Source organism: Streptomyces atratus (genome assembly GCF_040655115.1).
Classification (GTDB): Bacteria; Actinomycetota; Actinomycetes; order Streptomycetales; family Streptomycetaceae; genus Streptomyces; species Streptomyces atratus_D.
This window is the reverse complement of the sequence record NZ_JBFAJH010000002.1, coordinates 247,336-442,070: the sequence shown is the minus strand read 5'-3', so window position 1 is coordinate 442,070 and position 194,735 is coordinate 247,336. Positions and strand designations below refer to the sequence as shown.

General features: G+C 70.8%; 174 protein-coding genes, 5 pseudogenes and 1 riboswitch (1 of these 180 running past the window's edge). Of the genes and pseudogenes, 73 read left to right on the top strand and 106 right to left on the bottom strand.

Annotation, left to right across the window (positions count from 1 at the left end; genetic code table 11):
* Positions 1-124: 124 nt before the first annotated feature.
* The 3 genes from AB0I23_RS05105 to AB0I23_RS05095 all read right to left on the bottom strand — a co-directional run bounded on the left by AB0I23_RS05105 (position 125) and on the right by AB0I23_RS05095 (position 2,033).
* Positions 125-478 carry a hypothetical protein gene (locus AB0I23_RS05105; RefSeq protein WP_359106906.1) on the bottom strand — a complete coding sequence of 118 codons (354 nt, stop codon included), beginning with the start codon at positions 476-478 and terminating at the stop codon, positions 125-127.
* 136 nt (positions 479-614) lie between these two features.
* Positions 615-1,769, bottom strand: a complete 1,155-nt coding sequence (locus tag AB0I23_RS05100; protein WP_359106904.1) for an adenosine deaminase — start codon at positions 1,767-1,769, stop codon at positions 615-617.
* Positions 1,770-1,778: 9 nt separating this feature from the next.
* The gene (locus AB0I23_RS05095; RefSeq protein WP_359106903.1) at positions 1,779-2,033 is read right to left on the bottom strand and encodes a hypothetical protein; all 255 of its coding nucleotides are present in this window, start codon (positions 2,031-2,033) and stop codon (positions 1,779-1,781) included.
* 405 nt (positions 2,034-2,438) lie between these two features.
* Between AB0I23_RS05095 and AB0I23_RS05090 the strand changes: the two genes are divergently transcribed.
* The 3 genes and pseudogenes from AB0I23_RS05090 (at position 2,439) to AB0I23_RS05080 (ending at position 3,936) form a co-directional block, all read left to right on the top strand.
* Positions 2,439-3,194 (top strand): alpha/beta hydrolase, encoded by a 756-nt coding sequence (locus AB0I23_RS05090; protein ID WP_359106901.1) that lies wholly within the window; start codon positions 2,439-2,441, stop codon positions 3,192-3,194.
* Between the two features lies 1 nt (position 3,195).
* Positions 3,196-3,303: pseudogene (locus AB0I23_RS05085) on the top strand (IS5/IS1182 family transposase); the annotation flags it as partial.
* 63 nt (positions 3,304-3,366) lie between these two features.
* Entirely contained in the window at positions 3,367-3,936 is a 570-nt protein-coding gene (locus AB0I23_RS05080) for a GNAT family N-acetyltransferase (RefSeq protein ID WP_359106899.1), read from the top strand.
* A gap of 189 nt (positions 3,937-4,125) precedes the next feature.
* Here AB0I23_RS05080 and AB0I23_RS05075 read toward each other — a convergent pair whose 3' ends face one another.
* Both AB0I23_RS05075 and AB0I23_RS05070 read right to left on the bottom strand, forming a co-directional pair.
* Complete coding sequence (locus AB0I23_RS05075) at positions 4,126-4,626, bottom strand: hypothetical protein (RefSeq protein WP_359106897.1); 501 nt, start codon at positions 4,624-4,626, stop codon at positions 4,126-4,128.
* A 63-nt stretch (positions 4,627-4,689) separates the two neighbouring features.
* Complete coding sequence (locus AB0I23_RS05070) at positions 4,690-5,643, bottom strand: LysR family transcriptional regulator (protein ID WP_359106895.1); 954 nt, start codon at positions 5,641-5,643, stop codon at positions 4,690-4,692.
* A 62-nt stretch (positions 5,644-5,705) separates the two neighbouring features.
* Between AB0I23_RS05070 and AB0I23_RS05065 the strand changes: the two genes are divergently transcribed.
* The 4 genes from AB0I23_RS05065 to AB0I23_RS05050 all read left to right on the top strand — a co-directional run bounded on the left by AB0I23_RS05065 (position 5,706) and on the right by AB0I23_RS05050 (position 9,183).
* Complete coding sequence (locus AB0I23_RS05065; protein ID WP_359106893.1) at positions 5,706-7,010, top strand: MFS transporter; 1,305 nt, start codon at positions 5,706-5,708, stop codon at positions 7,008-7,010.
* A gap of 87 nt (positions 7,011-7,097) precedes the next feature.
* Positions 7,098-7,814 carry a L,D-transpeptidase family protein gene (locus AB0I23_RS05060; RefSeq protein ID WP_359106891.1) on the top strand — a complete coding sequence of 239 codons (717 nt, stop codon included), beginning with the start codon at positions 7,098-7,100 and terminating at the stop codon, positions 7,812-7,814.
* A gap of 107 nt (positions 7,815-7,921) precedes the next feature.
* A complete protein-coding gene (locus tag AB0I23_RS05055; RefSeq protein ID WP_359106889.1) occupies positions 7,922-8,911 on the top strand; it encodes a sigma-70 family RNA polymerase sigma factor in 990 nt (329 codons plus the stop codon).
* Positions 8,908-9,183 (top strand): hypothetical protein, encoded by a 276-nt coding sequence (locus AB0I23_RS05050; RefSeq protein WP_359106887.1) that lies wholly within the window; start codon positions 8,908-8,910, stop codon positions 9,181-9,183. Before AB0I23_RS05055 ends, AB0I23_RS05050 begins: the two co-directional genes overlap by 4 nt.
* Positions 9,184-9,412: 229 nt before the next feature.
* Here the strand turns inward: AB0I23_RS05050 and AB0I23_RS05045 are convergent, their stop codons facing one another.
* The 9 genes from AB0I23_RS05045 to AB0I23_RS05005 form a co-directional block, all read right to left on the bottom strand.
* Positions 9,413-9,766 carry an STAS domain-containing protein gene (locus AB0I23_RS05045; RefSeq protein WP_359106952.1) on the bottom strand — a complete coding sequence of 118 codons (354 nt, stop codon included), beginning with the start codon at positions 9,764-9,766 and terminating at the stop codon, positions 9,413-9,415.
* A 68-nt stretch (positions 9,767-9,834) separates the two neighbouring features.
* Positions 9,835-10,425 carry a Uma2 family endonuclease gene (locus AB0I23_RS05040; protein WP_359106886.1) on the bottom strand — a complete coding sequence of 197 codons (591 nt, stop codon included), beginning with the start codon at positions 10,423-10,425 and terminating at the stop codon, positions 9,835-9,837.
* 97 nt (positions 10,426-10,522) lie between these two features.
* Positions 10,523-11,800, bottom strand: a complete 1,278-nt coding sequence (locus tag AB0I23_RS05035) for a thymidine phosphorylase (RefSeq protein ID WP_359106884.1) — start codon at positions 11,798-11,800, stop codon at positions 10,523-10,525.
* Between the two features lie 201 nt (positions 11,801-12,001).
* On the bottom strand, positions 12,002-12,400 hold the full coding sequence (locus AB0I23_RS05030; RefSeq protein ID WP_359106882.1) for a cytidine deaminase: 399 nt from the start codon (positions 12,398-12,400) through the stop codon (positions 12,002-12,004).
* Positions 12,397-13,686 carry an ABC transporter permease gene (locus AB0I23_RS05025; protein ID WP_359106880.1) on the bottom strand — a complete coding sequence of 430 codons (1,290 nt, stop codon included), beginning with the start codon at positions 13,684-13,686 and terminating at the stop codon, positions 12,397-12,399. Before AB0I23_RS05025 ends, AB0I23_RS05030 begins: the two co-directional genes overlap by 4 nt.
* Positions 13,683-14,798 carry an ABC transporter permease gene (locus AB0I23_RS05020; protein WP_037688347.1) on the bottom strand — a complete coding sequence of 372 codons (1,116 nt, stop codon included), beginning with the start codon at positions 14,796-14,798 and terminating at the stop codon, positions 13,683-13,685. Before AB0I23_RS05020 ends, AB0I23_RS05025 begins: the two co-directional genes overlap by 4 nt.
* Positions 14,795-16,387 carry an ABC transporter ATP-binding protein gene (locus tag AB0I23_RS05015; protein ID WP_359106878.1) on the bottom strand — a complete coding sequence of 531 codons (1,593 nt, stop codon included), beginning with the start codon at positions 16,385-16,387 and terminating at the stop codon, positions 14,795-14,797. The genes AB0I23_RS05020 and AB0I23_RS05015 overlap by 4 nt, the downstream gene beginning before the upstream one ends.
* A 346-nt stretch (positions 16,388-16,733) precedes the next feature.
* The gene (locus AB0I23_RS05010; protein WP_359106876.1) at positions 16,734-17,774 is read right to left on the bottom strand and encodes a BMP family lipoprotein; all 1,041 of its coding nucleotides are present in this window, start codon (positions 17,772-17,774) and stop codon (positions 16,734-16,736) included.
* A gap of 138 nt (positions 17,775-17,912) precedes the next feature.
* A complete protein-coding gene (locus AB0I23_RS05005; protein ID WP_359106950.1) occupies positions 17,913-19,181 on the bottom strand; it encodes an amidohydrolase in 1,269 nt (422 codons plus the stop codon).
* Positions 19,182-19,871: 690 nt separating this feature from the next.
* Between AB0I23_RS05005 and AB0I23_RS05000 the strand changes: the two are divergent.
* Positions 19,872-20,458, top strand: a pseudogene (locus AB0I23_RS05000) (helix-turn-helix domain-containing protein).
* A gap of 43 nt (positions 20,459-20,501) precedes the next feature.
* Complete coding sequence (locus tag AB0I23_RS04995) at positions 20,502-21,398, top strand: hypothetical protein (RefSeq protein ID WP_359106874.1); 897 nt, start codon at positions 20,502-20,504, stop codon at positions 21,396-21,398.
* Between the two features lie 207 nt (positions 21,399-21,605).
* On the opposite strand, the gene AB0I23_RS04990 is transcribed toward AB0I23_RS04995, so the two are convergent.
* The 4 genes from AB0I23_RS04990 to AB0I23_RS04975 are packed head-to-tail and all read right to left on the bottom strand — an operon-like array spanning position 21,606 to position 26,262.
* The gene (locus tag AB0I23_RS04990; protein WP_359106872.1) at positions 21,606-22,661 is read right to left on the bottom strand and encodes a hypothetical protein; all 1,056 of its coding nucleotides are present in this window, start codon (positions 22,659-22,661) and stop codon (positions 21,606-21,608) included.
* Positions 22,662-22,672: 11 nt separating this feature from the next.
* Positions 22,673-23,608 (bottom strand): N-acetylneuraminate synthase family protein, encoded by a 936-nt coding sequence (locus AB0I23_RS04985; RefSeq protein ID WP_359106870.1) that lies wholly within the window; start codon positions 23,606-23,608, stop codon positions 22,673-22,675.
* A gap of 12 nt (positions 23,609-23,620) precedes the next feature.
* The gene (locus tag AB0I23_RS04980) at positions 23,621-24,883 is read right to left on the bottom strand and encodes an acylneuraminate cytidylyltransferase (protein WP_359106868.1); all 1,263 of its coding nucleotides are present in this window, start codon (positions 24,881-24,883) and stop codon (positions 23,621-23,623) included.
* 20 nt (positions 24,884-24,903) lie between these two features.
* On the bottom strand, positions 24,904-26,262 hold the full coding sequence (locus tag AB0I23_RS04975; protein WP_359106866.1) for a DUF6716 putative glycosyltransferase: 1,359 nt from the start codon (positions 26,260-26,262) through the stop codon (positions 24,904-24,906).
* A gap of 209 nt (positions 26,263-26,471) precedes the next feature.
* On the opposite strand from AB0I23_RS04975, the gene AB0I23_RS04970 reads away from it, so the two are divergent.
* Positions 26,472-27,455 carry a glycosyltransferase family 2 protein gene (locus AB0I23_RS04970; protein ID WP_359106864.1) on the top strand — a complete coding sequence of 328 codons (984 nt, stop codon included), beginning with the start codon at positions 26,472-26,474 and terminating at the stop codon, positions 27,453-27,455.
* On the top strand, positions 27,452-28,822 hold the full coding sequence (locus AB0I23_RS04965; RefSeq protein ID WP_359106862.1) for a polysialyltransferase family glycosyltransferase: 1,371 nt from the start codon (positions 27,452-27,454) through the stop codon (positions 28,820-28,822). Before AB0I23_RS04970 ends, AB0I23_RS04965 begins: the two co-directional genes overlap by 4 nt.
* A 105-nt stretch (positions 28,823-28,927) precedes the next feature.
* Here AB0I23_RS04965 and AB0I23_RS04960 read toward each other — a convergent pair whose 3' ends face one another.
* Together AB0I23_RS04960 and AB0I23_RS04955 are read right to left on the bottom strand one after the other, a co-directional pair.
* Positions 28,928-31,285: a glycosyltransferase gene (locus AB0I23_RS04960; RefSeq protein ID WP_359106861.1), complete on the bottom strand. Its 2,358-nt coding sequence runs from the start codon at positions 31,283-31,285 to the stop codon at positions 28,928-28,930.
* Positions 31,282-32,829, bottom strand: a complete 1,548-nt coding sequence (locus tag AB0I23_RS04955) for a hypothetical protein (RefSeq protein WP_359106859.1) — start codon at positions 32,827-32,829, stop codon at positions 31,282-31,284. Before AB0I23_RS04955 ends, AB0I23_RS04960 begins: the two co-directional genes overlap by 4 nt.
* Before the next feature lie 206 nt (positions 32,830-33,035).
* Between AB0I23_RS04955 and AB0I23_RS04950 the strand changes: the two genes are divergently transcribed.
* On the top strand, positions 33,036-34,199 hold the full coding sequence (locus AB0I23_RS04950; RefSeq protein ID WP_359106857.1) for an acyltransferase family protein: 1,164 nt from the start codon (positions 33,036-33,038) through the stop codon (positions 34,197-34,199).
* A 281-nt stretch (positions 34,200-34,480) separates the two neighbouring features.
* Here the strand turns inward: AB0I23_RS04950 and leuE are convergent, their stop codons facing one another.
* Together leuE and AB0I23_RS04940 are read right to left on the bottom strand one after the other, a co-directional pair.
* On the bottom strand, positions 34,481-35,158 hold the full coding sequence (gene leuE / locus AB0I23_RS04945) for a leucine efflux protein LeuE (protein ID WP_359106855.1): 678 nt from the start codon (positions 35,156-35,158) through the stop codon (positions 34,481-34,483).
* A gap of 115 nt (positions 35,159-35,273) precedes the next feature.
* Positions 35,274-36,854 (bottom strand): acyl-CoA mutase large subunit family protein, encoded by a 1,581-nt coding sequence (locus tag AB0I23_RS04940; RefSeq protein ID WP_359106853.1) that lies wholly within the window; start codon positions 36,852-36,854, stop codon positions 35,274-35,276.
* A gap of 221 nt (positions 36,855-37,075) precedes the next feature.
* On the opposite strand from AB0I23_RS04940, the gene AB0I23_RS04935 reads away from it, so the two are divergent.
* Positions 37,076-37,975: a L,D-transpeptidase family protein gene (locus AB0I23_RS04935; protein WP_436846871.1), complete on the top strand. Its 900-nt coding sequence runs from the start codon at positions 37,076-37,078 to the stop codon at positions 37,973-37,975.
* Positions 37,976-38,164: 189 nt separating this feature from the next.
* Here AB0I23_RS04935 and AB0I23_RS04930 read toward each other — a convergent pair whose 3' ends face one another.
* From AB0I23_RS04930 to AB0I23_RS04905, 7 genes and pseudogenes are all read right to left on the bottom strand, one after another.
* Complete coding sequence (locus AB0I23_RS04930) at positions 38,165-39,256, bottom strand: hypothetical protein (RefSeq protein WP_359106849.1); 1,092 nt, start codon at positions 39,254-39,256, stop codon at positions 38,165-38,167.
* The gene (locus AB0I23_RS04925) at positions 39,235-39,957 is read right to left on the bottom strand and encodes an RNA polymerase sigma factor (protein WP_359106948.1); all 723 of its coding nucleotides are present in this window, start codon (positions 39,955-39,957) and stop codon (positions 39,235-39,237) included. Before AB0I23_RS04925 ends, AB0I23_RS04930 begins: the two co-directional genes overlap by 22 nt.
* A 347-nt stretch (positions 39,958-40,304) precedes the next feature.
* Positions 40,305-41,105, bottom strand: coding sequence for a hypothetical protein (locus AB0I23_RS04920; RefSeq protein WP_359106847.1), 801 nt, complete (start codon positions 41,103-41,105; stop codon positions 40,305-40,307).
* Positions 41,102-41,731, bottom strand: coding sequence for an RNA polymerase sigma factor (locus AB0I23_RS04915; protein WP_359106946.1), 630 nt, complete (start codon positions 41,729-41,731; stop codon positions 41,102-41,104). Before AB0I23_RS04915 ends, AB0I23_RS04920 begins: the two co-directional genes overlap by 4 nt.
* Positions 41,732-41,856: 125 nt before the next feature.
* Entirely contained in the window at positions 41,857-42,297 is a 441-nt protein-coding gene (locus AB0I23_RS04910) for a hypothetical protein (protein WP_359106845.1), read from the bottom strand.
* Between the two features lie 181 nt (positions 42,298-42,478).
* Positions 42,479-42,616, bottom strand: a pseudogene (locus AB0I23_RS41590) (L,D-transpeptidase family protein); the annotation flags it as partial.
* Between the two features lie 84 nt (positions 42,617-42,700).
* Positions 42,701-43,480, bottom strand: a complete 780-nt coding sequence (locus tag AB0I23_RS04905; protein WP_359106843.1) for a hypothetical protein — start codon at positions 43,478-43,480, stop codon at positions 42,701-42,703.
* 426 nt (positions 43,481-43,906) lie between these two features.
* Here AB0I23_RS04905 and AB0I23_RS04900 point away from each other — a divergent pair, with 426 nt between their 5' ends.
* Positions 43,907-46,588: an FG-GAP-like repeat-containing protein gene (locus AB0I23_RS04900; protein WP_359106841.1), complete on the top strand. Its 2,682-nt coding sequence runs from the start codon at positions 43,907-43,909 to the stop codon at positions 46,586-46,588.
* A gap of 87 nt (positions 46,589-46,675) precedes the next feature.
* On the opposite strand, the gene AB0I23_RS04895 is transcribed toward AB0I23_RS04900, so the two are convergent.
* Together AB0I23_RS04895 and AB0I23_RS04890 are read right to left on the bottom strand one after the other, a co-directional pair.
* The gene (locus AB0I23_RS04895; RefSeq protein ID WP_359106839.1) at positions 46,676-47,293 is read right to left on the bottom strand and encodes a hypothetical protein; all 618 of its coding nucleotides are present in this window, start codon (positions 47,291-47,293) and stop codon (positions 46,676-46,678) included.
* 303 nt (positions 47,294-47,596) lie between these two features.
* Positions 47,597-49,198: a beta-N-acetylhexosaminidase gene (locus tag AB0I23_RS04890; protein WP_359106837.1), complete on the bottom strand. Its 1,602-nt coding sequence runs from the start codon at positions 49,196-49,198 to the stop codon at positions 47,597-47,599.
* 289 nt (positions 49,199-49,487) lie between these two features.
* Between AB0I23_RS04890 and AB0I23_RS04885 the strand changes: the two genes are divergently transcribed.
* From AB0I23_RS04885 to AB0I23_RS04855, 7 genes are all read left to right on the top strand, one after another.
* Positions 49,488-50,102, top strand: a complete 615-nt coding sequence (locus tag AB0I23_RS04885) for a 2-oxo-4-hydroxy-4-carboxy-5-ureidoimidazoline decarboxylase (RefSeq protein WP_436846874.1) — start codon at positions 49,488-49,490, stop codon at positions 50,100-50,102.
* A gap of 166 nt (positions 50,103-50,268) precedes the next feature.
* Entirely contained in the window at positions 50,269-50,649 is a 381-nt protein-coding gene (sdhC, locus tag AB0I23_RS04880) for a succinate dehydrogenase, cytochrome b556 subunit (RefSeq protein ID WP_359106835.1), read from the top strand.
* 5 nt (positions 50,650-50,654) lie between these two features.
* A complete protein-coding gene (locus AB0I23_RS04875; RefSeq protein WP_327244726.1) occupies positions 50,655-51,128 on the top strand; it encodes a succinate dehydrogenase hydrophobic membrane anchor subunit in 474 nt (157 codons plus the stop codon).
* A 29-nt stretch (positions 51,129-51,157) separates the two neighbouring features.
* Positions 51,158-52,918: a succinate dehydrogenase flavoprotein subunit gene (sdhA, locus tag AB0I23_RS04870; protein ID WP_359106833.1), complete on the top strand. Its 1,761-nt coding sequence runs from the start codon at positions 51,158-51,160 to the stop codon at positions 52,916-52,918.
* Complete coding sequence (locus AB0I23_RS04865) at positions 52,918-53,676, top strand: succinate dehydrogenase iron-sulfur subunit (RefSeq protein ID WP_359106831.1); 759 nt, start codon at positions 52,918-52,920, stop codon at positions 53,674-53,676. Before sdhA ends, AB0I23_RS04865 begins: the two co-directional genes overlap by 1 nt.
* 178 nt (positions 53,677-53,854) lie before the next feature.
* Entirely contained in the window at positions 53,855-54,433 is a 579-nt protein-coding gene (locus tag AB0I23_RS04860) for a hypothetical protein (protein ID WP_359106829.1), read from the top strand.
* Positions 54,434-54,504: 71 nt separating this feature from the next.
* A complete protein-coding gene (locus AB0I23_RS04855; protein WP_359106827.1) occupies positions 54,505-55,215 on the top strand; it encodes a hypothetical protein in 711 nt (236 codons plus the stop codon).
* 139 nt (positions 55,216-55,354) lie between these two features.
* Here AB0I23_RS04855 and AB0I23_RS04850 read toward each other — a convergent pair whose 3' ends face one another.
* Positions 55,355-55,864 (bottom strand): MarR family winged helix-turn-helix transcriptional regulator, encoded by a 510-nt coding sequence (locus AB0I23_RS04850; RefSeq protein ID WP_359106825.1) that lies wholly within the window; start codon positions 55,862-55,864, stop codon positions 55,355-55,357.
* Positions 55,865-55,952: 88 nt separating this feature from the next.
* On the opposite strand from AB0I23_RS04850, the gene AB0I23_RS04845 reads away from it, so the two are divergent.
* The 4 genes from AB0I23_RS04845 to AB0I23_RS04830 all read left to right on the top strand — a co-directional run bounded on the left by AB0I23_RS04845 (position 55,953) and on the right by AB0I23_RS04830 (position 58,891).
* Positions 55,953-57,191, top strand: a complete 1,239-nt coding sequence (locus AB0I23_RS04845; RefSeq protein ID WP_359106823.1) for an MFS transporter — start codon at positions 55,953-55,955, stop codon at positions 57,189-57,191.
* Positions 57,192-57,258: 67 nt separating this feature from the next.
* Positions 57,259-57,693 carry a hypothetical protein gene (locus AB0I23_RS04840; RefSeq protein ID WP_359106821.1) on the top strand — a complete coding sequence of 145 codons (435 nt, stop codon included), beginning with the start codon at positions 57,259-57,261 and terminating at the stop codon, positions 57,691-57,693.
* Positions 57,694-57,701: 8 nt separating this feature from the next.
* Positions 57,702-58,160, top strand: coding sequence for a thiol-disulfide oxidoreductase DCC family protein (locus AB0I23_RS04835; RefSeq protein ID WP_359106819.1), 459 nt, complete (start codon positions 57,702-57,704; stop codon positions 58,158-58,160).
* Complete coding sequence (locus AB0I23_RS04830) at positions 58,154-58,891, top strand: TetR/AcrR family transcriptional regulator (RefSeq protein WP_359106817.1); 738 nt, start codon at positions 58,154-58,156, stop codon at positions 58,889-58,891. The genes AB0I23_RS04835 and AB0I23_RS04830 overlap by 7 nt, the downstream gene beginning before the upstream one ends.
* Before the next feature lie 139 nt (positions 58,892-59,030).
* Here the strand turns inward: AB0I23_RS04830 and AB0I23_RS04825 are convergent, their stop codons facing one another.
* The 3 genes from AB0I23_RS04825 to AB0I23_RS04815 form a co-directional block, all read right to left on the bottom strand.
* Positions 59,031-60,584, bottom strand: a complete 1,554-nt coding sequence (locus AB0I23_RS04825) for an ABC transporter substrate-binding protein (RefSeq protein WP_359106815.1) — start codon at positions 60,582-60,584, stop codon at positions 59,031-59,033.
* Between the two features lie 209 nt (positions 60,585-60,793).
* Positions 60,794-62,110 carry a metallophosphoesterase gene (locus AB0I23_RS04820; protein WP_359106813.1) on the bottom strand — a complete coding sequence of 439 codons (1,317 nt, stop codon included), beginning with the start codon at positions 62,108-62,110 and terminating at the stop codon, positions 60,794-60,796.
* A gap of 87 nt (positions 62,111-62,197) precedes the next feature.
* Positions 62,198-62,443 carry an SCO4848 family membrane protein gene (locus tag AB0I23_RS04815; protein ID WP_037688258.1) on the bottom strand — a complete coding sequence of 82 codons (246 nt, stop codon included), beginning with the start codon at positions 62,441-62,443 and terminating at the stop codon, positions 62,198-62,200.
* Between the two features lie 121 nt (positions 62,444-62,564).
* On the opposite strand from AB0I23_RS04815, the gene AB0I23_RS04810 reads away from it, so the two are divergent.
* The gene (locus tag AB0I23_RS04810) at positions 62,565-63,839 is read left to right on the top strand and encodes a D-alanyl-D-alanine carboxypeptidase family protein (RefSeq protein ID WP_359106811.1); all 1,275 of its coding nucleotides are present in this window, start codon (positions 62,565-62,567) and stop codon (positions 63,837-63,839) included.
* On the opposite strand, the gene AB0I23_RS04805 is transcribed toward AB0I23_RS04810, so the two are convergent.
* Positions 63,787-64,716: a YihY/virulence factor BrkB family protein gene (locus tag AB0I23_RS04805; RefSeq protein WP_359106809.1), complete on the bottom strand. Its 930-nt coding sequence runs from the start codon at positions 64,714-64,716 to the stop codon at positions 63,787-63,789. The two genes, AB0I23_RS04810 and AB0I23_RS04805, sit on opposite strands and share 53 nt — an antisense overlap.
* A gap of 186 nt (positions 64,717-64,902) precedes the next feature.
* Positions 64,903-65,040 (bottom strand): hypothetical protein, encoded by a 138-nt coding sequence (locus AB0I23_RS04800; RefSeq protein WP_436846870.1) that lies wholly within the window; start codon positions 65,038-65,040, stop codon positions 64,903-64,905.
* Positions 65,041-65,330: 290 nt separating this feature from the next.
* Here AB0I23_RS04800 and AB0I23_RS04795 point away from each other — a divergent pair, with 290 nt between their 5' ends.
* Positions 65,331-66,680 (top strand): FAD-binding oxidoreductase, encoded by a 1,350-nt coding sequence (locus AB0I23_RS04795; protein ID WP_359106807.1) that lies wholly within the window; start codon positions 65,331-65,333, stop codon positions 66,678-66,680.
* A gap of 52 nt (positions 66,681-66,732) precedes the next feature.
* Complete coding sequence (locus tag AB0I23_RS04790; RefSeq protein ID WP_359106805.1) at positions 66,733-67,488, top strand: decaprenylphospho-beta-D-erythro-pentofuranosid-2-ulose 2-reductase; 756 nt, start codon at positions 66,733-66,735, stop codon at positions 67,486-67,488.
* Positions 67,489-67,718: 230 nt separating this feature from the next.
* Here AB0I23_RS04790 and AB0I23_RS04785 read toward each other — a convergent pair whose 3' ends face one another.
* Together AB0I23_RS04785 and trpS are read right to left on the bottom strand one after the other, a co-directional pair.
* On the bottom strand, positions 67,719-68,309 hold the full coding sequence (locus AB0I23_RS04785; protein ID WP_359106803.1) for a 2'-5' RNA ligase family protein: 591 nt from the start codon (positions 68,307-68,309) through the stop codon (positions 67,719-67,721).
* Positions 68,310-68,450: 141 nt separating this feature from the next.
* The gene (trpS, locus tag AB0I23_RS04780) at positions 68,451-69,464 is read right to left on the bottom strand and encodes a tryptophan--tRNA ligase (RefSeq protein WP_359106801.1); all 1,014 of its coding nucleotides are present in this window, start codon (positions 69,462-69,464) and stop codon (positions 68,451-68,453) included.
* A gap of 232 nt (positions 69,465-69,696) precedes the next feature.
* Here trpS and AB0I23_RS04775 point away from each other — a divergent pair, with 232 nt between their 5' ends.
* From AB0I23_RS04775 to rocD, 4 genes are all read left to right on the top strand, one after another.
* Positions 69,697-70,248 carry an RNA polymerase sigma factor gene (locus AB0I23_RS04775; RefSeq protein WP_359106799.1) on the top strand — a complete coding sequence of 184 codons (552 nt, stop codon included), beginning with the start codon at positions 69,697-69,699 and terminating at the stop codon, positions 70,246-70,248.
* Positions 70,245-71,066 (top strand): hypothetical protein, encoded by an 822-nt coding sequence (locus tag AB0I23_RS04770; RefSeq protein ID WP_359106797.1) that lies wholly within the window; start codon positions 70,245-70,247, stop codon positions 71,064-71,066. Before AB0I23_RS04775 ends, AB0I23_RS04770 begins: the two co-directional genes overlap by 4 nt.
* 108 nt (positions 71,067-71,174) lie before the next feature.
* Complete coding sequence (locus AB0I23_RS04765; protein ID WP_359106795.1) at positions 71,175-71,972, top strand: hypothetical protein; 798 nt, start codon at positions 71,175-71,177, stop codon at positions 71,970-71,972.
* A gap of 112 nt (positions 71,973-72,084) precedes the next feature.
* Entirely contained in the window at positions 72,085-73,290 is a 1,206-nt protein-coding gene (gene rocD, locus AB0I23_RS04760) for an ornithine--oxo-acid transaminase (protein ID WP_359106793.1), read from the top strand.
* A 137-nt stretch (positions 73,291-73,427) separates the two neighbouring features.
* On the opposite strand, the gene AB0I23_RS04755 is transcribed toward rocD, so the two are convergent.
* Both AB0I23_RS04755 and AB0I23_RS04750 read right to left on the bottom strand, forming a co-directional pair.
* The gene (locus tag AB0I23_RS04755) at positions 73,428-74,621 is read right to left on the bottom strand and encodes a glutathionylspermidine synthase family protein (protein WP_359106791.1); all 1,194 of its coding nucleotides are present in this window, start codon (positions 74,619-74,621) and stop codon (positions 73,428-73,430) included.
* Between the two features lie 6 nt (positions 74,622-74,627).
* Positions 74,628-74,903 (bottom strand): hypothetical protein, encoded by a 276-nt coding sequence (locus AB0I23_RS04750; RefSeq protein WP_359106789.1) that lies wholly within the window; start codon positions 74,901-74,903, stop codon positions 74,628-74,630.
* Positions 74,904-75,028: 125 nt separating this feature from the next.
* On the opposite strand from AB0I23_RS04750, the gene AB0I23_RS04745 reads away from it, so the two are divergent.
* Entirely contained in the window at positions 75,029-75,883 is an 855-nt protein-coding gene (locus AB0I23_RS04745) for a hypothetical protein (protein ID WP_359106787.1), read from the top strand.
* 31 nt (positions 75,884-75,914) lie between these two features.
* Here the strand turns inward: AB0I23_RS04745 and AB0I23_RS04740 are convergent, their stop codons facing one another.
* Positions 75,915-77,318, bottom strand: a complete 1,404-nt coding sequence (locus AB0I23_RS04740; protein WP_359106785.1) for a PLP-dependent aminotransferase family protein — start codon at positions 77,316-77,318, stop codon at positions 75,915-75,917.
* A 47-nt stretch (positions 77,319-77,365) separates the two neighbouring features.
* Here AB0I23_RS04740 and AB0I23_RS04735 point away from each other — a divergent pair, with 47 nt between their 5' ends.
* The 3 genes from AB0I23_RS04735 to AB0I23_RS04725 all read left to right on the top strand — a co-directional run bounded on the left by AB0I23_RS04735 (position 77,366) and on the right by AB0I23_RS04725 (position 78,958).
* On the top strand, positions 77,366-77,878 hold the full coding sequence (locus tag AB0I23_RS04735) for a carboxymuconolactone decarboxylase family protein (RefSeq protein WP_359106783.1): 513 nt from the start codon (positions 77,366-77,368) through the stop codon (positions 77,876-77,878).
* Positions 77,879-77,953: 75 nt separating this feature from the next.
* On the top strand, positions 77,954-78,682 hold the full coding sequence (locus AB0I23_RS04730) for an isocitrate lyase/PEP mutase family protein (RefSeq protein ID WP_359106781.1): 729 nt from the start codon (positions 77,954-77,956) through the stop codon (positions 78,680-78,682).
* A gap of 123 nt (positions 78,683-78,805) precedes the next feature.
* Complete coding sequence (locus tag AB0I23_RS04725; RefSeq protein WP_359106780.1) at positions 78,806-78,958, top strand: hypothetical protein; 153 nt, start codon at positions 78,806-78,808, stop codon at positions 78,956-78,958.
* Between the two features lie 203 nt (positions 78,959-79,161).
* Here the strand turns inward: AB0I23_RS04725 and AB0I23_RS04720 are convergent, their stop codons facing one another.
* From AB0I23_RS04720 to AB0I23_RS04705, 4 genes are all read right to left on the bottom strand, one after another.
* Positions 79,162-80,151, bottom strand: coding sequence for a malate dehydrogenase (locus AB0I23_RS04720; RefSeq protein ID WP_359106778.1), 990 nt, complete (start codon positions 80,149-80,151; stop codon positions 79,162-79,164).
* A gap of 490 nt (positions 80,152-80,641) precedes the next feature.
* On the bottom strand, positions 80,642-81,862 hold the full coding sequence (locus AB0I23_RS04715) for an NADP-dependent isocitrate dehydrogenase (protein ID WP_359106776.1): 1,221 nt from the start codon (positions 81,860-81,862) through the stop codon (positions 80,642-80,644).
* A 165-nt stretch (positions 81,863-82,027) separates the two neighbouring features.
* The gene (locus AB0I23_RS04710; RefSeq protein WP_436846873.1) at positions 82,028-82,732 is read right to left on the bottom strand and encodes a DUF3017 domain-containing protein; all 705 of its coding nucleotides are present in this window, start codon (positions 82,730-82,732) and stop codon (positions 82,028-82,030) included.
* Positions 82,733-82,922: 190 nt separating this feature from the next.
* Positions 82,923-83,792: a bifunctional methylenetetrahydrofolate dehydrogenase/methenyltetrahydrofolate cyclohydrolase gene (locus tag AB0I23_RS04705; RefSeq protein ID WP_359106772.1), complete on the bottom strand. Its 870-nt coding sequence runs from the start codon at positions 83,790-83,792 to the stop codon at positions 82,923-82,925.
* Positions 83,793-84,029: 237 nt separating this feature from the next.
* On the opposite strand from AB0I23_RS04705, the gene AB0I23_RS04700 reads away from it, so the two are divergent.
* Together AB0I23_RS04700 and AB0I23_RS04695 are read left to right on the top strand one after the other, a co-directional pair.
* A complete protein-coding gene (locus tag AB0I23_RS04700) occupies positions 84,030-84,620 on the top strand; it encodes a hypothetical protein (protein ID WP_359106770.1) in 591 nt (196 codons plus the stop codon).
* Positions 84,621-84,754: 134 nt separating this feature from the next.
* Positions 84,755-85,327, top strand: a complete 573-nt coding sequence (locus tag AB0I23_RS04695; protein ID WP_359106768.1) for a hypothetical protein — start codon at positions 84,755-84,757, stop codon at positions 85,325-85,327.
* A gap of 332 nt (positions 85,328-85,659) precedes the next feature.
* Here AB0I23_RS04695 and purH read toward each other — a convergent pair whose 3' ends face one another.
* The gene (gene purH / locus AB0I23_RS04690; protein WP_359106767.1) at positions 85,660-87,213 is read right to left on the bottom strand and encodes a bifunctional phosphoribosylaminoimidazolecarboxamide formyltransferase/IMP cyclohydrolase; all 1,554 of its coding nucleotides are present in this window, start codon (positions 87,211-87,213) and stop codon (positions 85,660-85,662) included.
* The gene (purN, locus tag AB0I23_RS04685; protein ID WP_359106765.1) at positions 87,200-87,856 is read right to left on the bottom strand and encodes a phosphoribosylglycinamide formyltransferase; all 657 of its coding nucleotides are present in this window, start codon (positions 87,854-87,856) and stop codon (positions 87,200-87,202) included. The genes purH and purN overlap by 14 nt, the downstream gene beginning before the upstream one ends.
* Positions 87,857-88,179: 323 nt before the next feature.
* Here purN and AB0I23_RS04680 point away from each other — a divergent pair, with 323 nt between their 5' ends.
* Positions 88,180-89,049, top strand: coding sequence for a hypothetical protein (locus AB0I23_RS04680; protein ID WP_359106763.1), 870 nt, complete (start codon positions 88,180-88,182; stop codon positions 89,047-89,049).
* On the opposite strand, the gene AB0I23_RS04675 is transcribed toward AB0I23_RS04680, so the two are convergent.
* The gene (locus AB0I23_RS04675; protein ID WP_359106761.1) at positions 89,039-90,709 is read right to left on the bottom strand and encodes a cell division protein PerM; all 1,671 of its coding nucleotides are present in this window, start codon (positions 90,707-90,709) and stop codon (positions 89,039-89,041) included. The genes AB0I23_RS04680 and AB0I23_RS04675 overlap by 11 nt on opposite strands.
* Positions 90,710-90,834: 125 nt before the next feature.
* On the opposite strand from AB0I23_RS04675, the gene AB0I23_RS04670 reads away from it, so the two are divergent.
* Positions 90,835-92,028, top strand: a complete 1,194-nt coding sequence (locus tag AB0I23_RS04670; RefSeq protein ID WP_359106759.1) for a sigma factor-like helix-turn-helix DNA-binding protein — start codon at positions 90,835-90,837, stop codon at positions 92,026-92,028.
* 107 nt (positions 92,029-92,135) lie between these two features.
* On the opposite strand, the gene sucD is transcribed toward AB0I23_RS04670, so the two are convergent.
* The 8 genes from sucD to AB0I23_RS04630 all read right to left on the bottom strand — a co-directional run bounded on the left by sucD (position 92,136) and on the right by AB0I23_RS04630 (position 102,198).
* A complete protein-coding gene (gene sucD, locus AB0I23_RS04665) occupies positions 92,136-93,020 on the bottom strand; it encodes a succinate--CoA ligase subunit alpha (protein ID WP_359106757.1) in 885 nt (294 codons plus the stop codon).
* Between the two features lie 21 nt (positions 93,021-93,041).
* Entirely contained in the window at positions 93,042-94,223 is a 1,182-nt protein-coding gene (gene sucC, locus AB0I23_RS04660; protein WP_359106755.1) for an ADP-forming succinate--CoA ligase subunit beta, read from the bottom strand.
* 361 nt (positions 94,224-94,584) lie between these two features.
* Complete coding sequence (locus AB0I23_RS04655; protein WP_359106753.1) at positions 94,585-95,742, bottom strand: hypothetical protein; 1,158 nt, start codon at positions 95,740-95,742, stop codon at positions 94,585-94,587.
* Positions 95,743-95,847: 105 nt separating this feature from the next.
* Complete coding sequence (locus tag AB0I23_RS04650) at positions 95,848-96,801, bottom strand: hypothetical protein (RefSeq protein WP_359106751.1); 954 nt, start codon at positions 96,799-96,801, stop codon at positions 95,848-95,850.
* A gap of 104 nt (positions 96,802-96,905) precedes the next feature.
* Complete coding sequence (locus AB0I23_RS04645; protein ID WP_436846872.1) at positions 96,906-98,048, bottom strand: VWA domain-containing protein; 1,143 nt, start codon at positions 98,046-98,048, stop codon at positions 96,906-96,908.
* Between the two features lie 89 nt (positions 98,049-98,137).
* Entirely contained in the window at positions 98,138-100,531 is a 2,394-nt protein-coding gene (locus AB0I23_RS04640; protein ID WP_359106747.1) for a DUF5682 family protein, read from the bottom strand.
* Positions 100,528-101,640: an ATP-binding protein gene (locus tag AB0I23_RS04635; protein WP_359106745.1), complete on the bottom strand. Its 1,113-nt coding sequence runs from the start codon at positions 101,638-101,640 to the stop codon at positions 100,528-100,530. Before AB0I23_RS04635 ends, AB0I23_RS04640 begins: the two co-directional genes overlap by 4 nt.
* Positions 101,641-101,751: 111 nt before the next feature.
* Positions 101,752-102,198 (bottom strand): hypothetical protein, encoded by a 447-nt coding sequence (locus AB0I23_RS04630; protein ID WP_359106743.1) that lies wholly within the window; start codon positions 102,196-102,198, stop codon positions 101,752-101,754.
* A gap of 132 nt (positions 102,199-102,330) precedes the next feature.
* Here AB0I23_RS04630 and AB0I23_RS04625 point away from each other — a divergent pair, with 132 nt between their 5' ends.
* Positions 102,331-103,731 (top strand): SWIM zinc finger family protein, encoded by a 1,401-nt coding sequence (locus AB0I23_RS04625; protein WP_359106741.1) that lies wholly within the window; start codon positions 102,331-102,333, stop codon positions 103,729-103,731.
* A gap of 375 nt (positions 103,732-104,106) precedes the next feature.
* The gene (locus AB0I23_RS04620; RefSeq protein WP_359106739.1) at positions 104,107-105,705 is read left to right on the top strand and encodes a DUF5691 domain-containing protein; all 1,599 of its coding nucleotides are present in this window, start codon (positions 104,107-104,109) and stop codon (positions 105,703-105,705) included.
* A 204-nt stretch (positions 105,706-105,909) separates the two neighbouring features.
* Here AB0I23_RS04620 and AB0I23_RS04615 read toward each other — a convergent pair whose 3' ends face one another.
* Complete coding sequence (locus tag AB0I23_RS04615) at positions 105,910-106,323, bottom strand: cobalamin B12-binding domain-containing protein (protein ID WP_359106738.1); 414 nt, start codon at positions 106,321-106,323, stop codon at positions 105,910-105,912.
* Between the two features lie 350 nt (positions 106,324-106,673).
* Here AB0I23_RS04615 and AB0I23_RS04610 point away from each other — a divergent pair, with 350 nt between their 5' ends.
* Together AB0I23_RS04610 and AB0I23_RS04605 are read left to right on the top strand one after the other, a co-directional pair.
* Positions 106,674-107,537 (top strand): esterase/lipase family protein, encoded by an 864-nt coding sequence (locus AB0I23_RS04610; protein ID WP_359106736.1) that lies wholly within the window; start codon positions 106,674-106,676, stop codon positions 107,535-107,537.
* 294 nt (positions 107,538-107,831) lie between these two features.
* Complete coding sequence (locus AB0I23_RS04605) at positions 107,832-109,310, top strand: M23 family metallopeptidase (RefSeq protein ID WP_359106734.1); 1,479 nt, start codon at positions 107,832-107,834, stop codon at positions 109,308-109,310.
* A gap of 72 nt (positions 109,311-109,382) precedes the next feature.
* Here the strand turns inward: AB0I23_RS04605 and pcrA are convergent, their stop codons facing one another.
* Entirely contained in the window at positions 109,383-111,836 is a 2,454-nt protein-coding gene (gene pcrA, locus AB0I23_RS04600) for a DNA helicase PcrA (RefSeq protein ID WP_359106732.1), read from the bottom strand.
* A gap of 256 nt (positions 111,837-112,092) precedes the next feature.
* Positions 112,093-112,257, top strand: a riboswitch (cyclic di-AMP (ydaO/yuaA leader).
* On the opposite strand from pcrA, the gene AB0I23_RS04595 reads away from it, so the two are divergent.
* Positions 112,256-113,434: a C40 family peptidase gene (locus AB0I23_RS04595; protein ID WP_359106730.1), complete on the top strand. Its 1,179-nt coding sequence runs from the start codon at positions 112,256-112,258 to the stop codon at positions 113,432-113,434. It overlaps the preceding riboswitch by 2 nt.
* 73 nt (positions 113,435-113,507) lie before the next feature.
* Here AB0I23_RS04595 and AB0I23_RS04590 read toward each other — a convergent pair whose 3' ends face one another.
* Positions 113,508-113,861, bottom strand: coding sequence for a hypothetical protein (locus tag AB0I23_RS04590; RefSeq protein ID WP_359106728.1), 354 nt, complete (start codon positions 113,859-113,861; stop codon positions 113,508-113,510).
* A gap of 353 nt (positions 113,862-114,214) precedes the next feature.
* Here AB0I23_RS04590 and AB0I23_RS04585 point away from each other — a divergent pair, with 353 nt between their 5' ends.
* Positions 114,215-115,264: a C40 family peptidase gene (locus tag AB0I23_RS04585; protein WP_359106726.1), complete on the top strand. Its 1,050-nt coding sequence runs from the start codon at positions 114,215-114,217 to the stop codon at positions 115,262-115,264.
* 69 nt (positions 115,265-115,333) lie between these two features.
* Complete coding sequence (locus tag AB0I23_RS04580) at positions 115,334-116,107, top strand: GNAT family N-acetyltransferase (RefSeq protein WP_359106724.1); 774 nt, start codon at positions 115,334-115,336, stop codon at positions 116,105-116,107.
* Positions 116,108-116,267: 160 nt separating this feature from the next.
* Here AB0I23_RS04580 and AB0I23_RS04575 read toward each other — a convergent pair whose 3' ends face one another.
* Both AB0I23_RS04575 and AB0I23_RS04570 read right to left on the bottom strand, forming a co-directional pair.
* Positions 116,268-116,963, bottom strand: coding sequence for a LuxR C-terminal-related transcriptional regulator (locus tag AB0I23_RS04575; RefSeq protein ID WP_030577855.1), 696 nt, complete (start codon positions 116,961-116,963; stop codon positions 116,268-116,270).
* Entirely contained in the window at positions 116,960-118,246 is a 1,287-nt protein-coding gene (locus AB0I23_RS04570; RefSeq protein WP_359106722.1) for a PspC domain-containing protein, read from the bottom strand. The genes AB0I23_RS04575 and AB0I23_RS04570 overlap by 4 nt, the downstream gene beginning before the upstream one ends.
* A gap of 189 nt (positions 118,247-118,435) precedes the next feature.
* On the opposite strand from AB0I23_RS04570, the gene AB0I23_RS04565 reads away from it, so the two are divergent.
* Positions 118,436-119,746: a PspC domain-containing protein gene (locus tag AB0I23_RS04565; RefSeq protein WP_359106720.1), complete on the top strand. Its 1,311-nt coding sequence runs from the start codon at positions 118,436-118,438 to the stop codon at positions 119,744-119,746.
* Positions 119,747-119,902: 156 nt separating this feature from the next.
* On the opposite strand, the gene AB0I23_RS04560 is transcribed toward AB0I23_RS04565, so the two are convergent.
* The 6 genes and pseudogenes from AB0I23_RS04560 to guaA all read right to left on the bottom strand — a co-directional run bounded on the left by AB0I23_RS04560 (position 119,903) and on the right by guaA (position 125,596).
* Positions 119,903-120,412 carry a DoxX family protein gene (locus AB0I23_RS04560; RefSeq protein ID WP_359106718.1) on the bottom strand — a complete coding sequence of 170 codons (510 nt, stop codon included), beginning with the start codon at positions 120,410-120,412 and terminating at the stop codon, positions 119,903-119,905.
* 119 nt (positions 120,413-120,531) lie between these two features.
* A complete protein-coding gene (locus AB0I23_RS04555) occupies positions 120,532-121,797 on the bottom strand; it encodes a hypothetical protein (RefSeq protein WP_359106717.1) in 1,266 nt (421 codons plus the stop codon).
* A gap of 112 nt (positions 121,798-121,909) precedes the next feature.
* On the bottom strand, positions 121,910-122,680 hold the full coding sequence (locus AB0I23_RS04550; protein ID WP_359106715.1) for a class II aldolase/adducin family protein: 771 nt from the start codon (positions 122,678-122,680) through the stop codon (positions 121,910-121,912).
* A gap of 121 nt (positions 122,681-122,801) precedes the next feature.
* Positions 122,802-123,557: an SAM-dependent methyltransferase gene (locus tag AB0I23_RS04545; protein ID WP_359106713.1), complete on the bottom strand. Its 756-nt coding sequence runs from the start codon at positions 123,555-123,557 to the stop codon at positions 122,802-122,804.
* Positions 123,558-123,603: 46 nt separating this feature from the next.
* Positions 123,604-123,820, bottom strand: a pseudogene (locus AB0I23_RS04540) (Uma2 family endonuclease); the annotation flags it as partial.
* A 180-nt stretch (positions 123,821-124,000) separates the two neighbouring features.
* Positions 124,001-125,596, bottom strand: coding sequence for a glutamine-hydrolyzing GMP synthase (gene guaA / locus AB0I23_RS04535; RefSeq protein ID WP_359106711.1), 1,596 nt, complete (start codon positions 125,594-125,596; stop codon positions 124,001-124,003).
* A 381-nt stretch (positions 125,597-125,977) separates the two neighbouring features.
* Between guaA and AB0I23_RS04530 the strand changes: the two genes are divergently transcribed.
* Positions 125,978-126,286, top strand: coding sequence for a chorismate mutase (locus AB0I23_RS04530; protein WP_359106709.1), 309 nt, complete (start codon positions 125,978-125,980; stop codon positions 126,284-126,286).
* Between the two features lie 976 nt (positions 126,287-127,262).
* Here the strand turns inward: AB0I23_RS04530 and AB0I23_RS04520 are convergent.
* From AB0I23_RS04520 to AB0I23_RS04500, 5 genes are all read right to left on the bottom strand, one after another.
* On the bottom strand, positions 127,263-129,089 hold the full coding sequence (locus AB0I23_RS04520) for a GMC family oxidoreductase (RefSeq protein ID WP_359106708.1): 1,827 nt from the start codon (positions 129,087-129,089) through the stop codon (positions 127,263-127,265).
* Between the two features lie 48 nt (positions 129,090-129,137).
* Positions 129,138-130,754, bottom strand: coding sequence for a succinic semialdehyde dehydrogenase (locus AB0I23_RS04515; RefSeq protein ID WP_359106706.1), 1,617 nt, complete (start codon positions 130,752-130,754; stop codon positions 129,138-129,140).
* A gap of 326 nt (positions 130,755-131,080) precedes the next feature.
* A complete protein-coding gene (locus tag AB0I23_RS04510; RefSeq protein WP_359106704.1) occupies positions 131,081-132,727 on the bottom strand; it encodes a serine/threonine-protein kinase in 1,647 nt (548 codons plus the stop codon).
* Positions 132,728-132,852: 125 nt separating this feature from the next.
* Positions 132,853-135,480: a protein kinase gene (locus tag AB0I23_RS04505; protein WP_359106702.1), complete on the bottom strand. Its 2,628-nt coding sequence runs from the start codon at positions 135,478-135,480 to the stop codon at positions 132,853-132,855.
* Between the two features lie 168 nt (positions 135,481-135,648).
* Positions 135,649-137,595 (bottom strand): serine/threonine-protein kinase, encoded by a 1,947-nt coding sequence (locus AB0I23_RS04500; protein WP_359106700.1) that lies wholly within the window; start codon positions 137,593-137,595, stop codon positions 135,649-135,651.
* A gap of 118 nt (positions 137,596-137,713) precedes the next feature.
* On the opposite strand from AB0I23_RS04500, the gene AB0I23_RS04495 reads away from it, so the two are divergent.
* A complete protein-coding gene (locus AB0I23_RS04495; protein ID WP_359106698.1) occupies positions 137,714-138,802 on the top strand; it encodes a serine hydrolase domain-containing protein in 1,089 nt (362 codons plus the stop codon).
* A gap of 38 nt (positions 138,803-138,840) precedes the next feature.
* On the opposite strand, the gene AB0I23_RS04490 is transcribed toward AB0I23_RS04495, so the two are convergent.
* The gene (locus AB0I23_RS04490; RefSeq protein ID WP_359106696.1) at positions 138,841-140,547 is read right to left on the bottom strand and encodes a glycerol-3-phosphate dehydrogenase/oxidase; all 1,707 of its coding nucleotides are present in this window, start codon (positions 140,545-140,547) and stop codon (positions 138,841-138,843) included.
* 249 nt (positions 140,548-140,796) lie between these two features.
* On the opposite strand from AB0I23_RS04490, the gene AB0I23_RS04485 reads away from it, so the two are divergent.
* Together AB0I23_RS04485 and AB0I23_RS04480 are read left to right on the top strand one after the other, a co-directional pair.
* Entirely contained in the window at positions 140,797-142,059 is a 1,263-nt protein-coding gene (locus AB0I23_RS04485; RefSeq protein ID WP_359106695.1) for a nucleotide sugar dehydrogenase, read from the top strand.
* Positions 142,060-142,092: 33 nt separating this feature from the next.
* Positions 142,093-142,662 (top strand): hypothetical protein, encoded by a 570-nt coding sequence (locus AB0I23_RS04480; protein ID WP_359106693.1) that lies wholly within the window; start codon positions 142,093-142,095, stop codon positions 142,660-142,662.
* A 66-nt stretch (positions 142,663-142,728) separates the two neighbouring features.
* On the opposite strand, the gene AB0I23_RS04475 is transcribed toward AB0I23_RS04480, so the two are convergent.
* From AB0I23_RS04475 to AB0I23_RS04460, 4 genes are all read right to left on the bottom strand, one after another.
* Complete coding sequence (locus tag AB0I23_RS04475) at positions 142,729-143,853, bottom strand: GuaB3 family IMP dehydrogenase-related protein (protein WP_030914322.1); 1,125 nt, start codon at positions 143,851-143,853, stop codon at positions 142,729-142,731.
* 105 nt (positions 143,854-143,958) lie between these two features.
* The gene (gene guaB, locus AB0I23_RS04470; protein WP_359106691.1) at positions 143,959-145,464 is read right to left on the bottom strand and encodes an IMP dehydrogenase; all 1,506 of its coding nucleotides are present in this window, start codon (positions 145,462-145,464) and stop codon (positions 143,959-143,961) included.
* A 139-nt stretch (positions 145,465-145,603) separates the two neighbouring features.
* Positions 145,604-146,179, bottom strand: coding sequence for a sigma-70 family RNA polymerase sigma factor (locus AB0I23_RS04465; protein WP_030084428.1), 576 nt, complete (start codon positions 146,177-146,179; stop codon positions 145,604-145,606).
* Positions 146,180-146,466: 287 nt separating this feature from the next.
* A complete protein-coding gene (locus AB0I23_RS04460) occupies positions 146,467-147,078 on the bottom strand; it encodes a response regulator transcription factor (protein WP_003948568.1) in 612 nt (203 codons plus the stop codon).
* A gap of 414 nt (positions 147,079-147,492) precedes the next feature.
* Here AB0I23_RS04460 and AB0I23_RS04455 point away from each other — a divergent pair, with 414 nt between their 5' ends.
* Positions 147,493-147,828: a WhiB family transcriptional regulator gene (locus AB0I23_RS04455; protein WP_359106689.1), complete on the top strand. Its 336-nt coding sequence runs from the start codon at positions 147,493-147,495 to the stop codon at positions 147,826-147,828.
* A gap of 87 nt (positions 147,829-147,915) precedes the next feature.
* Here the strand turns inward: AB0I23_RS04455 and AB0I23_RS04450 are convergent, their stop codons facing one another.
* Positions 147,916-148,806 carry a LysR family transcriptional regulator gene (locus tag AB0I23_RS04450; RefSeq protein ID WP_359106687.1) on the bottom strand — a complete coding sequence of 297 codons (891 nt, stop codon included), beginning with the start codon at positions 148,804-148,806 and terminating at the stop codon, positions 147,916-147,918.
* Positions 148,807-148,887: 81 nt separating this feature from the next.
* Between AB0I23_RS04450 and AB0I23_RS04445 the strand changes: the two genes are divergently transcribed.
* The gene (locus AB0I23_RS04445; RefSeq protein ID WP_359106685.1) at positions 148,888-149,562 is read left to right on the top strand and encodes an MOSC domain-containing protein; all 675 of its coding nucleotides are present in this window, start codon (positions 148,888-148,890) and stop codon (positions 149,560-149,562) included.
* Between the two features lie 34 nt (positions 149,563-149,596).
* The gene (locus AB0I23_RS04440; protein WP_359106683.1) at positions 149,597-150,370 is read left to right on the top strand and encodes an SDR family NAD(P)-dependent oxidoreductase; all 774 of its coding nucleotides are present in this window, start codon (positions 149,597-149,599) and stop codon (positions 150,368-150,370) included.
* Positions 150,371-150,492: 122 nt separating this feature from the next.
* Here the strand turns inward: AB0I23_RS04440 and AB0I23_RS04435 are convergent, their stop codons facing one another.
* Positions 150,493-151,773, bottom strand: a complete 1,281-nt coding sequence (locus AB0I23_RS04435; protein ID WP_359106682.1) for an RNA-guided endonuclease InsQ/TnpB family protein — start codon at positions 151,771-151,773, stop codon at positions 150,493-150,495.
* Between the two features lie 328 nt (positions 151,774-152,101).
* Here AB0I23_RS04435 and AB0I23_RS04430 point away from each other — a divergent pair, with 328 nt between their 5' ends.
* From AB0I23_RS04430 to AB0I23_RS04405, 6 genes and pseudogenes are all read left to right on the top strand, one after another.
* Positions 152,102-153,199 (top strand): substrate-binding domain-containing protein, encoded by a 1,098-nt coding sequence (locus tag AB0I23_RS04430; RefSeq protein WP_359106681.1) that lies wholly within the window; start codon positions 152,102-152,104, stop codon positions 153,197-153,199.
* 161 nt (positions 153,200-153,360) lie between these two features.
* Positions 153,361-153,636, top strand: coding sequence for a hypothetical protein (locus tag AB0I23_RS04425; RefSeq protein ID WP_359106679.1), 276 nt, complete (start codon positions 153,361-153,363; stop codon positions 153,634-153,636).
* Positions 153,637-153,697: 61 nt separating this feature from the next.
* Positions 153,698-155,326: an IS200/IS605 family accessory protein TnpB-related protein gene (locus tag AB0I23_RS04420; RefSeq protein ID WP_359106677.1), complete on the top strand. Its 1,629-nt coding sequence runs from the start codon at positions 153,698-153,700 to the stop codon at positions 155,324-155,326.
* Positions 155,327-155,332: 6 nt separating this feature from the next.
* A pseudogene (locus AB0I23_RS04415) lies at positions 155,333-155,890 on the top strand (carbohydrate ABC transporter permease); the annotation flags it as partial.
* Between the two features lie 51 nt (positions 155,891-155,941).
* A complete protein-coding gene (locus AB0I23_RS04410; protein ID WP_359106676.1) occupies positions 155,942-156,970 on the top strand; it encodes a hydroxyacid dehydrogenase in 1,029 nt (342 codons plus the stop codon).
* A gap of 74 nt (positions 156,971-157,044) precedes the next feature.
* The gene (locus AB0I23_RS04405) at positions 157,045-157,740 is read left to right on the top strand and encodes an ester cyclase (protein ID WP_359106675.1); all 696 of its coding nucleotides are present in this window, start codon (positions 157,045-157,047) and stop codon (positions 157,738-157,740) included.
* 93 nt (positions 157,741-157,833) lie between these two features.
* On the opposite strand, the gene groL is transcribed toward AB0I23_RS04405, so the two are convergent.
* From groL to AB0I23_RS04385, 4 genes are all read right to left on the bottom strand, one after another.
* Entirely contained in the window at positions 157,834-159,459 is a 1,626-nt protein-coding gene (gene groL, locus AB0I23_RS04400; protein WP_037688102.1) for a chaperonin GroEL, read from the bottom strand.
* 100 nt (positions 159,460-159,559) lie between these two features.
* Complete coding sequence (groES, locus tag AB0I23_RS04395) at positions 159,560-159,868, bottom strand: co-chaperone GroES (protein WP_359106673.1); 309 nt, start codon at positions 159,866-159,868, stop codon at positions 159,560-159,562.
* Positions 159,869-160,344: 476 nt separating this feature from the next.
* A complete protein-coding gene (locus AB0I23_RS04390; RefSeq protein ID WP_359106671.1) occupies positions 160,345-160,704 on the bottom strand; it encodes a hypothetical protein in 360 nt (119 codons plus the stop codon).
* Positions 160,701-161,612 (bottom strand): polysaccharide deacetylase family protein, encoded by a 912-nt coding sequence (locus tag AB0I23_RS04385; RefSeq protein ID WP_436846869.1) that lies wholly within the window; start codon positions 161,610-161,612, stop codon positions 160,701-160,703. Before AB0I23_RS04385 ends, AB0I23_RS04390 begins: the two co-directional genes overlap by 4 nt.
* 90 nt (positions 161,613-161,702) lie before the next feature.
* Here AB0I23_RS04385 and AB0I23_RS04380 point away from each other — a divergent pair, with 90 nt between their 5' ends.
* Positions 161,703-162,944 (top strand): THUMP-like domain-containing protein, encoded by a 1,242-nt coding sequence (locus AB0I23_RS04380; protein WP_359106667.1) that lies wholly within the window; start codon positions 161,703-161,705, stop codon positions 162,942-162,944.
* A gap of 629 nt (positions 162,945-163,573) precedes the next feature.
* Here the strand turns inward: AB0I23_RS04380 and AB0I23_RS04375 are convergent.
* Positions 163,574-164,236: a hypothetical protein gene (locus AB0I23_RS04375; protein ID WP_359106665.1), complete on the bottom strand. Its 663-nt coding sequence runs from the start codon at positions 164,234-164,236 to the stop codon at positions 163,574-163,576.
* Between the two features lie 126 nt (positions 164,237-164,362).
* On the opposite strand from AB0I23_RS04375, the gene AB0I23_RS04370 reads away from it, so the two are divergent.
* Positions 164,363-165,421, top strand: a complete 1,059-nt coding sequence (locus AB0I23_RS04370; RefSeq protein ID WP_359106663.1) for an aldo/keto reductase — start codon at positions 164,363-164,365, stop codon at positions 165,419-165,421.
* Between the two features lie 172 nt (positions 165,422-165,593).
* Here the strand turns inward: AB0I23_RS04370 and AB0I23_RS04365 are convergent, their stop codons facing one another.
* The 8 genes from AB0I23_RS04365 to tsaB form a co-directional block, all read right to left on the bottom strand.
* Entirely contained in the window at positions 165,594-165,725 is a 132-nt protein-coding gene (locus AB0I23_RS04365) for a hypothetical protein (protein WP_359106661.1), read from the bottom strand.
* A 255-nt stretch (positions 165,726-165,980) separates the two neighbouring features.
* Complete coding sequence (locus tag AB0I23_RS04360; RefSeq protein WP_359106660.1) at positions 165,981-166,445, bottom strand: VOC family protein; 465 nt, start codon at positions 166,443-166,445, stop codon at positions 165,981-165,983.
* A 66-nt stretch (positions 166,446-166,511) separates the two neighbouring features.
* On the bottom strand, positions 166,512-167,792 hold the full coding sequence (locus tag AB0I23_RS04355) for an RNA polymerase sigma factor (RefSeq protein ID WP_359106658.1): 1,281 nt from the start codon (positions 167,790-167,792) through the stop codon (positions 166,512-166,514).
* Positions 167,793-168,034: 242 nt separating this feature from the next.
* Positions 168,035-168,391, bottom strand: coding sequence for a YciI family protein (locus AB0I23_RS04350; RefSeq protein WP_359106656.1), 357 nt, complete (start codon positions 168,389-168,391; stop codon positions 168,035-168,037).
* A 316-nt stretch (positions 168,392-168,707) separates the two neighbouring features.
* The gene (locus AB0I23_RS04345) at positions 168,708-168,983 is read right to left on the bottom strand and encodes a hypothetical protein (protein ID WP_359106654.1); all 276 of its coding nucleotides are present in this window, start codon (positions 168,981-168,983) and stop codon (positions 168,708-168,710) included.
* A complete protein-coding gene (gene tsaD, locus AB0I23_RS04340; protein WP_359106653.1) occupies positions 168,980-170,083 on the bottom strand; it encodes a tRNA (adenosine(37)-N6)-threonylcarbamoyltransferase complex transferase subunit TsaD in 1,104 nt (367 codons plus the stop codon). The genes AB0I23_RS04345 and tsaD overlap by 4 nt, the downstream gene beginning before the upstream one ends.
* On the bottom strand, positions 170,083-170,598 hold the full coding sequence (gene rimI, locus AB0I23_RS04335) for a ribosomal protein S18-alanine N-acetyltransferase (RefSeq protein ID WP_359106651.1): 516 nt from the start codon (positions 170,596-170,598) through the stop codon (positions 170,083-170,085). Before rimI ends, tsaD begins: the two co-directional genes overlap by 1 nt.
* A complete protein-coding gene (gene tsaB, locus AB0I23_RS04330; protein WP_359106649.1) occupies positions 170,595-171,257 on the bottom strand; it encodes a tRNA (adenosine(37)-N6)-threonylcarbamoyltransferase complex dimerization subunit type 1 TsaB in 663 nt (220 codons plus the stop codon). Before tsaB ends, rimI begins: the two co-directional genes overlap by 4 nt.
* Positions 171,258-171,408: 151 nt before the next feature.
* Between tsaB and AB0I23_RS04325 the strand changes: the two genes are divergently transcribed.
* Positions 171,409-171,972, top strand: coding sequence for a hypothetical protein (locus tag AB0I23_RS04325; protein ID WP_359106647.1), 564 nt, complete (start codon positions 171,409-171,411; stop codon positions 171,970-171,972).
* 83 nt (positions 171,973-172,055) lie between these two features.
* Here AB0I23_RS04325 and AB0I23_RS04320 read toward each other — a convergent pair whose 3' ends face one another.
* From AB0I23_RS04320 to AB0I23_RS04265, 12 genes are all read right to left on the bottom strand, one after another.
* On the bottom strand, positions 172,056-172,256 hold the full coding sequence (locus AB0I23_RS04320) for a hypothetical protein (RefSeq protein WP_037688064.1): 201 nt from the start codon (positions 172,254-172,256) through the stop codon (positions 172,056-172,058).
* A 135-nt stretch (positions 172,257-172,391) separates the two neighbouring features.
* Positions 172,392-172,949, bottom strand: coding sequence for a tRNA (adenosine(37)-N6)-threonylcarbamoyltransferase complex ATPase subunit type 1 TsaE (tsaE, locus tag AB0I23_RS04315; protein WP_359106645.1), 558 nt, complete (start codon positions 172,947-172,949; stop codon positions 172,392-172,394).
* The gene (locus AB0I23_RS04310; RefSeq protein ID WP_359106643.1) at positions 172,918-174,180 is read right to left on the bottom strand and encodes an alpha/beta fold hydrolase; all 1,263 of its coding nucleotides are present in this window, start codon (positions 174,178-174,180) and stop codon (positions 172,918-172,920) included. Before AB0I23_RS04310 ends, tsaE begins: the two co-directional genes overlap by 32 nt.
* Before the next feature lie 64 nt (positions 174,181-174,244).
* Positions 174,245-175,402, bottom strand: a complete 1,158-nt coding sequence (gene alr / locus AB0I23_RS04305; RefSeq protein ID WP_359106942.1) for an alanine racemase — start codon at positions 175,400-175,402, stop codon at positions 174,245-174,247.
* Positions 175,403-175,484: 82 nt separating this feature from the next.
* Positions 175,485-175,868: a DUF488 domain-containing protein gene (locus AB0I23_RS04300; protein ID WP_359106641.1), complete on the bottom strand. Its 384-nt coding sequence runs from the start codon at positions 175,866-175,868 to the stop codon at positions 175,485-175,487.
* 58 nt (positions 175,869-175,926) lie between these two features.
* Complete coding sequence (locus AB0I23_RS04295; protein ID WP_359106639.1) at positions 175,927-177,387, bottom strand: NAD(P)H-hydrate dehydratase; 1,461 nt, start codon at positions 177,385-177,387, stop codon at positions 175,927-175,929.
* A 4-nt stretch (positions 177,388-177,391) separates the two neighbouring features.
* A complete protein-coding gene (locus tag AB0I23_RS04290; protein ID WP_037688059.1) occupies positions 177,392-177,760 on the bottom strand; it encodes a holo-ACP synthase in 369 nt (122 codons plus the stop codon).
* Between the two features lie 25 nt (positions 177,761-177,785).
* Positions 177,786-179,633 (bottom strand): glutamine--fructose-6-phosphate transaminase (isomerizing), encoded by a 1,848-nt coding sequence (glmS, locus tag AB0I23_RS04285; protein ID WP_359106637.1) that lies wholly within the window; start codon positions 179,631-179,633, stop codon positions 177,786-177,788.
* A gap of 68 nt (positions 179,634-179,701) precedes the next feature.
* A complete protein-coding gene (locus AB0I23_RS04280; protein WP_359106635.1) occupies positions 179,702-179,878 on the bottom strand; it encodes a hypothetical protein in 177 nt (58 codons plus the stop codon).
* 65 nt (positions 179,879-179,943) lie between these two features.
* Positions 179,944-180,699, bottom strand: a complete 756-nt coding sequence (locus AB0I23_RS04275) for a copper homeostasis protein CutC (protein ID WP_359106632.1) — start codon at positions 180,697-180,699, stop codon at positions 179,944-179,946.
* A complete protein-coding gene (locus tag AB0I23_RS04270) occupies positions 180,696-182,219 on the bottom strand; it encodes a M81 family metallopeptidase (protein ID WP_359106630.1) in 1,524 nt (507 codons plus the stop codon). Before AB0I23_RS04270 ends, AB0I23_RS04275 begins: the two co-directional genes overlap by 4 nt.
* 23 nt (positions 182,220-182,242) lie before the next feature.
* Positions 182,243-183,463 (bottom strand): ROK family transcriptional regulator, encoded by a 1,221-nt coding sequence (locus AB0I23_RS04265; protein WP_327244823.1) that lies wholly within the window; start codon positions 183,461-183,463, stop codon positions 182,243-182,245.
* 285 nt (positions 183,464-183,748) lie between these two features.
* Here AB0I23_RS04265 and AB0I23_RS04260 point away from each other — a divergent pair, with 285 nt between their 5' ends.
* The 9 genes from AB0I23_RS04260 (at position 183,749) to AB0I23_RS04220 (ending at position 194,347) form a co-directional block, all read left to right on the top strand.
* Entirely contained in the window at positions 183,749-185,566 is a 1,818-nt protein-coding gene (locus AB0I23_RS04260; RefSeq protein WP_359106628.1) for a peptide ABC transporter substrate-binding protein, read from the top strand.
* A gap of 50 nt (positions 185,567-185,616) precedes the next feature.
* Positions 185,617-186,576 carry an ABC transporter permease gene (locus AB0I23_RS04255; protein ID WP_359106626.1) on the top strand — a complete coding sequence of 320 codons (960 nt, stop codon included), beginning with the start codon at positions 185,617-185,619 and terminating at the stop codon, positions 186,574-186,576.
* Complete coding sequence (locus AB0I23_RS04250; protein ID WP_359106624.1) at positions 186,573-187,478, top strand: ABC transporter permease; 906 nt, start codon at positions 186,573-186,575, stop codon at positions 187,476-187,478. The genes AB0I23_RS04255 and AB0I23_RS04250 overlap by 4 nt, the downstream gene beginning before the upstream one ends.
* Complete coding sequence (locus AB0I23_RS04245; protein ID WP_359106622.1) at positions 187,475-189,184, top strand: ABC transporter ATP-binding protein; 1,710 nt, start codon at positions 187,475-187,477, stop codon at positions 189,182-189,184. Before AB0I23_RS04250 ends, AB0I23_RS04245 begins: the two co-directional genes overlap by 4 nt.
* The gene (locus tag AB0I23_RS04240) at positions 189,181-190,116 is read left to right on the top strand and encodes an ROK family protein (RefSeq protein ID WP_359106620.1); all 936 of its coding nucleotides are present in this window, start codon (positions 189,181-189,183) and stop codon (positions 190,114-190,116) included. The genes AB0I23_RS04245 and AB0I23_RS04240 overlap by 4 nt, the downstream gene beginning before the upstream one ends.
* A 533-nt stretch (positions 190,117-190,649) precedes the next feature.
* Positions 190,650-191,267 carry an RNA polymerase sigma factor gene (locus AB0I23_RS04235; RefSeq protein WP_359106618.1) on the top strand — a complete coding sequence of 206 codons (618 nt, stop codon included), beginning with the start codon at positions 190,650-190,652 and terminating at the stop codon, positions 191,265-191,267.
* Positions 191,255-192,265: a CU044_5270 family protein gene (locus AB0I23_RS04230; RefSeq protein ID WP_359106616.1), complete on the top strand. Its 1,011-nt coding sequence runs from the start codon at positions 191,255-191,257 to the stop codon at positions 192,263-192,265. The genes AB0I23_RS04235 and AB0I23_RS04230 overlap by 13 nt, the downstream gene beginning before the upstream one ends.
* 118 nt (positions 192,266-192,383) lie before the next feature.
* Entirely contained in the window at positions 192,384-193,379 is a 996-nt protein-coding gene (coaA, locus tag AB0I23_RS04225) for a type I pantothenate kinase (protein WP_359106614.1), read from the top strand.
* A 29-nt stretch (positions 193,380-193,408) separates the two neighbouring features.
* On the top strand, positions 193,409-194,347 hold the full coding sequence (locus tag AB0I23_RS04220; protein ID WP_359106612.1) for a DUF389 domain-containing protein: 939 nt from the start codon (positions 193,409-193,411) through the stop codon (positions 194,345-194,347).
* Between the two features lie 114 nt (positions 194,348-194,461).
* On the opposite strand, the gene glmM is transcribed toward AB0I23_RS04220, so the two are convergent.
* On the bottom strand, positions 194,462-194,735 hold the 3' end of the coding sequence (glmM, locus tag AB0I23_RS04215) for a phosphoglucosamine mutase (RefSeq protein WP_359106610.1). Its footprint extends 1,085 nt past the window's final position; only the last 274 of its 1,359 coding nucleotides appear in the window; the start codon falls outside the window, past its right edge; it ends in the stop codon at positions 194,462-194,464.

The following is a 194,735-nucleotide window of genomic DNA, read 5'->3' as shown; positions in this document are numbered from 1 at the left end:
GGAAGAGGGCATGATCTTCAAGGGCGGCTCCGGCGCCGGCCTGAACCTCTCCCGTATCCGCTCCTCCAAGGAGTTGCTGTCCTCCGGTGGCAACGGTGTCCGCCCCACGTGCGTGGGTGCGGGGTCAGCCGCCGAGCGGGAGAGCGTTGGTCGACAGATTGTTGGCCTTCACGCCGCCGGCAGGCAGTCCGCCGAGCAGGCCCTTGAGCGGCGAGGTGGCGTCGTGGACGACCTTCGTCTGACCGCTGCCGAGGAGCTTGGTGGCCGTGTCCTGGCCCGGCAGGCTCTGAGCGGCGGTCCCCAGTGCGGAGCCGAAGGGGGTACCTCCCTGCTCGAGCGGAGCCGAGAGCTTGGGGGAAGGCATGGCGGACGCGGCGTCGGCGGGCAGCACGGACGCGGAGGCGGTGCCGGCCGCGGCAGCGGCGAAAGCGGCACCGAGAGTGGCGACACCAAGAGTCCTGGCAGCAGACTGCTTCATGTGGAATTCATCCTTGGGGAAGGGGATGTGAGCGGCTCTGCAAACTAGTCAGCCCGCGGCCCTTCCCGCAAACATGCCGGAACACGCCGAACGGCCGGGATCTGATCACCCCGGCCGTTCGACACAGGAGCGCGAATCAGCCCGCGGGGGACGAAGAACCGCTGGTCGCAGCGGTCTGCTCGAAAAGCCACTCGGACTTCAGCTCGGCGTATCCGGGCTTGATCACGTCATTGATCATCGCAAGACGTTCATCGAAAGGAATGAATGCCGATTTCATCGCATTGACGGTGAACCACTGCATGTCGTCGAGCGTGTATCCGAAGGCCTCGGCCAGATGCTCGAATTCCTGGCTCATGCTCGTACCGCTCATCAGCCGGTTGTCCGTATTCACGGTGAGGCGGAAATGGAGCCTCCGCAGCAGCCCGATGGGGTGGTCGGCGTACGAGGCGGCGGCGCCGGTCTGCAGGTTGGAGGTCGGGCACATCTCCAGCGGGATGCGCTTGTCCCGTACGTACGATGCGAGTCGGCCGAGCGTCACGCTGCCGTCCTCGGCGACCTCGATGTCGTCGATGATGCGGACGCCGTGGCCGAGCCGGTCGGCGCCGCACCACTGGAGTGCCTGCCAGATCGACGGCAGCCCGAAGGCCTCGCCCGCGTGGATGGTGAAGTGGTTGTTCTCGCGCTTGAGGTACTCGAAGGCGTCGAGGTGGCGGGTGGGCGGGTAGCCGGCCTCGGCGCCGGCGATGTCGAAGCCGACGACGCCGAGGTCCCGGTAGCGGTTGGCGAGTTCGGCGATCTCCAGGGCGCGGGCAGCGTGCCGCATCGCGGTGAGCAGGGCGCCCATTCTGATCCGGTTGCCGCCCTGACGGGCCCGTCGCTCGCCCTCGCGGAAGCCCGCGTTGACCGCCTCGACGACCTCCTCGAGGGTCAGCCCGGATTCCAGGTGCTGCTCGGGGGCGTACCGCACCTCCGCGTACACGACACCGTCCGCGGCCAGGTCCTCGGCGCACTCGGCGGCCACCCGGAACAGCGCGTCCCGGGTCTGCATGACGGCGCAGGTGTGGGCGAACGTCTCCAGGTAGCGTTCCAGCGAGCCGGAGTCGGCCGCCTCGCGGAACCAGATGCCGAGCTTGTCCGGCTCGGTCTCGGGAAGGGCTTCGTAGCCCGCGTCACGGGCCAGGTCGACGATCGTGCCGGGGCGCAGCCCGCCGTCGAGGTGGTCGTGGAGCAGCACCTTGGGGGCGCGTCGGATCTGATCGGTGCCGGGCACATGGAGGGTCGGGCTCATCATCTGGGCACTCTAACGCCTACGCGCGTAGAGCGCCGCCGTGCGGGACTTCCCGAAGTCGCGGACGGTCTGCTGCTGCCGGCCCGGGGACCTCCTGCCGAGCCAGGCGTGTTCGGTGCGCCAGCCGGTCAACTTCTTGTCGAGCCCGGCAGGGCCGCACCTCTCGCGAACCCTGGACGCGGCCTTCGACTCGGCGACGCACTGGTTCCGCACCCAACGACAGCAGTCCCACTCCTTGAGGAGGAAGGCGAGCGCGGTCGACGACACGCGAAGGCCGTAGGTGTACCGGGCGCTCCCGGACTCGCCCCCACACGTATTTGGTGTCGTCATCGTGGCAATCCAACTCCAACCGTCCGTCGTTCCGCAACTACGCTGGGGTCATGGACGAGAAGCGCATCACCCTCCGCCTCCCCACGACCTCCACACCCGCCTGCCCGAGCACGCACGCATCGACCGGCGGTCCCTCAACTCGGAAATCGTCCATCTCTCCTCGAGGTCACCCTCGACACTCCCCGGGGAGACGCCGGTTCGCCTGCCAGAGAACCGGCCCGACCTTCCCCGCAACGCGGGAAACCGGATTCCTCCCCACCTCGAAGGACGGGGCATCCTCCGGGGGCATCGGTGACCGCGAACACTGTTGGCGTACGCCTGCCCTTCTGACACTGTTCTGCCATGGGACAGCGCGCACTTCCCCTGCCTGCTCCGAGGCTGGGACGGGCCGTGAAGACGGCCGGAGCACAACCTGCGGTCAGCGGCGTGGTTCTGCTGCTCCCGGACGGCGAGGCCGACTCGCACCGCCGCCCCTCCCCTCTGTCGTACGCCCTCCAGCTGCCGCTGGCCCGCACCCTGGCCCGTGCCGGTCAGGAGGACGGGCTCGCCGCGCATGTCGTGCGCTACCGCTGCCGCGGTTGGAACGCCACGGACGCGCAGCTCGCGGCGGACGCGGAGTGGGCGGTGGAGGAGGTCGTACGACGCTACGGTGACATCCCCGTCTGTCTGGCCGGGCACGGCATGGGCGGCCGCGCGGCGCTGCGGGCGGGCGGCCATCCCGCGGTCAACTCGGTGCTGGCGATGGCCCCTTGGCTGCCCGAGGACCCGTCGGTGGAGCCGGTGAAACATCTGCTGGGCCGCCGGGTACTGCTCGTCCACGGCACGAACGACGCCCACTCCGACCCGGAGCTGTCGTTCCGGCTGGCCGAGCGGGCCAAGAAGACCAACCGGGACACCTGCCGCTTCGAGGTCCACTCGGACGGTCACGCGCTGCGCCAGCACCGGTCCGAAGTGGTGGCGCTGGCCACGGACTTCGTACAGGGTTCGCTGTTCGGCCGGGCCTACGCACGACCGGTCGCCGACGCGCTGGCGGCGCCGCCGCCGCTGGGGCTGCGGATGCCGCTGGCGGCGGGGTTCGGGCGGTCACTGCGGGCTTAGTGCCGGGTGCCGCCACCTGCACCGCCGCTACGAGCGCAAGGCCGCACACTTCCTGGCCTTCGGCGCCATCGCCGCCGCTCTGATCTGCTACCGCCGTCTTGCCAGGTAGACGGCCCACCAGTTCTTCCGCATCCCGTTGCAGCGAGCCGTTCTGCGAACAATCATGGCCGTCATGGAGCGACCGAGGCAGATCATCGAGTGCGGAGACTTCGTCCTGCGAGGCTGGCGGGGGCAGAGCGACTTCGCTCCGGCATTCAAGTTGATCGAGGAGTCTCTGGACCACCTGCGCCCCTGGGAACCGTGGGTCGCCGGTCACAGCGAGGAGCGCACCCGAGACTTCCTCGCGAAGTCCGAGTCGAGGTGGGCAAGCGGTGACGTGTACAACTACGCCATCGCCAAAGACGGCACTCTCATCGGCATGTGCCAGACCTACCGCGGGGCCGAACCTCAGGGCCGGCGCATGGGGTACTGGCTGCACCCTGCCGCCACCGGCCAGGGCATCGCCACGAGAGCGACAGCGGCCATGGTCACCGAGATGTTTACCCTGCCGGACGTGGAGTACCTGGAAATCGCGCACGACCTGGCCAACACCTCCAGCGCCGCCATACCGCGCCGGTTGGGCTTCACCGAAGTCCGACGTGAACAGGTAACGCCGCCCGCAGCTCCCTCTGGCAGCGGGATCGGCGTGGTCTGGCGGCTGAACCGTCCTACGCCGCCTGTTAACGGCACTCGCTGCCTCTGAATATCTGAACCCACCGAGCTCGGCTCCTGTCCCTTCGGCACCAAACGGGACGACCTCTTCGCTGAGATTGGAGGAGCTCACAAAATGGGCGCCCGAGGCGTTACCGGGCGACAGCACGGCCGTTCTTCGGGCGCATGAAAGCGGGCACGGCGATCGACGCCGGAACGAGACCTCGGCCTGTCTTTCCGCTCAGCCCGACGAGACGGTTTCTACGTAGACGGTGGCCACATCGCCGGCGTCTTCATCCGCCAACAAGGTGTGGCTGAAGAACCCCTTGGTCATGGAGCCGGCCTCGTACGAATTCACGGTCGCCACATCGTGCCCGGCCTTCACGGAGAAGTCCGAGAACTGGGCGCGCACGTCATATCCGGGCAGGGATTCGACGCCCATCCGCGCAAAATACGCGCTCACCCGACCTCGCGGGACTTGGAAGGCGAAGTGGGCAGTTCCCGCCGGACCGCCGCCGGGCCCATCGGTGCAGCGGTACACGTCGGTCACCCCTTCGGGTATCACGACGTTCCATGCCACGGCGGCGGCAGCGGAGTCCTCGCGGGTGGCTCGCTCGCAGTGGGTGCCCACGTCGGTCCACGACGGGGGGTGCAGGCCGAACCACATCAGGTATCCGCACCCGCCGAGGAAGAGCGGAGCAACCGCACCCATGCACACCCGCTTGGAAGGTCTTCGCACCACAGCCCCGATCCTTGGACATCCGGAATGTGATGCATGACTTTCGCACACACGCTCTACCGCCCGTCAATCGGGCAGCAGGTGCCCCCGGCGCGACAGCAGGAACTGTTTGAACGCCGCCACCGGAGGTGTGTCCGGGTGGCCGTCCAACCAGGCGACGCCGATCTCACGGGCCGCGCGGGGCGCCGTGACCGTGAGTTCGACCACGCCCGGGCGGGCCACCGCCGGGGGCGGCAGCAGGGCGACGCCCAGACCCGCCGCGACCAGGCCGCGCAGGGTCTCCGCCTCCTCGCCCTCGAACGCCACACGGGGCGTGAAGCCCGCCTCCGCGCACAGGTCGTCGGTGATCCGCCGCAGGCCGTAACCGGGCTCCAGAGTCACGAACGCCTCATCCGCCGCCTCCGCCAAACGGATCCGCTTGCGGGAGGCGAGGCGGTGGTCCTCCGGGACGACCAGGCGCAGCCGCTGCTCGTCGAGTCGGCGGGCGACCAGGTCGGGGGCGTCCGGGACGGGGGAGGTGAGGCAGAGGTCGAGGCCGCCGGCCCGGAGACGTTCGATCATCGCCTCGCCGTAGTTCTGCACCAGCTGGAAGCGGACCCGGGGGTGGTCGGCGCGGAAGGCGCGGAGCAGGGCGGGGACGGTCTCGGAGCCCATGGTGTGCAGGAAGCCGAAGGCGACCTTGCCCGCCGTCGGGTCGGCGTCCGCCCGTACCGAGTCCGCGGCCCGCTCCACCTCGGTGAGGGCCCGCTCGGCGGAGTTCAGGAAGGTGCGGCCCGCGGGGGTGAGCGAGACGGTACGGCCCTTGCGGGCGAACAGGGCGACGCCCAGGTCCTGTTCCAGCCTGACCATGGCCCGCGACAGCGTGGACTGCGGGACGCCGAGCTCGTGCGCGGCGCGCGTCACATGTTCGTGACGGGCCACCGCCTCGAAGTACGCGAGCCGCGGCGCGAGCACTGCGCGAATGTCTTCTTCGTAACTACTCGGTGACAGTCGAGGCTGTGAGCTGTGTTCATGCACCATGGGATTGATTATCGCAAGTTCGTGCATTGGACGCATGAATCAGAGAGATCTACTTTCGATGTATGCCTCCTGCCAGTACCAAGGCGTCCACCCTCACGCTGGACGCCTCAGCCCCCTCGTCGCCCGTCGCGCCCTTTTCCTCCCCTGACCGGCTGGAGCCCGGCCGGCCCGGCTACCGCCGGATGAGCTTCGCGCTCTTCGCCGCCGGTGTCGCGACGTTCGCACTCCTCTACTCCACCCAGGCGCTGCTGCCCGCCGTCTCCGCCGGATTCGGCGCCACGGCCGGACAGGCCAGCTGGACGGTCTCCGCGGCAACGGGTGCGCTGGCGCTGTGTGTGCTGCCGATGAGCGCGCTCTCCGAGCGGTTCGGGCGGCGGCAGATGATGACCGCCTCGCTGACGGTCGCGGTACTGGTCGGGCTCCTCGTCCCCTTCGCCCCCTCGCTGGGCTGGCTGATCGCCCTGCGCACCGTCCAGGGCGCTGCCCTCGCCGGACTTCCCGCCTCCGCGATGGCGTACCTCGCCGAGGAGGTGCGGCCGAAGGCGCTGGTCGCCGCGATCGGACTGTTCGTGGCGGGCAACAGCATCGGCGGCATGAGCGGCCGCATCCTCACCGGCTGGGTCGCCCAGCTGTGGGGCTGGCGGGCGGCGCTCGGCGCGGTCGGGCTGCTGGCCGTGGTCTGCGCGGCCGTCTTCCACTTCATGGTCCCGAGGGCCCGTCACTTCACGCCCGGCACGCTGAACCCGAAGGCGCTGGCGAAGACGGTGGGCGGACACCTCGCCGACCCGCTGCTGCGCAGGCTGTACGCGATCGGCGCACTGTTCATGACGGTGTTCGGCGCGGTCTACACGGTGATCGGCTACCGGCTGGTCGGCGAACCCTTCAACCTCCCGCAGGGCGTCATCGGCTCGATCTTCCTGGTCTACCTCGTCGGTACGGTGTCGTCGGCCACGGCCGGCAGGCTCGTCGCCCGGCTCGGCCGCCGGGGCGCGCTCTACCTGGCGGTCTCCACCACGGCCGCCGGTCTGCTGCTCTCCCTCGCCGACCGGTTGATCGCCGTACTGCTCGGCCTGGTCCTGATCACGGCGGGCTTCTTCGCCGGGCACGCGGTCGCCTCGTCGTCCGTGAGCCGGACCGCGACGACCGGCCGGGCGCAGGCATCGGCGCTCTACCAGTCCGCGTACTACCTGGGCTCCAGCGCGGGCGGCACGCTCGGCGCGATCGCCTTCCACGCCGGCGGCTGGGCGGGCACGGTGACGCTGGGGCTGCTCGCGGTCCTCGGCGTCGTCTCGATCACGCTGTACGGGTCGCGGGTCGCCCGCGCCGAGCGGCGGTGCCTCGTCCCGGTGGTGTCAGTACAGAACTGAGACATACATACGCACAACCGCCGGCTCCCCTTCGCGCGTCTATGAGGCGTAATCAACGCACTGCGACGCGAAGGGGAGTTGGCGTACATGGCAGTCGTGGGGAACAGACGGGGAGTCCGGACGCGGCGCGCGGTCGCGCTGTCCGTCGCCGGGCTGATGGCGGCGCCGGCGCTCGTCCTGGGCGGTGGCACGGCGGCGCAGGCGGCGTCCTGCACCACATCCACCGGGCCGTACCAGAAGCAGGTCGAGAACTATCTGCACCGGCCGGTCGACGGCAAGCAGTCGGCCGCCGACTGCACGGCGATCCAGTCCTTCCAGCGCACCTACGGGGTCACTCCTGACATCGGGTACGCGGGACCGGTCACCTGGCGGACGATGAAGACGCTCACGGCCCAGAAGGCGGCCGGCAAGAACCCCAACAAGGACGGGAAGTGCCCCACGAACAAGGGGCGCATCGCGTGTGTGGACCTGACCCGGCAGCTGAGCTGGATCCAGGACGGGTCGAAGCTGAAGTTCGGTCCGGTGCCGATCCGCAGCGGGCGGAACGGGTACGAGACGCGCACCGGGTCGAAGAAGATCTACCTGCGGCACATCAAGCACTGGTCGTCGCTCTATCACGTGTGGATGCCGTACTCCCAGTTCTTCGACGGCGGGCAGGCGTTCCACTCGGTGAATCTGAAGATGTGGAATCCGCCCGGTTCGCACGGCTGCGTCAACATGCGGGACGCGGACGCGAAGACATACTGGAATCTGCTGAAGAACGGCGACGACGTGTACGTATACGGGCGCAAGCCCGGGACGTGACCGGAAAAGCGGGCGGTTTCGGCACTTCCTGCCCCTGTTGTCAGTGCCCTGCGGTAGCTTCCGAAGTGCCGAAGTGAGCGGCGTCACAGTGCAACAGGGGTGGAGCGATGAGTGATCTGACGGCACCGGCGGACATCGACAGCCGTCTGGAGGGACACCGGGTCGAACTCACCGGTTACTGCTACCGCATGCTCGGCTCGGCCTTCGAGGCGGAGGACGCCGTACAGGACACGCTGGTGCGCGCCTGGCGGAATTTCGACAAGTTCGAGGGCCGTTCCTCGCTGCGCTCCTGGCTGTACCGGATCGCCACCAACGTCTGCCTGGACATGCTGAACGCGGGGAAGAAGCGGGCCCGGCCGGTGGACCTGACGGGCCCGACACCGCTCGCCCAGGCGGCGCTCAACCCGCTCCCGGAGAACACCTGGCTGGAGCCGATGCCGGACGGGCGGATCCTGCCGTCGGTGGCCGACCCGGCGGAGGCCGCGGTGGCGCGGGAGTCGGTGCGGCTGGCGTTCGTCGCCGCGCTGCAGCATCTGCCGGCCAAGCAGCGTGCCGTGCTGATCCTGCGCGAGGTGCTGGCGTGGAAGGCGAGCGAGGTCGCCGAACTGCTCGACACGTCGGTCGCCTCGGTCAACAGCGCTCTGCAGCGGGCGCGGGCCACGCTCACGGACCATCGGAGCGTGGCCGCCGACACCGCTGATCCGCTCGACGAGGAGCAGCGCAAGCTCCTTGAGCGGTACGTGGCGGCGTTCGAGGGCTACGACATGGCGGCGCTGACCGCGCTGCTCCATGAGGACGCCGTGATGACCATGCCGCCGTTCGACCTCTGGCTCCAGGGGCACGACGACATCACGGGCTTCATGGTCTCCATAGGTGCGGGCTGCGAGGGTTCTCACCTGGTGGCGACCGTGGCCAACGGCACCCCGGCCTTCGCGCAGTACAAGCCGAATCCGGACGGTCCGGGTTTCGTGCCGTGGGCGGTGCAGGTCATCGACGTCTCGGACGGTGCGATCACCGGCATGCACTGCTTCCTGGACACGCCCCGCTGGTTCCCGCTCTTCGGCCTGCCCGACCACCTCGAGGCCGGGGCGGCGTGACGCGGCGGCCTCGGCCGGGGCACGCGCTGGTGGCGGGCTGGGTGGTGCTGGCGCTCGGCGGCTGGGGAGTCACGCAGTGGCTGGGCGAGCCCGTCGCCACCGAAGGGCCGGGCCCGGTCGGTCCCCCTGCCCCCGGCGCCGAACCGGGACCGCGGCCGGAGCACTCGTACGACGCCTGCGACAGCCACGTGGTAGCGAGAGCGATGCCGACACCACACCCCACGGCCTCGGCAGCCCAGCTGCCGGCGGTGGACTGCGCGCGGGCCGACTGACGCCGGGGAGCCGGGCCAGGCACCTCAGAGCCTGTCGGGTGACCTCTGATCGGGCGGCCACGCCCTGGCACGCACGCTTCCGGCGTTGCCGAAATGCCCTGGTAGCTCCTTCCCCAAGCTCTCAGCTTCGTTCGAGCAGGGGAGACCCCATCCAAGGCCATCCCGGCGCCTTGGAATCGCACGCACCATGCCGCGTCCGCTCTCCGATCGAAGGTCACCCGACAGGCTCTCAGCCGTGCTCCCCCAGGTCCACCACATCGGCCAGCCCCACCAGGTCCAGCAGGTGCTGCAGTCCGGGCGGCACATTGCGCAGCCGCAGCCGTCTGCCGCCCGCCCGGCGCGCGATGAGCCCCAGCCGCGCTACCGCCTCGACCAGCGCCAGATCCGCCTGGACGACCCCGCCCACATCGCAGTCCACCCCCGCGTCCGGGTCGCGGACGGCGCCCTCGGGGTCGTGGAGCAGCGCCTCCAGTTCGGCGCAGAGTCCCGGCACGGCCGCACGTGTGACGCGGCCGGTGACGACGAGAACGATCGGGGTCGTGGCTTCCACATCAGGGAGACCAGAGCGGCGGCCGAAACTCATCGCTGCCCGCATCCGCACTTTCCCGGCGGGCCGCTCGCGTACCGACGGGACCGGCACGGTGCTGCTGCTCAACTGACCGGAAAGACCCCGGTGTCCAGTACCAGCGCGAACGGCTCGGGAAGCGTCAGCTTCTCCCCGTACTCGACCGCGGCCAAGACCCGGTAGGTACCGTCGGCGGGTTCGCCGTACAAGGTGGCGGTGGGTCGGCCGGAGTGCCAGGGGTCGAGGAGCAGGAAGAGCTCCACACCGGCCTTCGCGTATCCGTGCGCCTTGCCGATGCGGTCGTGGTTGGCGTTGGCCTGCGAGGTGATCTCGACGACGAGCCGTGCCTCTTCCGCCGGTACGCGGTTGCCCGGCCCGGTCGCCACGGCTCGCGGCACGACGACGAGATCGGGGATGTAGAGCCCGGCCCGGCCCGGCACGGCGACGCCGAGGGTCTGGTAGATCCCCCAGCCCTCCGGGATCACGGTGTAGAGCCTGCGCTGAAGCAGTTCCGCAGTGGTGTTGTGGTCCTTGGACGGCGGTGGCGACACGGTGACGATCCCCTCGATGATCTCCACCTTGCAGCCCTCGGGTGCGTCCGTCTCCTCCCAGATCCGGACGAGGTCGTCCCAGTCCTGGCCGTGGCCCGGCGCGGGGTCGACGGTGAGTGCGCTCATGGCGGTCTCCTCTATCGGTGCGTCACCGAGTCCAGCATGCCGAACGGGACCAGCGGCAGTCCACCGGTCCCGTTCACCCGTACGAGTAAACCGCAGGTCAGGCGATACGTTCCCGCACCACGGGGGTGGCCGTGAAAGCCGTGCCCTCCGGGGCGATGTCGAACGACCCTGGCAGGGCCTTCAGCGCGTACTCGAACTTCTCCGGGGTGTCCGTGTGCAGCGTCAGCAGCCGCTGGCCCTCGGTCACCGTGTCGCCCGGCTTGGCGTGCAGCTCGATGCCCGCACCCGCCTGCACCGGGTCCTCCTTGCGGGCCCGGCCCGCTCCGAGGCGCCAGGCGGCGACGCCGATGTCGTACGCGTCGAGACGGGTCAGTACGCCGGAGGTGTGGGCCGCCACCACGTGCTGCTCACGGGCGACCGGGAGCGCGGCATCCGGGTCGCCGCCCTGGGCGGAGATCATCCGGCGCCAGACGTCCATCGCGGAGCCGTCGGCCAGGGCCTTCTCCGGGTCGGCGTCCTTGAGTCCGGCCGCGTCGAGCATCTCGCGGGCCAGGGCGAGGGTGAGGTCGATGACGTCCTTGGGGCCGCCGCCGGCCAGGACCTCGACCGACTCGCGGACCTCCAGGGCGTTGCCCGCGGTCAGGCCGAGCGGGGTGGACATGTCGGTGAGGAGCGCGACCGTCCGTACGCCGCTGTCGGTGCCCAGCGCGACCATGGTGGAGGCCAGTTCGCGGGCGTCCTCAATGGTTTTCATGAAGGCGCCGGAGCCGACCTTGACGTCCAGGACGAGCGCCCCGGTGCCCTCGGCGATCTTCTTGGACATGATCGAGCTGGCGATCAGCGGGATGGCCTCGACGGTGCCGGTGACATCGCGGAGCGCGTACAGCTTCTTGTCGGCGGGTGCCAGCCCGTCGCCGGCGGCGCAGATCACGGCGCCGGTGGTGTCCAGGACGTTCAGCATCTCGGCGTTCGAGAGGTGGGCACGCCAGCCGGGGATGGACTCCAGCTTGTCGAGGGTGCCGCCGGTGTGGCCGAGACCGCGGCCGCTGAGCTGCGGCACGGCGGCGCCGCAGGCCGCGACCAGCGGGGCGAGCGGAAGAGTGATCTTGTCGCCGACGCCGCCGGTGGAGTGCTTGTCGGTGGTGGGGCGGGAGAGCGCGTCGAAATTCATCCGCTCGCCGGAGGCGATCATGGCGGCGGTCCAGCGGGCGATCTCCGTACGGTTCATGCCGTTCAGCAGGATCGCCATGGCCAGCGCGGACATCTGCTCGTCGGCGACCTCGCCGCGGGTGTAGGCGTCGATGACCCAGTCGATCTGCTCGGGGCTCAGCTCGCCGCGGTCCCGCTTGGTGCGGATGACGGAGATGGCGTCCATGTCCTGGGTGTCCTTCCGGCCGGTACGTACGCAAGAGTCCCGAATGACTCTACGCGCATAGAGGGTGGAGAGGGGTGTGGCCCTCCCGAATATTCAGGAGGGCCACGGGAGTTCTGGGCCTGTCTTGGGGATCAGGCCGGGCTCGCGGGCCCCGGCACGCACCGGACGCCGCTCACCGATCCGTCCTGATCCGAGAAGGCCCTACCTGAGATGGCCGGGCCCGAACGCCTGCGGCAGCATCTCGTCGAGCGTACGGAGGCCGTCCGGGGTCTCCAGGACGAGCTCCGGTCCGCCGAACTCGTACAGCAGCTGACGGCACCTGCCGCACGGGACCAGGATCTCGCCCGCCCCGTCCACACAGGTGAAGTGGGTCAGCCGGCCGCCGCCGGTGGCGTTCAGCTGCGAGACCAGGCCGCACTCGGCGCACAGGCCGAGTCCGTACGAGGCGTTCTCGACGTTGCAGCCGACCACCGTGCGGCCGTCGTCGACGCGTGCCGCGACGCCGACCGGGTAGCCCGAGTAGGGGGCATACGCCCGGGACATGGCCTCCCGGGCGGCGACACGCAGGGCGTCCCAGTCGACGTCGGCAGCCGCGGTCACTTGCCCTGGCCCTTCCGGTACCGCATACCGTCCGCCTTCGGCATCCGCAGCCGCTGCGCGGAGAGCGAGAGGACGAGCAGCGTGACGATGTACGGGGTGGCGCTCACGAACTCGGTGGGCACCGTGTCCGTGGCGAGGTACCAGACCAGTACGGCGGCGGCGATGACGGCGCTGATCGCACCCTGGACGAAGCTCTTGCGGTAGAGCTTCCAGGCGGCGAGTGCGGCCAGGACGACCACCAGCAGGAGCAGCAGCGCGTGGACGGACTCGCCGCCGTTGCGCAGCTGGAGCGCGTCGGCGAAGCCGAACAGGCCCGCGCCCATGGCGAGTCCACCGGGCCGCCAGTTGCCGAAGATCATCGCGGCGAGACCGATGTATCCGCGGCCGCCGGTCTGGCCCTCGTTGTAGATGTGCGAGGTGACCAGGGAGAGGAAGGCACCGCCGAGTCCGGCCATACCGCCGGAGATGATCACCGCGATGTACTTGTAGCGGTAGACGTTCACCCCGAGCGACTCGGCGGCGATCGGGTTCTCGCCGCAGGAACGCAGCCGCAGCCCGAACGAGGTCTTCCACAGGACGAAGAAGGTCACGACGAAGAGGACCGCGGCCAGAACCGTCAGCAGCGACACATTGGTGACCAGACCGCCGATGACACCGGCCACGTCGGAGACGAAGAACCAGTGGTGCTTCTCGATCGAGTGCAGCCAGTCGGACAGGCCGGGGATCGTCACCGAGGTGATGTCGTCGGCCGGCGGTGACTGTTTGGGACTGCCGCCCTTGGCCGCCGCCTCGCCCGTGTTGAACCAGAGCTTGGCGAAGTAGGTGGTGAACCCGAGCGCCAGGATGTTGATGGCGATACCGGAGATGATGTGGTCGACGCCGAACGTGACGGTCGCGACGGCGTGCAGCAGTCCGCCGAGAGCGCCGCCGATGACACCGGCCAGCACGCCGAGCCAGGGGCTGGTCTGCCAGCCGGCCCAGGCACCGAAGAACGTGCCGAGAATCATCATGCCTTCGAGGCCGATGTTGACCACACCGGCCCGCTCGGCCCACAGGCCGCCGAGACCGGCGAGCCCGATCGGCACGGCCATCGCGAGGGCCGCGCCGATCTGCCCGGCCGAGGTGACGTCCTGGGCGCCGGTGACGGCGCGTACCGCGGACAGCGCGAGCAGCGCGCCCGCGACGATCAGCAGGACGACGGGGAAGGAGAGGCGGGTGCGGCCGCCCTTGCCACCGGAGACCTTGGGGGCCGCGGGCGGCGGGGTGGAAGTCGCCGTGGCGGTCACGCCGACACCTCCTGCTGGTCGGAGTTACGGGCGGCCTGTGCGGCGAGTTCCGCGCCGACCTTGCTCTGCTGGCGCTTGAGTCCGTAGCGACGGACGACTTCGTACGCGATGACGACGCACAGGACGATGACGCCCTGGATGACGCCGACGATCTCCTTGTCGTACCCCTCGAACTCGAGCTTTCCGGTACCGCGCTCCAGGAAGCCCCAGAGCAGCGCGCCGAGCGCGATGCCGATGGGGTGGTTGCGGCCGAGGAGGGCGATGGCGATGCCGGTGAAGCCGATGCCGATGGGGAAGTCGCCGCTGTATTCGTAGCTGTCGTTGAGCAGCGTCGGCATGCCGACCAGGCCGGCCACCGCGCCGGAGATCAGCATCGACGTGACGACCATCTTCTTGACGTTGACGCCGCTGGCCTCGGCCGCGGAGCCGGACTGGCCGACGGTACGCAGATCGAAGCCGAACCGGGTGCGCGAGAGCGTGAACCAGTAGGCGATGCCCGCGACGACCGCGACGACGATGAAGCCCCAGACGGGCGTCGGGGTGGTCGGGAACTCGAAGAAGTGCGAGGACTCCGGGAGCGGGGTGGTGGAGATCTTCGTACCGGCCTCGTCGAGGTGACCGAGGCGGCCCTGCTGGAGCAGGTAGCCGATGATGGCGGTCGCGATGGCGTTCAGCATGATCGTCGAGACGACCTCGCTGACGCCCCGGGTGACCTTGAGGACACCGGCGATACCGGCCCACATCGCGCCGACGATCATCGCGGTGAGGATGATGAGCGGGATCTGCAGGGCGCCCGGCAGGGTCAGCGCGCCACCGACGGCGGCGGCGAAGAAGGCGGCGAGGCGGTACTGGCCGTCGACGCCGATGTTGAAGAGGTTCATCCGGAAGCCGACGGCCACCGCGAGACCCGCGAGGTAGTACGTCGTCGCCTTGTTGAGGATGTAGACCTGGCTGTCCGACTTCACCCCGTAGTCGAACATGATGCCGAACGCGCTGAACGGTTCCTTGCCGGTGGCGGCCAGCACGAGGGCGGTCACCAGGAAGGCGACCACGATCGCGAGTACGGGGGCCGCGATCCCCAGGAGCAGCCGCTCCTTGTCGAACTTCTTCATCGGTCCTCTCCCCCGTCCCGGGGGTCGGTGTCGGCGGCGTCCGGACCGGACTCCGCATCCGTCCCGGGCTCGGCGGGCGCTTCGAGATGGCCGGAGGCCGCTCCCGTCATCGCCGAGCCGAGCTCCTCCGGGGTGATGGTCGCCGGGTCGGCGTCCGCGACCAGGCGGCCGCGGTACATGACGCGCAGGGTGTCGGAGAGCCCGATCAGCTCGTCCAGGTCGGCGGAGATCAGCAGCACCGCCAGGCCCTCGCGGCGCGCCTCGCGGATCTGGTCCCAGATCTGCGCCTGCGCGCCGACGTCCACGCCCCGGGTGGGGTGCGCGGCGATCAGCAGCTTCGGGGCGTGGCTCATCTCGCGGCCGACGATCAGCTTCTGCTGGTTGCCGCCGGAGAGCGAGGCGGCGGTGACCTCGATGCCGGGGGTACGGACGTCGTACTCGCGCACGATCCGCTCGGTGTCCGCGCGGGCGGCCTTGAGGTCGAGGAACGCGCCCTTGCTGTTGGGGCGCTCGGTGACATGGCCGAGGATGCGGTTCTCCCAGAGCGGGGCCTCCAGCAGCAGTCCGTGCCGGTGGCGGTCCTCGGGGATGACGGCCATGCCGTCCTCGCGGCGCTTGCGGGTCGGCGTACGGGAGATGTCGACGCCGTCCAGGGTCAGTACGCCGGTGTCGAGGTGGCGCATGCCCATGATCGCGTCGACCAGTTCGGACTGGCCGTTGCCCTCGACGCCCGCGATGCCGAGGACCTCGCCCTTGTGGATGGTGAAGCCGATGCCGTCGAGCACGGCACGCACCACCCCGTCCGGGTCGGTGGCGGTCAGCCGCAGCCCTTCGACGGTCAGCATCGGGATGTCGGTGACGGTCGACTCGCGGGTCTCCGGCGACGGGAGTTCGCTGCCCACCATCAGCTCCGCGAGCTGCTTGGTCGTGGTGCGCTTCGGGTCGGCGGTGCCCACCGTCGTACCACGCCGGATGACAGTGATCTCGTCGGCGACCGACAGCACCTCGCCCAGCTTGTGCGAGATGAAGATGACGGTCAGGCCCTCGGCCTTGAGCTCGCGCAGGTTGTCGAAGAGCGCGTCGACCTCCTGCGGTACGAGGACGGCGGTGGGCTCGTCGAGGATCAGGGTGCGGGCGCCGCGGTAGAGGACCTTGAGGATCTCCACGCGCTGCCGGTCGGCGACCCCGAGGTCCTCGACCATGGCGTCCGGACGGACACCGAGACCGTAGGCGTCGGAGATCTCCTTGATCTTGGCGCGGGCCCGGTCGCCGATTCCGTACAGCTTCTCGGAGCCGAGGACGACGTTCTCCAGGACGGTGAGGTAGTCGGCGAGCATGAAGTGCTGGTGCACCATGCCGATGCCGCGCGCGATGGCGTCACCCGGGTTGTGGAACGAGACCTGCTCGCCGTCCACCGCGATGGTGCCCTCGTCCGGCTTCTGCATGCCGTACAGGATCTTCATCAGAGTGGACTTGCCGGCGCCGTTCTCGCCGACGAGAGCGTGGACGGTGCCGCGACGCACGGTGATGTCGATGTCGTGGTTGGCCACGACCCCGGGGAACCGCTTGGTGATGCCGCGGAGCTCCACGGCATGGGGACTGCTGGACGCGTTGATGGCGCACTCTCCTTGGCAGGAGCGGAGGGCGGAGGGCGGAGGCGATGGGGTGGGAGGCGGGGGAGCGAAAAAAGGTACCGCGCCCGGAACGCGCTACGCGCGTAGCGCCCCCGAATCGTTGGCCACCCGGCAGAAGGTGGCCGACCGTGCGCGTACGGCTACGTTCCGGTCCGGGCCGGAAGCCGTACGCGAATCGGGGCCCGGCCGAGGAGTCGAAGCAGCCAGGGGGTGCCCGCGACATCCCGCCCGGCCCGCCCTTCGGGCGGACGGCCGGATGTCGCGGGCACCCCCTGGCCCGGGCCCCGATCGTCGGGTCGGATCAGGTCGTGGTCTTGACCGTGATCGTGCCGTCGACGATCTTCTTCTTCGCCTCGTCGAGCTTGGCCTGGATGTCCGTGATGTGGTCACCCGTGGTGGTCAGCGAGACACCGCCCTTGGCCAGGGAGTACGACTGGACGCCGGTCAGCGGCTTGCCGTCCTTGACGGACTTGACCAGGTCGTAGACACCGGCGTCGACGTTCTTGACGACCGAGGTCAGGATCGTGTCCTTGTACTTCGCCAGCGCCGGGTCCAGGGCCTGGTCGGAGTCGACACCGATGGACCAGGCGCCCTTCTTGCCCGCGACGGCCTCGATCGAACCGGCACCCGAGCCGCCCGCGGCGGCGAAGATGACGTCCGCGCCCTTGTCGAGCATGCCCTTGGCGGCTTCCTTGCCCTTGTCGGGGCTGCCGAAGCCGGACAGGTCCGAACCGGTGGACAGGTACTGGATCTGCACCTTGGCCTTCGGGTTCGTGTCCAGGACACCCTGCTGGAAGCCCGCGGCGAACTTCTTGATCAGCGGAAGGTCCACACCGCCGATGAAGCCGACCTGGCCGTCCTTCGACTTCAGCGCCGCCGCGACACCGGCGAGGTACGAGCCCTGCTCCTCGGTGAAGACGATGGAGGAGACGTTCTTCACGTCGGAGACCGAGTCGACCAGACCGAAGTTGACCTTGGGGTACTTCGGGGCGATCTTGTCGACCGCGTCCTTGTACGCGAAGCCGATCGCTATGACCGGGTTGTAACCGCCCTCGGCGAGCGACTGCAGACGCTGCTCACGGTCGGCCGGGGTCTCACCGTTCTTGGCGGTGAGCTCCTTCGTCTCGGCCTTGAGCTCGGCCTTGGCCTTGTCGAGACCGCGGGCGGCGGAGTCGTTGAACGAGTTGTCGCCCCGGCCGCCCACGTCGTAGGCCATGCCGATCTTCATCTGGCCCTTGTCGGAGCTGGTGCTCTCGTCGGACGAGCTGCCGCACGCGGTGGCGGTGAGCGCGAAAGCCGCGGTGATGGCACACGCAGCGGTGATCTTGGATACCCGGCGCAAGGGAAGGCTCCTTCAAACCTGACCGAAGCGCCTCTTCCGGCGCTGGTTTCGCCGAGATCGTAACGCGCGTAGATGTCAGATAAAGCCCTGTACGGAAGCCGTTATCGGATCGTCGCGAACCGGGAGTGACCCGTCCGGTTACGAACGGTTGCCGTCGAGCAAAGCCGCAGCGGTGAAAAGCTCCACGCCAACGGTGATCGCCTCCTCGTCCGCGTCGAAATCGCCCCGGTGCAGATCAAGGCGCCGGGTGTCGCCGGGCGTACGCACCCCGAGCCGCGCCATGGCCCCCGGGACGTGCTCCAGATACCAGGAGAAGTCCTCCCCGCCGAGGCTCTGTTCGGTGTCCTCGATCGCATACGATCCGCGGCGCCCGGTCATCGCGGCGGCCAGCAGATCGGTCACGGCCGGATCGTTCACGACGGGCGGGACCCCGCGGATGTAGTCGATCACCGACTTGGCCCGGTGCATTCCGGCCACCTCGTCGATCGCGGCATGGACCAGATCCGGCGCCTCGCGCCACGCCGCCAGATCCAGGCAGCGGACCGTGCCCGACAGCTCGGCGTGCTGCGGGATCACATTGCACGCGTGCCCGGCCTCCAGCCGCCCCCAGGTCACGGCGAGCCCGGCCCGCGCGTCGACCCGCCGCGCCAGCAGCGCGGGCACCTCGGTGGCCACCTTGGCGGCGGCGGTGACCAGGTCGGTGGTCAGATGCGGCCGGGCGGTGTGCCCGCCGGGCCCGTCGAGCGTGACCTCCAGCCGGTCGCAGGCGGAGGTGATCGCCCCGACCCGCAGCCCGATCCTCCCCACGTCGACCTTCGGGTCGCAGTGCACCCCGATGATCCGCCCGACGCCTTCCAGCACCCCGGCCTCGATCGCATCGGGCGCGCCGCCGGGCAGCACCTCCTCGGCGGGCTGGAAGATCAGCCGCACGGGGTTCGGCAGCAGGCCCTGCCGGTCGAGCTCGGCGAGCACGAGCCCGGCGCCGAGGACGGTGGTGGTGTGAATGTCGTGTCCGCAGGCGTGCGCCCGGTCGGGGACGGTGGACCGGTACGGGACGCCGGTCTTGGTGTCCGGAATGGGCAGGGCGTCGATGTCCGCGCGCAGGGCGAGCATGGGCCGGGTGTCACTGGCCGCCCGTCGCCCACCACCCTTGTCCGAGCTTCGCGCCGCTCCCGATGTACCCACGTCGCACAGGAGCCCGGTTCCGGTGGCGAGCACCCGGGGCCGGAGCCCGGCCTTCTCCAGCCGGGCCTTGAGAGCAGCGGTGGTGCGGAACTCCTGGTTGCCGAGCTCGGGGTGCATGTGCAGGTCGCGCCGGAACGCGACCAGCTCGGCCCGCAGGGGTTCGGGCAACGTGCCGGGCAGAGCGGCGTCCTCGGGCAGGCCGGCATCGGAATCGCGGGACATCAACTGGTTCACCTGGTGAAGGGTAGGCCCCTTCCCCCCTCAACTGGCCACAGATCAACAAAAGTTCAGCCGCATAGAGGAACAAAATGTGGCGTCGGAGCGTGTGGCATGAGAAGGAGGTGGGTAAACTCACCAGATTTCCTCCAATGCCCCCACTGTCCCACTGTCCAGTTCCGGTGTGCGCCGGGTCTACGCCGCGTCGCCGGCGTACGCGGTTCGACTGCGTCGTGGACAGGGGCGGTCCCTTCGGGCCGCGGCCTCAGCTGTTCCTCGGCCGGTGAGACCGCCTGTCTCCGTGACGGTCCGCGCCGAACGAATCGAGGCGCATCGCCGGAGCACTGGCCGACCGCTGGGGGTGCTTCCAGGTCTGTGCCGCAGAAGGGCGTGTGCGCGGAGCTCACGTTCGTACCGTGTCCCCCCTCCACCGGGTCGCGGTTTTCCCTGACCCGGTTCCCTGCGACGCGGTGACGCACGACGTAAATGTCCTTGAAGTGCCAAAGAAATCACCCTTCCCAACCCCACCCTGCCTCCCGTCACCCGCACGGGTGAGCTTGGCCAATTGGGCTGGATTTCCGCCTGGTTGGTCGGCATATGCTCGCGGCGATCAACAACCCCGGACATGCGACGGCCCCCGGCCAGGACGGCAATCCTGATCGAGGGCCTGACCAACGAGGAAGCGAACCCTTCCCGATGGATACCCAGCAGATTACCGCCCCCTCGCGCGCCCCGTCCCGCGTACCCGGGAGCGCCACGCCGTCGTCCGGCGTCGTGCACATCAACTCCCGGCACACCAGCCGCTTCACGGTCGTCGGCAACCCGCGATCGGACTTGCCGCACACATCCAGTCGCTGCCCGCCGGAGCCAAGATCGGCACCAGGTTCCTCGCCGACCGCTTCCCGGAGAGGGGGACCCGCATCGCCGCCGCACTGCGCGAACTCGAGGCCCATGGTTACCTGCAGCGCACCCGGGAACGTCTCCCCGGCGGCCAGGTCGTCACCCGCACGGTCTCGTACCACCAGCCGAGCTCCGAGGCTGCTCGCACCACAGCGCCCAAGGTCCGGCCCAGGCGCGAGCTCAGTCCCAGGCGCCCGGCCGTGACGACGCTCCCGACTCCCGCACCGGCACTTGTCCAGCCCCCGCTCCCGGTGGCGTCCGCCCCCGTAACCGCACCTCGACCGCACCCCCTCCAGGACTGCGACGGATGCGACCGGCCCTTCCGCGCTCCCGGACCAGGGCGCTGTCGCGACTGCCGTACGGGCGTACAAGAAGCCGCCTGACACGAAAGCCACCACCCCACCGGCGCAACCAAAGGAACGTCGCATGGTCAGCTCGCCCCACGAGGCGATGCACCGCATCTTCCAGGAGTACCCGGGACTTTTCTCCCGTGTCTCCGAGGTACTGGGGGTCGAGATCGGACCACCCGCCTCGGCCACCGTCATGCTTACGGACCTCACCGAGAACAGGCCTCTCGAACGCCGCGTCGACACCCTGCTGCGCATCGACACGGCGGACGACGAGACCTTCCTCCTCGCGATCGAGGCCCAGGGCAAGAAGGACCCCGACAAACCCGCCAGCTGGGCGTACTACCTGTCCTACCTGCACACGAAGTACCGGCTGCCGCCCCTGCTGCTGGTCGTCTGCCAGGACCGCACCACCGCCGAGTGGGCGAGCCGCCAGGTCTCCATCGGCCCCCGGCAATGGGCCGCCCTCACCCTGCGGCCCCTCGTCGCGGGACCACACAACATGCCGGTGATCACCGACGTGGCCGAGGCCCGCAAGGACCTGGCGCTCGCCGCGCTGGCCGCGATCACACACGCCGGCGATCCGGACATCGGTGCCATACTGAAAACGCTGTCTGCCGCTCTGCGGGAGACCCCGGAAGCAATCGCCGACCCCATCGTCGAACTCACCGCACAGGGCCTGGGCAACCGCCCGGCCGCACAACAGTGGAGGAACCTGGTGGCCGTGGACCTTTCTTTCTACAAGTCACCGCTCTCGGAAGAAATCCGGGACGAAGGCCGGGTGGAAGGCCGGGTGGAAGGCCGGGTGGAAGGCCTCGCATACGCCATCCTTGCGATCTTCGAGGAGCGCGGTATTGACGTGCCCGACGAGGTCCGCGAGCGGATCACCCGCTGCGACGACCCTCAGGTCATGCACCCTTGGCTCAGCCGCGCCGTCACCGCTACCGCCGCTGCCGACATCTTCACCGAGGAGTAGCCCCGTCCCGCTGCGGCACAGGTAGTCCCCTCCGTGATCCGGTGAGTCCTCGTGTTCATGCCGGGCTCGGGGCTCACATTCAGCCCCGCCGCGCCGGGTCCGGAGCCGTTCTGCCATCCAACTCATAGCAGCAGCAAGTGACTTGGGTATGCGTCGAGGCCGCTCAGGCAGTACGCCCGGGCGGCCTCAGCCGTTCGCAAGGGTGCCTCAGGCCTCCGTCACCGCGGTGACCCGCCACGGGGCCAGCCGCTGCACGTCGCGGGCCGTCTCCGTGACACCGCTCAGGAAACCCTGCGCGCGTGGCGACGCCGTGTCACGCAGCCACTCCGGGGCGATGTCGCAGACCGCGACCTTGACCTCCGTGCCCGCCAGCGCCAGCGGCAGTGTGTGGACCACTGTGGACGGGAAGCTCAGGACAGTGCGGCCGATCGGGCCGCGGCGGGCGATGAGTTCCAGGGGGAGGTCCGGGCGGACGATCTCCAGGCCGGTGGCGGCTTCCAGGGCGTGGAGTTTGTCGGCGGACTCGCGGCGGTGCGCGAAGTAGCGGGTCGCGCCGTGGGTACGGGCCAGGGCGGCGACCGCCTCCAGGTACTGGGCCTGGTCGATCACGCCCGTCTCGGCCAGGGACGTGCCGACCAGGTCCGCGCCCTTGGTGAGGAGCGGTGGGCCGAAGCGGGCGCGGGTCCACGCGAAGGTGTTGGGGGTGACCGTGACGCCGGCCGGAGCCTCGACCGGCATGGCGGTGAACACCTCGACCTCGCGGGTCGCGGACGGGGTGAAGCGGCGGCGGGCGGTGGCAGTGACCGGGGCCAGGATCAGGTCGCGGGGGCCCACGCTGCCCCGTCGGTGCCAGCGCACCAGCCGCTCGCCACGGGCGAGTTGGGCGACGAACTCCATCGTCGCCGTGCCGTCGTCGACCACCGTGAGACGGCGGGCGCGGACCATGGACAGGAGGAGCTGCACGTAGCGGGAGAACGGGTCGCCGATCACGATCCGGTCCGCTTTGCGCAGTAGTCCCGTCAGGGCCCGGAGGGTTTTCAGTGGCGCGCCCGCCCCGCCGCGTGCCTCCTGCCAGCGGACGTTGACGCCCTCGTCGCGGGCCAGCTCCGCCATCCGGCGCAGCTGGCCGCGCGACATCGGGTCGACCGGAGGGAGGACGACGACCGTTATGTCCGCCAGGACGTGGTCGTCACCTCCCTCTGCGCAGGCCCACTCCAGGACGTTCAGGAGCTGGACCGGGCTCTCGACGAAGGCGAGGTTCACCGGTCGGCCCGTCAGACCGCGACCGGCTCGGCGGCCGGGGCCGCCTCGGTGTTCTCGGCGACGACGCCCGCGACACGGCGGAGCTTCTTCATCGGGCCGAGCTCGGACTCGTACACCTTCTTGACGCCGTCACCGAGGGAGGCCTCGATGGTGCGGATGTCGCGGACCAGGCGGGTCAGGCCCTGCGGCTCGACGGAGGCGGCCTGGTCGGAGCCCCACATGGCGCGGTCGAGGGTGATGTGGCGCTCGACGAACGCGGCGCCGAGGGCGACGGCGGCGAGGGTGGTCTGCAGGCCGGTCTCGTGGCCGCTGTAGCCGATCGGGACGTTGGGGTACTCCTGCTGGAGGGTGTTGATGACGCGGAGGTTCAGCTCCTCGGCCTTCGCCGGGTACGTCGACGTGGCGTGGCAGAGAAGGATGTTGTCCGAGCCGAGGACCTCGACCGCGTGGCGGATCTGGCGCGGGGTCGACATGCCGGTGGAGAGGATGATCGTGCGGCCCGTGGCGCGCAGCGAGCGGAGCAGCTCGTCGTCGGTGAGGGAGGCGGAGGCGACCTTGTGGGCGGGGACGTCGAACTTCTCCAGGAAGGCGACGGCCTCGGTGTCCCACGGGGAGGCGAACCAGTCGATGCCGCGCTCGGCGCAGTGGTCGGAGATGGCGCGGTACTCGGCCTCGCCGAACTCGACGCGGTGACGGTAGTCGATGTACGTCATCCGGCCCCAGGGGGTGTCGCGCTCGATGTCCCACTGGTCGCGCGGGGTGCAGATCTCCGGGGTGCGCTTCTGGAACTTGACGGCGTCGCAGCCGGCTTCGGCGGCCACGTCGATCAGCGCGAGGGCGTTCTTGAGGTCGCCGTTGTGGTTGATGCCGATCTCGCCGGTGATGTAGACGGGCTGGCCGGGGCCGGCGGTGCGGGTGCCGAGAGTGCGCAGACGGGAGGTGCTCATGGGGGTGTTTCCTTACTTGGTGGTGGAATCGGTGGGGGTGGGAAGGTGGCTGGTGAGGGTGGGACCGAGCAGCCACGCCGCGATTTCGCGGATGGCGCCGAAGCCGCCGGGGGTGGTCGTGACGGCGCGCGCCGCGGCGCGTACCGAGTCATGGGCGCTCGCTACGGCGACGGGCCAGCCTGCGAGGGCGAAGCAGGGCAGGTCGTTGACGTCGTTGCCGACGTAGAGCACCCGCTCGGGGGCGATGCCGTGCTCGTCGCACCACTGCTTGAGGGCGAGGTCCTTGCGGTCGATGCCGTGCAGGACGGGGACCTTGAGCTTGTGGGCGCGGGCGGCGACGACCGGGTTCTGCTCGGTGGAGAGGATCAGGAGGTCGAGACCCGCCTTGCGCAGGGCGGCGATGCCGAGACCGTCTCCGCGGTGGACGGCGACGATCTCGCGTCCGTCGGAGTCGATCAGGACCCGGTCGTCGGTCTGCGTGCCGTCGAAGTCGAGGACGACCGCGTCGATGTCCTCGCGGGCCGGCAGCGGTGACGGGTCCAGGAGCGGTGCGAGGGCGCGGGCGCGGGCCAGGTCGTGCGGGTCGTCGATCTCCAGGACCCGGGCGGGGTCGGTGGTGATCAGCGCGGTGTGACCGAAGAAGCGGTGCCGGTGGGTACGGAAGCCCGCGACGTCCATCGCGTAGGCGGCGCCGGTCTCCAGCAGGTCCTGGGGGCGGTCCTGGCGGCGCGGGCGGACGGCCTTGTCGTGGTTGACGCCGTAGGTGTCGTCCTCGACCGCGCTGCCGTCGCGCCAGATGAAGCCGTGGAACGGGGCGACGGTGACGGCCGTGTCGGCGCCGTCGCGGGCGACCGCGGCGGCCACGCCGTCGATGTCCTCGCGGGTGACGAACGGGCTGGTGCACTGGACGAGCAGCACCACGTCGGCGGTGCGCTCGTGCATCGCCTCGTACGCGTCGAGTGCGTGCAGGACCGCCGCCTCGCTGGTCGCGGTGTCGCCCGCGATGGCCTGCGGGCGCTGGACGCAGTGCACGCGCTCGGCGGCCCCGAGCGCGTCGCCCGCCGCCCGGGCCGCGTCCGCGATCGCCGCGTCGTCCGTGGTGACGACGACGTCCGTGACCTCGCGGGCGGCCAGGCAGGCGCGGACCGCGCGGGCGACCAGCGGTATGCCGCCGACCTGGGCGAGGTTCTTGGCCGGCACGCCCTTGGATCCGCCGCGGGCGGGGATCACGGCGAGCACGGTCGGGTTCGGCGTCGGTATCGGGGTCGGCGTCATGTCTGCTCCTGGATTCGTGGTCACAGCTCGCCCATCCGTCGGATCACGGGGGCGACCCGCTGGACGCCTTGTCGGTACGCGCCGCGCGCCGCTTCCCGTACCGCGTCGCGGACCGCGCCCCGCAGCCCGCCGGTCTCGCGCGGCGCGGCGGCACCGGGCAGCGGGTGGCCGTCGGGGGCCAGGTGGTGGCGGGCGAGGATGCCGGGCAGGTAGCCGGGGGCGGTGGCGGGTGTGTAGTACGGGGCGAGGCCGGGCAGGCGGGGCGCGGCCAGCAGTGCGTCGACGCGGGCCCGTGCGGTCTCGTAAGCCGTGTCGTAGGTGCCGTCGGCGGCGACGCCCTGGCCGGCCAGCCACTTCTCGTCGGGCTCCGGGTGGGAGCCGCCGTCGAGCCGGTCCCACGAGGTGAGCAGGCCCGAGCCGATGAAGTGGTGGTTGCCGAGGGTCTCGCGGACGCCGAGGTCGCTGAGGACCGCGGTGGGGATGCGCCGGTGGAGGGACTCCAGCGCGGCGGTCGAGGAGACCGTGACCAGCAGGTCGGTGCGGTCGAGGACCTCGCCCATGTGCCCGTACACGAGGCGGAAGTTGGGGGGCAGTCCGCCGGGCAGCTTCTCCGCGAGCCGCTGGTACGGGAGTTCTTCGATATGTGTGGTGTGCTCGCCGGGCTTGGAGCGCAGCTTCAGCAGCACCTCGCGGCCCGGGTGCAGCCTGGCGTGCTCGACGAGCCTGCGCAGCAGGTACGTACGGTCGGCGCGGGACGCCGGTACGGAGGGCTGGGCGGCGAACACCACGGTGTCGCGGCCCTCCTGCGGCCGGTGCGGGGCGCCGCCGAGGAACGGCAGTGCGGCCTCCGTGACGGCGGAGGCGTCGGCTCCCACTCCCTCGTACACGGCGCGGAAACGCTCCGCGTCGTGGCGGGAGTTGGCAAGGACGACGTCCGCGCCGTGCCGCAGCAGCAGACCGTCGGCGAGCTTCTCGTAGACGACACCGACATAGCCGGTGACGACGACGGGCCTGGCGGGCAGCCGCAGGGCGGCGAGGCCGTGCAGCATCGCCTGGACGGCGCCCCCGACGAGGGCGAGAACCACGACGTCGTACGCCTCGTCCCGCACGGTGTGCAGGAACTCGACGGCCGTCACTTCGCGCACCCGGCCGGTCTCGACGCCGACGTCACCGACTTCGGCGAGCTGGCGGGCGGTCGGGGTGGCCCGGCCACGCAGGAGCAGTCCGCTGATCTCGACCGGCCGTTCCGCTGCCCGGGGCGCGCCCGGGGACCCGGTGGTCAGGCGGCGCGCGGTGAGCGCGCCCCATTTCCACCGGGTGTCCGAGTCGGCGAGTACGGCGACCCGGAGCGCCGTCGTTCTGCTGGTACGTGGGGGCACGTCCTAGAAGTTAGGAAGGCATTTCGATTCGTGGCCCAACGCGACGGCAACAGATGGTTAACAGCCCGCCGACGCTTGGCGAATCGGCTTCACAAAAGGCCCTCAATCACTGTGGATTCGATCCGGTTCATCGTTCCGACACGCGTCGTTCACCTGCCGTCCCTCCTGGGGCCAGGGCAAATGACGAGCACCCGCCTAGCGTGAGACGGGTGGTTAAGCTCTCCGTCATCGTGCCGTTCTACAACGTGCAGACATACGCCCCCGACACCCTGAGGAGCCTGCGGGCCAACGCCCGCGAGGACTTCGAATTCATCCTCGTCGACGACTGTTCGACCGACGGGACCGCGGACATACTGCGCCGCGCGGAGGACGAGATTCCGGGGGTGGTCGTCAGCAGACACAAGCAGAACGGCGGGCTGGCCACCGCCCGGAACACCGGTCTGGACGCGGCCCGCGGCGAGTACCTCGCCTTCCTGGACGGCGACGACTGGGTGGCCCCCGGCTACCTCCCCGGGCTCCTGGCCCGGGCCGAGGCGCTGGGCTGCGACTTCGTCCGTACCGACCATGTGCAGGTCGACGGCAGGACCCGTACGGTGCACCGCGTACCGCACGGCCGGCGCGACGAGGTCATGGACCCGCGGACCGCGATCCTGCCCGCCGCGCGGACCACCTCGGTCGACTACCCGTACGCCTGGGCGGGCCTCTACCACCGCCGGCTCCTGGACCGCGGACTGCTGCACTTCACGGACGGTCTGCGCACCGCCGAGGACCGGCCGTGGATCTGGCGGCTGCACCGCGAGGCAGATTCCTTCGCGGTGCTCGGATTTCTCGGCATTTTCTACCGGCGTGGCGTCGCCTCGTCACTGACCCAGATCGGTGACGTGCGTCAGCTCGATTTCATTCGTTCATTTGATCAAGTGGTGAGGGAAACGGCGGAGGACCGCGATGCGCAGGCCCTTCTGCCGAAAGCGGTCCGCACCTATTGCGCCATCATTTCTCATCACATGAGCTCGATGGAGAGATTCGAACCCGCCGTGGCCCGAGCCCTGAAGTCGATGAGTGCGGCCGCACTCAAGCGGATGCCGCAGGACGTGCTGGACGAGGCCCTGGACTCGATGGACGTACAGCGCGCGACCCTGCTGCGCAGGCTGCGCCGCCGCCCGGTCGCCGCGAAGGAGGTGGCGGCCGCATGAGCAGCCGGACCCGTACGACGCAGATCTTCCTCGCCTCCACCCTCTACGGCACCGCCACCCTCGCGGCCGCGCTGGACGCGGGCGCCTTCGCGGACGCCGACCGCCGCATCCTGCTCGTCTCGAACAACGCGGCGATTCCGGAGACGACACCCGCCGTCGACGCGATGCCCGGGTTCGACGCCCTGCGCGGCCGGTTCGACGACGTGGTGTCGTGGAACGAGACCATCGCCCCGTTCCACCCGAGCGGCTGGGCCCCGCGCCCGGACGACGTACCGCTGTGGGAGCGTCATCTGCGCCTCGCGTGGGGACTCGGGGACGACACCGTCGAGCTCGCGATCGAGTCGATCCAGGTCAACCCGGCGATGGCGATCGCCCAGATGTTCACCGGCGCACCGATCGATGTGTACGCGGACGGGCTGATGAGCTACGGCCCGACCAGGAACAAGATCGATCCGCTGACCGGCACCCGGGTGCGGCGGCTGCTCCACCTCGACCTCGTGCCGGGGCTGAAGCCGCTGCTGCTCACGGAGTTCGGCGTCACGTCGCAGATCGTGCCGACCGAGGCGTTCCTCAAGGTGCTCGGTGAACTGGCCGACGCGCACGATGTGGTGGGGAGCGTGCCGTCCGTCGAGGCGCCGGCGCTGCTGCTCGGCCAGTACCTCTCCGCGCTGGGTCTGATCAGCGCCGCGGAGGAGGAGAAGCTGCATCTGCGCATGATGCGCGGGGCGGTCGAACTCGGCCACACCCGGCTGGTGTTCAAGCCGCATCCGACGGCGCCGGCGCAGTGGTCGCGGGCGATGGAGGCGGAGGCGGAGACGCTCGGCGCCGAGCTGACGGTGCTGGACTCGGGGGTGCTGACGGCGCCGGTGCTGGCCGAGGTGCTGTACCGGCGGATGCGGCCGGCGCTGGTCGTCGGCTGCTTCTCGACCGCGCTGCTCACGGCGTCGGCGTTCTACGGTGTGCCGGTCGCCCGGGTCGGTACGGAGATGCTGCTGGACCGGCTGTCGCCGTTCGAGAACAGCAACCGGGTTCCGGTGACGCTGGTGGACGCGCTGGTCCCGGACCTCGCCGACCGGCAGGCGGTCACAAAGACGGGGGCGGTGGCACCGGCCGAGCTGAACGAGCTGGTCGCCGCGGTCGGGTTCACGATGCAGCCGAAGATCTACCCGGAGCTGCGGCCGGCCGCGGAGCGGTATCTCTCCGCCCATCTCACGGCGACGACCTGGCGCTACTTCAAGCGCAAGCGGCTCACCTCGCTGGGGCTGCCGGGTGGAGTGCCCGCGCAGTTCGCGTTCCTGCCGAAGAACGCCGCGGTGCGCAGGGTTGCGCGGCGGGCGAAGTCGTTGCGGCGTGTTGTGCTCCGCTGAGACGGCTCGACCGGGTGCTCCGTCTCGAGCCCGCCCGGCGATCGAGGGCAGAAAAGGGGGGGCGGGGCGCCTGGTCGGCGCCCCGCCCCCCCTTTCGTCGTGCCGTCAGATACGCACGCCGCCCTGGATCACCCGGAGGTCCGCGGCGTTCGCCTCGGTGACCTTCCAGAGTTCCTGCTGCCTGCCGTGGACGTCGGCGACCGTCGCCGCATGGTCGTCCAGCAGCCCCGCCGCCCGCTCCGCGAGCCGCGCCCCGAGGTACCGGTCGTGGACGGAGATGCCCCACTCCGGGCGGTCGATGTCGGACAGGAAGTACGCCATCTTCGGGTGCGAGATCAGGCTGATGATCGGCGTACCGCAGCCGAACGGGATCATGCCGGCGTGCCCGCGCATCCCGATGACCAGCTTGGTCCGGGCGTACGTGGACCGGATCTCATGGTTCTCGAAGTCGTACATCGGGATCACCGGCAGTGAGATGCCGTGCTCGCGCCGCAGGTCGAACGCGATCCGCTCGTCGTCCAGCGAGTGCGCCACACACTTCACCTCGGCGCGCTTGCCGAGTTCCTTCACCGCGGTGGCCATCTCGGCGAGGAAGTGCGCGTAGTCGTGGCCGAAGCGGAGCCCGGACCGGTCGTACGCGGCGTTGATCAGCACGGTGTTCTCGCGCTGCACGGGGTCGGTCCAGCCGCTGACCAGCTGCCGGGTGACCGTGGTCGGGCAGGGCTGGAAGCGGACCTTGTCGTGCAGCGACGACGGCAGAAGCGCGCGGACCTTCTCGATGGAGCCGTGGTTGCGCAGCCCGAAGAACGAGGCGCGCTCCACCAGCTTCCGCAGGGAGGAGAGGAACCGGTCCCGGCCATGGCCGTACGCCTGTCCGTCGAAGGCGTTGAATCCGACGGCGTACACCATGACGGGTACGTCGATCCGCTCCAGCAGTTCGTCGGGGACGTTCCACTGCCAGCCGCTGTTGCCGTTCGGCGCGGTGTCCGGGATGAAGAGGCCACCGCCGCCGATGACCAGTCCGCGCCGGGCGTTGACCCGCTCCAGCGCGGCCTCGTCGAACAGCCGGTGGGCGTGGACCGAGTGCCAGCGGGCCGGGCCGGTGTCCTGGCCGAACGCCAGCCGGACGCTCTCCGGGAGCAGCTTGTCCCCGGCATTGCCCTGCCGCTCCATGTAGAAGGCGACATGCGCGAGCTGATCGGCGGCCGGTCCCTCCACAGGGGCGGGCGCGTCCTTGGTGCGCTTGTACATCAGCCGGTTCGCCCGGTGGGTCGGGTCGACGCCGAGCCCCTGGAGTGCGTACGCCGCCGCCGTGGCGTCGTCGCCGTGGATCCAGGCGATCTGGGCGAGCCGCGCGAAGGAGGTCGCGGCCCGGTTGGGCGCGGCGGCCGCGAGAAGGAGCTGGGCGCGGGCCTCCTCGTAACGGGAGACACTCATCAACGCGTGGCCGAGCACCTCGTGCGCCCAGGCCTCGTCGACGGGTATCCGGACGCTGCCGAGCAGGTCGGCCGCCTCCTGGTACTCACCGGCGGCGATGTGTGCGGCGGCGACCCGGCGGGCGCTCTCCGGGTCGGCGGTGCGGCGGACGTGCGGGGTGCCGTAGTGCACCAGCAGGTCGTGGTGCTTGGCGCCGGGCAGGGCGAGGTACGCGGCGTGGAACTCGGCGTCGGACAGCTCGAACTCGCGCCAGCGGTCCTCGGCCTGGCCGTAGCCCGCCTCGCCGCCCTGCCAGGGCTTGTGCCGCCCGGTGAAGTGCAGGATCGCGGTGGTGTCGGGCACCGGGAGGTCGCCGGAGAGCCGCCGCTTGACGAAGTTGTAGCGGGCGTCGAGCTGCACGAAGTCGCCGTCGAGGACGGCGTTCAGGATGCCCTGGTCGTGCTTGTCGAGCTCGTACGTGCCCTTGCGGCCGACCTCGTCGATCGTCGCGCAGAACTCGTCGCTCAGATACTCGCGCTGGATGACCAGCAGCCCGCTGTTGAGCTTGTGCTGTCCGAAGAAGAACTGCGGCACTGCGGCCAGGCCGTCGCGCAGCTCCAGCAGTTCGCCGAGACCGCCGAGGACCACCATGTCGGTGTCCAGGGTGATCACGGTGTCGTAGTCACGCACGCGGAACACGTCGAGGATGAAGTACGCCTTGCGGACCAGGTAGTTGTCCTGGTCGCCCTTGGCGTACGAGTCGTAGTGCTCGGCGTCGACCCGGCGGAAGTCGACGCGCGGGTGCAGCGCCCGGATCCGGGCGACGGAGGCGGGGCGCAGTCCGTCGTGCAGGACCAGGAAGTCCTCGCAGACACCCGGGTTGGACAGGGCGAGGCTGCGCAGCAGGGTCAGGAAGCCGGGCAGGTAGTTCTCGTCCACGAAGCTCGCGAAGGCGACGCGGCGCTTGCCGGTGAGCGCGTTCGCGGGGGCGGGGGTCCGGGGCACGGGCACGGGTGCGTGCGCGGTGGTCGCGGTGGGCGTCGTCATCGCAGTCTGATCCTCATATCGGTGACGCTCTGGGCGCGTTCCATGACCCACGCCTTTTCGCTCGTGTACTCGTGCACGGAGGTGATCGGCATCTTCATCGCGGCGGGCAGGCGGTAGGCCCCGCTCTCGTAGAAGTCGAAGCCGATCAGGTCGAGCTGCGAGCTGACGTCCAGGTAGTCCAGCAGCCACAGCATGTTGAAGCCGCTGGTGGGGATCGCCGGCCAGACGGCGGTGCCGACCTTGCCGATGTCCCGCAGCGGCCAGCGCAGCGATTCGTCGCCGAGGTACTTCTGGGCGCCCGGTACGAGCCGGTTGCGCAGCGAGTACTTCCAGTCGCCGGAGAGCCCGCCGAAGACCAGCCGGGTGTGGACCTTCCGGTCCCAGTTGAAGCCGTGCTTGTGGATGGTGGCGTGGATGTCGGTGCGCTTGCCGGTCGCCGACGGGTCGATCCTGTACGAGTTGAAGCGGACGACGAGGTCGTACGCGTCGATCTCGGCGCCCATCGAACTGCTTCCGACGCGCTGCGAGTTGGCGATCAGGCAGATCGACTTGCCCGCTATCCGGTTACGGAACTCGCCGAGTGTGATCCATTCGACGTCGCCGAAGGTGGGGTCGCCGATCGGGCCGCGCATCCGGGTCCGGCGCTGCTCGGCGTAGAGCGCGATCAGGTCGGTGAGAAGGGCGAGGTCGGTGGGGCTGATGGGGCTGCCGGCGCCACTGCCCGCCAGGCCGCCGGCCTCCATCGCAAGGCCCAGGTACTGGGACGCGGCCTCCTGGATCTCCGGCACCGGGGCTCCGGCCCGGTCCTGGGTGAGCAGCGCGCCGATCAGCCGGGGCCGGGCCGCGCGCCATTCGCCGCGCGCGTGCAGCTCCAGGCCTTCCGCCCAGGACTCGGTGACGGACCGGCCGGTGAACTCGGCGGCTTCCGGGCAGTCGCTCTCCAGCTTCCGCAGCAGTTCGTCCTGGCGCTCGGCGCCGGCACGCAGACCGGCGATCTTCGCCGCCACGCCGAAGCCGTCCTCGTCGGTGAGCCCGAGGTAGCGCTCGTACGCCTCGACCGCGGCGCTCTCCGCCCCCATCGCCTCCAGCGTGCGGGCCCGCAGCCGCCAGCCCGCGCGGGAGCGCCTGCGCTGGGTCAGCACGGTGTCCGTGATGAGGATCGCGAGCTTCAGCTCGTCCTCGTAACCGCAGTCCAGCGCCTTGTTGCCGACCGCGAGCAGCGGGTCGAGCAGTGCGTCGCCGAGCACGAGCGACGAACCTGTCCCGCCCTTGCCCGGGCGCCGCAGCAGTGGGAGCGGGGAGGCCGCGGCGGCCGTCTGCTCCATCGTGGCGTGGATGGCCAGCAGGTTCCGCAGCGCCTCCGCGAGAGCCGTACGCCGCCGGTCGAGCCCGGCGACCAGCTTCCCGCTGTGCGCGGCACAGGCGCGCAGGCAGGTCTCCAGTTCCGTCGGGAGGACGGTGGCGAGGTGGGACGTCCCGCCTTCGGGCGGGGCCGAGTCCCCCGCGTCACGTTGCCGTGGCCAGCGGGTGCGGGCTTTCGTCATGGCGCTCCAAGCGTCTGGTGCCCGTGGGGGGAAGGGGCGTGAGAAGGGCTACGGATGTTCGGAAACCGTGTGAGGTTCCATAGCACGCTAAGAAACTTGAACGGCCGCGAGATGAACTCGCCCTGTCAGCACGGGAAATTGCTCCCTTCCCGCTCGTTCCGGAGCCATCGGCGCCCTAGCCTGACCCTTCGCCGCTGTTGGAAGGGATGTCAGTGACCATCACTCCGGAGATGCCGGGCAGGACGACCGAGCGGGTTTCCACCGCCGCCGCGCAGGTGGGGCCCCGGTCACCGCAGGCGCGCCCCGCACCCCGGCTGCGGGCCCTCGACGGGCTGCGGCTGGTCGCCGCGCTGATGGTCGCGGCGTACCACTACGGGGGCCGGGGCGGTGAGATCACCGCGGCGTGGGGAGTCTCCGCCGCTTCCCTGTTCCCGTCCGCCCACACGTGGTTCGCCTACGGCTGTCTCGGTGTACAGATCTTCTTCGTCATCAGCGGCTTCGTGATCTGCATGAGCGGCTGGGGCCGTTCGCTCGCGTCGTTCTTCGCCTCGCGGGCGGCCAGGCTGCTGCCCGCGTACTGGGCGTCGGTCGTCCTCGTGACCCTGGTCTTCGCGCTGCCGACGGTGGCGTACGAGGCGGTCTCGCCCAGCGACGCGCTGGTCAACCTGACCCTGCTCCAGCAGCCGCTGGGCGTGGACCGGGTGCTGGGCGTGTGCTGGACGCTGTGGGCGGAAATACGGTTCTACGCCCTGTTCGCGGTGTGCGTCGTCCTGCCGGGGGCCACCCGGCGGCGGATCGTGCTCTTCTGCGCCGCGTGGACACTGGCCGCGGCGCTCGGCAAGGCATCCGGCGAGCCGCTGCTCGACGTGGTCCTGATGCCGGCGTACGCCCCGTTCTTCATCGGCGGCATCGGGCTCTACCTGGTCCACCGCAACCGGCGGGACGTCACGGCCTGGGGCATCGTCGGCGTCAGCTGGCTGCTCGGCCAGCACTACGCGGTGGCCGAACTGTGGCACCCGGCGGGTCCGCACGCCTTCTCGTACCGCTCGTCACTGGTCATCATCGCGATCGTGACCGCGGGATTCGCCGCGGTCGCCGCCGTCGCGCTGGGTGCCCTGGCCCGCTTCGACCACCGGTGGCTGACCGTAGCGGGAGCTCTGACGTACCCCTTCTACCTCGTCCATGAGCATCTGGGCTGGGTGGCGGTGAACACGCTCCATCAGCGCCTCGGGGTCCCCCCGTGGGCGACGGCGGCGCTCACGGTGGTGCTGATGCTGACGCTGGCCTGGCTGCTGCACCGGTACGTGGAGCGGTTCCTCACACCGCGGCTGCGCAGATCACTGACGGGCGGTCCGGGCCGCTCCGTCTGACACCCGCTCGGCGCACCCGTACCACTCCGCGATCCCCGCGCGACGACCAGCCGCAGACCGTGCGCCCGCGCTCTTCCCGGGCTCGCGGGGCAGGGCCATCCAGCCGCGCACCCGGAACCCCGCACGCCCGGACCGCCGTCCGTACGGGAAGGGCGGCGGCAGAGATCCACCGGGATGTCCCCGACGAGGAGGACGTACGCGCCCTCGAAGTCCTGCGGCGCGTGATCCACGACGCGGGCGGTGAGGCGTGGCACCGGTGAACCGGTGGCCGCCCGTCCGCCTCACACGCTGCTGAGCGAGAGCTTCGCCGCGAACCCGAGGAACAGCACACCCGCCGCCGAAGTGGCCCCGGCCGACAGCCGCTTGCGGCGGCGGAAGGCGGCGGACAGCCGGGTGCCGCCGAATATCAGCGCCGACAGGTAGAGGAAGCTCGCGATCTGCAGCAGCGTCCCCAGCAGCAGGAAGGACAGTGCGGGATAGGCGTACCCGGGGTCGACGAACTGCACGAAGAAGGAGATCAGGAACAGGATCGCCTTCGGGTTGAAGAGGCTCACCACCAGCGCCCGCCGGTAGGGACGCTCCACCGCCCCGGCCGCCGTCCCCGCCCCGCCCGGTCCGGCGGCCTCGTCCGCCAACTCGGCGATCTGCCGGTGCCGCTCGCGCCACATGGCAACCGAGGCCCGCAGCATGCCGATCGCCAGCCACGTCAGATAGCCCGCGCCCGCGTACTTGACGACGGCGAAGAGCACCGGCGTCGTCTGCAGCAGGGAGGCGGCGCCGAGCGCGGACAGCGTCATCAGCACGGTGTCACCGGTCCACACACCGGCAGCCGCCACATACCCGGTCCGCACACCGCGGCGGGCGGCGACGGAGAGCACGTACAGCGAATTCGGCCCCGGCAGCAGAACGATCAGCACGAGGCCGACGAGATAGGTCGGAAGATCAGTGACACCCAGCATGAACAGGAGTGTCGCACGGGGGTACGACACTCCGTTCGGGTGTCTCGGCGGACGGTACGGCCCAGCCTTCGCCGTCGAGAAGAAGGGAGATCATCCGTGCGGGCGGAGCCACCCTTCAGAACGCGTCCGTCGGCACGTAGACCCCCCACACCTCCCGCAGCGCGTTGCACACCTCGCCGACCGTCGCCCGCGCCGCCAGCGCGTCCTTCATCGGATAGAGGACGTTGTCCGTCCCCTCGGCCGCCTTCTTCAGCCGTCCCAGCGCCTCGTCCACCGCGTCCTGGTCCCGTTCGGCGCGGAGCTTCGTCAGCCGGGCCGCCTGCGCGGCCTCGATCGCCGGGTCGACGCGGAGCGGCTCGTACGGCTCCTCCTCGTCGAGCTGGAAGCGGTTGACGCCGACGACGACGCGCTCCCCACTGTCCGTCTGCAGGGCGATGCGGTAGGCGCTGCGCTCGATCTCGTTCTTCTGGAAGCCGCGCTCGATGGCATTGACCGCGCCGCCCATGTCCTCGACCTTGCCCATGAGGTCCGCGGCCGCGGCTTCGACGGCATCCGTCATCTTCTCGACGACGTACGAACCCGCGAACGGGTCGACCGTGGCGGTGACGTCCGTCTCGTACGCCAGGACCTGCTGGGTGCGGAGCGCGAGCCGGGCGGACTTGTCGGTCGGCAGGGCGATCGCCTCGTCGAACGAGTTGGTGTGCAGCGACTGCGTGCCGCCGAGGACCGCGCCGAGCCCCTGGACCGCGACGCGCACCAGGTTGACCTCGGGCTGCTGGGCGGTCAGCTGGACGCCCGCGGTCTGGGTGTGGAAGCGCAGCATCAGCGACTTGGGGTTCTTCGCGCCGAACTCCTCCTTCATCACCCGGGCCCAGATCCGGCGGGCGGCGCGGAACTTGGCGACCTCTTCCAGGATCGTCGTACGGGCGACGAAGAAGAAGGAGAGACGCGGGGCGAAGTCGTCGACGTCCATGCCGGCCGCGACGGCGGTACGGACGTACTCGATGCCGTCCGCGAGGGTGAACGCGATCTCCTGCGCGGGCGAGGCCCCGGCCTCCGCCATGTGGTAGCCGGAGATCGAGATGGTGTTCCACTTCGGGATCTCGGCCCGGCAGTACTTGAAGATGTCGGCGATCAGCCGGAGCGAGGGCCCCGGCGGGAAGATGTACGTGCCGCGGGCGATGTACTCCTTGAGGACGTCGTTCTGGATGGTGCCGGTCAGCTTGTCCGCCGGAACGCCCTGCTCCTCTCCGACCAGCTGGTACAGCAGGAGGAGCAACGCGGCCGGGGCGTTGATCGTCATGGACGTCGAGACCTTGTCCAGCGGGATCCCGCCGAACAGGACCCGCATGTCGTCGATCGAGTCGATCGCCACCCCGACCTTGCCGACCTCGCCGGACGCGATCGCCGCGTCGGAGTCGTAGCCCATCTGGGTGGGCAGGTCGAAGGCGACGGAGAGGCCCATCGTGCCGTTGGCGATCAGCTGCTTGTAGCGGGCGTTGGATTCCGTGGCCGTGCCGAAACCCGCGTACTGACGCATCGTCCACGGCCGGCCGGTGTACATCGACGGGTAGACACCGCGCGTGAAGGGGTAGGCACCCGGCTCTCCCAGCTTGTCATCGGGGTTCCACCCGTCGAGTGCGTCCGGCCCGTACACCGGCTCGATGGGCAGTCCCGACTCCGACTCGCGCGTCATCTGCTGTACCTCCCACTGAAGCTACCAACTGGTAACCAACGACCCTCGCGACGGACTGTAGCGGCGGGCGTGCGACCGGTGGAGGGGCACCGGCTGGGACCTTGCTCACAGGGTGCGTCCTCTGTCCCTCCCCACCGCACTCACCATCATGCGCGGGCTTTGGCAACCGGGCAGAGCGGGAATCCGTCCCAAGAGACAACGAAGGAGTCAGGGGGCCGAGGATGATATGGGCACACAGAACCCGGCGCGGTGAAGGAACGGCACACCGGGCAGGCGGTACGGCGGTGTCCGTCGCCGCCGTCCTGACGCTGGCCGCCACGACCGCGGGCTGCCAGGCGCATGCCTCCAGCGGTTCCGCGGCGAAGCCCTCGTCCTCGCCGAGGACCTCCGCCCCGGCGACCGACGATGCCAAGCCCGCCGCGTCCCCCTCGTCGTCGACCGCCGCGCCCTCGCCGTCGGTGTCCGCCGCACCGAAGCCCGCTCCGCAGGGCAGGACATTGATGGCGACCGGCTCCGAGGGCAAGCAGGTACGGGAACTGCAGGCCCGGCTCCGTCAGATCGGCCACTTCGACCGCAGCCCGACGGGCTACTACGGAACGGTCACCGTCGCCGCCGTGCAGTCCTTCCAGGGCAAGCGCGGCCTGTCCCGTACAGGCCGAACGGACACCCTCACCTGGCAGAAGCTGGTCGCCATGACGCGGAAGCCGACGGCCGCCGAGCTGAACCCGCCGACCTCCCGGCCCGCCGCCAGGCCCGACAAGCGCTGCATGACCGGGCGGGTGCTCTGCATCAGCAAGAACAGCCGGACCCTGTCGTGGATGATCGACGGCCGGGTCGTCTCCTCGATGGACGTGCGGTTCGGCTCGCAGTACACGCCGACCCGCGAAGGCACCTTCTCCATCTACTGGAAGTCCCGGCACCACGTGTCGACGATCTATCACACGGCCATGCCCTACGCGATGTTCTTCAGCGGCGGCCAGGCGGTGCACTACTCGGCGGACTTCGCGGCCCGCGGCTACAGCGGCGCGTCGCACGGCTGTGTGAACGTCCGGGACGAGGGAAAGATCGCCGCCCTCTTCGACCAGGTGCGGGGCGGCGACAAGGTCGTCATCTACTGGTGAGCGGGAGCGAGGTGAAGGGGGCGCGGGCGGGACCGGGGGAACGTGTCCCGCCCGCGCCAGGTGCGCTGAGCCGAAGGTACGGGGGGAACCCCGGCTCTGTGCGCTGCCGATGACCAGTCGGCTCACTCCGTACTGCGTCGACGGGCCGAAAAGTGTCACACCCTGCGCCGGCGGAGCGGTCGGAACGGCTCAGCCGCTGACCGAGGCGGTGGGCCGGACGGCCGGAGCTGTGGCCGCAGGGGAGGTGACAGCGGTCGGGGACGCCGGTGCCGACGGGGCCGGGGCGTCGGGCGTGTACCTGCGCGCGTCCGCGTCGGCACTGTTCTGCTGGTCGCCACCGTTCCCCTGCCCGTCGGCGCCGCTCCCCTGCTCCCGGTCGCCCTCGTCACCGGCCTTGTCGAACACGCGCTGACAGAACCCGTCCAGGTTGGCGGCGCCGTCGGCCAGCGTTTCGAGTTGGCGCCTGCGGGCACCGTCGAGCTTGCCGTCGCGGTAGTCGCGGCACGCCTTGAGGGTCCGGGCGAACGGGGCACTCGACGTGCCACCCTGGGCGCTACCGGGTGTGCCCTCGCTGCCGGTCGCGTCCGGTGAACGGGGGCCGGCGCTCTCGCCGTTCCGGGCGCCGCTCCCGTCCGGTGTTCCGCCCGGGCCGGACGTGCCGTCCCCGTCGCCCTTGCCCTGGTTCGTTCCCCCGGTGGAATCCGGGGAGGTGTTCACGTCCGGCGATCCCGACGGCGGAGCGGTCGTCCTGCCGGACCCGTCCCCGGAGCCCAGTTCCTCCGGAAACTCGGATGCCGACACCGAGGAGGCCGGCAGCGGGTCGGCGTGTTCGCCGAACGGGCCGGGAAGCACGCCCACACCTGCCGCGACGGCCACCCCGCCGAGCGCACAGCCCGCGAGGGAGGCGGCAAGACCGAAACGGACGGGACGGCTCCAGAGCCCCGCACGCATGCGGCCGCCCTCCGAGACCGACGGGCCGATGCGTACCGGCCCCAGCGTCCGGGGGTCACCGCCCTCCGCGGCGTGTCCCGCCGACGCCCGCGTCCCTGCGCGCGGGACCGACCGGAACACGGCCAGCGCGGCGGCCTCGCCCGGCAGTTCACCGGTGGCCGGGCGGCCACTGCGGGCGACCGCGCCCAGCACGGCCGCGAGCCGTTCGGCGTCGGTGCGCGCGTGGCCCTCGCCGGGATCGACCGGTTCGCCGCGTAGCAAACGCTCCGCCGCGTCCCTGTCAAGCCATGCGTACTGCTCGTCGGCCATCACATGTCCCTCTGCGTCCACGGACGCGAATCCGTCACACCGGCGGACGCCGCCAGACCGGTCCGGGAAAGGCGCTGCGCGGGCACCGCGCCGAGTTCCGCCGCAGAAGCTGCCGCGCTCCCGTGCGGCAGGCTTCCACGCGACGCGCCCTCCTCGCCACCGTCGTCGTCACTGTCCGCGCGGAGCAGCTCCGCCAGCCGTTTCAGTCCGCGGTGCGCGGCGGTGCGTACCGCTCCTGGCCGCTTGCCCAGCGTCTGCGCCGCGCTCTTCGCATCCAGGCCGACCACCACGCGCAGCACGACGGCCTCGGCCTGATCCTGCGGCAGTTGGGCGATGAGGGACATGGCGCGGTCGGTGGCCAGGGCTTCCATCGCCTCGTCGGCGGTGTCGGACCCGGCCGGCTTCTCGGACAGTTCGGTCTCGTCGCCGCCGATGGCGGGGCGCCTGCCGCGCATCCGCAGATGATCGAGGGCCCGGTTACGGGCTATCCGCGCCGCCCAGCCGCGGAACCGGTCGGCGTCTCCGCTGAACCGGTCGAGGTCGCGCGCTATCTGCAGCCAGGACTCGGACGCCACGTCCTCCGCGTCCGGCTCCCCCACCAGCGTGAGTATGTAGCCCAGCAGCCGTGGCTGCACGGCGCGGTACACAGAACGGAAGGCGTCCTCGTCCCCGTCCTGTGCCGCGAGCACCGCGGCAGTCAACTCCGCGTCGTCCCCCAGCACTCCCTCAACCCGCCCTGCTGTCCCGAATCGCAGCTGGTCATCACTGCCGCGCCACCCTGCGCGACTCAGCACGCTACGTCCTTCGCAGGGGCCGCGTCCATGACTTGCACAACCCGCAACGTTCACGGACACAGTGAGGTGTGACAGAAAACGCACTCATGGCGCTGAGAGGAGTACGGGGTCGCCCTGCGGCCCCGCGGAAGACGACCGGGGCCTCTCCTGTGGGGGGTGGCGGCCCCGGTCGTCCTCGTTCCCCCTCAGCTCTCTCTGTCCGGCCGGTCCAAGGTCCCGCCCAGCGCCGTTCCCGGAGGACGCCCTTCCAACCCGGTGACGGACCGTTCGGCGACTCAGTCGGCAGCGGTCCTGTCCTTGCCGTCGCTCCCCGTCCGGTTCCCGCTCCCTTTCGGCAGCGCCCGGCCGCCCTGTTTCCCCTCAGGCACGACCTTCTTCTCCGCCTCCCCCTTCGCGTCCCGGTTGCCCTGGACCTTCTTCGACTCCCTCGGTGACCGCTGCCCGAGGAGCCCGTCGCAGTAGGCCGTCACCGCCGCCTCCGACGCACCGCCCGCCGCCGCCTCCAGCCGTTCGAAGGCGGCGGCGTCCATGGCCTTCCCGCTGCCCCGGTCGCTGAGGTACACACGGCACAGCGCGGCATCGTCCTGTGCCCGGTCGGGCCGGCCGGAAGGATGCACGTCGCCGGAAGCGTTCGTGGCCCCCGGCGCCGCACCGTCGCCGTCCGGCCGCAGCGACTCCTCGCCGGAGGGACGCCCACCGGGTGTCGCGGGAGAGGTGCGCGGGGGGCGTACGGACTCCGCCCCGTCGGGCTCACCGCCACCGAAAGGTGCCGGAATCGCCCCCGACCCCGCGGCCACCGCGACCCCGCCGAGCGTCGTCGCAGCCACGAAGCCGCCGAGCATCACCCGAAGCGAGCGCACACCACGCCGTCGTTTCGCCGGACGCCAGTCGTCACGCCGACGCCGCCACCACACCACCCCGGCGTGCGCGCCCTCGTCCCGCGCGGCCACGAAGGCGGCGGTCGCGCGCTTCTCGTCGCCGGGGTCGAGCGCCCCGGTACGCCGCGCTGCCGCGAGCAGGGCGGCAAGTTCAGGTGTCTCCGGCGCTTCTGGCGGCCGCTGCGATTCGTGTCTCATTCTTCATTTCCCAGCGTCCGGCTCACCCTGTTTGTCACAGCACCTGCCGCACGGCCCGCGGACAACTGCCCCGCCAGCCTCTTGAGTCCACGGTACGCGGACGTGCGGACCGCCCCCGCACGCTTGCCGAGCACCCGCGCCGCCGCAGGACCGTCCAGACCGACGACCACCCGCAGAAGTACGGCCTCGGCCTGCTCGCGCGGCAGCGTGCCGATGATCTCCAGCGCCGCTTGGGTGGAGAGCGTCTCCAGCGCCGCGGCGGCCGTGTCGTGGCCGCCGGGCAACTGAAGCACGTCCTGTTCGATCAAGGTGGTACGGGGCCGCCGCTTCAGCTTCCTCACGTGGTCGAGCGCACGGTGGCGGGCGATCATCGCGGTCCAGCCGCGGAACCCGGCTCCGTCACCGCGGAACCGTCCCAGATCGCGGGCTATCTCCAGCCAGGCGTCGGAGGTCACGTCCTCGGCGTCGTCGCCGACCAGTCCGCGTACGTAGCCGAGGAGGCCCGGCTGCACCATCCGGTATGCGACGGCGAAGGCGTCCTTGTCCCCCTGCTGGGCACGTTCGACGGCATCGCCGAGCTCGGTGTCGTACATCTGCCTGCGGCGCTGCTCCCCGCCCGTGCCCAACACACTTCCCCACTCGACGCCCGATCCGGCACCGGCCACCGTGCCCGATTCCTGCCGACGCAGCCCCCCACTCTCCTTCTGCGCCCGGACCCAAAGAAACGTCACTGGTTCCCCATACGCGCAAGCTACCCGCATACACCCTTCCGCTGCGCTGTCCGACCGTGCAGCAGGAGATACAGCCGCTGCACCGATTCCTCCGCCCCTGTCTCGAAGCGGTTGATGACCTTGCCGAGCGGATTCCAGACCCGTCCGTCGGGCATCCGCACGCCCACCGCCTGCCGGAACAGCTCCCGTTGTGCGGCGTCGAAGTCCACCCATGTCCCACCGGCCCTACGCACGATCACCTCGCCGGTGTACGCCCCGAGCCCCAGCAGAGTCCCTGCGACCCGGTTCCGTCGCGGCCGATCCCGCCGCAGACCGTCGACGACCAGATCGACGAGCCGGAGACTGGCGACCGAGTAGTCCAGGGGCAGCCGATTGCGCGCCGTGAGCCGGGCGACGAACTCCGATGTGTAGGAGCGCATCACCGCCGCCTCGGGAAACGTTGTCCGGTCGTCCCCACCCATGATTCACCCTGCCCTTCGCGGTGCCGGCGATCACCGACACTGACCCAGCGCTCAGGGACCCGGGAACATCACGCGACAGACACTGTGTTCGTTCTCACGGTTTGGAACAGGAAGAATTGCTTCCGCTCGCACAACCATTACCCAATCCCGAGCGTTGCCGACGCCGAACCGGTTTCCGACCTCAGCCGATGACGATACGGGGATGGGTACCCGGCCTGATCCGGGCCCTGATCCGGTCCTTCGCGGCGCGTGGCACCGAGACACAACCGGCGGTGGCACCACTCCCGTTGACGTGCAGGAAGATCCTGCACGGCCGTCCGCCCACGCGGTCTTCGCTCCGGCCGGCGGCGTCGGCGGCCGGCGCCCGGCAGCCTGCCTCCGACTGCCGGAACTGCGGACCAGGTCAGCGCACGCCGGCAGGAAGCTCGATCTTCCCGTTGAACGTGCCCTGGTTCTCCTGCCGTACGTCCTGCTCGAACGTGATGTCCTGTCCGCCGTAAGGGATCAGAAAGCCGAACTCGAAGCGGTGACTCTTGACGCGGTACGTCGTCGCGTCCAGGACCAACACCTCCTCCAGGCCGGACAGGGTGAGCTGCGCGTCGCTCACCGGGATGCCGGCCGTGCGGAGCTGCTCGGCAGTGGGGTCGAACTCCCGCACCGCCTTCTTCACCCACGCACGGTCCCGGACGCCTGTCAGCTTCTGCTTGTCGCTGCCGACGCGGAGTTCGACCGTGCCGTCCACCGCGGTCAGCTTCACCTCGTCACCGGTGGCGGCCCGCACGTACGCCCGGAACTCCTCGATGGCCGCGACCGGGTCCTCGACCTTGTTCTGCATCCCGGGGTCTGAGGCGGGCGCGTCCTTCCACGGTGCGCCCCCATTCCTGAGGTACACCGCGCCGTCGACGACGTAGATCTCCTCGTTCTCCTTGGCCCCCTTGCTGCTGGTGCTCACGCCCTGCGAGTGCAGCGCCTCCGGCGCCATGCCACGCCGGACCGTGGCCCGGTAGGACGCAGCGCTCTCCTGGCCCCGCAGCGTCAGCCCTTCCTGCCCCTTCACGGAGAACGTCCACGCGCTTTCCTCCGCCATCGCCTTCTCGGCGAGGTCGAGGAAGTCCTCCGGCGACTCGGGCACGGAAGCGGTGGAAGGCTTCGGCGACTCCTTCGTCTCCGGGCTCTTCGACACGGCCGACTCCGACTGTGCGTCCTCAGTGCCGCAAGCGGCGAGCGAGAGCGACAGAGGGACAAGCAACACAGCACACCTGAAACGAATTCGCACGTACCCATTCCTTCGTCACGACCACCGAGCCTGCACGGCGGGCGGACTGTACAGCAGCATTCACCGTGCGATCACCCCCACGGACATACTTTCCGAATCAACCCGAATGCCTGCGGAGGGCCCACCAGGGGACGTGCGGTGAGCCCCGCGCCGCACTCAGCGGCTGTGACGCGTGTCACTCTCGGGGGAATCGGTGTGACGTTTGAGCCCCTGGCTTCGCTGGGTATCCCGGGCCGCCCGCTCGACAGGTGGGGCCCGATGAACGTCTGGGTACTTGAACTCTCCTGAGAGGTGGGGCATTTGAGCCCGCACAGTTCGCATGCGTACAGACCGATGAGCCTGAAGCGCCGCGCCTGGCTGACCCTCGGTGCCGTGGTGCTCGGCGGGGCGGGAGTGGTGACGGTCGCAATCGCCAACCCGTCCGACGGGCCGGCCGGCCCCCAGGGGCCGGAGCAGCGTCCGGCGAAGCTGCGGTCACTCGCGCTGGGCGGGGGGACGGCCACCGAACGGACGCTGCCGACCACGAGCACCGCGCCGTTCTCGCTGGTGGGCATCGGCTGGGACGGGGCAGCGAACGTGAACGGCGCCGCGCAGGTGCGGACCCGGGACGTCGAGACCGGGAAGTGGTCGCCCTGGCGGGAGTTGGAGTTGTCCGCCGACGGGCCGGACGGGTCCGAGAGGGCCGGTGCCCGGCAGGCGACCGAGCCGTTGTGGGTCGGCGCCTCGAACGCCGTGCAGGTGAAGGTGAACTCGGGCAGGGCGCTGCCGAAGGGGCTCAAGCTCCACATGGTGGACCCGGGCGTCAGCAAGGCCGAGTCCCGTAACCCGGCGGCCGCCACAACCGCTCCGGACTCCATGGACAACGCCGCGTTCGTCGCGGAGGAATCCGCGAGCCCCTCGGCGACGAACACGACCGATGCGCCCACGGGTACACCCACGGAGCCGGCCGCGCCGACCGACACCGCGACGGCCACGGACGCGGCGACGCCAACCGCCACCTCCTCCGCCTCCGAGACGGCCACCGCTTCGCCCACTCCGGAGCCGACGGCGACCGTACCCACCGCGCCGCCCTCGACCGTCAACCGGCCGCCGATCATCAGCCGCTCCCAGTGGGGCGCCGACGAGTCGCTGGTCGAGGACCCGCCGGAGTACATCGACAAGGTGCAGGCGGTCTACATCCACCACACCGTCGACACGAACAACTACAGCTGCGCCGACTCCGCCGCCATGGTCCGCGCGATCATGACGTACCACGTGAAGACCGAGGGCTGGAACGACCTCGGCTACAACTTCCTGGTCGACAAGTGCGGCCAGATCTTCGAGGGCCGCGGCGGCGGTGCCGACCTCCCTGTCAAGGGCGCCCACACCTACGGCTTCAACTCGTACTCGACCGGCATCTCGCTGCTCGGCAACTTCGAAACCGGCAAGCCGACCCAGGTCGCCCTGCAGTCCGCCGCCCGGGTCGCTGCCTGGAAGCTCGGCCAGTACGGCGTCAGCCCCACCGCCAAGGTGACGCTGACCCGTCTCGTCACCGACGCGGACGGCAACACCAAGCCGGCCGGTGACGTCACGTTCAACACCATCGCCGGACACCGCGACGGGTTCGCCACGGCGTGCCCGGGCGCCAACCTGTACGCCAAGCTCGGCGCGATCCGCACGTACGCGACCAACGGCACCCGCAACGCCGCGGTCCCGACCGCCGACTTCAACCGGGACGGCGTCACCGACCTGGTCGCCGGTCTCCCGAAGGCGGCGAGCAGCGCGGGCAGCGTCACCGTGCTGCCCGGCACCAAGGACGGCCCGAGCTCGGCCGCGAAGCGCAAGCTGGACCAGAACAGCGCGGGCGTGCCCGGCGGCTCCGAGTCGGGTGATCTGTTCGGTTCGTCCAACGCCTGGGGCGACGTGAACGGCGACGGGTACGCGGACCTGGTCATCGGTGGGCCCGGCGAGGACCTCACACAGGCCGACAACGGCACGGTCGTCGTGATGTACGGCCCCGGCCTCACGACCGGCAGGAGCTACTCGGTCACCGCGTCCGGCCGGATCGGCGGCGAGAAGCTCGGTACGACGGTCACCTCGGGCGACTTCAACGCCGACGGCAAGGCCGACATCTTCTCCGTCGCACCGGGCAAGCCGGGTCGCTGGTGGGCCTGGGACGGCAGGACCGGCGCGGCCAGGTCCGGCTACCTGAACACCGCCGCGTACACCGCTGCCGTGAGTTACGCGGCCGCGGTCACCGGTGACTTCAACAAGGACGGCTACGCGGACGCCGCCGTCAACTACCGCGACCCGAGCGGCATCGGACGACTGCTGTGGCTGAAGGGGTCCACCACCGGACTGCAGCGGGTCGGCATCCTCGATGCCCGCGGCGGACGCTCGCTGGCCGCCGGTGACCTCAACGGCGACGGCGCCACCGACCTGGCGGTCGGCCAGCCGTCCGCCACCGAGTCCGGACACACCGCCAAGGGCGGCGCGGTCACGGCCGTGTTCGGCTCGGCCACCGGTCTGACCTCCACCGGCCGCAAGACGATCCACCAGGACACCACCGGTGTACCGGGCGGCGGCGAGACCGGCGACGACATGGGAGCGTCCGTCTCCATCGGCGACGTCGATCTCGACGGGTACGGCGACATCCTCACCGGCGCACCGGGCGAGGACCTCACCCGCGACGGCGTGAACCGGAGCAACGCCGGCCAGGTCTTCCTGATCCGCGGCTCCGCCACCGGCCCCACCGGCACCGGCGCCGTCGGATACAGCCAGGACACCACGGGCATTCCCGGTGCCACGGAGTCCAACGACCGGCTCGGCTCGTCCGTGTCGCTGACGGACCTCTCCGGCTACACGCGGGCGGACATCGCGATCGGCGCGGACGGCGAGGACGCCGACAGCGGCACGATCCTGCAACTCGACAACACGAGCACCTCGGGCATCAAGGCCGACACCGGCCTGTACTACGGGGTGTCGGCGCTCGGTTCACCCACCGGGATCCGGATCGGGCTGACCCTGGCCCCGTAGCACCCGGGCCGCTCGCGTCGTTCGCACACATACTGGAGCCCCTCGGCCTGACCCGGGGGGCTCCTGCTTTGTGCGGAGCCTTTCGGGTCAGGCCCGGCCGCGGGCCTGGCGCGACACCACCGCACGCAGTACCCGGCGGCCTTCGGTCGACAGGTTGAGCGCCCGGCGCAGGGCAGCACCGCTGCCCACGGTGCCCGTGGTCTCCGCGAGGGTCTCCAGGATCTGGATCTGGCGACGCAGTTCACCGGCGAGAAGCGGACCGGCGTCTTCCGGGCCTTCGGTGCAGCAGCGGTTCAGCAGTTCGGTGCGGTCCTCGGACTCGGACTCGGACTCGGACTCGGACTTGGCCTCGGCCTCTTCCACGCCCGGGGCATCGAGCCGGCAGTGGGTCTCCAGCGCGGCAAGCGAACAGGCATCCGCCCACTCCCGCAGCTCCGGCGCCGCCCGGTCCACGGGTGCCTCGCTCAGCAGCTTCCGGATCTGTGGCGCCGCCCCCGCCGTATCGACCGCGGCATCCAGCACCGCGCGCACCTCCGCGAGGCGGTCCGGCCACACGGAGCCGTCCGCGCACCCTGCCCAGAGCGGGCGCAGCGGATCCGGATCGGCCCCGTCGGCGGGCTGCGGCAGGCAGCGGTCGAGGCAGGCGACCGCGCTCGCGGCGAGTCCCCGCTCGTCGGCGGCGGCCATCAGTTCCAGCAGGCTCATCGGCGTCTCCCGTCGGCCGCGCCCCCGTGAGTGCATGCACGGGAACGGAGCGCTTCCAGTTACCGCATTCAGCGCCGGATGGCTCAAAAGCGTCACTGGGGGGCCGAATAGCGTCGCTCAGTGGGCGCATCCCGCTACCGTTCCCAGGCGGTCCGACCCGGCAGGTTGAGCACAGCGTGAAGTGGCCCCCAGGGTTCTGAAACTTTCCGCAAGAACGCGCGGCTCCCTCCCCGGAGCGCGCGGCAAGCGGAATGCAGCCCCGGCCCGTCGTGCTGTCCATCGAGATCCGGTACGGCCGCCCGTTCAGCCCGCCTTGTCGATCGTCGCGGCCAGCGCCTGGAACTGACCCCAGCTCAGCGTCGGTCTCCTCGGGTCCCACAGCTTCTGGGCCGTGGCCCGCAGCGGCATCCGGATCCCCGCCGCCACCTGCGCGGGGGTCTGCGCCTGCGGCAGGTCGCCCCAGACCGCGAACCGGCCGCCCAGAATCTGCTTCGAGTAGCGGGCCGGTACCGGCTGCGTGCCGCGCAGGACGAGCGGGGTCCACTGTTCGTAGATCCGCTTCCCGGTCGGGTAGACGAACGCATTGGGCTGGCCGAGCACGTAATAGAGGAACTCGTCGTTGAGGTTCACCAGGCGCCGGCCCTCGCTCAGATACTCCTCCGGCGGCCGGGCACCGTACTCCTTGCCCGTCCAGTACTCGACCTCGATGTTCTTGTCGGCCTGGACGACCCCGTCGCGGAAGAAGCCGTCGTTCCAGGCCTTGGGCTGCTGCCCGTGCGGGCGCACCACCGCCGCGCGGTCGTTGAGCCAGCCGGTGGCGAGGTCCTTGATCCCGGCCGCCGGTCCGTACTTCTGCTGGGCGGCGCGCTGGAGCTGCGGGTACGAGGCGGCCGGGTTCTTCACCGTCAGCGCGCGGTACTCGTCCCCGCCCAGGTGCCAGTACGCACCGCCGAAGAGCTCCGTGAACTCGCCGAGCAGTTGGTCGACGAGTTTCGCCGCGCCCGGGTTGGAGATGTCGAGCGATCCGATCGAGCGCACGCCCGCCGTGTTGCGCAGCTGGAGGTCCGGATGGGCGCGCAGGACGGCGCCCAGATGGCCCGGGGAGTCGATCTCGGGGACCACGTCGATGTGCAGCCGGCCCGCGAGGGCGAGGATCTGACGGACCTCCGCCTTGGTGAGGTGCTGGGGCGACACCACCTCGGGGTGGGTGTCGGACTGGATCCGGAACGCCTGGTCGTCGGAGACGTGCAGGCCGAGCTGGTTGAGCTTGAGGTCGGCCATCTCACGCAGCCGGTCCTCGATCCAGCCGACGGTGTAGTACTTGCGCGCGATATCGAGGTTGAGTCCGCGCTGCGGCCGGTCCGGACGGTCGCGCACCTCGCCCTCGGGCATCACGCCGTCGGCGCGCAGCGACTGCTTCAGCGTGCGGGTTCCGTAGAAGACACCTGCCTGGTCGGGGCCGGTGATGACGACCCGCTGGTCGTGGGTCCTCAGGGTGTACGACTCGGGGGCGCCGGGGGCGCCGAGGGCCAGCTCGACATCGCCCGCACGGGCCGGGACGGCGCCGCGGTAACCGATCTTCAGCTCCTTGGCGAGCAGCTGCGCCTCGTCCGCGAGCGGTCCGCTGCCGTTGGCGATCACGACGGCGCTGGTCCGGCCCGGCCGCCAACCGGGGCCGCGGGCGGCGATGTGCTCGCGTACGGCGGGAATGGTCCGGGGCGCCGCGGAGAGCGGGTAGCGGGTCGGCGAGGGGGTGGGAGAGGCGTGCGAGGGGGCGCTGGCCGCGGGCGTCTCCCCCTGGCGTCCGGTGTCCGGACCTTCCGGCCAGACGACGACGGTGATCGTCACGGCGGCTGCCGCGGCGAGCGCCGCACCGGCCGCGAGGGCGCCGCGTGAGGGCGACATCGGTCAGAAACCTCCGGTTATGGCAGGCAACGGGGCAAAAGTAAGGAGATAACCGGGCATTCTCCTCGAAGAATCGTCCATCGGACGTTCTGAAACTCTCCCTTACGGGTGATATTCGTGCATCCGTCAGACGGTCGTTGCCCGGTCTCGATAGCGTTGGGGCACATTCGTCTCTCCCTTCACCCTGCATCTCCCTGGTATCGGTCCCCACTCACCACACCAGGCGCACAGAGGTGCCGATGCTTCGAGGAGCCCCACGCTGTCCAGGCCCAGCGAGTCCCACGCCGGCCTGCCGGAACCACCGCAGCGGCGGGCCGGCCGGCCCGCGGTCCCCGTCCAGAACTGCGGCCGGGCCGCGGCCCACGCCGGTGTCCGTCCCGTCGGCCTCGACCGGTTCAACACCGCGCCCACCGCCGCCGCCGAAGCCGCCCTGCTCAGCTGCTGCGGCAGCCCCCGCTGGGCGCAGCGGCTGGCCGCCCACCGCCCGTACCCCGACCTGGACGCCCTCCTCGCCGCCGCCGACGAGGCGGGGTACGACCTGGCGCCCGCGGATCTCGCCGAGGCGCTCGCCGCCGAGGTCTCCCCCGGACTGCACCACGCCGCACCGCACTCCGCGCATCTCGCGCTGAGCGCCGCGCATGCCGCGTACGAAAGTCGCTTCGGCCATGTCTTCGTGATCTGCCTCGACGCCTTCCACCCCGCCGAGCACCCGGACCAGGTGCTGGCCGGCATCCGGGCCAGGCTGGGCCACGAACCCGACGAGGAGCGGGTGGTCACGGCGGACGAGATGCGCCGACTCGCCCGGGGCCGCATCATCGAGCTTGTGACAGGCGCCGGACCGGCGGACCATCCGACGCGATCGGAGCGGCCGCCCCCAGGGCCTCGTCCGAAGGGCAGGCCCTAGCCCGTCCGTGCCTGTTTGATTGCCGCTTTGATCACACCAGAGGCCCCGGCGCGAACGAACCGACAAACCGTCGCTACGATGGCCGGGGCCGGTGGACCGTACCCGGCCGGGTCAGACCGACAGTCAAGCCGGCCGACCCCAATCCCCGCTCCCGGAGGGTTCTTCCGTGCCGGCTGGAACGCTGTACCGCGGCCGGGAAGGCATGTGGTCGTGGGTGGCTCATCGAGTCACCGGTGTCCTCATTTTCTTCTTCCTGTTCGTACACGTCCTGGACACCGCTCTTGTCCGCGTCTCCCCCGAGGCCTACGACGACGTCGTGTCCACGTACAAGACGCCGATCGTCGCGCTCCTCGAATACGGCCTGGTGGCCGCCATTCTCTTCCACGCGCTGAACGGTCTCCGTATCGTCGCCGTGGACTTCTGGGCCAAGGGCCCGCGCTACCAGAAGCAGATGCTCTGGTCCGCGGTGGGCATCTGGGTCGTGCTGATGGTCGGGGCCCTGTACCCCGTCCTCGGCCACGCCGTACGCGAAGTCTTCGGGAGCTGAGGCCAATGTCCACCGAGTCCTCCGCGATCGGCGCCGTCGAAGGCGTCAGCCTCTACGACGTCGACCACCCGGCCCCGGTCATCGAGCCCCCGCGCAAGCGGACGGGCAAGACCCCCAAGGGTTCGCGCACCAACTTCGAGATGTACGCCTGGCTCTTCATGCGCCTGTCGGGCATCGTGCTCGTCGTCCTGGTCATCGGCCACCTGTTGATCCAGCTCGTGCTGGACGGCGGTGTCTCCAAGATCGGCTTCGCCTTCGTGGCGGGCCGCTGGGCCTCGCCGTTCTGGCAGGTCTGGGACCTGGCGATGCTGTGGCTGGCCATGCTGCACGGCGCCAACGGCCTCCGTACGGTCATCAACGACTACGCCGAACGGGACAACACCCGCTTCTGGCTGAAGATGCTGCTGTACACCGCCACGGTGTTCACCGTCCTGCTGGGCACGCTGGTGATCTTCACCTTCGACCCGAACATCCGCTAGGCGCCGGGCCAGAGGGACCAGAGGAAATCATGCAGATCCACAAGTACGACACCGTCATCGTCGGCGCAGGCGGCGCCGGCATGCGCGCGGCCATCGAGTCGACGAAGCGCAGCCGTACCGCCGTGCTCACGAAGCTGTACCCGACCCGCTCCCACACGGGCGCCGCGCAGGGCGGCATGGCCGCCGCGCTCGCCAACGTGGAAGAGGACAACTGGGAGTGGCACACCTTCGACACGATCAAGGGCGGCGACTACCTGGTCGACCAGGACGCCGCCGAGATCCTGGCGAAGGAGGCCATCGACTCCGTCCTCGACCTGGAGAAGATGGGCCTGCCGTTCAACCGCACGCCCGAGGGCAAGATCGACCAGCGTCGCTTCGGCGGCCACAGCCGTAACCACGGCGAGGCCCCGGTCCGCCGGTCCTGCTACGCCTCGGACCGCACCGGCCACATGATCCTCCAGACGCTGTACCAGAACTGCGTCAAGGAGGGTGTGGAGTTCTTCAACGAGTTCTACGTCCTGGACCTGCTGCTGCAGGAGGACCCCGAGACCGGGCTGAAGAAGTCCGCGGGCGTCGTCGCGTACGAACTGGCGACCGGCGAGATCCACGTCTTCCAGGCGAAGGCGATCATCTTCGCCTCCGGCGGCACCGGCAAGTTCTTCAAGGTGACGTCGAACGCCCACACCCTGACCGGTGACGGCCAGGCCGCCGCGTACCGCCGCGGTCTGCCGCTGGAGGACATGGAGTTCTTCCAGTTCCACCCGACGGGTATCTGGCGCATGGGCATCCTGCTGACGGAGGGCGCCCGTGGTGAGGGCGGAATCCTCCGCAACAAGGACGGCGAGCGCTTCATGGAGAAGTACGCGCCCGTCATGAAGGACCTCGCGTCCCGTGACGTCGTGTCCCGCTCCATCTACACGGAGATCCGTGAGGGCCGCGGCTGCGGTCCCGAGGGCGACCACGTCTACCTCGACCTCACCCACCTGCCGCCGGAGCAGCTGGACGCGAAGCTCCCGGACATCACCGAGTTCGCGCGTACGTACCTCGGCATCGAGCCCTACACGGACCCGATCCCGATCCAGCCGACCGCGCACTACGCCATGGGCGGCATCCCGACCAACGTCGAGGGCGAGGTGCTGGCCGACAACACCACCGTCGTCCCGGGCCTGTACGCCGCCGGCGAGGTCGCGTGTGTCTCCGTGCACGGCGCCAACCGCCTGGGGACCAACTCGCTGCTCGACATCAACGTCTTCGGACGCCGGTCGGGCATCGCCGCCGCCGAGTACGCCGCGAAGAACGACTACGTCGAGCTTCCCGAGAACCCGGCACAGCTGGTCATCGACCAGGTCGAGCGGCTGCGCAACTCGACGGGCACCGAGCGTGTCGCGACGCTCCGCCTGGAGCTGCAGGAGTGCATGGACGCCAATGTGATGGTGTTCCGCACCGAGCAGACCATCAAGACGGCCGTCGACAAGATCGCCGAGCTGCGCAAGCGCTACCTGAACGTGTCCATCCAGGACAAGGGCAAGCGGTTCAACACGGACCTTCTGGAGGCCATCGAGCTGGGCAACCTGCTCGACCTGGCCGAGGTCATGGCGACCTCCGCACTGGCCCGCAAGGAGTCCCGCGGCGGTCACTACCGCGAGGACTACCCGAACCGCGACGACGTCAACTTCATGCGCCACACCATGGCGTACCGCGAGGTCGCCGACGACGGCACCGAGTCGATCCGGCTCGACTACAAGCCGGTCGTCCAGACCCGCTACCAGCCGATGGAGCGTAAGTACTGATGGCTACCCCGACTATGGACAAGGTGGAAGCGGAGTCCGCCGCCTCCCCGTACATCACGGTCACCTTCCGGATCCGCCGCTTCAACCCCGAGGTCTCCGACGAGGCCACGTGGCAGGACTTCCAGATCGAGATCGACCCGAAGGAGCGTGTCCTCGACGCCCTTCACAAGATCAAGTGGGACACCGACGGCACGCTGACGTTCCGCCGTTCCTGCGCCCACGGCATCTGCGGCTCCGACGCGATGCGGATCAACGGCAAGAACAGGCTCGCCTGCAAGACGCTGATCAAGGACATCAACCCGGAGAAGCCGATCACGGTCGAGGCCATAAAGGGCCTCACGGTCCTCAAGGACCTCGTGGTCGACATGGACCCGTTCTTCCAGGCGTACCGCGACGTCATGCCGTTCCTCATCACCAAGGGGAACGAGCCGACGCGTGAGCGTCTGCAGTCCGCCGAGGACCGCGAGCGGTTCGACGACACCACCAAGTGCATCCTGTGCGCCGCGTGCACCTCGTCGTGCCCGGTGTTCTGGAACGACGGCCAGTACTTCGGCCCGGCGGCGATCGTCAACGCGCACCGCTTCATCTTCGACTCGCGTGACGAGGGCGGCGAGCAGCGGCTGGAGATCCTCAACGACCGTGACGGTGTGTGGCGTTGCCGCACCACCTTCAACTGCACGGACGCGTGCCCGCGTGGCATCGAGGTCACCAAGGCGATCCAGGAAGTGAAGCGCGCGCTGATCACGCGTCGCTTCTGACCCTTCCGGTACGCGAGTTGCACAGGAGGCCCCGTTTTCCGTAGCAATGCTGCGGGAGGCGGGGCCTCCTGCTGCGCTGCGCAGGTCCGTTCGGTACGGTCGTGCGGAGCCGTAGACCGGTTCACCGCCCGGGGCAGCAAGGCGCGGGGCGCACAGGCTTGATCGAGAGCGGGGAACGTTGAGCGATCCGAATCCGTACGCGGACGACTCATACAGGTGGGGACCGCCCCAGCAGCCGGGCAATCCGCCCACCGTCGCGGACGGTCAGGGGTACGGCTACCCGCAGCAGCTGCCCGACGCCGCGGCCCAGCCGGGCCCGGCCTACGGCTACCCGGCCGTGAATCCGCCGGCCCAGCCGCCCGTGCCCGGTTACGGGTTTCCGCCGCAGCAGGGCCCGGGGCCCGGAGGCGGCGGGGCGCCGATGCTGTCGCTCGGGGACATCACCGTCATGAACGATTCGATCGTGACACCCTCCGGCACACTGCCGCTCAAGGGCGCGGTGTGGACGGCCACCGACATGTCGCGCACCGAGGAGAAGATCCCGACGGTCGCGATCGTGCTGGCGATCGTCTTCGCCCTGCTCTGCCTGGTCGGGCTGCTCTTCCTCCTGATGAAGGAAAAGAAGACGACCGGGTTCATCCAGGTCTCGGTGACGAGCGGCGGCCGGCACCACTCGACGATGATCCAGGCGACCGGCCCGGAGACGTTCCAGATGGTGATGGCTCAGGTCAACACCGCCCGCTCGATGAGCATCTGACGCGACGTACGCGAACCAGCGGACGGAGGCGGTGCCGGGGGCACTGGCACCTCCCCTCCCCGCAGGGCAGGGTGACGTCATGGGCCGCTTCCACCACACCGTCACCGTCGCCTCCGTGGAACCACCGGCTCGACGAGTGCGCCGAACCGGTCTGCGATCCCGCGGAGTCCACCCGGTCCCGCGGCCAGGAGGTCGTGCTGCCGGACGGGCGGGCGGTCCCCGATCTCCGGCTGGTCGGGGGCCGTCATCTGCAACCGGGCGCGCGGTACCGGTCCGCCGCGCCCGAGGACGCCGAGCTGGAGACGCTGGTCGTACGGGAGTGGCGGCGCGGCAGCGCGACAGCCGTGGAACAGGTACTGCGGACCGCCGAGTTCTCCGGCCGGGTGGCGGTGCGACTGCGCAACCCGGACCGCCCCGGGGCAGTGGAGATCGAGGGCCACATGCGTGGCCCCGAGGGGGCCTCCGGCTGGTCGGGTGCGCTGCGGCGCGGTTCGCGGAAGGCGGAGCTGGATCTGTCCGCGTGGTGGGCGGCGGCCGTGGCGCCGGGTGCGCCCCCGCCGGCCCGTGCCCCGGCGACGGCCCGGTTGGAGCACCGGCTGGGCCGTGCGCGGCCGACCCTCACCCCACGGGCGGCCGAAGCGGGCGGGTGGCGGATCGATGTGGCGCTGACGGTGCGCGGCCGCGGCCCGCTGCGGCCGCTCGCCGCGATCGCGCTGCTGTTCGTGCCGGCGCCGCTGCCGCGCGGGTTCGTGTCGTCGGTGGTGCAGGCGGCAGCCCGGTAGGACGAGGCGGTCGCCCGTCTGCGCGGCCGGAGCCGGGACGAACTCCGGGCGGAACCGGCCGAGTACGTCGGTCGGGGAGATCAAGGACGACGCGACGTAGGGCTGTTCTCCCCTCGGGTCGGGCCGGCCCTCGTGGCACTCAGCCGCAGTCGGCTCCGCCGCGGTCCTCCGCGACGACCATGATGCGGCGCAGCATGTCGTTGAGCAGGATGCGATCGTCCTTGTCGAGTACGCCGAGCAGCCGGTCCTCCTCGTGGCCGAGGAAGTCCATCGCGCCGAGCCAGGTCGAGCGGCCCTCCTCGGTGAGTTCCACGTCGACCCGTCGCCGGTCGGTGGTGGAGGGCGTACGGCGAATGAATCCCCGCCGTTCGAGCGCGTCCAGCCGGCCGGTGACGGAGGCGGGGGCGAGGTCGAGGTCGGCGGCGAGTTCGGAGGGGGCCGCCTTCCCGCCGCGTCCGGCGAGCTTGTGGAGCGTCTCGAACTCCTGGCGGTCCAGGTCGAAGTCGACCAGGGACTGTTCACGCACCCGCCGCAGGTGGACGGAGAGCTTCTTCATGCGGGTCACCGCCCCCTCGACATCGGGATCGAGGTCGGGAAGCACGGGCTTCCACCGCTCGACATGTCCGTCGGTCCAGTCGCGTCGCTCCATGAGGAAAGGGTACGCCCGGCGTTCACTCATGTTTCGACATCAGATATTTCGTTGACGAATAGTTCGGTATCGAAATAGATTCGCTCGCATGCCGCATCCCTTGCGCACGCGCGCCTTCCGCCTGCTCTTCATCGGCCGCACCCTCTCCCTCCTCGGTGACGCCGCCATCCCTGCCGCCCTCTCCCTCGCCGTCTACCTGGCCACCGGCTCGACCGCCGCCCTCGCCCTGGTGCTGGCGTGCGCGATGGTGCCCAAGCTGCTCCTGCTGCCGCTCGGCGGCGTCGTGGGCGACCGCTTCAACGCCCGCACGGTGGCGCTCACCGCCGATCTCGCACGGTGCGCCACCCAGCTCTTCGTCGGAGTGGAGCTGCTCGGCGGTGAACCGCGGCTCTGGCAGATCGCGGTCGCCGAGGTGATCGGCGGCGCGGCCGGCGCCTTCGCCATGCCGACCGTGTCGCCGCTGATCCGTGGCACGGTGGAAGCCCCGAGTCTGCTGCGCGCCAACTCCCTGATGGCGGTCGCCACCAGCGCGACCCGGCTCGGCGGCCCCGCCGTCGCCGGAACGCTGATCCTCACCGCGGGCCCCGGCTGGGCGTTCGTGCTGGACGGTGCGAGCTTCGCGGTGAGCGCCGCGCTGCTGTCCGTCATCAAGGTCCAGCACGTGCCGATACCGCGCCGTTCGATGCTCACCGATCTCAAGGAGGGCTGGGGCGAGGTCCGCGGCCGCGACTGGTACTGGACGAGCCTGATCGCCCACTCCGCATGGAACGGCGCGGCCGCGGTCCTGATGACCCTGGGGCCGGCCCTCGCCATCGAGGAGATGGGCGGCGAGGACGTCTGGATCGCCCTGCTCCAGACCGGCGCGGTCGGTCTCCTTCTCGGCTCGCTGCTGGCCGGGCGCGCCCGCCCGCGCCGCCCGGTCCTGGCCGCCAACCTGGGCCTCGCCACGTACGCGCTCCCCCTCGGTCTCCTCGCAGCCGGCGCCCCCGCCCCGCTGACCATCGCCGGATACGGCATCGCGCTGGCGGGGCTCGGCTTCCTCGGCCCGGTCTGGAACACCTCGGTCCAGTCCGCGGTACCCGCCCACGCACTGGCCCGCGTGACCTCGTACGACTGGCTGCTCTCCCTCGGCGCGATGCCACTCGGCTACGCCTTGGCCCCGGTCGCCGCCGCGGCCTGGGGCCCCGAAGTCCCGCTCACCGTAGCAGCGGTGACAGTCGGTACGGCCTGCCTGGCGACTGCGGCGGTACCGGGCGTACGACGCTTCAGGGCCACGGAGACGACAGCCGGGGCGGCCGGGGACAAGCAACCCGGAGTACCCGCTTGAACATGTTCAAATGCAGGTCTACAGTCCATGACAACAGCTTTTGAACGCGTTCAAAGGAGGATGGGGCATGGACCTCACTGTTGTCGCGTACGTCATCTACCTGCTGATCAGCGGGGGGCTCACCGTGTGGGTCGCCCGCACGCTGAGCCGTAATGGAAAGGTCTTCCTCGCCGACGTCCTGCACGGGAACGAGAAACTCGCCGATGCCGTCAACCACCTTCTGGTGGTCGGCTTCTACCTGGTCAACCTGGGGTTCGTCGCCCTCTACCTGAAGAACGCCGACGGGGTCGCCGACGCCCGTGGCCTCTTCGAGGCGCTCTCGGTGAAGGTCGGTGTCGTCCTGCTCGTCCTCGGAGTGATGCACCTCGGGAACGTCTACGTGCTCAACAAGATCCGCCGCCGCGGGCTGATGGAGCGTGAGCAGATTCCGCCGGTACCGCCGCAGGGCTGGACGGGCCCCGCCGGCCAGGGCCCGTGGGCCGCGCCCGCCGCAGGCCGGTGACCGGGCCGGTGGCGGTCACGGCCGACGGGGGGCGGACGCCCGTCGAGGGGCTCACCGTGCTCTACGACGCGCAGTGCTCGCTCTGCGTCCACCTGCGCCACTGGCTGATGAAGCAGCGTCAGCTCGTCCCGCTCGATCTCGTCCCGGCGGCCTCCGAGGAGGCACGGCGCCGCTTCCCCGGGCTCGACCACTCCGGGACGCTCTCCGAGATCACCGCGATCGGCGACCGGGGACAGATCTACCGGGGGACCTCCGCCTGGATCGTCTGCCTCTGGGCGCTGGCCGAACACCGCCCCAGGGCACACTGGCTGGCCACCCCCGCGGGGCTGCCGTTCGCCCGGGCGTCCGTGCTCGCCGCCGCGAAGTACCGGTCGCTGACGGCAGCACCCTGCGACCCCGGGGACGGAGCGTGCGGGGTCCCCGGCACGGAGGACCAGGACGGACGACTACCCTCGGGGCTGTGGTGAAGGAAGTGAAGGACGCGAAGGAAGCCAAAGCTCCCAAGAGCGAGCAGACCCGCACACTCATTCTCGAAACGGCGCTCCGGCTCTTCGAGGAGCGTGGTTACGACAAGACGACGATGCGGGCCATCGCACAGGAGGCAGGGGTCTCCGTCGGTAACGCCTACTACTACTTCACGGGGAAAGACGCACTCGTCCAGAGCTTCTACGACCGGCTCGCCGCCGAGCACGAGGCGGCGGTGCGGCCGGTCCTGGAAGGCGACAAGGACCTGGCCGTACGCATCCGCGGGGTACTGCTCAGCTGGCTCGACGTGGCCGAGCCGTACCACCGCTTCGCCGCCCAGTTCTTCAAGAACGCCGCCGATCCGGAAAGCCCGCTCTCCCCGTTCTCCGAGGAGTCGGTCGCGGCCCGGGAGGCGGCGATCTCCATTCATGAACGGTGCCTGCGCGGCTCCAGCACCAAGACCGACCCCGACATGACCGACGTGCTGCCGCAGTTGATGTGGCTGATACAGATGGGTCTGGTGCTGTTCTGGGTGTACGACCGGACGGAGGGTGCCGAACGCAGCCGCCGCCTCGTCGAGCGCACCGCACCGATCGGTGCTCGGGCGATCGCGCTCTCCCGGTTCCGGGTGCTGCGACCGCTCGTACGGCAGATCCACGACGTACTGGCGGACTTCCTGCCCGGGTCGGTGAAACAGCCGGCCACCACGCGGCCGGGCAGGAAGAAGGCATAAAGGGCCGGGCCGGCCGGAGACCTCGCACACGAGGTGCGGCAGTCTCCGGCCGGCCCCGACTTCGCGGATCCTGGGGCCAGGGCCCCTCATTTGGATCATGCCGGGCTCGCGGGGTCCGGCCTGATCCAAACGAAAGTCCCTAGATCCAGTTGAGTTCCCACAGCCGCCAGATGCCCGTTCCGTCCGACAGGTACTGCGAGCCGGAGACATCGGTCGTGGCGACGACGTAGTCCTTCTTCTGCCACAGCGGCACGAGCGGCACGTCCTCGCCGACCAGCGCCTGGAGCTCCTTGAAGTCCGTCGCGGTACGGCTCCGGTCGCTGTACTGCAGCGTCGCCGAAATCAGGTCGTCCATCTTCTTGCTGGTGTAACCGTTGTGAAGGCTGCTGTCGCGGCCGACGAGCGGCTGGCTGAAGGTGTCGGGGTCCGGGTAGTCGGGCAGCCATCCGACGGTGTACGCGTCGTACTTGCCGGCCGCGTAACCCTTCTGGAAGTCCTGCCATTCCACGGCCTTGACCGAGACCTTGAAGAGCCCGTTCGCCTCCAGCTGGCGGCGGAGCTCGGCGGTCTCCTTCGTGTACGCGTTGTCGGCGCGGTAGGCGAAGGTGATGTGCAGCGGGGTCTGCACGCCCGCCTCCTGCATCAGCCGCTTGGCGCGCGCCGGGTCGGGCGCCGGGTAGGCGTCGAAGAACGGCGTGCTGTGCCCGATGTAGCCCTGCGGGATCAGCGAGTAGAGCGGTTCGACGGTGCTCTTGTAGACATCTGTCACCAGCGGCCCTCGGTCGATGCTGGCCGCGATGGCCTGCCGGACCTTCTTGTTGGCGAGCGGGGTCCCGGGGCGCACATTGAAGACCAGGTTGCGGATCTCGGCGCTGCCCGCCTCGGTGACGCGCATGTCGGGGTCGCCGGGGTTCAGCTCGGCGAGCGTGGACGGCGGCAGCTGCCGGTGCGTCACATCGACCTGTCCGGACTTCCAGGCCGCCAGGAGCTCGTCCGACTCCTTGTAGTAGCGGACGGTGACCGGGACACCGGTCTTCTTCAGCGCGCCCTTGTAACGGGTGTTCGGGACCAGCTCCGCCTCGACGCCCGGTCGGTACGACTTCAGGACGTACGGCCCCGAGCCGTCGACCGTGGTTCCGGTGCGGAGCTTGTCCGCCGGATACTCGTCGCGGTCGACGATCGAACCGGCTCCGGTGGCGAGCTTCTGCGGGAAGGTCGCGTCACGCGAGGAGAGGTTGAAGGTGATCGTGCGGCCTTCGGACACCACGTTCTTGAGGCTGGGGAACAGGACCGACGGACCGACGTCCGTCTTGATCTTGATCATGCGCTCGATGGAGTACTCGGCATCGGCGGCGGTCACCTTCCGGCCGCTGGCGAAGGTCAGATCGTCGCGCAGTTTGCACTGGTACGTCTGGAGCTTCTGGCCGATGAATCCACAGCTCTCGGCGGCGTCCGGTTCCGGGACGATCGCCCCGGACTTGAACGTCATGAGGGACTGGTAGAGGTTGCTGTACATCGCCCAGGAACCGGCGTCGTACGCACCGGCCGGATCGAGGGACGTCACCTCGTCCGTCGTCCCGACCATGATCGGATCACTCTTCACCTCGTTCGAGGGAAGCAACTGCCAGGCGACGACGCCTGCGATGACCAAAACCGCGAGAATCGCGAGAATCCGTAGCCGGATCGACCGCATTGCCGTGCTCTCCCTTAACAGCCCTACCTGGGCAGATGTGCTCAGAAACGCACATCACCGTGCTCACGGTCAGCCAATCACACCATTTTCACATCCGGAAGAGGAAATCTGTACCTCATAGCCTTTTGTTCGACAGCTGAAACCTTGGCTGGGCCGAACGGCTGAAAACCGTGGAGGCACCGTGCAGTTGAGTCGTCCCTTTTATGCCGTTACGCCTGACGGGACGCCAGGTGCACGACGGTGATGTCGGAAGGGGCACCGACCCGCACGGGCGGGCCCCAGGCACCCGCACCCCGAGAGACGTACAACTGGGTGTCGCCGTAGCGCTCCAGGCCGGCGACCGTGGGGTTGGCCAGTTCGGCAACGTAGTTGCCCGGCCAGAGTTGACCGCCGTGGGTGTGGCCCGAAAGCTGCAGATCCACGCCGTACGCAACGGCGTCGTCGATGACGACGGGTTGATGGGCGAGGAGGACGGAGGCGCGGGTCCGGTCCCGGTCACCCAGGGCGCGATCGAAATCGGGGCCGCGCCCCTCGCCCTCCCCGGCGATGTCATTGACCCCGGCGAGATCGAAACCGCCGATCTCGACCCGGGCGTTCTCCAGTGGGTGCAGTCCCAATTCCCTTACCTGATCGACCCATTGGGCCGCACCGGAGAAGTACTCGTGGTTGCCGGTGACGAAGAACGCGCCATGACGGGCCTCCAGCCGTGCGAGCGGTTCGGCGGCCGGACCGAGGTCGGCGACGGAGCCGTCGACGAGGTCCCCGACGACGGCGATCAGATCGGGCTGCGTCCGGTTGATCGTGTCGACGATCCGCTGGGTGTGGGCGCGGCCAAGGATCGGGCCGAGGTGGATGTCGCTGACGACGGCGATCCGGAAGCCGTGCGCGGCGCGGGGCAGTCCGGCGAGTGGGACGGTGACGCGCTTGACACGCGGACCGCGCAGCACTCCGTAGGTGCCGTAGCCGACGGTGCCGAGCCCGGCGACGGCGGCCGCGCCCCCGACGGCACGCGCGACGAACAGGCGGCGGGAGGGGTCGGCGGGGCCCGTGTCGGGGGCGTCCGCGACGAGGGTGGCAGGGGTTCCGCTCACGGGCGCACGGGCCGGGGAGTTCCCCGTCACGGGCGTTTCGACCTGGGACGAGACGGTTTCGGACGAATCGCCCCCAGAGGCCGTACCGCCACCCGTCCGGCGCACGAGGACTCGTCGCAGAACAGGCCGTACCGCCTCGCCCACCAGCAGCGCCAGCGTCAGATACAGCAGCGCCGCCAGCCACAGATAGCCCGGCCAGGCGAGTACCTTCTGCAGCCAGAACGGCGCGCCCGCCCGCCCGGAAACCAGGGCGCCGACGCTCAGCAGCGGCAGCAGCCAGACCGCCACCGTGCCCGCCCGGCGCAGCGTGCCGCCCGGCGCCGTCGTGTCGGCGACGAGGCGGCGCCACACATAACGGTGCACACCGACGAGCAGTGCGAGGACCGCCAGCGCCACCGCAACGAAGACCACTGCCACGTGCACTCCCCCACCCATGTGCGGCTCTCGGTACGCCCACACCTCGTGCGCCGTGCGCCGTGCGCCGGCGCTTCGTACACCTATGTCCGGTCGCCGTCCGGCCGGTTATGAACGTTCGCGGCGCAGCGCCCTGAGTCCGCGGAACCCGATCACACCGACCGCCGTCCCCAGGAGAAAGGACGTGATGGCGAGCAGCAGATGCACCCAGAAGTACGCAGTCGGGTCACCCGCGTCGTCGAAGGCAAGTCCACTGCCGTCTTTCCATAGATTCTTGGCGAAAGTGACCCAAATGACCCAGCTCCACACCCCGAAGGCGAGCAGGAACCAGGAAACGGGGCGGCTGAGCTTCATGGATCCAGTATCACCACCACGCTCCGGCCCGAGCGCCCGGGGTGGGCTGACCCAGCGTTGCGCACGGCGGGTCAATAGGTCCGCGTCACTCATCACATCATCAGCCTGTACGTTTCCGACCGTGCCCGCTCTGAAAAAGACCGCGCTGACGGTCATCTCCGCCGCTCTGCTGTCCACGTTTGTCATCGGTCCCGCGTCGGCGGTCGGCAAGGACACCGCCGACGACCCGAAGCCGACCGCCCCGATGTCGAAGGTCGGCGGCGCGCAGCTCGGTCGGGTCGGCACCCAGGTCGAACTGGGGCCCGGCGCCCCGGTGCTGCCGAAGGACCTCACCGGCCGGTCCTGGATCGTCGCGGACGCGGAGAGCGGCGAGGTGCTCGCCTCGCACAACTCGCACTGGCGGCTGCCCCCCGCGTCCACCCTGAAGATGCTGTTCGCCGACACGGTCATGGACTCGCCCGAACTGCAGCCGAAGACTCTGAAGCACGAGGTGACGAACGAGGATCTCGCCGATGTCGGCGAGGGCAGCAGCCTGGTCGGCGTCAAGGAGCACCTGACCTACACGGTCCACGACCTGTGGCTCGGCGTCTTCCTGCGCTCCGGCAACGACGCGGTACATGTGCTGTCCGCGATGTACGGAGGCGTACCCAAGACCGTCGCCGCCATGCAGGCACACGCCGAGGAACTGCAGGCCCTCGACACGAACGTCGTGTCACCCGACGGTTACGACGCGCCCGAACAGGTCTCCAGCGCGTACGACCTCACCCTGTTCGCCCGCAGCGGGCTGCAGAAGCAGGACTTCCGCGAGTACTGCGCGACGGCCACGGCCGACTTCCCCGGCGAGAAGAAGAAGGGAAAGAAGCGCGCGACGTTCGAGATCCAGAACACCAACCGGCTGCTCACGGGCGCCGACGGCGTCGAGCCGTACAAGGGCATCGCAGGCGTCAAGAACGGCTACACCACGCACGCGGGCAACACCTTCACGGGCGTCGCCGAGCGCAACGGCAAGGTGCTGCTCGTCACCGTCATGCACCCGTCGTCCAAGGAGCCCCACGCCGTCTACAAGGAGGCCGCGAGCCTGCTCGACTGGGGCTTCGACGCGGCGGACAAGGTGACCCCGGTCGGCGAGCTGGTCCCCCCGAAGTCCGCGCAGACGGGCACCGGAAAGGGCGCGGAATCAGCCGACGGCAACAGCGCCACGGGTACCTCCGGTTCGGCGAGCAAGGGTGCGGGCAAGCACGGTCAGGGCGCCGCCGAGGCCTCCGACGGCTCCAGCGGGGTCGGGATCGCGCTGGGGATCGTCGGCGGGGTGCTGGTGCTGCTGGCCGGCGGCGTGTACCTGGTCAGCCGGCGCTGGCCGCTGCCGGACCTGGTGCGCCGCCTTCCTCGCCGCTGACGTCCGCGACGCCCTCCCTGATGTCCTTCCTGCTCCGCGTCGCCGTCCAGGCGGCGCAGAACAGCAGCAGCCTCGCGGTGAAGTTGATCCACAGCAGGAGGGCGATCGGCACACCGAAGGCGCCGTACATGCTCTTCGACGCGACACTCTTCATGTAGCTGCCGAGCAGCAGCTTGAGGAGTTCGAACCCGATCGCGCCGATCACCGCCGCCGTCAGCAGCCTGCGCCGCGGCGGCTTCACGCCCGGCAGCAGTGTCAGCAGATAGAGCAGCAGCAGGAAGTCGGCCACGGCCGCCACGAACAGGGCCACGATCTGCAGCAGCACCCCGCCCGCGCCACGGTTGGGGATGCCCAGCAGGTCGGCGGTCCAGCCGACCGCGGTGGAGCCCGCCGTGGAAGCGGCGAGGGTGACGAGCGCGGCTCCGCCGAGGCCGATCAGCAGTCCCGCGTCCTTGAGCTTACGGACGACCGGATTGTCCTGGTCCACATCGTCCTTCTCCCAGACCGCGCGCAGGCAGTCCCGCATGGCGCCGATCCAGCCGACGCCGGTGAAGAGCAGCAGCGCACCGGCGACCAGCCCGATCGTGCCCGCATTGGCCACCAGACTGCTGATGCCCAGCTGATCGGAGATGCCCGGCACCTGATCGGCGACCAACTTCTCGATCTTGTGCAGCTGCTCGTCGGAGAGCAGCACGGCGCCGATCGCCGCGCCGACCGCGATCAGCGGGAAGAGCGCCAGGAAGCTGATGAAAGTGATCGCGGCGGCGAGCCTGCTCCAGTGGACCCGGTCCAGCCGTTCGTACGAGCGCCAGGCGTGCGTCAACATCAGCCGGGCGACGAGGGGCCCGATGACGGGGAGATTCTTCAGCCAGTCCATGACGTGCGCGTACCCTCCTGGGCGCGGAAAACCGGTGTGCGGGTCCCGGGCGCGCAGGCGCCGGGGTGATGTCCGGCCGGGTCCGTGGGCGACACGGCCGGACGGACCAACTGCACCACAGAGCCGCGGGCACCGACGGCGACCCACACCAGGTACGGCCGAGGCGGAACCCGGCAGGCGGGACTCTCACGGACCGGCGACCGCCGGTCCGTCCATGGCCATCCGCACCAGCTCGATGACGGCGAGCGCCCGGTTGCCCGGCACCACGTCCTCGGGCGCGCCGGACGTGCCGCGGTCGGCGAACTCCGCGTACCACGGAACCACCAGGGACGAACGGGATCATCGACAGCTGACGTCAGAGCAGCCGGCTCGCGTCGGCCGTGCCGCCGCTTCCCCGGAGTACCTGGCCCTCTTCGAACCCGTCGCCCCTTCAGGCCGGAGCCTCGCACCCCACATCCGACACCACCCGTTCCCGGCCCTTCCCGAAGCGAACTCTTTCGCTCAGGAAAGGAAGTTGCGTGTCATTGATGGTTGACACTCGTTCAATCGCCCATTTCGGTGAGTTCTGTAACGCATCCCTCAAAGGTGTTTTCTCGGGCGATACGGTCACCACCATGTCTGCCGACACCGTCTCCCTGACCGGCTGGGGCCGTACCGCCCCGACGACCGCCCTGCGGTTCCGTCCCCGTACGTACGAGGAGGCGGCGGTCGCGGTGCGCGGCTGCGGACCCCGTGGTTCCATCGCGCGCGGTCTGGGCCGGGCCTACGGCGACGCGGCACAGAACGCGGGCGGCTCAGTCCTCGACATGACCGCGCTGAACCGGATCCGCACCATCGACGTCGCCACCGGCCTGGTGGTCTGCGATGCGGGCGTGAGCCTGCACCGGCTGATGGAAGTAATGCTGCCGCTCGGCTGGTTCGTGCCAGTGACCCCCGGGACGCGTTACGTCACCGTGGGCGGAGCGATCGGCGCCGACATCCACGGCAGGAACCATCACGTCTCCGGCTCCTTCTCCCGCCACGTACAGGACATGGAACTGCTGACCGCCGACGGCGGGATGCGTACGGTGCGGCCCGGCACCGCTCTCTTCGACGCGACCGCGGGCGGTATGGGACTGACCGGGGTGATCCTCTCGGCCACGCTCCGGTTCCAGCGCGTCGCGACGTCACTGATGTCGGTCGACACCGAACGGGCTGTCGACCTGGACGACTCGATGGCCAGGCTCACCGCCTCCGACCACCGCTACCGCTATTCGGTCGCCTGGATCGACCTCCTCGCCCGGGGCAGGGCGACCGGCCGCTCCGTACTCACCCGGGGGGAGCACGCGCCGCTGCATGTACTCCCAACGCGCGCCCGGCGCACACCGCTCGCGTTCCGTCCGGGACAGCGGCCCGCCGCGCCCGCGTTCGTACCGAACGGTCTGCTCGGCCGCGCCTCTGCCACCCTCTTCAACGAGCTCTGGTACCGCAGAGCCCCCACGTACCGCATCGGCGAACTCCAGAAGCTGTCCACGTTCTTCCACCCGCTGGACGGCGTGCCGCACTGGAACCGGATGTACGGCCGCGGTGGCTTCGTGCAGTACCAGTTCGTCGTCGGAAACGGGCAGGAGGAGGCGCTGCGCCGGATCGTGCGCCGGATCTCGCAGCGGCGCTGCCCGTCGTTCCTGGCCGTGCTCAAACGGTTCGGGAACAGCGATCCGGGCTGGCTGTCGTTCCCGATGCCCGGCTGGACGCTCGCCCTCGATCTGCCCGCCGCGCTGCCGGGCCTGGCCCGCTTCCTCGACGAGCTGGACGAGGAGGTCGCGGCGGCCGGTGGCCGCGTCTACCTGGCGAAGGACTCCCGGCTGCGCCCCGAGACGCTGGCCGCGATGTATCCGCGGCTGCCCGAATTCCGGGCGCTGCGCGCCGAACTGGACCCGGACGGGGCATTCCGTTCCGACCTCTCCCGCCGCCTCGGCCTCTGAGCCCACGCACTGCCCACTCCCGCTTCGCCCGCCGCCCGCCAGGAGTGTTTCCATGAAGGACGCCTTCGGTGCCCCGCAGTCCCTGCTCGTCCTCGGTGGGACATCGGAGATCGGGCTCGCCACCGCGCGCCGGCTGATCGCCCGCCGCACCCGCACGGTCTGGCTGGCCGGACGCCCCTCCCCCGCCCTCGAATCGGCCGCGGCCGAACTGCGGGAACTGGGTGCGTACGTCCGTACCGTCGCCTTCGACGCCCTCGACTCCGAGTCCCACGAGACGGCTCTCGGCAAGATCTTCACCGAGGGCGACATCGACATGGTGCTGCTCGCGTTCGGCATCCTCGGGGACCAGGAACGCGACGAGGAGGAACCCCTCTCCGCGGTCCGGGTCGCCCAGACCAACTACACCGGCGCCGTCTCCGCCGGACTGGTGTGCGCCGGCACACTCCAGGCGCAGGGGCACGGATCGCTGGTGGTGCTGTCCTCGGTGGCGGGAGAGCGCGCCCGGCGCGCCGACTTCATCTACGGGTCGAGCAAGGCGGGCCTGGACGCGTTCGCCCAGGGACTGGGGGACGCCCTCCACGGCACCGGGGTGCATGTGATGGTCGTACGCCCCGGCTTCGTGCGGTCGAAGATGACGGCGGGAATGCCGGAGGTACCGCTCGCGACAACCCCGGACGCGGTCGCGGACGCGATCGTGACGGGACTGCGGCGGCGTTCGGAGACGGTGTGGGTGCCGGGGGCGCTGCGGATCGTGATGTCGGCGCTGCGGCACCTGCCGCGGCCGCTCTTCAGGCGTCTGCCGGTCTGAGCGCAGCGCTTACGGACGCCTCAGAGCCTGTCGGGTGACCTTCGATCGGGGAGCGGACGCGGCATGGTGCGTGCGATTCCAAGGCGCCGGGATGGCCTCGGATGCGGTCTCCCCTGCTCGAACGAAGCTGAGAGCTTGAGGAAGGAGCCACCAGGGCGTTTCGGCAACGCCGGAAGCGTGCGTGCCAGGGCGTGGCCGCCCGATCAGAGGTCACCCGACAGGCTCTCAGCTCAGGGCTGCAGGGACGGCTCGTCCACGGAGCTGCCGCCCTGCGCGGGCACGGCGGGCGCGCCGCCCTCGGCCCCGAACGGGAACTCGTTGATCTGGCGCCAGACGGCGTCCGAGCCCTGCTCGTACAGCGCGAAGGAACCGCAGGTCCAGGACGCCTCGAAGTCGGCGAGTTCCTCGTAGGCCCGGTCCATGGCCTGCTCCGGGATGTCGTGCGCCACGGTCACGTGCGGGTGGTACGGGAACTGCAGCTCGCGCATCAGCGGGCCGGACGCGTCCCGCACCCGCTTCTGCAGCCAGGAGCAGGCGGACGCACCCTCGACGACCTGGACGAAGACGACCGGCGACAGGGGGCGGAAGGTCCCCGTGCCGGACAGCCGCATCGGGAAGGGACGTCCGCCTGTCGCGATCCCGGCGAGATGACGCTCGATCGCGGGCAGGTCGGCCGCCTCCGCCCCGGTCGGCGGGAGAAGCGTGACGTGGGTGGGAATGCCGTATGCGGCAGGGTCCCCGAAGCTCGCGCGCCGCTCCTGGAGCAGGCTGCCGTAGGGCTCCGGGACCGCGATCGAAACGCCGAGCGTAACGGTCCCCACGTCGTTCTCCTCACTCTTCGAAGTCGGTGACCGGCGTACCGTCGTCACCGCCGTCGATGGCTGGTTTCAGACCATCACCGGGGATGGTCTCCCACCGCCAGTGTGCAGCCTCGAGCCGTCAACTCGCCAGGGTCCTTGGACTCAGTGCTTCGCGGGCAGAAAGCCCATCCGGTCGTACGTCCGGGCCAGGGTCTCGGCGGCTACCGCCCGGGCCTTCTCCGCGCCCTTGGCCAGGATCGAATCCAGCGTCTCCGGGTCGTCGAGATATTCCTCGGTACGGGTCCGGAACGGTGTGACGAACTCGACCATGACCTCTGCGAGGTCGGTCTTCAACGCACCGTAGCCCTTGCCCTCGTACTTCTGCTCCAGATCCGCGATTCCGGTGCCGGTGAGGGTGGAGTAGATGGTCAGGAGGTTGCTGACGCCCGGCTTGTTCTCGACGTCGTAACGGATGACCGTGTCGGTGTCGGTGACCGCGCTCCTGACCTTCTTGGCCGTGGTCTTCGGCTCGTCGAGCAGGTTGATCAGGCCCTTCGGCGTGGACGCCGACTTGCTCATCTTGATCGACGGGTCCTGCAGGTCGTAGATCTTCGCCGTCTCCTTGAGGATGTACGGCGCCGGGATGGTGAACGTGTCACCGAACCGGCCGTTGAATCGCTCGGCGAGGTCGCGGGTGAGCTCGATGTGCTGGCGCTGGTCCTCGCCGACCGGGACCTGGTGGGCCTGGTAGAGCAGGATGTCCGCGACCTGGAGGATCGGGTACGTGAAGAGGCCGACGGTCGCCCGGTCGGCTCCCTGCTTGGCGGACTTGTCCTTGAACTGCGTCATCCGGGAGGCCTCGCCGAAGCCGGTGAGACAGTTCATGACCCAGCCGAGCTGGGCGTGCTCCGGGACATGGCTCTGCACGAAGAGCGTGCAGCGCTCGGGGTCGAGACCGGCGGCCAGCAGCTGGGCGGCGGCGAGCCGGGTGTTGGCACGCAGCTCCGCGGGATCCTGCGGAACGGTGATCGCATGCAGGTCCACGACCATGTAAAAGGCGTCGTGGGACTCCTGCAGGGCCACCCACTGGCGGACCGCACCGAGGTAGTTGCCGAGGTGGAACGAGCCTGCGGTGGGCTGGATTCCGGAGAGCACGCGGGGGCGTTCAGAGGCCATAGAAATCATTGTCTCAGGTACGGAACCGATCTCCGGCAGCCGGTGTATGAAAGGTGTGAGGACGCAGGAGGGGGCCCTGCAAAGGGGTCGGGAGGGGGGCCGCGCCGTCGAGGACGAGGGTGCGGACCGCGCTCTCGGGTGTGCCGGAGGGCAGGCCGAGGGGCGGGCCGAACAGCGGACCCGGGCTCCTGCCGAGGCGCCGGAAGCGGCGCCGGCAGGGGACGAGGCCGCGGTGATCGCTCGTGTGCGCGCCGGAGAGGCGGAGGCATACGCGCAGCTGGTGCGCGCCCACACGGGCGTCGCGTTGCGGGCTGCGGTCGCCTTCGGGGCGGGGGCCGACGCGGAGGATGTGGTGCAGTCCGCGTTCTTCAAGGCCTATCAGTCGCTCGGGCGATTCCGGGAAGGCGCGGCGTTCCGGCCGTGGCTGCTGCGGATCGTCGTGAATGAGACGAGGAACACACTGCGGTCGGCGGGCCGGGCGCGGGCGGTGGCCGCGCGCGAGGCGGTGCTGTGGGGCTCCGAGCCGGTGATACCGGAGTCGGCGGATCCCGCGGTGGCGGCGCTCGCGAAGGAGCGGTGGACGCTGCTGATAGCCGCGCTGGACGAGCTGAGCGAGGAGCAGCGGCAGGTCGTCACCTACCGCTATCTGCTGGAGCTGGACGAGGCGGAGACGGCTCAGACGCTGGGCTGGCCGCGGGGGACGGTGAAGTCCCGGCTGAACCGTGCGCTGAAGAAACTGGAGAAGAAGCTCAGGGCCGGGGTGGGAGGGGGTGACGTGGGGTGACGGGTGTGAATGATCCGGACCGGGCGCGCTTGCGGGCGGAGCTGCTGGCGCTGGGGCGCGGGATGGAGGTCCCGGAGCCGGAGGGCGGCGGGCTGACGATGGCCGAGCGGGTGCTGGCGCAGATCGTCGCCGAGGCAGTCCCGGTGCCCGTGCCGGAACCCCCGAGTCGGCTGGAGCGGGCCGGGGCGTGGACCCGTCGGCGGGCCCGTCTGCTGGCCGCGGCGCTCTCGGGGCTCCTGGTCGTGCTGGTGCTGACACCCACGGTGCGGGCGGCGGTCGCCGACTGGATCGGCTTCGGCGGGGTGGACGTGCGGTACGACCCGTCCGCGCCGGCCCCCGAGCGGCCGGGCGCGCCGGTGCCGGGCTGCGGGACCCCGGTGACGACGGCGGAGGCGGCGCGGCGGTCGGGCTTCCGCCCGGTCGTGCCCAGGGCGCTCGGTGCGCCGGACGCGGTGTCCGTGACGGGGCTGCCGGAGGGCCGGTGGATGGTCACGCTGTGCTGGCAGGAGGAGGGGCGGACGATACGGCTCGACGAGTTCGCGGCGCCGCTCGATCCGTACTTCACCAAGCAGGTGCGGGAACAGCCGGAGTGGCTGAAGGTGGCCGACGGCCGCGGCGGCGCCGTGGACGGTCTGTGGTTCGCGAGGCCGCATGTGCTGCGGTTCGGCATGGTCGACGAGGACGGCGTGCGGTGGTCACGGTCCCAGCGGACTGCCGGACCGACCCTGTTGTGGGTGGAGGACGGGCGGTTGACACTGCGACTGGAAGGCGTGGCATCGCGGGAACGGGCCCGCTCGGTCGCCGGTTCCGCGCTCTGACGGTCCGGAAAACCGGTCGGCCCGGGAGGGGAACCTGCGGGGCTCGGGCGGTGTACCAGAGGTGACACGGTACGGGCGGTCCGTACCGGGCAGCGCAAGGGGGACATCATGCGAAAGCCAGGAGGCCGGGTCACGGGACGGCGGCCCGGCGTTCGATCCACCCGACGGCCGGTGGGCCACTTCCTTTTTCTGCCACGGCTGGCCGTGGCGGTGGCGGCGGTGTGCGGGCTGAGCCTCTGTTTCGCGCCGGGTGCGTCGGCGGGCGGGCCGACGTCGGTACTGGTCACGTCACCGGACAGCGGGGAGGCGACCGCGCTCTCCGTCTCGGATCCCAGGTATGCCAGGCTGAGGGCGCTGCTGGGCCCCGCGAGCGACGGCGCCAAGAAGCAGCCCCAGAGCCTGGACGGGGCGGTGGGGACCCGGCAGATCAATGTGACCTGGATGGTCCATGACCTGGAGCCGATGCGGACCGACCGCGTCTTCCCCGGCGACGATCCGGACACGGTCTGGATACACACGGCCTCCGAAGTTCCCTATACCTACCGCGGGTACTGGCACCGGGCGAAGAAGCCGACGGAGCTGGCCGCGCTGTTCAAGCAGCTCGGGCTGCTGGGGAAGAAGAACAGCGAGGCGGCGTACGGGGCGCTGTTCCCGCAGCCGTGGGAGGACCGCGCGGCTGGCCCCGCACCGGCACTGCGGCCCGCCGCCTCCGCGTCCGCTGCCCCGGCGGCGGCCGGGGCCCCCGGCTCGTCCGACCGCTTCGACGGTGTGTGGTGGGCCGTACCCGGGCTGGTGGCAGGGGCGGCGCTCGCCCTGGCCCTGCGGTCGCTGGCGGCCCGTCGAGGCGGGGGCGGGGGCCGGTACGGCCGGGAGAGCGGCCCACGGCAGGAACTCCTCGACCTCTGACTGCGCAAACGCACGGGCGCGCCGTGGATTGAAGGTTTCCTCCCCAAGGATCCGACCGACGATACAAAGTGGGCATCCCCCCAGCCCACGCCGCACGACGAACGGAGATCCCGTGTCGACCACGGAAACTGCCATCGCCTCCGCCGAGGCGCACAGCGCGCACAACTACCATCCGCTTCCGGTCGTCGTCGCCTCGGCGGACGGCGCCTGGATGACCGACGTCGAGGGCCGGCGGTACCTTGACATGCTCGCGGGCTATTCTGCGCTCAACTTCGGCCATGGCAACCGGCGTCTGATCGAGGCCGCCAAGGCGCAGCTGGACCGGGTGACCCTGACCTCGCGCGCCTTCCACCACGACCGGTTCGCCGATTTCTGCACGCAGCTCGCCGAGTTGTGCGGCATGGAGATGGTGCTGCCGATGAACACGGGGGCGGAGGCCGTGGAGACGGCGGTGAAGACCGCCCGTAAGTGGGGCTACCGGGTCAAGAACGTCCCGGACGGCATGGCGAAGATCATCGTCGCCTCGAACAACTTCCACGGCCGGACGACGACCATCATCAGCTTCTCCACGGACCAGGAGGCGCGGGCGGACTTCGGCCCGTACACGCCCGGGTTCGAGATCGTGCCGTACGGGGACCTCACCGCGCTCCGTGCGGCGATGACCGAGAACACCGTGGCGGTGCTGTTGGAGCCGATCCAGGGCGAGGCGGGGGTGCTGGTGCCGCCGCCCGGCTATATCCCCGGGGTGCGCGAGCTGACCCGAGAGCGGAATGTGCTGTTCATCGCGGACGAGATCCAGTCGGGTCTGGGCCGGACGGGCAAGACCTTCGCCTGTGAGCACGAGGGCGTCGTGCCGGACATGTACGTGCTCGGCAAGGCGCTGGGCGGCGGTGTGGTCCCGGTGTCGGCCGTCGTCTCGTCGGCCGAGGTGCTGGGGGTCTACCGGCCCGGTGAGCACGGTTCGACGTTCGGTGGGAATCCGCTCGCCTGCGCAGTCGCACTGGAAGTCATCGCGATGCTGCGTACTGGTGAATTCCAGCAACGGGCCACGGAGTTGGGCGACCATCTCCATCAGGAGCTGGGGCTCCTGGTGGGCGGCGGCGCCGTGGAGGCCGTGCGGGGCCGCGGGCTGTGGGCGGGCGTGGACATCGTCCCGAGCCACGGCACAGGACGGGAGATCTCCGAGAAGCTGATGGACCGCCGGGTGCTGGTCAAGGACACCCACGGTTCGACGATCCGGATCGCCCCACCGCTGGTGATCAGCAAGGAGGACCTGGACTGGGGCCTGGAGCAACTCCGGGAGGTGTTGCGCGGCTGACGGGACGCGTGTGCCGCCCCCGGCCGGCGCTCGGAGCGAACCCGGCCGGCGGGCCCGTCGGGCGATTGCGGGCAAGGCGGTCGCCGGACGACTCGGTCGACTCCTGACGATCCCCCCGGCCCCCGTCCGGCACCGCGCTAGAGGATGACGTGGGGCAGGAAGCGGGCGTACTCGTCCGTGACCAGCCCCGCCGATTCCCGGATGCCCAGGCCCGCCGCCTCGTCCTCGACGACCCAGGCACCGAGCACCGTCCGATTGCCGTCGAAGTCCGGCAGGGGCGCCAACTCCTGGTAGCAGCACGGCTCGTCCCGTATCGAAGCGGGGCTCCCCGGTTCGTGAATCGTGACACCGGCGCCTTCGCGGCCGAGCAACGGTTTGGCGACATAGCCACGGCTGCCCTTTCCGTCCGCGGCCAGTTCGCGGGGGCCGTCGAGATAGGAGGGCAGCAGATTCGGGTGGCCGGGAAAGAGCTCCCAGAGGACGGCCAGCAGCGCCTTGTTGGAGAGGAGCATCTTCCAGGCGGGCTCGATCCAGCAGGTGGTGCCGGTTCCGCCACCGTTGTCGAGGGTGTCCAGGACATGCGGACCGAAGCGGTCGGTCGTCAGCCACTCCCACGGGTACAGCTTGAAGCAGCTCCGGATGAAGCGGAGCCGCTCGTCGACGAACCGCCCGGTCAGCCGGTCCCAGCCGATCTGTTCGACGGAGAGTGCCTCGGTGTCGATCCCGGCCTGTTCGGCGGTCTCGCGCAGATACGCGACCGTCATCAGGTCCTCGCCCAGTTCGTCTCCTTCGGAGTGGGCGAAGTGCAGCGGCCCCGGCGGCAGCAGTGCGGCCTGCCGCCGCCATGCGGCGACGAGACGCTCATGAAGGGAGTTCCACTGGTCGGCGTCCGGGAAGCGGTCCTCCATCCAGAACCACTGGGCGCCGGCTGCCTCAACGAGCGAGGTGGGGGTGTCGGCGTTGTACTCCAGCATCTTCGCCGGGCCGGTCCCGTCGTAGCGCAGGTCGAACCGGCCGTACAAGGACGGCAGTTCGGCGCGGCGCTGCCAGGATTCGGTGATCAGGGCGGCCAGTCGGCGGTCGGTGATGCCGAGCTCGGCGAAGCGGTCCCGGTCGACGATGTGCGCGGCGGCGGCCAGACACATGGTGTGGAGTTCCTCGACGACGTTCTCCAGTGCCTCGACCTCGGGCAGCGAGAAGACGTAGTAGGCACTCTCGTCCCAGTACGGGCGCAGGGATCCGTCCGGGTGGCGGGTCAGTGGGTAGACGATCCCCTGCTCCTCGACCGTCTCCTGCCAGCCGGGGCGCGGTTGTGTGGTGCAGCGTTCCACGACCGGTCAGCCGCCGCCCGTACCGGAGCAGCCGAAGCCGCCGCGGTCGACGGCGGACTTGTTGAAACTGCCGCCCTGCACGGTGCCGCCCTTGGAGGTGCCGCCGTAGTAGTAGTCACCCTTGCCGCTGCTGTTCTTGCACTCGTAGCTCGGCAGCTTGGAGTGGGTGACCGGGTCCACGCATCGTTTGTCCGGCTCCGAACCACAGGAGGTGATCGCCGCGGCGAGAACGCCCATGGAACCGAGCACCACCGTGCTCGACCTCAACCTGCGCTTGGCCATGTTTCCGTCTCCCCCGTTGTCCGATTCACGCCGTAGGAACATGTGTCAGATTAGAGGGCTGCTGGATTCGGCCGGAACCCGGTGGGACAGAACCGCCCACGTAGAGTCCTCCTGTGCTTCTTGGGATGATCTGCGCACTCGGATCCGCGGTCTGCTTCGGCACGGCTTCCGTCCTCCAGGCCGTCGCCGCACGGGCCGCCGCCGGGCCGGGGTCCGGTGCGGGGGTCGATCCGGCGCTGTTGCTGCGCGCCGTGCGGCAGTGGCGTTACCTCGCCGGACTCGCCCTCGACGGCTGCGGTTTCGTCCTCCAGATCATCGCCTTGCGCTCCCTGCCGATCTATGCGGTGGGCGCCGCCCTCGCCGCGAGTCTCGCGGTGACGGCCGTGGTCGCCGCGCGCCTGCTGCACGTGCGGCTGAGCCGTACCGAGTGGGCCGCGGTCGGTGTGGTCTGCGCGGGTCTCGCCATGCTGGGGCTCGCCTCCGGCGGCGAGGGCGATCGGACCGGCTCGACCACCCTGCGCTGGTCGATGCTCGGTATCGCTCTGGGTGTCCTGCTGATCGGCGCGGCGGCCGGGCGACTGCCGGAGAAGTCGCGCGCACTGGTGCTGGGGCTGGGGGCGGGGTGCGGTTTCGGGGTGGTCGAGGTCGCTGTGCGGCTGATCGACGACGTCTCGCCGTCCGCGCTGGTCGCCAACCCGGCGACGTATGCGCTGCTGTTGGGCGGAGGTGCGGCCTTCCTGCTGCTCACGTCGGCGCTGCAGCGGGGTTCGGTGACGACGGCGACCGCCGGCATGGTGATCGGCGAGACGATCGGCCCGGCGCTGGTGGGCGTCGTCTGGCTCGGGGACCGTACGCGCGAGGGCCTCGGCTGGCTGGCGGTCACCGGGTTCGCGGTGGCGGTGGCAGGCGCGCTGGCGCTGAGCCGGTTCGGTGAGGCCCCCGCGGACGTCATCGAGCCGGCCGTCCCGGGTGCGCGGTAGAACCTACTGCGCCGGCGCGGTCTCCCCGCCCCTACGGAAGCACCCGGCAGAGCGCCTCCAGGGTTCCTGCCCAGGCGCTGTCGGTCGGTGCCCCGTAGCTGATGACCAAGGCGTCGCTGCCCGCCTCCGCGTCCATGTGCCGGAAGCGGGCCAGGCCCTCCAGTGCCAGGCCCTGCCAGGCAGCAGCCTGGATCACCGCTCGCTCGGTGCCTTCCGGGAGTTCGACCACGGCGTGCAGACCGGCGGCGATCCCGCTGACGCGGAGCGCGGGGGCACGTTCGGCGAGCGCCGCGACGAGCTGGTCACGGCGGCGCCGGTAGCGCAGCCGCATGGAGCGCACATGGCGGTCGTAGGCACCGGACTCGATGAACTCCGCGAGCGTCAGCTGGTCCAGCGTGCTCGACACCCAGTCGACCTGACCCTTGGCCTCGGCCACCTCCCCCACCAGTCCCCGCGGGAGCACCATCCAGGCCAGCCGCAGCCCGGGTGCCAGGGACTTGCTGGACGTTCCCAGGTAGACGACCCGTTCCGGGTCGAGGCCCTGGAGGGCGCCGACCGGCTGCCGGTCGTAGCGGAACTCCCCGTCGTAGTCGTCCTCCAGAATCAGCCCGCCCGTGCCGCGCGCCCAGTCGACCGCCGCGGCCCGCCGGTCCGGATGGAGCGGTACCCCCGTGGGGAACTGGTGCGCGGGCGTCATCAGGACCGCGCCCACCCCACGCATCCCGGCCAGTTCCCCGGTCCGGGAGCCGAGTCCGTCGAGCGGCAGGCAGGGGGTGCGGAGGCCGGCGTCAGCGAGCAGCTTCCAGTGCATGTCCAGTCCGTACGACTCGACGGCCACCTCGCGCACCCGCCGCTGCCGCAGCACCTTCCCCAGCAGCATCAGGCCATGGACGAAGCCGGAACAGATCACGATCCGCTCCGGGTCCGCGTACACGCCGCGCGCCCGCGCCAGATAGCCGGCCAGTACGGTGCGCAGCTCGATGCGTCCGCGCGGATCGCCGTATCCGAAGGCGTCGTTGGGCGCGGCGGTCAGGGCGCGCCGGGCCGCCTTGAGCCAGTCGGCTCGTGGGAACGTGGAGAGGTCCGGCGAGCCGGGCACCAGGCTGTACGCGGGTCGGCGGCTCACCGGCCGGGAACGCGGCGCCGTCGTGGTCACCGGGCGCGGTTCGGCCCGCTGTGCGACCCTCGTGCCGGAGCCCTGCCGGGCGGTGAGCCACCCCTCGGCGACCAGTTCGGCGTAGGCGTCGGCGACGGTGTTCCGGGCGATGCCCAGATCGGCGGCGAGTGTGCGGGAGGACGGCAACCGGGTTCCGGGGGCCAGCCGCCCGGTCCGTACGGCCTCCCGCAGCGCGTCCATCAGCCCGGCCCGCAGCCCTGCCGCACCGGTCGGGTCGATGTGCAGGTCGGCTCCGAAAGTGGCCCAGGGATCCGTCATGGAAATGGACCATACCCGTGCGCCATCCACCCCGTACTGTCGTATCCGTGACCACGAACGAGCACTCCCACCCGACCTCCGACTACGCGCCCGAGCACAGCCCCCGCCTGCACTGGGCCCAGCTCGCCCCCGATGTCTACAAGGCCATGGTCCGGCTGGACGCGGCGTCCCGTAAGGGCCTCGACCCGGTCCTCGTCGAACTGGTGAAGGTCCGCGCCTCACAGCTGAACCGCTGCGCGTTCTGCCTCGACATGCACACCAAGGACGCGCTCGCGGCGGGCGAGTCCATCGAGCGGATCATTCAGCTCGGCGCGTGGGAGGAGTCGCGGCACTTCTATACGGAGAAGGAGATCGCGGCGATCGAGCTGACCGAGGCCGTGACGGTCCTGACCGACGGTTTCGTGCCGGACGAGGTGTACGAGAAGGCCGCGGAGCATTTCGAGGAGGCCGAGCTGGCCCAGCTGATCGCCGCCATCACGGTGATCAACGCCTGGAACCGGTTCGGTGTGACCACCCGTATGGTCCCCGGTCACTACACTCCCGGCGACAGCAAGCACTGACCCGGATCCGCAGATTCGGTCCGGTCCGGGCCGTGCCCCCGGTTCGCCGGTTCACCCCACCCCAGGAGCCCCGCGATGACTGTGTCCGTCTTCCGCGCGCTGCATCACGGCCGTGCCCCCGGTGACCCGTTGGTCCTCCCCGGCCCGTGGGACGCCGCCAGTGCCCGTGTCTTCGCCGACGCGGGCTTCCCGGCGCTCGCGACCCCGAGCGCCGGGGTCGCGGCCTCGCTCGGGTACGAGGACGGGGCGACTCCCGCCGCCGAGATGTTCGCGGCCGTCGCCCGGATCGTGCGCGCCGTCCCCGTACCCGTGTCGGCGGACATCGAGGCCGGTTACGGGATGCCGCCGAAGGAGCTCGTGGAGCGTCTCCTGGACGTCGGCGCGGTCGGCTGCAATCTGGAGGACTCGGCGGACGGCACCCTCCTCGACCCGCAGCGGCAGGCGGACCGGCTGGCGGAGGTGCGGGCGGTGGCGGGCGATGACCTCTTCGTCAACGCCCGTGTCGATACGTACGTACGCCGCGTCCCGGACGGCACGGACCCGGAGGCGGAGACGATCACCCGCGCCCGGCTGTACGCGGCAGCCGGCGCGGACTGCGTCTACCCGATCGCCGCGCCGCCCGAGTCCCTTCCCCGTCTGGCCGCCGCCGTCCCGGTCCCGCTCAACGCACTGGCGCTGCCGGACGGACCGAGCCCGCGCAGGCTCGGCGAGCTGGGCGCCACCCGCATCACCTTCGGCCCCGGTCAGCAGCGCCGGGCCATGGCGGCCGTACGGGAGATGGCCGAGCGGCTGCACGCCGACTAGCCGGGCGCGCGGCGCATCACTGCGAACCGGGCGAGCCTGCCGTGGCCTGTCGGCCCCCGAAGGCCGCCGGAGTCCGCCGGAGTCCGCCGGAGTCCGCCGGAGTCCGCCGGAGTCCGCTCCAGCATGGGCACCGCCCGCACCACGTTGCGGGAGCGGATCAGGGCGTACCAGGCGGGTTCGGACTTCTTCCAGCCGCCGGCGTACGCCAGGTGCCGCAGCCGCTCGTGCGTGCCCGGCTGGGCGGACGCGCCGCGCCAGATGTTGGGCCACCGGTAGAAGTCCCGGTACGCGCGCCGGTAGCCGTCCTCCAGCTGCCGCGGGGGTCGTCCCGCACAGATCCGGTTCGGGGCGGCATCACTTCCCTGGCGGGGCGTACGGTCCGCATATACGCGGCCGCCCCCGGCAGCAACGGCTGCCGGGGGCGGCGAGGTACGCGAAGGGCGTACGGACAGGACCGGGGACGACCGAATCCGGGACGGTCAGATCAGGCCGAGCTCGCGGACCGCGTCGCGTTCCTCGGTGAGCTCCTGCACCGACGCGTCGATGCGCGCACGGGAGAACTCGTTGATGTCCAGGCCCTGGACGATCTCGTACTTACCGTCCTTCGTGGTGACCGGGAAGGACGAGATGAGGCCCTCGGGCACACCGTAGGAGCCGTCCGACGGGATACCCATCGAGGTCCAGTCGCCGGGGGCGGTGCCGTTGACCCAGGTGTACACGTGGTCGATGGCGGCGTTGGCGGCCGAGGCGGCCGAGGACGCGCCGCGGGCCTCGATGATCGCGGCGCCGCGCTTGGCGACGGTCGGGATGAAGGTGTCGGCCAGCCACGCCTCGTCGTTGACGAGTTCGGCGGCGTTCTTGCCCGCGATCTCCGCGTGGAAGACGTCCGGGTACTGGGTCGCCGAGTGGTTGCCCCAGATCGTCAGCTTCTTGATGTCGGAGACGGCGGCACCGGTCTTGGCGGCCAGCTGCGAGATCGCGCGGTTGTGGTCCAGACGGGTCATCGCGGTGAAGCGCTCGGCCGGTACGTCCGGGGCGGCGGCCTGCGCGATGAGCGCGTTGGTGTTGGCCGGGTTGCCGACGACGAGGACCTTGATGTCGTCCGCGGCGTTGTCGTTGATGGCCTTGCCCTGCGGCTTGAAGATGCCGCCGTTGGCGGAGAGCAGGTCGCCGCGCTCCATGCCCTTCGTGCGCGGGCGGGCGCCGACGAGCAGGGCGACGTTCGCACCGGCGAAGCCGATGTTGGCGTCGTCCGTGATCTCGATGTTGCGCAGCAGCGGGAAGGCACAGTCGTCGAGCTCCATCGCGGTGCCCTCGGCGGCCTTCAGCCCCTGCGGGATCTCCAGGAGGCGCAGGTTGACCGGCACGTCCGGGCCGAGCAGGTGGCCGGAGGCGATGCGGAAGAGCAGCGCGTAGCCGATCTGGCCGGCTGCGCCGGTCACGGTGACATTCACGGGAGTGCGGGTCATGGCGATCTCCGTTAGACAGCTGGCGGTGGGGGTCCCTGCCCCTGGTGCTGGATATCCCCTGAATCTTGACGTGAAGAGATATCCAGCGATCAGGCTATCCGACCCGGGACCTCCCGGCCGCCAGGCCCCCTGTGGCACCGCACACAGCCGGTCACTCACCGCTCACCGCCCCGCCCGCTGAGACCGTACGCGCGGACCGGCCGCCGCACCCCCTGCCCTCCGGGCCCTGCCCCGTGCAGTCGGCGCCGCTGCACCCGACCCCGCGGTCACACCGTGGCGGAATGGTCACTTCCGTGCCACAGGCCCCTGGCACCCCTTGATACCTGACACCCCGTCGACAAAGCTGACGTCAGGTCGGAGCAAGGCCGCTCGAGTCGCCGCGTTCCGGGGACATCTGCGCTCCGGTGGGCTCCGGCCTCGGGTGTCCGTCCCTTCTCGGGGGAGGGGACGGACACCACAGATCGGCGTGCGGGCAGTCGGCGCGAAGCCGTCAGAGCGACGCGATCTCCTTCTGCAGGTTCACGTCGAGCACGTCCAGAAACTCCTCCGTGGTCAGCCACGGGGCGTCCGCGGAGACCAGCCGCGCCAGATCCTTCGTCATCCGACCGCCTTCCACGGTCTCGACGCAGACCCGCTCCAGCGCTTCGGCGAACGCGACCACCTCCGGCGTGCCGTCCAGCCTGCCGCGGTGGGCGAGTCCGCGGGTCCAGGCGAAGATCGACGCAATCGGGTTGGTCGACGTCGCCTCGCCGCGCCGGTGCCGGCGGTAGTGACGGGTGACCGAGCCGTGCGCGGCCTCCGCCTCGACGGTCCTGCCGTCGGGGGACGTCAGGACCGAGGTCATCAGGCCGAGTGAGCCGAAACCCTGCGCGACGACGTCGGACTGGACGTCGCCGTCGTAGTTCTTGCACGCCCAGACGTAGCCGCCCTCCCACTTGAGCGCCGAGGCGACCATGTCGTCGATCAGGCGGTGCTCGTAGGTGAGACCCGCCTGCGCGAAGTCCGTGCGGAACTCGGTGTCGAAGACCTCCTGGAAGATGTCCTTGAAACGGCCGTCGTACGTCTTGAGGACGGTGTTCTTCGTCGACATGTACACCGGGTAGGCGCGTGCCAGTCCGTAGCGGAACGAGGCACGCGCGAAGTCGCGGATCGACTCGTCGTGGTTGTACATCGACAGCGCGACACCGGCAGCCGGGTACTCGTGGACCTCGACCTCGACGGGATCGGAGCCGTCCTTCGGCGTGTAGGTCATGGTGAGGGTTCCCGGGCCCGGGATGCTCAGTTCGGTGGCGCGGTACTGGTCGCCGAAGGCGTGCCGTCCGACGACGACAGGCTTGGTCCAGCCCGGAACGAGTCGCGGCACGTTCTTCATGATGACCGGCTCGCGGAAGACGACGCCGCCGAGGATGTTGCGAATGGTGGCGTTCGGCGAGCGGTACATCGCCTTGAGCCCGAACTCCTCGACCCGCTCCTCGTCCGGCGTGATCGTGGCGCACTTGATGCCGACGCCGTACTTCTTGATGGCGTGGGCGGCGCCGACCGTCACCTGGTCGTCGGTGGCGTCGCGGTGCTCGATGCCCAGGTCGAAGTACTTCAGCTCGATATCGAGGTACGGCAGGATCAGCCTGTCCTTGATGAAGGACCAGATGATGCGGGTCATCTCGTCGCCGTCGAGCTCGACAACGGGGCGGGCCACCTTGATCTTGACCATGGAGCGGACACCTTCCTCTCACGCTTCGACCGCCGATTTATCTCGATGCCAAGATACTCGATATCGAGATATGTGGTGGCGGTTTTCTCCCCCTGCACAGAACCGCGGCCCCCTCGCACCTGTCGGTTGCGAGGGGGCCGCGGTGGGGCCGCACGGGCGGCGGTGTCAGCGGATCGTGAACCGGACCGCGTGCTCCAGGAAGGGGAGGTCGAGCCACGGCTTGGGCTGCGCCACGAGTGCGAGCATCACGATCAGGACCCCCAGGAGTCCGTACGTCACCAGGTCGGTGAAGCGGGAACGGACCGCGAGCATGCCCACCGAGGAGACGACGCAGCGGAGCACGGCGCCCCCGACGAGGGCCGCGCCGATCAGTATCGTGCCGATCCGGAAAGCCTCGGCGAAGGGGTTCAGGGCGACGATCAGCAGTCCGATCCCGGCCGTGCACAGCACCGCCAGCAGCGGCCACTGACGGGCCGGGGCGGGCGCGTCCCCGGACGCGGCCCGGCCGCCGCCCTCGGGACGGGCGGTGTCCCGGGTGAACGACGGGAACCGTCGCGACCGGCGCGGGGCGCCACCGGGGGCGGGGGCGGAGACGGCGCCGTCCGCGCCCCGGTCCGAGCCGGTGTCGTCGGAGCCCCCGCCCCCGGCTCCACTGTCCGGCTCACCGCCGTCGGAGCCGCGCACACTGCTGCCGGAACCGGCGCCCGCGGCTGCATCCGCGCCGCGAGCCACATCGTCCCGGGGACCTGAGCCCGATCCCGCATCGGAGTCGGGAGCCGAGACCTCATCGGACCCGGAAGCCGAGCCCGTGTCCGCACCGGAACCGCCCGCCGACCGGCTTCCCGGGTCGCCGTCCCGCCCTGCGTCCACGCCCCGCGCCCGCGCCGGGCCGGGCCGACCCGCCCGGGCACGGTCGCCCCCAGCCGCCCCGCCGGAGGTCTCCGTCACAGCCACTCCCTCACCCGGCGGCGCCGGAATCGCCCGGTCCGCCGCACCGGCCGGATCGGCCGGACTCGTACCAGCACCCATGGGGTTCCTTCCGGATCAGGTCAGCATCGGATCAGCCGGCAGACGCGGCAGACGCGTCGCGCTCGGCCGCCTCGACCACGTTGACGAGCAGCTGGGCGCGGGTCATCGGGCCCACACCGCCCGGGTTCGGGGAGATCCACGCGGCGACCTCGGCCACTCCGGGGTGCACATCGCCGACGATCTTGCCGCTCTCGTCCCGGCTGACGCCGACGTCGAGCACGGCCGCGCCCGGCTTCACGTCCTCGGGCTTGATGATGTGCGGCACACCCGCGGCGGCGACGATGATGTCGGCCTGCTTGAGCTGGGCGGAGAGGTCACGCGTACCGGTGTGGCACTGGGTGACGGTGGCGTTCTCGGACTTACGGGTCAGCAGCAGCGGGATCGAGCGGCCGATGGTGACACCGCGGCCGACGACCACGACGTGCGCCCCGTTGATCTCCACACCGTGGTGGCGGAGCAACTGGACGACGCCCTGCGGGGTGCACGGCAGCGGACCCGTCTCGTTCAGCACGAGGCGGCCGAGGTTCATCGGGTGCAGACCGTCGGCGTCCTTGGCCGGATCCATCAGTTCCAGGACACGGTTGGTGTCGATGCCCTTGGGAAGGGGAAGCTGCACGATGTAACCCGTGCAGTCGGGGTTCGCGTTGAGCTCCCGTACGACGTCCTCGATCTCCTCCTGGGTGGCGGTGTCGGGGAGTTCGCGCTGGATGGAGCCGATACCGACCTGCGCGCAGTCGCGGTGCTTGCCGTTCACGTACCACCGGCTGCCCGGGTCGTCCCCGACAAGCAGGGTTCCCAGGCCAGGGGTGATGCCCTGCGCCTTGAGGGCCGCCACGCGGACGGTCAGATCGGACTTGATCGCGGCTGCGGTGGCCTTGCCATCGAGAATCTGGGCAGTCATGGTGCCCATCCTCGCGGATGACCCCGCCCGCATACCAATTCTGGGTGTCGCCGGTTGCCATCAGGTTGCGCTTGCACAACACATACGGCTATTGACTGGACAAAAAGCCGATGTCAAGACCACGATGAGCCGCGCAGTACCGCGGGCAGTGTCGGGGGGACAGGCCGTTCCGATTGCACACCATTCCTCCGCGCGGACCGCGTCGTCCCCGCAAATTGTCAACGGAGGAATTTCGCCATGAGCAACGGCGACCCGAACAACCCCTATGGCCAGCCGCAGGCCGGGCAGCCGGGCTACGGCTACCCCCAGCAGGCCCCGCAGGGTGTGCCGCAGCAGGGATACGGCTACCCGCAGGCCCCGCCGGTGCAGGGCGGCCATGGCTTCCCTGGCGTGCCCACCGAGATGCCGGGCGGCGTGAAGGCGGCCCGGGTCATGCTCTACGTGATCACTGGCCTGCAGGTCATCGGCGCGGTCATCTTCGCGATCGCCGCTGCGGCCGTGAACGCCGCCAAGAACGACGCGACGCTCAAGGACGACGTTCAGTTCCAGCAGCTTGCCGACTTCTCCGGCGCTGCCCTGTGGGGCATCGTGGCCTTCGCAGTGCTGTGGGGCGTCCTTGCCGTATTCCTGGCCGTGAAGTTCGGCAAGGGGACCAACGGCATCCGCATCACGGCGATCGTCTTCGGTGCGATCACCGCGATTCTCGGTATCTACCCGTTCGTCATCTTCGGTCTCGTCCACACGGTTCTCGCCGTGCTGATCATCGTCTTCGTCGCGAGGGCCGACGGCAACGCCTGGTTCAACCGCCAGCAGCAGCCGCAGTACTGATCCGGCCGCGGGCCTGCCGGCCCGCCTTCGCAGCACCGCGGGCAGTGTCGGGGGGACAGGCCGTTCTGATTGTGCACCGTTCCTCCGCGCGGACCGCGTCGTCCCCGCACTTTTTGCAACGGAGGAAATTCGCCATGAGCTTCGGCGACCCGAACAACCCCTATGGCCAGCCGCAGGGTGGGCAGCCGGGCTACGGCTACCCCCAGCAGGCCCCGCAGGGTGTGCCGCAGCAGGGATACGGCTACCCGCAGGCCCCGCCCGTCCAGCCCGGTTACGGCTTTCCCGGCGCACCGGTCGAGATGCCGGGCGGCGTGAAGGCAGCACGCGTGATGCTGTGGGTGGTTGCCGCCTTCCAGATCATCGGCGCCATCATCGCCTTCGCGGGCATGAGCGCCGTCTCCGACGCGGTCGACAATGCCGGCACCACGGCTGACACCCAGACGCTCGAGAACTTCGGCAAGGGCATCCTGGCGTTCGTCGCCGTGCTCGCGCTGATCTTCGCCGGGCTCTCCGTCGCGCTGGCGCTCAAGATGAAGTCCGGCGGCAACGCCACCCGCGTCTGCGCCATCGTCTACGGCGCGTTCATCTGCCTCGGGGGCATCTTCCAGCTGCCCCTGGGCATCGTCACCATCGCGCTCGGCGTTCTGATCATCGTCTTCGTGGCGAAGTCGGACGGCGCCGCCTGGTTCCAGCGCCCGCGCGCCTGAGCCGACCGACCGCTGCGGTCGACGCAGTACACAGGCGCAGAATGGCCGAAGGCCGTAGCCCGTTGCGGGTTACGGCCTTCGGCCATTCTGCGCCCCCGCCGGCCGGCCGGTCCCCGAGCGCGAGCGGTGCAGCGCGGGCAGGGCCGACGCCTGGGCGACGAACGCCGAGGTCACCGTCTCCAGAGCGGGTCCGCCCGTCGGGAACACCGACCGCGACGGGCCCGCCGGACCGCTGCGGACGGCGTCGGCCGCCGCCCGGAAGAACATCGGACAGCGCCGAGGGCGCCTCCCGGAGACCGACTCCGCGAGACGCCCTCGGCGTTTCGGACCACTCAGTGGAAGAAGTGCCGCGTACCCGTGAAGTACATCGTCACGCCCGCCTTCTTCGCGGCCTCGACGACCAGCTCGTCACGGACCGAACCGCCGGGCTGGGCCACGGCCTTGATGCCGGCCGCGGTCAGGATCTCCAGGCCGTCCGGGAACGGGAAGAACGCGTCCGAGGCGGCGTACGCGCCGCGCGCCCGCTCCTCGCCCGCCCGCTCGACGGCGAGCTTCGCGGAGTCGACGCGGTTGACCTGGCCCATGCCGACGCCGACCGAGGCGCCGCCCTTGGCGAGCAGGATGGCGTTGGACTTGACCGCGCGGCAGGCCTTCCACGCGAAGGAGAGCTCGGCGAGCTCGTCCGCGGAGAGCGCTTCACCGGTGGCGAGGGTCCAGTTGGCCGGGTTGTCTCCGTCGGCCTGGAGCCGGTCGGTGACCTGGAGCAGCGCGCCGCCGTCGATCGGCTTGACCTCGACCTCGGAGCTCGGGGCGTCGGGGCAGCGCAGCACGCGGATGTTCTTCTTGCGGGTGAGGATCTCGACCGCGCCGTCCTCGTACGCCGGGGCGACGATGACCTCGGTGAAGATCTCCGCGACCTGCTCGGCCAGGGCGACGGTCACCGGACGGTTGACGGCGATGACGCCGCCGAAGGCGGACAGCGGGTCGCAGGCGTGCGCGTTGCGGTGCGCCTCGGCGACGTCGTCGGCGATCGCGATGCCGCACGGGTTGGCGTGCTTGATGATCGCGACACAGGGCTCGGCATGGTCGTACGCGGCCCGGCGCGCGGCGTCGGTGTCCGTGTAGTTGTTGTACGACATCTCCTTGCCGTGCAGCTGCTCCGCCTCGGCCAGGCCGCCGGAGCCGGAGGTGTAGAGCGCGGCGGGCTGGTGCGGGTTCTCGCCGTACCGCAGGACGTTGCTGCGCTCGTACGTCGTACCGAAGAAGTCGGGGAAGCCCGAGTCGTCGGCGGCGGCGTAGCCCTCCGCGAACCAGGAGGCGACGGCGACGTCGTACGCGGCGGTGTGCCGGAACGCCTCGGCGGCGAGCCGCTTGCGGGCGGTCAGGTCGAAACCGCCCGCCGCGACCGCGACAAGGACGTCGGCGTACCGCTCCGGACTGGTGACGACCGCCACGGACGGGTGGTTCTTGGCGGCGGCGCGGACCATCGACGGGCCGCCGATGTCGATCTGCTCGACGCACTCGTCGTCGGACGCGCCGGAGGCGACGGTCTCCTTGAACGGGTACAGGTTGACGACGACGAGGTCGAAGGGCTCGACACCCAGCTCGGCGAGCTGCTCGCGGTGGGCGTCCAGGCGCAGGTCGGCGAGGATGCCGGCGTGGACGCGCGGGTGCAGCGTCTTCACGCGGCCGTCGAGGCACTCGGGGAAGCCGGTGAGCTCCTCGACCTTGGTGACCGGCACACCGGCGGCGGCGATCCTCCCGGCGGTCGAACCGGTGGAGACGAGCTCGACGCCCGCCTCGTGCAGACCGCGGGCGAGGTCTTCGAGCCCCGTCTTGTCGTAGACACTGACCAGGGCGCGGCGGATGGGCTTATTCACCGACATGACCGAGATGAACCTTTCGTCCCTCAATGCGATAGCCGTTACGGGCGAGCCGCCCCACGACCTCGACGAGCAGCTTGCGCTCGACTTCCTTGATGCGTTCGTGGAGAGCGGCTTCGCCCTCCGGCGTGTCCTCTTCGGTCACCTCGACCACGCCCTGCGCGATGATCGGACCGGTGTCGACACCGTCGTCGACGAAGTGGACGGTGCACCCGGTGACCTTCGCGCCGTACGCGAGGGCGTCGCGCACTCCGTGGGCGCCGGGAAAGCTGGGGAGCAGGGCGGGGTGGGTGTTGACGAACCGGCCGCCGAACTCGGCGAGGAACCGCTTGCCCACGATCTTCATGAAGCCCGCGGACACCACGAGGTCCGGGCGGTGCGCCGCGGTGGCCGCGGCGAACGCCGCGTCCCACTCCTCGCGGGTGGCGTAGTCCTTGACCTTGCAGACGAAGGTGGGCAGCCCGGCGCGCTCGGCCCGTTCCAGACCGACGATGTTGTCGCGGTCGGCGCCGACCGCGACGACCTGGGCACCGAAGCCCGCAGGGTCGTCACCGATCGCGTCCAGCAGGGCTTGGAGGTTCGTACCCGAGCCGGAGACGAGTACGACCAGGCGGGCCGGGGCGGCGGAGGAGGGCGGGGAGGCCACGGCTGGGCCCTTTCTCGCGTGGTGAAGCCTCGCGTGGTGAAGCGGAGCGACGCTATTTGTACGGTCGTACGAAAGAATCGCGCCCCTGGATACGGGGAACTCTACGAAGGAGCCGACCGTCAGCAACGATACCGGCACATCGAGGGACCTCCACGGGACGGGGGTGAGGGGCCGGACCGAAGGAGAAGAGGGGGCCGGGCGGAAGGCACAGGCAGCCGCAGCCCCGCTCCCAGCTTTCGGCCCCTGATGGCCGGGAGGTAGCGTCAGGGGACAGCGAACCGCCCGCAGGGCGGAAATGACGAGATGGGGAAGACGTTCACCATATGCCGGACCGACGCCGCCGCACCGCCTTCCGCCTCCCCCTGCCCGAGCGGTCCTCACTGCTGCTGAGGGAAGGCCGGTCCCCCACGGGCTCCTCCTCTTCCCCGGACAAGGACGACAACCCGTTCGCCGCACCGCCGGAGAACCGCCCCGAGCAGCCGTGGCGGCCCCGCCATCCGTCGAACGGCGGGGCCGACGGAAACGGCGACGGAAAGGTGACCGGAAACGGCGACCGGGCACCGGAGGACGGCTCCTCCGACGACCGCCCCGTCTGGGGCAGCCAGTGGAGCAGCCACCAGCCGGGCCGTCAGAGCGGCGGCTTCGGCGGCCGTCCCGGTGGCCAGGGCGGACCGAACGGCCCGGGCGGCCCCGAGAACAACCCCGGCAGACTGCGCTGGGACCCGACCGACCCCGCCCAGCGCCGCGCCCGCTATGCGCTGCTCTCCGGCATGTGGGCCTTCTTCTTCGCGCTCTTCGATTTCCCGGAGATCGCGCTGCTGCTCGGCGCGCTGGCCGTGTACTGGTCGATCAGCGCGCTGCGCGCCAAGCCCAAGAGCGCGACGGCGGCGGACGGCGCTGCCGGGAGCGCCGCCGGTTCCTCCGGTACGGGCTCCGCTCCGTCAGTCGCTCCGGCCTCCGGACCCGGTGCGCCGTACGCACAGAACCAGAGCAGGCCGCAGACGACGGCTGCGGTCAGCGGGCTCGTCACGGCGCTGCTGGCGCTGTCGATCGTCGCGATGACATTCACGGTGCAGCTGGTCTACCGCGACTACTACACCTGCGTGAACGACGCGCTCACCAAGTCGGGACAGCTGGCCTGCAACGATCTGTTGCCGAAGCCGCTGGAGCCGTTCTTCGGCGTCAAGAACTAGCGCTTCCCCCCGGTTCACTCGTCGGCCTGGCCTCCGGAGGCCGGGCCGACGGCGTTTCCGGCCCTGCGAGGAGCGGGGCCCAAGGGGAATCCTCAACCGCTCGTTCCTGCCACGGATCGCTCGGCAGGAAGTCGTAGGCGTCCCGGCCCGCGTGCTCCTCCTTGCGGGGCGCGGAGGCCGGGGCGGGGGCGGACACGGAGCCGGCTCCAGGCGCAGGTCCGGTTCCGGACTCCGTCCCGGCAGCCGCGTCCTCGCCCCCAGGCCTGCGCCGCGGCCACCACCGTCGCCGCCGTTCCCCGCCCGGCTGCCCGCCCGGCTGCCCGGGCACCGTCGCATCAACCACCACAGGTGCCGCGGGGGCCACCGCTTTCTCCACCGCGTCGGCTTTCTCCACCGCCTCGGCGCTCTCCCCGTCGCTGCCGGACCCCCGCAGCCGCCACGCCCTCAGCAGCAGCGCCCCCGGCACACCGAGCAGCGCCGTCCATGCCACCGCCGCCGCGCCGGTCAGCCACCACACCGGGCCGAACTCCGCCAGCGCCCCGGTCCCCAGCGGACCGCCCGCCGCCGCGGTCAGCACCGCCGCACAGAGGCCGCATCCCAGCGCAGCCAGGGCCGCCGTCAGCGCGGTCTCCCCCGTGCCAGGGGCGGGCGCCGCCCTTCGTACCGTGAACCAGGCGATCGTCACCCCGGCCGCGACCGGTACCGCCGCGGCCGCCCAGTTCGGAGCCGTTCCGGTTCCGTGCGCGGGGACCGCCGCCAGCAGCGGGAAGTTCGGCAGAGCCGGTCGCCCGGTGAAGGCGAGCGGGGTGACCGTGGACGCCGTACCGAGGGCGAATCCCGGCCCCATCCCGTACGCGGCACCCCACATCGCCGCGTTCGGCACGAGCACCAGCGCCAGCAGCAGGACCGCGGCCCGGCCCGCCCAGTCGCCGGACAGCCGCAGGAACGAGTCCCGCACCGACTGCTCGTGCCACACCAGGGCAACCGCGACGAGCAGCGCCCCGCCACCCAGCAGCACCGCCGTCCCGGCCGCCGCCGACCGAAGCACCGCGTCCGCCCGCTCCACGAACCGGGACCGTGCCAGCGCCTCGCGCAACCGCACCGGCGCCCAGGCCGGCGGCGGTCCGATCGGGCGCCCGGCCGCCGCCCACACCCCGGAGACCGCCCCACCCGCCACCACGGGGGCCATCGGGAACAGGAGCGAGCCCGGCCGCGCGGACATCGGCCCGCCCTTCGCATAGAGGGCGACCGCCGTAGCGACCAACAGATACCCGGCCGTCACCAGGCAGAAGGCGCTCGCGCCCGACGGCAGGGTGCGCCCCTCGCCGGGCTCCATCGCGTCGCGGGCGGCCCGGTGCACCAGCCATACCAGCACCCCGGTGAGCAGGAGCGGGACAACGCCGACGGGGGCAGGGGTGCCACTGAGGGTGTCGGTCCTGACGAGTCCGGCGCCATGCGCCAGCAGCCAGATCCCGGCCGCCGTGTGGAGAGCCCCGCCGGGGCCGCTGTCAGGGGCCGGGGAGCTGATCCACACCACCATGGCGAGGACGGCGAGCGAGCCGAGTCCGAGCCCTGCGGCAAGCACCCCCCGCAGAGACGCGGATGCCAGTACGGCTGCCCTTCCCTGCTCCGCCGAGAGCGACGGGGTGCGTTCGGTCATGTGGATCACACCGCAATGCTCCCAACGACACGCGCTCAATCCATGTAACGAGCCATTAGCCGCTGTGTCGCCCAATATGCGGTTATGTACCTTTCCATCCCATGGGGGCCTGCCGGGGGCACCTCATGACCCGGAGCGCCACCGACGCGGCCGCTTCCTCCCCCCTGCCCTCCCCAGAGGAGCGGCGCCGGCTGCGTGAGGCGAAGTCACTGAGTGAGGAGCAGGTCGCTGCGGCCATCGGCGTCACCCCGGCCACGGTCCGGGCGTGGGAGGCGGGCCGCACCGGCCCCCAGGGGCGGAAGCGTGAGGCATACCTGAAGCTGATCGGCTCGAACGACACGGGCGGCACGCAGGCGCAGGGCACCCCGGAAAGCGCCCGTTCGGGTGGTCACGGCAAGCGGGCCGACCTGACGAAGCCGCCGTCGTCCCCGGCACCGGAAACGGCGGAAACGGCGCGGGGGGACGACCGGGCGGCCACCGACCGGCCGGGCGCCCCGGCACCCGCCCTCACACCCGCCGAGGCATTCGACGCCCTGTACGCGCACAACGCCGCCGCCCTCTTCCGCCAGACGTTCCTGCTGACCGGGCGCCGGAACCTCTCCAAGGAGGCCGTCGAGCGGGCCTTCGAGCAGGCCTGGCAACGCTGGCCCGAGGTCGCGGTGGACCGGGACCCCGGGGGCTGGGTACGGGCGGCCGCATACGAGTACGCGGTGTCGCCCTGGCACCGGCTGCGCCGGGCGCACCGCCACCCCGACCCGCCACCCGCCGCCCCCGGCGCGCGCGCCCTGCTCGACGCCATGCTCGACCTGCCGCCGTCGTACCGTCGCACCCTGCTCCTCTACGACGGTGTCGGCCTGGACCTGCCGGAGACCGCCGCGGAGACGGAGGCGAGCACTCCGGCGGCTGCGAGCCGGCTGATGAACGCGCGCGCCGCGGTGGCCGAGCAGGTGCCCGAACTGGCGGAACCCTCATCACCCACCGGACAGTCGGCGCTGCTGCACGAGCAACTGGGCGCGCTCGCCCTCACTCAGCCGGTGGCCGCGATGCCTGCGCCCCATGCCATCCGTGACGGCAGTGAGCACAAGGCCAGACTCTGGACGCGGGCGGCCATCGCCCTGACGGCCCTGATCGTCGGAATCGCGCTGATCACCATCGTGACGTCTCCGGTGCGGTACGGGGACCCACCCGCCGAGCGGGTCGGCGGCGTGCCTCCCCGCGGCGGTCCCCAGAAGCTGACCCCCCAGGACCTGGAGGTGCAGAAGAAACTCCACGAAGAGCCCTTCCGCGGCCCGGCGCGGCTGGTCCCGGACCTGAGATGACCGGAGCGCGCTCCGGTCGGCGCACACGAAACGGCGCGGGCCCGTACCCCCGGAGGAGGGATACGGGCCCGCGCCGTCTGTGCGGAGGCAGCCCCGCGAAGAGGTGATCAGGCGCCGAGGATCTCGCGCGCCAGCTTGGCGGTCTCGGTCGGCGTCTTGCCGACCTTGACGCCGGCGGCCTCGAGGGCCTCCTTCTTCGCCTGGGCGGTGCCGGAGGAGCCGGAGACGATGGCGCCGGCGTGGCCCATGGTCTTGCCCTCGGGGGCGGTGAAGCCCGCGACGTAACCGACGACCGGCTTGGTGACGTTCTTCGCGATGAAGTCCGCCGCGCGCTCCTCGGCGTCGCCGCCGATCTCGCCGATCATGACGATCAGGTCGGTCTCGGGGTCGGCCTCGAACGCCGCGAGGGCGTCGATGTGCGTCGTGCCGATGACCGGGTCGCCACCGATGCCGACGGCGGACGAGAAGCCGATGTCACGCAGCTCGTACATCATCTGATAGGTCAGCGTGCCGGACTTCGACACGAGACCGATGCGGCCGGGCTTGGTGATGTCGCCCGGGATGATGCCGGCGTTGGACTGGCCGGGGGTGATCAGACCGGGGCAGTTCGGGCCGATGATCCGGGTCTTGTTGCCCTTCGAACCGGCGTACGCCCAGAAGGCGGCCGAGTCGTGGACGGCGATGCCCTCGGTGATCACGACGGCGAGGGGGATCTCGGCGTCGATCGCCTCGACGACGGCGGCCTTCGCGAAGGCCGGCGGCACGAAGAGGACGGACACGTCGGCGCCGGTCTTCTCCATCGCCTCGGCGACGGAGCCGAAGACGGGTACCTCGGTGCCGTCGAAGTCGACGGTCGTGCCGGCCTTGCGCGGGTTCACGCCGCCGACGATGTTGGTGCCATCGGCCAGCATGAGCTTGGTGTGCTTCATGCCGGTGGCGCCGGTCATCCCCTGGACGATGACCTTGCTGTCCTTGGTGAGGAAGATAGCCATGGTGTTGGAGTCCCTCGTCCCTTACTTCGCAGCCGCGGCGAGCTCGGCGGCCTTGTCGGCCGCGCCGTCCATGGTGTCCACACGCTGCACCAGCGGGTGGTTGGCGTCGGAAAGGATCTTGCGACCCAGCTCCGCGTTGTTGCCGTCGAGGCGCACGACCAGCGGCTTGGTGACCTCTTCGCCCTTGCTCTTGAGCAGCGCGAGAGCCTGGACGATGCCGTTGGCGACCTCGTCGCACGCGGTGATGCCACCGAAGACGTTGACGAAGACGGACTTGACGTCCGGGTCGCCGAGGATGATCTCCAGGCCGTTCGCCATGACCTCCGCGGAGGCGCCGCCACCGATGTCGAGGAAGTTGGCGGGCTTCACGTTGCCGTGGTTCTCACCGGCGTACGCGACGACGTCCAGGGTCGACATGACCAGACCGGCACCGTTACCGATGATGCCGACCTCGCCGTCGAGCTTGACGTAGTTGAGGTTCTTGGCCTTGGCGGCAGCCTCGAGCGGGTTGGCTGCGTCCTTGTCCTCGAGTGCCTCGTGGCCCGGCTGACGGAAGTCGGCGTTCTCGTCGAGAGACACCTTGCCGTCCAGCGCCAGGACGTCGCCGGACGCGACCTTGGCGAGCGGGTTGACCTCGACGAGGAGCGCGTCCTCGGCGACGAAGGTGTCCCACAGCGTGACCATGACCTCGGCGACCTTCTCGGCCACCTCGGCCGGGAACTTCGCCTGCGCGACGATCTCGCGGGCCCTCTCGATCGTGACACCGGTGTTGGAGTCGACCGGGACCTTGGCGAGGGCCTCGGGGGTCTTCTCCGCGACCTCCTCGATGTCCATGCCGCCCTGCACCGAGGCCATGGCCAGGAAAGTGCGGTTCGTGCGGTCGAGGAGGTACGAGACGTAGTACTCCTCAAGAATCTCCGGCGCGGTCTCGGCGATCATCACCTTGTGGACCGTGTGGCCCTTGATGTCCATGCCGAGAATGTCGGTCGCCCGGGCGACCGCCTCGTCGGGGGTGGCGGCCAGCTTGACGCCGCCGGCCTTGCCGCGGCCGCCGACCTTCACCTGCGCCTTGACGACAGACTTGCCGCCCAGCCGCTCGGTCGCCTCGCGGGCTGCCTCAGGCGTGTCAATGACTTCACCGGCCAGCACCGGTACACCGTGCTTGGCGAAGAGGTCCCTCGCCTGGTACTCGAACAGGTCCACGCGCGTCCGTCCCTTTTCAGTGGTCTCGCGGTTCGTTTTCAGCGTGGGCGTGCCGCGAGGGGCAACGTGACTGCTCTGTCACAAGGAAGGCGCACACGGTTACCGAGTACGCGGCATGTCCATCTCGCAGGTTATCCCCGAGCCCCGCAGGACCCTAAATCACAGCTCACACCGAGGCGGTGATTACGGTCACAGACCGTGCTGGTGGCCGGGTCGCGGTGGACAAAACGACACGGGCCGCGACGGTGGAGCGAGGGCGGCCCGCGGCCGGGCGGCCCCACGGTCGGGACGCAGTGGTCCTGACACGGCGGGGAACCGCCCGGCCACGGGCCGGGACATACGTTCGCTGCTCCGAAGAGTCTCAGATCCCCTGGGCCGAGTACTCCGGAGCGGTGAAGGCGGCCTCCGCGTCGCTCAGGTAGGCGGGAGCGGTCGAGTCCGGACCCGCCGCTCCGTACGCCGCGTGCTCGACGGCCGGACGGGCGTCGCCGCCCGCCGTACCGACGAGACCGGCGGCGAACGGCTGCGCCTGTGCCCCGACACCCTGCGCCAGCGGCTTCACCAGGGCCGTGACGCCCTGGGCGAACGGTGTGACCGCGTTCCCGGTCAGCCCTTGGGCGAGCGGCTGCACCTCGGCGACGGCTCCCCCGGCGAACGGCTGGACCGCACCTGCCACCCCGTCGGCCAACGGTGCGACCTCGGGCGTGACGCCGTGCACGAAGGGCAGAGCGTCCTGTTCGACGACACCGTGGGCGAACGGCGAAACCTCGGAGACAACGCCCCGGACGAGGGTGCCGCCGTCCTCGAGCGCCTGGCCGACGACCGGCAGCACCGCGGATACGGCGTCGACGACCACGGGCGGGAGCACGGAGTCGAAGGTCTGCCCGACGAGCGGTCCGGCCTGCGCGAGAGCGCCGCGGGCGGTGCTCCGTGCCGTGGCCACGGCGCCGGGGACGGTGTTCTGCGCGTAGCCGGGGATCTGCTCGATCGGACCGAAGAGGTAGTCGATCGGGGCGTCGGGCGCGGTCGGGACGGCGTCGTACGTGGGGACGCCGTACGAGGAGACATCGAACCAGGGAACGTCGTAGCCGGGGAGGCCCTGCAGGTCCTGTGTCCCGTACGCGCCGGACAGGTCCTGCACACCCTGCAGGTCCGGCACGCCCTGCACGTCCGCGCCGCCGACGGCGCGGTCGACGGCGCTCCCGACCGTGCCGGTGGCGCCGGTGGCCTTCCCGTTGAGGCCGGTCACCTGCCCGGCCCGGCCGGCTGCCTCGGTGGCCTTGGAGACCGTGTCCCCGACAGCTGTCCTCGCCTCGCCGGCCGTCGTCCGCACGGTGTCCTCGAGGCCCTCGGCCCCGTCGACCCCATTGATCACATCGGTCGCGTCGGCCGCGTGATCGGGAGTGGACAGCGGGACGGAGACGGGCAGCTCGTCCGCGCTGGCTGCGGCGGTGCCGAGGGCCCACATTCCGGTGGCCGTGGCAGCGACAGCTATGGAACGGCGGATGTTCTTGTGCATGTGTGTCAGATCCTTCGCATGCGTTTCGACGGTCCGGAGCAGTCCGGACAGCGGGCAGACCTGTTCCGCCCCCGCGCGGCAGGTCGAGGCGGGGAACGGCCTGCCCTAGCCGGGGAATTCGACGATCTCGCCGGATCTGTCACGCATCGGGGCGGCGGTGGCCGGAAGACCGGCACCGCGTATGAGCCCGAAGGAGGCACCACCCGAGAACGGGACGGCGTGCTGGTCGCCGCCGCGCGGCACGTGCGTCACGGCGGTGGCGGGGCCACCGAAGCCGCCACAGGGGTCGAGCGGCACCTGCCCGGGCGCCGGCCGGTACTGCGGCACGGAGCCCTGTCGTTCCGTCCCCTTCGCGGTCACGCCGCTCAGCAGGACGGCGAAGCCCCGACCCGGGTCGGCCGCAGCGGTGTACGTGCTGACGGGACGAGGCGCGGGTGCGGCGGGGCGTGGGGCACTGCCTTCGGCAGAGCCGTGGGCGGGCGGCTCGATGGGGGAATGGGGAGGCAGCAGTCCTGTCGGCAGTGCCAACGGGTCCGGGAGCAGCCCGGCAGCCTGGCCGAGAGCCGTGCCGACGGCCTTCCCGACCAGTCGGCCGACCGGCCGGCCGAGGTCCTGGGCAGTGGCCCGCGCCGCCCCGGGGACCGGCCGGAGGCCGGAAAAGGTGGCGGAGCCCGCAGTGGCCGCAGCGGCAACGGATGGAGCAGGGGCGGTAGGGGCGGTGTCAGGCACGGCGAGCCTTTCGGCAGCCCGCGATTCCTCCGGCCGGGCGGCCGGAACGCGTGCCGCGACCGCGGCCGAGGCCTCGGTGGCGTCCGTGGCCGCTTCGGCGTCCGGAACGACTGACCGGGCGGCCGCCGCGCCGGCCTCGTGCGCAACTTCCGCCTTCACGACGGCATGTGACGGGACGGGCGCCTCTTCCGCGTGCGCCTCGGCCCCGAAGAGGACGCCCAGCGCCAGCAGTCCGCCCAGGAACAGCATCACCTGCAGCGTGCGCCGACGGCCGACCGGCCCGCGCACCGGGCGCGGGTCGGCGACTGAACGTACAACTGCTGTGGTCACGTCGGAGTGAGCCCTCCCAGAATGGCGCGGACTGCGGAGCGCAGTCCTTCGCGGGCGACGGGACGATGCTTGCACGACCCTCCCGGGTTGACGCAAGACCCTTGTTACTGATGGGTCTCCTTGTCCGGTATGGGAAGTGGCCTCTTCTCCAGTGCCGCGGCCATCACGTCCGGAAAGAGGTCGGGGGTGCACGCGAATGCCGGTGCCCCGAGCGCGCCGAGCGCCGCCGCGTGCTCGCGGTCATAGGCGGGCGCTCCCTCGTCGGACAGGGCGAGCAGCGTCACGAACTGCACACCGGACGCCTTCATCGCGGCCACCCGCTTCAGCATGTCGTTGCGGATGCCGCCCTCGTAGAGGTCGCTGATGAGGACCACGACGGTGTCGGCGGGCCGGGTGACCTGGGACTGGCAGTAGGCGAGCGCCCTGTTGATGTCCGTGCCGCCGCCGAGCTGGGTGCCGAACAGGACGTCGACGGGGTCGTCGAGCTGCTCGGTGAGGTCGACGACAGCCGTGTCGAAGACGACGAGCCTGGTCCGCAGCGTACGCATGGAGGAGAGCACCGCGCCGAAGACGGAGGCGTAGACGACGGAGGCGGCCATCGACCCCGACTGATCGATGCAGAGGATGACGTCCTTCTTCACCGCCTGCGCGGCGCGTCCGTAGCCGATGAGCCGCTCGGGGACGACCGTGCCGGCCCCGTCCCCGCCGGGAAGCAGGAGGTAGTTCTTGAGGTTGGCCCGGATGGTGCGGTCCCAGTCGATGTCGTGGTGACGCGGCCAGTTGATCTTCGCCGAGCGGTCGAGCGCGCCGGTCAGCGTGGCCCGGGTGCGGGTGGCGAGCCGCTTCTCCAGGTCGTCGACCACCTTGCGTACGACGGCTCGTGCCGTCTCCTTCGTCGTCTCGGGCATCGCCTTGTTGAGCGAGAGCAGTGTTCCGACCAGGTGGACGTCCGCCTCGACAGCCTCCAGCATCTCCGGCTCCAGCAGCAGCGCGGAGAGACCGAGCCGGTCGATCGCGTCGCGCTGCATGACCTGGACCACGGAACTGGGGAAGTACGTGCGGATGTCGCCGAGCCAGCGGGCGACGGACGGGGCGGAGGCGCCGAGTCCGGCCGAGCGCTCGCTCCCGCTGCGGCTGCCGGGCCTGCCCCCGCCGCCGTACAGCGCGTTCAGCGCACCGTCCATCGCGGCGTCCTGTCCGGTCAGGGTGCACCCGGTGGACTCGGCGCTGTCCGCGCCCAGCACCATGCGCCACCGGCGCAGCCGTTCGTCGTCCGCCGCGCCCCGCCCGGCGGCTCCCGGCCGCTCCGCGCCCGTGCTTGATCCCGTGACCGTCGTCATCCTGCTGCCCCCAGCGGTTCCATGGCGTTCTCGGCACCCTCTGCGCCCTCGGCGTCCAGTCCCAGCAGCAGCCGCACCACCGGCACCACCGCGTCCGCGCGCGCCTCGTCGAGGCCCGGGCCGAAGCCGGGTGCCGCCGTCCCGGCGGCGGTCGCCGCCGGTGCCCGGGCGGCCGGACCGCGTCGTACGAGCTCGCCGAGCGTGCGCCGTACGCCGGCTTCGTACGCCGAGAAGGTGCGGCGCAGCAGCGGGAGCACGTCGGTGAACGTGTCGGCGGGGACACCGGCCAGCCAGGCGTCGACCAGGCCGAGCAGCCGTTCGTCGTGGACAAGGAGCATGCCGCCCCCGTCGGCCCCGCCGACAAACCCCTCGATCCAGGCCGCCGCGTCGGCCGGAGGTGTGCCGGGCGACAGGGCGAGGCCCATCAGCCGTGCCGCGTCGTCCTCTTCGAGCCGCCCGTCGTCGAGGAGCAGCCGCGTCGAACGGCCCCGGATGACGCCCGCGACCGTGTCCCGGGCGGCCAGCTTGTGCAGCACGGCGGCCCAGCGCTCGCGAAGTCCGTCGGCCGGCACGGTTCCGGCGAGCAGCCCGATCGCGGTGTGGACGCCGTCCACCTTGCGGCGCAGTTCGGCGGCTCCGTCGGCGTCCAGCCCGGTGCAGGCGGGCGGCAGTCCGACGCAGATCCGCTCGGCGAGCCCGGCCGCGACCTCGCCGAGCGCCGCGGTGTCCGTGGACCGCACGTCCCCGTACCGAAGGGTGCGAGCGAGGGCGGGCAGGGCGTCGGCGAGGTGGCCGACGTCCGCGTCGAGCGCGGCGCGGTCGGCGAGGGCCCGCATCACCACGGGCAGTGCCTCGGGCAGTTCGGCGAGGAGACAGCGCTCGGCGAGCGCGGTGATCTCGGCGAGTGCGGTCGCCGAGACCGCCTGGGACCCGGCCTTGGCCGTCGCTGCGGAGAGCACGGTGGTGCCCCAGGTACCGGCCTCCGCGACCTGTACGTACAGCTCGGGTTCCCAGCGCAGCCGCCAGCTCTCCCGGAAGGTGCCGGTGCTCCCCCGCCCGGTGGCCGGTTCGCCCCAGCCGACGGCGAGGATCCGCAGCCGGTGGAGCAGCCGGCTGCGGGCCGCGTCGGTGTCCTTGCGCAGGTCGAGCTCCAACTCCCGCTCCAGCGCTTCCGGTTTGAGACGGAGCGTGCGCTGCTGTCGGGTGAGGTCACGCTGCAGGGGCACGGCAGGGGCGGTGTCCGGCACTTCGCCGAGTGTCTCGCCGACGATCAGCCGGTCCCGGACGAGCGCGAGCGGCACATCGGAGCCTTCGCACATCACGGCCCGGATCGCATCGGTCGTCTCGCTCAGCCCTGCCAGCGGGCGGCCGCGCATGGCGGCGAGGGTCCCGGCGAGCCGGACGGCCTCGATGACATGGGCGGACGACACGAACCGGTCCTCGTCGCGCAGGAGTCCGGCAACCTTCGTCATCCACCGCTCGATCGGGCGGTCGGCGACCTCGAAGAGGTGTCCGTACCAGCCTGGCGAGTCGATGCCCGCCCCGTATCCGCTGTGCCGGGCGAGCCGCCGATGCGACCAAGGCACCCAGGTCAGCTCGGCCTTGAGCTTGGGCAGCCCCTTGAGCAGGGCTCTGTCGGCGGCGAGTGTGGTCCTCGTACCGAGCGCGGGCACATGCCAGGCACCACAAACGACCGCGATGTCGTCACCGAACTCCTTCACCGCCCTGCGGAGTTGGATGCGCATGTACGCCTCGCGGACGGCGTCCCGGGGATGCCCACCGTCCCCGTACACATCGCGCAGGGCCGTCATCGCCTCGGCGAGCGCGGCGAACGGTGCCCGTGGGTCGACGGCCTCACCGCCCTGGGCGCGGTGTTCGACGACGTCCTCCCACCATCGCTCCGGGTCGTCGTATCCCGCTGTCTCGGCCAGTACGCCGATGGGGTCGATCGGGGCATGCCCGGGTGAGCATCCCGGAGCCGGCTCCCCGGCCACGCGCCCGTCCGCTTCCCCGCCCCCGTCCCTGCCCGGTTCGCGTTCCGCCGCCTGTGTCATGGCCAGGGAGTTCGCCGCGGGCAGGTCGATGAAGCGGACCGGCACGTCGTGCGCCAGCGCCCAGCGGATCGCGACCCACTCGGGCGAGAAGGCGGCCAGGGGCCAGAACGCCGCCTGTCCCGGGTCGTCCACGGCATGGGCGAGCAGCGCGACCGGCGGTCGCATCCGCTCGTCGGCCGCCAGCGGCAGCAGTGCGTCACCCTCGGGAGGCCCCTCGATGAGCACCGCTTGCGGGCGGGCGGCTTCCAACGCCGCACGGACGGCTCGGGCCGAGCCCGGCCCGTGGTGCCGCACCCCCAGCAGCAGCGGTCCGACGGGACGCGCGGCCCGGGTCATACGGATACCTCGCGGCAGGCGCGGTAGAAGTCCTTCCAGCCGTCCCGCTCCCGGACCACGGTCTCCAGGTACTCCTGCCAGACCACCCGGTCCGCCGCCGGGTCCCGGACGACCGCGCCGAGGATGCCGGCCGCGACATCGCCGGGGCGCAGCACTCCGTCGCCGAAGTGGGCGGCGAGAGCCAGGCCGTTGGTGACGACGGAGATGGCCTCGGCCGTGGACAGCGTGCCCGACGGGGACTTGAGCTTGGTGCGTCCGTCCGTCGTGATGCCGTCGCGCAGTTCACGGAAGACCGTGACCACCCGTCGGATCTCGGCCGTGCCGTCGGGCGCGGCCGGAAGGTCGAGCGAACGCCCCATCTGGTCGACGCGCCGGGACACGATGTCGACCTCGGCGTCGGGCGTGGCGGGCAGCGGCAGCACGACCGTGTTGAACCGGCGACGCAGGGCGCTGGACAGCTCGTTGACCCCGCGGTCGCGGTCGTTGGCCGTCGCGATGACGTTGAATCCCCGGACGGCCTGGACCTCCTGCCCCAGCTCCGGAACGGGGAGCGTCTTCTCCGACAGGATCGTGATGAGAGAGTCCTGCACATCGGCGGGGATGCGGGTGAGCTCCTCGATCCGCGCGGTCATGCCCTCGGACATGGCACGCATCAGCGGGCTGGGCACCAGTGCGTCGCGGCTGGGGCCGTGCGCCAGCAACTGCGCGTAGTTCCACCCGTAGCGGACGGCTTCCTCGGGTGTGCCCGCCGTGCCCTGGACGAGCAGCGTCGAGTCGCCGCTGACAGCGGCCGCGAGGTGCTCGGAGACCCAGGTCTTGGCGGTGCCGGGAACACCGAGGAGCAGCAGGGCCCGGTCGGTGGCGAGTGTGGTCACGGCGACCTCGACGAGGCGGCGCGGGCCGATGTACTTGGGTGTGATCACCGTGCCGTCGGGCAGGGTGCCGCCGAGCAGGTAGGTGGCGACGGCCCACGGAGACAGCTGCCAACGGGCGGGCCGCGGGCGGTCGTCGGCTGCGGCAAGGGCCTTCAGCTCATGGGCGAAGGCGTCCTCGGCATGCGGTCGCAGGGCCTGTACGCCGACGACGGCGGTGGTTTCGGACACGGTCATGGATCCCCCTCCAGATCGGTCGACCTGACGTGGTTCCCACCGTGCACCATGCCACTGACAATCGGCCCCGACCGCAGGTCAGGGCCGATCCAGCGGCTAGGGGCGGGGAGTTCAGCCGGCCACCGGCGAGACCGCGACGCAGCCGCCGGCCGTGATGAGTCCCTCGCCCTTGGCCTCCTTGATGACCTTGCCCTTGTGCGTGATCGAGCAGGCGACGTCGGCCCCGGTCTCGTCCAGGGCGATCGGCATGACGGCGGGCGGCATGATGCCGCGCAGCGTGACGGTCTTCCGCCACGGCAGGGTCGGGGACTTGACCGTCTCGATCTCCGGGTCCATGGCCTTGCCCCCGCCCGCGTGGAACTGGATCTCGTCGACGCTCGTACCGGTGACCTCGTAGGTGACTTCGTACGTCTCGTTCACGGCCTTGTCCACCTGATCGACGGACTCGGAGCAGGCCCCGAGGCCCACGGCGAGACCGAGGACGACGGCTGCGGAGACGGCAGTCCGGATGGTGCGGGCGTCACGGAAGTTGTGGATGCTGCGGACGGTGTGGCTCATCGGTCGATCCCCCCGGATTCAAAGGTCTTCACCTCGCAGCGAATCGCAAAGGGAGAGTAAAGTCAAGTTGCTTGCGCGAGACGAAATGGCAGGTCGGCGTGATCGTCAGTGGCGCGTTCTACCGTCGTTCCCATGCTGCTATCTCACGGGGGAGAACCCTTGCGCACCGCCGACCCGGCGGCGCGCTGGACGGTGGAGCAGGTCCTGGCCCTGTCTCCTGACGAGGCATCACGCAAGGCGGGGAGCAAGCTCGGTTCGACCGGACCGTGGTCGGGTGGCGGGTGTGACGGTTCGGGTGCGGTGTGGGGGCTGTGCAAGGGCAGCGGAAGCAAGCCGTATCAAACCGTGGTCGACACGACCGGCCCTGCGTACAGGTGCAGTTGCCCCAGCCGGAAGTTCCCGTGCAAGCACGCGCTGGGTCTGCTGCTGGTCTGGGCTTCCGGCGCATCGGCTCTGCCCGCGGGCGAGGTGCCGGACTGGGCCGGCGAGTGGCTGACGGGCCGTCGCATGCGCGCGGAGGCAAAGGGGGAGAAGGGCGGGCCGGCGGCGGGCGCCTCGACCGCGGGCCCGGCCGACCCGGAGGCCGCCCGGCGGCGCGCCGAGCGCCGGGCCGAGCGAATCACCGGCGGTGCGCAGGAGTTGGAGCAGCGGCTGATGGATCTGCTGCGTGGCGGTCTGGCGGCGGCCGATCAGTCGGGCTACGGGCTGTGGGAGGAGACGGCGGCCCGCATGGTCGACGCGCAGGCGCCGGGGCTCGCGGGCCGGGTCAGGGAGTTGGGGGCGATCCCGGCGTCCGGCCCCGGCTGGCCGGCGCGGTTGCTGCAGGAGTGCGCGCTGCTGCATCTGCTGGACACCGCGTGGCTGGGCATCGACCGGTTGCCGGAACCGCTGGCCGCGACGGTCCGTGCGCGGGTGGGGCTGACCTCCCCCGCCGGCGGTCCCCCGGTCCGTGACCGGTGGCTGGTCCTCGCCCAGTACGACACCCCGGACGGCAGGATCGTCACGCGTCGGATCTGGCTGTACGGCAAGGACTCGGGCCGCACCGCGCTGCTGCTGTCCTTCGGGGCGGCCGGGCGCTCACCGGGTCAGGCCCTGCCGGTGGGCGTCACGCTCGACGCCGAACTCACGCCGTATCAGGGGGCCGGGCAGCTGCGGGCGGAGCTGGGCTCGCAGTTCGGTGCGCCGGTGCCGTCCGGCACTCCCCCGCAGGGCTCCACGACCACAGCCGCGGCCGCCGCGTACGGGCGCGCCCTGCGGGACGATCCCTGGCTGGAGTCCTGGCCGGTGACCCTGCGCGAGGTCATACCGGTGCCGTCGGGCGACGGCTGGCAGTTGGCGGACGCGGCAGGCGGTACGGCCCTGCCCGTCGCCCCGGCGGCGCTGTCCCGGCCGGGCCTGTGGAAGCTCGTCGCGCTGTCCGGCGGCGCGCCCCTCACGGTGTTCGGCGAATGCGGCCACCGCGGCTTCGACCCGCTCGCCGCCTGGGCCGATGGCTCGGACGGCGGTGCGGCCGAGACCGTACCGCTCATCTGACCGTTCCTGGGCGGTGGGCAGGAGTGAGTCCTGGCTCACCGGTACACCCCGAACGGTCCTGGGCGCACTGGTCCTCCGCTTTCGCGTCCCGGTCGGCGACGCACATCCCGTATGCGGTCCGTCCCGGGCGGGCGGAATCCCTACGACCCGGCCATACGGGTGTGGCCGGAGGCGACGGGGAGACCCGAACCATCACTCCGGTGACACCGGGGCCCCGACCGCTGACGCCACACCCGGCGTCCCAGATCGCACCAGGAACGGTACCCAGACCTCACCTGGCATACCCGCAGCTCGTCACACCGCTCACCCCATCGTGTTCATGTTCGCCACAACGATGCACCTGCCCAGCACTTGTGAACCCCTCGAGGAGGACCGATGTCCAGTACAACCATCCCGTGGGAAGAGCTCGTCACCTCGGCGTTGCTCGGCACCGACCGCCGACCGTCCGCGACGGGCGGCGATCGGGGGCCGGTCGCGCTCCTGGACGCGGCGGCGCTCCACACCGTGCGGCGCAGAGCCGGACTGCTGCCCGCGCCCGCGGCCGCCCGGCCGGGGACGGCGTCCGCCGACCCCCGGCCACCCCTGCCGCCGGCCGCGCGGCGCAGACTCGCGCAGCTGCTCGCCGACCGTTCCGCGCCCGGCGGTACGGGCGGCCGTCGCGGCGCCGCACCGGATCTCACCGAGCTGATCCCGCAGTGGCTGACCACCGCCGGTCTGCACGGCTACCGGGCTCCCGCGGCGCTGCTCCCGGCATTGCTGGACGCAGCCCGCGCCCGTACCGACCTGCGGCCGCAGGCCCTGGCGTTCGCCGGGCCGCGCGGGCTGTGGCTGGCCCGGCTGAATCCCGAGTGGAAGTTCGCGCTGCGCGGCTCGTCCGGCGGCGCGCTGCTGCCCGAGGTGATGGACCCGGAGGCGGTGCGCCGGCTGTGGGAGGAGGGCCTGTTCGCCGAGCGCGTCGCCCTCCTCGGGGCCGTACGCGCGCATGATCCGGGGAGCGCGCTCGCGCTGCTGACCAGCACATGGCCGACGGAGCGTGCCGAGGACCGGCTGATGTTCGTGGACTCGCTGCGTACGGGGCTGTCCGGTGCGGACGAACCGTTCCTGGAGCAGGCGCTCTCCGACCGCAGCCGCAATGTCCGCGCGACGGCTGCCGAGCTGCTGTCCGCGCTGCCGGAGTCGGCGCTGGCCGGGCGGATGGCGGCCCGTGCGGCGTCATGCGTGAACCCGGACCTGACCGCCCGTTCCGCGTCCATCGCCGTGGAGGCACCGCATGAATGCGATGCGGAGATGCAACGCGACGGCGTGGTCGCGGCGCCACCGTCCGGCCGGGGCGAACGGTCCTGGTGGCTGGGCCAGTTGGTGGAGTCGGCCCCGCTGTCCACCTGGCCGGCACGGTTCGGCGGGCGTACGGCGCAGGAGATCGTCGCCCTGCCCGTCGCCGACGGCTGGGGCGAGGAACTGCACGCGGCGTGGTGCCGGGCGGCGGTGCGGCAGCGGGCCCCGGAGTGGGCCCGCGCGCTGCTCGGCGCCCCCTCCGTACCCCCGTCGCACGGCCGCGGTACGACGTCGCTCGCCGAGCGGTCCAAGCTCCTGGCCACCCTGCCCGGCGCGGAACGGGCCGCGTGGGTGGCCGGCTTCATTGCCGCACACGGGCTGTCCGAGGCGTTCCAGCTCCTGGGGGTCTGCACGGTTCCGTGGGCGGACCCGCTGGGCCGATCGGTCGTCGACGCACTCGACATCGCCCGCGACGCGGGGAGTTATCCGTGGAGCTTCAGCGGCGTGATGGGCCTCGCCGAGCGCTGCCTGAACCCGGCGGAGGCGGACCGCCTGGAGGTCCTCACGACGACACCGGACGAGCCGGAGGGCGCGTCGCCGGGAGCCGCCGGTTACTGGTCGGAGGCGTTCCAGCGCCTGGTCTCCACCCTCCGGCTGCGCGCGGCGATGGAGGCGGAGCTGATGCCGGTGGCGGTGTAGGGGTGCGGTGGCGGTGTAGGGGTGCGGTGGCGGTGTAGGGGTGCGGTGGCGCCGACGGCGGGCTGCGCCGCCTGCGCCACGCTGCGTCCTCGATCTCCCATGGCCTCGAGGGCATGGGGAACCCCCTCGACGGACTCGGCCTCGCACCGGGCCGGCGATCGAGGACACAGGGCACCGACGGGCGAGCTCCCCGGCCCGCCCGGGTCAGACGTCCGCGGGCTGGCGGACGTTGGCGTTCACCCAGTCGACGATCGAGCCCGTCGTCGCACCCGGAGTGAAGATCGCCGCGACGCCCAGCTCCTTCAGCGGTGCGATGTCCGCCTCCGGGATGATGCCGCCGCCGAAGACCTTGATGTCCTCCGCGTCGCGCTCCTTCAGGAGCTCGATCACCTTGGCGAAGAGCGTGTTGTGCGCGCCGGAGAGGATCGAGAGGCCGATCGCGTCGGCGTCCTCCTGGATCGCGGTGTCGACGATCTGCTCGGGCGTCTGATGGAGCCCGGTGTAGATGACCTCCATACCGGCGTCACGCAGCGCCCGCGCGATCACCTTCGCCCCGCGGTCATGGCCGTCGAGGCCCGGCTTGGCCACCACCACACGGATCGGACCGGTCACACCCATCACTGCCTCCACATGCGTCTCCCGTACCGGAAAGGGCCGGGGATGTGAACGAACGTTATCGACAGCATCCCGCAAGCCGCCGTTTCGCGGTGGGCCGGGAGGGGGAAATCACATCTGGGACATGTTCGCCAGGCCCCGTTCCCGCATCCGCGGCACACCTGCGGCGCGGGCCACGGAGGCAAGGGGAGCCGCTATGAGGTCGCCGTACCACCGCGCCGTCAGCCGCACGGCACGGTGGTACGGCTCGTCGGCAGGTGGTCCGACCAGCCACCCGCGCCTCCGCCGCGGCACCCCATGAGGGCATACGGGGACGTGAGCCGCCTCCCGTGCGCCGAAGCAGGAGGTCGGCCATGAAGGTCCTGCCTTTTCTTCCGCCACTGCTGCGCCAGTCCTGTCCGCGCCGCACCTGGCTGTCCTCGGCACTGCTGAGAGCCACCGCGCTGGACCTGATCGTGCTCGTCGGGCACGTGGTCCTCTACCCCTCGGGCATGACCGGGGAGCGGCGGGACGCGACGCCCCCGCCCGAACAGCCGCCCACCGCACCGGCCGGAACCCGGGCCCTGCCCATCGAGAGCCCCGAGCGGCGGCCTGTCGTGCTCCTGCACGGGTTCATCGACAACCGCTCCGTCTTCGTCCTGTTGCGCCGTTCCCTCGCCCGGCACGGCTGGCACCATCTGGAGTCCCTGAACTACTCACCGCTGACCTGTGACATCCGCACGGCCGCCGAACTTCTCGGCCGGCATGTCGAGGAGATCTGCTCCCGCACCGGTGACCACGAGGTCGACATCGTCGGCCACAGCCTCGGCGGCCTGATCGCCCGTTATTACGTGCAGCGACTCGGCGGTGACCGTCGGGTCCGCACCCTGGTCACGCTCGGTACCCCGCACGGCGGCACCGCCGTCGCCCCGATGGCCAGCGCGCACCCGATCGTGCGCCAGATGCGCAGTGGTTCCGCCCCGATCGAGGAGCTGCGCCGCCCCGCGCCCGGCTGCCGCACCCGGTTCGTGAGCTTCTGGAGCGAACTGGACCAGGTGATCGTCCCGGTCGAGGCGGCCTGCATCGACCATCCGGACCTCGATGCGCTGAACGTGCGCGTCACCGGGATCGGCCATCTCGCACTGCCGGTCCACCCGGCGGTCGCCGCCGGGATCCGGCAGGCCCTGGAGTCCCCGGAATCCACCACCGGACTCATGGGAACCACCTCGGTGGCCTGAGGGACCGGAGTCCCTCACGGGCACAAGGCCGCCACGCCGTGCCGGGGGCATACCCCGGGCACCATGGCTGCCCGGAGTGCGCTCACAAATAGAACGCGTTTCGAACATAGAGCCAAGGCTCTGTGCACAGTCCGCCGAAAGACGGCCGATTGCCCGTTTCCTACGGGCCCGGAACCTGAGGAAGATTGTCGCCGTCACGTACTGCCGGGTACAGTCGCGGCCACTGCTTTCCCCCTGGGATTCCCCCACCGGACCCCAGACCCAGGTCCTGCTGCCGAGGCGAGAGAGAAGTTGGTGAACGACCAGCACCCCTACGCCGGGTATGTCGGTTACGACAGCCACTCCACGGGCAGCTTCGACAGCGACCCGCTCTTCGGCTCCCTCCCTGGCAGCCACGACGGCACGTACGGCACCACCGGCTACAGCAGCGGCTACGACACCGGACAGGCCGGATACACCGGCCAGTACGACTCGACCCAGTGGGACACCGGCGCGCATCACACCGCCACGTACGACCCCTATGCCGCGTACGGGACCCAGCATCCGCAGCAGTACGACACCACCGCGGCCTGGATGCCGGAAGCCCCGGGCATCCCCGCGCAGGGCGGCGCTCCGGACGCGTCGGGCCAGTGGGACACCAACGGCTGGCACCAGAACGGCTCGTGGGCGACGACCGGGACGGCCAACTACGACACCGGCGCGTACGACGCCACCGCCTGGAACACCGGCGCCACGCCCGAACACGAACAGCAAAGCGTGCAAACCTCGCAGGAGTCGTACGAACCCGAACAGGCCGCGTACGAGGTGTACGAGGACCAGGGTTCCTACGCTCCGTACGAGCAGTACCGGCCGGACAGGACCGCGATGCCCGCGGAGCCCGCAGGCATCGCCGGGACCTCCGAGTTCGGCGTCGCCGACCTGGACCTCGACGCCGATGCGGAAGACGCGACGGATCATCCGGCGGACCACTCCGCCGGTATCCCCCGCCCCGCGAGCCGTCCCGTCACCCGCAGCGGCAGCGGCAGCGGCAGCCGCCGGCGCCGCACCCCCGCCAGGCGTTCCGCTCTTCTCACCGTCGCCGTCCCCTCCGCCTGTGTGATGAGCGTCGCCGGTATCGCCGCCGCCTCCGTCGGCGGACTCGGCAGCGGCGAGGACACCAAGGACGACACCACGTCGATGGCGGCCGCCGACCCCGGCAACGTCAAGCCGGTCGCCGCCAACAACCAGCTGGACACCCTGTTCGCCAACCTCAGCGCCGACGCCGAGAACTTCGCCGACCGCGCCAGCCGCACCCAGGAACGCATCGACCTGAGGGAGCGGCAGGCCGCCGAGAAGAAGAAGCGCGAGGAGGAGGCCGCGCGGAAAGAGGCGCTGCGGCCCAAGTTCCTCCTGCCGGTCAAGCAGCACGGCCTCAGCGCCTACTACGGCCAGGCGGGCGTCAACTGGATGTCCGTGCACACGGGCATCGACTTCCCCGTCTCGTACGGCACTCCGGTGATGGCCGCGACCGACGGCACCGTACGCACCCAGTGGAACAGCGCCTACGGGAACATGGCCGTCGTCACCATGGCCGACGGCACCGAGACCTGGTACTGCCACCTCAGCAGCACCAGGATCCGCTCGGGCCCGGTCAAGGCCGGTGACGTCATCGCATACTCCGGGAACTCCGGCAACTCCACCGGCCCGCACCTGCACTTCGAGGTCCGGCCCGGGGGCGGGGCGGCCATAGACCCACTGCCCTGGCTCCGCAGCCACGGCGTCAACCCGACCTGAGCGGCAGAGCCCGGCACAGCGCGAGTCCCGCCCGCCGACAAAGGGCGGGCACCAGCGCCCGCCCCGTCGGCTCTAGAGCTTCTCCACCGGCGCGTACCGCAGCAGCAGCTTCTTCGGCCGTTCGTCCCCGAAGTCGACCGTCGCCTTCGCCTGGTCGCCGATCCCCTCGACCGCCGTCACCGTGCCGAGCCCGAACTGGTCGTGCGTGACCCGGTCCCCGACCACCAGCGTGACCGTCGGCTTGTCCGAGGTGCGACGGGTCGCGAAGCCCGAGGGGCCCGAGCGGGCGCGCGACGACGACAGCGACGACGTGATCCCCGACGTCGGTCCGGCCGGGGCCGCCATCGGCCCGGTCCGCTTCCACTCCAGGTGCTGGTCCGGGATCTCCTCCAGGAACCGCGACGGCGGGTTGTACGAGGGCTGACCCCACGCACTGCGCATCGCCGCCCGCGTCAGGTAGAGCCGCTCACGGGCACGGGTGATCCCGACGTACGCGAGGCGCCGCTCCTCCTCCAGTTCCTTGACCTGTCCCAGGGCCCGCATGTGCGGGAAGACCCCGTCCTCCATGCCGGTCAGGAACACCACCGGGAATTCGAGCCCCTTGGCCGTGTGCAGCGTCATCAGCGTGATGACGCCGGAGCCGTCCTCGTCCTCGTCGGGGATCTGGTCGGAGTCGGCGACGAGCGCGACCTTCTCCAGGAACTCGGCGAGCGTGCCCGTGCCCGCACCTTCCTCCCCGGCGGACTCCCCCCGCTCCTGCTCGAATTCGAGCGCGACGGCGGCGAGTTCCTGGAGGTTCTCGATCCGCGTCTCGTCCTGCGGGTCCGTGGACGCCTGGAGCTCGGCGAGATAGCCGGTCCGCTCCAGCACCGCCTCCAGCACCACGGCGGGGCCCGCGCCGGACTCGACGATCGTGCGCAGCTCCTCCATCAGCGTGTTGAACCGCTTGACGGCGTTGGCCGAACGGGCCGCCATGCCGTACGCCTCGTCGACGCGGCGCAAGGCCTGCGGGAACGTGATCTTCTCGCGCAGCGACAGGGCGTCGATCATCGCCTCGGCGCGGTCACCGATACCGCGCTTGGGCACATTGAGGATGCGGCGCAGCGGGACGGTGTCCTCGGGGTTGGCGAGGACCCGGAGGTAGGCCAGGATGTCCCGGACCTCCTTGCGCTCGTAGAAGCGCACGCCGCCGACGACCTTGTAGGGCAGGCCGACGCGGATGAAGATCTCTTCGAAGACGCGGGACTGCGCGTTCGTCCGGTAGAAGATCGCGACGTCGCCGGCCTTCGCGTCGCCCGCGTCGGTCAGCCGGTCGATCTCGTCGGCGACGAACTGCGCCTCGTCGTGCTCGGTGTCCGCGACATAGCCGGTGATCCGGGCACCCTCGCCCGCGTTCGTCCAGAGGTTCTTGGGACGGCGGCTCTCGTTGCGCTCGATGACCGCGTTGGCGGCGGAGAGGATTGTCTGCGTGGAGCGGTAGTTCTGCTCCAGCAGGATCGTCGTCGCGTTCGGGTAGTCCTCCTCGAACTGGAGGATGTTGCGGATCGTCGCGCCGCGGAAGGCATAGATCGACTGGTCGGCGTCACCCACGACGCAGAGCTCGGCGGGGGCGTCGGCCTCTCCGGCCGGGCCGACCAGTTCGCGTACGAGCGTGTACTGCGCGTGGTTGGTGTCCTGGTACTCGTCGACGAGGACGTGCCGGAAGCGGCGGCGGTAGTGCTCGGCGACGTCGGGGAACGCCTGGAGCAGATGGACCGTCGTCATGATGATGTCGTCGAAGTCCAGTGCGTTGGCCTCGCGCAGCCGGGACTGGTACATCGCGTACGCCTGGGCGAGCGTCTTCTCGAAGCCGTCCCCAGCCTGGCCGGCGAAGGTCTCCTCGTCGATCAGCTCGTTCTTCAGGTTCGAGACCTTGGCCGTGAACGACTTCGGCGGGAAGCGCTTCGGGTCGAGGTCCAGATCGCGGCAGACCAGGGCCATCAGCCGCTTGGAGTCGGCCGCGTCGTAGATCGAGAACGACGAGGTGAAGCCGAGCCGCTTCGACTCGCGGCGCAGGATCCTTACGCACGCGCTGTGGAACGTCATGACCCACATGGCGTTGGCGCGGGGTCCGACGAGCTGCTCGACGCGCTCCTTCATCTCGCCCGCGGCCTTGTTGGTGAAGGTGATCGCCAGGATCTGGCCGGGGTGCACGCCGCGCTCGGCCAGCAGGTGGGCGATGCGGTGGGTGAGCACCCGGGTCTTGCCGGAGCCCGCGCCGGCGACGATGAGCAGCGGCGATCCCGCGTGCACGACCGCGGCGCGCTGCTCGGTGTTCAGCCCGTCGAGCAGCGCGGCGGAGTCGATGGCGGGACGGTGGGCGCCGTCCCGGTAGTACGCGTCCCGAGGCGGCGGGGGCACGTCGAAGACGCCCGCGAAGAGGTCCTCCGGCACCGCTTCGGGTGCGGAGTCCTCGGGGGGCGGCGGGGGTTCTTCCTCCGAGTGCTGGAGGCCGGCCAGGAAACTGTCGTCAAAGAGGCTGCTCATCGCCTCACGAGTCTAGGGCGACGCACCGACACTCTGCGGCCGCATGGGAAAGCGCGGCCGGAAGGTGCCACGTACGGAGAGCGCGCACCCACGCCCCGTAAGGAATTCGGGGGCCGGACCACCCCCTCCGGCCCCTTTTCACCAAGGTCACGAAAACGTATCGGGCATTTCGAACATCAACCTTCACAGCGGCACCACGGTTGGCTAGCGTGCTCCGTCGGGCGGCCCGTCCCCCCTTGAGGCGATCCACGCCGAGCGGGCCCCCACGCCGAATCCGGGCTGCCCACAGAGGGGTTCGGAACCGGGGACCCGCACGCACAACCGGGGTGAATCGGCCCGTATCCCCACGCGGACCGTAGGGCAGCCTTCCGTTCCGCCCGAACCCGACAGCTAACCCGGTAGGCGGTCCACGGAAGGAGATGCCGGCTTTGGCATCGCATCGCAAACCGCGCAGCCGGGTACGCACCACCAGCCCCGCCGTCGGGCTCACGACAGCCGCCCTGGCAGGGGTGACCCTGCTGTCGACCCAGAGCGCCACGGCCGCCCCGAGCGCACCCAAGCCCAGCATCGAGGACGTACAGAAGAAGGTCGACGACCTCTACCGGCAGGCGGGCACCGCGACCCAGCATTACAACAGGGCGAAGGAGGCCTCCGCCACGCAGCGCGGCAAGGTCGACGCCCTGCTGGAGGACGTGGCCGAGCGCGCCGACAAGCTGAACGAGGCGCGCAGGACGCTCGGCAACTACGCGGCCGCGCAGTACCGCACCGGCTCCATCGCGCCGACCGCCACCTTCTTCCTGGCCGACGACCCGCAGTCGTACTTCGACCAGAACCAGCTGATGAACCGGATGACCGCCCAGCAGCAGAAGGCGGTCACGGACTTCCGTACGCAGCAGGCAGCGGCGGCGAAGAAGCGCGCCGAGGCGGTGAAGAGCCTGGAGACGCTCACCGAGTCCCAGGCCACGCTCCGGACCAGCAAGCGATCCGTCCAGAAGAAGCTGGGCGAGGCGCGAGCGATGCTGTCGAAGCTGACGGCCGAGGAGAAGGCGCGGCTCGCGGCACTGGAGCGCGAGAAGGAGGCGGAGGCCAAGCGCAAGGCGGAGGAACTCGCCCGTCGGCAGGCCGCCGCCAAGGCCGAGGCGGACCGCAAGGCCGCGGAGGCGGCGAAGGCGGCCGGCTCCACCGGCGATACGGGGACGGACACGGGCACGGGGACCGGGACCGGGACCGGATCGGACAGCAGCGCCACCACGAAGGCCGAGAAGGTTCTCGCCTTCGCCCGCGCCCAGATCGGCAAGCCGTACGTCTGGGGAGCGACGGGCCCCTCCTCGTACGACTGCTCAGGGCTGACCCAGGCCGCCTGGAAGGCGGCGGGCGTCGACATCCCCCGCACCACCTGGGACCAGGTGGAGATCGGCACCCGGATAGCCACGGTCGACCTGCAGCCGGGCGACCTCGTCTTCTTCTACGACGACATCAGCCACGTCGGCATCTACAAGGGCGACGGCATGATGATCCACGCCCCGAAGCCGGGGGCGAACGTCCGCGAGGAGTCGATCTACTACATGCCGATCTACGGCAGCGTGCGCCCGGCGTAGCGCCCGGCCTGCGTGCGGAAGTGATCCCCTGCCGGATCCGGCGGGGATCACTTCCGCACGCGGACGGTCCGGCTCAGGTCCAGAGCGTCGCGATGAAGATGTTGGCGACCGTCAGCCCGCCGACCGCCGCGAAGACGCCCTTCTCGGCCTTCTCCTCGTCCCGCTTGACGTAGACCAGCGCGAGAATCACCACCAGGACCGCCAGCTTCACGCCGATCTTGATGTTGTTGACCGGGTGGTCGTCGGCCTGATTGAGCCCGACCAGCGCGACACCGGTGACCAGCATGGTCAGTGCACCGTGCAGCATCGCCGGGACGAAGCGTGCCGTGCCCGCGCCCATCGCCTTCATCTGGGTCAGGAAGCCGCCCAGGAGGGAGGCGATGCCGATGATGTGCAGCGCGACGAAGACATTGATGAGTACGTCCATGAGGCCGCAGCCTAGCCGTGGCCATATCACCCCTCTTCGGCGCGGTGGGGACTCCTTGGCATTTCGCTTGCATCTGTACCAATTGCCTGACTCTGGTGTAATTTTCCAGTCACCCAACGACAACACATTGCCAAATTCGGGCAATAGCCGTCATTGCGACTCTTCCCCACGCCCCGGGCCTAGCGTCCCTACAGGTGGCCGACTTCACCGCCGCTCCGCACCCGGACGGCAGCCCGGTCACCCCGCCGAGAAAATCCGGCGGCGGACCGCTCCCCCTGTTGGCGTCCCGCCGCCGGACCTCAGCGGCCCGCCGGTAGGCCCCGACGGGCAGTCGACGCAAGGAGCCCCGCCCCGTGGCAGCGCATCGGAAACCCAGGCAGCGCCCGCACACCGGCTCCGCCGCCCGCACCGCCGCCGCCCTCGCCTTCGCCGGGGCCGCGACCGCCGCCGCCCTGCCCGGCTCCGCGCACGCCGACCCACAGCCCACCCCCACCCGGACCAAGGCCGAGCTGGACCGGCTGTACCACGACGCCGAGGTCGCCACCGAGCAGTACGACGGCGCGAAGGAGAAGGCGACCGCCGCAGCCAAGGCCCTCAACGCACTGCGTGACGAGGCCGCCCGCAGAACCGAACGCCTCAACACCTCCCGCGACGCACTCGGTTCGCTCGCCGCCGCGGAGTACCGCACCGGCGGCCTCGACCCCGCCGTGCAGCTGGCGCTGTCCTCGGACCCCGACCAGTATCTGCAACGGGCCTCGTACGTGGACCGGGCCGCCGACCGCCAGGCGGCCGAGGTCTCCCACGTGCAGCGGCAGGTCACCGAGATCGCCCAGCTGCGCACGGAGGCGAAGGACGAGCTGGCGGCCCTCACCGCCCGACGGGCCGAACTGAAGAAGCACCGGACGACGGTCAGGGCCAGACTGGCCGACGCCCGGAAGCTCCTGGACACCCTCTCACCCGCGGAGCGCGCCGACTACGAACGCTCCGGCACCGCCCGCGCCGCCGCCCGCGCCGATCGCAGCGCCCCGCGCTCAGGCGCCGCCCAGGCCCCCAACGCCCGCGCCGCGGAGGCCATCGCATTCGCCTACGACGCGCTCGGCAAGCCGTACGTGTGGGGCGCGACCGGACCGTCCTCATTCGACTGCTCGGGGCTGACCCAGGCCGCCTGGCGCTCCGCCGGCGTCTCCCTCCCCCGCACCACATACACCCAGATCAACGCCGGCCGGCACATCTCCCGCTCCGAACTCGCCCCCGGCGACCTGGTGTTCTTCTACTCCGGGATCAGCCATGTCGGTCTCTACATCGGCAACGGGCAGATGATCCACGCACCGCGCCCCGGAGCGCCGGTCCGCTTCGCGTCGATCGACGACATGCCCTTCGCGGGAGCGACCCGGGTCGCATAGGATCCCTCGCTCCGCAGTTCGCGGTCCTGCGTCCGGAATCCCACCGGACCGGTCGAAGGGGAACCCCGCATGCCCATGGACACCGACATCCAGACCCACGCCCGTACACTCGCTCTCCGCTCCCCCGACCATCTCCGGGTCGGCCCGTTCACCGTCCGCCACAACCCGAACTGGTCGCTGAAGTACGCCAATTACGCGATCCCCGACCGGGACGCCGAACCGACCGCGGCCGACGTGCGGGAGCTGATCGCCGCATTCCGCGAACGGGACCGGATGCCGCGCCTGGAGTACCTGCCCGGCTGGGCACCCGCGGTCGAACCCGCCCTTCTCGCCGCCGGGTTCACCGTCGAGGACCGGGCGCCGATCCTGGCGTGCACACCCGGCGACCTGCTGCCGCCGAAGCCCGTCGACGCCCTCGTGCTCGCCGAACCGGCCGGCGACGCCGAGTTCGCCGCCGCCGCCCGCGTACAGCACCACGGGTACGGCGGGACCGGGGAGCCCGAGGGCGGCGAGGCCGCGTGGCTGCGCGACGCGGTGGCGGGCGGCGGCGTGGCGGCGCTCGCCACCCTCGACGGCACCCCGGCGGGCGCGGGCGGCTGCTCGGTCCCCGTCGACGGCCTCACCGAACTGGCCGGCCTCGCCGTCGCCGCCGCCTTCCGCCGACGCGGCATCGGCGCCGCACTCTCCGCCCACCTGACCGCGGCGGCGTTCGCGCGGGGCTGCCGGGCGGTGTGGCTCGAGCCGGCCGACGCCGCTGTGGAAAGGATCTACGCGGGCATCGGCTACCGAAGGATCGGCGAGAAGCTCAACATCTCCATCGACCCCGAACGGGAGAACGGCTGACTCAGAGGGACCGGCAATTGGGGGGTGGGAGAAGGAGCGGGGCTGGGTGCGTGCAGCTGCAAGGCGGAGGATTGAGGCATGGCGGAGCCATGATGATTGACGACAACGCCGTAGATGTGCGTGCCCAGCCCCGCGACGCCGCCCCCAATACCGGTCCCTCTCAGACCAGCCGTCGGGCCGTCGCCCACCGCGTCAGCTCGTGCCGGTTCGACAGCTGGAGCTTGCGCAGCACCGCCGAGACATGCGACTCGACCGTCTTCACCGAGATGAACAGCTGCTTGGCGATCTCCTTGTACGCGTAGCCGCGCGCGATCAGCCGCAGCACCTCGCGCTCGCGCTGCGTCAGCCGGTCCAGGTCCTCGTCGACCGGCGGCGCGTCCGTCGAGGCGAACGCGTCGAGGACGAAGCCGGCCAGCCGGGGCGAGAACACCGCGTCGCCCTCCTGCACCCGGAAGACCGAATCGACCAGATCGGTCCCGGTGATCGTCTTGGTGACGTAGCCCCGGGCGCCGCCGCGGATGACACCGATGACATCCTCGGCGGCGTCCGAGACGGACAGCGCCAGGAACCGCACCGGGTTCTCGACCGCGCCCATCAGCGGGGCGCAGCGGCGCAGCACCTCGACGCCACCGCCGCCCGGCAGGTGCACGTCGAGGAGGACGACCTCGGGGCGGGTCGCCGTGATGACGGTGACCGCCTGGTCGACGTCGGCGGCCTCGCCGACGACCTCGACGCCGGTCTCCTCGGTGCGGCCGATCTCGGCCTGGACTCCGGTGCGGAACATCCGGTGGTCGTCGACGAGCACGACCCGTACCCGGCGCTCCGGGCCCCCGGTCGCTTCGGTGTTCTCGGTCATTGACTCGCCCTCTCCATCTCCAGCTCGACTTCCGTGCCCCCGCCGGGCACCGAACGCAGCCGCGCGGTACCGCCGTTGCGCTGCATCCGGCCGATGATTGATTCTCGTACGCCCATTCTGTCCCCCGGGACGGAATCCGGATCGAAGCCCGGTCCGCGGTCCCGTACGGAGACGAAGACCGTGCGGCCCTCGACCTCCGCGTAGACCTGCACGGCGCCGCCCTCGCCACCGTACTTCGCGGCGTTGACCATCGCCTCGCGCGCGGCCTGCATCTGCGCGGCGAGCTTCTCGTCGAGCGGGCAGTCGCCGACGACGACGACCTCCAGCGGAACGCCGTGTTTGTCCTCGACCTCGGCGGCGGCGCGTCTGACCGCTTCGGCGAGGGTCTCCGGTTCGTCGCCCTCGTCCTTGCCGGTTCCCTCGGGGTTGTACAGCCAGTTGCGCAGCTCGCGTTCCTGGGCGCGGGCCAGTCTGCGGACCTCGCTGCCGTCGTCCGCGTTGCGCTGGATCAGGGTGAGGGTGTGCAGCACGGAGTCGTGGACGTGAGCCGCGACCTCGGCGCGCTCCTGGGCCCTGATGCGCATCAGGCGTTCCTCGGACAGGTCCTGGGTCATGCGGACGAGATAGGGACCCGCCAGCAGTGCGATGCCGGTGAGAACGGCGATCGCCGCGGTCAGCACATTGCCGAGCTGGGCCGCGGAGCCGCGTACCACCATGAAGACGGCGAGTCCCAGGCCGACCAGGGCAACCCCGGCCAGCGCCCGGGCCAGATGCAGCACCCGGCGGCGGCGGCCGACCTCCATCCAGCGGGCCCGGCGGGCGTTGTCCGCCTGCCGCCACACCAGGACGGAGCCCGCGCCGATCAGCAGCGTCGGCCAGATGTAGCGGTCGGCCTTGCTGCCCATGTCGACGTTGCCGACGAAGATCACGGCGCCGACGAGGAGCGCGAGGAGCGCGAACACCTGCCCCTTGTCGGGCTTGCGGAGCCTGCGCCGGCCGTCGGGAGCCGTCTCGAAGACGGAGCGCGGCGCGTCGACGCCGCCGACGCCGAGCGGGACGACGATCCAGAACACGGCGTAGAGCAGGGCCCCGAGGCCGTCCGCGAAGAACAGTCCGAGGAAGACGAACCGCACCCAGGCGACGGGCAGCCCGAGGTGTCCGGCGAGACCACGCGCGACGCCGCCGAGCATCCGTCCGTCGGCGCTGCGGTACAGCTTGCGCAGCGGTGGCTCCTCCGGGTCGGCGCTGAGGGAGCTTGCGGCTCGGGGCGTGGCGGTCGGCATGCCCCGATCGTCACATGGACGGATGAGCGGCGGCATCAGGGTCTGCCCCCACTTCGACCCTGAGACGGGCAGATCGCACCTGCCGCACGCCCGGTGACGGCCCCTTCAGGGTCCGGGGGGACCAATATCAGGGATCGGCCAGGGTCGGCGCGGGTCCCGTCGGCGACGGCCGCGCGTCACCATGGAGACATGACCGTTCCCCAGGACGCCGCGCCCGGCGTCGCACCGCAGCCCGCGCCGAGACCGCAGCTGCGGCGCAGCTCGCGGCAGAAAGTGGTGGCCGGGGTGTGCGGCGGACTCGGCCGGTACTGCGACGTGGACCCGGTGATCTTCCGGATCGTGATCGGTGTCCTGTCGGTGACCGGTGGCGTCGGCCTGATCTTCTACGGCTTCGCGTGGCTGCTGCTCCCGTTGGAGGGCGAGGAGGAGAACGAGGCGCGCAGGCTGCTGTCCGGCCGGGTCGAGGGGGCGTCGCTGGTAGCGGTGCTGTTCGCGCTGATCGGCTGCGGGCTCTTCCTGTCCATGCTGGGCAACGGGGGCATTCTGGCGTTCTCCGCGATGCTGACGCTCGCGGTCATCGGCTTCAGCGTGTGGACGCAAACCCGCAGGACCGCCGCGCCCGAGGACCCGCTGCATCCGGCGGCCGCGCAGGCGGTGGCGGACGCCCCGCCGGAGGTGAAGGCGCCGCCGTCGCCGGGCGGCCCTTCCTGGTGGCGGGATCCGATCGTCAAGGACGGCACGTCAGGGCCGGTGGGGCCGGGCTATCTGTGGGGTCCGGCGGGCGCGGTGGCCGACAGTCCGCCCGTACGTCCCCGCAGGGCGGCGGAAACCCCGTATCGCGCACCCGAGCCGGCGCGGACCGACCGGGGGCCACGCTCGATCGGCGGCCTGGTCCTCCTGCTCGCGCTGGTCGCGGGCGGTCTGGGCACGGGGCTGAGCTGGCACACGCATCCGTTCGGCACGAGCCTGCAGTTCGGCCTGGCCGCAGCGCTCGCCGTGTTCGGCGCGGGGATGGTGGTCAGCGCGTTCCTCGGCAGGACCGGGTTCGGCACAGTCCTGCTGGCCGTGATCACGGCGGCGCTGCTGGCGGGCGCGGCCGCGCTGCCGAAGGACATCAGCACCCATTGGGTACGGGACGAATGGCGCCCGTCGTCGGTCGCCGCGGTCCAGCCGCGGTATCAACTGGGCACCGGTGTCGGCACGCTCGACCTGTCGAAGGTGGTGGTCCCGAAGGGCCACACGGTCCGGACGCAGGTGGGGGTCGGCGCGGGCCGGGCGGTCGTCGTCGTACCGAGGGCGGTGACGCTCCAGGTGCGGGCGGACGCCGGAGTGGGCAACATCCGGCTGCCGGGCGATCCGCCGGGCGATGTGGACGTCAGCCCGTCGCCGAAGGAACACCGCACGATCGACCCGCCCGCGGGCGTCACCCCGGCGGGCACGGTCGAGCTGGATCTGGAAGTCGGTATCGGACAGGTGGAGGTCATTCGTGCTGCGTCATGAGATCCGGCCGGGGCGGGCGGTCGCGGGCGTCGCGATGCTCGCCCTCGCCACCGGTTACGCGGCGGACGCGGCGGGCACCTGGGACGCCCCCTGGGTCTTCTTCTTCCCGGTGTTCTTCGGCGGCCTCTGGCTCGCCGCGACCACGACGTGGATCAGCTACCGTATTCGTCGCCGTCGCGACGCGAGGAATGCGTCCACGGAGAACGACGCGGCGCCGCCGAGCACCAGCGGCAGCCAGGCCATGAGGTAGGCCAGGTCGTTGCCGAAGTAGTACGGCTTGACCTGCCAGCTCACGGTCAGCCACAGGCTCAGCGAGATCAGCGCCCCGCCGAGTGCGGCGAGCCGGGCCCACAGCCCGATCAGGGTGCCGATGCCGACGGCGAGTTCACCGAAGGCGATGGCATACCCGAAGGCTCCCGGGCCCTTCAGCGCGAGGTCGACGAGGGCCGGGATCGCGGCGGAGTCGCGGACCGCGTGCAACGTCTCGCCGATGGAGCCGGGTCCGGCGGCGCGGAAGAACGAACTGTCCGTCAGTTTGTCGAGCCCGGCATAGACAAAGGTGACACCGAGAAAGATCCGCAGCGGCAGCAGGGCATGTTCCCGCGCCAGCTCCCGGACGCTTCTCGCCTCGCCCGGACCGCGCATATTCGTGCCATACCCATGCATAAGGACCCCGCCTTCCGTCGACCTGTCACCAGACCATACGTACGCGGCGAACGGGATGCTCAGATTCCCTGCGGTTCGATCAGACGCAAGCGGCGGCCGGGGGGAGGGCCGATCGGGTCTCAGTCCGTGACGTCGATCTCGACGCGGTTCGTCTCCACTCCCGCGGCTGTCACGACCTGGACGTCCACCCGCCCGGGTTCCACCTCCACCGGGACCGGCACGGTGAGCACGGTGTCGGTGGGGTTGGCGAAGCCGCCGGTGACCGGGATCAGCGGGACATGGACATGGACCCGGCCGATCCGGACCACCATGCGGGCCAGCCGGTCGGGGGCCCCGGCGCCGGGCGGTACGAAGCCCGCGCCGCGGATCTCGATGTCGTCGCCGGTACGGATCGGCGCGTCCAGGTCACCGGCCTCCCGGGCCCGTACGACGGACAGCACGACCGGGCGCCCGCCCTCCGCGTACTTCCCCGCGAAGTACGTCGCCGCGGAAACCGCCACCAGCAGGGCCAGCCCCCAGGGCAGATCGGGCAGTTGCTCGGGCCGGCGGGCCAGCCGGACCGCGGCGAAGAGGACGGCGACGGCGCTCACCAGCACGTACTGCACATCCGTGAAACTGCCGCGCCCGGAGTCGTCGGTGAGCAGATCGGCGGCGCGCGGCCGGTCGGCCCGCAGCTTCTGCAGGCGCTGCGCGAGGACGCGTACGGTCACCACCCGGCGTACGAGCACGGCGACGGCGCACACCAGCGCCAGCACCGTCAGCACCCCGGCGCCACGCGCCAGATCAAGACCGTCGATCAGCGCGTCGCGCTCCGCGTGGCCGGAGGCCCCTGCCAGCTGCAGCGCGAGGACGAGCACGGAGAAGACGGCGAGCAGCACCCAGGCGACGGCGACCGTACGGGAGGTGGAGAGCCGGTTGTCCTCGCCGATCAGCGGGGCGAGGACGCCGCCGCGGGCCCGGTGGAACCGGGCGGCGCCGGTCAGCAGTGCCGCGGTGACAAGGCCGGCGAGCAGACCGGCGGTGCGGGCGGTCGACCAGCCCGCGCCGATCGCGGTGACCGCCTCGCCGATGACGAGCACGGCGACGCTCCCCCAGACGACGGCCAGGGTGCGCCGCCAGACCTGGTAGAGCCAGGCGTCGCCCGCCTCCCGGCCGCGTTCGGCGACCGTGCGGGCCGACTCGGTCAGCTCGTCGGAGACCCACTGGCGGGTCGCGGACGCCGACTGGGCGACGCCGGTCGGCAGTCCCTGGCCCGCGGCCAGTCCGTCCCGTTTGGCCAGGAAGGCGGCCACCGCGCGCCGGTGTCCCGCGCGCGCTCCGTGCGGGCAGTCGCCGCACGTACAGCCACCGCCGTGCGCGTCTTGTCGTGCCTCGTCCAACGCCACGGAGAACGCCGTCCTTTCCCGCCCAGTACTGCCAACTGACCACCGATTGCTGCGAATTGTGCCGTACGGGACGGGCCGGGACCGCATCGGGGCGACCGGGACGCGCAGATCGTCAGAACGTTCGAGCGATCCGCTTCCACAGCGGCTGGTAATTGATCCAGGCCACCAGGTCGCTGCCGAGCTGTTCGCGGGTGGCGACGGCGTCCCGGTGCTCGATCAGCACCGGCTTCCCGGCCGCCCGCGCGGTCAGCTGCACCTGGCAGGAGCGCTCCATGGTCAGGAACCACCAGGCGGCCGCGTCCACCGAGTCGCCGACGGTCAGCAGCCCGTGGTTGCGCAGGATGATCGCCTTGCGGGTGCCGAGCGCGGCCGCGATCCGGCGCCCCTCGTCCTCGTCGACCACGACCCCGGTGTAAGGCTGGTAGACCGCGTGATCCTCGTAGAACGCGCAGGATTCCTGGGTGATCGGCTCGATGAACTCGCCGAGCGTGGACAGCGCCCGCCCGTGCAGGGAGTGGGTGTGCGCGACGGCGACGACGTCCGGGCGCGCCCGGTGCACCTGGGCGTGGACGGCGAACGCCGCCTGATTGACGTGGTGGCGCCCCTCGACGACCTGCCCGTCTCCGTTGACCAGGATCAGGTCCTCCGGACGTATCCCGTCGAAGGGGGCACCGAACGGGTTGACCCAGAAGCAGTCGGCGAACTCCGGGTCCCGCGCGGTGAGGTGACCGGAGACCCCGTCCTCGTATCCGTACTCACCGAACAACCGCAACGCCCCGGCCAGCCGCTCCTTGCGGTACGCGCGTTCCTCGCCGGCCGACTCGTGGACGGGCGGCATCGCGAACTGCAGCTGTTCGACGGGTATCGGCGTGGGCTCGGACATCGTGACTCCTCGGGGCTCCCAGGGCATTCGGTCGGAAGCTACCGCCGGTCACCGCAGGTGGCCAGAGCGATCACGTACCGATTCACGCACCGGTCCGGGTACTACGGATTCGGACCCCCGTTCACCTGCTGAGCACGAGGTAGGCGAGGCCGAACGTTCCCCGGTAGCCCCCGTAGTACCCGGTGCGCCGGTCGTCGACCGCTGCGACGACACCGTCGTGCAGCCGATGCCCCGGGTTGGCCAGCGCCCAGCGCTCGCCCCGCCCGATGTTGGCGTTCGCCTCGAAGAGATCCCATTCGCGCTGGTCGGCGACGGTCACCTGGAGCGGCCGCAGCCCGACGGCCTCGGCCTGCCGGATCAGCTCCAGCAGCGAACCGAAGTCCCCCGGCCCGGCCCCCAGCCCGGCCAGCGCCCGCTCGGACGGTTCGCGCTCCCAGAACCCTTCCCCGAACAGCACCCGCCCGCCGGGCCGCACGGCCGCCCGCAGCGCCTTCAGCGCCTCGGGGGTGGAGCCGGGCCAGGCGTGCGAGGCCCCGATGGACACAGCCAGGTCGTAGCCGTCGTCTCCCCACTCGGCGGCGGGCGTCTCATGGAACCGTACGCGCTCCGCGAGTCCCCGCTTCCCGGCGAGCGCGCGCCCCCGCGCCACGGCCTCGGGATCGGTCTCGACGCCGTCCCCGGTGCTCCCGGGCGACGACTCCACCAGCCGCATCAGCAGTTCGCCCCAGCCGCTGCCGAGGTCCACGATCCGCGCCCCGGGACCGGGAGCGCAGGCCTCGACGAGCTGGGCGGCATGCTCCTCGGAGAGCGGGGTGTTCCAGGTCAGTCGGTCGTTGTGGGCAGCGGACATCAGGGCGCGGATCTCATCGGCAGACATGAGGGTGCAGCCTGGCACAGATGGGCGGAGCGGTTCTGCCCATTCTTCATGGGCGGCGGCGGTTGATCGCAGTGAGGTCGATCTCGATGGGGAAGGACACGTCCGGCTTCAGCTCGTTGTGGTGGATGCCGGTGGCCACGTAAGCCCTGAGCGGGATCGAGTTCGCAGACGTACACGACCGGCAGGCCCTCGTTCTGCTCCACCCGCCAGAAGAACCGCACGCCTGCGGCGGCGTATGCGCGGGGCTTGACCTCACGGTCGGAATGACGTCCTCCGGGGGACGGGACAGTCGTACTTCTCGTCCGACTCGAACTCGGGTGCGGCGCCCATGGTTGCTCCCACAGGAGTGCGTCCCGTCCCTTGAGCCGGCGTACCCAGCGGATACGGCAATGCCGCCGCTCGGACGAATGAGCGACGGCACCACGTTGACCTTGCGGGGAGGCTTACTCCCACTCGATGGTGCCCGGCGGCTTGCTCGTCACGTCGAGGACGACGCGGTTGACGTCGGCGACCTCGTTGGTGATGCGGGTGGAGATCTTCGCCAGGACCTCGTACGGCAGGCGCGACCAGTCGGCCGTCATCGCGTCCTCGGAGGAGACGGGGCGCAGCACGATCGGGTGACCGTAGGTGCGGCCGTCGCCCTGGACGCCGACCGAGCGGACGTCGGCCAGGAGGACCACCGGGCACTGCCAGATGTCACGGTCGAGTCCGGCCGCGGTCAGCTCCTCGCGGGCGATGGCGTCGGCCTCGCGCAGCAGGTCGAGCCGGTCCTTGGTGACCTCGCCGACGATCCGGATCCCCAGGCCGGGGCCGGGGAACGGCTGGCGCTGGACGATCTCCTCCGGCAGGCCGAGCTCCTGGCCGACCATCCGGACCTCGTCCTTGAACAGCTGGCGCAGCGGCTCGACGAGCTGGAACTCGATGTCCTCGGGGAGGCCGCCCACGTTGTGGTGGGACTTGATGTTGGCGGTGCCGGTGCCGCCGCCGGACTCGACGACGTCCGGGTAGAGCGTGCCCTGCACGAGGAACGCGACGTCCTCGCCGGCCGCGCCCGCCTCGGCGACGAGCTCGGCCTGGGCCTGCTCGAAGACGCGGATGAACTCGCGGCCGATGATCTTCCGCTTCTGCTCGGGGTCGGAGACCCCGGCCAGCGCCTTCAGGAACCGCTCCTCCGCGTCGACGACCTTCAGCTGGACGCCGGTGGAGGCCACGAAGTCCTTCTCGACCTGCTCGCTCTCACCCTTGCGCATCAGACCGTGGTCCACGTACACGCAGGTCAGCTGGGAGCCGATGGCCTTCTGGACGAGGGCCGCGGCGACCGCGGAGTCCACGCCGCCGGAAAGGCCGCAGATGGCGCGCTTGGTGCCGACCTGCTCGCGGATCAGCGTGATCTGCTCCTCGACCACATTGGTCGTGGTCCAGGTCGGCTCGATGCCGGCGCCGCGGTAGAGGAAGTGCTCCAGGACCTGCTGTCCGTGCGTGGAGTGCAGGACCTCGGGGTGGTACTGGACGCCGTAGAGCTTCTTCTCGTCGTTCTCGAAGGCGGCGACCGGTACGACGTCCGTGGACGCGGTGACGGTGAAGCCCTCGGGGGCGGCGGAGCAGGCGTCACCGTGCGACATCCAGACGGACTGCTCGGCGGGCGTGCCCTCGAAGAGCGTGGAGCCGGTCTTGGTGACGGTCAGCGGGGTGCGGCCGTACTCGCGGGCACCGTTGTCGTCGACGGTGCCGCCGAGCGTGGTGGCCATCAGCTGGAAGCCGTAGCACATGCCGAAGACCGGGACCCCGGCCTCGAACAGCGAACGGTCGAGGCTGGGCGCGCCCTCCGCGTACACCGAGGAGGGGCCGCCGGACAGGATGATCGCCCGGGGGTTCTTGGCCAGCATCTCGGCCACCGGCATCGTGGACGGGACGATCTCGCTGTAGACCCGGGCCTCACGGACGCGTCGGGCGATGAGCTGGGCGTACTGCGCGCCGAAGTCGACAACAAGGACCACGTCGGGTGTGGTGTCGGGGGCGGCGGGGGGTGCTGCTGGCACGGGGGCGGCCTTCCGGCGATGAGAGGGGGGTCGGTTTCGCCAATTCTACCGGGGTTGCGAGGGAGGCCCTCTTCCGCGCCTTCCGGGATACGGGCGGAAACCCTCCGGGCCCCGGCCGGAACGGGGCGCGCGACCGTGCCGGCGGCGTCTCAGCATCCGGGCCCCGCGTTGGCCGACCGGCCGGCGCGGGTCCATACTGGCGCCATGCGTCAGCACACGACCTTCGTCTTTACCTATGGCATCCGGCCCGCCGGCTGCCATGGTCGTGCTGCTTGAGCAACTGACAAGCAACGTTCCAGGCGCCCCGGGCCGACAGGCCCGGGGCGTTCTGCGTTCGGGGCTCGACCGCTCCGGGGACCACATCCCACCAGGAGTCACACCATGAGCAACAGCACCGCCGCCGCCGAGAAGACCCTCATCGAGAGGACCGGTGCGAACACCGATGAGGCCGCCGAGCTGATCGGTGACGCGCGCGAGCGCATCGACGCCCTCGACGACCGGATCATCGGGCTCGTCCAGGAACGGATGGCCGTCTCGGCGGTCATCCAGGAGGCGCGGATCACCTCGGGCGGCCGCCGGGTCAACCTCTCCCGCGAGATGGAGATCCTCGGCCAGTACCGGAACGCACTCGGCAAGCCCGGCACCTCGCTCGCGATGACGCTGCTGGAGCTGTGCCGCGGCCGCGTGTGACTTCCCGCAGGCCGGCCGCGTGGGGATGGGCCCCAGCTGCCGGGCGCGCCGCGGCAGGCAGGGCCTCCAGGGTCCCGGAGGCGTATCCGAGTTCGGGTCGACTCTCACCCGTACGGCGCGTGACCGGGGGCTCGGTGGCTTCGTTGGTCCCGGTGTCCGTGCCAGCCAGGGGCGGCTCAGGAGGAAACCACGCGTGGCTCCGCTGGAGCGTGTGGCGTACTGCAGGTACGCCGTGGGACCGCGCCCCAGCGTGCGTGACCGGTCGGCAGGGGACAGCAGCCCGGTCACCCCAAGAGCGGTCGGCTCCGGGGACGCCCGGAGCCGGCCGTATCCGGTCGAAACGGTTGCGTGGGACGCAGCCCGTCCAGCACGACGCAGAGAGCACGTCCCCGTGTCGCACCACCCACGACGTGGGCCGACACCTCGTACGCGTCCCCTGTCCGCCTGGGGGCGCCGACCCGACGCACCGCCTTCCCGCGGCGCTACCCCCCGGCGCCGCCCCTCGGCACCGGCACCGCCCTGACGTCGGCGCTGATCGGCAAGGGCCCCGTGGACCGGTTCGCACCGGACCGTGGGGCCCTTGGTCATGGAGCGACGGCGGATTCCCGCAGGTCGCGCACGCGCCGCGGAAAGTCACGTGACGCGCGTCACATAAGGATTCTGCGAGCGCCTGGACAACCTTTGCGGCGGGTGGCTGGTCATGCATGCAGAACAACGGCCCCACCCGTGACCCCACCGCGGAAGGCCTGTCCAACCAGGCCAGGTCTCCGGCACGCTCGCCGGGACCGGTTCGTCCTCCGCGGTGCCGATGTTCGCCCTCGCCGGCGGCGCGGCCGTAGTGCTCGGCGCCGGTGCGATGTCCGTCGTGCGCCGCCGCGTAACGGGCGACGTCACCGGTAGGCGTGAGGGGCTGCACTCGGAGGGGGGTGCAGCCCCTTTCCGCTGTCCTGGTCCGGCCCGATCCGAAAGAGAGGCCCTACCGCTTCTTCTTCGGCGGGACCGTCGGCAGACCCAGGAACGGCAGCTTCAGCGCGCCGAACGCCTCCTTCGGCACCGCCGGTGCCTTCGGCTCGACCGCGGCCAGCCGCTCGTACGCCTCGCCCTGCGCCGGGCGCGGGTCCGCCTCGCCCTTGTTGGGCCAGAACGACATGGCCCGCTCCGCCTGCGCGGTGATGGTCAGCGACGGGTTGACGCCGAGGTTCGCGGAGACCGCCGAGCCGTCGACGACCGAGATGCCCGGGTGCCCGTACAGCCGGTGGTAGGGGTCGATGACCCCGTCCTCCGCGCTCCCACCGATCGGGCAGCCGCCGAGGAAGTGCGCGGTGAGCGGGGTCCCCATCAGTTCGCCGACGTTCGACCCGGCGAAGCCGTTGATCTCGTCGGCGAGCAGCGAGGCGCTGCGCGTCGCCTCCTCGATCTGGGTGGGGTTGGGCGCCCCGTGCCCCTGCCGGGCGGTGAGCAGGCCCTTTCCGATGCCGCTGGGCTTGCGGTACGTCGTCAGCGAGTTGTCCAGCGACTGCATGACGAGACCGATGATGGTCCGCTCCGACCAGCGATGGTTGGAGAGCGACCGGACGGCGAGGGCCGGATGCTTGGCCATGTTGCCGAGCCAGCCCAGCACCCGGCGGCCGCCGTACGGGACCTGGAGGATCGACAGCGAGCCCATGGCGTTGGAGCCCTTGCCGTAGCGGACCGGCTCGATGTGGGTGTTCTCGTCGGGGTGGATCGACGACGTGATGGCGACGCCCTGGGTGAAGTCGGCCTTCGCGGTACCGTGCTTCCTGCGGTAGCGGCGGTCGCTGGTCCGGGAGCCGACGAGCGCCTCGGAGTTGGTACGGGTCAGCTCGCCGAGCCTGGCGGAGAGCCGGGGCAGCAGCCCCTTGTCCTTCATGGTGTGGAGCAGGGTCTGGGTGCCGTACGTGCCCGCCGCGACGACCACCTTGCGGGCGCGCAGCAGCGTCGGCCTGCCCTTCTTCCGGCGGTCCGTCGGGACGGTCGTGACGTGGTACCCGCCCTCCGGGTCGTCCGTGATCGCGACGACGGAGGTCATCGGGTGGATGACGGCTCCGGCCTTCTCGGCGAGGTGGAGGTAGTTCTCGTTGAGGGTGTTCTTCGCGCCGTGGCGGCAGCCCGTCATGCATTCGCCGCACTCGGTGCAGGCCTTGCGGACGGGGCCCGCGCCGCCGAAGTACGGGTCGGCGACCGTTCCGCCGGGCTCCACCTTCGCCGTGCCGTCGGCGTCGTTGCCGTCGCCGAAGAAGACACCGACCGGGGCGAGATGGAAGGTGTCGCCGACGCCCATGGCCTGCGCGGCCGCCTTCAGATGGACATCGGACGGGGTCATCGTGGGGTTGAGCCGCACCCCGAGCATCCGCTTGGCCTGGTCGTAGTACGGCGTCAGCTCGTCCTGCCAGTCGGTGATGGAAGCCCACTGGCGGTCCTCGAAGAACCGGGCCGGCGGGACGTACAGCGTGTTGGCGTAGTTGAGGGAGCCACCGCCTACGCCTGCCCCGGCGAGCACCATCACCTTGCCGAGCAGATGCACGCGCTGGATGCCGAAGAGCCCGAGGGCGGGGGCCCACACGTAGTTCTTGATGTCCCAGGAGTTCTTGGGGAGGGTGCCGGGGGTGAAGCGGCGGCCCGCCTCCAGGACCCCGACCCGGTACCCCTTCTCGCTGAGCCGCAGGGCGGACACCGCGCCGCCGAAGCCCGATCCGACGACGAGGACGTCGTAGTCGTACGCCGCGTCGTCGGTCTCGCCGGCCGGTCCGGCCTGATTCTGGGCAGGGCTGTCCTGGGACATGGCTCTCCTCGGTGCGAAAAGGACAGAACGTGCTGCGGTGCTACGGGGTCAGCGCAGGCGGAACGCCTTCATCGCCTTCAGGCTGCGGCTCATGAACGCCGCGTACTTCTCGTCGTCCATCCCGAAGGACGGGGCGAGCGGGATCAGCCTCTGCTCGGCGACGGTCTGGGCCTCGGTGTACTTGAGAATGCCCTCGGAGCCGTGCCGCCGGCCGAGGCCGGAGTCCTTCATGCCGCCCATCGGGGACTGCACGCTGCCGTACGCGGGGGCGTACCCCTCGTTGATGTTGACCGTGCCGGTCCGCAGCCGGGCGGCGACCCGGTGGCCGCGCCGGGAGTCCTTGGTCCAGACGCTGGAGTTCAGGCCGTACGGGGTGGCGTTGGCGAGGGCGATGACCTCGTCCTCGTCGGAGAAGCGGTAGATGGAGACGACCGGGCCGAAGGTCTCCTGGGAGCAGACGGCCATCGGCGCCTCGACGCCGTCGAGGATGGTCGGCTCGTAGAACAGCGGGCCGATGTCGGGGCGGGCGGCGCCCCCCGCGACGAGTGTGGCGCCCTTCTCGACGGCCTCCGCCACATGCTGCGTGACGGTCTCCAGCTGGCGTTCACCGACGAGCGAACCCATGTCGGCGCCGTACGCGAGGGAGCTGCCGAGCCGCATGGCCTTCGTACGGGCCGCGAACCGCGCCACGAAGTCGTCGGCGACCGACTCGTGGACGTACAGCCGCTCGATGGAGACGCAGAGCTGTCCGGCGGAGGAGAAGCAGGCGCGGACGGCGCCCGCGGCGGCCTTCTCCACGTCGGCGTCCTTCAGGACCAGCATGGCGTTCTTGCCGCCGAGCTCCAGCGAGACGCCGACCAGGCGGGCGGCGGCTCCCTGGGCGACCTCGCGGCCGGTGCGGGTGGAGCCGGTGAACGAGACGTAGTCGGCGTGCTTGACGACCTCGGGGCCGACGACCGGTCCGTCACCGAGGACGACCTGGAACACCTCGGCGGGCAGCCCGGCCTCGATCAGCAGGTCACGGGCCCAGAGCGCGGTGAGCGCGGTCTCCGTGTCGGGCTTCATCACGAGGGCGTTGCCGGAGACGAACGCGGGCAGCGCGTCGCCGACGGACAGCTCGAACGGGTAGTTCCACGGCGCGATCTGGCCGACGACGCCGCGCGGCTGGCGCAGCTCGGTGACCTTGGTCAGCGTCGGTACGACGCCGGTGTGCCGCTTCGGCTTCAGATACGAGGACGCCCTGCGCCCGTAGTGCCGGGCGGCGACGGCGACCGCCTGTATCTCCTCGTGGGCGTGCAGGCGGGCCTTGCCGGTCTCCAGCTGGATGAGGTCGAGGACCTCGGCCTGGCGCTGGAGTACGAGGTCGTGGAAGCGGAGCAGGACGGCTGCCCTGGCCCGGACGGGGGTGGCGGCCCAGGCGGGCTGGGCGGCGCGGGCCCGCGCGAAGGCTTCGGCGACGTCCTCGGGGGTGGACTCCGGCAGGTCGGCGAGCTTCTCCCCGGTGAACGGGGTGTGGTTCGCGGTACGGCCGGAGCCGACGACACCGCGGGTCAGCTGGGCGACCACCTCGGGCGTCACCACATCGGCAGCTGTGCGCGCGCCCGCGGGGGCGGCGGCCACAGGGTTCGAACCAAGGTGGGCCACAGAGGCCTGCGAGTCCGTCATGGGGCGAGGGTATGTCCGGCAGCACACTTTGGGTACCCGCCGGTAACAGGTTTTCACAGTCCCCACAAACAGAGCCAGCGATCACTGGCGGCATATTTGCTGATCAGGAGCTATCCACCCGTCCGGACAGCTCAGCCGCCCGTTCGCGAAACAATCGCGCGGCAGCGGAACGCGGTCCTCAGCGGGCCGCGGTGAAGGAGTCCGGTGCCGCGTCGAACTGCTCCCTCGCCGTCGCGGTAGCTTCCGCGGATTGGTTCTCGGCCACGGCAACTCCCCTGCTCCCCCTGGTTCTCCGTGCGCTCATCATGCCGCACGCACAGGCACCGTCAGCCGGCGTCACCCGGGGCGCGCCAGCCCCGCAGCATCGTGTCGAACTGGTCCCGCGTCGTGTCCCAGTCCCCCGCCGGACCCGACATGTACAACGCGTACTCCGGGCCGCCGTCCTGCGCGAAGTACATCTGGTCGATCGCGTGGCGCGGGCCGGGGTGATCCTTGGACTCGGTCCAGGTGAACTCCCAGAGGGAGCCGGGACGATCGCGGTAGGGGTTGGAGTGGAGGGTCTTGCGCTCATAGGCGGGCAGCCGCTCGGTGAGCTTCTTCTCCAGGTCCACCATGTGCAGGTACGGGTTGTCGAAGTCGGGCTCCGGGTCGACGCTGATCCGGATGCAGTGCTCGCCGTCGTCCGGGGTGTAGTCGACGTTCTGGCCGACCACCCGGCGTTTCCAGCCGTCGGGGACGACCAGGCCGAACCCTTCGGGGTCGTGCACCGGGTGCCAGCCGTCGGGCACGTCCTCGGCGGACGGGCCGGGCCCCGGATCCTGGGACGAGGTGCGCGGCGGAGTGCCGGTCGCATGGACCGTTCCGCCCTCCGTGCCGCCCGTCCCCGGGCTCTCGCCGAACTTCATCGCGGCCAGCCCGGCGCCGCCGCCGACCAGTGCGGCAAGGGCGATGACCAGGATCGCCGTACGCCACAGGCCGCGGCTGCGACGGGTCACCGGGGCGGCGGTGGCCAGCAGTACGGGGCCGAGCGCCTCCGTCCCGGTGCCGGCCGTGCGCCCCGCGTCAACCGGTCCCGTCGCCCGCAGGACATCCTCGGGCACCCGCTGCGTCGGTACGTACGCCTGCGCCGCCCGGGGTTCCCGCCCCTCCATCGCGTCCAGCAGCATCCGTTCCGTCTCGGCAGCCGAGGGCCGGTCCACCGGATCCTTGCGGAGCAGCGCGATGATCACCGGGCCGAGCGCGCCGGCCAGGGCGGTCGGCGGCGGTTCCTCGGCAACGACGGCCTGCATGGTGGAGATCGGTGACGTACGGCGGAACGGCGAGCGCCCCTCGACCGCGGAGTAGAGCGTGGCGCCGAGCGACCAGAGGTCGGAGGCCGGACCGGGATCGCCGCCGCGTACCCGTTCGGGTGCCAGGTAGTCGATGGACCCGACGAGTTCACCGGTCCTGGTGATGGTCGAGTCGCCCTCTATCGCGGCGATACCGAAGTCGGTGAGGAGCACCGAGCCGTCACGGGCGAGGAGTACGTTGCCGGGCTTCACGTCCCGGTGCAGCACACCGGCGCTGTGCGCGGCGCGCAGCGCGCTCAGGACATGGAGGCCGATCCTGGCCGCCTCGCGCGGCGCTATCTCGCCACTCTCCTTGGCGGCGTCGGCGAGTGACGGCCCGTCGACGTACTGCATGACGATCCAGGGCCGGTTGTCGTACTCGACCACGTCATGGACGGTGACCACACCAGGATGGGTGATGCGGGCCGCGGCGCGGGCCTCCTTCTGGGTCCGGGCATGGAGCACGACCCGGTCGGCCTCGGCGACGTACAGTCCGGCGGTCAACTCCTTGACGGCGACCGTGCGATGCAGTACTTCGTCGTGGGCGCGCCACACCTTGCCCATGCCGCCGCGCCCCAGGACTTCACCGAGCCGGTATCTTCCGGCCAGTACCAGCCCCGCGTCCGTTCCTTGTGATCGTTCCACGATTCCCCGCCCCGTTTCCTTCGGCTGCCAGGTTACGGAGAGGAAGTACGGCCACGGAACCTCGCACCGCTCACGAAACCGCACTGTGATGCTTGTCGCGCGGGCGGCCTTCTTACGCCGGCGCCTCAGGAGTTCACACGGTAGGAGGCGATGGCCTGTTCATAGACGGCGGTCACCTTGTCCCGCTCGTTCTCCGGGCCGATCACCTGGATGACGTGGTAGCGGCCGTCGACGATCATCGCGAGGTTGCGGACGTACACCTCGCGCCCGGTCTCGTCCTGCCAGGTGAACTGCCCCTCCGCCATGGCCTGCCGGCCGACGTCGATACGGCGCAGCCCGGTCGCCGATGACCAGCTGGAGTCCCGGAAGGGCTGCAACTCCCTTTCCTTGTCGCTCTGGTAGACGAGGGGGTCGCCGCCGTTCGCCTCCACGGTGTCGCGGCCGGGCACGACCAGCAGGCTGAACCCGTCGCTGCCGTACCTGACCTGACGGTCGGCGCCGCCGGCGCTGCGCTGCCAGCCCTTGAGCACGCCGACCTCGAAGCCCTCGGCGTCCTTGCGCAGGGTGTATCCGGGTGCGAGCGCGACGGCCGAGCGGCTGGTCTGCGGCTGCTCCGCGCCGGGCGACTGGGACGGAGACGGCGGCTCGGACTGTGCCGGGGGCTTTCCGTCGGAGGTATCGGGGGCGCCGCTGTCCGAGGCCGCTGGGGTCGAGCCCTTGGAGCCGGAGGGGGAGCCCTGGCCGGCACCACTGTCCGCCCTGGGCATGAACATCACGGCGTACGCGATGGCGGCGGCCAGGCCGAGCAGGATCAGGGCGAGCAGGAGCCGCCCGAGTCGCCGCGGCGCACGCCCCTCGCTCTGCCGGGGGCGGGACGGAGTGCGCAGCGCCTTGGGGCCCTTGGGCTCGCGGGCCGGCCGCGGCTTCTCGTACCGCTCGGGTCCCTCCCTCGTCTGGCGGTGGCGGCCGTGCGCAGAGGCGCCGCCCATGCGGCCGCGGCGCTTGCGGACCAGCTCGCCCCGGCGGCGTACGACGGGCAGCCGGGTGCCGTCGACGGACGGCAGCGGCACGACGTCGAGACCGGCCTCGGGCTCGGGCGCCGACCGTACGAGGGAGCGCAGCCAGCCGCTCAGCTCCTCGAAGTCCGGACGTTCGGTGGGGTCCTGACGCAGCAGCGATTCGACGACCGGGCGCAGCGGACCGCACTCCTCGGCGAAGGCGGGCGGCTCGCCGCAGACCATCTGGACGAGCTCGGCCGCGTTCTCCTCGGGGTACGGGGCGTGGCCCTGGACGGAGCGGTAGAGCAGGGCTCCGAGCGCCCAGAGGTCGGTGGCGGGGCCGATGGGCGGCGCCAATTGCCAGTTCTCGTGCACCGGTCCGGCCTGCTCGGGTGCCCAGCGCTCGGTGACGGCGCCGACGACGGCGATCCGAGCCTGCCGGGCGCGCTCGGCGGCGAGGGTGGTGGCGGGGCCGCGGTAGGCGGGCGCTCCCTGGTCATCGGCGACGATGTCGTCCCAGCGGCCGGAGGTGGGGTGCTGTTGGGACTCTCGCTGCTGAGGTGCGGGGTTGCCGTGGCGACGGGCGTCGGCGCGCAGGGCGTCCTCGTTGGAGCCGCCTGCGGAAACAGGGCGCCCGAAGTCGGCGCCGTCGCCCCACGAACCGATCAGGTGCATCCGCCGGTTGGGCGGCACCTGGCCATGGTGACCCCCGTCGCCGCCGTCGCTGCCGTACGGGGGGTCGTACTCGTCGTCGTCCTCGTCGTCGTACGGGTCCGTCGCGCTGGGGCCCCACCCGCCCGTCAGCTGCGGGCGGCCGGTGTCGGGCGGTCCGGGACGCTGGACGGGGAGGCTGCCGGTCTCGTTCGCCTCCCCCGGCTCGCCGGGGGAGGCGCGTCGCTGGTCCTCGCTGACGCGTGCGGCGGCTCGGGCGCCCGCGCGGTAGGCGGCGATGGCTCCGGCGCGCGCGGCTCGCAGCTGCGCGGAGCCGTCTGTGCCGGGGGCGGCCGTGTCGGGGTGCAGGGGCGACCGTACGGCTTCCAGTTCACCGGCCGGACCGCGCGAGGACGGCAGCTCGACGGGCCCGGCGGCCGGGGCGGACGGTACGTACGGACCGGTCGGGCCCGACTCGAGTGCGGGCCGCCCGTACCCGTTCTCGTCCTCGGGCTGCGGCGTCGGCACGTACCCGCACAACGCCTCCTCCGCCGCACCGGCAGCCAGACCGGTCAGCATGACGCGTCCGTCGTCGCAGATCAGCACCGTACGGGCGGTGATGTTCCGGTGGGTCCAGCCGTGCGCATGCAGTACGCGCAGGGCCATCAGCACGTCGGAGCCGATCTCGGCGGCCCGGTACGGATTCAGCGGCCGCTCGGCAAGCAGCGCGGCCAGCGGGCGGGCCGCGACCAGTTCGCTCACGATCCAGAGCGATCCGTCCTCGGCGAACACGTCGAAGACCTGGTCGAGCCTCGGATGGTCGGGCACCTGGGCCGCGGCCTGCGCGGCCTCGATCGCGCGCCGGACCGCGGGGTCCGTGGACCGTCGCACCGTACGCCCGCCGACCCGCCGCACGGCCGGCGGCAGCCCGTCCCCGTCGAGCACCTCGGCGTCCACGACCTCCGGCAGCGGCACCTGCCGCACCAGGACTTCCTGTCCGCTGTATGTGTCGAACGCCCGGGTCTCGACCAGTTCGTACTCGTCGGAAGGCGGCCGCGGCAGGCGGTAGCGGTCGGCAAGCACCCGACCCGCATAGTCGTCCACGACGCCTCCCCAGAGCGCGCTGTCCCCCCGGTCACCGAGACCGCATCAACCGTCAATTGCGGTCACACACTGCGCAATTCGCCTACGGTTATGACTGCGTACGGTCCTCGGTCTCTCACCATACGTGGCAAGCGCCGGCCGCGCGGCAGGGTCGGCGCAACCCGCCGCTCAGTCCTTGGGCCGGAACGTGGCGAACGCCGTCTCACGCAGGGTCCGGCACTCCTCGCCGTTCCACTCGCTCGCCCTGCAGCTGATCATGATCGAGTAGCCGTGCGTGGCATCGACCTTGAAGCCCCGGTTGAGCACCCGGCTCCGCTGCCCGTTCTCATTGCGCTCGAACTGCCAGTCGGCGACGGTCGGATAGCCGTTGAAATCGACCGTCTTGATCCCGAGGTGCCGGTAACCACTGCTGGTGGCCGCGATGTAGCCCTTGGCCGCGTTCCAGGCCGCGGCGGCGTCGTCCTTGGGAGAACTGTTGTAGTCGACCTGGACACGCGGGTAGCCACCGTTCACGGCGTAGATCCGGCCGGAGTTGGCGCCCGCGATCTTGTAGGGCGTGAAGCTCTTGGGCATCGCCATCACGAAGTGGAACCGCTTGTCGGTGACCGTCTTGTAGCCGTCGGGCAGCGCGCCCGCCTTGTCCGATCCCTTGGGCTTGGAGTCGTCCGCCCCCTTGCCCGAGCCGTTGTCCTTGTTCTTGCCCTTGTCCTCCCCCTGATCGGCGCTCGGCTCCTGGCCCTGCCCGGGGTCCTGGTCCTTGCCGGAGCCGGCGCTCGCGGAAGCCCCCGCCGAGGCCGACGCCTTGCCGGAACCACTGCCCCGGTTGTCCGTGTCGCCCCCGCCGAGCGAGAGCGCCAGGACGGTGCCGAGCACGACGAGCACGACGACGGCCGCGATGATCGTCAGGGTGCGACGGGGCACCACGTCCGTGAGGGACGCGCGGCCCGGCGCGTTCGACGTGCCGCCCGGGCGCTGCGGCGGTACGCCCCCGGAGGCGGAGGCCGCCGGAACCTTCGGCCGGGCCGGAGCCGTGGAAACGGCAGAGGGCGCGACGGAGACAGGAGCGGCGACAGCCGCACCCGCTCCGGGCGCCGCCTTCGCGGTCCGTACGGAGCGCAGCGCACCGCGCAGCCGGTCACGGGTGCCCTCCGCCGCCTCACCGGACTTCGACGCTCCCTTGGTGCGGGGAGCGGCGACGCTGCCGGGCAGCGCCATGACCTGGGTGGAGTCGGCCGGCGGGGGCACCACCGGGGCCGGCTTGTCGGCGGCCTGGATCACATCGTTGAGCAGGGCCCGCGCACCCGCGTCGTCGAGCCGCTGCTCCGGGTCCCTGGCGAGCAGGCCGTAGATGACCTCTTCCAGAGGACCCGCGTTCTTGGGTGGGTCGAGCGGCTCGGTCATCACCGCGGTCAGGGTGGCGATCGCCGACCCCTTGTCGTAGGGCGGGGAGCCCTCGACGCTCGCGTACAGCAGTCCGCCGAGCGACCACAGGTCCGCGGGCGGCCCCGGCTTGTGCCCGCGGGCGCGCTCCGGCGAGATGTACGAGGGTGCGCCGACGAGCATGCCCGTCGAGGTGACGGACGGGTCGCCCTCGACCTGGGCGATGCCGAAGTCGGTCAGCACGACCCGGCCGTCCTCGGCGATCAGCACATTGGACGGCTTCACATCGCGGTGCAGAATGCCCTCGCGGTGCGCAGACCGCAGCACGTCAAGGATGGCGAGACCGACCTCGGCCGCACGCTTCGGCGTCAGCACACCGTCCTCGCGCACCGCCTCGGCGAGCGACTTGCCCTCGATGAGTTCCATCACGATCCACGGCCGGTCGTCCTCGTCGACCACGTCGTAGACCGTCACCGCACCGTTGTTGCGGATCCTGGCGATCGCCTTCGCCTCGCGCAGTGTGCGCGTGATGAGCCGACGCTTCTCGTCCTCGTCGATGGCCGACGGGAACCGCAGCTCCTTGACCGCGACCGTGCGGCCCAGCGTTTCGTCGACGGCACGCCAGACCGTGCCCATACCGCCCCGGCCGAGCACCTCCCCGAGCCGGTACCTACCCGCAAGGAGACGTCCATCCGTGTCCCGTTGGGGCTCCCGTGCCTGCTCCGCCTCCGACATGCGTCCCCTCTGCGATCAACCCGCCCTGGCAGAGCGTTCATTGTCCCTCACCCCGGGACCGGTCGTGGTGCCGGGTCCGGGTCCGTCATGATGTGGCCGGAGGAAGGGACTCCCTGCCATGCCGACACTCAGGGCGCTGCGCGCCACCCTGGTGGTGCTCACGCTGTTCGGCCTTGGAACAGCGAGCCTGCCCAGCGAACCACACCTCACGCCCGCAGCCGCATACCTGCCCCGGCTCGTCGCCGGGGGCGGCGCCCCGGCCGCGGCACTTCTCGCCCAGGACGCCTCCTCCGCCCATCGCACCACCTACCGTTCGACGGGCCCCGGGATCCGCTCGGCGGACCGGTTCCGGGCAGGCAGCATCACCAAGACGTTCGTCGCGACGGTCGTCCTCCAACTCGCCCGGGAGCGCAGGCTGCAGCTGTCGGACACCGTCGACCGTCATCTGCCCGGGCTGGTACGCGGCCACGGCAACGACGGCCGCCGCATCACCCTGCGCGCGCTGCTCACCCACACGAGCGGCCTCTACAACTACACCGCGGCCCCGGACGCGCCCCCTGTCTCCGCCGTCGCCGCGATCCATACGGCCGTGGCCCACCGCCCCACGAACACCGACGGCAGTTACTCCTACTCCAACACCGATTACGTCCTGCTCGGCCTGGTTGTTCAACGCGTCACCGGACACGGCTACGCCACCGAGATCAGACGCCGCATCATCGACCCCCTCCGCCTCACCGGCACGTCGCTCCCCGGCGCCCGCACCGACCTGCCCGCCCCGCACGGGCACGGCTACTCCCGCGACCCGGCCGACGGAACCCTCCGCGATGTCACCGCCCTCGATCCGCGCACCGCGGGCGCCGCCGGAGAGCTGATCTCCACACTCGCCGATCTGAACCGCTTCTACTCGGCCCTGCTGGGCGGTCGCCTGCTGCCGCCCGCCCAGCTGAGCACCCTGCTGAACACCGGGACGACGCACGGGATCTACGGCATGGGCATCTACCCGCAGGAGCTTCCGTGCGGTACGACCGTCTGGGGTCACAACGGCCGCATCGCGGGCAGCTACGTCCGTACCGCAGCCACCCGCGACGGCCGGCACACCCTGACGTTCCGCGTCAACACGGACTCCCTGACCGGAGCGACCCTCGAACCGGCGCTCCTCGAAGCCGAGTTCTGCCCTGCGGGGCGGAACCGTCACCGCACCTCCTGAAGGGCCACCGAGCGGCTCGGACCGGCTGTCGAACCGGCTCAGATGGGCACGATGTCCGGCGCCCCGAGCCGCGCCGCGTCCGCCGTCAGGTCGTCCGGCTGACGCTGCGACTCCCGCTCCGCCTGCACCCGCTTCTCGTAGTGCTCCACCTCCCGCTCGATCTGCCCCTTGTCCCAGCCCAGGACCGGCGCCATCAGCTCCGCGCATATCCGCGCGGAGCGCGTGCCGCGGTCGAAGGTCTCGATGGAGATCCGAGTCCGCCGCGTCAGGACGTCGTCGAGGTGACGGGCCCCCTCGTGCGAGGCGGCGTAGACGATCTCGGCCTTCAGATAGTCGTCCGCCGCCGGCAGCGGCTCGCCCAGCGAAGGATCGGCGACGATCAGCTCCAGGATCTCCTCGGTCATGGACCCGAACCGGTTCAGCAGATGCTCCACCCGGGCGACATGCAGCCCGGTGCGGGCCGCGATCCTCGCCCGCGCGTTCCACAGCGCCCGGTAACCCTCCGCGCCCAGCAGCGGGATGTCCTCCGTGACACAGTCGGCGACCCGCTGGTCGAGGCCGTGCACCGCCTCGTCCACGGCGTCCTTCGCCATCACGCGGTACGTCGTGTACTTGCCGCCCGCGACGACGACGAGCCCCGGCGCCGGGTGCGCCACCGTGTGCTCGCGCGACAGCTTGCTGGTCGCGTCCGACTCGCCGGCCAGCAGCGGCCGCAGCCCTGCATAGACACCCTCGACGTCATCTCTGGTCAGCGGGGTGGCCAGGACCGAATTGACGTGTTCGAGGAGGTAGTCGATATCGGCGCTGGACGCCGCCGGGTGCGCCTTGTCCAGGTCCCAGTCGGTGTCCGTCGTCCCGATGATCCAGTGGCGGCCCCACGGAATCACGAACAGCACGGACTTCTCGGTCCGCAGGATGAGCCCGGTCGAGGAGTGGACGCGGTCCTTCGGGACGACCAGGTGGATGCCCTTGGACGCCCGGACGTGGAACTGTCCGCGCTCACCGATCAGCGACTGGGTGTCGTCCGTCCACACCCCGGTCGCATTGACCACCTGCTTGGCCCGGACCTCGTACTCCCTGCCCGTCTCGACGTCCTCCACCCGCGCGCCGACGACCCGTTCGCCCTCACGCAGGAAGCCGATCACCCGCGCCCGGTTCGCCACCTGTGCGCCGTATCCGGAGGCCGTGCGCACCAGCGCCGCCACGTAGCGGGCGTCGTCCATCTGGGCGTCGTAGTACTGCAACGCCCCGACCAGCGCGTCCTTCCTCAGTGCGGGCGCGACCTGCAGGGCCCGACGGCGGGAGAGGTGCCGGTGCACGGGCAGCCCGCGACCGTGCCCCGACGACACCGACATCGCGTCGTACAGCGCGACGCCCGAACCGGCGTAGAGCCGCTCCCAGCCCTTGTGCTGCAACGGATAGAGGAACGGCACCGGCTTCACCAGATGCGGGGCGAGCCGCTCCAGCAGCAGTCCGCGCTCCTTCAGCGCCTCCCGCACGAGCGCGAAGTCGAGCATCTCCAGATAACGCAGCCCACCATGGATCAGCTTGCTCGATCTGCTCGACGTGCCGGACGCCCAGTCGCGCGCCTCGACCAGTCCGGTCGAGAGCCCTCGCGTCACCGCATCCAGCGCCGTCCCGGCGCCGACCACGCCCGCCCCCACGACCAGCACGTCCAGTTCGCGCTCGGCCATCGCGGCGAGCGCATCGGCGCGCTCCGCAGGTCCCAGTGTCGCTGTCCTCACCGTTGCCTCCCGGTAGTTCGGGGTGGGTCCGGCACGGGGCTGCGGTCCGACCGGGGGGTCGGGCGCCCGTACCCACCTCTCGATTCTGTCCGCGGTCCGCGACTTCAGCCACCGCCTGTGGACAACACCCGGGCGACAGGACCCGCACAATGCGACATATAGGTCATATTTACGCCTAGTCTGACATTGCGCTGTCCCCAGCGGTTGCGCTTTCTGCCCTCATGGTCTTAGGGAAGGACGGCCACCTCTATGCCCGCAGACCTCGCCGTCATCGGACTCGGTCACCTCGGCCTGCCCCTCGCCCAGGCCGCCGTCGCCGCCGGTGTCCACACCGTCGGCTACGACACCGACCCACGCCCGTTCACCGAGCTCTCCGCCGGCCGCACCCCCGTCGAAGGCTCCCTCACCGCCTCGGAGATCCGCCGGATGCTCTCGGGGGGCTTCCGGCCCACCACCGACCCGGCCGAACTGGGCCGGATCCGTACCGCCGTGATCTGCGCGCCGACTCCCCTCGGCGCCGACCGCACGATCGACCTCACCGCCGTCGGTGACGCCACCCGCGCCCTCGCCGCCAGACTCCGCCCGCACACCACGGTCCTGCTGGAGTCGGCCGTGCCCCCCGGCACCACCGAGAGCTTCGTGCGCCCCCTCCTCGAAGAGGGCTCAGGACTGCGCGCCGGACGCGACTTCCACCTCGCCTGCTCCCCCAGCCGTCTCGACCCGGGCAACCGCGCCCACGTCTACGCCAACACCCCCAAGGTCATCGGCGGCCTCACCCCCGCCTGCACCGAATCGGCCGCCGCGTTCTACGGCCGGCTCACCGACAAGGTCGTACGCGCCCGCGGGCCGCGCGAGGCCGAGATGACGAAGGTTCTGGAGACCAACTTCCGGCACGTCAACATCGCCCTGGTGAACGAGATGGCGGTGCTCTGCCACGACCTCGGCGTCGACCTCTGGGACGTCATCCGGTGCGCCGAGACCAAGCCGTTCGGCTTCGAGCCCTTCCGCCCGGGCCCCGGCGTCGGAGGCCACTGCGCCCCGGTCGACCCGGGCTATCTCCCGTACAACAGCCGCACCCCCGGCCACCCGCTGCGGATGGTCTCGCTGGCCCAGGAGATCAACGACCGGATGCCGAGCTACGTGATCCAGCGCTGCGCCACCCTGCTGAACGAACACGGCAAGTCCGTCCGCGGCGCCAGGGTCCTGCTCCTCGGCGTCACCTACAAGCCGGACCTCGCCGACCAGGAAGCGTCTCCCGCCCGGGAGATCGCGACGCGGCTGATGGACATGGGCGCGCAGATCGGTTACCACGACCCTCACGTCCTGGACTGGCGCGTACGCGAACTGCCCGTCCCGCGCGCGGACTCGCTGTACGAGGCGGCGGCGAGCGCGGACCTGACGCTGCTGCTGCAGCACCACCGTACCTACGACCTCCAGGGTCTCGCCGTGAAGGCCCAACTCCTCCTGGACACCCGTGGCGCCACCCCGGCCGGAGCCGCGCACCGGTTGTGAGCGCAGTTCCCCCAAGGATTTGGGGATACCACCATGAGTCAGCCCGTGCCACCGCCGAACCAGCCGTACGACGCCTCTCCCGTCGGCAACCCGTTCGCGGGCCAGCAGCCGGGTCAGCCCGGCGTCCCGACCGGCAACCCGTTCGCCGGTCAGCAGCCGGGCCAGCCGGGCCAGTTCGGCGGCGCGCCGTTCGCACCGGCCGGTCCCGTCCGTAACAGCATCGGTCTCGGCCTGCTCGCCGCCGTCGTCGCGGCGGCCGTCGCCGCGGGCGTCTACGGCGCGATCGTCGGCGCCACCGAGTACCAGATCGGCTACGCGGCCGTGGGCGTCGGCTTCCTCGTCGGCTTCGCAGCGGGCAAGGTCGGCGGCCGCAACCCCGCGCTCCCGGTCCTCAGCGCGGTGCTCGCGCTGGTCTCCGTCTACTTCGGGCAGCTGCTCGGTGAGGCGATGATCGCCGCGAAGAAACTCCCGGTCACCGTCTCCGAGCTGTTCCTCGACCACTTCGGTCTGCTGAACGACGCGTGGAAGGCCGACGCCGGCCCGCTCACCTTCGTCTTCATCGCGATCGCCGCGTTCTCCGGGGCCAAGAAGGCCGCGGGCTGATCCGGCTCGTACGGGAGGGCCCGGACCGCTGATGCGGTCCGGGCCCTCCCGTAGGTCCGGGAACGATCAGCGGCGGTGCTGCGAGTCCGCCACCGTCACCTCGACGCGCTGGAACTCCTTGAGGTCGCTGTATCCCGTCGTCGCCATCGCCCGGCGCAGCGCACCGAAGATGTTCATCGAACCGTCGGGGGTGTGCGAGGGACCCGTGAGGACCTCTTCCGTCGTGCCGACGGAGCCCAGGTCGACCAGCTTGCCGCGCGGCACGTCCTCGTGGACGGCCTCCATGCCCCAGTGCCGGCCGCGCCCGGGCGCGTCCGTCGCGCGGGCCAGCGGGGAGCCCATCATCACGGCGTCCGCACCGCAGGCGATCGCCTTCGGCAGGTCGCCGGACCAGCCGACGCCGCCGTCCGCGATCACGTGCACGTACCGGCCACCGGACTCGTCCATGTAGTCGCGGCGGGCCCCGGCCACATCGGCGACCGCGGTCGCCATCGGGACCTGGATGCCGAAGACGTTGCGCGTGGTGTGCGCGGCGCCGCCGCCGAAGCCGACGAGGACACCTGCCGCGCCGGTCCGCATCAGGTGCAGGGCCGCGGTGTACGTGGCGCAGCCGCCGACGATGACCGGAACGTCGAGCTCGTAGATGAACTGCTTGAGGTTGAGCGGCTCCGCCGCGCCCGAGACGTGCTCGGCGGAGACCGTTGTACCGCGGATGACGAAGATGTCCACACCCGCGTCGACGACGGCCTTGGAGAACTGAGCGGTGCGCTGCGGCGAGAGCGCGGCGGCGGTGACGACACCGGAGTCGCGCACCTCCTTGATGCGCTGCCCGATCAGCTCCTCCTGGATCGGAGCCGCGTAGATCTCCTGGAGACGGCGGGTCGCCGACTCCACGGGCATCTCGGCGATCTCGTCGAGGAGCGGCTGCGGGTCGGCGTGCCGGGTCCACAGGCCCTCGAGGTTGAGGACACCGAGGCCGCCCAGCTCGCCGATCCTGATCGCGGTCTGCGGGGAGACCACGGAGTCCATGGGAGCGGCCAGGAACGGCAGCTCGAACCGGTAGGCATCGATCTGCCAGGCGATCGAGACCTCCTTCGGGTCGCGGGTGCGGCGGCTCGGAACGACGGCGATGTCGTCGAATGCGTACGCCCGGCGGCCGCGCTTGCCGCGCCCGATCTCGATCTCAGTCACGATGGTGTGGCCTTTCCCTCTACGTCTGCGTTGTCCAGTATCCCCGACACACGGCTGAGGGGCGGTCCCAGGAACCCCGGACCGCCCCTCAGCTGCGCTGTTGCGTTACTTCCTGCTGTAGTTCGGTGCTTCGACCGTCATCTGGATGTCGTGCGGGTGGCTCTCCTTGAGGCCCGCCGAGGTGATCCGTACGAACCGGCCGTTGGCCTGGAGCTCCGGGACGGTGCGGCCGCCGACGTAGAACATCGACTGGCGCAGACCGCCGGTGAGCTGGTGGACGACCGCGGAGAGCGGGCCGCGGTACGGGACCTGGCCCTCGATGCCCTCGGGGACGAGCTTCTCGTCGGAGGCGACGCCCTCCTGGAAGTAGCGGTCCTTGGAGAACGACTTGCGGTCGCCACGGGTCTGCATCGCGGCGAGCGAACCCATGCCGCGGTACGACTTGAACTGCTTGCCGTTGATGAAGAGCAGCTCGCCCGGGGACTCCTCGCAGCCCGCGAGCAGCGAGCCGAGCATCACGGTGTCCGCGCCGGCCACGAGGGCCTTGGCGATGTCGCCGGAGTACTGCAGACCGCCGTCGCCGATGACCGGGACACCGGCCGCCCTGGCCGCGAGCGAGGCCTCGTAGATGGCCGTGACCTGCGGGACGCCGATACCGGCGACGACGCGGGTGGTGCAGATCGAACCGGGGCCGACACCGACCTTGATGCCGTCGACGCCCGCGTCGATCAGCGCCTGGGCGCCATCACGGGTGGCGATGTTGCCGCCGATGACGTCGACGCCCGACGCGTTCGACTTGATCTTGGCGACCATGTCGGAGACGAGGCGGGAGTGGCCGTGCGCGGTGTCGACGACGATGAAGTCGACGCCCGCCTCGACGAGCGCCTGGGCCCGCTCGAAGGCGTCGCCCGCGACGCCGACGGCGGCGCCGACCAGCAGCCGGCCTTCCTTGTCCTTCGCGGCGTTCGGGTACTTCTCGGCCTTGACGAAGTCCTTGACGGTGATGAGGCCCTTGAGGACCCCGGCGTCGTCGACCAGCGGAAGCTTCTCGATCTTGTGGCGGCGCAGCAGCTCCATGGCGTCCGCGCCGGAGATGCCGACCTTCCCGGTGACGAGCGGCATCGGCGTCATGACCTCGCGCACCTGGCGCGAACGGTCGGACTCGAAGGCCATGTCACGGTTGGTGACGATGCCGAGCAGCTTGCCCGCGGCGTCGGTGACCGGCACGCCACTGATGCGGAACTTGGCGCACAGCTCGTCGGCGTCGCGCAGCGTCGCGTCCGGGTGCACCGTGATCGGGTCGGTGACCATGCCGGACTCGGAGCGCTTCACCAGGTCGACCTGGTTGGCCTGGTCGGCGATGGAGAGATTGCGGTGCAGCACACCGGCGCCGCCCTGCCGGGCCATGGCGATCGCCATGCGGGCTTCGGTGACCTTGTCCATCGCTGCGGAGAGCAGCGGGATGTTCACCCGTACGTTCTTGGAGATGTACGAGGAGGTGTCGATCTGATCGGGCGCCATGTCGGACGCGCCGGGCAGCAGCAGCACGTCGTCGTATGTCAGCCCGAGCGTCGCGAATTTCTCGGGCACTCCGTCGACGTTTGCAGTCATGACACCTTCCCCAAATAGCCTTGATCGGTGCGGATGTCCATGCTAACGGCCTCCGGGGGTGTCTCATTCCACGATCAAGATCACCTGGGGGTTCTGTAGCTTCGTACGGAACCTGCGTGCGAGGAAATCCGGCGCCGTTCTACTGCTCGGCAAGGGCGCGCAGCCTGCTCAGTGCGCGGTGCTGGGCGACCCGGACCGCGCCCGGCGACATGCCGAGCATCTGTCCGGTCTCCTCGGCGGTCAGACCGACCGCGACCCGCAGAACCAGCAGTTCACGCTGGTTCTCCGGGAGGTTGGCGAGGAGCTTCTTCGCCCAGGCGGCATCGCTGCTGAGCAGCGCACGCTCCTCGGGCCCGAGTGAATCGTCCGGCCGCTCCGGCATCTCGTCGGAGGGCACGGCCGTCGACCCCGGGTGTCGCATCGCGGCCCGCTGCAGATCGGCGACCTTGTGGCCGGCGATGGCGAAGACAAAAGCCTCGAAGGGCCTGCCGGTGTCCTTGTAGCGCGGCAACGCCATCAGCACCGCGACACAGACCTCCTGCGCCAGGTCCTCCACGAAGTGGCGAGCATCACCGGGCAGCCGGTTCAGCCTGGACCTGCAGTAGCGCAGCGCGAGGGGGTGGACATGGGCCAGCAGATCATGGGTGGCCTGGGCGTCGCCGTCGACGGCACGGTGCACCAGGGCACCGATCACCGTCGTCTCGTCGTCACGCATCGGACCATGGTGCCTCGACGCCGTGTCATCCGCGGCACCGCGTCCGTAGTTGTGCACCGAAGCGTTATGAGCGGGTGCGCCGGAAGTCATGTCCTGCGCCCTCCCCTTCCGCGCGTCCGAATCGTTCCCGAGGAACTCCACATCTCAAGGATGCGTCATCGGCCGGGAAGCGTCACATACCGAGGCTGCCGGGCGACCGATCGACGCCCTGCCGCCCCCGTCACCCCGTCACCCCGTCCGCCACGGTGCGGACGGGGAAGCGGCCGACTACCGGTCATGGCCGGTCATCAGCGGACCAGGCCCCAGCGGAAACCGAGCGCGACAGCGTGTGCCCGGTCCGAGGCGCCGAGCTTCTTGAACAGCCGCCTGGCATGCGTCTTCACCGTGTCCTCGGAGAGGAAGAGCTCGCGCCCGATCTCCGCGTTGGAACGGCCATGGCTCATCCCTTCGAGCACTTGGATCTCACGCGCGGTGAGCGTGGGTGCCGCACCCATCTCGGCGGACCGCAGCCGACGCGGGGCGAGCCGCCACGTCGGATCGGCCAGCGCCTGGGTGACGGTCGCCCGCAGCTCCGCGCGGGAGGCGTCCTTGTGCAGATAGCCGCGGGCACCGGCGGCGACCGCGAGCGCGACACCGTCCAGGTCCTCCGCGACGGTCAGCATGATGATCCGGGCCCCGGGGTCGGCGGAGAGCAGCCGCCGGACCGTCTCCACACCCCCCAGACCGGGCATGCGTACGTCCATCAGAATCAGATCCGAACGGTCGGCCCCCCAGCGGCGGAGTACTTCCTCGCCGTTGGCCGCCGTCGTCACACGCTCGACGCCGGGCACGGTCGCGACCGCCCGACGGAGCGCTTCTCGGGCAAGCGGGGAGTCGTCGCAGACGAGGACGGATGTCATGACCGTCCTCCGCAGCTGATGCGCGTCACCTTGAACCTCCAGGCTGATACAAGTCGTCACCTGTGCGGTTGACGCTCTCGGACATCTGCCCGATCGCTTCTTCTGCCAACCGCCTCCGCACTCTCAACGACGGTCACTCGAAAGAGTTACGGGTCCGAGGACCGAGTTCGGCACTCTACGTGACTGACCGAATACAGCGGAGAGCCGCGCGGATGGTCAAGCCGTCAATCGAACTTTCACTGGAACGTATGCCCCATTTAGCAGGTTTTCTTCCCTTTTGCTGGTGTCTGTGGCTAGATTCGCAATCAGTCATATTTACATCTACTAGCACCGTAGATGTACGGTCATGGGCACCGGTCCAACGACGAACGACAACGACGTTTCCGACCCAGCATGGTTTCGAGGGGACAAGCAATGGCAGATTTCTCCCGCCTTCCCGGACCCAACGCCGATCTGTGGGACTGGCAGCTGCTGGCGGCCTGCCGTGGGGTCGACAGCTCGCTGTTCTTCCATCCGGAGGGTGAACGGGGAGCGGCACGGAGCGCCCGCGAAAACTCAGCGAAAGAGGTCTGCATGCGCTGCCCGGTACGCGCCGAGTGCGCAGCGCACGCACTGGCGGTGCGCGAGCCCTACGGAGTGTGGGGCGGACTGACCGAGGACGAGCGCGAGGAGCTCATGGGGCGGGCCCGCACCCGGCTGATCGCGGCAGCGGCACCTACAGGGATGGTCGCCCCATCCGGGCACGGCTGACCCTTCCGCACCCCGCACAACAACGGAAGAAACGTTCCTGCACCGCATGTCTGCGGGCGCGGGCCACCGGCATGTGCCGACCCCGGTCTAGCGGGCAGCCGCCAGGGACAGCTGGTCCAGCGTGGCCGCCACCGCGGGGACCTGGGCCAGATCGGGAAGAGTCAGCGCGACGATCTCGCGTTCGATCGCCGGCTCCACCGTCACGGTACGAGCCCCCTTGGGGCGCACCGACTCGATCGCGAGTTCCGGAAGCACGGCCACTCCCAGACCGGCGCCGACCAGACCGATCACCGCAGGGTAGTCGTCGGTGGCGAAGTCGATCCGGGGGATGAAGCCGGACTCCTCGCAGACCTCCACCAGCTGTTGGCGGCAGCGCGGGCAGCCCGCGATCCAGGACTCGTCGGCCAGTTCACCGATCCCCACCGCGTCCGCACCGGCCAGCCGGTGCCCGTCGGGAACCAGGCCGATCAGCCGGTCGGTGAGCAGCGGGCGCACGACCAGGTCCTCCCACTCGCCACCCGAGGCGCCGTAGCGGAACGCCAGCGCGATGTCGCAGTCACCCTCCCTGAGCATCTCGACCGAGCGCGGCGGCTCCGCCTCGACCAGGGAGACCCTCGTCCCCGGGTGGGCGGCGCGCAGGGCGGCGAGCGCCCCGGGGACCAGGGTGGAGCTGCCGCTGGGGAACGAGACGAGCCGGACCCGGCCGGCCCGCAGCCCGGCGATCGCGGCGACCTCCTCCTCGGCGGCGGTCAGCCCGGCGAGGATGCCGGACGCGTGACGCACCAGCGCCTCACCCGCCTGGGTGAGCCGCATCTCGCGGCCTGTGCGGATCAGCAGCGGGGTGCCGGCGGAGGATTCCAGGGCCTTCATCTGCTGGCTGACCGCGGGCTGGGTGCACCCGAGTTCGCGCGCGGCGGCGGAGAACGAGCCGGTGGCGGCCACGGCGCGCAGGACACGGAGATGACGGGCTTCGATCACCCTTCAACCATAAGGGCAGCTTGGGACAGATGCGAATTATTGGCATGCGACTTTGAGGGTGAGGTCGCTAGCGTGCGGCGTATGGAACTGCTGAGCGTGAATGCGGGACGGCCCAGGGCCGTCGACTACACCGACGCCGCCGGTGGCGTGACCGGGATCGACAAGCAACCGGCCGACGGCCCGGTGCGGGTCACCGACCCCGGCCCCAAGGGCACCGGCGGCAGCGGGGTGGCCGGGGACGCGGTGTGCGATCTGCGCCATCACGGCGGCTCGGACCAGGCGGTGTACGCCGTCGCCCGCGAGGATCTCGACACCTGGGAGCGTTCGCTCGGCCGCCCGCTGGCCAACGGCGCGTTCGGCGAGAACCTGACGACCGCCGGACTGGACGTGAGTGGCGCGAGGATCGGCGAGCGCTGGCGGATCGGCCCCGATCTGGTCCTTGAGGTGACGTCGGGTCGCATTCCGTGCCGTACCTTCGCCGGTCATCTCGGAGAGAAGCGCTGGGTCAAGCGGTTCACGGAGGCGGCCGCTCCGGGTGCCTACCTCCGGGTGATCGAGCCGGGCGAGATCCGCGCCGGGGACCCGGTCGAGATCGTGCACCGGCCGGACCACGACGTCACCGTACGGATGGAGTTCCTGGCGGCCACGGTGCGACGGGACCTGCTGAAGGAGCTGCTCGTGGCCCGGGACGCACTGCATCCCGAGACGCTGCGCGCCGCCCTGACGTACGTGGAGTCGCGGGCACCGGGCGAGTGATCAGTGGGGTGTGCGGGGCACTAACGTGCCGCGTATGACGACTGCACTGATTACGGGCGCGACCGCGGGAATCGGGGCCGCCTTCGCGCGACGTCTCGCGGCCGACGGGCACAACCTGGTGCTGGTGGCGCGCACCACCGAGCGGCTCCGGGAACAGGCCACCGAGCTGCACGACCGGCACGGCATCGAGGCCGAGGTGCTGACCGCCGACCTCTCCGAGGACGACGGGATCGCCTCGGTCGAGGCACGGTTGACGGACCGTCGGCACCCGGTCGACCTTCTGGTCAACAATGCCGGGTTCGGCAACAAGGGCCGCTATCTGGATGTGTCGATGGCGGACGAGCTGAAGATGCTGAAGGTGCACTGCGAGGCGGTGCTGCGGCTGACCTCGGCGGCCGCGGCGGGGATGAAGGAACGCGGGCGGGGCGGGGTGGTCAATGTGGCCTCGGTGGCGGCGTTCGTACCGCGCGGGACGTACGGCGCGTCCAAGGCGTGGGTCGTTCAGTTCACCCAGGGCGCGGCGAAGGACCTGGCCGGCTCGGGGGTGCGGCTGATGGCGCTGTGCCCCGGCTTCGTACGGACCGAGTTCCATGAACGCGCCGGGATGGGAACCGACAACATTCCGGGCTGGATGTGGCTCGACGCGGACAGGCTGGTCGCCTCGGCGCTGGCGGATCTGGCGCGCGGGAAGTCGGTGTCGATCCCGGACGCGCGGTACAAGGCGCTGATGGGGCTGGTGAAGGTGGCGCCGCGCGGCCTGCTCGGAGGGGTCACCTCCAAGACAGGCCGCAAGTACGGTCCGCAGTAGGGCGGTCGGACGGTGTGCGGATTACTCGACGCCGCGGCCCGCGTAGGTATCGGTGTCGAGATCCGCATTTGTGGAAGGTGTTGTTTTGAAGTTCTCTCCTCCGCGAGCGGGGAGATTCCTGCCTACCTTGCGGTGGCGGGTTGGACGCGTTGCCGCGCCTGACGACTGCGCCTTCCGGCAGCCGGGATCGCCACGAGGCCGATCCGGTAGAGATGCAGGACATTGCGGCCCGCGTTGTGGTCGGCGTTGCCCGACCACCCGCAGTCCGGGTTCTTGCAGACGAATACCGCCTGGCTCTCCCGGTTCCCTGGCGTGGTGACACCACACATCGAGCAGCGCTGGGAGGTGCCGGGGGCTGGGACCTTGACCAGGTTGCCGCCGCGCCGGGTGAGCTTGTAATCGAGCATGGCGACCATGCGTCCCCAAGCCTCGGCGAGGATGGACCGGTTGAGACCGGCCTTCCGCGCGACGTTCTTGCCGGGTCGGTCGATGGCGCCCTTGGCGGATTTGACCATGTTCGTGATCTGTAAAGCCTCCACCACGACGGTGCCGTACGTGCGGGCGATAGTCGTAGTGGTCTTGTGCTGCCAGTCCTGACGTCGGCGCTTGGCTTTCGCGCGTAGCCGGGCAATCTGGTCGTACACATGCTGCAAACGCTTCGATGCCTTCTCGCCGCGCTTGCGGTACTGCCGGAGCGCGGCGGAGCGGCGCTCCAGGCACAGAAGTTTGGCCTGCTCCCTGTCAGTCAGCCACGCACCGTGCTCGAACTTCCCGCCGTCGGACAAGGCGAGGGGGATAGTTACGCCTACATCGATACCGACTTCCGGGCCCTTATGAGGCTCGGGTTCAGGTTCGAGGGTCTGAACGCGGAAGGAGATGTGCCAGCCGAGGTCGTCCTTGACCAACCGAGCCCCAGTGATCCGATTGTTCTGGTCGGCACGCTTGCCGACCGGCAGGTCCTTCGTCCAGCGGAACCGGACCCGGCCGACCTTGGGGATGTTGACCACGCCCCACCTGCGATGGACGCGGACGATGTTCAGATGCTGCCCCTGTGGGATGTCCAGGGACATGACCGTGCGGATGCGGGTCTTGAAGTTCGGGGCGTCCGCACGGCCGCCCCAGCAATTCTTCCACGCCTGCACGTACGTCTTCAGCACCGCTTGCGCGGCCTGAGCCGGGACAACGGCAAGGAAGTCGATGTCCTTGCGGGATTGGCGTATCGCGGCATCCGCATGGGCCAGGGTCCGCTGGTCCTTCGGCATCATCTGCCACCACGCGTGCAGGAGATTCCACATCGCCCGGGCAGCGTGTGCCTGCTCATCGAGCTTGAGACTGAGGGCAGGAGTCATAGCAAGCCGGGCACGATGCCCGAACTGTCGCTTCACCACTGCCTGCTCGCTCATGAACACGAAGCCAACACTGACTCACGAGACCTCATGGGACTTGAACACCGATGCCCGAACTTGCCCCACGCGAGCCAGTATCTGCACATGCGCAAACTCTTTGCCGTCGCAAGACGATCACGACCCCACTCCAACCCAATTCGCGGTGACGCGATGTCTCACAATTCCTCCGTACGAACAGTCAGGGTCGAGTCGGCATCGCCGGAATCCTGGACTCGGATTGATCGAACGTCAATGGATTACGTTTGAATGATCGAAACTGCCATCGTTCGATCACGCTGGACTAGGGTCGATCCCAGGGTCGGATCACTGCGAGGGGACTGCTGCCGTGCGCGAAACTGCCGCTGAACGTCATGACCGGCTACTGGGGCTGGTACGGGAACGGGGCTCGGCCCGGGTCTCCGATCTCGCCTCCCAGCTGGGCGTCTCGCCCGTCACGGTGCGCCGGGACGTGGAGGACCTGGCGGGCCGGGGCCTGTTGGACCGGGTGCACGGATCGGTCTCCTGGCCGCAGGACCGTGCGGCGCCCGGCGCCGCCTCCGGCGCGGCCACCGGTACGAGCAGCGGCCTGGTCCTCGGTATGCTCGCGCCCTCTGCGACGTACTACTTCGCCGAGGTCATCCGCGGGGCGCACGAGGCGGCGGCCCGGGCCGGGGCCCGGTTGATCCTGCGGATCTCGGACTACCGGCCCGAGGAGGACCACGCGCGCACCGAGGGACTGCTCTCGACGGGCGCCGAGGGCCTGCTGATCGCTCCCGGCTGGCAGCATCCCGGCGACCCGGCGGCGTTCGGCGACTGGATCGCCGCGCTGCCCGTGCCCACGGTGCTGCTGGAGCGCCGGCCCGCCGCGGGCTCGCGGCTGGACGGCCTGGACCGGGTCTGCTCGGACCACGCCCACGGGGTCCTGCTCGCCGTACGCCACCTGGTGGAACTGGGCCACGGGGCACCGCTGCTGATGGCCCGCGCCGACTCCCCGACGGCGGTCGCGGTGCGGTCCGGATACACGGAGGCGCTGGCCGTGCTGGGGCTGCGCGCCCCGCAGGACGTGATCGATTCGGTACCGGCGGAGCTGGCTCCCGATGCCTTCGAGGCGGCGGTGCAGGCGCTGCGCGAGGCGGTCGGCTCGGGGGTGGCCACGGCGGCGCTGATCCACAACGACGTGGACGCGATCCAGGTGGTGCAGCGCCTGGCCGAGCTGGGCGTGCGGGTGCCGGACGACCTGGCGCTGATCGCGTACGACGACGAGGTGGCGGCGCTCGCCGACACCCCGCTGACGGCGGTGGCGCCGCCCAAGCGCGATGTGGGTCGCCATGCCACCGAACTGCTGGTGGAACGGCTGGGCGAGAGGACGGGCGCGCCGCGGCGCCATCTGACGCTGCTGCCGCAGCTGCGGGTCCGCGACTCATGCGGTTCCCCCCTCCCATGACACGCCCCCGCAGCCCTCCCCGCTGCTTCCGCCCTCCCGCTTCCGTACGTAACTTATTTGATCTTTTTTCGATCAATCAATCTTTCGCTCTTGACTTCGGTCACGACTGGTTCAAGGATCACGGCCAACGCCAATGTCGTCGCCTGTTCAGGAGCCTCGCTGTGAGCCGCAGTTCGAGCAGAACGTCCCTTGCCCTCGTCGGCGCCGCCACCGCCCTCGCCGTTCTCACGGCCTGCGGCGGCAGCGGCGACGACGACGACGACAGCGCCGCCCCCGGAAGCGACGGCAAGCCCGTCAGCATCACCTTCTGGGGCTGGACCAAGGGGTTGCGTGCTGCTGTCGGTTTGCTGAGCCGAGGTGAGTGGTGGCGTGCGGGAGTGAGTCCTGGCGGTGTATTCGCGGGGGTGGGAACGGGGGTTCTGGGGCCGAATGGGTGACCTTGGTGGCTGCTGCTCGTTGGGTCGGGTGGCAGGTGTCCGGCCTGGGAGGGGTGATGTGGTGGGTGGTCTGCGGAAATTGGCCGTTCCCGTCGTGGTGCCCGGGCCTTGCGGGGTGGCGATCCGGGACCGGCTGGGGCACCTCACCCCCCACGACGAGATGGTGCTGCGCGCGGTCGGTGCGCACCAGGGTGCGCTGGCTTCCGGTGATCTCAAGGCTCGCTGTGCGGATGGTCTGGAGCACAGCGCTCAGACGTGGGCGGCGCGTAAGCGGGAGCTGACGGCATTGTCGTCGTCGCGGATCGCGGGTGCGATCACCAAGGCCACGCACGATCAGTGGGCGCTCGCGCGCCGTGGCCAGGCGGCGCATATCCAGAAGCTGGCGGCCGGGATCAAGACGCTGCGGCACCGCCTGTCCCTCCCGATCGGGGAGAAGGGAACCAAGCGCGCGACGGGCGGTTACCAGTCGAAGAACGAGTGGTTCCGCAAGTCCCGCCGCCTCGCGGCACTCAAGGCGCGGCATGCTGCTGCTGTGGCCGACTGGCAGGCCGGGCGGGTGCGGGTGGTGCGGGGCGGTAAACGTCTCCTCAACACCCGCCACCACCTCACCCGGGCCCAGCTCACCGAAGACCAGTGGCGGGAACGGTGGGAGGCGGAACGCTGGTTCATCGCTGCCGACGGCGAGTCGGGGAAGCGGTTCGGGAACGAGACGATCCGCGTCACCCCGGACGGCGAAGTGTCCATCAAGCTGCCGGCCCCGCTCGCGCACCTGGCCAACGCCCAGCACGGCCGGTACATCCTCACCTCCCGTATCGGCTTCGCGCACCGGGGCGCGGAGTGGGCCGACCGCATCGAAGCGAACCGGGCCGTCGCCTACCGCATCCACCTCGACACGGAGCGAGGCCGCTGGTATCTCACCGCATCCTGGCAACGCCCCGTCGTCCAGACCATCCCGTTGGAGACCGCCCGCGCCCGGGGCATGATCGGCGTCGACACCAACGCCGACCACTTCGCCGCCTACCACCTCGACCGGCACGGCAACCCCATCGGCGACCCGCACCACTTCCCCTACGACCTGTCCGGCACCGCCGCTCACCGCGACGCACAGATCCGCCACGCGCTGACCCGCCTGATCAACTGGGCGGTGCGTGCCGGGGTCGCCGCGATCGGCATCGAAGACCTCGACTTCACGCCCGAGAAGACCCGGGAGAAGCACGGCCGCAAGAAGCGGTTCCGGCAGCTCATCTCCGGTATCCCGACCGGGAAGCTCAAGGCCCGGCTGGTGTCGATGGCCGCTGAACACGGCCTGAGCATTGTCGCGGTCGACCCGGCCTACACCAGCATGTGGGGTGCCCAGCACTGGCAGAAACCACTGGCCACCCCACGCCGAAAGATGTCCCGTCACGATGCCGCCGGTATCGCGATCGGACGACGCGCCCTCGGACACCCGGTCCGGCGTCGGACGGCACCGCCCCCACACGACCGGAGTGATCGTGCGGGGCATCGGACCGTCCAGGCCGAACCAGGTCACCAGGGGCGTGAGGGAACCCGCCCGCCCACAACGGACCACGCCCCTGGAGGCGTGCCGCCGAGCGGGAAGCGAAAGCGGGAACCCAGTGCATCCAAAACCGTTCGGGATGCGCCCAGTACGCAACAGTGGCTCCAGGACTCACTGTTGCACACTGGTTAGGAACGGTACGCCTTCGACAAGTACGAATTCCGCGGCAAGGAGAAGCTGTTCGGCCTGGTGCTGATGGGCGTATTGGTCCCCACCACCGCGCTCGCCCTGCCGATGTATCTCCTGGCGTCCAGGACCGGCCTGGTCAACACCTACTGGTCCGTGCTGATCCCGGTCCTCGTCAACCCGTTCGGCGTCTACCTCGCCCGGGTGTTCTCCACCGGCTACATCCCGAACGAGGCGCTGGAGGCCGCCCGTATCGACGGCGCCGGCGAGCTGCGCGTCTTCTGGTCGATCGGGCTGCGCATGGTCATGCCGGGCTTCGTGACCGTCTTCCTCTTCCAGTTCACCGCGATCTGGAACAACTTCTTCCTCCCCCTCGTGATGCTGTCGGACCGCAAGCTGTTCCCGCTGAGCCTGGGTCTGTACTCCTGGAACACCAACACCCACGGCGAGCCGAGCTTCTATCCGCTCGTCGTCACCGGATCCCTCCTCGCCGTGATCCCCCTGATCGTCGCCTTCGTCTCCCTGCAGCGGCACTGGAAGGCGGGTCTGACCGCCGGAAGCGTCAAGTGACCGTTGCCCGCCCCCTGAGCCGAGCGCCCTTTGAGGAGTCCGAGTTCCACCATGCCCCACGCCACTGACAACCGGCCGAAAGCCCTGCTGGCGATGGGCCCCGGCATCGCCGACCGGCTCCTCGCCGACCGCCACCGCGCACGGCTGGCCGCCCTCACCCGTACGGATCCCCGATTCGTCGCCCACGACCTGGCCGACCCGGCACCGGAGACGGCCGCCGCGCTCGCCGAGACCGAGGTGCTGCTCACCTGCTGGGGTGCGACGCCGCTGACTGCGGAGGTGCTGAACGGCGCGCCGCGGCTGCGGGCCGTGGTGCACGCGGCCGGTTCCGTGAAGCACCACATCACGGACGCCTGCTGGGAACGCGGGATCGCCGTCACCTCGGCGGCCGGAGCCAATGCGCTGCCCGTCGCCGAGTTCACCCTTGCCGCGATCCTCTTCGCGGGCAAGCGGGTGCTGCAGGCCGCGCAGCGTTACGCCGCCCTGCGCACCGGCCACGACTGGCTCCAGGAGCTCGACGGCTCCGGCAACTACCGCCGTACCGTCGGCATCATCGGCGCATCCCGCATCGGCCGACGGGTGATCGAGCTGCTGCGCCCCTTCGACCTGGACGTCCTGTTGTACGACCCGTACGTCGACGCGGCGGAGGCGGCCCGGCTGGGCGTACGGCTCGCGGCGCTGGACGAGCTGTGCGCACGCAGCTCCGTCGTCTCCGTGCATGCGCCGCAGCTGCCGGAGACGCACCATCTGATCGGCGCCGCGCAGCTGGCGGCGATGGCGACGGGCACGACGCTGATCAACACGGCGCGCGGGTCGCTGATCGACGAGCACTCCTTGCTTCCGGAGCTGCGGAGCGGGCGACTGCACGCGGTGCTGGATGTGACGGATCCCGAACTTCCGCCCGCGCTCTCGCCGTTGTACGAGCTGCCGAATGTGCTGCTCACTCCGCACATCGCGGGGTCGCTGGGCGATGAGCTGCACCGGATGGCCGACCATGCGCTCGACGAGATGGAGCGGTTCGCGTCCGGTCTGCCCTTCGCGGACCCCGTGCACGCCGGAAGCCTGCAGCACTCGGCCTGAGCCCAGAACGTCGAAAGCCCCCCATCTCACTAAACTGGAAGAATCCCACCCACACTGCAGGACCGGGAGACGCCATGAGATTCGTACAAGTAATCGACTGCAAGACGGAGCGGTTCGACGACATGGACCGCCTCATGGACGAATGGGTCGAACGGACCAAGGGCACCCGGACGGCCACGCACAGCCTCATCGGCAAGGACCGCTCCGACGGGTCCCACTTCGTCGAGATCGTCGAATTCCCTTCGTACGAAGATGCGATGGCGAACTCGAAGCTGCCGGAGACCGACCAGATCTTCCAGGAGATGGTGGCGCTCTGCGAAGGGATGCCCACCTTCACCGACCTCGATGTGGTCCGTGACGAACAGTTGAACCAGACACTGTCGCGCCGGTTCTTCCACGAGATCGCCGTCGGGGGCAACCTCGAAGCCATCGACGAGGTCTTCGCGCCCGACTACATCGACCACGACGTCGCCAAGGAGCAGGACACCGTGATCGGGTCCGACTCCCTGAAGAACGACGTGATCCGATGGCGCGCGGCCTTCGACTTCACCCTCAGTCTGGACCGGCAGGTCTGCGAGGGTGACGACGTCGTGACGCTGTGGACCTGGACCGGCACCCACGAGGGTGACTTCATGGGAATCGCCCCCACGGGCAGGCAGTGCACCATGACGGGCACCACGATCTTCCGGTTCAAGGACGGCAGGATCCAGGAAGGCTGGTGGCACGAGGACCTCCTCGGCCTGATGCGCCAGCTCGGCGCGCTCGACTGATCCGTCTGCACAGGACAGCCGAAGGCCCCCGTTCCCAGCGCTGAACAGCGGGGACGGGGGCCTTGTGCGGCTGTGAGCCGAGGTGGCAGCGCGTCAGTGCGAGTGACCGTGGCCGCCGTGACCGGCGTCGGCCTCTTCCTCGGCCGGCTTCTCGACGACCAGGGTCTCGGTCGTCAGCAGCAGCGACGCGATGGACGCGGCGTTCTCCAGCGCGGAGCGGGTGACCTTGACCGGGTCGATGACGCCGGCCTTCACCAGGTCGCCGTACTCGCCCGTCGCGGCGTTGAAGCCCTGGCCCTTGTCGAGCTCGGCGACCTTCGAGGTGATGACGTAACCCTCGAGGCCGGCGTTCTCGGCGATCCAGCGCAGCGGCTCGACCGCGGCGCGACGCACGACCGCGACGCCGGTGGCCTCGTCGCCGGTCTTGTCGAGGTTGCCCTCGAGGACCTTGACGGCGTGGACCAGAGCGGAGCCACCACCGGAGACAATGCCCTCCTCGACCGCGGCGCGGGTCGCGGAGATGGCGTCCTCCAGACGGTGCTTCTTCTCCTTGAGCTCCACCTCGGTGGCGGCACCGACACGGATCACGCACACGCCGCCGGCCAGCTTCGCGAGGCGCTCCTGGAGCTTCTCGCGGTCCCAGTCGGAGTCCGTGGCGTCGATCTCGGCCTTGATCTGGTTGACCCGGCCCTTGACGTCGCCGGGCTCGCCGCCGCCGTCCACGATGGTCGTGTCGTCCTTGGAGACGGTGACACGGCGGGCGGTGCCCAGCACGTCCAGACCGGCCTGGTCGAGCTTGAGGCCGACCTCCTCGGCGATGACGGTCGCACCGGTGAGGGTGGCGATGTCGCCGAGCATGGCCTTGCGACGGTCACCGAAGCCCGGGGCCTTCACCGCGACGGCGTTGAAGGTGCCACGGATCTTGTTGACGACCAGGGTCGACAGGGCCTCGCCCTCGACGTCCTCGGCGATGATCAGCAGCGGCTTGGAGCCACCGGCCTGGATGACCTTCTCCAGCAGCGGGAGCAGCTCCTGGATCGAGCCGATCTTGCCTTGGTGGATCAGGATGTACGGGTCGTCGAGGACGGCCTCCATACGCTCCTGGTCGGTCACCATGTACGGGGACAGGTAACCCTTGTCGAACGCCATGCCCTCGGTGAACTCGAGGTCCAGACCGAAGGTGTTGGACTCCTCGACGGTGATGACACCGTCCTTGCCGACCTTGTCCATCGCGTCCGCGATGAGCTCGCCGACCTGCGAGTCCTGCGCGGAGAGCGCGGCCACGGCGGCGATGTCGGACTTGTCGTCGATCGGTCGGGCGGTCGCGAGGAGCTCCTCGGACACAGCCTTGACCGCGGCGTCGATGCCCTTCTTGAGGGCGGCCGGGGAGGCACCCGCGGCCACGTTGCGCAGGCCCTCGCGGACGAGCGCCTGGGCGAGCACGGTGGCGGTGGTGGTGCCGTCACCCGCCACGTCGTTGGTCTTGGTCGCCACCTCCTTCACCAGCTGGGCGCCGAGGTTCTCGTACGGGTCGTCGAGCTCGACCTCGCGCGCGATGGTGACACCGTCGTTGGTGATGGTGGGAGCGCCGAACTTCTTGTCGATGACGACGTTGCGGCCCTTGGGGCCGATCGTCACCTTGACCGTGTCGGCAAGCTTGTTGACGCCGCGCTCAAGGGCGCGACGGGCGTCCTCGTCGAACTTCAGAATCTTCGCCATGGCAGCTGAACTGTCCTCTCGAACGAACTGCGCCCCTGACCGCCCGGCTTGTTATCTCGCAGGGGACCAGGGGCGCAGAACGGAAGCAAACGTGTGTGAATTACTTCTCGATGATCGCGAGCACGTCGCGAGCCGAGAGGACGAGGTAATCCTCGCCGTTGTACTTCACCTCGGTGCCGCCGTACTTGCTGTACAGCACGACGTCACCGGTGTTGACGTCGAGCGGCAGACGCTCGCCGTTCTCGAAGCGGCCCGGGCCCACGGCCAGGACGACGCCCTCCTGGGGCTTCTCCTTGGCGGTGTCCGGGATGACCAGGCCAGAGGCCGTGGTCTGCTCGGCGTCGAGCGGCTGGACCACAATGCGGTCCTCAAGCGGCTTGATGGCAACCTTGGAGCTGGTGGTCGTCACGATCCGGCCTCCCCCTTCGGAGATCTCGGGGTTAACTGCGGGGTTAACTGTCTGGGGTGGCGATCAGATGGGTCCGTCGTCGCGGGTGCCGGACCTGCCGATCGCACAGTACTGCTGGCACTCTCCACTGGGGAGTGCCAGAGCTGAGACTATGACCGCGATTAGCACTCGGTCAAGCGGAGTGCCAATTCAGTGCGGTCGTGGCGTCACAGCACCGGATCGTCTCGATCGGGACAACGTACGGGGAACGCAGGAACGGACCGCACCGTTCCGTACGACGGCGGGAGATGCCGGACGTCGCCCCCGCGTCGGCGCCCCGTCGTCGGGACAGGTCCCCACATCGGCGAGGCGGCCGAACCGCCGCCGATGGACCGGGGCGGGGCCCTTGACCGCCTTCCGGGGCGATCACCCGGGTGGCCGTCGCGATCACCGTCGCGCTGCCGCGCGTGCGTGACGGTGCGGACCGGGGACTGCGACTACCGTCGCTCGCAGTCCATCCCCGCACCCACTCCGCCGGACGGCACCGGCCGGTCCGGCCACCAGCGTCTCAGCGGCGGAGACAACCGCGCGTGCCCGGAATCCTGCGACCGACCCCGTCGGCCGCAGGAGACGACGACCATCGACCCCGCCGCCCCGTGATCACCCCGCACACCCGCCCGCCGCTCCGACTCCCGCCCCGCCGCCGGTCCCGGCGTCGGGTGCGGCCGGCTCACCTTCTGCGCGGCCTTCAGGCCCAGTCGTTCGATCGGGTCGACCGACTGCGCGCACCCGGCGGTGGCGACCAGGAGCGCACCGGTTGCCAGCAGTCCGGCGAGCAGCCGGTGCGCCCTTCTCATACGTAGTCCTCCAGCCGGGCCACGGCGTACCCCTTGTCCGTGATGGTCTTCATGACCGCGCGGATCAGGTCGGCCATGGAGCCGCCCCAGTCCTTACGGCCCCTGAAGTGCGTGAGGATGATGTCGCCGGGGTGCAGATCGCGGTCCGGCTCGCGCCACTCCATGCGGTCGGGGAACGCCTCCTCGGCCCAGAGGAGCACGGCCCTGATGCCACAGGACTGCGCGATGCGCAGTGTGTCCCCGTTGTAGGTGCCGTACGGCGGGCGGAAGAGGGTGGGCCGCCTGCCGAACTCCTTCTCGATGATGTCCTGCTGGCCGCAGATCTCGCTCTTCTGCTCACTGGAGGAAAGGCCGCGCAGGTAGGGGTGGTTGAGCGTGTGATTGTTGAGCGTGACGCCCCGGTTCTGCATCTCCTTGAAGTAGCCGTAGTCGTTGCGGACCAGGTAGTCGCTGAGGAATGCGCTGTACGGGATGTCGAGCTCGGCCATCATCCGCAACAGCTCGGGGTCCTTGTTGTCGCCGTCGTCCAGCAAGACGATGCGTTCCCCGGTGGGGACGGTGGTGATGACGGGTGGCAGCGAGTCGTCGCCGCCCTCGACCTCGAACCCCTTGCGGGTGGTGAGGCGCGGTTTCCCGGCGGGCGGTGCGGGAGGGGCCAGCGGTGTGTCGGCCAGCCCCCACTTCCTGGCCGCCACCGCGCGTGCGGCCTGCGTCCGCTGGGCGGGGCCGCCCGGATGGCCGGCGGCGGGTCCGGCCGCCCCGTGCCCGCCGCCGGACTCGGACGCGCAGCCGGAGGCGGCCGCGGCGACCAGGAGTGCGGCCAGGACCACATGGCCCGGTCCGCGCCGCATCGCGCCCAGTCCATGCCTCCTTACGCGTAAATCTTCCTTTTGTCGTACATCCTGCATGGTTTCGCATACTGTCAGTGGCTGCTCGACCGCTCCGGCCGACACCGCCGCCGGGCCCGCGCGGTCCCCCGGCTGGCTCACAATGGGCCCGTGAACGCCTTCGATCCGACCGACCCGACCGACCCGCTCGCCGCCTTCACGGCCCTGCGCACACCCGAGGGCGAGGCACTCCTCGCCGAGCTGCGGGCGTACGACCCCTCCCAGGAGCTCGCCACCGCCACCCGGCTGCGCCGCAGCCATCCGGCCCCGCTGGTGTCGGCGGCGCTGGGGCAGGCGCGCCTGCGGCAGCGGGCCGTGTCGAAGTTCGGCGCCGAGGACGCGTACCGGATGTTCTTCACGCCGAACGGTGTCGAGCAGGCGACCCGTACCTCGGTCGCCACCTACCGCGCCAGGCGCTTCGCCGAAGCGGGCGTACGCAGCGTCGCCGACCTCTGCTGCGGGATCGGCGGTGACGCCCTCGCCCTCGCCCGTGCGGGCGTCCGCGTCCTCGCCGTGGACCGCGACCCGCTGACGGTCGAGGTGGCCCGCGCCAATGCCGCCGCGCTCGGTCTCGACACCCTGATCGACGTGCGCTGCGCCGATGTCACCGAGATCGACACATCCGCGTACGACGCGGTCTTCGTCGACCCGGCCCGGCGCGGCGGACGCGGCAGGATCTTCGACCCCGAGGCGTACTCACCGCCGCTCTCCTGGGCGACCGGCGCCGCGCTGGCGGCCCCCCGCGCCGCGCTGAAGATCGCCCCCGGCATCCCGCACGAGGCAATCCCGGCGCAGGCGGAGGCGGAGTGGATCTCGGACGCCGGTGATGTGAAGGAGGCGGTGCTCTGGTTCGGCGAAGGGTTCGCCCCGGGCTCGTACCGCGCCACCCTGCTCCCGGCGGGCGCCACCCTGTCGGCCCCGGCCGTGCTGCCCGCCCCGCCTGTCGGACCGGTGGGCCGCTATCTGTACGAGCCGGACGGCGCCGTCATCCGCGCCCATCTGGTCGCCGACATCGTGGCGCGGTCGGGCGGCCGGCTGGTCGACGAGACGATCGCGTACGTCACGAGCGACGAGCCGTACGACTCCCCGTACACGGCCGCGTACGAGATCACCGACCGGCTGCCCTTCAACATGAAGAAGCTGAAGGCGCTGCTGCGGGAACGGAAGGTCGGCGTCCTGACCGTCAAGAAGCGGGGCTCGGCCGTCGAACCGGAGGAGCTGCGCCGGAAGATGAAGCTGCAGGGCCCGAACGCGGCGACGGTGTTCCTGACCCGGGTCGCCGGGGCGCCGACCATGCTGATCGGCCACCCCGTGCGGCCCGGCACGCCTGAGAGCTTGTCGGGTGACCTCTGATCGGGCGGCCACGCCCTGGCACGCACGCTTCCGGCGTTGCCGAAATGCCCTGGTGGCTCCTTCCCCGAGCTCTCAGCTTCGTTCGAGCAGGGGAGACCCCGTCCAAGGCCATCCCGGCGCCTTGGAATCGCACGCACCATGCCGCGTCCGCTCTCCGATCGAAGGCCACCCGACAGGCTCTCAGACCGACCGGTCCAGAAGATATGAGCACCCATCAGTACCACTCCATGTGACACCGTTCCTGGGCGGTGGGCAGGAGTGAGCCCCGGCTCACCGGCACGCCCCGAACGGTCCTGGGCGCACTGGTCCTCGGCTTTCGCGTCCCGGTCGGCGACGCACATCCGTATGCGGTCCGTCCCGGGCGGCCGGAATCCCTACGACCTGGCCATACGGGTGTGGCCGGAGGCGACGGGGAGACCCCGAACCATCACTCCGGCGACACCGGGGTCCCGACTGCTGACGCCCCACCCGGCGTCCCAGACTGCTACCCGCACCTCACCTGGCATACCCGCAGCTCGTCACACCGTTCACCCCATCGTGTCCACGTTCGCCACAACGATGTGTCTGCCCAGCAGTTGCGAACCCTCCCCCTGCGCGGATCCTGCTACGCGGCCAGGACAGAGGCGGATTCAGCGGTGAGCACCGCCGCCGACGGAGAACAGCGGCTCGGGCCCTGGCGCCCCGACGAGCACCCTCAGCACCCAACGGCGGTGCGCGAACGCCTTGGTGACGCCGATCAGACCGAGCAGCCAGCCGATCATCCCGAGTCCCATGACGAGGGCGACCGCACCGTAGGTGTCCTCGGGGGCCTCCGCACCTGCCGGAACGGCCACGCAGGCGTACAGCCCGACCGCGCACAGCACGAACGACGACAGCATCCAGGCGAGGCTCGCGCCGGGCGCCCGCAGTCGCAGGTCACCGTCCGGATCCCGGTCCAACTCGCCCCAGGCGTCGAGCAGTCGGCGGATCTTCCGGTCGCGGCGCAGACCGACGACGACGAAGACCACCGACGGTACGACGCAGCAGGCGCCCAGAGCGGCGAGGACGACGCCGAGGACGACGCCGAAGATGTCGTACGACTCCTCGAACGTGAGGACCGCGGTCCCCACCAGCGACCAGCCGAGCGCGCACAGGGCGCCCCACAGCCACAGCACCACCAGCCGGCCGCGCCCCACATGCAGGGTGACCAGTTCACCGAGGACGACCGCCCGGTCGGCGAGCAGGGCCTCCCTGCCGGGCCAGGAGCGTATCTCGACGGGCGGAGGAGGCGGCGGCAGTGTGCGGCGAGACATGGGCCAGACCCTACCGACCGGGTGCGGGCACAGTTTCGGCGTGGCTTGCGGTGAAGCGCGCTCCAGCTCGTAACGTCCGAATGCGACCAGCTGACCGGAAGCACGCACGTAGCGAGGGAGAACCCTGTGCAGTACACGCTGTTCGGCCGGACCGGCCTGCGGGTGAGCGAGCTGAGCCTCGGCTCCATGACCATCGGCGAGGACTGGGGATGGGGCGCGGACAAGGAAACCAGCGCCCGGATCGTCGACGCGTACGCGGACGCGGGCGGCAACTTCATCGACACCGCCAACAACTACACCAACGGCAGTTCGGAGACGATCCTCGGCGAGCTGCTCGAAGGCCGCCGGGACCGGTTCGTACTCGCCACGAAGTACAGCTGCGCCACCCGCACGGGCGATGTGAACGCGGCGGGCAACCACCGGAAGAACCTGGTCCAGTCGGTGGAGGCGAGCCTCGCCCGGCTGCGTACCGACCGCATCGATGTCCTGTGGGTGCACGCGCGGGACAACTTCACCCCGGTCGAGGAGGTCATGCGCGCCCTCGACGACCTCGTACGGTCCGGCAAGGTGCTCTATCTCGGGGTGTCGGACTGGGCGGCGTGGGAGATCGCGCAGGCGAGCACGCTGGCCGAGCTGCGGGGCTGGACCTCGTTCGCCGGTTCGCAGCTGCGGTACAACCTGCTGGAGCGCACCCCGGAACGAGAACTGCTGCCGCAGGCCCGCGCCTTCGACCAGGCCGTGCTGGCGTGGAGCCCGCTCGCCGCAGGCAAACTCACCGGGAAGTACCGGCGCGGCGAAACGGGCCGGCTGGACTCGCCCGCCTTCGACAACCGGGCCGATCGCCGGGAGGAGGCGGTCCTCACCACGGTGCTGGAGGTCGCCGAACAGGGCGGCTGGAGCCCGGCGCAGGTGGCGCTGGCGTGGCTGCGCGGACGGCCCGGGAACATCATCCCGATCGTCGCCGCCACCAAGGTGAGCCAGCTCGCCGACAATCTCGCCAGTGTCGATGTCACGCTCGACGCCGACGCGATGCACCGGCTCGACGCGGCGAGCGAGGTGTCGCTCGGCTTCCCGCACGACTTCCTGCGGGAGCCGGGGGTCACGAGGAACGTGTACGGGGACCTCTGGACGGACATCACAGACCGGCGCTCGACCTACCGCCGGGCGGCGAACGAGATCCGCTAGCGGCGCAGGCGCGTACGGTGACGGCGGCCCCCTGGGGACGGCTGAACGGGGACCCGGAGCGGCCGATCGCGGCGACCGACGGGATCGCGGCGGCGCTGGTCCGACGAGGTGAGTCCGGAACGGGGACGGGCGGGGCCGGTGGCGACGGGGATCCCGCCCGTTCCGTACGGTCTCAGCTGTCCGACCGGCCGTCCGGGTACTCGCTGTACCCGTCGAGTCCGGCGTCCGCGCTGTCGTACTCGGAGTCGTCGGCGCCGTCGCCGCCCGCCCCCGACTCGGGGCTGTAGTCGTACTGGTCGGACATGATGACTCCTCTCGCGACGGGCGCCCGATGCGCCCCGGTCACGCGGTCAACGAGGCTGCCGGACCGGCCGGTGCGCCCGCGCGACCCGGGCCACCTCAGTGGCGTACAGTCCGGTCGGCCGGTAGACCGATTCCCGCCCATGGTCCGTCAGTTGCCGCTCACCGGGGCGACTTTGGGGCACGTGTCGCACACCGCGGCCCACCGGGCCCTGGTCCGCATCGGCCGGGAGCCGCCGGCCGGGCGCCGCGGACGCCGTCAGGCGTTGCGCAGCGCCTCGATGTCGAGCTTCCTCATGCCGAGCATGGCCTTCATCGCCCGGTCCGCCTTGGCCGGGTCGGGGTGGGAGAGCGCCTCGGACAGCCCGCGCGGGACGATCTGCCAGGACAGCCCGTACTTGTCCTTGAGCCAGCCGCACTGGCTCTCCTCGCCGCCGTCGGTGAGCCGGTCCCACAGCTCGTCGACCTCCGCCTGCGTCTCGCAGTCGACGGCCAGCGAGATCGCCTCGGTGAAGGGGAACTGCGGACCGCCGTTGAGCGCCACGTACTCCTGGCCGGCCAGCCGGAAGTCGACGGTCATGACGGTGCCCGGCTCACCGGGCGACGACTCGGTGTAGTGCGACACGCCGAGCACCTTCGAGTCGCCCCCGAAGACGGAGACATAGAAGTTCGCGGCCTCCTCGGCCTGGTTGTCGAACCACAGGAAGGTCTTGATCTTCTGCATGGCCTGCTCCTCGGCTGTCCGTACGGGCGTTGGCTGTGCAAGGTAGACCGGGCGGGGCGCGGAAACTCATCGCGCCGCGCCGGATCCCTTCTCCGCCCGGGCCAGCAGCAGCGCCCGCTCACGCGCGTTCCGGGTCAGTTCCGCCGCCCGCAGGAACTCCGCCCGTGCCTCGCCCGTGCGCCCCAGCCGCGCCAGCAGATCGCCGCGCACGCTCGGCAGCAGGTGGTACGTGCTCAGCGCCGGGTCCCCGGCCAGGGCGTCGACCAGCGCGAGCCCCGCCTCCGGTCCCTCCGCCGTCGAGACGGCGACCGCGCGGTTCAGCTCGACGACCGGCGACGGGGCCGCCTTCAGCAGCAGCCCGTAGAGCGTGGCGATGACCGTCCAGTCCGTCTCCTCGTACCTCACCGCGTGGGCGTGGCACGCGGCGATCGCCGCCTGCAGGGCGTACGGGCCCGGGGCGTCGCCCACCGCGTTCGCCCGCTCCAGGGCCGCGTACCCGCGCCGGATCAGCAGCCGGTCCCAGCGGGACCGGTTCTGGTCGGCGAGCAGCACGGGCGCACCCTCCGGCCCGGTCCGGGCCGCGATGCGGGACGCCTGGAGTTCCAACAGGGCCACCAGACCGTGCACTTCGGGTTCCTTGTCCATCAGTGCGGCCAGCACCCGGGCCAGCCGCAGCGCGTCCTCGCAGAGCGCCGGGCGCAGCCAGTCGTCGCCCGCGGTGGCCGAGTAACCCTCGTTGAAGATCAGATAGATGACTTCGAGGACGGAGCCGAGCCGGGCCGCGCGCTCGGGGCCGTACGGCACTTCGAAGGGAACGCCCGCCCGGCCCAGGGTGCGTTTCGCGCGGACGATGCGCTGGGCGACGGTCGGCTCGGACGCCAGGAACGCCCGGGCGATCTCGTCGGTGGTGAGTCCGCCGAGCAGCCGCAGGGTGAGCGCGATCCGGGCCTCCGTCGACAGCACGGGGTGGCAGGCGGTGAAAATCAGCCGCAGCAGGTCGTCGTCGATGCGGTCGGGGTCCTCGGCGTTGTTGAAGTCCCCCGGATCGGGCGGCGGCACGGTCTCCCAGGTCCGCCCGACCTCGGCCAGCTTCCGCGCGTACGTCTCCTTGCGGCGCACGAGATCGATCGCGCGGTGCTTGGCGGTGGCCATGAGCCAGGCGCCCGGTCTGTCCGGGACACCCGACTCCGGCCACTGCTCCAGCGCGGCGACCAGAGCGTCCTGCGCGAGCTCCTCGGCGATGCCGACGTCCCGCACGATGCGGGCGACACCGGCGATGATCCGCGCGGACTCGATCCTGAATACCGCCTCGACCGCCTGCGTCGCGCTTGCTTCCGTCACGGCCACCCATCAGAGCAGCCGTACCGGGGCGGAGCAAGCGCGGCACTAGTGCCGTGACCGGCAATGTTTGCCCCATCAGGAGCGTCGTCCGGTGCGTGCGATCGCAAGGCGGCCGGAAGTCCTTGGATGGGGTCTCCCCTGCTCGAACGGAGTTGAGAGCTTGGGGAAGGAGCTACCAGGGCTTTTGGCCAACGCGGCGAGCGTGCGTGCCGGACGGTGCGACGGGGCAAAGCTTGCCGGGAGGGGCACTAGCTCTCGGCGATCTCACGGACCTCGGAGGTGACGGTCCAGTTCTTCGGGTGGATCTCCAGGAACCGCTTGGTCCACTCCAGCGCCTCGGCCATGTCCTTGCACTGGGTGATGGCGTAGCCGCCGACGACTTCCTTCGTCTCGGTGAAGGGCCCGTCGGTGTAGCTCAGCTTGCCGCCCTCCCAGGTGACCCGGGTCCCCTGCGAGGTGGGGGTGAGCCCGGCGGTCTCCAGCATGACCCCGGCCTTGGTGATCTCCTCGAAGAGCGCGCCCATGCGCGCCTCGAAGTCGGGGTCGGGGGCCTCGGAGGGGAGGTTCTGCTCATCGATGCGGATCATCGACAGGAAGCGCGGCATGGTGACTCCTCGGTACAGGAGGGCGGGGGCTTTCCCTGCTTCTCACCCTTGCGTCGAACGGGAGACGCCGCAATCGACACACTCGCCCGAAGAAATTGAAGAAGTTTCCGGGAGACTTCTCCGGACTACCGCAGGGACGCCCACAGCTTGCTCGCGGCCGGTTCCCGCGCCACCACCCGTTGGGGTCGGACGGGGCGGCGACGACGGGCAAGCGTCTCTTCTCTCCGGTCACGTCGAGGAACGTAGGTCCGCATGATCACGGCGGGAACCGTTGTTCGGTTTTCCTTCGGAAAATCTCAGGATCCCTTGAGTTTTCTCATGTTCCGCCGGTGGAGTCGCCGACTGCCTCGAACCGCCAGCGGTGCACCGCCCGGGTGATCAAATCGGCTGCGGGTTCGGGCAGCTCGGGCAGCTCGGCGTCGTATGCCGCCTCCCACCAGGTGATGACCAGCACCCGGTCCTGCGGGGCGCGCAGCAGCTCGTACCGCAGCGGCTCGCCCGCCAGCTCACCGGCGCGGGCCCGGGCCCACTCCAGCAGTTCGGCGCCCCGGCCGACCACGGCCCGGGCCTCCCACATGAGGGCGACGGTCATGAGTAGAGGTTGTCCTTGCTGATCTCATGCACATGGTCGTGGTCGTGGGCGTGCGCGCTGCCCGGCACATGCGAGTCCGTCACCGGCAGCGACGAGTCCGCCGACAGTTCCAGGTCGGACGGGGGACGGTTGCGCGCCACCATCTCGGCGCCCAGAGCCGCGACCATCGCCCCGTTGTCCGTGCACAGTCCGGGCCGCGGCACCCGCAGCCGGATACCGGCCCGCTCGCACCGCTCCTCGGCGAGCGCCCGCAGCCGCGAGTTGGCCGCGACGCCGCCGCCGATCATCAGGTGGTCGACGCCCTCGTCCTTGCAGGCCCGGACGGCCTTCCGGGTGAGCACATCGACGACCGCCTCCTGGAAGGACGCCGCCACGTCGCGTACCGGCACCTCCTCGCCCGCGGCCCGCTTCGCCTCGATCCAGCGGGCGACGGACGTCTTCAGACCGGAGAAGGAGAAGTCGTACGCGGGGTCGCGCGAGCCGCTCAGTCCGCGCGGGAACGCGATCGCCCTGGGATCGCCCTCCTTCGCCAGCCGGTCGATGACCGGGCCGCCGGGGAAGCCGAGGTTCAGCACCCGGGCGATCTTGTCGAACGCCTCGCCCGCCGCGTCGTCGATGGTCGCGCCCAGCGGCCGTACGTCGTCGGTGATGTCCGGCGCGAGCAGCAGCGAGGAGTGGCCGCCGCTGACCAGCAGCGCCATCGTCGGCTCGGGCAGCGGGCCGTGCTCCAGCTGGTCGACGCAGATGTGCGAGGCCAGGTGGTTCACCCCGTACAGCGGCTTGTTCAGGGCGTACGCGTACGCCTTCGCCGCCGAGACGCCGACGAGCAGCGCGCCCGCCAGCCCGGGGCCGGCGGTGACGGCGATGCCGTCGAGGTCGCGGGCGCTGACGCCCGCCTCCTTCAGGGCGCGTTCGATGGTCGGGACCATCGCCTCCAGGTGCGCGCGGGAGGCGATCTCCGGGACGACGCCACCGTAGCGGGCGTGGGTGTCGACGCTGGACGCGACGGCGTCCGCGAGCAGCGTCGTACCGCGGACGATGCCGACGCCGGTCTCGTCGCAGGAGGTCTCGATGCCGAGTACGAGCGGTTCGTCAGCCATCAGTCAGTCCCAGTTTCCTGTACGTGCTCTGGTGCGGGTTCTTGTACGTGGAGGCGCATGACGAGCGCGTCGACATTGCCCGGCTGGTAGTAGCCGCGGCGGAAGCCGATCGGTTCGAAGCCGAAGCGTTCGTACAGCCTCTGCGCACGCGTGTTGTCGACCCGGACTTCGAGGAGCACCTCCGCGCATTCGAAGGCCGTGGCGTGCTTCAGCAGATCGGTGAGGAGTTCGGAGCCCAGCCCGCCGCCCCAGTGGTCGCGGGTGACGCCGATCGTCTGGACGTCGCCGAGGTCACCGGCGGCGGCGAGTCCCGCGTACCCGACGATCCGCCCGGTTTCCGGGGACTCGGCGACGACATAGCGGCGGGTGGCCCGCAGCCCGCGGGCGTGCGCCAGCTCGGACCAGAACATGCCGGCCGACCAGGCGTCCTCCGGGAACAGCTCGTGTTCGAGCTGCAGCACCGGGTCGATGTCCCACCAGCGCATCTCACGCAGTTCGGCAGTCCGGCTCGTCACTTCGGGGTGACCACCTTGTAGTTCTTCGGGACCTGGGCGTCGGGCCGGCGCAGATACAGCGGCTGCGGCGGCAGCAGCTCCGCTCCCGCGGCGAGCCGCTCGGCGGCCAGGGCGGCGAGCGCACCGGCGCTGACGTGCTCGGGACCGCGGGCGTCCGGGAACGCGTCGGGGTAGAGCACCGCGCCCGCCCCGACCACCGGGAGCCCGGCGAGCTGTTGGGCGATGTCGGCGGGACGGTCGACGGCGGGTTCGCCGACGCGGGTACGGGGGTCCTCGTACCGCGCCCAGTAGACCTCCTTGCGGCGGGCGTCCGTGGCCACGGCGAACGGGCCCTCCAGGCCGCCCTGCCCGGCGGCGTACGCGAGGCCGTCCAGCGTGCACAGCCCGTGCACCGGTACGGACAGCGCCGAGCCGAACGTCGCGGCGGTCACCAGACCGACCCGCAGACCGGTGTACGGGCCGGGGCCGACGCCCACGACCACACCGGTCACGGCGTCGAGTCTCACCCCGGCCTCGCCGAGGACCCGGTCGACGGCGGGCAGCAGCAGCTCCCCGTGCCTTCGGGCGTCGACCTGACCCGACTCGGCGACGACGGAGTTCCCGTCGTGCAGGGCGACGGTGACGGCGGGGGTGGCGGTATCCACGGCGAGCAAGAGCACGCAAACAGCCTACGGCTCCCCCGACGGCTCCATGGCGCCCCGTACGGCGTCCCGTTCCCACCGGTCCCTGCTGCTACCGTCACCGGGTAGACGCGGGGTACGACATAAACGCTTGTACGACATACGGACGTCGGCGAAAGGGGCGCGCACGGTGGCAAGGGGCAGCTCGGGAATCGTGGCCGGGCTCACCGCGGCGGCAGTCGCCGCGGTCGGTTTCCTGGCCTACCAGGCATCGGCGAACGCCCCCGACTCCGTCGCCGTCCCCAGGGCGAAGGCGTCCAGCAGCGCCCCCGCCGTCGGCCGTGCCGAGCCGAAGGAGAAAGAGCGTCCCACCACGCTGCCCGCCGAATCCGGGACCGGAGCGCGGGTGGTGTACGCGCTGGGCGACCGGCGCGTGTGGCTGGTCGACGCACAGGGGAAGGTGACCCGGACCTTCGCCGTCATGCCGAGCGCCGTGAACCCGCGGCCCGAGACCTACAAGGTGCGTTCGCGCACAGGCGTCATCAAGGGCTCGGACGGCGTGCCGATCGAGCACGTGGTGCTGTTCGCGATGGCCGACGGGGGTGTGCCCGTCGGGTTCAGTGCGGCACAGGACGGCTCCATGGAGAGCCCGGACCCGAAGCTGAAGACCGGCGGGGTACGGATGAAACGCGCGGACGGCGACGCGATGTGGACGTTCGCGACGGTCGGCGCCACGGTGGTCGTCGTCCCGTAGGGCCACCGGGGACGGGGAACGGACACCCTGGATGGCATCCGGCGGATCACGGCCGGGGCCGCGCCTGATCCGCGGCACGCCGCCTACGCGGCGTTGCGCTCCCCGTCACACCCCTGGGACCCCTGCTGCTCCTGAGGCTCGTGCCGCTCCTGGCGCTCCTGCCGTTCCTCCGACGGCGGCGTCGAGACCGCGCTCGCCGCGGCGCAGGCCGCCAGCAGATCCTTCATCGACACCGCGGACGTCTCTGGCGGCTGCGGCTGCGCTTCACGCTCGGGCGTCGGCATGGGGATGCCTCCTGGGGCTCCGGTGGAAGGCATGGTTAGGCAGACCTAACCAGCTCTCGCCATCCATGTGACCACGCCCGGGCCGCCCCGCGCAACAATGTGCCGACAGCCCGTCGGCAACGTGTCGGTGCGGTCTCAGCGGCCGGCTTCCAGCGCCGCCCCCAGTCCTGACCAGCGCTCCCCGATCCCGACCAGCGTGACCGAGCGCCGTTCGTCGTCCGTGTCGCCGACCGCGCGGTGGATCTGCACCTGCAGCCGGTCGTCCGAGAGCTCCTCGACCTTGCCGTCGCCCCACTCCACGACCACCACCGACTCCGGCAGCGACACGTCGAGGTCCAGGTCCTCCATCTCGTCGAGGCCGCCGCCCAGCCGGTAGGCGTCGACATGGACGAGCGCCGGACCGCCACGCAGCGACGGGTGGACACGGGCGATCACAAAGGTGGGCGAGGTGACGGCGCCGCGCACCCCGAGCCCCTCGCCGAGCCCCCGGGTCAGTGTCGTCTTGCCGGCGCCGAGCTCGCCGCTGAGCATCACGAGGTCGCCGGGGCGCAGCAGACCGGCGATACGGCGGCCCAGTGCCTGCATCTGTTCGGGGGACGTGACATCGAGACGGGCTGCGACCTGGGCCGGTGCGGTCACGGCCGCCGGGACGTGCGCGGTCTCAGGTGCCGGGCTGTTGTGCGGTGCTTCCATGCCCGCCAACGTTAGTCCTTGCCGGTACGGCTCCGATCCGTACCAGCAGGTCCGCCAGCCGGTCGGTCACCGTCTCCGGGTGCTCCAGCATCACCAGATGCCCGGCGTCCGGGACGATGACCAGCTCCGCGTCCGGCAGCTCGTCGGCGATCACCTCGCTGTGCGAGCTGGGCGTCACCAGGTCCTTGTCGCCCGCCAGGATCAGCACCGGCACGTCACGGAACGCGGGCAGCGCCGCGCTCTTGTCGTGCTCGGTGAAGGCCGGGTAGAACTCCGCGACCACATCGATCGGCGTGGACTCGATGAGCCGCTCGGCGAACCGCTCGACCGCCGGGTCCACGTCCCGGGAACCGAACGAGTACCGCTTGATGAGCCCGGCGAACAGATCGGCGGTCGCCCGCCGTCCCCGCTCCACCAGCTCCGGCTGCGAGCCGAGCGCCTTCAGCACCCCGGGCAGCACCCGCCGCACGGCGTTCACTCCCGCGACCGGCAGCCCGAAGCTGACTTCGCCGAGTTTCCCGCTCGACGTACCCACGAACGCGACGGCGGCGACCCGGTCCCGGATCAGCTGCGGGTGCTGGTCGGCGAGCGCCATGATCGTCATGCCGCCCATCGAGTGGCCGACGAGGATCAGCCGGCCCTCGGGCGCGGCCGCGTCGATGACCGCCTTCAGATCACGGCCGAGCTGGTCGATGCCGACCGTCACGCCCTGCGTCTGGGCCCGGCCGCGCTCGGACCGGCCGTGGCTGCGCTGGTCCCAGTGCACGGTGCGCACCAGGCCGCGCAGCGCCGCCCGCTGGAAGTGCCAGGAATCCTGGCTGAGGCAGTAGCCGTGGCTGAAGACGACGGTGACGGGCCCGGGGACCTTGCGGCCGAAGAGCCGACGGCGGCGCGTTCCGGTCCCGGAGGGCCCGGCGCCCGCACCTGCCGCGGCGCCCGCGCCCGTACCGCCGTCGGGTTCGACCTCGTCCGTCTCGTAGTACAGCTCGGTGCCGTCGTCGGCGGCGGCCCGGCCGGGCATGCCGCGCAGCGAGCCGTACGGCCCCGAGGCGTCCAGCGCCAGCCTGGCCCGCCTGCGCATGCCCCGGCCGACGGTCATCCGCTCCACCGCGACACCGGCCGCCGCACCGGCGGCGATCACACCTATGGCCGCTCCGGCGATGCCCGCCCGGCGCCAGCCGACCGCTGAAGCGGCCGTCGCCATCGCGTCCCCCGCGCTGATCTCGCTCACCGTGCCGTGCTCCTCGTCGGTCGTTGTCCGTCAGGTCAGGTCAGGACGTGCAGGACAGAACAGATCAGAGAGAACCGGTCGGGATCTCGTTCAGATAGACACGCGGCACACGGCCGCCGATGCGGGTGACGATCTCGTACGCGATCGTGCCGGCCGCCTCCGCCCAGTCCTCGGCGCTCGGCTCGCCCCGGTCCCCCGGGCCGAAGAGCACCGCGTCGCTGCCCACCTCGACGGTGTCCCCGTCGAGGTCGACCACGAACTGGTCCATCGCCACCCGACCCGCGACCCGCCGCCGGACGCCGCCGACCAGGACCGGGCCGCGCCCGGAGGCGTGGCGCGGGATGCCGTCCGCGTAGCCGAGCGGAATCAGGCCGAGCGTCGTTTCGGCGGACGTCGTGCAGTGGTGCCCGTAACTGATGCCGTGACCGGCCGGCACCTGCTTGACCAGGGCGACCGACGCGGCAAGCGTCATCACGGGGCGCAGCCCGAAGTCGGCCGGGGTGCCCAGCTCCGGGCTGGGCGAGATGCCGTACATGGCGATGCCGGTCCGTACGAGGTCGAAGTGCGACTCGGGGATCGTCAGCGTCGCCGGGGAGTTGGCCATGTGCCGCACCTCGGGTTCGACGCCCGCCTTCTCCGCGTGCGCGACCATGTCGCGGTACACCGCCAGCTGGGCGGCGATCGACGGATGACCGGGCTCGTCGGCGCAGGCGAAGTGGGACCAGAGACCGGTGACCTTCACCGTGCCCTCGTCCTCGGCGGTGCGGGCGGCAAGGACCAGCTCGGGCCAGTCGGCGGGCTGGCAGCCGTTGCGCCCCAGTCCCGTGTCGGCCTTGAGCTGGATACGGGCCGGGCGTCCGGCCTCCCGGGCCGCGGCGACGACCTCCCGCAGCGCCCACATACCGCTGACCGACACATCGATGTCGGCCTCGATCGCCTCGCGCCAGGGGCCGCCCGGCGTCCACAGCCAGCACATCACCCGGCCGCCGAGCCCGGCGGCGCGCAGGGCGAGCGCCTCGTGCGGGGTCGCGGTGCCGAGCCAGGTCGCCCCGGCTTCGAGCGCGGCCCTGGCGCAGGGCACCGCCCCGTGCCCGTACGCATCGGATTTGACGACGGCCATGAGTTGCGCGCCGGCCGCCCGGACGCGCAGCACGCGCACATTGGCGCGCAGTGCGGCGAGGTCGATCTCGGCTCGGGCTCTCAAGGACGCTGTCTCGTTCATCGCGCCCAGTCTCTCAGAGGCGTACGACGGGACTCCCGGGGGCGCGTCACCGGTGGCGGCAGCGGTCGCGAAGCCGCTGATGTCACCGATGGTGCAGCTCATGTTCCACATGGTCGACGAGGACCGGGACATGACTGTGCGGGACGTCCTTCACCGCTGTGACGAGAGTCACCGGCCCGCCCGTGCGGACCAGTTCGACCAGCTCCCGCACCGCCGCCGTGTGGGAGGGGTCGACGAGCTCGGCGCGGTAGCGGTCCACGAAGTCGTCGTAGCGGGTGCCGCTGCGGTCCTCGTGGTACCAGGAGCGGAGTTCGTTCGACGGGGTGAGGTCCTTCAGCCACCGGTCGATCCGTGCCCGGTCCTTGGCCACGCCGCGGGGCCAGAGCCGGTCGACGAGGACCCGGGTCCCGTCACCGTCCTCCTGCGGGTCGTACACCCGGCGTACGCGTACGGAATCACTGCCCACAGTCGATCACTCCTCACCGGCGCTCATCTGCGGTTCCGTGTCTGATGCCCAGGATCGCTCAGGCCCGCACCTCACGCCACGCCGCGGGGACCGTGTCCGCGACGTCCTGGGCGGAGACCGGGCCGCCGTCCGAGGCGTAGCGGGCGGCGAGGCCGTGCAGGTAGGCGCCGACGGAGGCGGCGTCGCGCGGGTCGAGACCCGCGGCCAGCAGGGAACCGGTCAGCCCGGAGAGGACGTCGCCGCTGCCCGCCGTGGCCAGCCAGGAGGTGCCGGTCGGATTGACCCGTACGGGAGTGCGTCCGCTGCTGTCGGCGACCAGGGTCGTCGACCCCTTGAGCAGCACGGTGGAGCGGTAGCGGGCGGCAAGCTCCCGGACGGCGGCGAGCCGCCCCGCCTCGACCTCCTCGCGTGGGACGCCGAGCAGCGCGGCGGCCTCCCCGGCATGCGGGGTGAGCAGCGTCGGCGCGGTGCGCGACCGCACGACAGAAGCGTCGAGCAGCCGCAGCCCGTCCGCGTCGACGAGGACCGGGACCTCGGTGTCCAGCACATCGGCGACCGCCGAGACGGCGTCCGTACCGTCCCCGAGCCCGGGTCCGACGACCCACGCCTGCACCCGCCCCGCCTTCGACGGCGGGCCCGTGTGGACCAGCGTCTCCGGATGCCGGGCGATCACGGCACCGGCGCCCGGACCGACGTACCGCACCGCGCCCGCACCGCCCCGCAGCGCCCCGCCGACGGCGAGCACCGCCGCGCCCGGATACCGCGCGGACCCGGCGACGATACCGACGACACCGCGCCGGTACTTGTCGCTCTCGCTGCCGGGAAGCGGCAGCAGCGCGGCGACGTCGGCGTACTGCAGCGCCTCCAGATCGGGTACGCCGGGCAGCTCGTCGCCGAGCCCGATGTCGACGAGGTGCAGCGCACCCGCCCGGTCGGCGGCCGGGTCGATGAGCAGCCCCGGCTTGTACGCCCCGAAGGTGACGGTCGCGTCGGCCCGCACGGCGTCGCCGAGCACCTCCCCGGTGTCCGCCTCGACGCCGCTGGGCAGGTCGACGGCGAGGATCGGCACCCCGGTCGCCTGGAAGGCCCGCACCAGCGCGGCCGCGTCCGGGCGCAGCCCGCCGCGCCCGCCGATGCCGGTGATGCCGTCGACCACGAGATCGACACGGCCGACCTGGTCCGTGCCCACCTGTGCCGCGTCCTCCGCCCGCCCGCCCGCCGCGCGAAGCGCCGCGACCCCGCCCTCGTGGGCGCGGCCCGGCGAGGTCAGCAGGGCGCGGACGCCCGCGCCGCGCCGCGCCAGCCGGGCGCCCGCGTACAGCGCGTCGCCGCCGTTGTCGCCGCTGCCGACGAGCAGGACGACCCGGGATCCGTACACCCGTCCGTTACGCCGCAGCACATCGCCGCAGGCCACGGCCAGTCCCGCGGCGGCCCGCTGCATCAGGGCGCCGTCCGGCAGCCGCGCCATCAGGGCACGCTCGGCGGCCCGGACGGTCTCCACGCTGTACGCAGTTCGCATACGGTCAACCTTCCGCGATCACCACGGCCGACGCCACCCCCGCGTCATGGCTCAGCGAGACGTGCCAATGCCGTACGCCCAGCTCGGCGGCGCAGGCGGCGACGCTGCCACGGACCCGCAGCCGGGGCTGCCCGCTGTCCTCGACGTACACCTCTGCATCCGTCCACAGCAGCCCGCCCGGCGCACCGAGCGCCTTCGCGACGGCCTCCTTGGCGGCGAACCTGGCGGCCAGCGAGGCGACTCCGCGCCGCTCGCCACTGGCCAGCAGCAACTCCCGCTCCAGGAAGAGCCGCTGAGCCAGATGCGGCGTACGCTCCAGCGCCGCGCCGAACCGCTCGATCTCCGCCACATCGATCCCGACCCCGATGATCACGCGCTCACTCACTCATTCCTTGGGCTCACTCGACGGTCACGGACTTCGCCAGATTGCGCGGCTGGTCCACCTCGTTGCCGCGGGCGGTGGCCAGTTCGCAGGCGAAGACCTGCAAGGGCACGGTCGCCACCAGCGGCTGAAGCAGCGTAGGCGCAGCGGGAATCCAGATCAGATGATCGGCGTACGGAACGACCGCCTCGTCGCCCTCCTCGGCGATGACGACGGTGCGGGCGCCGCGAGCCCGGATCTCCTGGATGTTCGACACGATCTTTTCGTGGAGCACCGAACGCCCGCGCGGCGACGGCACGACCACGACGACCGGCAGATCGTCCTCGATCAGCGCGATCGGCCCGTGCTTGAGCTCGCCGGCGGCGAAGCCCTCGGCGTGCATGTAGGCGAGTTCCTTGAGTTTCAGCGCGCCTTCGAGGGCGACCGGATAGCCGACGTGGCGCCCCAGGAAGAGGACGGTGTTCTTGTGCGCGAGCGAACGGGCCAGCGCACGCACCGGCTCCATGGTCTCCAGGACCCGTTCGACCTGCCCGGGGACCTCGGAGAGCTGCCGGACGACGGTCCGGATCTCGTCGCCCCACTTCGTACCGCGGGTCTGGCCGAGATACAGGGCGACGAGGTAGCAGGCGACGAGCTGGGTCAGGAACGCCTTGGTCGAGGCGACGGCGACCTCCGGCCCGGCGTGCGTGTACAGCACCGCGTCGGACTCACGCGGAATGGTCGACCCGTTCGTATTGCAGATGGCGAGGACCTTCGCCCCCTGCTCGCGGGCGTGCCGCAGCGCCATCAGCGTGTCCATCGTCTCGCCGGACTGGGAGATCGCGATGACGAGGGTGCGCTGGTCGAGGATCGGGTCGCGGTAGCGGAACTCGCTGGCGAGCTCCGTCTCGCAGGGCAGCCTGGTCCAGTGCTCGATGGCGTACTTGGCGATCATCCCGGCGTGGTACGCGGTCCCGCACGCCACGACGACGACCTTGTCGACCTCCCGGAGCACACTCGGCGCGATGCGCACCTCGTCGAGGTGGAGCGAGCCCGAGCGGTCGATCCGCCCGAGGAGCGTGTCGGCCACCGCCTTCGGCTGCTCGGCGATCTCCTTGAGCATGAAGTAGTCGTAGCCGCCCTTCTCGGCGGCGGAGGCGTCCCAGTCCACGTGGTACTCACGCACGTCGGCGGGCTGCCCGTCGAAGTCGGTGACCGTGACGGACTCCCGGCGCAGCTCGACGACCTGATCCTGCCCCAGCTCGATCGCGGACCGGGTGTGCGCGATGAACGCGGCCACATCGGAGGCCAGGAACGCCTCCCCCTCCCCCACCCCGACCACGAGCGGTGAGTTCCGCCGGGCTCCCACCACCACATCCGGCTCGTCTGCATGCACGGCCACCAGGGTGAACGCCCCTTCGAGCTGCCGGCAGACCTGTCGCATCGCCTCCGCCGGGTCACCGGTCGACGAGTACGCCTCGGCAAGCAGATGGGCGACGACCTCGGTGTCGGTCTCGGACGCCAGATCATGCCCGCGCTCGGCGAGTTCGGCGCGCAGCCCGGCGAAGTTCTCGATGATCCCGTTGTGCACGACGGCGACGCGGCCCGCGTTGTCGAGGTGCGGGTGGGCGTTGGCATCGGTGGGCCCGCCGTGGGTGGCCCACCGGGTGTGCCCGATCCCGGTGGTCCCGGCCGGAAGAGGCTGTTCGACCAGCGCCTTCTCCAGATTGACGAGCTTGCCTGCCTTCTTCGTGGAGGCCAGACCACCGTCCGCGAGAACGGCGACACCCGCGGAGTCGTACCCGCGGTATTCGAGGCGCTTCAGCCCCGCGACGACAACATCAAGCGCGGACTGCCCACCGACGTACCCGACGATTCCACACATAACGATCCTTTCGTGGTCGCCCTCCCCTCGCTTGGCATCGTCGCAGAAGGGGCGCGGGGCGGCCGGGATCACTCGTCGGCCCAGTCACTGCGATCCTCTGCGAGCGGCAGCCCCGGATCCGCTTCCCGCTCCCGCGCCCACCGCCGAAGCTCCGCGATCTGCCGCCCGCTCAGGCCGTAGGCCTCGAACTCGGCGTGAGCGTCGATCAGGTCCCGGGGAAGTCCGCGGTCGGCCGGGGCGCGCACCTTCGTCCCGACCGGATCCTCGAACGCCTCGCCACATATATGGATCGAATTCCCGGCGCAGGACGCTAGCCCTCCGTCCCCACTGCCCGCCGTGCCTCGGCCACCACTTCGGGATCGGTGACGAAGTGGGTGTCCTGCTCGGCCGACGCGCCCCCGGCGCCGAGCGGTACCCAGCCGCCGCCACGCCGGGGCAGCGCCCTGGTCTTGGCGGAAAGGTGGACGGCGGCCGCTCCGGCGGAGATCAGGGCCGGGATGTCGGCGGGGCGCACCCCGCCGCCGGCCATCACCTGCACCCCGGGTGCGGCGGCGGCCATCGCGGCGATCGCCTCCAGCCCCTCGGCCGCGGTGGGGGCGCCGCCCGAGGTGAGGACCCGGGTGAGGCCGAGCGAGGGCAGCAGTGCGGCGGTCCCCACCGGGTCGGCGGACTGGTCGATGGCGCGGTGCAGGGTGATGTCCACCGGGCGGCCCGAGGCGCGGGCCGCTTCGGCGAGCCGGGCGACCGCCACGGTGTCCAGGGCGCCGTCTGCGGTCAGCGCGCCGATCACCACGCCGGAGGCGCCGGAGGCGATGACGGACCGCACCTCGGCGGCCATCAGCGCGATCTCCTCCGCGCCATGGACGAAGTCGCCGGGCCGGCACCTGACCAGCACCTGCACCGGCAGCCCTTCCCCGGCGACCGCCTCCACCAGGGCTGCCGACGGGGTCAGGCCGCCCAGCTCCAGGGCGACGCAGAGCTCGACCCGGTCGGCACCGTTCTCCCGGGCGGCGCGGGCGCCGGCCGGTGAGGTGACGGCGATCTCCAGGGCGGGACGTGCGGTCACTCGTCGTCCCCGGTCAGCGGCTGGTCGGAGGCGGGAATGATGCGGGCCGACAAGTCCGGGTCGGCCATCTCGCGGTCGAAGGGGAACATCGGGCGGCGGATGCGGTGGTGGCCCAGGCGTACCAGGTCCTGGTCCACACCGCCGGGGGTGAGCGCCATCTTCCAGCCGACCGACATGTCGAAGAGCTCGGGCTCCAGGTAGCCGATCTTCACGATCACGATGTCGGCGCCGCGCGGGTCGAGGTCCAGGTCGGTGAAGTCGTGCTCGTGGTGGTAGGGCTTGCGCAGCTTGGTGAGGATCGCGTACACGCTGCCGACCCGGATGACGACCTCGGTCCCGGCGTCGCGGTCGCCGTGCCGGACGGCGTGCACCACACCGGTCAGGGTGACGGGGCCCGCGTGCCGGTCGTCCACCTCGGCGCCCGCGGTGACCGTGACGGTGGCGCCGACACCGGCGGCGACGGCGGTCTCGACGGCAGCCGGTCCGGGCACCGAGGCGTAGATGACGGTCGGGCCGTCGTCCTTCTGGAACTCCGGGCGGGTCAGCAGCCGGGTCAGGCCCCAGGTCACGTCGCCGGCGCCGCCGGCGGTCGGGTTGTCCCCGGTGTCGCTGATGAAGTACGGGCACTGGTCGGAGGCCAGGGCCTCGTCCAGGATGGCGTCGAAGGTGCCGGTCGGGGCGACGAAGTCGAAGTCCTCGCGGGCCTTCCAGAAGCCCTGGGCCAGGCGCTCGGAACCGGCGGACACGGTGGCCAGGTCGGTGCCGGTGACCACCACCACGGCGCGGTTGCGCGGTTCGTCGGCCCAGGCGTAGCCGACCCATATCGCGGCGTCGATCACGCCGTCCATGGCCTCGACCTCGTCCACGGCCGCGTACACGCTCCTGGCCGGCTCGATCCGGGTGGAGGTCTGCTCGCCGGCCAGCAGCACCGGCACCGGCACCCAGGCCTTGACCGGGCGGGGCGCGCCGGAGGTCAGCAGGTCCACCAGGTTGCGGACGGCCCGCTCCTTGGTCTCCATGTGGTCCTCGTGCGGGGCCATCCGGTAGCAGGTGATCAGGTCGCTGCCGTGGGCGAGTTCACGGGAGACGTTGCCGTGCAGGTCCATCGAGGTGGAGATGATCACGTCGGGGCCGACGGTGGCGCGGATGCGCTCCAGCAGCACCGCCTCGGCGTCGTCGATGCCCTCCACGGTCATGGCGCCGTGGATGTCGTACCAGAGGCCGTCCGGCTCGGGCAGCGCGGCGAGCCGTTCGATCAGCTCGTCCGTCAGCTCGGCCCAGGCGGCGGCGGTGACGGTGCCGCCCGGCAGCGACTTGCCGACCAGGGCACCGTGCCAGTCGGCCGCCTCGCGCAGTTCCTCACCGGCGGTCAGGAAGGGGTAGCGGTCCAGCACTTCGGCGCCGCGCGAGGGATGGAAGGCGGGGGCCTGGGTGCGAGCGGGAGAGAAGGTGGACGACTCGATGCCGAGTCCGGCTATGGCGATGACCGGGCGGGCTGCGGCGGTGCGGGATTGCGACATGGCTCCTCGTAGGGGGTGGGGCGTCAGGCGTGGCGGGGCGCCGGGGCGCGGAATTGGTCGGTGCCGCCGACCTCGCGCAGCGCGAGGGCCAGGGCGCGCTGCAGGGCGAACTGCCCGGCGCCGACCAGTCCTGCGTCGGCGCCCAGGCTGGCCCGTTCGATGGTGAGGTGTTGGGTGACCAGCGGGTGGCAGCTCTCGTAGAGCTGGCTGCGCACGGCGGCGACGAACGGCTCCAGGGTGGAGAGAATGCCGCCGAGGTAGACCGCGTCCGGGTTGAAGAAGTTGACGTTGGCGGCGAGCACTTGGCCCAGGTAGTCGCCGGCCCTGCGGACCGCGCGGGTGGCCTCCGGGTCGGCGTCGACGGCCAGCCGGGCCACGTCCTCGGTGCTGCTGACGTCGGCCCCGCGCTCGCGCAGGATGCGGACCAGGGCGGCCCCGGACGCCACGGTTTCCAGGCAGCCGGTGTTGCCGCAGGAACAGGGGATGTCGGCGCCGCCGTCGATCCGGATGTGGGTGATGTCACCGGCCGCGCCGGTGGCGCCCCGGTAGAGACGTCCGTCGGCGATGACGCCGGCGCCGATCGCGGAGCCGATCTTCACCATGATCGTCTGCCGGTGCTCGGCGGGCCGTACGGTGTGCTCGCCGATCGCCATGCAGTTGGCGTCGTTGTCCACGGCGGCAGGGACACCGAAGCGTTCCTCCAGCCAGGCGGTGACCGGGAAACGGTTCCAGCCCGGCATCCGGGACGGCAGGACGACCGAGCCCGACGCGATGTCCACCGGCCCGGGCAGCGAGAGCCCGACCCCGCGCAGCCGGCCGCGGCCGCGCTGCTCGGCCAGCGCCTCCAGGGTCTCGGCGAGCCGGGGCAGGGCCGCCTCGGGGCCGTCGGCGATCACGAAGGGGACGGTCGAGACATCGGTCAGACCGCCGCCGGGCAGCACCACACCGATCCGGGCGTGCCGGCCGCCGAGGTCGGCGGCGACGGCGAACTCGTCGTTGCTTCCCAGTCTCAGCACTTTGCGGGGGCGCCCGCCGGTGGAGGACTGGGTGCCCTCCTCGGCGATCAGCCCGCGCTCCACCAGATGGGCCACGGTGAGGGAGATGGTGGAGGCTGCGGCCCCCAGCAGTCCGGCGAGTTCGGCGCGTGACGAGGCCTGGCCCGATGCGACGAGTTCCAGGACCCGCGCGGCGAGGGCTGGGGTGCCTTTCGCGGCCTTGCGGTCCCATGCACTTATTTCAGTCATGTACGAAGTAACTTCCGCAACGGTGTGTGTGGCGAAGACAATACGCCCGCACTTGGCGCGGGGGAACAGCTTCGCGAAGGAAGTGAGCCCTACCTGAAACCCGTTCAATCCACCCAAATTCACCCAAAGAAGAAGGGGGATCGGGGCGAGTGGGCTTTTTTCGGAGGTGCAGTAACTTACTTTTTACTAATTCTTGTTTGTTTCTTCGACGTGTCCGACGTTAGCTGTCGTGAACGCAGTGCCGGTCCCGGGACACATACGGGTCCTTTCACTCTGAGGAGAGTCATGTTCCTTGCTCACACGGCGAACAGCCGCCGCTGGGCCCTCGTCACGGGCGCCGTTGTCACCGCGGGCGCTCTGCTGACCGGCTGTTCCGGCGGCGACACCTCGTCGTCCGCCTCGGGCTCGTCGGACACCATCAACTACGCGCTGCCGGCCAACTTCACGCCGAACTGGATCCTCCCGATCGGTACCGCCGCGCACCTGAACACCAACAACTCCTCCATATCCCAGTCCCTCTGGGAGCCGCTGATCGCGTACGACGGCTCCACCGGCAAGGTCGGCTGGAACAAGGACAACTCGCTGGCCACCGCAGCCGACTTCGCCAAGGACAGCAAGAGCGTCACGATCACGCTCGGCGACCGGCACTGGAGCGACGGCAAGCAGATCACCTCACGCGACGTGGAGTTCTGGTTCAACCTGGTCAAGGCCAACAAGGCCGACTGGGCCAGCTACAGCCCGGGTAAGGCGCCGGACAACTGGACGTCGCTGAAGACCGTCGACGACACGCACTTCACCATCACCTTCGACCAGGCGTACAACCAGCAGTGGATGCTCGCCAACGAGTTGAGCATGATCCGCCCGATGCCGCAGCACGTCTGGGACAAGACCGGTGACTCGGGCACCGTGTCGGACCTCGACCGCACCACCGCGGGCGCCAAGAAGGTCTGGACGTACCTGAACGACGTCGCCAAGAAGATCTCCGGCTACGCCACCGACCCGCTCTGGAAGACGGTCAGCGGCCCGTACACCATCAAGTCGTTCTCCACGGCCGGCAAGGTCGAGCTGACCGCCAACGCCAAGTACGACGGCGGCGGCAAGGCCAACATCAAGAACGTGAACCTGCTGCCGTTCACCACCACGGACGCCGAGAAGAACGCGCTCCGGGCAGGCACGGTCGACTACGGCTACATCAACGCCACCGACCTCAGCCAGGAGTCGTCCTTCGCTTCCAAGGGCTACACGGTGAAGCCGTGGTCCGGCTGGGCCATCACCTACATGCCCTACAACTTCAACAACCCCGCCATGGGCGCGGTCTTCAAGCAGCTCTACGCCCGCCAGGCGATCCAGATGTCGGTGGACCAGACCACGCTCTCCAAGGTCGTCTTCAACGGCACCGCGGTCTCCACCTACGGCCCGATCCCGCAGGGCCAGAACTCGTCCTTCGTCTCGCCGGAGCAGAAGAACAACCCGTACCCGTTCTCCACCACCAAGGCGAAGAAGCTGCTGACCGGCCACGGCTGGACCGAGCAGAACGGCACCATGGTGTGCACCGCCCCGGGCACCGGCGACAGCCAGTGCGGCGCCGGCGTGGACAAGGGCACCAAGTTCCGGATGCAGGTGCTCTCGCAGTCCGGTTCGACCGTGACCGACAACATGATGAGCGCCCTGCAGTCGTCGTTCGCCAAGACCGGCATCGACTTCACCATCAAGACCGCCCCGGTCAACTCGGTCCTCTCGCAGGCCGGCCAGTGCACGGCCGACCAGGCCGGCTGCAAGTGGCAGCTGTCGTTCTTCGGCACCGCGGGCAGCTGGTACTTCCCGGCCTACCCGAGCGGTGACTCCCTCTTCGCCACCGGCGGCGGCTCCAACTTCGGCAACTACTCCAACTCCGCCGTGGACAAGCTGATCACCCAGACCACCACCTCCTCCTCCGACGAGGCGGTGCAGAAGTACAGCGCCGCCCTGGCCAAGGACCTCCCGGTCGTCTGGCTGCCGGAGCCGGACTACCAGGTCTCCGTGGTCAAGAACGGCCTGGGCGGCTTCGCCCAGGACTCGCTCGCCAACTTCCACCCCGCCATGTGGAAGTGGACCACCAAGTGAGCCCGGTCGGTGACCGTACGTACCACTGAGCCGAAGCGACCGGAAAACACATGAGCACTTCCTCGTACCTGATCAGACGGGTCCTCCAAGCCGTCGTGGTGATCGTCATCGTGACGATCGTGGTCTTCGGTCTGCTGCACGCCCTGCCCGGGGGTCCCGCTCGCGGGATCCTCGGCCCGCAGGCCACGGCGCAGCAGATCGCGTCCTTCAACCACGAGCAGGGCCTCGACAAGCCACTCCCCGTGCAGTACTTCTACTACCTGAACCAGCTGCTGCACGGCGACCTCGGAACCTCGTACACCCTCAATGAGCCGGTCTCCCAGCTCATCTCCGAGCGGCTGGCCAAGACCCTGGTCCTCACCGCCCTGTCGGCGATCGTCGGCCTCGTGCTGGCCATCCCGCTGGGCATGTGGCAGGCCGTCCGGCGCAACAAGCCCGTCGACTACGTCATCACCACGCTGAGCTTCATCGCCTACTCCACACCCGTGTACTTCCTCGGGCTGATCCTGGTGCTGGTGTTCAGCCAGGCGCTGCCGTGGTTCCCGTCCCAGGCCCCGCAGGGGGACACGCTCGCCCAGGTGTTCTCCGACCCGCTGGCGCTGGTGCTGCCGGTCGCCGCCGGTGCCGCCTCGATGATCGCGGTGTTCAGCCGCTACATGCGGGCGGCCACCCTGGAGAACCTCTCCGAGGACTACGTCAGGACGGCGCGGGCCGGCGGCTCCCGCTCCCGCTCCATCCTGTGGCGGCATGTGTTCCGCAACTCGCTGACGCCGGTGATCGCCATGCTCGGCTACTACGTGCCGGTGCTGTTCGGCGGCGCCCTGGTGGTCGAGCAGCTCTTCAACTACCCCGGCATGGGCCTGCTCTTCTGGACCGCCGCGCAGTCCTCCGACTACCCGGTGCTGCTGGGCTGTGTGCTGGTCATCGCCATCGCCACGGTGGTCGGCACGCTGCTCGCCGACATCGTCCAGCGGATCATCGACCCCCGAGTGAAGGCAGGTCGGGCATGAGCGCCGTCATCCAGCCGGGTCAGGCGCCCGGCACGGCCACCGCCACCGCCACCGGTACGGTGTCCGGCTCCCGGCTCGCCGTCCGGCGCTTCCTGCGCAACCGGCTCGCCGTGGTCGGGCTCGGCGTCGTGGTCTTCTTCTTCCTGCTCTGCTTCGCAGGTCCGCTGGTGTACTCCACCGACCAGACCCACACGATGCTCCAGCAGGTCAACCTCGCCCCCAGCGGTTCGCACTGGCTCGGCACCGACGCAGTCGGCCACGACGAGCTGGGCCGGCTGATGTACGGCGGCAAGGTGTCGCTGATCGTCGGCCTCGCCGCGGGCATCCTGGCCACCGTGATCGGCACCCTGTGGGGCGCCGCCGCCGGCTACGCGGGCGGCTGGATCGACGCGGTCATGATGCGGATCGTGGACGCGGGGATCGCCATCCCGGCGCTCTTCATCCTGCTGGTGGTTTCGGCCATCACCACCCCGGGCCTGACCGGGCTGATCGTCATCCTGGGCTTCGTCTCCTGGCTGGTGCCGTCCCGGCTGATCAGGGCCGAGACGCTGACCCTGAAGAACCGCGACTACGTCCTGACCCTGCGGGCCATCGGCGGGACGCACTCCCGGGCGATCACCCGGCACATCCTGCCGAACTCGGTCTCGACCATCATCGTCGCGACCACCTTCCAGATCGCCGACGCCATCCTGCTGGTCGCCTACGTCTCGTACCTGGGCCTGGGTGTCCAGCCGCCGGCCACCGACTGGGGCGGCATGCTCTCGGCCGGTCTCACCGCCGCCTACTCCGGCTACTGGTGGCTCATCCTGCCGCCGGGCCTGGCCATCATCCTGGTGGTCTGGGCGTTCAACGCGATCGGGGACGGACTCCGCGACGCATTCGACGTGAGGGGACGCGGATGACCGCCACCCAGGGCTCCGCCGCCCCGTCGGCCGGGCCGATTCTCGAACTCGACGACCTCGGCGTCGTCTTCACCACCGAGACCGGCGAGGTGCCGGCCGTCCGGGGCGTCTCCCTGCACGTCAGCTCCGGCGAGACGCTCGCCCTGGTGGGCGAGTCGGGCTCCGGCAAGTCCACCATCGCGCTGGCCGCGATGGGCCTGCTGGCCGGCAACGCCCGTGCCACCGGCTGCGCCACCATCGCCGGCACCCAGGTGGTCGGTGCCCATGAGGCCGACCTGGCGGCGCTGCGCGGCCGGACCGTATCCATGGTGTTCCAGGAGCCGGCCACCGCGCTGGACCCGCTGACCCGGATCGGCAGGCAGATCGCCGAGGTGATCCGCAACCACCGCGAGGTGTCCGCCAAGGACGCCGCCGCCGAGGCCGTCGAACTCCTGCGCAAGGTCGGCATCCCCGAGCCGGAGAGGCGGGCCACTGCCTACCCCTTCCAGCTCTCCGGCGGACAGCGCCAGCGGGTGGTCATCGCCATGGCCATCGCCAACGAGCCGTCCCTGCTGATCGCCGACGAACCGACCACCGCGCTGGACGTCACGGTGCAGGCCGAGATCCTCGACCTGCTGCGCCGGCTCGCCGTCGAGACCGGCACCGGCGTCCTGCTGGTCACCCACAACATGGGCGTGGTCGCGGACTTCGCCGACCGGGTCGCCGTGATGTACCACGGCGAGATCGTGGAGACCGGACCGGTCGAGGACGTGCTGCTCCGCCCGTCCCACGACTACACCAAGCGGCTGCTGGCCGCAGTGCCCCGGCTGTCGGTCGCCGAGGCGGGCCGGCCGGTGGCGCCGGCCGCCGTCACCCGCCCGGACACCGAGCCCGTGGTCGAACTCCGCGACATCTCCGTGGTGTTCGGCCGTGGCAAGGGCGCCGTGCGGGCTCTGGACGGGGTCTCGCTCGCCGTCCACGCCGGGGAGACCCTGGGCCTGGTGGGCGAGTCGGGCTCCGGCAAGTCCACCGCGTCCCGGGTCGCGCTCGGTCTGATCCCGCCGACTTCCGGCACCGTCTCGCTGTTCGGCACCGACCTGGCCGGCACTCGGTCCCGGGCCCGCCGGGCGCTGCGGGCCGGTATCGGCGTGGTCCTCCAGGACCCGGTGGCCTCACTGGACGCCCGGATGACGGTCGGCGAGTGCATCGCCGAGCCGCTCAGGGTGCACCGCCGCGAGCTCTCCGCCAAGGACCGCCAGAGCAAGGTCTCCGCCGTCCTCGACCGGGTCCGGCTGCCGCGTGAACTCGCCCGGCGCGCCCCCCGGGAGCTGTCCGGCGGTCAGCGCCAGCGGGTCAGTCTGGCCCGCGCCCTGGTCCTGGAGCCCCGTCTGCTGGTCGCCGACGAGCCCACCAGCGCACTCGACGTGAGCGTGCAGGAGGCGGTGCTCGAAGTGATCTCCGAGCTCCAGGGCGATCTGGGCTTCGCCTGTCTCTTCGTCTCCCACGACCTGGCCGTCGTACAGCACTTCGCCCAGCGCGTCGTGGTGATGCGGGCGGGCCGGGTCGAGGAGCAGGGCGCCACGGGCGCGACCCTGCTGCACCCGGAAACCGACTACACCCGCCGGCTGCTGGCCGCCGTGCCGGTGCCCGACCCGGTGATCCAGCGCGGCCGCAGAGCCGAACGCCTGGCCACCCTCGCGGCCGGCCGGACGGAGGCCCAGGGGTGAGCGCCCATGACCGTACGCTCTTCGCCGGAGTGGACATCGGCGGCACCACCACCCAGGTGGCGCTCTGCGCCGAGGACCTGACCGTGCTCGACCGCGCCGAGGTGGCGACCCCGGCAACCGACGGCGGCCAGGCCATGATCGCCGCGGCCCTGGGCGCGCTGGCCCCGCTGCTGGAACGCACCCCCGGCCGCCTCGTCGGCGGCGGGGTCGGCGCAGCCGGCCTGGTGGACTCCGTCACCGGCCGCATCCTGGTGGCCAGCGACTCCTTCACCGGCTGGGCCGGCTTCGCGGTGACGGACGCCGTCGAGGAGGCGCTGGGCGTCCCGGTCTTCCTGGACAACGACGTCAACGCCTTCCTCCACGGGGAGGTGTCCGGCGGCGCCGTGCGCGGCGAGTCGGACGTCCTCGGGATGACCCTGGGCACCGGGGTCGGCGGCGCGCTGTGGACCGGCGGCGCGCTGTTCGCCGGGCCGCACGGCGCGGCCGGCGAGATCGGGCACATCCCCGGCTTCGGCGATCTGCTCTGCTCGTGCGGCGGCCGGGGCCATCTGGAGACCCTGGCCTCCGGCCGTTCCATCGGCGCCCGTTACGCGGACCGCACCGGCCGCCGGCTGACCGCCCGCGAGGTCGCACAGGCCGCCGACCACGGTGACCAGGACGCCCTCGCGGTGTACCGGGCCGCCGGCGCCGGGATCGCCCGGGCGATCGTGATGACGGCCGGCGTCGTGGACATCACCACGGTGGTGGTCGGCGGCGGGGTCAGCCGCGCCTGGCCCCTGCTGGAACCCCTCATCCTCGCGTCGCTGGCCGCCGACCCGCCGGTCAGCGGCCACCCGGTCCGGCTGGTCAGGGCCGCCCTGGGGGCCGACGCGGTACCGGTCGGCGCCGCCGCCCGGGCCCGGCAGGAGCTGACGGCGCAGGTCGGCATCTGAGAGAACCCGGCCGCGGGCGCCACGAGCCTGCTCCGACGCCACGAGCCTGTGTGCCGTGGCGCCGGAGCGGGCTCTTCGCCGTCCCTCCTCCGACGCCGGACGATCACCGTGTCATCCAGGAGATCGAGGCCTTCCGTGCCGAGTTCCAGGCATCAGCCTGTCCGCCCAGCTGGGAGGGTCAGCTGAGGAGCCTGCTCGGCAATCCCGGTCAGGAGACGCCTCTTCCGCCCGAACTACGGCGAGAAGTTGGTGTTGCGGTGAAAACCGCAACAGCGCAGCCTGATGCCCGAGCGTGACGCCGACTCCGTCCCCCGGCCGGCGTCCTCGCCGGAAGGCGGCGGGCTGAAGAGCCGGATCCGGTCCGTACTGAGCTCGCTGCGCATCGGCCGCCGTGGCTGATACGGGGCTCGTACAGGGTCTGAGGGCGCCTGCCCGGCGGCCGGCGCCCACAGGCCCTGCGCCCCGTGAACCTTTCTGTGCCCTGCGGGGAACAAGGGGTGACACGCTCACCGACCGAGCCCCCAGGAGCCCCTGTGACCGGACCCCCGACCGGACGGCCGAGCGCCGAGGCCGATACCGACGACGCCGGGATCGTCGCCCAGTCGCTGGAGCAGCCGGAGATCTTCGCCGGGCTCTACGACCGCCACGCGCCCGACATCCACCGGTACGCGGCCCGCCGCCTCGGGGAGGGTGCGGCGGACGACATCACGGCGGAGACGTTCCTCATAGCCTTCCGCTCCCGGCGCCGCTACGACACCGCTCACCGCAGTGCCCGGCCCTGGCTGTACGGCATCGCCGCGAACCTCATCGGCAAGCACAGACGCGGCGAGGAGCGGAGCCTGCGCGCCCTGGCCCGTACGGGACAGGACACGGTCGCCGCCTCCTGGAGCGACCGCTCCGACGACCGGATCACCGCCCAGGTGCCACTGGCCGGAGCGCTCGCCGCGCTCTCCCCGGGCGACCGCCATGTGCTGCTGCTCGTCGCCTGGGCCGACCTCGGATACGAGGACGTCGCACGGGCGCTGGACGTCCCGCTCGGCACCGTACGGTCCCGCCTCAACCGTGCCCGTCGCAAGGTCCGGGAGGCGTTGCACACCGACCCCGCGTTCACATCCGACGTCATGGAGCTGAGCCCGTCATGGACGAAATGACCCGGCTGCGCGAGCTGCGCGCAGATGCCCCCGTCCCCGAGCGTGCCGCGCTCGCTCCCGGCCGGCAGCGGCTGACGGACTCCCTTGCCGGCGGCCGGCGCATCCGCCGGCTGCGTGCCGACTGGCGCATCGCGTCGATCGGCGCCGCGGCGGCGATCACCGCGGCCGCTCTGCTGACCACACAGATCGGCGCGGACGGTCCCACCCAAGGGTCCACCGCGGCGGCCCCCCTGACCCTGGACAGTCCGGCCGAGGTACTGAACCGGGCCGCCGACGAGCTGGCGAAGCAGCCGGCCGCGCCGGAACCGCGCGACGACCAGTGGATCTACACCCGGACGAAGATCGTCCAGCGGGAGCCCGAGGGGGGCTCGGCCGCCGTGGGCGGGTTGTTGTACCGGTCGGGCTCGGCCGCCGCGGGCCGGTTCTCCTACGACCCGGATTCCTGGGTTCCGTACGACAACTCCGCCGCTGCGAAGAACGGCAAGGACACCGACTACCGCACGGCCCGCCAGGACTACCGGGCCGCCGATGAGCTGCCCGACGACCCGGCACGTCTGCTGGCGAAGGTCCGCTCCCTCTATCCGACTGGCCACACCGCCGAGAGCCCTCCGGAGGCCGAGGCCCAGCACAGCTTCCGCGCCATGGGTCTGATGGTCGCGACGTACCCGATCGCCCCGGACGCCCTCGCCCGGCTCTACCGTGCGCTGGCCGCCGTCCCGGGGGTGAAGGTCACCGACCATCTCGTGAAGGACGCCGCAGGGCGCGATGTCATTGCCATCACCCGGAAGGAGGACGGCTCGCACGAACGGCGCGAGATCCTCATCAACCCCCGGGACTACAGCTACGCGGGCATGCGCTTCGTGGCCGCCGAGGACTACGAGATGAAGGCCCCCGCCGGGATGAAGCTCCCGACCGAGAAGTACAGGGCCGGGGAGGTCCTCAACAGCGAGGCGCGGATCCGGGCCGCCGTCGTCGACGCGAAGGGCCAGAAGCCCTGACCCCAGCGGTACGAGGCAGGCCGGTGTCCGCGACAAGGGTGCGGACACCGGCCCGCAGCCCGTTCCACGTGACCGACTCCACCCCCCACTCCGTCACAACTCCCGCGACAATGAACCCGTGATCACTTCGCCGCCACGGAGCACCCACCGACACGCCGAGCACGCTTCGACGCCGTACGTCGATCTGTCGCGCGCCGAATGGAGCGCCCTGCGCGACAAGACGCCACTGCCGCTGACCGCCGACGAGGTGGAGCAGCTGCGCGGCCTCGGGGACGTCATCGACCTCGACGAGGTGCGCGACGTCTACCTGCCGCTCTCCCGGCTCCTCAACCTCTACGTCCAGGCCACCTCCGGCCTGCGCGGCGCCCTGAACACCTTCCTCGGGGACGCGGGCAACGGCCACGGCGAGCAGCGGGGCACCCCTTTCGTCATAGGGGTCGCCGGCAGTGTCGCGGTCGGCAAGTCGACCAGCGCCCGTATCCTCCAGGCGCTGCTGGCCCGCTGGCCCGAGCACCCGCGGGTCGAGCTGGTGACCACGGACGGGTTCCTGTTGCCGATGAAGGAGCTCCAGGCGCGCGGGCTGATGTCGCGCAAGGGGTTCCCGGAGTCGTACGACCGGCGCGCCCTGACCCGTTTCGTCGCCGACATCAAGGCCGGCAAGGACGAGGTGACGGCGCCCGTCTACTCGCACCTCATCTACGACATCGTGCCGGGCGAGCGGCTCACCGTACGCCGCCCCGACATCCTGATCGTCGAGGGCCTCAACGTGCTGCAGCCCGCGCTCCCCGGCAAGGACGGCCGCACCAGGGTCGGGCTCGCCGACTACTTCGACTTCAGTGTGTACGTGGACGCGCGCTCCGAGGACATCGAGACCTGGTATCTCAACCGTTTCCGCAAGCTGCGCGAGACGGCCTTCCAGAACCCGTTCTCGTACTTCCGCACGTACACCCAGGTCTCCGAGGAGGAGGCCATGGAGTACGCGCGCACGATGTGGCGGACCATCAACAAGCCGAATCTGCTGGAGAATGTGGCACCCACACGCGGTCGTGCCACTCTGGTGCTGCGCAAGGGCCCGGACCACAAGGTCCAGCGTCTCTCGCTGCGCAAACTCTGAGTCCCCGAGCCTCCCCGGGAGTGTCCCGCGTGCTGCATCTGCGCCTGATCGTCCCTCACGACCGCACGGACGAGGTGGTGCACCTCATGCGGCGCACCGTCGGCACCACGCATCTGGTGGTCATGCCCGGTGTCGCCGTCGACCCCGCGGGCGATGTCGTGACGTGCGACGTCGCACGCGAGGCGGGCGACGAGCTGATCACCGCGCTGCGCGGGCTCGGCATCGACAAGTCCGGCTCGATCACCGTCGAGAACACGGACCTGACACTCTCCGCGCACGCCGACCGGGCCGAGGAGGAGGCGCCGGGCGAGGGCGTGGACGCCGTGCTGTGGGAGGAGCTGACGGACGCGACCCACGAGGAGTCGACGTTCAGCGTCACCTACGTGGCGTTCCTCTCGATCGCCACGATGCTCGCGGCCTGCGGTGTGATGCTGGACAACGCGATCCTGATCGTGGGTGCGATGGCGGTGGGCCCGGAGTTCGGGCCGCTGGCCGGCATATCCACGGCGCTGGTGCAGCGCGCCCCGCGCCTGGTGTGGCGGTCGCTGTGGACGCTGGTCGGCGGGTTCGCCGTCGCGATGGTACTGACGGCCGGGTTCGCCTGGGTGATGAACGACGTCGGGCTCTTCACTGAGGCGATGATCGAGGCGAAACGACCCAATACCGCGTTCATCTGGCAGCCGGACTGGATGTCGCTCGTGGTGGCGTTCCTGGCGGGCATCGGCGGGACGCTCTCCCTCACCTCGGCGAAGTCGGGGGCGCTGATCGGTGTCGCGATCTCGGTGACGACGGTGCCCGCCGCCGCCAACGCGGCGGTGGCCTTCAGCTACCAGGACCTTTCGCAGACGTGGGGTTCGGCGGGCCAGCTGGCGGCGAACCTCAGCGGGATCGTTCTCGCGGGCACGCTGACCCTGCTGGTCCAGAAGGCGCTGTGGGCGATGCACCGCCGCCGGGCCCGGACTGCCTGACACGACGGCGCGGGGGCCGGCGACGGGCCTCCGCCCGGCACCCGCCGCACACGACGCCGCCCGGCGCCTCTCCAGGAGAACACCGGGCGGCATCTCACCGTCGTACGGCGGAGGTCACCCCAGGGCGGACTTCACCACGTCGGCCAGCCGCCCGGCCACCGAGCGTGCCTGATCGATGTCGGCCGCCTCGACCATGACCCGTACCAGCGGCTCGGTGCCCGACTGACGCAGCAGTACGCGCCCGGTGTCGCCCAGCTCGCGCTCGGCCTCCTCGACCGCGGTGGCCAGCTCCGGGGAGGTGGCGACCCGGGACTTGTCGACGTCCGGGACGTTGATCAGGATCTGCGGGAGCCGCTGCATGACACCGGCCAGGTCGGCGAGCGTACGG

What these genes read in the sequence shown, in the direction of transcription:
- AB0I23_RS05035 (WP_359106884.1), bottom strand. Translation starts at nt 11,800, where the DNA reads ATGGACGCCATCTCCGTCATCCGCACCAAGCGGGACCGCGGCGAGCTG.
- AB0I23_RS05070 (WP_359106895.1), bottom strand. Translation starts at nt 5,643, where the DNA reads ATGGTGCATGAACACAGCTCACAGCCTCGACTGTCACCGAGTAGTTAC.
- AB0I23_RS04480 (WP_359106693.1), top strand. Translation starts at nt 142,093, where the DNA reads ATGAGTCAGCCCGTGCCACCGCCGAACCAGCCGTACGACGCCTCTCCC.
- AB0I23_RS05040 (WP_359106886.1), bottom strand. Translation starts at nt 10,425, where the DNA reads ATGAGCGCACTCACCGTCGACCCCGCGCCGGGCCACGGCCAGGACTGG.
- AB0I23_RS04385 (WP_436846869.1), bottom strand. Translation starts at nt 161,612, where the DNA reads ATGCAGGATGTACGACAAAAGGAAGATTTACGCGTAAGGAGGCATGGA.
- AB0I23_RS04405 (WP_359106675.1), top strand. Translation starts at nt 157,045, where the DNA reads ATGAGATTCGTACAAGTAATCGACTGCAAGACGGAGCGGTTCGACGAC.
- AB0I23_RS04635 (WP_359106745.1), bottom strand. Translation starts at nt 101,640, where the DNA reads ATGACCGTGTCCGAAACCACCGCCGTCGTCGGCGTACAGGCCCTGCGA.
- AB0I23_RS04875 (WP_327244726.1), top strand. Translation starts at nt 50,655, where the DNA reads ATGTCCACCGAGTCCTCCGCGATCGGCGCCGTCGAAGGCGTCAGCCTC.
- AB0I23_RS04575 (WP_030577855.1), bottom strand. Translation starts at nt 116,963, where the DNA reads ATGACCGAGAACACCGAAGCGACCGGGGGCCCGGAGCGCCGGGTACGG.
- glmS (WP_359106637.1), bottom strand. Translation starts at nt 179,633, where the DNA reads ATGTGTGGAATCGTCGGGTACGTCGGTGGGCAGTCCGCGCTTGATGTT.
- AB0I23_RS04820 (WP_359106813.1), bottom strand. Translation starts at nt 62,110, where the DNA reads ATGGGTGGGGGAGTGCACGTGGCAGTGGTCTTCGTTGCGGTGGCGCTG.
- trpS (WP_359106801.1), bottom strand. Translation starts at nt 69,464, where the DNA reads ATGGCCTCTGAACGCCCCCGCGTGCTCTCCGGAATCCAGCCCACCGCA.
- AB0I23_RS04965 (WP_359106862.1), top strand. Translation starts at nt 27,452, where the DNA reads ATGAGCAGCCGGACCCGTACGACGCAGATCTTCCTCGCCTCCACCCTC.
- AB0I23_RS04530 (WP_359106709.1), top strand. Translation starts at nt 125,978, where the DNA reads ATGAGCAACAGCACCGCCGCCGCCGAGAAGACCCTCATCGAGAGGACC.
- AB0I23_RS04895 (WP_359106839.1), bottom strand. Translation starts at nt 47,293, where the DNA reads ATGAGCCTGCTGGAACTGATGGCCGCCGCCGACGAGCGGGGACTCGCC.
- AB0I23_RS04745 (WP_359106787.1), top strand. Translation starts at nt 75,029, where the DNA reads ATGATCTGCGCACTCGGATCCGCGGTCTGCTTCGGCACGGCTTCCGTC.
- AB0I23_RS04485 (WP_359106695.1), top strand. Translation starts at nt 140,797, where the DNA reads ATGCCCGCAGACCTCGCCGTCATCGGACTCGGTCACCTCGGCCTGCCC.
- AB0I23_RS05080 (WP_359106899.1), top strand. Translation starts at nt 3,367, where the DNA reads ATGGAGCGACCGAGGCAGATCATCGAGTGCGGAGACTTCGTCCTGCGA.
- AB0I23_RS04740 (WP_359106785.1), bottom strand. Translation starts at nt 77,318, where the DNA reads ATGACGGATCCCTGGGCCACTTTCGGAGCCGACCTGCACATCGACCCG.
- AB0I23_RS04360 (WP_359106660.1), bottom strand. Translation starts at nt 166,445, where the DNA reads ATGCAGAAGATCAAGACCTTCCTGTGGTTCGACAACCAGGCCGAGGAG.
- AB0I23_RS04910 (WP_359106845.1), bottom strand. Translation starts at nt 42,297, where the DNA reads ATGGGTGGGGACGACCGGACAACGTTTCCCGAGGCGGCGGTGATGCGC.
- AB0I23_RS04495 (WP_359106698.1), top strand. Translation starts at nt 137,714, where the DNA reads ATGCCGACACTCAGGGCGCTGCGCGCCACCCTGGTGGTGCTCACGCTG.
- AB0I23_RS04920 (WP_359106847.1), bottom strand. Translation starts at nt 41,105, where the DNA reads ATGAGACACGAATCGCAGCGGCCGCCAGAAGCGCCGGAGACACCTGAA.
- AB0I23_RS04720 (WP_359106778.1), bottom strand. Translation starts at nt 80,151, where the DNA reads ATGACCCGCACTCCCGTGAATGTCACCGTGACCGGCGCAGCCGGCCAG.
- AB0I23_RS04840 (WP_359106821.1), top strand. Translation starts at nt 57,259, where the DNA reads ATGGACCTCACTGTTGTCGCGTACGTCATCTACCTGCTGATCAGCGGG.
- AB0I23_RS04700 (WP_359106770.1), top strand. Translation starts at nt 84,030, where the DNA reads ATGAGCAACGGCGACCCGAACAACCCCTATGGCCAGCCGCAGGCCGGG.
- AB0I23_RS04695 (WP_359106768.1), top strand. Translation starts at nt 84,755, where the DNA reads ATGAGCTTCGGCGACCCGAACAACCCCTATGGCCAGCCGCAGGGTGGG.
- AB0I23_RS05060 (WP_359106891.1), top strand. Translation starts at nt 7,098, where the DNA reads ATGGCAGTCGTGGGGAACAGACGGGGAGTCCGGACGCGGCGCGCGGTC.
- AB0I23_RS04245 (WP_359106622.1), top strand. Translation starts at nt 187,475, where the DNA reads ATGACCGCCACCCAGGGCTCCGCCGCCCCGTCGGCCGGGCCGATTCTC.
- AB0I23_RS04950 (WP_359106857.1), top strand. Translation starts at nt 33,036, where the DNA reads ATGTCAGTGACCATCACTCCGGAGATGCCGGGCAGGACGACCGAGCGG.
- AB0I23_RS04460 (WP_003948568.1), bottom strand. Translation starts at nt 147,078, where the DNA reads ATGACATCCGTCCTCGTCTGCGACGACTCCCCGCTTGCCCGAGAAGCG.
- AB0I23_RS04630 (WP_359106743.1), bottom strand. Translation starts at nt 102,198, where the DNA reads ATGAGCCACACCGTCCGCAGCATCCACAACTTCCGTGACGCCCGCACC.
- AB0I23_RS04670 (WP_359106759.1), top strand. Translation starts at nt 90,835, where the DNA reads ATGACCCGGAGCGCCACCGACGCGGCCGCTTCCTCCCCCCTGCCCTCC.
- AB0I23_RS04545 (WP_359106713.1), bottom strand. Translation starts at nt 123,557, where the DNA reads ATGTCTGCCGATGAGATCCGCGCCCTGATGTCCGCTGCCCACAACGAC.
- AB0I23_RS05020 (WP_037688347.1), bottom strand. Translation starts at nt 14,798, where the DNA reads ATGAAGAAGTTCGACAAGGAGCGGCTGCTCCTGGGGATCGCGGCCCCC.
- AB0I23_RS04725 (WP_359106780.1), top strand. Translation starts at nt 78,806, where the DNA reads ATGGGCACCGCCCGCACCACGTTGCGGGAGCGGATCAGGGCGTACCAG.
- AB0I23_RS04620 (WP_359106739.1), top strand. Translation starts at nt 104,107, where the DNA reads ATGTCCAGTACAACCATCCCGTGGGAAGAGCTCGTCACCTCGGCGTTG.
- groL (WP_037688102.1), bottom strand. Translation starts at nt 159,459, where the DNA reads ATGGCGAAGATTCTGAAGTTCGACGAGGACGCCCGTCGCGCCCTTGAG.
- tsaD (WP_359106653.1), bottom strand. Translation starts at nt 170,083, where the DNA reads ATGGCTGACGAACCGCTCGTACTCGGCATCGAGACCTCCTGCGACGAG.
- AB0I23_RS04645 (WP_436846872.1), bottom strand. Translation starts at nt 98,048, where the DNA reads ATGGTGCTGGGCGCGGACAGCGCCGAGTCCACCGGGTGCACCCTGACC.
- AB0I23_RS04515 (WP_359106706.1), bottom strand. Translation starts at nt 130,754, where the DNA reads ATGACGGACTCGCAGGCCTCTGTGGCCCACCTTGGTTCGAACCCTGTG.
- AB0I23_RS04320 (WP_037688064.1), bottom strand. Translation starts at nt 172,256, where the DNA reads ATGCCGACGCCCGAGCGTGAAGCGCAGCCGCAGCCGCCAGAGACGTCC.
- AB0I23_RS04230 (WP_359106616.1), top strand. Translation starts at nt 191,255, where the DNA reads ATGGACGAAATGACCCGGCTGCGCGAGCTGCGCGCAGATGCCCCCGTC.
- AB0I23_RS05100 (WP_359106904.1), bottom strand. Translation starts at nt 1,769, where the DNA reads ATGATGAGCCCGACCCTCCATGTGCCCGGCACCGATCAGATCCGACGC.
- AB0I23_RS05090 (WP_359106901.1), top strand. Translation starts at nt 2,439, where the DNA reads ATGGGACAGCGCGCACTTCCCCTGCCTGCTCCGAGGCTGGGACGGGCC.
- AB0I23_RS04250 (WP_359106624.1), top strand. Translation starts at nt 186,573, where the DNA reads ATGAGCGCCGTCATCCAGCCGGGTCAGGCGCCCGGCACGGCCACCGCC.
- AB0I23_RS04640 (WP_359106747.1), bottom strand. Translation starts at nt 100,531, where the DNA reads ATGACCCGGGCCGCGCGTCCCGTCGGACCGCTGCTGCTGGGGGTGCGG.
- pcrA (WP_359106732.1), bottom strand. Translation starts at nt 111,836, where the DNA reads ATGAGCAGCCTCTTTGACGACAGTTTCCTGGCCGGCCTCCAGCACTCG.
- AB0I23_RS04375 (WP_359106665.1), bottom strand. Translation starts at nt 164,236, where the DNA reads ATGTCTCGCCGCACACTGCCGCCGCCTCCTCCGCCCGTCGAGATACGC.
- AB0I23_RS04410 (WP_359106676.1), top strand. Translation starts at nt 155,942, where the DNA reads ATGCCCCACGCCACTGACAACCGGCCGAAAGCCCTGCTGGCGATGGGC.
- AB0I23_RS04955 (WP_359106859.1), bottom strand. Translation starts at nt 32,829, where the DNA reads ATGACGAAAGCCCGCACCCGCTGGCCACGGCAACGTGACGCGGGGGAC.
- AB0I23_RS04550 (WP_359106715.1), bottom strand. Translation starts at nt 122,680, where the DNA reads ATGTCCGAGCCCACGCCGATACCCGTCGAACAGCTGCAGTTCGCGATG.
- AB0I23_RS04705 (WP_359106772.1), bottom strand. Translation starts at nt 83,792, where the DNA reads ATGACTGCCCAGATTCTCGATGGCAAGGCCACCGCAGCCGCGATCAAG.
- AB0I23_RS04445 (WP_359106685.1), top strand. Translation starts at nt 148,888, where the DNA reads ATGGAACTGCTGAGCGTGAATGCGGGACGGCCCAGGGCCGTCGACTAC.
- AB0I23_RS04565 (WP_359106720.1), top strand. Translation starts at nt 118,436, where the DNA reads ATGACCGTTCCCCAGGACGCCGCGCCCGGCGTCGCACCGCAGCCCGCG.
- AB0I23_RS04265 (WP_327244823.1), bottom strand. Translation starts at nt 183,463, where the DNA reads ATGACTGAAATAAGTGCATGGGACCGCAAGGCCGCGAAAGGCACCCCA.
- AB0I23_RS04960 (WP_359106861.1), bottom strand. Translation starts at nt 31,285, where the DNA reads ATGACGACGCCCACCGCGACCACCGCGCACGCACCCGTGCCCGTGCCC.
- AB0I23_RS04615 (WP_359106738.1), bottom strand. Translation starts at nt 106,323, where the DNA reads ATGGGTGTGACCGGTCCGATCCGTGTGGTGGTGGCCAAGCCGGGCCTC.
- AB0I23_RS04260 (WP_359106628.1), top strand. Translation starts at nt 183,749, where the DNA reads ATGTTCCTTGCTCACACGGCGAACAGCCGCCGCTGGGCCCTCGTCACG.
- AB0I23_RS04560 (WP_359106718.1), bottom strand. Translation starts at nt 120,412, where the DNA reads ATGCATGGGTATGGCACGAATATGCGCGGTCCGGGCGAGGCGAGAAGC.
- AB0I23_RS04845 (WP_359106823.1), top strand. Translation starts at nt 55,953, where the DNA reads ATGCCGCATCCCTTGCGCACGCGCGCCTTCCGCCTGCTCTTCATCGGC.
- tsaE (WP_359106645.1), bottom strand. Translation starts at nt 172,949, where the DNA reads ATGGAAGCACCGCACAACAGCCCGGCACCTGAGACCGCGCACGTCCCG.
- AB0I23_RS04935 (WP_436846871.1), top strand. Translation starts at nt 37,076, where the DNA reads ATGATATGGGCACACAGAACCCGGCGCGGTGAAGGAACGGCACACCGG.
- AB0I23_RS04985 (WP_359106870.1), bottom strand. Translation starts at nt 23,608, where the DNA reads ATGAGCACCTCCCGTCTGCGCACTCTCGGCACCCGCACCGCCGGCCCC.
- purH (WP_359106767.1), bottom strand. Translation starts at nt 87,213, where the DNA reads ATGTCGGTGAATAAGCCCATCCGCCGCGCCCTGGTCAGTGTCTACGAC.
- sucD (WP_359106757.1), bottom strand. Translation starts at nt 93,020, where the DNA reads ATGGCTATCTTCCTCACCAAGGACAGCAAGGTCATCGTCCAGGGGATG.
- AB0I23_RS05045 (WP_359106952.1), bottom strand. Translation starts at nt 9,766, where the DNA reads ATGAGTTTCGGCCGCCGCTCTGGTCTCCCTGATGTGGAAGCCACGACC.
- AB0I23_RS04365 (WP_359106661.1), bottom strand. Translation starts at nt 165,725, where the DNA reads ATGTCCGACCAGTACGACTACAGCCCCGAGTCGGGGGCGGGCGGCGAC.
- AB0I23_RS04850 (WP_359106825.1), bottom strand. Translation starts at nt 55,864, where the DNA reads ATGGAGCGACGCGACTGGACCGACGGACATGTCGAGCGGTGGAAGCCC.
- AB0I23_RS04825 (WP_359106815.1), bottom strand. Translation starts at nt 60,584, where the DNA reads ATGCGGTCGATCCGGCTACGGATTCTCGCGATTCTCGCGGTTTTGGTC.
- AB0I23_RS04435 (WP_359106682.1), bottom strand. Translation starts at nt 151,773, where the DNA reads ATGAGCGAGCAGGCAGTGGTGAAGCGACAGTTCGGGCATCGTGCCCGG.
- AB0I23_RS05105 (WP_359106906.1), bottom strand. Translation starts at nt 478, where the DNA reads ATGAAGCAGTCTGCTGCCAGGACTCTTGGTGTCGCCACTCTCGGTGCC.
- AB0I23_RS04295 (WP_359106639.1), bottom strand. Translation starts at nt 177,387, where the DNA reads ATGCGAACTGCGTACAGCGTGGAGACCGTCCGGGCCGCCGAGCGTGCC.
- AB0I23_RS04765 (WP_359106795.1), top strand. Translation starts at nt 71,175, where the DNA reads ATGCGAAAGCCAGGAGGCCGGGTCACGGGACGGCGGCCCGGCGTTCGA.
- sdhA (WP_359106833.1), top strand. Translation starts at nt 51,158, where the DNA reads ATGCAGATCCACAAGTACGACACCGTCATCGTCGGCGCAGGCGGCGCC.
- AB0I23_RS04270 (WP_359106630.1), bottom strand. Translation starts at nt 182,219, where the DNA reads ATGTCGCAATCCCGCACCGCCGCAGCCCGCCCGGTCATCGCCATAGCC.
- AB0I23_RS04350 (WP_359106656.1), bottom strand. Translation starts at nt 168,391, where the DNA reads ATGCCGCGCTTCCTGTCGATGATCCGCATCGATGAGCAGAACCTCCCC.
- AB0I23_RS04590 (WP_359106728.1), bottom strand. Translation starts at nt 113,861, where the DNA reads ATGGACGTACTCATCAATGTCTTCGTCGCGCTGCACATCATCGGCATC.
- AB0I23_RS04730 (WP_359106781.1), top strand. Translation starts at nt 77,954, where the DNA reads ATGACTGTGTCCGTCTTCCGCGCGCTGCATCACGGCCGTGCCCCCGGT.
- AB0I23_RS04980 (WP_359106868.1), bottom strand. Translation starts at nt 24,883, where the DNA reads ATGACGCCGACCCCGATACCGACGCCGAACCCGACCGTGCTCGCCGTG.
- AB0I23_RS04345 (WP_359106654.1), bottom strand. Translation starts at nt 168,983, where the DNA reads ATGACCGTCGCCCTCATGTGGGAGGCCCGGGCCGTGGTCGGCCGGGGC.
- AB0I23_RS04610 (WP_359106736.1), top strand. Translation starts at nt 106,674, where the DNA reads ATGAAGGTCCTGCCTTTTCTTCCGCCACTGCTGCGCCAGTCCTGTCCG.
- AB0I23_RS04655 (WP_359106753.1), bottom strand. Translation starts at nt 95,742, where the DNA reads ATGCACAAGAACATCCGCCGTTCCATAGCTGTCGCTGCCACGGCCACC.
- AB0I23_RS04865 (WP_359106831.1), top strand. Translation starts at nt 52,918, where the DNA reads ATGGCTACCCCGACTATGGACAAGGTGGAAGCGGAGTCCGCCGCCTCC.
- AB0I23_RS04900 (WP_359106841.1), top strand. Translation starts at nt 43,907, where the DNA reads ATGAGCCTGAAGCGCCGCGCCTGGCTGACCCTCGGTGCCGTGGTGCTC.
- AB0I23_RS05065 (WP_359106893.1), top strand. Translation starts at nt 5,706, where the DNA reads ATGCCTCCTGCCAGTACCAAGGCGTCCACCCTCACGCTGGACGCCTCA.
- AB0I23_RS04715 (WP_359106776.1), bottom strand. Translation starts at nt 81,862, where the DNA reads ATGGTCAAGATCAAGGTGGCCCGCCCCGTTGTCGAGCTCGACGGCGAC.
- AB0I23_RS04805 (WP_359106809.1), bottom strand. Translation starts at nt 64,716, where the DNA reads ATGGACTGGCTGAAGAATCTCCCCGTCATCGGGCCCCTCGTCGCCCGG.
- AB0I23_RS04625 (WP_359106741.1), top strand. Translation starts at nt 102,331, where the DNA reads ATGCTGCTATCTCACGGGGGAGAACCCTTGCGCACCGCCGACCCGGCG.
- AB0I23_RS04595 (WP_359106730.1), top strand. Translation starts at nt 112,256, where the DNA reads ATGCCGGCTTTGGCATCGCATCGCAAACCGCGCAGCCGGGTACGCACC.
- AB0I23_RS04940 (WP_359106853.1), bottom strand. Translation starts at nt 36,854, where the DNA reads ATGACGCGCGAGTCGGAGTCGGGACTGCCCATCGAGCCGGTGTACGGG.
- AB0I23_RS04815 (WP_037688258.1), bottom strand. Translation starts at nt 62,443, where the DNA reads ATGAAGCTCAGCCGCCCCGTTTCCTGGTTCCTGCTCGCCTTCGGGGTG.
- AB0I23_RS04570 (WP_359106722.1), bottom strand. Translation starts at nt 118,246, where the DNA reads ATGCCGACCGCCACGCCCCGAGCCGCAAGCTCCCTCAGCGCCGACCCG.
- leuE (WP_359106855.1), bottom strand. Translation starts at nt 35,158, where the DNA reads ATGCTGGGTGTCACTGATCTTCCGACCTATCTCGTCGGCCTCGTGCTG.
- AB0I23_RS04795 (WP_359106807.1), top strand. Translation starts at nt 65,331, where the DNA reads ATGTCTGCCGACACCGTCTCCCTGACCGGCTGGGGCCGTACCGCCCCG.
- AB0I23_RS04580 (WP_359106724.1), top strand. Translation starts at nt 115,334, where the DNA reads ATGCCCATGGACACCGACATCCAGACCCACGCCCGTACACTCGCTCTC.
- AB0I23_RS05005 (WP_359106950.1), bottom strand. Translation starts at nt 19,181, where the DNA reads ATGTCCCGCGATTCCGATGCCGGCCTGCCCGAGGACGCCGCTCTGCCC.
- AB0I23_RS04790 (WP_359106805.1), top strand. Translation starts at nt 66,733, where the DNA reads ATGAAGGACGCCTTCGGTGCCCCGCAGTCCCTGCTCGTCCTCGGTGGG.
- AB0I23_RS04680 (WP_359106763.1), top strand. Translation starts at nt 88,180, where the DNA reads ATGCCGGACCGACGCCGCCGCACCGCCTTCCGCCTCCCCCTGCCCGAG.
- AB0I23_RS04750 (WP_359106789.1), bottom strand. Translation starts at nt 74,903, where the DNA reads ATGGCCAAGCGCAGGTTGAGGTCGAGCACGGTGGTGCTCGGTTCCATG.
- guaB (WP_359106691.1), bottom strand. Translation starts at nt 145,464, where the DNA reads ATGACTGCAAACGTCGACGGAGTGCCCGAGAAATTCGCGACGCTCGGG.
- AB0I23_RS04455 (WP_359106689.1), top strand. Translation starts at nt 147,493, where the DNA reads ATGGCAGATTTCTCCCGCCTTCCCGGACCCAACGCCGATCTGTGGGAC.
- AB0I23_RS04520 (WP_359106708.1), bottom strand. Translation starts at nt 129,089, where the DNA reads ATGTCCCAGGACAGCCCTGCCCAGAATCAGGCCGGACCGGCCGGCGAG.
- AB0I23_RS04440 (WP_359106683.1), top strand. Translation starts at nt 149,597, where the DNA reads ATGACGACTGCACTGATTACGGGCGCGACCGCGGGAATCGGGGCCGCC.
- AB0I23_RS04995 (WP_359106874.1), top strand. Translation starts at nt 20,502, where the DNA reads ATGGTCAGCTCGCCCCACGAGGCGATGCACCGCATCTTCCAGGAGTAC.
- AB0I23_RS04890 (WP_359106837.1), bottom strand. Translation starts at nt 49,198, where the DNA reads ATGTCGCCCTCACGCGGCGCCCTCGCGGCCGGTGCGGCGCTCGCCGCG.
- AB0I23_RS05055 (WP_359106889.1), top strand. Translation starts at nt 7,922, where the DNA reads ATGAGTGATCTGACGGCACCGGCGGACATCGACAGCCGTCTGGAGGGA.
- AB0I23_RS04255 (WP_359106626.1), top strand. Translation starts at nt 185,617, where the DNA reads ATGAGCACTTCCTCGTACCTGATCAGACGGGTCCTCCAAGCCGTCGTG.
- alr (WP_359106942.1), bottom strand. Translation starts at nt 175,402, where the DNA reads ATGAACGAGACAGCGTCCTTGAGAGCCCGAGCCGAGATCGACCTCGCC.
- AB0I23_RS04390 (WP_359106671.1), bottom strand. Translation starts at nt 160,704, where the DNA reads ATGAGAAGGGCGCACCGGCTGCTCGCCGGACTGCTGGCAACCGGTGCG.
- AB0I23_RS04500 (WP_359106700.1), bottom strand. Translation starts at nt 137,595, where the DNA reads ATGTCGGAGGCGGAGCAGGCACGGGAGCCCCAACGGGACACGGATGGA.
- AB0I23_RS04465 (WP_030084428.1), bottom strand. Translation starts at nt 146,179, where the DNA reads ATGCGTGACGACGAGACGACGGTGATCGGTGCCCTGGTGCACCGTGCC.
- AB0I23_RS04675 (WP_359106761.1), bottom strand. Translation starts at nt 90,709, where the DNA reads ATGACCGAACGCACCCCGTCGCTCTCGGCGGAGCAGGGAAGGGCAGCC.